The following is a 222,027-nucleotide window of genomic DNA, read 5'->3' on the forward strand; positions in this document are numbered from 1 at the left end:
GGCGGCGCGTTTACCCTCAGCCCGGAACTGTCACCGCAAGCGGTGCGCATCAACATTTCAGCCGCGTTGTCCCGGGAGCAACTGGTCAAGGCCTTGACCGTGATCAGCCAGTTGGCGCGCCAGGGGCACCTTCACATGCACAATCGGATCTGAACCCGATGACACAGCCCGTTCATTGCGAAATCGCCGTTATCGGCGCAGGTGTGGTTGGCGTGGCCACGGCGCGCTGGCTGCGGCGCCAAGGGTATCGGGTCTTGGTGCTCGAGCGCGACGGCATTGCCGCCGGCGCCTCGTATGGCAACGCCGGGACGCTGGCGCCGTACGGGGTGATGCCGATTGCCCAACCCTCGTTGCTGCGGGCCATCCCATCGTTGCTGTTCTCGGCTGACTCGCCGTTCGTGATCAATTGGGCCCGGTTGCCGCGACTGATGCCGTGGCTGCTGCGTTTTCTCAATGAATGCCGGACCTCACGCTGCGCCGCCAATACCCAGGCGCTGGCAACGATCCTGCAACACACCTACAGCGGGTACGAACCGTTACTGGCCGACACGCCCCTGGCCAACCAGCGCTTGCGGCACAACGGTTGCCTGTATGCCTACGGCACCCAGCAAGGCTTCGCCACCGCACAAGCCGCCATCGAATTGCGGCGCTCGCTGGGCATTGCTCAACAAGTCCTGAGCAGCGCCGAAGTCGAACAGCTCGAACCGGCCCTGGCCGGACGTTCCGTGGCTGGCCTTCTGTTCCCCGAGTCATCCCACATGGACGATCCGCGACTATTCATCGAAGCCCTGGCCGCGCCACTGGTGGCCGAAAACCTGGTGCGCAAGGCGACGGTCACCGTGATAAAACGCGCCACCAACGGGCTTCATTTGCACAGTTCCGAGGGTCAGCATTACCAGGCAGATCGGGTGGTATTGTGTGGAGGCGCCTGGTCCGGCGTGCTGGCAGCGCAGATGGGTGACCATGTCCCGCTGGATACCGAACGGGGTTATCACATCGAGTTCGATTTGCAGGACACCCTTCTCAACCGGCCCTGCTGTCCGGTGGAAAGCGCCTTCTACATGACACCCATGGCCGGGCGCCTGAGGGTCGCGGGGACGGTGGAGCTGGGCTCGATCCATGATCCGGCCAACCCACGACGATTCGATTATCTGGAACACCATGTACGCCGCGTGCTGGATCTTAAAGAACCGATCGCCCGTCGCTGGCTGGGATTTCGCCCGTCGCTGCCCGATTCGTTGCCCGTGATCGGCCCGTCACCGAACGAGCCACGCCTGATCTACGCCTTCGGCCATCAGCATCTGGGCCTGACCCTCGCCGGGGCGACCGGGCAACTGGTCGCCGAGTGCATTGCCGGCTCCGCGCCGCAGTGGCTCGAGCAGTTTTCCGTGCGGCGTTTCTGAGGCGCACCCTCGCCACATGCGGGGGTACATTGTCATCGCGGTTTGCGGTTACCCTTGTCTACCCCAAACCTTGCAGGGCTTTGATGACCACGCTCCTCGAACGCCTTCGCCAATGGGCCAGGACCCTGAAACGCCAGACCATGACGCTGTGGTTCTGCTATCGCCATCCGCAGACGCCCTGGCTGCCCAAATGGATCGCCATTATCGTGGTGGCATATGCCCTGAGCCCCATTGACCTGATCCCGGATTTCATCCCGGTATTGGGTTATCTGGATGATGTGATTTTGTTGCCCCTGGGAATTTGGTTGGCACTTGGCCTGATGCCGCTCGCAGTGCTGGCAGAATGTGCAGCCAAGGCCCGGCAATGGCAGGAAAACGACGGCCAGCGCCCGGTGAACAAGCTAGCGGCGGCGTTGATTGTGCTGACCTGGATAGCAGCACTGGCAGGTGCCTGGTTCATGTTTTACGGCGGTCCCGTCAAAACCGGCTGAAAACCACGCTTCCGGTTTCGGGGGCTCAGCCCAGCGCCGTGTCGAGAAACATCATCACCGCAAACCCCATCATCAGCCCCAAGGTGGCCGGTGTTTCATGACCGTTGCGGTGGGTTTCGGGAATCACTTCGTGGGACACCACAAAAATCATCGCCCCCGCCGCCAACCCCAGGCTGATGGGATAGGCGACGGCGACGCCGGAGGACATGCCCAGGCCGATCACCGAACCTAACGGCTCCATCAATCCTGAACCGACCGCGATGAGCGCTGCACGCAAGGTGCTGATGCCGGTGACCCGCAGCGCCATGGCAATGGCCAGGCCCTCGGGAATGTCCTGGATGGCAATGGCGGTGGTCAGGGGCAGGCCGACCTTGAAATCGCCGCCGGCAAAACTGACGCCGATGGCCATGCCCTCCGGCAAGTTGTGCAAGGTGATGGCAAGCACGAAGAGCCAGACGCGATTGATGCGTTCGACCTGGGGCCCTCGCCGGCCGCTGAGTTCGTGCTCGTGCGGCACGAAACGGTCCAGGCCGATCATCAGGGCGACGCCCAAACCCAGGCCCACCACGACGACAAACGCGGCAAGCAACTGATTGCCACAAATGACCTGTGCCGCTTCGATGCCTGGCAGGATCAATGAGAACGAACTGGCGGCGAGCATCATGCCGGCGGCAAAACCCAGCATGATGTCCTGGGTACGCGAGGATATATCCCGCAACACCACCGCCATCACCGCACCCAGGGCCGTGGCGGCAAAACCCGACGTACCGCCCAACACCGCATAACCCAGATTCTGACGGTCGGCGCCGACCAAGGCGTTGTAGCCACTGTAGAGCAACAACGCGGCCACCAACGCCAGCCCGAGCCAGAACGTCACCCCCAGCAACAGGTTGTCTTGCACGGGGTTGAGCCAGGTGCGCCAGGGAGATCGACTCCCGGAGGTGGGCTGGTCCATCGAAGGTCCTTACTGGTGTTGGCCAAAAAACATGGCTGATCGTGCTCCTAACGGCGGCAACGATCAAACGTAATATCCAGGCGTGGAAGCGCTGCCCTCGCCGTTTTTCATAGTCTGTCACGTTGCTTGTACGAACCCAAGGCGGGTCCTGGGGAGGGATTGCACATCGGCCCCGGTTACCTTTTTGGATCAAGGCATACATCAAGAGGGCACCGCCATTGACAGGTCCACAAAGACCGGAGGAGGTAACACGATGATTTATCTTTTATTCAACAAACGGGACGAGCGGTGATTGGCTCAACAATTAACGAGTAAAGCGAAAAACTGTAAAACTTGACTGTATTTTAAACCCGGCAAACTCCGCTATATAAACCAATGGGCCCCATGCCATGGGCACGGGGCTCGCCATGTCACCGGACATTACGAATCACGGCCGTCGCCGCGACTGTTCTCGCCGCCTTTTCTGCCCGCTTCGGCGGCTTTCTCCCGGTCGTTGGCAAAGTTGCCGCCCGAAGCCTGGCCACCTTTACGGCCGGCTTGCGAAGCCCGCTCAGGGTCGTTGGCAAAATTACCGCCCGAGGCTTGCCCGCCTTTGCGGCCGGCTTCTGCGGCACGCCCAGGGTCATTGGCAAAATTACCACCCGAGGCCTGCCCTCCCTTGCGTCCAGCCTCGGATGCACGCTCAGGGTTATTGGCGAAATTGCCACCTGATGCGTGGCCGCCCTTTTTCCCGGCTTCCGATGCCTTCTCACGATCGTTAGCGAAATTGCCAGGATTTTTATTTCCTGTGTTAGCCATTTCATTCACCTCGTTTAGTTAATATCCACGAGCCTTGTTGGCTCGTCTTCTTCGGAAAACATGACGCCGACAAGGTTTTAAGGAAAGCCTGCAAACGGCGACGAATGGTCAATGCTCATTTATATGCCGCCGCCATGATCTTTATTGCATCAGGCTATTAAATAGGCTGGAGACTGAAACTTCATCCCGTGAAAATCCTGTGGGAGCGAGCGTGCTCGCGATGGCGGTGCGTCAGCCAATATCAATACAGGCTGATACGACGCTATCGCGAGCAAGCTCGCTCCCACATGGGCCCCATGGGAAAAACAGTGCGTGTCTTTCCACGCTGTCCGCCAAAGGCCAAGTGCCGCCGGCACCCCATTGCACCGGTCTCGTCACCCTGGCCTCGCGCCGCTCCAGGAAGCCAGAACTCGCGGGCTGCCGGTGTTGTCCTGCACCACCGCAATGACCGGCTTGCGGCGTCCTGATAGCCTGTCGCCGACAGGCCCGGATTCAAACATGCCCAGGGGTGAAATCGGATCGCTCGCACTGGCAATCGGGGCAACCGCACTTGAGTTTGCTCATGCTCTCTGTCCCTAAGTAATAGGTCGAAGGCACCGTCAGGAAGAGCCCACCAGCAACTGGACCTCAAGGTTAGCCGTCGCCACACCGTGGTTTGCCACATACACATCGGCGGTCCAGCCCTTGGTCTGGTTGTGATAGGACTGAGTGCCCAAGGCCGTGCCGCTGTCCCACTTCAGGATGTCGCCGATATCTATGTCATTGGCCGAACGCAGCGCTAGTACGGTATGGCCGTGCTCCTGCTCCACGTACACGCCCACCATTGCACGCTGTCTATTGATGGCCCGTACTTCACCGATGGTCTGCTTCATAAGCCTCCTCTGCGACAAGTTCAGAGCGAGCGAAACAACCCAATTGCTCTTTCGCACATAAGTGTGGAGGCCCCGCTTACAAGGAAAGTTTGCAGAACAGCGCTGCTGAGCGACGAAAGGCGTGACGCAGGCCCAGTGCTCGACAGTGCTACCCTCAACGAATCCAGGCCCACGGAGAACCCCCATGCCGGACGATTTCCATCACGAACCGCTCGATCAGTTGCAGGCGTACATGGCCGGACGCCGCTTCCTGGTGCTCACCGGTGCGGGCATCAGCACCCCTTCGGGCATCCCCGACTACCGCGACAGCGACGGTGTACGCCGGGGTCGACAGCCGATGATGTACCAGGAGTTTCTCGCCCAGGCCGAGGCACGACGACGCTACTGGGCGCGGGCGATGCTGGGCTGGCCCCGCGTGCAGCAGGCCAGGCCGAACGCGGCTCACGAGGCCTTGGCCGAGTTGCAGGCACGGCATCGCATCAGCGGGCTGATTACCCAGAATGTCGACACGCTGCACGACCAGGCCGGCAGCCAGGACGTCATCGAATTGCACGGCAGCCTGCACCGCGTGCTGTGCCTGGATTGCGGCCAGCGCAGCGAGCGACAGCAGATCCAACAGTTGATGGAAACCGAAAACCCTTACCTGGCCGGTGTCGATGCGGTGCAGGCGCCCGATGGCGACACTCTGCTCGATCCGGCGTTCGAGGCGCGCTTCCAGGTGCCGCGCTGCCCTCACTGCGGCGGCGAGCGGCTGAAACCCGACGTGGTGTTTTTCGGCGAGAACGTCGCCACAACCACTGCGGCCCGCGCCCTGCAAGCCGTCGAGCAAGCGGACGGCCTGCTGGTAGTGGGCTCGTCACTGATGGCGTATTCGGCGTTTCGCCTGTGCCGGGCCATCAAGGACCAGGGCAAGCCGCTGCTGGCGATCAACCGGGGCAAGACCCGCGCCGATGAGCTGCTGGACCTCAAGCTTGAAGAGCCGTGTGAACAGTTGTTGCCGTTACTGACACAGCACCCGTTTTAACGAACAACCCAAATCTATTGTGGGAGCGAGCTTGCTCGCGATGGCGGTGTTTCAACTTGCATCTATGTTGGATGTGCCACCGCATCGCGAGCAGGCTCGCTCCCACAGGAATTTGCGGGTTACCGTACGACCAACTGCGCACCAAGATCCTGATCCCTGAGCGTATCGAACAACGCCTGCGCCGCCGCCGACAGTTCATGCCCCGGCTTGGTCAACACCCCGATGGCTCGTTCGATCACCGGATCGCTCAAGGTGATGCAGCGGGCGCCCAGCTCATGCATCTGCCCGACGCACAGCGCCGGCACGGCACTCACCCCCAGCCCGCTGGCGACCATCCGCCCGACGGTCGCCAACTGGTGGCTCTCGAACTCCACAGGCAGTTTCATGCCCCGGACCTGCAGATGCTCTTCCAGCATCACCCGTACCGTGGAGGGCCGTTGCAGCGTGATGAAGGGCTGTTCCAGCAGGGTTTCCCAGTGGATCTCGTCGCGCTGGGCAAGCGGTGAGTCCTGCGGCACCACCGCGACAAAGCGATCGAGATACAAGGGGGTGAACGCCAATGACGAGCCCTGCATCGGCTCGAACGCCACGCCCAATTCGACATGACGATCACGCACCATTTCCAGCACCTGTTCGTTGATCACGTCGTTGACCGTGACGTTGACATTCGGGTAGCGGGCGCGGAAGGTCTTGAGGATCGGCGGCAGCAGGTTGCCGGCAAATGAAGGCATCGCCGCCAACGTCACACGACCACGCTGCAAGGTGAAGCGCTGGCGCATTTCGTCCTCGGCATTGTCCCAGTCGGCAATCAGCCGTCGGGCCAGTGGCAGCAAGGATTCGCCTTCGGGCGTCAGCGCCACGTTACGGGTATTGCGGCTGAACAAGCGCCCGCCGAGGCCTTCTTCCAGGGCCTTGATGGTCAGGCTCAGGGCCGACTGGGACAGGTGCAGTCGCTCGCAGGCCACGGCAAAGCTAAGGCTCTGGGCCACGGCGAGGAAGGCGCGGATTTGCTTGAGGGTCATGGTTGCTAAGCTCCCAGCAGCCAGCGGTTAGCTTCAAGCTGCAAGCGGATGCCAGCCATTATTGAGTTTTATCAATCAATCAAACCTAAAAATCAACTTAACAAATATATGACTTGGCGCAACACTGCATTTCATTGCGACCCCATCAAGAATAAAAGAGGTGTCTATGGCAGGTTTCGACAAACGCGTGAGTTCTTATGAAGAGGCGCTGGAAGGCTTGAAAGACGGCATGACCGTCATCGCCGGCGGCTTTGGCCTGTGCGGTATCCCGGAAAACCTGATCGCCGAGATCAAGCGCAAGGGCATCCGCGACCTCACCGTGGTCTCCAACAACTGCGGCGTCGACGGTTTCGGCCTCGGCGTGCTGCTCGAAGACCGGCAGATCCGCAAGGTGGTCGCCTCCTACGTGGGCGAAAACGCCCTGTTCGAGAAGCAACTGCTCAGTGGCGAAATCGAAGTCGTACTGACCCCCCAAGGCACCCTCGCCGAAAAAATGCGCGCCGGTGGCGCAGGCATCCCGGCGTTCTTCACCGCTACCGGCGTCGGCACCCCGGTGGCCGAAGGCAAGGAAGTGCGTGAATTCCATGGCCGCCAATACCTGATGGAAGAATCCATCACCGGCGACTTCGCCATCGTCAAAGGCTGGAAGGCCGACCATTTCGGCAACGTGGTCTATCGCCACACCGCCCAGAACTTCAATCCGCTGGCCGCCACGGCGGGCAAGATCACTGTGGTGGAAGTCGAAGAAATCGTCGAACCCGGCGAGCTGGACCCGACGCAGATCCACACCCCTGGCATCTACGTCGACCGGGTCATTTGCGGCACGTTCGAAAAACGCATCGAACAGCGCACCGTGCGTAAGTGATCCCCTGCCCCCCGGCCCGAATGAAGGAATAACAACATGGCACTTTCCCGCGAACAAATGGCTCAACGCGTCGCCCGTGAAATGCAGGACGGCTACTACGTGAACCTGGGCATCGGCATTCCGACCCTGGTCGCCAACTACATTCCCGAAGGCATGGAAGTCATGCTGCAATCGGAAAACGGCCTGCTCGGCATGGGCGCGTTTCCCACCGAAGCCGAAGTCGATGCCGACATGATCAACGCCGGCAAGCAGACCGTCACCGCGCGCATCGGCGCGTCGATCTTCTCTTCGGCCGAATCGTTTGCCATGATCCGTGGCGGCCATATCGACCTGACCGTGCTGGGCGCGTTCGAGGTGGATGTCGAAGGCAACATCGCCTCGTGGATGATCCCCGGCAAGCTGGTCAAGGGCATGGGCGGCGCGATGGACCTGGTGGCCGGCGCCGAGAACATCATCGTCACCATGACCCATGCGTCCAAGGACGGCGAATCGAAACTGCTGCCGCGTTGCAGCCTGCCGTTGACCGGCGCCGGTTGCATCAAGCGGGTGCTGACCGACCTGGCCTACCTGGAAATCCAGGACGGCGCCTTCATCCTGAAAGAACGTGCCCCGGGCGTCAGCGTCGAGGAAATCGTCGCCAAGACCGCCGGCAAATTGATCGTGCCGGACCACGTGCCTGAAATGCAGTTCGCTGCCCAGTGAGGAGAGATTCGATGCAAGAAGTCGTGATTGTCGCCGCTACCCGCACCGCCATCGGCAGTTTCCAGGGTTCGCTGGCTTCCATTCCCGCTCCGGAACTCGGTGCCGCGGTGATTCGTCGCCTGCTGGAGCAGACCGGTTTGTCGGGCGAACAGGTCGATGAAGTGATTCTTGGCCAAGTGCTGACCGCAGGATCCGGGCAAAACCCGGCCCGCCAGGCATCGATCCTCGCCGGCCTGCCACATGCGGTGCCGGCGCTGACCCTGAACAAGGTCTGCGGTTCGGGGCTCAAGGCGTTGCACCTGGGCGCCCAGGCGATCCGCTGTGGCGACGCCGACGTCATCATCGCCGGCGGCATGGAGAACATGAGCCTGGCCCCGTACGTGTTGCCGGCCGCCCGCACCGGCCTGCGCATGGGTCACGCGAAGATGATCGACAGCATGATCACCGACGGCCTGTGGGACGCCTTCAACGATTACCACATGGGCATCACCGCCGAGAATCTGGTGGACAAGTACGGCATCAGCCGCGAGGAGCAGGATGCCTTTGCCGCCGCGTCCCAGCAGAAAGCCGTCGCCGCTGTTGAAGGTGGTCGGTTTGCCGATGAGATCACGCCGATCCTGATTCCCCAGCGCAAAGGCGATCCGGTGGCGTTCGCCACCGACGAGCAACCGCGTGCCGGTACGACCGCCGAATCCTTGGGCAAGCTCAAGCCTGCGTTCAAGAAGGACGGCAGCGTCACTGCGGGCAACGCGTCCTCGCTCAACGATGGCGCTGCCGCGGTGATCCTGATGAGCGCGGAAAAAGCCAAGGCCCTGGGCCTGCCCGTGCTGGCGAAAATCAGCGCCTACGCCAATGCCGGCGTCGACCCGGCCATCATGGGCATTGGCCCAGTCTCGGCCACCCGCCGCTGCCTGGACAAGGCCGGCTGGTCGCTGGATCAACTGGACCTGATCGAAGCCAACGAAGCCTTCGCCGCCCAGTCCCTGGCCGTGGCCCGGGAACTGAAATGGGACATGGACAAGGTCAACGTCAACGGCGGCGCCATCGCCCTGGGCCACCCTATCGGCGCATCGGGATGCCGAGTCCTGGTGTCGCTGCTGCATGAAATGATCAAGCGCGACGCCAAGAAAGGCCTCGCGACACTGTGCATCGGCGGCGGCCAAGGCGTGGCCCTGGCGCTGGAACGGGCATAACCGACACAGGTTCAACGGTGGTTGCGCGGACCCACGAATATCCGCGCAACCACTGGCACCACCGCCGGCGCAACCTTGGTTGCGCCGGTTTTTTTTGCCTGCTGGTTTGAGGCATAACCTGCGGCCCCTTCGCGAGCAAGCTCGCTCCCACAGGGGGTCTCCAGTGTTCACTGATCCTGCGCTCACCACAAATCCCTGTGGGAGCTGAGCTTGCTCGCGATAACGGTGGGTCAGCTTGTATGGATGCTGGATGTGCCAATGCCATCGCGGGCAAGCCTTGCTCCCACATGGCTTCTTGGGTATTTGTAAAACCAGCGCTCACCACAACTCCCGGTGGGAACTGAGCTTGCTCGCGATGGCGGTGGGTCAGCTTGTATGGATGCTGGATGTGCCAATGCCATCGCGGGCAAGCCTTGCTCCCACATGGCTTCTTGGGTATTTGTAAAACCAGCGCTCACCACAACTCCCCGTGGGAGCTGAGCTTGCTCGCGATGGCGGTGGGTCAGCTTGTATGGATGCTGGATGTGCCAATGCCATCGCGGGCAAGCCTTGCTCCCACATGGCTTCTTGGGTATTTGTAAAACCAGCGCTCAACACAACTCCCGGTGGGAACTGAGCTTGCTCGCGATAACGGTGGGTCAGCTTGTATGGATGCTGGATGTGCCAATGCCATCGCGGGCAAGCCTTGCTCCCACATGGCTTATTGGGTATTTGTAAAACCAGCGCTCAACACAACTCCCGGTGGGAGCTGAGCTTGCTCGCGATGGCGGTGGGTCAGCTTGTATGGATGCTGGAGGTGCCAATGCCATCGCGGGCAAGCCTTGCTCCCACATGGCTTCTTGGGTATTTGTAAAACCAGCGCTCACCACAACTCCCGGTGGGAACTGAGCTTGCTCGCGATGGCGGTGGGTCAGCTTGTATGGATGCTGGAGGTGCCAATGCCATCGCGGGCAAGCCTTGCTCCCACATGGCTTCTTGGGTATTTGTAACACCAGCGCTCACCACAAATCCCTGTGGGAACTGAGCTTGCTCGCGATGGCGGTGGGTCAGCTTGTATGGATGCTGGATGTGCCAATGCCATCGCGGGCAAGCCTTGCTCCCACATGGCTTCTTGGGTGTTTTTAAAACCAGTGCTCTACACAACTCCCCGTGGGAACTGAGCTTGCTCGCGATGGCGGTGGGTCAGCTTGTATGGATGCTGGATGTGCCAATGCCATCGCGGGCAAGCCTTGCTCCCACATGGCTTCTTGGGTGTTTTTAAAACCAGCGCTCACCACAGATCCCCGTGGGAGCTGAGCTTGCTCGCGATGGCGGTGGGTCAGGAACCTGCGCCAAACCGGTCACGGCTATTGGTCAGGTGCAGCCACATGGCGGCGCGGGCGGCGTCCGGGTCCTGGCGTTTGATGGCGTTGAAGATCGCCTCGTGCTCGAGGTTGGCCAGTTGTGCCAGCTTGCTCAGGTCCGCCTGGCCGCGTTCGGCCACGTTCACTCGGGTCCTGGGGATCATCGCACTGCCCAGGTGCTGCATGATTTCGACAAAACAGGCATTGTCCGTGGCCTCGGCGATGAGCAGATGGAAGCGCCGGTCGGCCTCGACACAGCTGTCGTTGTTGCTGGACAACCGCTGATAGTCATCCAGCGCCTGGCGCATCTGCTGCAACTGGTGTTCGCTGCGACGCTGGGCCGCCAAGGCGACTGCCTGGGTTTCCAGGCCCAGACGCAGCTCCAGGATTGCCCGCACACCCGCCGCAGTGTCGACATTGAGCCGCAACCCCGGCTCGCCGGTTTGCGCCAGCACAAAGGTGCCGATGCCGTGGCGGGTCTCCACCAGCCCCGAAGCCTGCAACTTGGAAAGCGCCTCGCGCACCACCGTCCGGCTGACGCCGTGGGCCCGCACGATGGCGCCTTCGGAGGGCAGCTTCTCCCCCGGTTTCAGTTGCCCCAGCAGAATGCTCTGACTCAACTTCTCCACCAGGTCATAGGCCAGATTCTGGGTGCGCTTGCGGGCAGGCATTTCGGTGTTTGGCTGCATGGTCGCGGATCCTTGAATGGGCAGTCTGAACGGCGGAACAAACCACATCGGCCGACAACTTGTATGACAACCTCAATCATGGCATCCCTTCAGCAGTTCCGCCAGACCGGAGCAGATCGATAAAATTCCTCATACCCAATATAAATATGAACAAAATCAATCAACTAACGAAAAAACAAAGATCCGAGCTCAACCTGAACATCAAAGGACACTTGTAAGATAAAAATTTCAAGTTGTATGATGTCTATCAACGTCATTGCCATACGATGCCCGTATAAAAACAACGAGTGGGACAATTATGCATACCCAAGACACCCGCAAAGCCCCGATCATCACCAGCATGCAAATCGTGCCTGTGGCCGGCCATGACGGCATGCTGCTGAACCTCAGCGGCGCCCATGGCCCGTTCTTCACCCGCAACATCGTCATCCTCAAGGACAACGCCGGCCACACCGGCGTGGGCGAAGTACCCGGCGGCGAGCGCATTCGCCAGACCCTCGAAGACGCCCGCTCACTGGTGGTCGGCAGCCCGATTGGCACGTACCAGAAGATCCTCAACACCGTGCGCCACGCCTTTGCCGACCGCGATGCCGGCGGCCGTGGCTTGCAGACCTTCGACCTGCGCATCACCATCCACGCGGTCACCGGCCTGGAAGCGGCACTGCTAGACCTGCTCGGCCAGCACCTGGACGTACCGGTCGCCGCCCTGCTCGGCGAAGGCCAGCAGCGTGACGAAGTGAAGATGCTCGGCTATCTGTTTTACGTCGGCGATCGCCAGCAGACCGACCTGGCCTATCGCAGCGAACCGGACGCCGACAACGACTGGTTCCGTATACGCCATGAAAAAGCCCTGGACGCCGACGCCGTGGTCCGCCTGGCCGAAGCCGCCCACGCTCGCTATGGCTTCCAGGACTTCAAGCTCAAGGGCGGTGTGCTCAACGGCGACGCGGAAATCGAAGCGGTCACGGCGCTGGCCGAGCGCTTTCCCCAGGCACGCATCACCCTGGATCCGAACGGCGCCTGGTCACTCAAGGAAGCGGTCCGTTTGTGTCGCGACCAGCACAAGGTGCTGGCCTACGCCGAGGACCCTTGCGGTGCCGAGAACGGCTATTCGGGCCGCGAAGTCATGGCCGAGTTCCGCCGGGCCACGGGCCTGAAGACCGCCACCAACATGATCGCCACCGACTGGCGCGAGATGGGCCACGCCATCACCTTGCAGTCCGTGGACATTCCCCTGGCCGATCCGCATTTCTGGACCATGCAAGGTTCCGTGCGCGTGGCGCAGATGTGCAATGAATGGGGCCTGACCTGGGGCTCGCACTCCAACAACCATTTCGACATTTCCTTGGCGATGTTCACCCACGTGGCCGCTGCCGCACCGGGCGACATTACGGCCATCGACACCCATTGGATCTGGCAGGACGGCCAGCGGCTGACCAAGGCACCCTTGCAGATCCAGGGTGGCTGCGTGCAGGTGCCGAAAAAACCGGGGCTGGGGATTGAGCTGGACACCGACCAACTGGCCAAGGCCCATGAGCTGTACAAGGGCATGGGACTTGGCGCGCGGGACGATGCGGTGGCAATGCAGTTCCTGATTCCGGGCTGGACGTTCAACAACAAGCGGCCGTGCCTGGTTCGCTGAAGCGATCACTATCTCTTGTGGGCGCAAGCTTGCTCGCGATTGCGGTGGATCAGTCAACAGTGATATCGACTGGCACCCCGCTATCGCGAGCAAGCTCGCTCCCACAAGGGGGGCTGCGTGATTAGCCCTCTGGCCGCAAGATCAATACCGCCAACGGCGGCAAGTTGAGTTCCAACGACAAGGCCTGGCCATGACTGGGCACTTCTTCGGTGGAGGCACCGCCGCCGTTGCCATAGTTGGACCCGGCGTAGGTGTCGGCATCGCTGTTGAGCAATTCGACCCAGCGTCCGGCGAACGGCACGCCGACCCGGTAGGCCTCGCGCGGCACCGGAGTGAAGTTGGCGACCACCAGCACCGGCCGGCCCTCCTTGCTCCAGCGCAGCCAGGCGTAGACGCTGTTGAGCGCATCGTCACCAATCAACCACTGGAACCCCTGGGGCGCATCATCCTGGTCGTGCAGCGCCGGTTCTTCGCGATACAGACGGTTCAGATCGCTCACCAGTTTCTGCACGCCACGGTGCTCAGGGTATTGCAGCAGGTACCAGTCCAATTGCTGGTCGTGGTTCCACTCGCGCCATTGGCCGAATTCACAGCCCATGAACAACAGCTTCTTGCCGGGATGGCCCCACATGAAGCTGAGGTAGGCCCTCAGGTTAGCGAATTTCTGCCAGCGATCACCGGGCATCTTGTCGATCAGCGAGCGTTTTCCATGGACCACTTCGTCATGGGAAATCGGCAGGACGAAGCGCTCGGACCAGGCATACACCAGGCCGAAGCTCAGTTCGTTATGGTGATGGGCGCGGTACACCGGGTCTTGCTGGATGTAGTGCAGCGAATCGTGCATCCAGCCCATGTTCCACTTGTACGCAAACCCCAAGCCGCCCTGCTGGGTGCTCTGGCTGACGCCTGGCCATGCCGTTGATTCTTCGGCGATGACCAGCGCACCGGGGGTTTCCAACGCCACCACATCATTGAGGTGGCGCAGGAAATCGATGGCTTCAAGGTTTTCCCGACCGCCATGGCGGTTGGGCACCCACTCACCGGCCTTGCGCGAATAGTCGCGGTACAACATCGAGGCCACGGCATCCACCCGCAGGCCATCGATGTGGAAATGCTTGAGCCAGTGCAGCGCCGACGCCAGCATGAAACCGTGGACCTCGGTGCGACCCAGGTTATAGATCAGCGTGTCCCAATCCTGGTGGAAGCCTTCCAGCGGATTGCCGTATTCGTACAGCGCGGTGCCGTCAAACTGGGCCAGGCCATGGGTGTCGGTGGGGAAATGCGCTGGCACCCAGTCGAGGATGACCCCGATATTGGCCTGGTGGCAGGCGTTGACGAACGCGGCGAAATCGTCCGGCGAACCGAAGCGTGCCGTTGGCGCGAATTGCGACAGTGGCTGATAGCCCCAGGAACCGCCGAACGGGTGCTCCATGATCGGCATCAGCTCGATGTGGGTGAAGCCCAGGTCCTTGACATACGGGATCAACCGCTCGGCCATTTCATGCCAGTTGTATTGCCGGGCCACCTCGCCCGCCTCGTCGATTTCGCACTGCCAGGAGCCGGCGTGCAATTCGTAGATCGACAGCGGCGCACCCGGGAGCTGCCGCTCGCGACGGTGCTGCATCCACTCGTCGTCCTGCCACTCGATCTTCAACGGTGACGCAACTTTCGACGCCGTGTCTGGCGGCATCTGCGTGGCCAGGGCCACCGGGTCGGCCTTGAGCGGCAGGATGCCGTGGGCACCGAGGATTTCATATTTGTAGCCTTCACCCGCACCAAGCCGCGGAATGAACAGCTCCCACACGCCAGACGGATAGCGGATGCGCATCGGATGCCGACGCCCGTCCCAGGCGTTGAAATCCCCGACCACCGAAACGCGCCGGGCATTCGGCGCCCAGACCGCGAACCGCACGCCGTCGATGCCATCGACGGTGGTCAGTTGCGCACCGAGGCAGGAACTGAGATCGCGGTGATTGCCCTCGCCAAACAGGTAAAGGTCCATCTCCCCCAGCAACGGACCGAAGCTGTAGGGGTCTTCGGCAACCTGCTCGCCGCCAGCCCAACGGGTGCGCAGCAAGTACGCCTGGGCATGGTCGAAATGGCCGACGAACAGCCCCGGGGTTTCGGTGGATTGCAGCTCCCCCAGCTCTTCGCCGCCATCACGGGCAAGCACCTGCACGCTCAAGGCTCCGGGCAGATACGCACGAATGAATTGGCCGCCAACGTCGTCGCCATGCGGCCCCAGGATGGAAAACGGGTCGTGGTGTTCGGCACGCACCAGCGCGTCGATGTCATGGGGCGCCGGCAGCAAGGACTCCTTGGCCTGCCCCTGTGGTTCTTTGTTCGAAACACTCATGATTCTCTCCACTAAATCGGTCCGGCTACGTCGGAAAAGGGTTGCAGCCCACTCAATAACCCGACCAGACCGTGCAACGGCACGGGCAGCCAGGTGGGGCGATTCTCGGCTTCATAGGCCACTTCATAGGCCGCCTTCTCCAGGCCGAACAACGCCAGCGCGGCGTCTTCGCCTTCAGCATCCTTCCACTCATGGGCAAGACTAGCTGCCGCCAGCCGATATGCCTCGACAAATGCCTGGCGAGCCTCTTTCAAATAACGATCGGCGACCCGTTGCCGCGCCGCATCGGCATCGGCCGTGCTGTCGACGGTGTGCAAGTGAATCGCCATGGCCGCCGCATAATCGAAGGAGCGCAACACGCCACTGACGTCCTTATAAGGGCTGTGCTTGCCCCGTCGCTCATGCAATGGCCGCGCCGGCTCACCTTCGAAGTCGATCAGGTAGGCGTCGCCCTTGATCACCAGCACCTGACCCAGGTGCAGGTCGCCATGGACGCGGATGCGCAAGCCTCCCTCAGCCTTGCCGGCCAGTACCTGGACATGGGCCAGGACGGTTTTCTTGTGCTCCAGCAAACGTGCGACCATGGCCTGGTCCGCGGGGTTCAATTGGCCCTGGTTCTGCTTGAGCAGGCGCAAGGCGTTTTCGACTTGGGCGACCACGTCCTTGCCGATGGCCTGGGCTTGCTTGGCGTTGGTGGCCTGCGGCGCGAAATCCGGGTCGTCGGTGGCCTGGGCCAATACCTGGTGCATTTCCCCCAGGCGCTGGCCGAGCATGCCGGCGAAATCCTTGAGTTCGCCCAGGGCGTTGTAATGCTGCTCCTGTTCGGACACCGCGTCCGCCAGCTCATCGCGCAGGGCGCGCTCCAGGTTGTTCTGGGTCCATTCCCAGGCGTCGCCCTGATTGCTCAAGTAGCCCTGGGCGATCATTAGCAGCGCATCTTCACCCTGGGCGTCGCGGCGAACCACCGAACCCAGCAACGGTGAAATGTTGCTGAAACCGGCAGCGGTCAGGTAGGCGCTCATTTCCAGTTCCGGGTGCACACCCGAGGCGACCTTGCGAATCAGCTTGAGCACCAGGCTGCTCCCTACCACCACCGAACTGTTGGACTGTTCGGCGGACAGGTAACGCACCTCTGGTTCGTCTCCCAGGTTCAGCGCAGCCAGGCCTTCGGTGGGTTCGAAGCGCAACTCACCTTCGGCAAACGGCAGCACCGTGGCGGCCTGCATGCTTTGCAATACGGCCCGCACGAAGCTTTCCAGGCTGAATGCATCGGTGATCAAGCCCACCTGACGCACCCGACGTACCCGCGACAACGCCAATTGCTGCGGCAACGCCGCACCGACCTGGTCTTCGGCGAGCAGGCCGAACGGCAGCTGATAACGCAGGGTCTGACCGCCACTGGTGACATCGATTTCGCTGAGCAACACGGGGTGCTGTGGATCACCGAAGCGCACGCCATAAACAATGTCGACCTTCTCGATCGCACTGTCCTTGCCGGCGAACCAGCGCCGGTTCTGCAGCCAGCTCGGCAGGATGGTTTGCTCCAACGTGGTGCGCGATGGCGCTTCGAGCAATTCTTCCAAGCGTTTTTTCAGCACCAGGGTGGTGAAGTCCGGCAAGCTCTGGGCCGGTTCCACGTGCCAACTCGGCATCTGGTTCTCGGCTGCCAAAGCGAACCAATAGAAACCGTACGGCGCCAGGGTCAGCAGGAAGTTCAACTGGCCGATGGGTGGGAAAGCGTTGCCGCCGAGCATCTCCACCGGGACCATGCCGGCGTAGGTCGACAGATCCAGCTCGGCAGCCTGGGCGCTGCGGGACACGTTGGCCACGCAGAGGATAATTTCGTGCTTGCCTTCCGGGCTGGTGTATTCCCGGGTGTAGGCCAGGATCCGACGGTTGCTCGGCGACAGCATTTTCAGCGTGCCTCGGCCGAAGGCTTGTGACTGCTTGCGCACCGCCAGCATCCGACGAGTCCAGTTAAGCAGCGAATGCGGATCGCCGGCCTGGGTCTCGACGTTGACCGACTGGTAGCCGTATTGCGGGTCCATGATCGGCGGCAGCACCAGGCTGGCCGGGTCGGCCCGCGAGAAGCCGCCGTTGCGGTCGATGGACCACTGCATTGGCGTACGCACGCCATCGCGGTCGCCCAGATAGATGTTGTCGCCCATGCCGATTTCATCGCCGTAGTACAGCGTCGGCGTGCCAGGCATCGACAACAGCAGGCTGTTGAGCAACTCGACGCGCCGACGGTCGCGCTCCACCAACGGCGCCAGGCGCCGACGAATGCCCAGGTTGATACGCGCTCGGCGGTCGGCGGCGTAATAATTCCACAGGTAATCGCGCTCCTTGTCAGTGACCATCTCCAGGGTCAGTTCATCGTGGTTGCGCAGGAAAATCGCCCACTGGCAATTGGCCGGGATCTCCGGGGTCTGGCGCAGGATGTCGGTAATAGGGAAGCGATCTTCCTGGGCCAACGCCATGTACATGCGCGGCATCAGCGGAAAATGGAAGGCCATGTGGCATTCGTCACCGTTCATCCCTTGGGCGTCGACATCGCCGAAGTACAACTGGGTGTCTTCCGGCCACTGGTTGGCTTCGGCCAGCAACATGCGGTCGGGGTAGTTGGCATCGATCTCGGCACGAATCTGCTTGAGGACGTCGTGGGTCTCGGGCAGGTTTTCGTTGTTGGTGCCGTCGCGCTCGATCAGGTACGGGATGGCGTCCAGGCGCAAGCCGTCGATGCCCATGTCCAGCCAGTAGCGCATCACCGACAGCACGGCCTTGATGACCTGTGGGTTATCAAAGTTGAGGTCGGGCTGGTGGGAGTAGAAGCGGTGCCAGAAGTACTGGCCCGCCACGGGGTCCCAGGTCCAGTTGGACTTCTCGGTGTCGAGGAAAATGATTCGCGTGCCATCGTATTTGTGGTCATCGTCGGACCAGACGTAGAAGTCCCGCGCCGCCGAACCCGGCTTGGCCTTGCGCGCGCGCTGAAACCACGGATGCTGGTCCGAGGTGTGGTTGATGACCAGTTCGGTGATGACCCGCAGGTTGCGTTTGTGGGCTTCAGCGATGAAGCGCCGCGCATCGGCCATGGTGCCGTAGTCGGCGCTGACGCCACGGTATTCGGCAATGTCATAACCGTCGTCGCGCCTGGGCGAAGGATAGAACGGCAGCAGCCAGATGGTGTTGACGCCCAGGTCGGCGATGTAGTCGAGCTTTTCGATCAGGCCGGGAAAGTCACCGATACCGTCGTTATTGGAGTCGAAATAGGATTTTACGTGGACCTGGTAAATCACCGCGTCCTTGTACCAGAGCGGATCTTTGATGAAGGTGGCAGACCGGGGTTTCTTCGCCATTTGCAACTCCTGATGAATTCAATAAAGCCGCGGAAGGCTTGTGAGGTCTTTTTGTGGCGAGGGGATAAATCCCCTCGCCACAAAAGCTCTCCTCAACATTGCACTGCGTTACGCCACGCTGATCCGCCAGATCCCGAACGGCTGGTAGGCAGGGTCGATCCGCATGAACTGGTACTTGCCGTGCCAGCTCCAACGATGTCCGTTCATCAGATCCTCGCCCTGGGTCTGGGCGTCGTCGGGCAGGCCCATCTCCCACAGCGGCAACTCAAAACTGGCTTCCTGCGGGTTGTGCGGATCGAGGCTCACCGCCACCAGGATGAAATTGCTGCCATCGGCGGTGCGTTTGCCGAAATAGAGAATGTTGTCGTTCCAGGCGTTGTAGATTTTCAGGCCCAGGTGGCTATGCAGTGCTGGGTTCTGACGACGGATGCGGTTGAGTTGGGCGATCTCGGCGACGATGTTGCCCGGCGCGGTGAAGTCCCGGGGACGGATCTCGTATTTCTCCGAATCGAGGTATTCCTCCTTGCCCGGCACTGGTGCCGACTCACACAGCTCGAAGCCCGAATACATGCCCCACAGGCCCGAGCCCATGGTTGCCAGGGCCGCGCGGATCAAGAAGCCCGCGCGCCCCGACTCATGGAGAAAGGCCGGATTGATGTCTGGCGTGTTGACGAAAAAGTTCGGCCGGTAGCATTCACGCCACGGCGATTCATTGAGTTCGCTGAAGTAGGTCGCCAGTTCAGCCTTGGTGTTGCGCCAGGTGAAATAGGTGTAGCTCTGGGAGTAACCGACCTTGCCCAACCGCGCCATCATGGCCGGCGTGGTGAACGCTTCAGCCAGGAAGATCACTTCAGGGTATTGGGCCCGTACATCGGCGATCAGCCATTGCCAGAACGGCAGTGGCTTGGTGTGAGGGTTGTCGACGCGGAATATCTTGACGCCTTCCTCGACCCAGCCCACCACGATGTCCCGCAGCTCCGTCCACAGACTGGGAATCGCATCGGCCGCGTAGAAATCGACGTTGACGATGTCCTGGTATTTCTTCGGTGGGTTTTCCGCATATTTGATCGTGCCGTCCGGCCGCCAGCTGAACCAGCCCGGGTGCTGCTTGAGCCAAGGGTGGTCTTGGGAACATTGGATCGCGAAGTCCAGGGCGATCTCCAGGCCGTGGTCAGCGGCCGCCGCCACCAGGCGTCGGAAGTCCTCGCGGCTACCCAATTGCGGGTGAATGGCCTCGTGACCGCCCTCCTCGCTGCCAATGGCATACGGGCTACCCGGGTCGTCGGGACCGGCAGTGAGGGAGTTATTCGGGCCTTTGCGGAAGCTGCGACCGATGGGGTGGATCGGCGGGAAGTACAGCACGTCGAAGCCCATGTCCTGGATCACCGCCAGGCGCGAATGCACGTCGTTGAAAGTGCCGTGGCGCTGGGGATCGTCGGTGATCGAGCGGGGAAACAGCTCATACCAGCTGGCAAACTCGGACAGCTTGCGCTCCACATCCAGCGGATATTCGGGGCTGATGCTCAAGTACGGGCGATGATCGGCCCGGGACATCAAATCGGCACTGCGCGGTGCCAGGAACAGCGCCACCTGCTCGGTCGGCAACAGGCCGGAGAGCTCATGGTGCAAGGCCGCCAGTTGCTCGCTCAGTTCACCCGTGCTGCGCTCGACGGCCATTTGCACCTGGTTGCGCCCTTCTTGCAACTCCAGGCTGATCGGCACCCCTGCACCGAATTTCTTTTCCAGCTCGTAGCGAAAACTGGCGAACTGATCGATCCAGGCCTCGATACAAAACACATAGCGGCCTTGTTCCGGCACGTTGAACAGGCCCTGCCAGCCGTTGTTGCCCAGGTCATCCATGACCTCGCTGTTCCACACTTCGTCCTGCAGCGCACGCCAGCGAATGCGTACGGCCAGCTTGTCATGACCATCGGCGAAGACTTTGCTGGTCACTGTCACGTCCTGCCCAGCCACGGCCTTGGCGGCGAATTGTCCACCGTCGATCACCGGCATGGTGTTTTCAATAGCAATACGCGGCAACAGCAAGGCTTGGGACAGCGGCAAATGCGGGTTGTAGGCCAGTTCAGTCGGGTGTTCGGCAGTCATCGAGCATCACTCCTTTTACGCCCCATGGACGCGCTTGTGGCGGTAAAGGCCCAACGGGTCCCTGAAAAAACTCACTTAAACTCCGAACCGAATCAGCGGCTAAAAGTTCAGAGGGATTTGCCCCGGTGCATCCCGGGGATCAAAGCCGGTGCGAGGTGGTCAACAACAATAAGCACGACTCAAGCCATGTGCGTCACGGAGACCCGTCCCGATGAATATTCCCATCCCGGCCGAAACACCCGATCCGAACATCGACGATCCCACCTTGCCTCCGCCCGGCCCTGATCCGGAACCGATTCCAGAGAAAGACCCGCCGCTGGACCCACAACCGCCGCTGGGCGACCCGCCGAGCGAGGCGCCGCCGGAGCGGGTTTGATTCAAGCGTAGTAATAAAGCAACTGGATGACGAAAAACCTGTGGGAATGAGCTTGCTCGCCAAAGCGGGGTGCCAGTCTGTATAGACGTTGGCTGGCAGGACGCCCTCGCGAGCAAGCTCGCTCCCACAAGTCTTATGCTCAGGCTATGGCTTGTCGCCCTTATCTAGCGCCCGAACGATCACTGGCATCACACTGAAGATCGCCAGCGCCAGTATCGTACTGAGCACCGCCGTCGCCTCTCGCCCCAACCCGGCGGCGACGCCAATGGCAGCGGTCATCCACAGGCCCGCGGCGGTGGTCAGGCCTTTGACATGGCCTGCATCGCCGTCGGTGTTTTTCAGGATGGTGCCGGCACCGAGAAAACCGATGCCGGCGACCACCCCCTGTATCACCCGACTCATCGCGTCGGCCTGGGACCCGGACATCTGTGGCACCAATACGAACAGCGCCGCCCCCAAGGCCACGAGCATGTGGGTTCGTACGCCGGCAGCCTTGCCCTTGTGTTCGCGCTCGAAACCCAGGACGCCGCCCAACACCGCGGCTATGAGCAGGCGCACCGTGACCCGGGTCATCTGCTGGGCATCGGTGATGTCGGCGAACTCCGCCTGCAGGGTTACCCAGACTTCATGCCACCACTCGTCCATGGACCGTCCTCTTTTTCATTCAATAAACGATGGACCGCAGGCGGCGCCAGAGGTGCGTCTGACCGCTGATCAGCCGCAACGAACCCTGGCTTGGCCGCGAGACCTAACGTTCATGACACCAGAAGGAGTTACACCATGACTGTCCGTATCGATGACAACCAGACCTGCCATTTCGAAACGCCCAACGGCACCGAACAGCGCCCCGCCAGCGAGCTGACCATCATCACCGACCCGGACAAGGCCATGTCCGTGGTGGAGCTCAATGGCGACCGGGTCTACATCACCGAGGCCGAGGCCGATGCGCTGACCGTGGCCGGCGCAGTCGACGGACGCAAGCACCTGAAGGCCAGCGACAGCGGTTCGGCGATCTGAGCCCCCTTGAAGCCTCTGCGAGGTGTTCAATCTGTGGGAGCAAAGCTTGCTCGCGATGAAAACAACACGATACCTCTTGAACCGAGGTGCCTGTATCGCGAGCAAGCATTGCTGCCACTGCCCCCTGGCCTCAACGGTATGTTCGCTCCTCCCTGGGTGCATCAAAGTGTCGCAGCGCCTGGGCTTCGCGGCATCTGATCCGGTTTTTATCGAAATACCTGAGTCTGTTATGCAAACAGTTCCATGGTCATAGTGCGCCGGCCAGATAGAGGCTGATGAGCGACCGACCATGAGCGATAGAATCCCCGTCCAGTTGATACAGACGTTCGAACCTGCGCCAGCGAAGATAAAGGCCAGGAGCACCGACAACCTGATCCACACCCGCAGTTTCACCGGTTTGTTTCGTACCCTGCGCATCAGCGGTGCGGGGGTTCTGTTCCTGCTGTTCTTCGGCACGGTGTGGTTGAACTGGGGCGGCCGTCAGGCCGTGCTCTGGGACCTTTCCGAAAGCAAATTCCACATCTTTGGCGCGACCTTCTGGCCCCAGGACTTCATCCTGCTGTCGGCCTTGCTGATCATTGCCGCCTTCGGCCTGTTTGCGATCACCGTGTTTGCCGGTCGCGTGTGGTGCGGCTACACCTGCCCGCAGAGTTCCTGGACCTGGATCTTCATGTGGTGCGAGAAAATCACCGAAGGCGAACGCAACCAGCGGATCAAGCTGCAGGCCGCGCCCTGGGGCCTGAACAAACTCTTGCGCCGCAGCGCCAAGCACACGTTGTGGCTGGCCATCAGCCTACTCACCGGCCTGACGTTCGTGGGGTACTTCACGCCGATCCGCCCCTTGGCCGAAGAACTGCTGACCCTGCAAATGGCCGGCGTGAGCTTGTTCTGGGTACTCTTCTTTACCGCAGCCACCTACCTCAACGCCGGCTGGCTGCGTGAAGCGGTGTGCATGCATATGTGCCCCTATGCACGCTTTCAGAGCGTGATGTTCGACAAGGACACACTGACCATTTCCTACGATACGGCCCGTGGTGAAATCCGCGGCCCACGCAAACGCGAGGCAAACCCGGCCAATATTGGCCTGGGCGACTGCATCGACTGCCAGATGTGCGTGCAGGTCTGCCCCACCGGCATCGACATCCGCGACGGCCTGCAGATGGAGTGCATCGGCTGCGCGGCCTGCATCGATGCCTGCGATTCGATCATGGACAAGATGGGCTACGCCCGCGGCCTGATCAAATACACCTCCGAACATCAGTTGCAGGGCGGCAAGACTCACCTGCTCAGGCCTCGGCTGATCGGCTATACCGCCGTGCTGCTGGTGATGATCGGCGCGCTGATCGTGGCGCTGATGCAACGGCCCATGGTGTCGCTGGATGTCAGCAAGGACCGTGGCCTGTTCCGCGAAAACAGCGCAGGCCAGATCGAGAATATCTACAGCCTGAAAATCATCAACAAGACCCAACAGCGCCAGGATTATCACCTGTCCCTGGTGGACGGCGACGGCTTCATCCTGCAAGGCAAGACCCAACTGAGCCTGGCACCGGGGGAAATCGTCGATGTGCCGGTGTCGGTGGCGATGCTCAGCGAACGGCCCGGTAAAGGCTCCCAGGAAATGACGTTCAAGGTCGCCGACAGTGACGAGCCAGGAAGCTACAGCATCGCCAAGAGCCGTTTTGTCGCACCGATGAATCGGTGAAGCTTTAAGATGCCGGGCACCTTGTGGGAGCGAGCCTGTGGGAGCAAAGCTTGCTCGCGAAAAACGATGACGCGACCTTACTGTTGATCCATGTCGGCTGCGTCGCGAGCAAGCTTTGCTCCCACAGGCTCTCCCACCGTTTAAAAAGCGCAAACCATGTGTCACTCAAGACTGGGCCCACCATGAAACGCTACGAGAAATTTGCCGACGACATCGCTGAACTGATCCGCTCGGGCATGCTGGGGCCAGGTCAGCGCGTGCCGTCTGTACGCTACGCCAGCCAGACCTACGGTGTCAGCCCGTCCACCGTGTTCCAGGCCTATTACCTGCTGGAGCGACGCGGCATGATCCGGGCCCGGCCGCGCTCCGGCTACTTCGTCAACACCCATGCGCCAAGCCCGTTTTCGGAGCCGGCGATCAGCCCCCAAGTGCACGAGTCCACCGAAGTCGACGTCAGTGAGCTGGTTTTTTCAGTACTGGAATCGATCAAGGATCCGACCACCGTACCGTTTGGCTCGGCATTCCCCAGCCCGCTGCTGTTTCCGCTGCAGCGGCTGTCCCGCTCGCTGTCCAGCGCCACACGGGACATGGACCCGCGCGTGGTGGTCACGGACATGTCGCCGGGCAACCCGCAATTACGCCGGCAGATCGCCCTGCGCTACATGGTCGGCGGGTTGATGCTGCCCATGGAAGAGCTGCTGGTCACCAACGGTGCCCTGGAAGCCTTGAACCTGTGCCTGCAAGCCGTGACCGAACCTGGCGACCTGGTGGCAATCGAAGCCCCGGCGTTCTACGCCAGCCTGCAGGTACTGGAGCGCCTGAAACTCAAGGCCGTGGAGATCCCTGTCCATCCGCGCGACGGCATCGACCTGGACGTCTTGGCGCAAACACTGGAACGCCATCCGATCAAGGCCTGCTGGTGCATGACCAGTTTCCAGAACCCCATGGGCGCGACCATGCCCGAGGCAAGGAAACAGGCATTGGTGGAGCTGCTACGCCGCCATCAGGTGCCACTGATCGAAGACGACGTCTACGCCGAACTCTATTACGGCCAACAGGCCCCCAAGCCGGCCAAGGCGTTCGACACCGAAGGGCTGGTGATGCATTGCGGTTCGTTCGCCAAGAGCCTCGCGCCGGGTTATCGCATCGGCTGGGTTGCCGCCGGGCGCTACGCGCAGAAGATCGAACGGCTCAAGCTCATGACTTCGTTGTGCGCCTCGATGCCGGCCCAGGCCGCTATCGCCGACTACCTGCAACACGGCGGCTACGACCGTCACTTGCGCAAACTGCGCTATGCCCTGGAAGAACAGCAAAACGCGATGCTCGCCGCCATTGCCCGCTATTTCCCGGCCCAGACCCGGGTCAGCCAGCCAGCGGGGGGCTACTTCCTGTGGCTGGAGCTGCCGGAGCAGATGGATTCACTGAAACTGTTCCAGATGGCCCTGGCCCAAGGCATCAGCATCGCGCCGGGGCCGATCTTCTCAGCGACCCGACGTTTCAGGAATTGCATCCGTTTGAACTATGGCAGCCCGTGGACCGAAGTCTCGGAAAAGGCCATGGAGACGTTGGGGCGGATTATTCGATCGTTTTGATAGGGGGTTGTCTATCCGGCCGCCATCGCGAGCAAGCTCGCTCCCACACTGGATCTCACCGCCGATCAACCTGTGGGAGCGAGCTTGCTTGCGATGAGGCCGGCACGAACAAGCCGGACCTCAGCGTCCCCCACCCAGATCCACAAACGTCCCGGTCGCATACGAAGCCTTGTCCGACAGCAGCCAGACAATCGCTTCGGCCACCTCATCCGGACGCCCGCCCCGGGCCATGGGGATGGCTGATTCCAGCTTGCTGACCCGATCCGGGTCGCCGCTCAGGGCATGGAAATCGGTGTAGATGTAGCCGGGGCGAACCGCATTGACACGAATGCCTTCGCCGGCCACTTCCTTGGACAAACCAATGGTGAAGGTGTCCAGCGCGCCCTTGGAGGCCGCGTAATCGACGTACTCCCCCGGTGCGCCCAAGCGGGCGGCCACCGACGAGACGTTGACGATGCTGCCACCCTGCCCGCCGTGCCTGGGCGACATGCGCAACACCGCGTGCTTGGCACACAGGATCGGCCCCAGCACGTTGGTCTTCAAGATCTTGAGGATGCGGAATTCGGACATTTCATCGAGCCGGGACTTGTGGGCCACCGTGCCGGCGTTGTTCACCAGGGCAGTGACACGGCCCAGCTCGGCGTCAACCCGGTCGAACAGGCCGATCACTTCGTCTTCGATGCTCACGTCCGCGCGCACGGCAATCGCCTGCGCGCCCTTGGCCCGGACCTGTTCGAGCACCTCTTGCGCGGCGCTTTCATCGGACTGGTAGTTGATGCAAATCCGATAGCCCAACTCGGCAGCCAACAGCGCCGTGGCCGCCCCGATTCCGCGGCTGCCACCGGTGATGACGATGACTTTATCCACGCTTGCTTCTCCCATTCCACGGATAGACGTCCGGCCCAAGAATAGCGTTCACGTCACGCTTTGCACAAACCGCTGCGCTTACCGGGCCAGGGCGCGCAGATCCAGGCGTCCGTCCAACAGCGGCGGGCACCAGTAATAGCCGCCGGTGATCGGTCGGCTCATGCGATACAGGCCATCGGTGATGCCGTCTTCCAGGCCACTCATGCGGCGCAGTTGTGCCTCGAAGGCATCGAGGGAGAAACCGAACGCCAGGAACATCAGCCCTGCACGGTCGCCTTCGATCCACGGCATGGAGCGACGGAGCACGAACGCCTCCGGGGCGAAGCTTTCCTGGGCGGTACGCTTGACGTGGGCCGACTCCGGCGCATCGTCGATTTCTTCGTTGTCGCTCAGGCGACGGCCCATGATGTTGTCGCGCTCATGGGGCTGCATCGCCGCAAAGCCATCCAGATCGTGCTGCCATTGCTGGATCGCGGCGAAACTGCCACCGCGCACTCCATCGGCGCCCTGGGCCAGGGCGGCGGCGATGGCCGCTTCGTCATGAGGGTTTTCGGTGCCGTCTTCGTAGCCGGTCAGGTCATGGCCGGTCATATGGCGGAAGGTTTCGTTCATCTGCACCAGGCGCAGCGCCGGGGCCAACGCCGCTTCGATGGCGCGACTGCGGTGCATCAGCTCGCCGCGGTCTTCGCCGTGCAGCCAGCACCACAGCGCGTGCTGGGTCGAAGGGTTGTCCACACCCACGCCGGCCAACGCCGCAAAGGCCCGCAGGCCTTCGACCTGGGCGCCCAGCGCCTGGACCAGTGATTCACCAAAACCGACCACGGCCCGCCCATCGAGCAGCAACAGGAGTTTGTCTATCGCAGCCGGCAGTGCCTCGACCGATTCCAGGGCAAAAAACAAATGACGGGCCTGAGGCGGAACAGGGGTGGCGAGAATGCCGGGCTGGTAGTAACTCATGTGAACTCCTTTAGAAATAGCCAAGTTTACCCGGCAGCCGTGGGAGTTTGCCATGCGACACCGAAGCCGACCGCCAAAAGATTTTCGTAGGAAGGCTCCCGCGTTCCAGTCAGACGACTCGGAATCTGGCTTGAGTCTGATGGCAGCCAATTGCCGGGCAACCGAAAACCTCCTAGATTGACCGCCCAAAGATGCACTCAGGCATCGCAAGCTGCCGGATGCAGGGCGGCTTGAACCACCGCCATCCAAGGAGACGGTCCGACATGCACATGGCTAAATCGATACTCGCAGGCACTTTTTTCCTGGTCTGCGGAACGGCTCCGGGCTTTGCCCAGGATCGCATTGAAGAAGCTGTCAATGCCACGATCCAGCCCTTGATGAAACAACAGGACATCGCCGGCATGGCCGTGGCGATCACCTACAACGGTCAACGCCATTATTTCAACTACGGCGTGGCCTCCAAGGACACGAAAAAGCCGGTCACCGACCAGACCCTCTTCGAAATCGGCTCGGTCAGCAAGACCTTCACCGCCACCCTCGGCGCCTATGCCCTGGCCCAGGGCAAGCTGTCCCTGGCGGACCCGGCCAGTCGCTTCGCCCCCGAGCTGCGCGGCAGCGCCTTCGACGGCTTCAGCCTGCTCAACCTCGCCACCTATACCGCCGGTGGCCTGCCGTTGCAGTTCCCCGCCGAGGCGGACCATCCGGACCGGATGTTCAGTTATTACACGACCTGGAAGCCGCTCTACCCGGCCGGCACCCAGCGGCTCTATTCAAACCCGAGCATCGGCCTGTTCGGCTATCTGGCAGCCCGCAGCATGGGACGGCCGTTTGACGAGGTGATGGAGCGTACGCTGATGCCAGGGTTGGGCCTGCAGCACAGCTATGTGCGGGTGCCCCAGGATCAGTTGGGCCGATACGCCCAAGGCTATGCAAAAGACGGCAAGCCCGTCCGGGTCGGGCCGGGTGCCCTGGATTCCGAGGCTTACGGAGTGAAAACCAGCTCATCGGACCTGATGCGCTTCGTCGAGGCCAACCTGCGACCTGAAAAACTGGACGCGGATCTGAAGCAAGCGATTGCCACGACGCATACAGGTTTCTACAGGGTTGGCAGGATGAATCAGGGGCTGGGCTGGGAGTTCTACCCCGCTCCGTTCACCTTGGATGACCTGCTCGCTGGCAACACACCGCAAATGGCCCTGACCCCACAAAAAGTCGAACCGCTCAACACGCCCCGCCCAGCACCAGACGGCGCCTGGGTCAACAAGACAGGATCTACCAACGGTTTCGGCGCATACGCGGCGTTCGTACCCGGAAAGGACATGGGGATCGTCATGCTGGCGAACAGAAACTACCCGATCGAAGAACGGGTGAAAGCAGCGCACCGGATCCTGATGGCGTTGGACGGTCAACAAGGCAACTGAGGAAATACAACTGGGGCTGCAGAAGCCTTGTCGTTACTGGAAATCAATCATCCAGCGGCTTCGGCGGCCCCGCCGGCTTGGCTGCCTTGCCAGGCTTGGTACCTTTCGCATCCTTGGCCGGTGCGGGCTCCGGCGCAGGAGGAGGCGTCGGGGCTGCCGCCTCTTTTTCTGCCGCAGGCAGTTTATCGACGGTGTCGAAGAGGTCTTTCAATTCGATCGCACCGGAATGCTCAAGCTTCTTTTCCCCATCCTTGCCCACCAGGATGATCTTGGTCTGCGCACCGGCTCCCAGCTTGAGCGAGCGAATCAACGCCATGGTGCTTTGCGGATCCAGATCCTTGCCATCGCGCTGCCCAATGGTATTGAGCACGGTATAGAGCACCATGTTGCGCTCGGAGAAGCCCTGCTTGCCTGCCGGCTCATCCAAGGCCTTTTTCAGGCTCACCCAGGCAGGGTCGACCGTGCTGGGCGCGATGACGACAAGGGGACGTGACTTGCCTGCGTCCGCCAACAGAGGCGAGTCGCCATCGGCAGCGAACAGGGGGCCGGCGATGGCCAGCAAGGTAGCGAAGGTCAACGACCGAATGAGCATGCGCCTCTCCTTTTGATATTTACGCTGTACTGATTGCACAGGGCCGCGATTGTTCCGCGAGAGTCGCTCGATACTGCGCCTGCCTGACTGAAGCTTAGGCCAGGGGGGTCATTGCGCAACCGCAAGGAGAGCGCTGGAGTCGGGAGAAACTATTGTGGGAGCGAGCTTGCTCGCGATAGCGTCATGACGGCCAACATCGAAGTCGACTGACACACCGCTATCGCGAGCAAGCTCGCTCCCACATTGGACTTGAGGTGATCGGACTAGAACGCCAGCTTGAACCCGATCATCGCCAGCATCACCGCCAGGCATGGGCGCAGCAGTTCGTCAGAGATGCGTCCCGACAAGTGACTGCCCAGGTAGATCCCCGGCAACGAACCGATCAACAGGAAACCCAGGATGTGCCAGTCCATGTTGCCCATGCTTGCATGGCCCAGGCCAGCCACCAGGGTCAGCGGCACGGCGTGAGCGATCTCGGTGCCCACCAGGCGCTTGGTGACCAGGAACGGGTAAAGGATGAACAACGCGACAGTACCCAGGGCGCCAGCGCCGATAGAGGTCAACGCGACCATCGTACCCAGCACCAGGCCAGTGATGACCGTCAACACATTGAGGCGCGAACCGGAGGGGCTGTAGTGGCCGCCAGCGCGGTCGTGGGCAAATTGCAGCAGGCGCTTCTTGAACAGGATCGCCAGGGCGGTGGCGAACAACACGAAGCCCAAGGCTTGCTTGATCACCGCGTTCATGGCATCGGGGGAGCTGTGCAGGCTGCTGATGAACCACAGCGTCAAACCAACCGCCGGCACGCTGCCCAACGTCAGCCAGCCGGTGATCGCCCAATCGATGTTGCGATTTTTTGCATGAACCAGGACACCACCCGACTTGGTAATGGCTGCGTACAACAGGTCCGTACCTACCGCCGTCGCTGGGTTGATACCAAACCACAACAGGATCGGGGTCATCAGCGAGCCACCACCGACGCCGGTCATCCCAACGATGAAGCCGACCACCAGGCCTGCAACGACTAAACCGACATTACCGAAATCCATTAAACCCGTCTCAGCACGACCGCGTGAAAAATCTGGCCGCGAGCATAGCGATTTTTCTTATAACCCCCTATATCGATGTGATCTATCTTTATTCCTTTTCCATCACTTCACTGAACCGGCAAGAAGTTGAGGAACAGCAAGCTCTGGGCGTAATTCAAGCCGATCCGCCGGTAGCGCTCATCGAGCATCTGGGTCAGCAGGTCCAATCGGGCGACGATTTTTCCGAACTCCACAGCAAAACTAAGGTTGCTGCCCTCCTCCGAAATCTCATTGGAAAACAGCAACAGCTTGCCCTCCTTGTTCTGCCGCTGGCTCAGCAACCAGGTGGCTTTTTCGATATTGCGCGCCGCGTTGCTGACGAAACGTGGGTCGATGGTGTCGGTCATGTAGAACTCGAGACGATTGCCGTGTGCGGTGACCAGCATGCTGCCGATGGCATAGATGAACGCCCCCACCCGGTCGCCGAGAAACTCCGGGCTCATGGCATAGCTCAGGGCCGCCAGGTCCTTCTTGCCCCCCAGGGTCGGCAAGGGCTGCTGCTGCTCGATGGCCATGCGCACCTGTTTTTCCGCGGTGCGGGCGTCGAGAAAGCCGGACTTGCGCAGTTCCTCGGGGTTGCGCAGGTACAGCTTGTTCATCAGCAGATAGAGGCTTTGCAGGTTGTCGTGCATCGACAACGTGGCCATGCGGTCGACGCTGGTCTGCAAGAACTCCTGGGGCCTGGCGTTGCTGAACTGCGTGACCATGTCCTGCCCCTGCTGATGGCTGCAGCCGCCGCTGAACAGCATCGACACCCCCACCAACAATGCCAGGCAGCAGCGGCGCAATCTCGTCACAGAATAAAAAACACCGGCCATCGAGTCTCGGTCTGGGCATGGGGAAGCGATAGGGGTTGTCGCTTCCAGGCCATGGATAGAGCGGCAAAAATCGCAAAAGTGCAGTGCCCGGAGAAAACCCTCAACCTTGCACAACACCTCCACAACCTAATTAGTCTTACTTTTTAATTGATAAATCTCTATTTATGGCTATAAATCCTTTCTCACCCATCAAATAGAAAGACTACTAAACAGAAAAACCTTCAGCGCTGTCCGACCAGTAACGGACTCGCCCCGCGTTCAAAACAACAACAAAACAACAGGAAGGAAGGTCATACCATGCTTGAATCCAGACAACTGCTCACGGCCCTCGGAGTGTCTCTGATGATCGCCACCTCGGCTTCCCAGGCTGCCGGCCTGACCAACGAACGCGGCGCGTTCGGCAAGACCGACGACGGCACGGCGGTGGAAAAATTCGTGCTGCGCAACAGTCACGGCATGGAGGCCACGGTCATCACCTACGGCGGCATCCTCCAGTCATTGAGCGTACCGGACAAAAACGGCAAGGCCGCCGACATCGTGCTCGGCTTCGACGACGTGCAGGGTTACCAGAAGAACGGCAGCGTGTATTTCGGCGCGACCATCGGCCGCTTTGGCAATCGCCTGGCCGACGGCGCCTTCGAGCTGGACGGCAAACGTTACCAAGTGCCGCAGAACGACCATGGCAACTCCCTGCACGGCGGGCCGCAAGGGTTCGACAAGCGCGTCTGGAAAGCTCAGCCCCATAATGCCAAGGACTCGGTGGGCGTCACCCTGACCTACCTGTCACCCGATGGCGAGATGGGCTTTCCCGGGGCACTGAAGACCGACGTCACCTACAGCCTCACCGAACAGAACGAGTTGCGTATCGAGTACAAAGCCACCACCGACAAGCCCACAGTGCTGAACCTGACCAACCACAGCTATTTCAACCTGGCCGGCGCGGGCAATGGCGACATACTCAAGCAGGTCGCGACCCTGCACGCGGCCCACTACACGCCGGTCACCGGCAAACTCATCCCCACCGGCGAACTGGCCCCCGTGGCCGGTACGCCGATGGACTTCACCCAACCCACCGCCATCGGCACCCACATCAAGGCCGATCACCCACAACTCAAATTCGCCGAACCGAAACAAGGCGGCTTCGATTTCAACTGGGCGCTGGACGCCAAGGGCGACGTGAACAAACTGGCCGCCGAGGTGTATGACACGCAATCGGGACGACGCCTGCAGCTCTATACCACCGAACCCGGCGTGCAGTTCTATACCAGCAACTTCCTTGACGGCACCGTCAAGGGCAAGCAAGGCAAGGTCTATCCACATTGGGGCGCGTTCACCCTGGAAACCCAGCACTACCCCGACTCGCCCAACCAGCCGAACTTCCCCTCGACGCGGCTTGATCCGGGCCAGACCTATACCCAGACCATGGTGTTGAAGTTTTCCGCGAAGTAGAAAAACGGTGCAACACCTGTAGGAGCTGTCGAGCGAAGCGAGGCTGCGATCTGTGCCCAGACAATTGAGTCTGAGCAAAAGATCAAAAGATCGCAGGCTTCGCCAGCTCCTACGACTATCCTGCTGTCCATTGGATTATCGATCAGCACAACAGGAGAAAGGCATGAGGACGCTGGAATTGGCGGGTGTGTCCGTACCGGTCATTGGCCAGGGCACCTGGCGCATGGGTGAGGAACCGTCTGATCACAAGAAAGAAGTGGCCGCCCTGCGGTTGGGCATCGAATTGGGCATGACCCTGATCGACACGGCGGAGATGTATGCCGAAGGCGGTGCCGAAACCGTCGTTGGCGAAGCGATCACCGGCCTGCGCGACCAGGTTTTCCTGGTGAGCAAGGTCTATCCCCACAACGCCAGTCGCAAAGGCATCCCCCTGGCCTGCGAACGCAGTTTGCGGCGGCTCGACACCGATTACATCGACCTTTATCTACTGCACTGGCGTGGGCAGTACCCGCTGGACGAAACCGTCGAAGCCTTCGAGCGTCTACGCGAAGAAGGCAAGATCGGCCGTTGGGGCGTGTCGAACTTCGATGTGGCGGACCTTGAGGAACTGGCCTCGCCAGACTGCGCCACCAATCAGGTGCTGTACAACCTGCAGGAACGCGGCATCGAATTCGACCTGCTGCCTTGGTGCCAGCATCACTCCATGCCCGTCATGGCTTACTGCCCGGTCGGTCAGGGCGGGCACCTGCTCAAGGATCACACCCTGGGACAAATCGCCGAACGCCATCGCGCGACGCCAGCGCAGATCGCCCTGGCCTGGCTGTTGCGCCAAGACAATGTGATTGCGATTCCCAAAGCCGTGAAGCCTGAACATGTACGCTTGAATGCCGAAGCAGCCAAGCTCAAGCTTGAACCACAAGACCTGGCCGCGCTGGACCTGATCTTTCCGCAACCCCAAGGCAAGCAGCGCCTGGCGATGGTCTGACATCCAATCCTGGAATTCACACCGTCCCTGTGGCGATGGAGTTTTTCCGTGGGAGCAAGGCTTGCCCGCGATGCGGACGCCTCGTTTTGCCAAGGACACCGCATCGTCTTCATCGCGGGCAAGCCTTGCTCCCACAGCGGATAAACCTAGACCACGGCTCGGCCTGAACCTGGGAATTTCAGAACAACCCCATCTGCCCGCCCACCAACGTCGAGAAATCATCGTCCACAAACGGCAGGATCGCATCCGCGACCGGCTGCAGTTGTTTGGTCACGTAGTGGTCGTAATCGATTGACGCGCAGCGAATTTCCAGCGGCTCTGGGCCGGCAACGGTGATGACGTAGCTGATCCAGCCACCATTCTGGTATTGCCGCGCACGCCCCTGGCGCTGATTGAATTCATCGGCCAGCCGCGCGGCTCGCACGTGAGGTGGAACGTTGCGTTCGTAGTCTTCCAGCGGCCGACGCAGGCGCTTGCGGTAGACCAGCCGATCATCGAACGCACCGGCCAGGGTCTGCTGCACATAATCGCGCACATAATCCTGATAGGGCTGGCGATGGAAGATTCGCCCGTACAGCTCCTGCTGGAACTGCCGGGCCAGCGGCGACCAGTCGGTGCGCACGGTCTCCAGGCCCTTGTAAACGATTTCGTCGCTGCCGTCGGCGCGGGTCACCAGCCCGGCGTAGCGTTTCTTGCTGCCCTCCTCGGCGCCACGGATAGTCGGCATCAGAAAGCGCTTGAAATGCGTTTCGAACTGCAGCTCCAGCGCACTCTCCAGCCCGAACTCATCGCGCACCTGCTCACGCCACCATTGGTTGACGTGCGCCACCAACGCGCGACCGATCTTGGCCGCTTCCTCCTGGCCATGGGCACGGCGCAACCAGACGAACGTGGAGTCGGTGTCGCCATAGATCACCACATGCCCTTGGGCTTCGATCAACTGGCGGGTGCGCTGCATGATCTGGTGGCCGCGCAGGGTGATGGACGAAGCCAGGCGCGGATCGAAAAAGCGACAGCCGCTGGAACCGAGCACGCCATAAAAGGCGTTCATGATGATTTTCAACGCTTGGGACAGCGGCGCATTGTGCTCGCGCTTGGCGGTTTCCCGGCCCTCGGAGACCCGCGCCACGATGGCCGGCAGGCAATGGCGGGTACGGGAGAAACGCGCCCCGCGAAAGCCTGCCACCGACGCCTGGTCATCCGGATGGCGCAGCCCTTCGATCAAGCCCACCGGGTCAATCAGGAAGGTGCGGATGATCGATGGATACAGGCTCTTGTAGTCCAGCACCAGCACCGACTCGTAGAGCCCCGGCTGGGAGTCCATGACAAACCCACCTGGGCTGGCCTCGGGCGGGCGCTGGCCCAGGTTGGGTGCAACAAATCCTTGGCGATGCATCAGCGGCATGTACAGGTGCGTGAAGGCCGCCACCGAGCCACCGCTGCGGTCAGCCGGCAGGCCGGTGACGCTGGCCCGTTCCAAGAGGAACTTGAGCAGTTCGGTCTTGGCGAAGATCCGCGTCACCAGTTCACAGTCCTTGAGGTTGTATCGGGCCAGGGCCGGCTTGTCCTCGGCGAACATGCGATTGATCTCGTCCATGCGCTGGTACGGGTTATCGATGGACTTGCCCTCCCCCAGGAGCGTCTGGGCAACGTTTTCCAGGCTGAACGACGGGAAACTCCAGGTCGCCGAACGCAGGGACTCGATACCGTCGATGATCAACCGGCCAGCGGCCGAGGCGAAGAAGTGATTGTTGCGCGCGCCGTGCTCGCGCCATTGCATCTCTTCGCCACCACGCCCCAGGCGCAACGGCACGGCCAGGCGCCGGGCGTGTTCATGCAGCACCCGCAGGTCGAACTGCACCAGGTTCCAGCCAATGATCGCGTCCGGGTCGAAACGGGCGAACCACGCGTTGAGCCTCTTCAGCAAAACCGTGCGCGATTCGCAGTATTCCAGCTGGAAATCCACGCCGGTATCGTCGCCATTGGCTGGCCCGAGCATGTAGACCTGGCGCTCGCCGCAGCCTTCCAGGGCAATGGAGTACAAGTCGCCCTGGGCGGTGGTCTCGATGTCCAGGGACACCAGGCGCAACGGTGGTCGGTAGTCGGGCGCCGGTTTCATCTGGACGTCGACCAGCAGGCCATCGGCGGCCGGCGTACCGCCAAACCAGACCGGGGCGGTGATGAAGCGCTCCATCAGGTAGCGCTCCGGCGGCCGGATGTCCCCTTCGAACACCTCCACACCGGCGCGGCGCAAGGTCGTGTCCAGGCGCATCAATTGAGCATGTTGCTGGCAATACAGGCCCAGCACCGGGCGATGCTCGAAATCCAGCAGGTCCAGGGGACGTAGTTCTACCTCCTTCTCCCCTTGCAGCAGGGCTTCGAGCTGGCCGCGCTGGATCTGCGGCACAAAGGCCACCGACGTTTGCACGGGCAGGCGCACGCGCCGGGGACCGGCGTCGGTCGCCAGCCAGAACTCGACTTCGGTACCGACCGGGGTGTCGCGCCAATGCCGGGTCAGGACGAAGCCCTGCTGTAAATCCACCGCTGCAACCTCGAATTTTGCGTAAGCGACGATTCTACCCGTGGTGAGGGAACTTCACCTGCCCAACTGACCATAGCCAATCTCCCGTGACGAGGGATTTATCCCCTTGTGGGAGCAAGGCTTGCCCGCGATGCAGGCGCCCCGTTACCTCTGGGAGAACGCATCGTCTTCATCGCGGGCAAGCCTTGCGCCCACAGAGGGACTCCACTGGCCACATACTGGATGACATCACATCGGCGGGAAATTCACCGGCAATGACGCTTTTGGACGACTGGCCGCCGCTTTACCGCTTGCCCTGCGCCTTTGGGTCTACGATTCTTTAATCACCCGTAAAAACAACACCTGAGGCTCCCCCATGAAAACCGTCGCGCAGTTGCTCCGGATAAAAGATGAGAAGAACCAGCAAGTGCACACCATCTCACCGGACGACATGGTATTGCAGGCCCTGATGCGCATGGCCGAGAAGAACGTCGGTGCCTTGCTGGTGGTGAAGAACGATGAAGTGCTGGGGATCATCAGCGAGCGCGACTATGCCCGCAAAATGGTCTTGCACGGTCGCTCATCGGTGGGCACGAAGGTCAGTGACATCATGGTATCCCCCGTGATCACCATCGACCCGCACCAGAACGTCGAGACCTGCCTGAGCATCATGACCGAAAAACATCTGCGGCATTTGCCAGTGGTAGAGGACGGCAAACTGGTCGGCCTGCTGTCCATCGGCGACCTGGTCAAGGAAGCCATCGCCGAACAGGCTGATCTGATCAAACAACTGGAGCAATACATTCGCGGAGAATGATCCATTCGGTCGGGTTGCTCATTCCCAAGGCACTTCTATATTGAAGGGGTTGTCCCTGCGAGCATCCCGATGGCCGCCTCCGACCGACTGATCATCTGTGAACATTGCGATGCGGTGTACGAGCCGGTGGTGCTCCTCGCGCATCAGAAATCTTCGTGCGTGCGCTGCCATGCGGTGATCCAGCGCTACAACGGCCTGACCATCGAACAGCGCCTGGCCTTGAGCGTCACGGCGGCGGTGCTGTGGGCCTTCGCCAACATCTACCCGATCATGAGCATCCGCCTCCAGGGCCTGAGCAACAGCGCGACGTTATGGGATTCCATCGTGGCGCTGAGCCAGGGACCGATCGCCTTCATCGCCCTGGTGACAGCGGTGGCGATCATCATTGCACCGGCCTTTCAATTGGCGCTGCTGCTCTGGGTGCTGGGCCATGCTTACCTCCAGCGTCGGGCGCCGGGGTTCAACCTGTGCATGCGCAGCCTGGAAGCCCTGCGGCCCTGGAGCATGCTGGAAGTGTGCCTGCTGGGCGCGCTGGTGGCGGTGATCAAGCTCGCCGGCCTGCTGGACGTGCTCCCGGGCATCGGCCTGTTCGCCCTGGCGGCCTTGAGCCTGCTGATGATCCGCATTGCCGGGCGCGATGTCCGCGACCTGTGGGACAGCCTGTGAACGGCCCGCCGCTGGACACTCCGCCAGAAGCCCGCGACCTGGACCTGTGCCTGTGCCACGGCTGCGGCCTGGCCTGCGACATGACCGACGAGCCCCAGACCTGCCCCCGCTGCGACGCCGCCCTGCATCGACGCAAACCCGACGCCATCACCCGCACCTGGGCCTACATGCTGGCCGCGCTGGTGTGTTACATCCCGGCCAACCTGCTGCCGGTCATGAATACCCAGATGCTCGGCGAAGGCGCCGACAGCACCATCATCAGCGGCGTCATCGAGTTCTGGCAAAGCGGCGCCTGGGACATCGCCCTGATTATCTTCATCGCCAGCATCGCCGTACCGGGCATCAAGTTCGTGGTGCTGACCCTGCTGCTGGTGACCGCACAGCGGCGCAGCACCTGGGCCCAGGTCCAGCGGGCGAAGCTGTACCGGCTGGTGGAAGTCATCGGCTACTGGTCGATGCTCGATGTGCTGGTGGTGGCCCTGGTGGCGGCACTGGTCAAGTTCCAGGCATTGAGCGACATCGAACCACGGCCGGGCATCCTGTTCTTCGGCCTCGTGGTGCTGTTCACCATGCTGTCGGCCATGAGTTTCGACCCCCGGCTGATCTGGGACACTCAACCATCCGAGGAGGTCATGGATGAAGTCGCAAGCCACTGACGGGCAGCCACCCGCCCCCGGCCGCGCCCACGTCACCACCCGCCGCTGGACCGTATCGCTGGTGTGGATCGTGCCGATCATCGCGGTGCTGGTGGGCATTTCCCTGGTGGTCCACAACTGGCTGCAGGAAGGCCCGACCATCACCATCACCTTCAAGACCGGCCAAGGCCTGACCGCCAACAAGACCCAGGTGAAATATCGCAACGTGGTCATCGGCCAGGTCACCGACGTGCAACTGAGCGACGATCAGAAAAACGTCACCGCCACGGTCAAGCTCGCCAAGACCGCCGACACGTTCACCCATGAGGACTCGGTATTCTGGGTGGTGCGGCCAAGGATCGGAGCCGGCGGAATCTCAGGAATCGACACTCTGCTGTCAGGAGACTTCATCGGGGCCGACGCGGGTCAATCGAAAGTGCGTGCCAAGTCCTTCACCGGCTTGGAGAACCCGCCCCCCATCACTTACGGCGAACCGGGCAAGCGCTTCACCCTGCACTCCCAGGACCTCGGCTCGCTGGACATCGGCTCGCCGGTGTACCTGCGCAAGATTCCGGTGGGCCAAGTGGTGTCCTATGCCCTGGACGCCGATGGCAAGGGCGTCAACATCGACGTATTCGTCAACGCGCCCAACGATGTCTATGTCACCGAAAACACCCGGTTCTGGAACGTCAGCGGCGTGGACGTGAACGTCGGCGCCAATGGTTTCGCGGTCAAGACCGAATCGCTCTCGGCCCTGCTGCTGGGCGGCATCGCGTTCCGGGCGCCCGAGTACAGCCCCGACGACGTCCCCGCCAGCGAGGACAAGACCTACGAGCTGTTCGCCGACCAGCAGAGCGCCCTCGCCCCGCCCGATGGCAAGGCGCAATACCTGGCCCTGCGGTTCGATCAGGCGCTGCGCGGCTTGCGCGTCGGGGCGCCGGTGGAGTTCCTGGGCGTGGAGGTCGGCAGGGTGGTCGCCATCAACCTGGATTTCGATGAGAAACAGCGCAGCTTTCCGGTCAACGTCGGCGTGGTGTTCTACCCCCAGCGCCTGGGCAAGGCCCACGAAAAACTGCTCAAGACACTCAACCACGACCCAGAGGACGAAGCCGCTTCCGCCCGGTTGATCGGCAGTTTCGTCGAGCGCGGCCTGCGCGCCCAGGCCCGTAGCGGCAACCTGTTGACCGGGCAGCTGTACATTTCTCTGGATTTCTACCCCAAGGCGGAAAAAGTCGCCTTCGACGCCAACGCCCGCCCCGTCCGAATCCCCACCATCCCGGGCAGTCTCCAGCAGTTGCAGGAGCAGCTCCAATCGATGGTGGAGCGGATCAACAAGCTGCCGCTGGAGAGCATCGCCGGCAACCTGGATGGCAACCTGGTAGAGCTGCGCAAAGGCCTGACCCAATTCAACAGCAAGACCTTGCCGAGCGTACAAAACACCTTGCAGGACGTGAGCAAGACCCTGAAATCGGCCAACTCGACCCTGGCCGAAGACTCGCCCCAGCGCGAACAGCTGACCCAGACCCTGGACGACCTGGGCCGCATGTCGCGCTCGCTGCGCGAACTGTCGGATTACCTGAGCCGCCATCCTGAATCGCTGCTTCGCGGCCGTCCCAAGGACGCACCGGCGCAGAACCTCACATTGCCGGTGAAAGAATGATCACAGGAGCGCGCCCCATGTCACTGACGCTGAAACTCACCCTGGCTGCCGTGGCATTGCTGCTCGGCGCCTGCCGCAGCGATCCGATCCACTATCACACCCTGAGCCCGGCCCAACCGGCAGGCCAATCGCGCTCCAGCGTGGACATCCAGATTGAACAGGTGAGCGTTCCACCCCAGGTGGATCGCACCCAGATGGTCATTCGCCAAGGCAACAGCGGGTTGGCGATCCTGGAAACCGAATGGTGGGGCGCCAGCCTGGCCGATGAACTGCACAGCAGCCTGGACGAACAACTGAGCAACCCTGGCGCACACAAATCATTGCTGCGGGTAGATGTGCAACGCTTTGACTCGATCCCTGGCCGCCATGCCCGCATGGATGTGCAATGGCGACTGCGCAACCTGGGCAACGACGCCCGCCCTCTCACGTGCCGCAGCAGCCTGCAAACCCCGGCGGGCGCCAGTATCGACGAGCTGGTAATGGCACACCAGGAGAATGTCCGGCAGTTTGTCGACCTCGTTGAGCAGGCGGCTGCACGCAAAGCCTGTCCTTGACCTGTAGGAGCAGCCGAAGGCTCGGGCCGCGTTCGGACGATCTTTTGATCTTTTGATCTTTCGCTTGAGACTCAAGCGTCGGCGCAAAGATCGCAGCCTCGCTTCGCTCGGCAGCGCCTACAAAGGCCAATGCAGCGACAACACCGGCGCAACGCGGGGATGGTGGTCGATGCGCGCCAACAACTCATGGAACGCTGGACGGGTGCTCAGCATCGCCTCCCGCGTATTTCTCCACTTCGTGATCACGGCCGCCAGGATATCCAACGCCCCCGGTTCATCACCGCCTAGAAAAGGTCGGGCCGCGAATTGGTCGGCAAACAGCGCCCAATTGCGATACAGCCGTTGCTGCGTGCCAGAGATCAATCGCTGCCGAGTCGCTTCGTCCGCCTCGTCCAACCAACGCTCCGGAAAATCGATAATGCCGATGGGCGTGTAGCAGTTGGCCGCGATGTAGACCAGGCCCCGTATGGCCTGTGCACACTGGACCGGGTCTTGCGGGAGCAGCTTGGATGCAGGGAAGGTCAACCCGAGGTGAATCAGAATCGCCGCCGTTTCGGTCAGCACCGAACCGTCCGGCAACTGCAGGGTCGGCACCTGCTTCAAAGGATTGAGTGCCTCGAGCTCTTTCGTCGCATCGTTGTCTTGCGTCGAATAGGCATCGACCCGCCGATAAGCCACCTCACAGAGACACAGGGCAACCTCCACTGCCGAAGAGCCGGATTGCCTGCAACCGAATAACTGATACATGAACGTACCTCCTGCATAAGCGTTAGCCGGTAGAGCCCGCGAGCCCATCCGTGTTCCATCAAGCTGACCGGCAGCGGGCCAACGAGCTATCACTGCCGTCGATGTTCACCATCATGCCAATGAAGTTCTCTTGATGATCGCCCGGGACAACAATGGCCCCACACAAACCACTGCACCCCCGGAGCACACCATCATGAAACGCCAAGTCATCCTCAGCCTCGCTTTCTCTGTACTGGCCGCCAACGTATTTGCCGCCTCGTCCCAACCCGTCGTCGCCGAAGGCGGTTCTGATCGCCTGATCGAAAACCGCGTCGCTGAAGGCGGTGCCGATCGCTTGCTGGAACGTCGCGTCGCTGAAGGTGGCTCCGATCGCCTGATCGAAAACCGCGTCGCTGAAGGCGGTGCCGATCGCTTGCTGGAACGTCGCGTCGCTGAAGGTGGCTCTGATCGCCTGATCGAAAACCGCGTCGCTGAAGGCGGTGCCGATCGCTTGCTGGAACGTCGCGTTGCCGAGGGTGGCTCCGATCGCCTGATCGAAAACCGCGTCGCTGAAGGCGGTGCCGATCGCTTGCTGGAACGTCGCGTTGCCGAGGGTGGCTCCGATCGCCTGATCGAAAACCGCGTCGCTGAAGGCGGTGCTGATCGCTTGCTGGAACGTCGCGTTGCCGAGGGTGGCTCCGATCGTCTGATCGAAAACCACGCATGAGTTGCCTGGCAGCCTACCCGATACACCGCTTAAGACGGCTCCCGCACCAAACCCATCCCCCTAAAAGCCCGGCCTCATCCACCGGGCTTTTTCATGCCCCAAAGCCTGGCTAACGCCCCGACGCCCGCGCCATGCATCGCTGATAACGCTCATCCACCCGTTTGGCGAACCACGCCGTGGTCAGCTTGCGCGTGATCTTCGGGCTCTTGAGCACGATCCCCGGCAATACCGCTCGTGGCAACGCCTTGCCCTCGGCCTTGTCAGCCAGTTCGAACACACGCTTGTAGAGTTTGCTGTCCTCGAACGCCAGGCTGTCACCCTGCTCCAATTGATCGCGAATGGTCGGGTTGCGCATCCCTAGCGACTTGCCCAGCGTGCGCACCGCCAGTTCCGTGCTGCCTGGCATGATGGAATCATGCGCAATCAGATCGCCGTCCAGCGCCAGGGAAATGCCCGACGCCACACTCACCGCATGCTGGAAAGCCGCGTTGCGGCTGGCATACCACCCGGCATTGAAATCGGCAAACCGATACAACGGCTCGGTGTAGCTCACCGGATAGCCCAGTAAATGCGCGATACCGAAATACATCCCGCCACGACGGCTGAACACTTCGCGACGAATCGAGCCCTCTACCGTATAGGGATAATTGCGCGCATTGTCCTGGGCGAACGCGATGCTGACCTGCATTGGCCCACCGGTGTGCACCGGATTGAAACCGGCAAACAGGGTCTTGCCCAGCGGCACCATGCCGATGAAATCATCGAAAATCCCGCTCAGCTCTTTCTCGCTACGCGCCGCGTCGAGCCGATCGCTGTAGCTTTTTCCGTTGGGCGAACGCACCTGGAGTGCACCGCTGACCAACAGTTGCGGAATGTGCACCTTCGCCGCACGGCGGTCGATCTCCTGACGCGCGATCTTGCCCAGCCCCGGCACTGGCGGATCAGATTGGAACGTCGACTCCTGTTCGGTCACCGCCAGGACAGCACAGATGTTCCGCGTCGTGGTCGGGATCTGTTGGGCCGCAAAGGCCACGTAGATGTCCGTGGCCCAGCCTTCGCGGTCGACAGCCTTGGCCGGCAACAACTGCACGATCTGCTTCTTGACCTCGGAGGGCTGACGCTCAGGCTCCTGTGCCTGGCGGCTGCTGCAACCGGCAAGGGCCAGCAGCGTGGCAAGGGTGATCATCAATCGGTTGAATTGCATGGTGCTCCGTCGGATTCGTTCTTCCGGAGCAACCATACGATCAAAAGCGGGTACGGGCTATGCCCAATGTGGGAGCGAGCCTGCTCGCGATAGCATCAGCCCAGTCAACCCCGCTGCAACTGACCCACCGCTATCGCGAGCAAGCTCAGCTCCCACAGAGGATCTTGTGGCGTATTCGAGGTTTGTGAACGACCCAAAAAAACTGTGGGAGCGAGCCTGCTCGCGATAGCGTCAGCCCAGTCAACTCGATGCAAACTGACCCACCGCGATCGCGAGCAAGCTCAGCTCCCACAGAAGATCTTGTGGCGTATTCGAGGTTTGTGAACGACCCAAAAAAACTGTGGGAGCGAGCTTGCTCGCGATAGCGGCGGCACATTCGACATCACCGGAACTGACCCACCGCGATCGCGAGCAAGCTCAGCTCCCACAGAGGATCTTGTGGCGTATTCGAGGTCCGTGAACGACCCAAAAAAAACTGTGGGAGCGAGCTTGCTCGCGATAACGGCGGCACATTCGACATCACCGGAACTGACCCACCGCGATCGCGAGCAAGCTCAGCTCCCACAGAGGATCTTGTGGCGTATTCGAGGTCCGTGAACGACCCAAAAAAAACTGTGGGAGCGAGCTTGCTCGCGATAACGGCGGCACATTCGACATCACCGGAACTGACCCACCGCGATCGCGAGCAAGCTCAGCTCCCACAGAGGATCTTGTGGCGTATTCGAGGTTTGTGAACGACCCAAAAAAACTGTGGGAGCGAGCCTGCTCGCGATAACGGCGTCACATTCGACATCACCGGAACTGACCCACCGCGATCGCGAGCAAGCTCAGCTCCCACAGAGGATCTTGTGGCGTATTCGAGGTTTGTGAACGCCCCAAAAAACTGTGGGAGCGAGCTTGCTCGCGATAACGGCGGCACATTCGACATCACCGGAACTGACCCACCGCGATCGCGAGCAAGCTCAGCTCCCACAGAGGATCTTGTGGCGTATGCGAGGTCCGTGAACGACCCAAAAAAAACTGTGGGAGCGAGCTTGCTCGCGATAACGGCGTCACATTCGACATCACCGGAACTGACCCACCGCGATCGCGAGCAAGCTCAGCTCCCACAGAGGATCTTGTGGCGTATTCGAGGTCCGTGAACGACCCAAAAAAAACTGTGGGAGCGAGCTTGCTCGCGATAACGGCGGCACATTCGACATCACCGGAACTGACCCACCGCGATCGCGAGCAAGCTCAGCTCCCACAGAGGATCTTGTGGCGTATTCGAGGTCCGTGAACGACCCAAAAAAAACTGTGGGAGCGAGCTTGCTCGCGATAACGGCGGCACATTCGACATCACCGGAACTGACCCACCGCGATCGCGAGCAAGCTCAGCTCCCACAGAGGATCTTGTGGCGTATTCGAGGTTTGTGAACGACCCAAAAAAACTGTGGGAGCAAGCTTGCTCGCGATAACGGCGTCACATTCGACATCACCGGAACTGACCCACCGCGATCGCGAGCAAGCTCAGCTCCCACAGAGGATCTTGTGGCGTATTCGAGGTTTGTGAACGCCCCAAAAAACTGTGGGAGCGAGCTTGCTCGCGATAGCGGCGGCACATTCGACATCACCGGAACTGACCCACCGCGATCGCGAGCAAGCTCAGCTCCCACAGAAGATCTTGTGGCGTATTCGAGGTTTGTGAACGACCCAAAAAAACTGTGGGAGCGAGCCTGCTCGCGATAGCGTCAGCCCAGTCAACTCGATGCAAACTGATCCACCGCTATCGCGAGCAAGCTCAGCTCCCACAGGGATTGGGGTGAACACCGGATGTGTGGACACCCGCTCCCACAGGATCCAGCGCTGATCAGATCCCGCTCAGCGCCAGGTCCATGGCAAAGTAGGTGAAGATCAGGTCTGCCCCCGCCCGCTTGATTGCGCCAAGGCTCTCGCGCACCACGCGGGCTTCATCGATGGCGCCGGCCTGGGCGGCGAACTTGATCATCGCGTATTCGCCACTGACCTGATAAGCCGAGAGCGGCAGGTTCGAAGCCTGGCGAATATCGCGGATGATATCGAGGTAGGCACCGGCCGGCTTGACCATCAGCGCATCGGCACCTTCCTGCTCATCGAGCAAGGACTCGCGCAATGCTTCGCGGCGATTCATCGGGTTCATCTGGTAGCTCTTGCGGTCGCCTTTCAACGCGCTGCCGCCAGCCTCGCGGAACGGGCCATAGAGTGCCGAGGCGAACTTGGTGGAATAGGCCATGATTGCCGTCTGGCTAAAACCGGCTTCATCCAGGGCCCGACGAATCGCCTGGACCTGCCCGTCCATGGCCGCCGATGGCGCGATCACATCGGCACCGGCGCGGGCCGCCGCCACGGCTTGCTTGCCCAGGTTGACCAGGGTCCGGTCGTTGTCCACTTCATCGCCGTGCAGCACACCGCAATGACCATGCTCGGTGTATTCACAGAAGCAGGTGTCGGACATCACGATCATCTCCGGCACCGCGTCCTTGCAGATCCCGGCCATGCGCGACACCAGGCCGCGCTCGCTCCAGGTGTCGCTGCCGTCATTATCCAGGTGGTGGGACACACCAAAGGTCATCACCGACTTGATGCCGGCACGGGCATAACGCTCGATCTCGCCGGCCAGCTTCGATTCAGGAATGCGTACCACGCCGGGCATGCTCTTGATCGGCACAAAATCATCGATTTCTTCTTCGACGAAAATCGGCAGCACCAAGTCGTTCAACGTGAACTCGGTTTCCTGGAACAGGCTGCGCAGGCTTGCATTGCGACGCAGACGGCGTGGACGTGCTTCGGGGAACTGGCTGGACATGGGACTCCTGGGCAGAAATGGGTGCTCGATCACAAGGCGCAAAGCTTATGCCCTGGCCGACCAGGGCACAAACGTCGGCTGGAAAACAGAGTGTTACCGGCCAGGCAATAATCTACTCACAAGGTCAGCGAGCCATTGATGCACGTCACCTCCAGTTGCTTGTAATCGAATCGGCGGGCCGTGGGGTGACTCATTCCGGAATCTTCAACCCGCGCGCCACAGCCGGTCGGGCCAGGAAACGCTCCAGTACCCGCGTCACATTGGGGAAGTTCTGGATTCCGACCAAATCACCGGCCTCGTAAAAGCCGATCAAGTTGCGCACCCAGGGGAACGTGGCGATATCGGCGATGGTGTAGCGCTCGCCCATGATCCAATCCCGTCCTTGCAGACGGCCATCGAGCACCTTGAGCAGGCGCTTGCTTTCCTCGACGTAGCGATCGCGCGGCCGCTTGTCCTCGTAGTCCTTGCCGGCGAACTTGTTGAAGAACCCCAACTGCCCGAACATCGGCCCGATCCCGCCCATCTGGAACATCAGCCACTGGATCGTCTCGTAGCGCGCCGCCGACTCCTGGGCCAGCAACTGCCCGCTCTTGTCCGCCAGATAAATCAGGATCGCCCCCGACTCGAACAACGCCAACGGCTGGTCGCCCGGTCCATGGGGATCGAGAATCGCCGGGATCTTGTTGTTGGGGTTCAGGGAAAGGAACTCGGGCGACAGTTGATCGTTGCTGGCGAAGTCCACTTTGTGGGGCTCGTACGGCAGGCCGGTCTCTTCCAGCATGATCGAAACCTTCACGCCGTTGGGGGTGGGCAGGGAGTAGAGCTGGATCCACTCCGGGTATTGGGCGGGCCATTTTTCGGTGATGGGGAATGGGGTCAAGTCGGGCATGGGGTCGGCTCGGAAATGAAGGAAAGCCCGAGGATAATCCAAGATGTACGGGAGGGCATCACTGCCCGTCACGGAATTCACGTCGTCCCTTCTTAATTTCGCAACATCCTGTCGTTAACGTTCGTCCCATCTCCTGACGGAGATCGCTACAGTGCACCGGGACCCGCCAGGATCGAACCAAAGGGCTTGAAGAGACTCTGAGCAATGCCCCGGGGATTCGACGCGGCGTAATGACAGGGAAAACACCCGAGGCCACCCGCTTCGCGGTGCCAGGGTTTGTCAGCCTGACTCAAGAGTGCTGAAGAATAACTATCCCATGATGAACCCACTGAATTTCGCCAGACGCTTCAAACACCGTTCGTGGCTGATGCTGCCGACGCTGCTTGTGGTCTGTGGCCTGGTGCTGGCGCTGGAATCCAGCGTCAGCCGCGCCCAGCCGGCCGACGGAGTGCAGACGTTGGTGTTCCTGCGCCACGCCGAGAAACCCGCCGGTGGCCTGGGCCAGCTCAACTGCCAGGGTCTCAACCGCGCCATCGACCTGGCCACCCTGCTGCCGGAAAAATTCGGCAAGGCCGACTACGTGTTCGCAGCCAACCCGACCCGCAATGTCGAAGAGGGTGAGCTGGACAATTCCTATAGCTATATTCGCCCGCTGATGACCATCAGCCCCAGCGCCATCAAGCTCGGGTTGCCGGTGAACATCAATTATTCGGCCAACGACACCAGCGACCTGGCTGATGAACTGCTACACGACAAGTACCACAACGCCACCATCTATACCGCCTGGTCCCACGGCTACCTGCCAGAACTGATCAACAAGGTCGCCGAGGAGGCCGTGGGCAAGAAGCAGACCATTACCGATGACTGGGCGTCAGGCGATTTCGATTCGCTGTACGTGCTGACCCTGACCTGGCACAACGGCAAGGCCAGCCTCACCAGCCATAGCTACAAGCAAGGCTTGGACAACGGCCAGGAAACCTGCCCGACCTGATCAGTCGCCACTTCCCTTTGTGGGCGCGAGCTTGCTCGCGATGGCGATAACCCAGGCGACATCGATGTCGACTGCTGCACCGCTATCGCGAGCAAGCTCGCTCCCACAGGGGGTAGCCGTTCAACGCTGGGCCTGATTGCGAGCTCACCCTCCCCGGGCCGCCCGCTCGCGCAAGTACTCCAGCACCGCCGCCTGGTCTCCCGAGAACTCGATCCGCAGCCCCTTCTTTTCCCGCTGGAACACGTACATCGGGTCGTAATACTCGCGCAGCAAGCCTTCTATCCACCCGCGATGCAAGTCGACGGCGCCGCTGCTGGCCTGCTCGGCCAGGGCGGTTTCCAGGATGTTCATCAAGCGCCGGTGACGGTCACCGCCCAGGCGCTTGTGGATGTTGTCCAGGCTTGCCAGCAACCGCTCGCAAAACAGTGAGAAACCTTCGTCGCCATGTACGGCGACAAATTCCGCACACAGGTCGATGACGTAATCCTGCAGGATCCGCTCGACCCGATGCTCCAGGCTGTCTTCGAGCCAGACCATCGGAACCTGCTGCATGCGCTGGTACAAAGGCAGCGGCAAGGCACAGCTGCCCACCGCACGGCTCTCATCTTCAAGCACAAACTGTTCGATGCCGGCGGCGCGCTTTTTCAGCACATCCACGGCCAGGCGGTTTTCAAAATCGATGTTGGAAGGCTGGCCGGTGGCGCGTTTGCCGAAGCTGGAACCGCGATGGTTGGCATAACCTTCCAGATCCAGGCTGTTGCTCAGTTGGCCCAGCGCTTGGGTCTTGCCGGTCCCGGTCATGCCGCCGAGCAGCACCAGGTCGCACTGGGCGACCGCCTGCTCGACCGTGTCCAGCAAGAAGGTGCGCATGGCCTTGTAGCCACCGCCGACCCTGGGGTAATCAATGCCCGCTTCGTCCTTGAGCCACTGCTGGACAATTTGCGAACGCAAACCGCCGCGAAAGCAATACAGCACACCGTCTGGATGGGCCTTGGCGAACTCGGCCCAAGCCTGGATGCGCTGGGCCTTGGTTTCACCGGACACCAGTTGATGCCCCAGGACAATGGCGGCCTGCTGCCCCTGCTGTTTGTAGCAGGTACCGACGCGTTGCCGTTCGCTGTCGGTCATCAGCGGCAAATTGACCACGCCGGGGAAGGCCCCCTTGATGAATTCGACCGGGGCGCGGGTGTCCATCATCGGCCGGTCATTGAGGAAGATGTCGCGGTAATCGGTGATGTCATGGCTCATCAAGACACCTCGACCGCGTAAACCTGTCGCTCGACCAGTTCGCCGATAGGTTCCAGCGCCAGCCCGAGTTCAGCGGCCACCCGCAGGAACTCGCCCTCGCCTTCAGGGGTGACGGCAACCAGCAGGCCGCCGCTGGTCTGCGGGTCGCACAGCACGCGCTTGTGCAGTTCCTGGACCCGGCCGACCTTGCTGGCATAGCTGTCGTAGTTGCGCAGCGTACCGCCCGGCACACACCCCAGGTCGAGGTAGTACTCGACGCCCGGTAGACGCGGCACTGCGTCATAGCGGATGCGCGCGGTCAGTTGGCTGCCGTCGGCCATTTCCACCAGGTGCCCAAGCAGGCCGAAGCCGGTGACGTCGGTCATCGCCGTCACCCCGTCGAGCTTGCCGAAGCGGCTGCCCGGTTTGTTGAGGGTGCACATCCAGTCACGGGCCAGGCCCACATCGGTGGCGCGCAGCTTGCCCTTCTTTTCCGCCGTGGTGAGGATGCCGATGCCCAGGGGCTTGGTCAGGTACAGGCGGCAACCGGCGGTGGCCGTGTCGTTGCGTTTCATATGGCGCTTTTGCACCAAGCCTGTGACCGCCAGGCCAAAAATCGGCTCAGGCGCGTCGATCGAATGCCCGCCGGCCAGGGGAATACCGGCCTCGTCGCACACCGAACGACCGCCGCGGATCACTTCCCGGGCAATTTCCGGGGCCAATACATTGACTGGCCAACCGAGAATCGCAATGGCCATCAGCGGGTCACCGCCCATGGCGTAGATATCGCTGATGGCATTGGTGGCGGCGATGCGACCGAAATCGAAGGGATCGTCGACAATCGGCATGAAAAAATCGGTGGTCGAGACCACCCCGCGCTCCTCGTCGATGGCGTACACCGCCGCATCGTCCCGGGAAGCATTGCCGACCCACAGCTTGGGATCCAGGTTCTGCGCACCGCTGCCGGCCAGGATCACTTCCAGCACCTGGGGCGAAATCTTGCAGCCGCAACCGGCGCCGTGGCTGTACTGGGTCAGGCGAATCGGCTCGCTCATGGGGACACCTCCGGTCAGTCAAGAGGCTCGATTCTATCAGCAACGTCACCGACTCAGTGCCGCGTCGAGCACATGCTCCTGCAACACGTTGGTGCCGCTTCACACGACGACCCCGAATTCGGTGCACCGAGCCTGACCAAAAGGACAGGAAAAAAATCTGAACCCCATGCATTTCAAGCCACTGCGGAAATTTGGTACGAGATGTGCAAACGTTTGCGCAATCGATCATACCCTGCGGATCGACTGTTTTTTTCAACCACGGAACACGGGCCTCGGCCCGCACGAACAAGGACTTTCCATGCACTTCACTTCCCGGTGTCTCGCCACATCCGGCGCATTGGCAACCGCCCTGCTACTGACCGCCGTTACCGGACTACTCAGCACCACAGCCCAAGCCCAAACCACCGAGACGTCCGCCCAGGGCGAAGCCCTCAGCCCGGAGGCTACCCCTTCGAAAAAGGGTGCCTACCTGTCGGACTGGTACAACCAGGACCTGACGATCATTGGCAGCAAGGACATCAGCTTCGGCCCGCAACCGGTCGACGATGTCTATCTGGAATATGAGTATTTCGGACGCAAAGGGCCCTTCGAGCTCTATGGCTACGTCGACATTCCAAAGATCTTCGACATTGGCAACAGTCACGACAAAGGTGTGTGGGACCACGGCTCCCCCGTGTTCATGGAGCACGAACCGCGTATTTCCATCGACTACCTGGCCGGCCGCAGCCTGGCCATCGGACCGTTCAAGGAATGGTATGTGGCGTTCGACTGGATCTACGATCACGGCAGCAACAGCGCCAATCGCGCGAACACCTTGTACAGCGGCCTGGGCACCGACATCGACACTCACTCGAGGGTCAACCTGTCAGCCAACTTCTATGGCCGTTATCAGTGGGAAAACTATGGCGCCAGCAATGAATATTCCTGGGACGGCTACCGCGCCCAACTCAAGTACATCGTTCCGATCAGCCAGTTCGGCAATGGCGCCTCGCTGACCTACATTGGCTTCACCAACTTCGATTTCGGTTCGGACCTGCACAAGGACAACCCCGCCCGAACGGCCAATGCCTCAGTCGCCACCAACGTCTTGCTGTATTCGTTCACGCACCTGCGCTTTACGCTGGTGGGCCGTTACTTCCACAACGGCGGCAACTGGCAGGACGGCAGTGAGCTTAACTTTGGCGATGGCAACTTCCGCGCCCGCTCCGACGGCTGGGGATACTACGCCGGGGTTGGCTATCAATTCTGAGCAAACCGTAGCAGCACACTTCGAATCCATGGAGGTCACGAATACATGATCAATCGCCTGTCTACTTCAATCGGCCTGGCCTGCACGGCTCTATTCTGCTCGACCGCCGGAGCCGCGCCGCCGCTTCAACCCAAAGTGATGCTGATCACGATGTTCGCCCCCGAGGCGCAGAACTGGATTGATCGCCTGCAGCTCAAGGAGCAAATCCGCGTACCGGGGCTGTCCGCCGAATACCCGACGATCCGTTGCAATGCCGAGCGGGTCTGCCTGCTGATCACCGGCATGGGCCAGACCAACGCCGCAGCTTCGACCCTCGCCCTGGCGCTCTCCCCCACCGTCGACCTGCGCAAAAGCTATTTCCTGGTGGCCGGGATCGCCGGCATCAACCCGCACCACGGCACGCTTGGCACAACCGCCTGGGCCCATTACCTGGTGGAGTTCGGTACCCAATGGGAGCTGGATTCGCGGGATGTGCCCAAGGACTGGCCCACCGGCTACCTGGGCATCAACACCAAGGGGCCGAACGAAAAGCCGCCGCTGGACTACAAGACGGAAGTCTTCGAACTCAACCCGGCCCTGCAGGCCAAGGCCTTTGCCCTCAGCCAGAAGGTGACCTTGGCGGAAAGCAAGGAGTCAGCCGCCTGGCGTTTGAAATATCCGTATGCACCGGCCAACCAGCCGCCGGTGGTGACCCGCTGCGACACCCTGGCCGGCAACACCTGGTTCTCCGGTACGCGCCTGAGCGAGCGCGCCGAAGTCTGGACGCGCCTGCTCACCGATAACAAAGGCGTCTACTGCACCACCCAACAGGAAGACAACTCAACCTACGAGGCCTTGCTACGGGCCAGTCGCGAAGGTCGGGTGGACATCAACCGGCTGGCAGTGCTGCGGGCCGGGTCCGACTTCGACCGCCCCGAGCCCGGCGGCAACGAAGTGGACAACCTGCTCAAATACGCCGACCAGGGCGCGTTTGTCCCTGCGTTGGAAAACCTCTTCCGCACCGGCAACCCGGTGGTGCAGGACATTGTGAAGAACTGGTCGGTGTGGAAAAGCGGGGTGCCTGACCTGTGATCTGTCCAAGCCCATGCCACAGGAAGTCTTCAGCAGTGACTGAGCTAATCTCTATGGCTCACTCGATGGAATTTTCCATTCCTGGCAGGATCACTTGAACATCCACCGAGCGCCCCAGGAGACCGCCGATGCCCCTCACCCCTGCTGCCGACAGCACTCATTTCTATTACGGCCTGGACACGCTGTTTGGGCACCAGACCAAAAATGTCGCTTGCCTGTTCGACGTCAAACGCTTGGACGACGATGAACCGCCATGGTTTGTGCTGCACGCACACCCACCGCTGCCCGACGACCTGGCTAAAGCCCAGATCGTAGTGTTCAGCGCCGAAGGCCGGCAAATCAGTGGCATCGTCCGCAGCACCGAGCGCCTGGACGATGGCAGCCTGCGGCTGAACGTCGAACCCGACTGAGACCTTCAGGCCTGTCGTGCATTGCTGCGATACATGAACACCAGCGCCAAGGCCAGGCAGGCCATGGCCAGGATCCGGCTACCGGACAACTCGATGGCCGGGTTGTCCAGCCAGCCGAAGTTGTCGATCAGCATGCCCATGCCCAATTGCCCGACGATCACCGCCACCGTCGCCACGCCAGTCCCCACCCTCGGCACCGCACCTACCATCACCATCATGTAGACGACGCCGAACAACGCACCGCTGAGCTGCCATTTCGGCACATCCAACAAGGTGACCGCGTGAGCCGGTTCGAAAAATACGATCAACAACCCGGTGGTCACCGTGCCCACCGTAAACGTCAGCAGACTGCTGCGCAGCACACCGACCGTCTGGCCCAGGCGGCCGTTGATAGCGGCCTGCACACTCAGCACTGCACCCGCAGCGACGACCACCAGCAATAAAATAAACAGACTCATAGTCAACCTCGGGCAATCAGGACAAGGGCCACGACTATCAGCGCCAACGCCAGCCAACGTTCGCCATTGACCCGCTTGCGGCTCGCACCGAACCAGCCGAAATGGTCGATCAGGACACTTTTGCCCACCTGACCGGAAAGGATCGCGACCATGGTCATGGCGATACCGATGTGGGGCGTGGCGAGCGTCAGCACCATCACGTAGACGGGACCCAGAAAACCGCCGATCAGCTGCCAGCGCGGCAGTTCATTCAGGGCCGGGCCTTGTTGCCGACCGCTGAGCAGTAACAGCAGGAAGAGAATCGCCGAGCCGACGCCAAAGATGCTCAGGGTGGCCCACAAATGCCCGACCTGGACACCAAGCGGCCCCAGCAGGCCGGCCTCTACCGACAAGCCCATGCCGGCCAGGATCACCAGGGGTAGCAATAGCCAGCGCAAGAACGACCGCGGTTGGGTAGCCGTCACCGGACTGGCCGCGTTCAATGAGGAAACCTGCATGGTCAGAACCTGTTTGGAAAAGGAAGGCCGGCATTATCGGCTGGTGCCTCTGTGCGATAAATGGGAATATCCAGACAACACTTTTGCGCAATACGCACAGGACAGTCGCCCATGCACGGCCTCAATGAACTCGGCTTCAAGGCGCTTCGCTTGTTTGTCGCGGTACTCGATCACGGCAGTTTTTCGGAGGTGGCCCGGCGCGAAGGTCTCGCCCCGTCATCGATTTCCCGACAGATCCAACTGATGGAGCAGGCCCTGAACCAGCAATTGCTTTATAGGCACACCCGCGCCGTGTCCCCCACCGAAGCCGGCCGCCTGCTGGGGCATCATGCGCGGCTGCTACTGGTGCAATTGGAGGAGGCCGAACAAGCCTTGCAGGAACAGCACAGCGAGCCCTCCGGGCTGGTACGGATCAACGCCCCAGTGGTCTTCGGCCAGCGCCACCTGACGCCGTGGCTGGGCCAGTTGTGCGAACGCTACCCAAAGCTGCAATTGGAGATCCAGCAGACTGACAGTTACGTCGACCCTCTGCAGGAAGGCGCCGACCTGCTGTTTCGTATCGGCCCGTTGCATGACTCAGGCATGCAGGCGCGGGTCCTCGCCCCCCATCGTTTCCAGATCGCAGCCAGCCCCGCTTATCTGGCTCGCCACGGCGCGCCGCTCAAACCCCAGGACCTGGCAGCCCATCAATGCCTGGCCTACAAAGGCGTGACCGGTCAGCAGCGCTGGTTCTTCCGCCGCCCAGGCCAGGCCTGGACGCCCTACAGCGTCAAGGGCCCGATCACCGGCAACCACGCCGACACCTTGACCCAGGCCGCCGAACAAGGCCTGGGGTTGGTGATGTTTCCGTCCTGGCTGATCGGCGAAGCACTGCGCAATGGCACGCTGGTCCCGGTACTGCAGGATTACCAGGCCTCCAACAGCCTCGAACCCCAACAGATCGCCATTCTCTGGCCGGGCAGCCGACGCCTGTCGGTGAAGGTCCGCACGGTCATCGATTTCTTCCTGGAGTGTTTTGGCGAGGTGCCCTACTGGGATCGCTGACCGCGGCGTGTCACCGGTCAGAAACAGCAACGCTTGCCATCTTCGAACGCAAGGGTCTGGCCGGGCGTTTCTGCGCGCTGGAATCAAGTGCAGCGCCCATGGGATGATCAGCCCCCGAGCACGACTCTCCGTGGAGCGTTTCAATGTCATTGCTGAGTAAACACGCCACCGCCCTGTTGCTGGCGGCCATCGCCAGCCTGGTCGTGGTACCTGCCCCTGCGGCCCCGGCCAAAACCGCTGGCGATGCGCCGGCACAGAAGATTTCGATGCTGGGTGGCAAGCTCACCTTCACCCTGCCCAAGGGTTTCACGGCGACGCCGCTGCCCGCCGGTGAACAGACCCAGGGCACGGCCGGGGCAACGGGCACGATGTACAGCAATGCCACCCGTAAAACCGTGGTGATCACGGCTGAGAACACCATCGTCAACGGCGTGAATGTGAAGGACAACGACAATGCCTTTCTCGATACGACCTTCGCCGACTTCGCCGTTCAGAAAACCAAGACCCTGCCGGACGCCAAGATCCTCGGCGAAAAAAGCCTGACCCAGAAAGGCACCGGCCTGGGACTGCGCCAGCTCGACACCAGCGCCACCCAGGGCGGCGGGCCAACCCTGGACACCACGTTGATAGGTGCCTCCGGCACGCGAATGGCCGTGGTGCAGATCATCTCCCGGGCCAGTGACAAAACCGGTCATGAAACATTGGTGAAACAGATCGCCAGCGGTCAGTAATAAGCACCCTGTGGGAGCCGAGCTGCTCGCGATGGCGTCGGCACACCCAACCTTGATGCAAGCTGACCCACCGCAATCGCGAGCAAGCTCAGCTCCCACAGGGTCTACAAATGCCGGTCAAATGTGGGAGCCTAGCTTGCTCGCGATGGCGTCGGCACATCCTGGCATTGATGCAAACTGACCCACCGCAATCGCGAGCAAGCTCAGCTCCCACAGGGTCCACAAACGCCGGTCAAATGTGGGAGCCTAGCTTGCTCGCGATGGCGTCGGCACATCCTGGCATTGATGCAAACTGACCCACCGCAATCGCGAGCAAGCTCAGCTCCCACAGGGTCACAAACGCCGGTCAAATGTGGGAGCCTAGCTTGCTCGCGATGGCGTCGGCACATCCTGGCATTGATGCAAACTGACCCACCGCAATCGCGAGCAAGCTCAGCTCCCACAGGGTCTACAAACGCTGGTCAAATGTGGGAGCCTAGCTCAGCTCCCGCAGGGACTTACGGTGATCAGGGATTGAGCCGTTCCAGCCAGGCGCGCAGGTCCTGCACTTCCAGGGCGCTGATGCTGTGGCCGACGCCCGGGTAGGCATGAAATTCCGGTTCCAGTGCCAGGGTCTTCAGGAAGGTGTTGGCTTCGGTGCCGTCGTGGTAGGGAATGATCGGGTCTGCCGTGCCATGGCCGATGAACACCGCCAGTGTCCGTCGCGACTCGTCGGGGGTCAGTTCCGCCCGCAGTATCGACAGGACCCGCCCTCCCATCGCGGCAATACCGCCGACGGCTTCAGGGTGTCGCAAGGCCACTTCGTAGCTCATCATCGCCCCTTGGCTGAAACCCACCAGGTAGACATTACTCGCGTCGGTCGGGTACTTGGCCCGGGCTTTCTCGATGAAGTCCAGCAGCACCTGGCCGCTGGCTTTCAGGTCTGAGATGTCACCGTCATAAGCACCCTCGCCCTTTTTGGCGAACCACTGGTAACGGTCCTGCTCCATGCTCTTGGGCGCCCGTACCGAGAGGTAGTTGTAATGCCGGGGCAGCGCGTCCTTGAGTTCGAACAAGTCCTGCTCGTTACTGCCGGAACCGTGCAGGAAGATCACCAGCGGCCGGTTCCGGGCCTGCTCATCGGCCTGGGCCAGGTAGTTGAGCGGCAAGTCCGTGTGCAGCGAGGGTTGGGCCTGCAACCCGGACGAGACCAGTAACAGAAACAGGGCGAGCGCTTTAAACATCAATCTTCCTCCATCGTTCGATAGCCACACGGCAAGAAGCGTGCGGTGAGGTAGACAGCACTTATCAGTCGTTGATCAATTTCCCCATGCGAATCGGCTCACGCCCGGCGACTTTCGCCTGCCAGATCCCCGGCTGGGTGTAGCGCCCGCGGTCCAGGGCAAACAGCACGCCGCAGGTGCCAGCCCGCACGGTAGTGACCCGATCACTCAATGGATCGACCACTTCGAACAGCGGATCGCCGCGCTCCACCCATTCGCCAGCCTCACGCAGAAAGCTCACCACGCCATGGTGCGGCGCAAACAGGTACTCCGTGCCTTCGAACGGAAAGCCTTCACAGCACTGCGCCGGCGTGGGCGGCCAATCCCCGCCAATGAAACCTTGCTCGGCGAGGAACCCGAGGATGGCTTCGCAATTGGCCTGGGCCTGTTCCACCCGGGTGTCGCCCATGCTGCCCAGTTCCAGCGTCGTCGCCAGGTTGGCCGGTGGGATCGCCGCAGTGGGAAAGGCCTTAGCCAGGCGTAGCCAAGGCGTGGAGCAGGACTCGTCGAACGAACTGCCGCCCGAATCCTCGCACAGCAACGCCACACCGGCCTTCAAGCGTGCGGCCAGGGAACGCCATTGCGGCCACTGTTGCGGCAAGGCATACAAATGGATCGCGGCCTCGAAATCGCAATGCAGGTCCAGGGTGATATCGGCGTCGCAGGCATGGCGCAGCAGCAGGCGATGCAGCGCTTCAAGTTGCGAAGGCGGCGCCGGCAGGTCGTCGAGAACCTGGGCCATGGTCTGGCGGATCAAGGTGATATTGGCGGCCGGGTCATCACCCAGGCGATCACCGATGCGTTGCGCCACCGGTGCACTGAGTTCCACGAAAGAGCGGTTGAAATTCTTGCCGCTGCCCAGTTCGAAACGCCCCATGTGGGCGCTTTGCAGGTGTTGATCCAGGCCGATGGGATTGGCCACCGGCACCAGCTCGATCACCCCTTTGAGCAGGCCTTGCGCCTCGAGGTCGTTGAGCCGCTGCTTCAGCTCCCAGGCGGTACGCATGCCCGGCAGTTCGTCGGCGTGCAGGCTGGCCTGGATGTACGCCTTGCGCGGGCCATGGCCGTAACGAAACACACTGAGCCGGCGCTCGGTGCCCAGGTGGCTCCACGGCAGGGTATGGTCGATGCGTTGCATGAAACCTCCGAATGACTAGGCGTAGGAGCTGTCGAGCGAAGCGAGGCTGCGATGTTTTGATCTTTCGCCCTGGACGCAACTGGCGGTGGAAAGATCGCAGCCTCGCTTCGCTCGACAGCTCCTACAGCAGCTCCTACCGATTAATGCCCGTAGACATCAAAGGCGAAGTATTTGTCCTGCACCTTCTTGTACGTGCCATTGGCGCGGATTTCGGTGATGGCCGCGTTGAACTGATCGGCCAGGACCTTATCGCCCTTGCGCACCGCGATGCCGGCACCGCCGCCGAAGTATTTGGCGTCTTCGTAAGTCGGGCCTACGAAGACGAAGCCTTTGCCGGCGTCGGTTTTCAGGAAACCTTCGTCGAGGTTGACCGAGTCGGCCAGCATGGCGTCGAGGCGACCGGCAACCATGTCCAGGTTGGCTTCCTGCTGGGAGCCGTAGCGCACCAGGTTGATACCGGCGGGCACCAGCACTTCAGTGGCGAAACGGTCATGGGTACTGGCACGCAGCACGCCGACTTTCTTGCCCTTGAGCTCGGTCAGCGGGTCCTTGACCTCGGCGCCTTCCTTCATCACGAAACGCGCTGGGGTGTGGTAGTACTTGATGGTGAAATCGACGTTTTTCTTGCGATCGTCGGTGATGGTCATGGACGACAGGATCGCATCGATTTTCTTCACTTTCAGTGCCGGAATCAGGCCGTCGAATTCCTGCTCGACCCAGGTGCACTTGACCTTCATCTGCTCACAGAGCGCATCACCGATATCGACATCGAAGCCGGTCAGCTTGCCGTCGGGTGTTTTCATCGAAAAAGGCGGGTAACCGGCTTCGATCCCGAGGCGGATCGGCTTGGCGTCTTCGGCCATGGCCGACAGGGACAGTACGGACAGTGCCAGGGCACCGAACATGGCTAGCTTCTTCATTTTCGCTCCTGAGTGTGCAGGGTATTTTATTGATCGTTATGGGCAGATTCGTAGGCAGCGTTCGGTCAGCAAAAACCGAAGTGGCCGGGAGTCTAGAGGGGCACTCAGGAGGGGAATTATGTTGAGGCGACAAATAGTTATGAAAACAGCCAGGTGCGTCCGGTGGTCACGGGATTTGCGAAAAACCTGACAGGCAAACACCCCTGTTGCAAAAGAGGCTGCGATCTTTCCCCAGACACTTGAGTCCCAAGCGCAAGATCAAAAAATCGCAGGCTCCTACAGAGCCCAGCCAGAGCAATCTCTGACCACAAAAGCCTGGTTGCAGGAGAGCATCAGCAGTCGCAGCTGATCGCCTCATCCGCCATGCGTTCCACTGTGCCGCTCAGGCGAAAGCCTTCATCGAGCCAGCCCATGACGCCGCCGATCATTTCCTTGACCGGGTATCCCAACGTTGCCAGACGCACTGCCGCCTTGTTCGCGCCATTGCAATGCGGGCCGGCGCAATACACCACGAACAGGGTGGTCTTGGCATAGGCGGCCAGTGCCTGGGCGGTAAGCGTACGAGTTGGCAGGTTGATCGCCCCGGGTACGTGGCCACGTTCGTAGGCCAGGGGTCCGCGTACATCCACCAGCACAAAATCGATGTTGCCGACCTGTTGGCTGGCATGAACGTCGGAACAATCGGTTTCGAATGTCAGGCGACGGCTGAAATGCTGCAGGGCGATATCGGAGGGGGCAGCAGGCACTTCGCGAACCAGGCTGGTCATGGGCGTGTACTCCAAGATAGATAAGGCGTGAAGAGACTTTATCCCCTCGGGGCTTACCGCTACAGTGGCGCACAAGACACTCTGTGGGAATTTTCCGCCAAATGCAGTTTACCCCTGGTCTGGTCGCGATCCTCGCCTACGACGGCCTGTGCACTTTCGAATTCGGTGTCGCCGTCGAGATCTTCGGATTGGAGCGACCGGAATTCGATTTTCCCTGGTACGCGCATCGGATCGTCGCCGTCGATGACGGCCCGATGCGCGCCATGGGCGGCTTCCAGGTATTGGCCGATGGCGGCATGGAACTGCTCGAAACCGCCCGGACCATTGTCGTGCCAGGCTGGCGCAACCGCAGCGAGCCACCGTCCCAGGCGTTGCTCGAGGCACTGCGCAGGGCCCATGCCCGGGGTGCGCGCCTGCTGTCGATCTGCTCCGGTGCCTTCGTACTCGCCGCCGCCGGGCTGCTCGATGGCCTGGGCGCCACGACTCATTGGCGCTACACCGACGAACTGGCCGCAAGCTTTCCCGCCGTGCGGGTGGACCCGGATGTGCTGTACGTGGATTCAGGACAGGTCATCACCTCGGCGGGCAGCGCCGCCGGTATCGATGCCTGCCTGCACCTGGTGGCACGGGACTATGGCGTCCAGGTCGCCAACTCCGTGGCACGCCGGCTAGTGATGTCGCCGCAACGTACGGGCGGCCAGGCGCAGTTCATTCCCTCACCGGTCAGCCGCACGCCACGCAGCGACCTGTCGAGTGTCATGCAATGGGCTCGCGAACGCCTGCACGAACCCCTCGGCGTGCGCGAACTGGCCAGCCAGGCGGCCATGAGCGAACGCACTTTCCTGCGCCATTTCACCCAGGCCTGCGGTGTGTCGCCCAAGGCCTGGCTGCAACATGAACGCCTGGCCCGGGCCCGCGAGTTGCTGGAAAGCACCGGGGACAACACCGACAACATCGCGCAACTGTGTGGCTACCGCTCGGTGGAAAGCTTTCGCGTGGCGTTTCGCAGCGTCGTGGGGTTGGCGCCGTCGGTGTATCGAGAGCGGTTTGGGCGCGGGTAAGTAGCCCATTGGTGATGGACTGTCGAACGCTGCTGTGGCGAGGGGATGTGGGAGCAAAGCTTGCTCGCGAAACGGGCGCCTGGATTTCTGGAAGACCGCATTGCCTGAATCGCGGGCAAGCCTTGCTCCCACATTCCTTGAAGCCACAGGGTTAACCATGTCCCCGGACCAAACAGTTGATGTGCAAGCATCATTGAGGCTTACGCAACAAATACGTATCCATGATCCAGCCATTGGCCTTTCGCGCGGCCTTGCGGGTGCGCTCGATGTCATCGGCCACGTCCCCCAGGCGGCCGGCGATAAGGATTTCATCCGGCGTCCCCACATAGGCTCCCCAGTAGATGTGCGTATCGGGATCGCTCACCTGGCGATAGGCGTCCTCGGCATCGAGCATTACCACCACACTCGTCGCGTCGCCCACCTGCCCCGCCGCCAACCGGCGTCCGGTGGTGATTTCCAGCGAACCGCCAATGCTGTTCAACGGCACTTTATGCCGGGCGGCCAGGGCCTGGACGCTGGTGATGCCGGGGATCACCTCAAACTCGAAGGCGCAGCGGCCCGCGTCGAGGATCGACTGCAGGATGCGCACGGTACTGTCGTACAACGCCGGATCGCCCCACACCAGAAAACCACCCCGTTGACCGTCGGACAGCTCTTCATTGATCAAGCGTTCGAAGGTGGCCTGTTTAGCCCGGTTCAACGCTTCGACGCTGTCCTGGTAGTCCAGGCCGCCGCGTTGGCGCTCCGGGCTGTAGGATTCGACGAAACGGTAGGTGCGATCAACGATGTAGCGCCGACAGACTTCGCGCCGCAGGTCCAACAGTTTGTCCTTGGCCGGCCCCTTGTCCATGAGGAAGACCACGTCCAAGCGGTTCAAGGCTTTCACTGCCTGCATCGTCAGTTGGTCCGGATCGCCGGCCCCAATGCCAATGACTGACAACGTCTTCATCGCGGCGACTCCTGGCCAGGCCCTTGGGTGCGCAATCGCCATACGCCGTTGAAACGCAATTCGAGAGTGGACAACGGTTCAATGTCGATCCGGTTGAATGTAGCGGCCGGGCAACCCAAGACATTCACCAGGGCTGCGCGGATCACGAAGGGGTGGGTGACGGCCAGCAGATGTCCTGGCCGGGTTTCCAGACTGGCCAGCCAATCCCCGACACGGCGACACAACTGAGCGACAGATTCACCACCATGGGGGGCCGCCTCGACATCATCGAGCCAACTCTGCAGGGCTTGCGGTTCAGCCTGGAGCAACTCATCGATGGACAACCCGCGCCAACGTCCCAGATCGCAATCGGCCAGGGCCTGGTCCTGCTCGGGCTCGTCGCCGAACAGGGCGGCGGTCTGGCGCGTGCGCAGTTCCGGCCCGCACAGCAATTGCCGGACATTTCGGTAGCGGCGGTCGACCTGCGCGCGGTGTGCCAGCCAGTCGGCGTCCAGCGGTTCGTCCAGGCCAAAACGCGCCTGCTTCTGGGCGGCGGTGCGGGCGTGGCAGATCAGGGTCAGACGAGTGGCTTGCACACTGGACTCTCAGGCAATCGAAAGGGGCGCATGGGTGGGATATTCATGCTTTTAGTTGTACAGCACCTTATACGAAATCAAATAAGTGAGACAAAAAGGCGTTATGTCCGACATCGTCAGAAGCATCGACTGACATACTTGGTCTACCCGGCCGGAACCAACTCCTACAAGGGTTTCGCACAATATTGGAGCATTTTAAACGGAACGTAAAAACCACTGGACATGTAGCACCAGCTACATAAATACTGTTTTCAGGAGTTATGAAAGAAATTCAACACCCATCTGGCAAGGAGCACGGATGCCACCCCTCAGAGACCTGATCACCGATCCTGGCTTGGTTTTGACGCCATCGGAACGCAAGGTCGTCCGTGCCCTGCTCGATCACTACCCACGCAACGGCCTCGGTCCGATGTCGCGCCTGGCAGACCATGCCGGCGTCAGCGACCCGACCATCGTTCGGCTAGTGAAAAAACTCGGGTTTGGCGGTTATGCCGAATTCCAGGATGCCCTGCTCAGTGACATGGACCATCGCCTGCGCTCCCCCCGCACCCTGTTGAAACCGCGGGCCAAATTGCAGCAAGGCGATACCTGGAGCCAATACCTGGCCTCCAGTCAGCGCCACCTCATCGACACCCAGGCCCTGACCCAACCCGAAGACGTGCGCATTCTCGTGCAATGGCTGCTCGACAGCCGCCACCAGGTGCATTGCTTCGGTGGGCGTTTCAGCAGCTTCCTGGCCCACTACCTGCTCAACCATTTGCGGCTGTTGCGCGCGGGCTGTTTCGCCCTGGACGACAACGCCCAACTGCCTGACCGGCTATTCGACGTGCAACGCCAGGATGTGGTGCTGATCTTCGATTACCGTCGCTACCAGGCCCAGGCCCTGCGCGTGGCCAGCGCGGCCAAGGAGCGCCACGCCCGGGTCGTGCTGTTCAGCGACGTCTACGCGTCGCCATTGCGCGAACTGGCCGACCTGATCATCAGCGCCCCGGTGGAATCGATCTCGGCCTTCGACAGCCTGGTGCCGGCGCTGGCCCAGGTCGAGGCGCTGATTGCCTGCCTGACCCTGCAATGCCCCGAGCTGGCCGAACGCCTGGAAGGCATCGATGCCTTGCGCACGGAATTCAACACGCACCTGTTGGAGGAAAAATAAGGATGTTCTCGCTCCCTCACCGCTCGCCCCGGGATTTGCCGTTCACCTGCCAGCACACGGCCTTGCTGCTGGTAGACATGCAACGCGCCTGGCTGGAACCGCAATTCGATGCCCACCTGCACACCCGCGAGGCCGAGTATTTCATCCAGCGGGCCCGCCAGCAGGTCATCCCCAACCAGCAGCGTTTGCTCAACGCGATGCGCGAAGGGCAGCACAACGTGTTGCACACCCACATCGAAAGCCTCACCGCCGATGGCCGCGACCGATCCCTGGATCACAAGCTGTCGGACATGCACCTGCCCAAGGGCAGCCCCGAGGCGCAAATCATTGCCGAACTGGCGCCGCTGGAAAACGAGGTTGTGCTGCCCAAGACCTCCTCCGGGGTTTTCAATTCCACCAACATCGACTACGTGCTGCGCAACCTGCAGACCCGCCACTTGATCGTTGCCGGCATCGTCACCGACCAGTGCGTCGACATGGCCGTGCGCGACGCCGCCGATCGCGGCTACCTGGTCACGCTGGTGGAAGATGCCTGTGCCACCTACACCGAACAACGACACCTGGCGTGCCTGAACGCGATCAAGGGCTACTGCTGGATCACCGATACCAACACCGTGCTCGCGCGCTTGCAGGAGATGCAGCCATGAGCCGCCTCGATCCCGCCGCCGTCCTCGCCCCGCTGCCCGTCACGACCCTGGTGACCACCGACCTGATCGGCGTGACCCGTGGGCGCTCGTTTCCCAGTGATGAATTGCCCCACTACGTCACCGCCGGTTGTGGCTGGGTGCCGGCCAACAGCGCGCTGACGCCCCAGGACATCATCGCTTCGGCCAACCCCTGGGGTGCTTATGGCGACCTGCGGCTGGTGCCTGACTTGTCCAGCCGGGTGACCGTCAACAACGGCCCCGACGCCCGGGCGCCCGTCCTCGACTTCATCCATTGCGACGTACGCGAGACCGATGGCCGGCCCTGGAGCGCCTGCCCGCGCACGCTGTTGCAGGACGAAGTGGAGCGTTATCGCACCGAACTGGGCTTGCAGGTTTTCGCTGCGTTCGAGCATGAATTCAACCTGGTTGCCACACCTGCGCAGCCTGATCGCCTGGCCTTCAGCCTTCAGGCCCAGCGCCAGCAGGCCGAATTCGCCGGGTGGTTGCTCAGTGCCCTGCGGGCTGGCGGTGTCGAGCCGGAAATGTTCCTGCCGGAATATGGCCAGCATCAATACGAAATAACCTGCCGCCCGACTTTAGGCGTAGCCGCCGCCGACCGGGCCGTGAACGTACGGGAAATCACCCGCGAGATCGGCCGGCAAATGGGCCTGGACGTGAGCTTCGCGCCCAAGACCGCGGAACACGCCGTGTGCAACGGTGTGCATTTGCACCTGAGCCTGCAAGACCTGAGCGCCGACCCGGTGCTGCATGACGCCGCCAGCAGCAACGGCTTGTCCAGCCTCGGCCAGCATTGGGCCGCGGGTGTGCTGCATTATCTGCCTGCACTGTGTGCGCTGACTGCGCCGACGCCGGTGTCCTACGAGCGCCTGCAACCGCATCACTGGAGCGCATCCTATGCGTGCCTGGGACAGCGCAACCGCGAAGCGGCGCTGCGCATCTGCCCGACCGTGAGCCTGAGCGGCAAACCGCTGGCGAACCAGTACAACCTGGAGTTCCGCGCCATGGACGCCACCGCCTCGCCGCACCTGGCGATGGCGGCGCTATTGATTGCCGGTCGACTGGGCATCCAGCAACAACTGGCATTGAACGCTGTCACTGATGAAGTACCCGATGAGCTGGATGAAGCACAACGTCGTGCCCGTGGCATTATCGCCCTGCCGACGACCCTGGCCCAGGCACTGGACTGCCTGCGCCACAGCGGGGCGCTGCTCGAGACCCTGCCCGGCCCGCTGGTCGAAACCTACTTCGCCTTGAAGGCCCAGGAGCTGGCCTTGACCCAGGCGCTGTCACCTGCCGAGCGTTGTGAGCACTATGCGCGAATCTATTGAGTGTGCTGAATCGGGCCTCTACACCAGGCCACCCTACCGACTGGTTCGGGAGGACTCCGAACACCCGGTGCTGCTGGTGTGCGAACACGCCAGTCGCTACATTCCCGATGCGCTGAACGACCTGGGGCTGGATGAAACCGCGTCTCAGGAGCACATAGCCTGGGACATCGGTGCCCTGGCCTTGGCTGAACGCCTGTCCGAAACCCTCGGCGCAACGTTGCTGTCGGCCAATTACTCACGGCTGTTGATCGACCTCAACCGCCCGCTGCATGTGCCCGACAGCATTCCGGCCCAGAGCGAGATCTACCAGGTTCCGGGTAACCATGCCCTGGACGAAACCACTCGCGAATATCGCCAGCAGCGCCTGTTCCATCCCTTCCATGATCGGTTGCAGGCGTTGATCGACCAGCGCCTGGCCGCCAACCGACCGGTGCGCGTGGTGGGCATCCACAGTTTCACCCCGGTGTTCTATGGCCAGCCGCGGGCCCTGGAAGCGGGCGTGCTGTTCGGCGAAGCCAAGGAGTACGCCCAGCGCATCGTCGACGGGCTGGGCCGGCATTCACTGCGAGCGGCGGGCAACCAGCCCTACAAGATCAACCCCTTGACCGACATGACGGTGCCGGTGCACGGCGATGGCCGCGGCCTGGATTCGGTGTTGATCGAAGTACGCAACGACCAACTGCGCAGCCCCGAGGCGGTGCGGACCTGGAGCGCCTACCTGGCGCCCCTGCTGTAGCGCGGCAGCGGCAAGTTTCCAGCAACAGACAGCAAGCAAAAGCAACCCACACAGCTGAAAAGGAAAACGGCTCATGAGCATTGAGGCATTTGGCTACAAACAGGAATTGAAACGCGGTCTGTCGCTGACAGACCTGGTGGTCTACGGGATGATTTTCATGATCCCCATCGCCCCGTTCGGCGTGTATGGCTACGTCAACGCCGAGGCGCCGGGGATGGTACCGCTGGCGTACATCATCGGCATGGTGGCGATGCTGTTTACTGCCTTGAGCTACGGCAGCATGGCCCGGGCCTTTCCGGTGGCAGGTTCGGTCTATTCCTACGCGCAACGAGGCCTCAACCCACACGTTGGCTTCATTGCCGGCTGGCTGATGCTGCTGGACTACCTGCTGATTCCGCCGCTGCTCTATGTCTACGCCGCCATGGCGCTGAACCATTTGTACCCGGACATCCCCAAGGTCGGTTTCATCCTGGCCTTCCTGGTGAGCGCGACCTTCGTCAACCTGCGGGGCATTACCTTCACCGCGCGGATGAACATCATTTTCCTGCTGGCGCAGCTGGTGGTGCTGGGGATTTTCCTGTTCTACGCCTGGAACGCCCTGCACGGCGGGGCCGGTAACGGCCAACTGACCCTGGCGCCGCTGTACAGCCCGGAACACTTCAACTTCGCCCTGCTGATGCAAGCCGTGTCCATCGCGGTATTGTCGTTCCTGGGCTTCGACGCCATTTCCACCCTCGCTGAAGAGATCAAGGGCGACCCGGGCCGCAGCATAGGCAAGGCAGCCCTGGTGACCTTGCTGGTGATGGGGGCGATCTTCGTGGTGCAGACCTGGATCGCCACGGACCTGGCCGCCGGCATGGGTTTCAAGTCCGCCGACACCGCATTCTATGAAATCGCCGAATTGGCAGCCGGCAGTTGGCTGGCTACCTTGACCGCGGTTGCCACGGCCCTGGCCTGGGGCGTGGCCGTGGCGATCACTTCGCAGGCGGCGGTATCGCGCCTGTTGTTCGGCATGGCCCGGGACGGCCAGTTGCCCAAGGTGCTGGCCAAGGTCCACCCGCAACACAACACCCCGTACTTGAGCATCTACCTGGTGGCAGTGCTGTCGCTGTTGATCTGCTACCTGTTCATCGACGCCGTGGACACCCTCACCTCCCTGGTCAATTTCGGCGCCCTGAGCGGCTTCATGTTGCTGCACATCACCGTCATCAACCATTACTGGCGCCGCCAGCAGTCCGGCCAACTGATTCGCCACTTGATTTGCCCATTGATCGGCTTCGTGATCGTCGCGGCCATCATGTACAACATGGGCGTCGCGGCGCAGAAGCTCGGCCTGATCTGGATCGCCGCAGGCGTGATCTATCTGTGTGCGCTCAACAAATTCGGCAACCCTACCGGCGTGCCCGATCCGGCCGGTCAGTGAGGACCGGCGGCCGATGGATTCGGCCAACCGTGGTTACAACGCGTGGACATCGACAGTGATCGTCAAGCCCGGTGCCTGTCACCGGGCTCTCTGGAACAGGAGTGCAATCCATGCTGGCCTTACGTCCAGTTCAATTAACCGATCTGCCGCAACTGCAACAATTGGCCCGTGACAGCCTGGTGGGTGTCACGTCACTGCCGGACGATACCGCGCGCCTGGAGGAAAAAATCCTCGACTCGTGCGCCTCGTTCGAGGCCGATGTGCAGGGCCCTGGCGCGCAGAATTATTTTTTTGTCCTGGAGGACCTGGAGTCCGGGCACTTGGTCGGTTGTTCGGAAGTCCTCTCCAGCACCGGTTGCAACGAACCGTTCTACAGCCTGCGCAACCGGCCGTTTTCCAGTGAGTCCCGGGAACTGAACATCCAGCATGGCGTGCCCGCGCTGTCGCTGTGCCAGGACCTCAACGGACAGACGCTACTGCGTGGCTTCCACATCGACGCCGAGCGGGTGCGCACGCCGGAATCGGAGCTGCTGTCCCGGGCCCGACTGATGTTCATCGCCGCCCACCCCCAGCGCTTTGCCGAATCAGTCATCACCGAGATCGTCGGGTTCAGCAGCGAGGACGGCCAGTCGCCCTTCTGGGACGCCATCGGCCAGCACTTCTTCGACCTGCCCTACGTCGAAGCCGAACGGTTGTGTGGCTTGCAGAGCCGGACCTTTCTTGCCGAGCTGATGCCGCAATACCCGATCTACGTACCCATGCTGCCGCCAGCGGCCCAGGCCTGCATCGGCCGGGTGCATCCCGACGGCCAGGAAGCCTTCGACATCCTGGCGCGCGAGGGTTTCGAGACCAACAATTATGTCGACATCTTCGACGGTGGGCCGACCTTGCATGCTCGTATCGCCAACATCCGCTCCATCACGCAGAGCCGAATCGCCACGGCCCGGCAAAGCCGGCAGATCGATGCGAGAGGCCGTTACCTGGTGAGTAACGACCGTCTTGGAAACTACCGGGCCATCGTCGCCGAACTGGACGTCAACGCCGAGGGCCCCGTGGCGCTGTCGCCCGACATGCAAGCCGCCCTGGGCGTCATGGATGGCGAACGCATCCGGGTGGTTGCCCTATGAACCTCACTCGATCCCGTGGCACGCATCAGCGCTTGGACCGACACGATGAAGGAGCTGCATCATGATTGTCCGTCCGGTCGCCATTACCGATCTGCCCGCATTGCTGGACCTGGCCCGTTGCGCAGGCCCCGGCTTCACCAGCCTGCCGGCCAACGAAGAGCGCCTGGCCCATCGTATTCGCTGGGCCCAACGGACCTTTGCCGGACAAGTCGAACGTGCTGACGCCGATTACCTGTTCGTGCTCGAAGACGATGATCGGCAGGTGGTGGGCATCAGCGCCCTGACCGGCGCGGTCGGGCTGCGCGAGCCCTGGTACAACTATCGGGTCGGGCTGACCGTCAGTTCGGCGCCGGAGCTGGGGATCCAGCGGCAGATCCCGACCCTGTTCCTCAATAACGAGATGTCCGGGCAATCGGAAATCTGCTCGCTGTTCCTGCACCCCGAGCAACGCCATGGCCACAATGGACGCCTGCTGTCCCTGGCGCGCCTGCTGTTCGTGGCCGAGTTCTCCCAGCTGTTCGGCGAAAAACTGATCGCCGAACTGCGAGGCCATGCCGACGAACAAGGTCGTTCGCCGTTCTGGGACAGCTTGGGACGGCATTTTTTCAAGAAGGATTTCAGCCACGCCGATCAGTTGTCCGGTATGGGCAACAAGTCGTTCATCGCCGAACTGATGCCACGCCAGCCGCTCTATACTTGCCTGCTCACCGAACAGGCCCAGGCGGTGATCGGCCAGGCTCACCCGAACACCGAGCCGGCCATGAAAATCCTCAGTGCCGAAGGTTTCAGCCACAAGGGCTACATCGACATCTTTGACGGCGGCCCCGTGATCGAGGCGCCAGTGTCGAACATCCGTACCGTGCGCGACAGCCAGGCGCTGACCCTGGTCATTGGCACCCCGGACGAACAGGCACCGGTCTGGCTGATTCACAATCGGCGCCTGGAAAACTGCCGCGTCACCAGCGCTCGCGCGCACCAGCATGGCCACAAGCTGCTCGTCGATCGCCTCACCGCCAAACGCCTGCAAGTTCAACCGGGTGATACGGTACGGGCCGTGGCATTGCCCAAGCTGGGGCAACAGGCGAAGGCGGCATAGCCTGTCGTATCCGACTGACCCACAGAGCGCCGGGTGCCAACTTTGCGGGTCCCTGGTTCGTTTGATGCCATAACGGCATCACCTATACACATTCGTCATCATCTTTGCGCTTGCCACGTGATAGCCTTTGGATATTTCGGCGTTGACACTTTTGCTCAAGCCTTTCCATTCCATTGGTGGAACTCATATGTCCAGGCTCTCCCATCAAGATTTGCGTCGTAACTTTCGCCAATTGCTGGCTTGCGACACCTGTTACCACACCGCCTCGGTGTTCGATCCGATGTCGGCACGCATCGCCGCGGACCTGGGTTTTGAAGTAGGTATCCTGGGAGGCTCGGTGGCGTCGTTGCAAGTATTGGGCGCGCCGGACTTCGCCCTGATCACCCTCAGCGAATTCGCCGAACAGGCCACCCGCATCGGCCGCGTGGCCCAACTGCCGGTCATTGCCGATGCCGACCATGGCTACGGCAATGCCCTGAACGTGATGCGCACCATCGTCGAACTGGAACGGGCCGGCATTGCGGCGCTGACCATCGAGGACACTTTGCTGCCGGCCCAGTTCGGGCGTAAATCCACCGACCTGATCGGCGTAGCCGAAGGCGTCGGCAAGATTCGGGCGGCGCTGGAGGCGCGAGTCGATTCGGAAATGGCGATCATCGCCCGGACCAACGCCGGGATTCTACCGGTGCAGGAAATCATCAGCCGGACCCAGCAATATGAGCGTGCCGGGGCGGACGGAATTTGCATGGTGGGCGTGCAAGACTTCGATCACTTGGAGAAGATCAGCGAAAACCTGACGGTGCCGCTGATGCTTGTCACTTATGGCAACCCACTGCTGCGCGATGACAAGCGCCTGGCCGAGTTGGGCGTGCGCGTGACCATCGACGGCCACGGCGCCTATTTCGCCGCGATCAAGGCGACCTACGACAGCCTCCGCGAACAACGGCAGATCTTCACCCAGGCTTCGGACCTGAGCGCCACCGAACTGACCCACACCTACACCCAGCCCGAGGAGTACATCCGCTGGGCCGAGGAGTACATGAGCGTCAAGGAGTAAGCACACTCCCACGGGGCTCTACAGTGGACACACCTGTGGGAGCGAGCTTGCTCGCGATGGCGGCAACACATTCACCACCTCCGCAAGCTGAACCACCGCCATCGCGAGCAAGCTCGCTCCCACCGGGAATTAGCGCAGGACACTGATCCTGCAAACACCCGAAAACCCATGTGGGAGCGAGCTTGCTCGCGATGGCGGCAGCACATTCAACACCTCTGCAAGCTGAACCACCGCAATCGCGAGCAAGCTCGCTCCCACAGGGTTCTACAGCCCTGCGGAGGCCAGACCCGTCTTCAGCGCCCGCTGCGCAGCATTTCCCTAGGCACGTACTTGCCGATCTCGAACTTGCCGATGGCCGCGCGGTGGACTTCATCCGGGCCGTCGGCCAGGCGCAGGGTGCGTTGCATGGCGTACATGTAGGCCAGCGGGAAATCGTTGGAGACCCCGGCGCCACCGTGGATCTGGATCGCCCGGTCAATGACCTTCAAGGCCACGTTCGGCGCGACGACCTTGATCTGGGCGATTTCGCTCTTCGCCACTTTATTGCCGACCGTATCCATCATGTACGCCGCCTTCAACGTCAGCAGGCGCGCCATGTCGATTTCCATCCGCGAATCGGCAATCTTGTCGATGTTACCGCCCAGGCGTGCCAACGGCTGGCCGAAGGCCGTACGGCTGACGGCACGCTTGCACATCAATTCCAATGCGCGCTCGGCCATCCCGATGGAACGCATGCAGTGATGAATCCGGCCCGGGCCGAGGCGACCCTGGGCAATTTCAAAGCCGCGTCCTTCACCCAACAGGACGTTTTCGTACGGCACCCGCACGTTCTCGAACAGCACTTCGGCATGCCCGTGAGGCGCATCGTCGTAGCCGAACACCGGCAGCGGCCGGACGATCTTGACCCCGGGAGTGTCCACCGGCACCAGGATCATCGAGTGCTGGGCATGGCGTGGCGCATCAGGGTTGCTCAGGCCCATGAAGATCAGGATCTTGCAGCGCGGATCGCACGCCCCTGAGGTCCACCATTTCTTGCCGTTGATCACCCACTCATCGCCGTCGCGCTCGGCACGGGCGGCCATGTTGGTAGCGTCCGAGGAGGCAACGTCCGGCTCGGTCATGGCAAAGGCCGAGCGGATCTCGCCGCGCAGCAGTGGCTCGAGCCAGCGTCGCTTTTGTTCTTCATTGGCGTAGCGCACCAGCACTTCCATGTTGCCGGTGTCCGGTGCCGAGCAATTGAACGGCTCCGGCCCCAGCAACGAGCGGCCCATGATCTCTGCCAGCGGCGCGTATTCCAGGTTGGTCAGGCCGGCACCCAGTTCGGATTCAGGCAGAAACAGGTTCCACAGGCCTTCTGCCTTGGCCTTGACCTTGAGCTCTTCCATGATGGCCGTGGGTTGCCAGCGGTCGCCTTCGGCCACTTGCCGTTCGAACACCGCTTCGGCCGGGTAGACGTAGGCATCCATGAACGCCGTGACGCGTTCACGCAGTTCCTGAACCTTGGGGGAATACGCAAAATCCATGAGCAGCACCTTCTTGGCAGAGGTTGTTTTAGGTCATGAAATCGATGCTAGTTCAGCTACGAAAATTTACCTAACCTATTCTCGGCGTGTATTAACATTCATCACCGATATATGTTTCACTGATTCTCCTCGCCACCCGGCACCTCACAACAAGCCCAAGAACAAGAGTGCAGCGCCATGAATCTGAGCAAGGTCGACCTCAACCTTTTCATTGTCTTCGATGCGATCTACACCGAAGCCAACCTGACCCGCGCCGGGCAGATCGTCGGCATCACTCAGCCGGCCGTGTCCAATGCCCTGGCGCGTCTGCGGGAGACCTTCAACGACCCGCTCTTCGTGCGTACGGCCCAAGGGATGGTGCCGACCCCCATGGCCCAGAACATCATCGGTCCGGTGCGCACCGCCTTGTCGCTGCTGCGGGTGTCGGTGCAGGAAAGCCGGATATTCAATCCGTTGCAGGCCGTCAAGACCTACCGCATCAGCATGACCGACCTCACCGAAGGCGTGATCCTGCCGCTGCTGTTCCAGCGCCTGCGTCGCCTGGCGCCGACCGTGGCGATCGAAAGCTTCCTCTCCAAGCGCCGTGAAACCACGAAGGAGCTGGCCGCCGGCCGCCTCGACTTCGCCGTGGACGCACCGCTCAACACCGATCCGCAGGTACGACACGTCAAGTTGATGGAAGATCGCTACGTGTGCGCCATGCGCAAGGGCCATCCGTTGGCGAGCAAGGAAAAAATCAGCCTCGATGATTACCTGGCCCAGACCCACGTGCATATCTCCAGCCGCCGCAACGGGCTGGGTTATGTCGACCTGGCCCTCGGCAAGATGGGTATCCAGCGCAAGATCGCCCTGCGCTCCCAGCATTACCTGATGGCCTCCCAGGTCCTGCAACAAACGGACATGGTCATGACCGTCCCCGAGCGCTTTGCCCGTCGTCACGATCTGCACGCCTTCCTGTTACCCGTCAACGATGTGCCGCCGGTGGAAACCCACCTCTACTGGCACGAAAGCACCGACCAGGACCCGGCCAACCGCTGGATGCGCGAGCAGATGATCGAGCTGTGCCAGCAGGTGACGGCCCATGAGAAGAAGCTCGACAAGGTTTAGCCGATCAACATTGTGGGAGCGAGCTTGCTCGCGATAGCGGTGGATCAGCTTGCATTGATGTTGAACATGCCGCCGTCATCGCGCGCAAGCTCGCTCCCACAGGTTTTGTGTGCAGAAACCTCATTGCTTGACGCGAACGTCAACCTGCCTTTAGCTTAGCGCCAGCCCCTTTCGTTTCGAGCGCTTCCATGAGTAGCCAGACCTACAGCATCTCCGACCTCGCCCGCGAGCTGGATATCACCACCCGGGCCATCCGCTTCTATGAAGAACAAGGCCTGTTGAGCCCGGAGCGACGGGGCCAGGAGCGCATTTATTCGCCGCGGGACAAGGTCAGCCTGAAGCTGATCCTGCGTGGCAAGCGCATTGGTTTTTCCCTGGCCGAGTGCCGCGAGCTGATCGAACTCTATGACCCCTCCAGCGGCAATCAGAAACAGCTGCACAGCATGCTGGCGAAAATCACCGAACGCCGGGAACAGCTCGAACAGCAATTGCTGGACATCGAACAGATGAAACTGGAACTCGACACCGCCGAAGAACGCTGCATCCAGGCGCTGGAGCAGACGATCAAAGGCCAGGAAATCGTCCAGTAACACTTTCTGCAAGATGAAGAAAAAACTGTGGGAGCGAGCTTGCTCGCGATAGCGCTATAACCGGCACCCTCAATGTTGACTGACATACCGCCATCGCGAGCAAGCTCGCTCCCACAATAGGCTGATCGTCGCTCTCGACATATTGGCAACCCTCACCACAGGTCAATCCCATGTCCCTTCCCTCCTTTGTACGCCTGATCGAAGTCGGCCCCCGTGACGGGCTGCAGAATGAAGCACAGCCCATCAGCGTCGCCGACAAGGTGCGCCTGGTAGATGCCTTGGGCGCCGCCGGCCTGGGCTACATCGAAGTCGGCAGTTTCGTCTCGCCCAAATGGGTGCCGCAAATGGCCGGTTCCGCCGAGGTGTTCGCGCAGATCCAGCGCAAGCCCGGTGTGACCTATGGCGCCCTGGCGCCGAATCTGCGGGGTTTTGAAGATGCGCTAGCGGCAGGTGTGAAAGAGGTGGCGGTGTTCGCCGCCGCGTCCGAAGCGTTCTCCCAGCGCAATATCAACTGCTCCATCAAGGAGAGTCTGGAGCGCTTCGCGCCGATCATGGAAGCCGCAAAACAACACGGCGTCAGTGTGCGCGGTTACGTGTCCTGCGTGCTGGGCTGCCCCTATGAAGGTGCGGTCAAGCCTGAACAGGTGGCTTGGGTCGCTCGGGAGCTGTATGCCATGGGCTGCTACGAAGTCTCCCTGGGCGACACCATCGGCACGGGCACCGCCGGTGCCACCCGCAGGATGTTCGAGGTGGTGGGCGCCGAGGTACCTCGGGACAAGCTCGCCGGACACTTCCACGATACCTACGGCCAAGCCATGGCCAACGTATACGCCAGCTTGCTGGAAGGCATTGCGGTGTTCGACAGCTCCATTGCCGGCCTGGGCGGCTGCCCTTATGCCAAGGGCGCCAGCGGTAACGTCGCCACCGAAGACGTGCTGTACCTGCTCAACGGCTTGGGTATCGAAACCGGTGTCGACCTGGACGCCCTGATCGCCGCGGGTCGGCAGATCTGTGACGTACTCGGTCGTCCTAGCGGTTCGCGTGTCGCCAAGGCCCGTAGCGCACAGTGAGGTGTTACCGCTGGCTTTGTAACAGCGGCGAAACGAGTAACACGGAAACAATTTGTCTGGTCTGGTGTGCCAGCTTTTTCGACGAAAAAACACAACATGTTGATTTATATAGAGATTTAAAAGTTGGCACGCCACCTGCTATATCTCTTGCATAACAAGAATAAAAAAACGCAGCAAACCCAATAAAAACAAGACGAAACGACTCTGACATAACAAAAACAACACGGCAGAGACGCAGCTAACAGATTTTTTTGGAGAAGATGTGCTTTTCAGGGTGCTTCCAGAAGCAACCCGCAACCGGGCAGAGAACAATAAAACTACCTTCAGGTAGCTCCCGAATCGGTTGGATCGCAAGGCGAAAAAGCAGGTCAGCGCTCAAAAAAATACGTTTGCTCTTGATCCCGGATGGGGATCGCCAAAAACAGCGGTAAAGGGCAACGGCTGCCAAAAACAACAACAGGCCGCCCCTCAATAATAAAAAAAGAGCACGCGACGACAAAATTAAAGGGGAGCTTCGGCTCCCCTTTGTGCTGCCTGGGGTTTGGGTTTTTCGGTTGTTTTGTGAAGGCAGTGTGTCAGCCGCCGCGCTTTGACCGACACACCGCATCGCGAGCAAGCTCGCTCCCACAGTTTTTGGCTAGTCTTCTTTTTTGCGCAGTTCTTCGATGCTGATTTCGCGCATGCGGAATTTCTGGATCTTACCGGTGACCGTCATGGGAAATTCTTCGACGAATTTGAAATGACGCGGCGTCTTGAAGTGGGCGATGCGCTCCTTGCACCAGGCTTGCAGTTCTTGCTCGCAAGCACTGTGGCCGGGATGGAACTTGATCCAGGCAACGATTTCCTCGCCATAGCGCGAACACGGGATGCCGATCACTTGCACGTCCGCCACCGCCGGGTGAGTGAAGAAAAACTCCTCAAGCTCACGCGGGTAAATATTTTCTCCGCCACGAATGATCATGTCCTTGTTGCGCCCGACGATGCGCACGTAGCCCTGCTCGTCCATGGTCGCCAGGTCGCCTGTGTGCATCCAGCCATCCGGAGCGATGGCATCGGTGGTGCCCTTGGGGTTGTTCCAGTACCCGAGCATTACGCTGTAGCCGCGGGAACACAACTCGCCGACAACGCCACGCGGGACGATATTGCCGGCCTCATCGATAATTTTGCTTTCCAGTTGCGGCTGGGTGCGCCCGACAGTAGTGACGCGCAGTTCCAGCTCGTCTGAAGGACCGGTCTGCAATGACACCGGGCTGGTTTCCGTCATGCCGTAGGCAATCTGCACTTCGGCCATGTGCATTTCATTGATGACCCGCCGCATCACTTCGATGGGGCATGTGGCCCCGGCCATGATGCCAGTGCGCAGGCTGGACACGTCGAAGTCGCCCCGCTGCGGCTGGTCCAGCAGGGCGATGAACATCGTGGGCACGCCATACAGCGCCGTGGCTTTTTCCTCGGCCACGGCCTTTAGTGTCAGCAACGGGTCGAAGGCATCGTTGGGATAGATCATGGTGCTACCATGGGTCATGCAGCCCAGGTTACCCATGACCATGCCGAAGCAATGGTAGAGCGGCACCGGGATCACCAGCCGGTCGCCAGCCGTCAGGCCCAGGCTTTCGCCGACCATGTAACCGTTATTGAGAATGTTGTGGTGGCTGAGGGTGGCACCCTTTGGGAAGCCGGTGGTGCCGGAGGTGTACTGGATATTCACCGGTTGATCGGACTGCAGGCAGGATTGGCGCTCGGCCAGTTGCGCAGGCGTCACCGCCGCACCCAGGGCGGTCAGTTGCGACCAAGGCAGAAAACCTGCCGGCGGCTGTGAATCGAGGCTGATCACACCGCGCAAATCCGGCAAGCGCTCGCTCTGCAATTGGCCGATCGATTGCTCCGCCAGCTCTGGTGCCAGTGCTTGCAACATGGCGTGATAATCCGAGGTCTTGAACGCCCCGGCACAGACCAGCCATTGGCATCCGGATTGTTTAAGCACGTATTCGAGCTCAGAGACGCGATAGGCCGGATTGATGTTGACTAGAATGACGCCGATCTTCGCACTGGCGAACTGGCTGATGCACCACTGAGCGCAATTGGGCGCCCACACGCCAAGGCGATCACCGGTTTTCAAGCCTAGCGCCAACAAGGCTCGGGCGTGCAGATCAACGGCCTCGGCCAGTTGTTGCCAGGTATAACGCAGCGATTGATGGCGAACCACCAACGCCTCGCCCTCCGGATAACGGGCCACCGTCTGGTCGAAAACCTCGCCGATGGTTTGGGCCAGCAGAGCCTTGGCCTGGGAGCCACGGGTGTAGCTGAGCTGCGAATGCGAACCGGGTTGATCCATGACGCCCCCTCTTGTCTTTATTAGTGGGTGTAGCGGTGAACCTCATGCACAAAGCGCACTTACTCTCGCTCAAGTTGACGTTAACGTAAAGGGCGATTGACAGTCATTCGTCACAGGCTTACGTTAACGTAAAGGTGAGAGCAGTCCCCGCTCTCCGCACCCGATAAAAAAGCCAAAGGTGTCCCATGAGCTACCCATCCCTGAACTTTGCCCTCGGTGAAACCATCGACATGTTGCGCGACCAGGTGCAGGCCTTCGTCAAGGCCGAACTGGCACCGCGAGCAGCGCAGATCGATATCGACAATCTGTTTCCCGCCGACATGTGGCGCAAGTTCGGCGACATGGGCCTGCTGGGTATCACCGTCCCGGAGGAATACGGCGGCGCTGGCCTGGGCTACCTGGCCCACGTGGTGGCGATGGAAGAAATCAGCCGCGGTTCGGCCTCGGTCGCCCTCTCCTACGGTGCCCACTCCAACCTCTGCGTGAACCAGATCAACCGCAACGGCAACCACGAACAGAAAACCAAATACCTGCCCAAGCTGATCAGCGGCGAACACATCGGCGCCCTGGCAATGAGCGAGCCAAACGCCGGTTCCGACGTGGTCTCGATGAAGCTGCGGGCCGACAAGCGCGGCGACCGTTACGTGCTCAACGGCAGCAAGACCTGGATCACCAACGGCCCCGATGCCAACACCTATGTGATCTACGCCAAGACTGACCTGGACAAGGGCCCCCACGGCATCAGCGCGTTCATCGTCGAGCGCGACTGGAAGGGCTTCAGCCGCAGCACCAAATTCGACAAGCTCGGCATGCGCGGCTCCAACACCTGCGAGCTGTTTTTCGATGACGTCGAAGTGCCGGAAGAAAACATCCTCGGCGCGCTCAACGGTGGCGTGAAAGTGCTGATGAGCGGTCTCGACTACGAGCGCGTCGTGCTCTCTGGCGGCCCAACCGGGATCATGCAGGCCTGCATGGACCTGATCGTGCCCTACATCCACGACCGCAAGCAGTTCGGCCAGAGCATTGGCGAATTCCAGCTGATCCAGGGCAAGGTCGCCGACATGTACACCCAGCTCAACGCCAGCCGCGCCTACCTGTATGCCGTGGCCCAGGCCTGCGAGCGCGGCGAAACCACCCGCAAGGACGCCGCCGGGGTGATCCTCTACAGCGCCGAACGCGCCACGCAAATGGCCCTCGACGCGATCCAGATACTGGGGGGCAATGGCTACATCAATGAATTCCCGGCCGGTCGCCTGCTGCGTGACGCCAAGTTGTACGAAATCGGTGCGGGCACCAGTGAGATTCGCCGGATGTTGATCGGCCGCGAACTGTTCAACGAAACCCGCTAACGGAGCTGACCATGGCCACGCTGCACACTCAGCTCAACCCGCGCTCGCCGGAGTTCATCACAAACCGCGATGCAATGCTCGGACACGTCGAGGCCTTGCGCACCCTGCTCGCGCTAGTTCGCCAAGGCGGCGGTCCCAAGGCCCAGGAACGGCACACCTCGCGGGGCAAGTTGCTGCCCCGTGAACGCATCAACCGACTGCTGGACCCGGGCTCGCCGTTTTTGGAAATCAGCCCATTGGCAGCCCACGAAGTCTATGGCGAAGACGTGCCGGCGGCCGGCGTGATTGCCGGCATCGGCCGCGTGGAAGGCGTCGAATGCATGATTGTCGCCAACGACGCGACGGTCAAAGGAGGCTCCTACTACCCGCTGACGGTGAAAAAACACCTGCGGGCCCAGACCATCGCCCAGCAGAATCGCCTGCCCTGCATTTACCTGGTGGACTCCGGCGGCGCCAACCTGCCGCGCCAGGACGAGGTATTCCCGGACCGCGAACACTTTGGGCGGATCTTCTTCAACCAGGCCAACATGAGTGCCCAAGGCATCCCGCAGATCGCCGTGGTCATGGGTTCCTGCACCGCCGGTGGCGCCTATGTGCCGGCCATGGCGGACGAGGCGATCATGGTCCGTCAACAGGCGACGATTTTCCTCGCCGGCCCGCCGTTGGTGAAAGCCGCCACTGGCGAGGTGGTCAGTGCCGAAGACCTGGGCGGTGCCGACGTGCACTGCAAAATCTCCGGCGTAGCCGACCATTACGCCGACAGCGACGAACATGCCCTGGCCCTGGCACGCCGTAGCATCGCCAACCTCAATTGGCGCAAACAGGGCGAGTTACAGCATCGTCTGCCGATTGCCCCGCTTTACTCGGGCGACGAGTTGTACGGTGTGGTTTCGGCCGACGCCAAGCAACCGTTCGATGTCCGGGAAGTGATCGCGCGCCTGGTGGACGGGTCGGTGTTCGACGAATTCAAGGCGCTGTTCGGAACGACGCTGGTGTGCGGCTTCGCCCACTTGCACGGCTACCCGATCGCGATCCTGGCCAACAATGGCATTCTCTTCGCCGAAGCCGCGCAGAAAGGCGCGCACTTCATCGAATTGGCGTGTCAGCGCGGGATCCCGCTGCTGTTCCTGCAGAACATCACCGGTTTCATGGTCGGGCAAAAGTACGAAGCCGGCGGCATCGCCAAGCACGGGGCCAAACTGGTGACAGCCGTGGCCTGTGCCAACGTGCCGAAATTCACCGTGATCATTGGCGGCAGTTTCGGCGCGGGTAACTATGGTATGTGCGGTCGCGCCTACGACCCGCGGTTCCTGTGGATGTGGCCGAATGCACGGATTGGCGTGATGGGCGCCGAACAGGCGGCCGGCGTGCTGGTGCAGGTCAAGCGCGAGCAGGCCGAACGCAGCGGCCACCCCTTCAGCGCCGAGCAGGAGGCCCAGATCAAGCAACCGATCCTCGATCAATACGAAGAACAGGGCCACCCCTATTATTCCAGCGCCAGGCTGTGGGACGACGGCGTCATCGACCCGGCCCAGACCCGCGATGTACTGGGCCTGGCCTTGTCCGCGTCACTGAACGCGCCTATCGAACCGAGCCGCTTCGGCGTGTTCCGGATGTAAACGGGGAATGCCCATGGATAACTTCAACACCCTCGAACTGCACACCGACCCACGGGGCGTTGCCACCTTATGGCTCAGCCGCGAGTCGAAAAACAACGCGTTCAACGCCGAAATGATCCGCGAACTGATCCTGGCCCTGGACCACGTCAGCAGTGATCCAAGCCTGCGCTTCCTGCTGATCCGCGGTCGCGGCAAGCATTTCAGCGCTGGTGCCGACCTGGCCTGGATGCAGCAATCGGCCGAGCTCGACTACCACACCAACCTCGATGACGCCCGGGAACTGGCGGAGCTGATGTACAACCTCGCCAAGCTGAAAATTCCTACGCTGGCCGTCGTCCAGGGCGCCGCGTTCGGTGGCGCACTGGGGCTTATCAGCGCTTGTGACATGGCCATTGGCGCCGATCAAGCACAGTTCTGCCTGTCGGAAGTGCGCATTGGCCTGGCGCCAGCGGTAATCAGCCCGTTCGTGGTGCAAGCCATCGGCGAGCGGGCGGCACGTCGTTATGCCCTGACGGCTGAGCGCTTCGACGGGCAACGTGCGAAAGAAATCGGTTTGCTGTCGGAAAGTTACCCGGCCGAAGCCCTGGACCAGCAGGTCGAACAGTGGATCGACAACCTGTTGCTCAACAGCCCGGCGGCCATGCGCGCCAGCAAGGAACTGTTGCGTGAAGTCGGCAACGGCGCCCTGACCCCGGCGCTACGGCGCTACACCGAAAACGCCATCGCCCGCATCCGCGTCAGCCCGGAGGGCCAGGAAGGCCTGCGGGCTTTCCTGCAAAAGCGCGCGCCGAACTGGCAAGCCGAATCGAATAACAAGGAGCCGCGTCGATGAGCGCCCCTGCCCTCACCACGTTACTGGTGGCCAACCGTGGCGAAATCGCCTGCCGCGTAATGCGCACCGCCAAGGCCATGGGCCTGACCACCGTTGCCGTCCACAGCGCCACCGACCGCGATGCCCGCCACAGCCGTGAAGCCGACATCCGCATCGACCTGGGCGGCAGCAAGGCCGCCGACAGCTACCTGCAAATCGACAAACTGATCGCCGCCGCGAAAGCCAGCGGCGCCCAGGCCATCCACCCCGGCTATGGTTTTCTGTCCGAAAACGCCGGGTTCGCCCGGGCGATTGAAAACGCCGGGCTGATCTTCCTCGGCCCACCGGCCTCGGCCATCGATGCCATGGGCAGTAAATCGGCGGCCAAGACCTTGATGCAAACTGCCGGGGTGCCCCTGGTGCCGGGTTATCACGGCGAAGCCCAGGACCTGGAGACCTTTCGCGAAGCCGCCGAGCGCATCGGCTATCCAGTCTTGCTCAAGGCCACCGCTGGCGGCGGCGGCAAGGGCATGAAAGTCGTCGAGGACGTCAGCCAACTGGCCGAAGCCCTGGCCTCGGCCCAGCGTGAAGCACAGTCCTCGTTCGGCGACGCGCGGATGCTGGTGGAAAAATACCTGCTCAAACCGCGCCATGTGGAAATCCAGGTATTTGCCGACCAACATGGCAACTGCCTGTACCTCAACGAACGCGATTGCTCGATCCAGCGCCGCCACCAGAAAGTGGTGGAAGAAGCCCCCGCCCCCGGCCTGACCCCGCAATTGCGCCGCGCCATGGGTGAAGCCGCCGTGCGCGCAGCCCAAGCGATTGGTTACGTCGGGGCGGGCACGGTGGAGTTCCTGCTGGATGCGCGGGGCGAGTTTTTCTTCATGGAAATGAACACTCGCTTGCAGGTGGAGCATCCGGTCACCGAAGCGATCACCGGACTGGACCTGGTGGCCTGGCAGATCCGCGTCGCCCAAGGCGAGCCACTGCCGATCACGCAAGCGCAAGTGCCGCTGCTCGGTCACGCCATCGAAGTGCGGCTATATGCCGAAGACCCGGTCAACGATTTCCTGCCAGCCACCGGGCGCCTGGCGTTGTATCGCGAATCGACCGAGGGCCCGGGCCGGCGGGTCGACAGCGGGGTTGAAGAAGGCGATGAAATCTCGCCGTTCTACGACCCGATGCTCGGCAAGCTGATTGCCTGGGGTGAAGACCGTGAACAGGCGCGCTTGCGGCTGTTGAGCATGCTCGACGAATTTGCCATTGGCGGGCTGAAAACCAATATCGGTTTCCTGCGCCGCATCGTGGCCCACCCCGCCTTCGCGGCGGCAGAACTGGACACCGGATTTATCCCACGTTACCAAACGCAATTGCTGCCAGAGCCGGGCGAATTGGATGACGCATTCTGGTTAGCAGCCGCCCAGGGCTTCGCCTTGAGCCTGACACCACGCGTGCGCCGCGATGATGCTGACTCGCCCTGGGCCAGCACCACCGGGCTGCGTCTGGGGCTGCCAAGGGAGACCACCTTGCACCTGAGCTGCGAAGGCCAGGATCGCGCGCTGACGCTGGACGTTACCGCCCATTGTGCGGAACTCGAGGGCGAGCACCTGGTGATCGAGCACCACGGCCTGCGCCGCAGTCATCGGGCCATTCGCCAGGGCGACAGCCTGTACCTGCAATGGGCGGGTGACCTGCACCGGATCGACCTGTATGACCCGTTGGCCGCCGCAGAGGCCAGCCACAGCCATCAAGGCGGCCTGGCCGCGCCCATGAACGGCAGTATCGTCCGGGTATTGGTCAGTGTCGGCCAGCCGGTGGAGGCAGGGGCTCAACTGGTGGTCCTGGAGGCCATGAAAATGGAGCACAGCATTCGTGCGCCCAAGGCCGGGGTGATCAAGGCGCTGTATTGCCAGGAAGGCGAAATGGTCAGCGAAGGCAGCGCCCTGGTAGCGTTCGAAGAATAGGGATCGGCCCGCTCCCAGGGCCGATCCAGTCAGAACCTGATGGTGGCCTGCACCACCACACCGATGAGGCGACATTGCTCGGTGTACAGGTTTTTCGGGTAAGTCGGATTGAGCGGAACCAGGTAACGCTGCCCGCTCTCTTCGATCAATTTGCGAAAGGTCGCGTCACTGCTGCCGGGCAAGCAGGCGACCACCAGTTTGCCAGGCACCGCCTCGATGGCCGGATCCACCAGGATCGACATGCCCTCGGGAATGCTCAAGCCGCTGGGCGCGGTCATCGCGTCGCCCACCACCACCAGCCAGAACGCGGCCCCCTGGGCGTGGTAGTCCGTCAGCTCGTAGCGCGCCTGGCTGTAGGCGCCAGGATCGCCTTCGCGGACCTCGCCAACCTCGTGCCATTCACTGACCGGGTAGCGGAAGTACGGGTTGTACTTCTGCGCCAGGGCCATGCCTTCGTCCGTGGAGGTGTCCGGCTCGCGAATCACCATCGCCACTTCCAGAAACTCCAGCCCCAGCTCCCGCAGGACCCGGTTCATGTCTTCGACACTGGGTTGCCGGCGCTTGGTCAGCCAATGGCCGACGCCGCCCTGGGACATTCCCAACCGTTCTGCGAGCACCACTTGCGTGATGCGCAGCTCCTTCATCTTGGCCTTGACCAACTCTATCCATTTATCCATGTGCCGCACGATACGTGGAGGACTCCGGCCATTCAAAACACAAATTGTAGTATTTAAATTATCGTCACAATTACGATAAGTACTATTCTGGATTCAGGAGTTCAGCCCCACACACGGAGATTTTCATCACCATGGATACACCCAACAAAGACCAACCCGGCAGCCCTTTCGACAGCACGTTCCCTCCCTTGCAGGATTGCCCGGCGGCCAAACGCGCCCTCGATTACTACTTGAAACCAAGTGTTTCGCAGGCACAGGCAGGACATCGTTTCTTCGACGTCAACCACAGCGTCAGCGCAGAAGAAGCCCTTGTTCACGCATGCGACTTGCTGCGCTGTGCAGCGGCGACCGCCCACGAGTCCGCCAACCAGTTGAATGGTTCGAACCGTGACCTGGCATTTTCGGTGGTGCACATGATTGATCTGGTCAAGGTGATGCTTGACCGATCCCTGGATGGCTACCCGACTCGCTAGGGGTAACACTCGGGAACGTCGTCGCGAACGCGGACGACGAGAAAAAAATTTCCAATCGATGCGATAAAACCATTTGACTTGCAAATGATAATGATTATTATTGCATCAGCTGGTCGCGAGATCAGTTGATAGGCCAGAAGACCTTAGGTCGGACTTCTGGAATATCTCCTCATCAGGCTAATCACGGTTTTTGACCCGGCTTTTTGCCGGGTCTTTTTTTGCCGATTTTTCGGCTTATGGCTTCAGGCTAATGAAGTCTTTTTGGGTGCTGCCAATTCGATGGCGGCGATGATAGCAAATGACTATCCGTTTGCAAGAGCAGCCCCGCCACGCAGGCACAAACTATCGACAACCAGCACTTGAGAATCGATTGCAGACTCTCTAAGCTGGCTCGGCGTCCAGGGAGGACGCCCCCTCATTTACGTGACGTAAATCGTCTCGGTCCCCCTTCTTGCGTGTACAGTAATGGCCATGAAAATCCTCTCCAGGAATCGTGACCGTGGCTAAATCTTCCTTTGATATCAGTGCCAATTTCGACAGCGGCAACATCGAGGTCGTCGACATCAGCAACCCGTTGCAGTCGTTGCTCAAGATCAGGCCCGACACCCGCAGCGCCCATTTCCAGTGGTTCCACTTCAAGGCCAGCGGCCTGCACGTCGGCCAGGAATATTCCTTTCGGCTGCTCAATGCCAGTCAATCGTCTTACAACAAGGCCTGGACGGGCTACCAGGCCGTTGCCTCCTACGATCACGTCAACTGGTTCCGCGTTCCGACCCAATTTGAGGGCGACGCCCTGCGCTTTTATCTGGAGACCGAACAGACCAACGCCTGGTTCGCCTACTTCGAACCCTACAGTCGCGGCCGGCATGATTGGCTTATCGAGCAAGCGCAACACAAGGCCGGCACCGAACTATTGGCCGTCGGTAAAAGCGTGGAAGGCCGTGACATTCAGCTGCTGCGCAAAGGCAGCGGTGCCGAAGGCCGACGCAAAGTCTGGATCATCGCCCAGCAGCATCCCGGTGAGCACATGGCCGAGTGGTTCATGGAAGGCGTGATCGAACGCCTCCAGCAGCATGACGATGCGCAACTGAACCAATTGCTCGCCAAGGCCGATCTGTACCTGGTGCCGAACATGAACCCGGACGGCGCATTCCACGGGCATCTGCGGACCAACGCCATGGGCCAGGACCTCAACCGTGCCTGGCAGAACGCCAGTCCGGAAATCAGCCCCGAGGTCTTTTTCGTACAGCAGCAAATGGAAAAGTACGGGGTCGATCTGTTCCTCGATGCTCACGGCGATGAGGAAATCCCCCACGTTTTCACCGCCGGTTGCGAAGGCAACCCGGGCTACACGCCACGCATTGCCGAACTTGAAGAGCGCTTTCGCAGCCATCTCAAGCATCAGACCAAAGACTTCCAGACCACTCACGGCTACACCCGCGACGAACCGGGCCAGGCCAACATGACCCTGGCCTGTAACGCGGTCGGCCAGAAATATGACTGCCTGTCCCTGACCCTGGAAATGCCGTTCAAGGACCACAACGATCACCCTGACCCGATCACCGGCTGGTCGGGCAAGCGCTCGATGCAACTGGGCAAGGATGTGTTGAGCACCATCGAGACCCTGGTCGACGAATTGCGCTGAACCCATGACCTGACCACGCCCCCTGGCATGATAGACATCCTGTGGCGAGGGGATTGATCCCCTCGCCACAGGTTACTCCTTGCCTCTCAGAGAGCAGCGACCTCAGCCCTTGCCGCGCAACATACTGTCCAACACCTCATCCCGGCGCACCCAAGCGTGAAACAACGCCGCCGCCAGATGCACCAGCACCGTCAAGAACAACAGGTAAGCCAAGTACCCATGGGCCTTGCGCAGCAGTGCGAACGTCTGGGCATGCGCTGGCAGAATCGAAGGCAGTTGCAACGAGTCGCCGAGCATCACCGGGTCCCCCGCCGCCGAAATCATGCCCCAGCCCAACAGCGGCAGGACCAGCATCAGGGCGTACAACAGCACATGCGAGGCATTTGCCGCCAGCACTTGCCAGGCCGGTAGATCGGCCGGTAGCGGCGGTTGGCGGGTAGTAAAACGCACCACCAGGCGCACGATCACCAAAAGCAAAATCGCGATACCCAATGGTTTGTGCAACTGCAGCAGCCATTCATGGCGTTCGGACACCGAGGCAACCATGCCCGCGCCGATGAACAGCATGGCGATGATCATCAGCGCCATCAGCCAGTGCAGCAGCCGGGCCAGCGGAGCAAAGTGACGAGGGGCGCTCATGGGCGGGACTCCTGTTTGACGGGCAATTGGCTCACTTCGCTGGTACGTCGCAGGTAGGAACTGGCGTAGGCGGCGGAGCGCGCGACCAATAGCGGGTCTTCGGAACCTTCGATCCCTTGGGGCAGGATCAGCGGGTCATAGTTGATGTCGCGGCATTCGCCGTTGTCCTGCGCCTGGGTGCTTTCCAGCACCAGCGTGCCGGCATTGATCACCTTGCGGTCAGCGGGCCAGGCCTTGCTGGCGTCGTTCACCGGGTCACCCGGGTTGGCCAAGGTGATGTTCAGTTGCCAGCGCAACGGCCCGGCGGCGAGACGCTTCGCCAAGTCTTGCTCAAGGAAGTCGGCCCCCTGGGGTGGCGTCGCATCCGCAGCATCCTGGCTCATCGGCACCACGCCCCAGCGCACCGCCTGGCGCTGCCCGGCGAGGTTGACCAGATAGAACGCGTTGATGCCGTTGTAGGTTTCAGTGGCATAGCTGGCTGACGGCTTGGCGGTCTTGATCCATTGCAGGAACGGCATCGCTTCGGGGTGCGCGGCAAAGAAAGCCGGTACGGCCGCAGGGTTCGGTTTCCCTGTGGCAGGGTCCGGCGACTGGGCTTGCTGGAGTTGGTAGAAGGCTTCGGGCGTGCCCACCGGAAACACCGGCATGCTGTTCAGGCCGGTACGCCATTGCTGGCCGTTGGCCTGGGTAAAGCGCAGTGCAAGGCTGCGAATCGGCACACTGCCGTCCGGCGCATAGGGGTTGCCACTGGGCAAGGCGAAACGCCCAACCACTGGCGTTTGCGGCTGCGAGAATACTTGGGCGCTGGAATAGGCACTGGCCTCGCCCGTGCTTTGGAAATAGCCCGCGACGCAGACACCTTTTGAGTGGTTGCGTCGGAAGCCCGGATGAACGCCGTTGTTTTTTTCCAGTACATTGACCAACGCCTGCGGTGTCAGGCGCAGTGGGTCGAGGCTGCCATTGACGTAGGCAAACGCCCCGGCCAGCGCGGCAACAATCACGGCAATGCCGCTCAGGCGCAATGTCAGGCCGGCGGCACTCAAGGGTGGCCGGCTCGACGAGGGTGAAGGATCAACCATGAGAAAGCTCCAGGGCTCGGGGCCATTTGTTGGAAAGGACCCGTCAGACGAAGGCGTGACAGGTTTATTCCCACGCCTCGTATTTATTTTTCCTGCACTGGAATAATCTCGTTCGCGGGTCGTCTTTCCAGTCCCGGCGCAGTGACTGCCCACAGAAGCCCCCTATGAACGCAATCGACGAACAGTTGCGCGAGCTCATCCCCAGGCTACGGCGTTTTGCCGTGTCGCTGACGCGCAACCCGAGCAACGCCGACGACCTGGTGCAGATGTGCCTGGAACGGGCGTTGTCCAAATGGAGCGACAAGCGCCCGGACGGCGATCTGCGGGCCTGGTTGTTTTCGATTCTGTACCGACAGTTTCTCGACGGTCATCGTCGCTCCCGTCGCTATGCGCGCATGCTGGAGTTTTTCACCGGTCGCGACGACGCCCACCCTTCGGCCGAGCGCAGCGTGATCGCGCAATCGTCCCTGCAGGCCTTCGACCAACTCGCGACGGAACAACGCGCGCTGTTGTTGTGGGTGTCGGTGGAAGGTTTGAGTTACCAGCAAGTCGCCGACATCCTCGGCGTGCCGACGGGCACGGTAATGTCCCGCCTGTCCCGCGCTCGCCAGGCCCTGCGCCAACTCAGCGACGGCGAAATCACCCGCCCTACCCTGCGGATACTCAAATGATCAGCATGCCCCCCAGCGAAAGCGACCTGCACGCCTACGTCGATCGCCAACTGAGCGAGGCCGACCAGCGCCTGGTGCAGGCCTATTTGGCCAACCAGCCGGAAGTCGCCGCCCGGGTCCGGGCCTGGCAACAGGACGCACAGCACCTGCGCACGGCCCTGAGCGGCGCCTTGCAACAAACGCCCAATCCGGATCTCGACCCGGCCATGATTCGCCAGCACCTGAAACATCGCTCCCGCCGTCACCTGGCCAGCGCCGCGGTGTTGCTGCTGGCCGTCAGCATGGGTGGCTTGGGTGGCTGGCAGGCGCGGCAAATGACCCTGCTCAGCGCGGCAGCCCCCATGGCCGATGCCTTGCAGGCATACCGCTTGATTGCCCAGCAGGGCATCCTTCCGGCTGATTACCAGAGCGGCGACGAGCAGAGCATGCAAGGCTGGCTCGACCGCTACTTCACCCAGGCCGACCGGCTGCCAGACCTGTCGGGCGCCGGTTTCAGGCCGGTCAGCGGACGCTTGCTCAGCACCGAACAAGGCGCGGCGGCGATGGTGCTCTATCAGGACCCGAGCGGTCAGAAAATCAGCTTCTACGTGCGCCCACCCGGCCCGAAAAACTTCCTCCTGCCGCGGGGCAGTCGCCGCGAGGGCGAGTTGCAAGCCGAGTACTGGTCCGGGCCGGGCTACAACTATGCGATGGTCATCCCCAGTGATACGCCGACGGTGCAGCGGCTCAAGCAGACCCTGAACTTCTGAGCCCCCTACCCTGTGGGAGTCTCTGTGGGGGTACAGATAGCTCTTGAAAGTGTGTTCACCCCTGCCCAAACACCTGCGAAGGCCTGCGCAGCAATGGGTCGAACGGGTTGATCCGCGGTCCGATCAGGGCTGCCTCGCGCTTGAGCATGTCCACCACCGTCGGCAGGCGATCGGGCCCCAGGCGGTCACTCACCGTTGCCACGCTCAAGGCGGCCACGGCGCGGCCGTCACGGTCCAGGATCGGCACGGCCACCCCGGCCATGCCTTGCAATACGCCAGTATTGCGCCCGGCGTAGCCCAGTGTACGGACGTTCTCCACTTCCGAACGCAGGAAGACTTCGTCGTACAAATGGAAATCCTTGAGCCGCGGCAGGTTGTATTGAATCACCGTGTCACGCTCTTCCTCCGGCAGAAACGCCAGGATCGCCAGACTGCCCTGCCCCACGCCCAACGCCACGCGCCCGCCAATGTCGCCGGTGAACGTGCGGATCGGAAACGGCCCTTCGCTGCGGTCCAGGCAGACCGCATCGAAACCACTGCGGGCGAGCAAAAATAACGAGTCCCCCAGGGAGGCCGACAACCGCAGCATCGCCGGGCGCACCAGTTCGCGCAGATTGCCGGTGTTACCGGCGCGGGCGGCCAGGGCGAAGAACTCCAGGCTCAGGCGGTAGCGTTTGCTGCGCGCGTCCTGCTCGACCATGCCTTCGTCCATCAGGCTGCGCAACAAGCGATGCGTGGTGGGTTGGGACAGGCCGATGCGCTGGGCCAATTGTGTCACCCGCTCGCCGCCTTCGACGGTGTCACCCAGGCTGCGCAACACGGCAAACAGGCGGGAGACCGCGCCGACGCCCACCTCGCCTTTCTCATTATTCCGATCAGTGGAATTAGGCATGTAATTTCTCATTATTAAATTTACTCACTGAATGAAATTGAAAATAGTCTTCGCTTCAGTGAAATAGTCCATTGAGCCCATCCTATTCTTCGTCCTACTCTTCGTCCAGACAGGGGCGATTCGAACAACAGCGGCAGCCGACTCAAGGTCGAGCGCCAACGCACCCCAGCAACTCCCTTTCGTATCTGCCCATACAAAAAAGCGCGCCTGGCGGCGACGCATAACAATCTCAGGTGGAGCGCAGCGATGGCTTTTGTGCAACTTGAAGGACTTGGCAAACGTTACGGCGATATCGACGCCGTGGTCGCCACCCATCTGTCGGTGGAAAAAGGTGAGTTCGTCTCGCTACTGGGACCTTCCGGCTGCGGCAAAACCACCACCTTGCAGATGATCGCCGGCTTCGTCGAAGTCAGCAGCGGGCGCATCCTGCTGGACGGTCGCGACATTACCCACGCCAAGCCCGCCAGCCGTGGCCTCGGTGTGGTGTTCCAGAGCTATGCGCTATTTCCCCACATGACCGTCAAGGACAACGTCGCCTTCGGCCTGCGCATGCGCAAAGTGGCCAATGCCGAGTTGCAACGACGGGTGGACCGGGTGTTGAAACTGGTACGCCTGGACCGCCATGCCGACCGCTACCCGCGAGAACTCTCGGGCGGCCAGCGCCAACGCGTGGCACTGGCCCGGGCGCTGGTGATCGAGCCACCAGTGCTGTTGCTCGACGAGCCACTGTCCAACCTCGACGCCAATTTGCGCGAAGAGATGCAATACGAGATCCGTCGTATCCAGCGCGAAGTCGGGATCACCACACTGATGGTCACCCACGACCAGTCCGAAGCCCTGTCGATCAGTGACCGGGTCGTGGTGATGCAGGCCGGGCGCATCACCCAGATCGACGCGCCGTATACCCTTTACGAGCACCCGCGCACCGAGTTCATTTCCGGCTTCGTCGGCAAAGCCAACCTGCTGTCCGGCATGCGGGACAGCACGGGCGTCGTTCAAGCCTGCAGCCAGGGCAATGGTGAGCTGACGCTAAGCCTGCGCCCGGAAAAAATCGACTTGTGCGAGGTCGGTTCAGGGCGACTGCAAGGCACCCTCGTCAGCCGCTTCTTCCTTGGCAGCCAATGGCTGTACGGTGTCTCGACCAGCCTGGGTGAACTCTGCGTGGTGCGCCGCAACGACGGCTCCGCGCCCTTGGTCGAAGGTACGGCGGTGGGCCTGGATTGGGACCCGGCGCTGCTGCGGGTACTGAGCGCGGACGAGGTGTCGGCATGAAGCTGATCGATGCGATGCGCCGCGGTCGGCAAGGCTACCTGATGTCCGCGCCAGCCCTGGCCTTGTACCTGGGCCTGCTGGTCATTCCCTTGGGCTTGACCTTGGTCCTGTCGTTCAACGTCTTCGACTACAGCTCGGGCATCAACGGCGACGCCTATACCTTCGAGCACTACACCAGCCTGCTGGGCGATCCATACTTCTACGAGATATTTTTGCGCACGTTCTGGATCAGCGCCCTGACCACCCTCCTGTGCGTGCTGATCGGCGTGCCCGAGGCGTACATCCTCAGCCGCATGGGCGCACCGTGGCGCTCGATTTTCCTGATCCTGATTCTCACGCCGCTGCTGATTTCGGTGGTGGTGCGGGCTTTCGGCTGGAGCCTGCTGCTCGGCGCCGACGGCTTGGTCAACCAGGCCCTGCAAGCCCTCGGCGGTTCGCCGATGAAGCTGCTCTACACGCCATTCGCCGTGGTCATCGCCCTGGTCCACGTGATGTTGCCGTTCATGATCATTCCGGTCTGGACCTCGCTGCAGAAACTCGACCCGGCCGCCGAACAGGCCGCGCTGTCCCTGGGGGCCAGCCAATTCACGGTGATCCGCAAAGTGGTGTTGCCGCAGATCATGCCCGGCGTGCTGTCCGGCACGCTGATTGTGTTCGGCCTCGCCGCCAGTTCCTTCGCGATTCCCGGCCTGCTCGGCGGACGTCGTTTGAAGATGGTCGCCACGTTGATCTACGACCAGTACCTGTCGGAGTTGAACTGGCCGATGGGCGCGGCCATTGCCGTCGCGCTGCTGCTGCTCAACCTGCTGATCATGCTGTCGTGGAACCGGATGATCGAAGGCCGCTACAAGAAGTCATTGGGATAATTCGCCATGTCCAGAAACGGTCCTTTCGCCCTGCTGTTCCACGCGCTGGTGGTGGTGTTCATGCTCGCGCCGCTGGCGGTGGTCTGCCTCGTCGCCTTCACCCCGGAAAACACCTTGAGCCTGCCGACCACGACATTTTCCCTGCGCTGGTTTCGCGCCGTGTTCGAACGCGCGGACTTTGTCGATGCGTTCTACAACAGTCTGGTCCTGGCGTTCAGCGCGGCGTCGCTGGCGACGTTGATCGCGGTGCCGGCGGCCCTGGCGATCACCCGGCTCGAGTTCCCCGGACGGGACTTCTTCAACGGCCTGTTCCTGTCGCCGATCATCATTCCGCACCTGGTGCTGGGGGTCGCATTGCTGCGCCTGTTTGCGCTGATGGGCGTGAACGGCAGCTTTGCCTGGCTGATCTTCGCCCACGTGCTGGTGATCACGCCCTATGTGTTGCGCCTGGTGCTGGCCTCGGCCATCGGCCTGGACCGCAGCGCCGAACAGGCCGCGCAATCGTTGGGGGCGGGGCGCTTCACGCTGTTCCGGCAAATCACCTTGCCGATGATCCTGCCGGGGGTGGCCGGGGGCTGGCTGCTGGCGTTCATCAACAGTTTCGATGAAGTCACGCTGTCGATCTTCGTCACCTCGCCGGCCACGCAAACCTTGCCGGTGCGCATGTACGTGTACGCCACTGAATCCATCGACCCGATGATGGCGGCGGTGTCGGCACTGGTCATCGCGCTGACCGCGCTGACCATGATTCTGCTCGACCGGGTCTATGGCCTGGATCGGGTCCTGGTAGGCAAACAATGAGGGTGTCATGGCACTGCTGAAACGACTGGCCGAAGGCGACCGCCCGGCCCTGGACTTTACCCTCGACGGCCAGCCCGCCACGGGCCTTTTGGGGGACACCCTGCTGACCGCCGTGCTGACCTGCAGCGAACACCTGCGCGGCAGTGACTTCAGCGCCGAACCCCGTGCCGGTTTCTGTCTGATGGGTGCTTGCCAGGACTGCTGGGTGCGCCTGGGTGATGGCCGCCGCGTACGCGCCTGCTCGACCCTGCTCGAAGCCGGCCAACACATCAACCGCGAGCCGGGGCGCCAGGTATGAACACGGTCGACTGGGATGGCCTCATCGCGAGCAAGCTCGCTCCCACAGGGTTGCTTCGGCACACACAAAATCCACATTCACCACACCCCCAATGTGGGAGCGAGCTTGCTCGCGATGACGGCTTCGACAACACCACAAATCCTCCGGCCCAGCCAATGAGGTGGCGATGAAACCGATAGCCATCATCGGCGCCGGCCCCGCCGGTATCCGTGCCGCGCAGACATTGGTCGCCCACGGTCTGTACCCGGTCCTGCTGGACGAAGCCGCCAACGGTGGCGGGCAGATCTATCGGCGCCAACCGGCCCATTTCAAGCGCTCGCCAGGCAAGCTCTATGGCTTCGAAGCGCACAAGGCCAACGCCATCCACCAGACGCTCGACACGTTGCGCGGACAGCTCGACTACCGTCCCGACACGCTGGTGTGGAACGCCGAGGCCGGCCTGCTCGATACCCTGCATGAAGGCCGCGCCGACCGCCTCGAGTACGCCAGCGTGATCGTCGCAACCGGCGCCACCGACCGGGTCCTGCCCGTGCCGGGGTGGACCCTGCCCGGGGTATACAGCCTGGGCGCGGCGCAGATCGCCCTGAAATTCCAGGGTTGCTCCATTGGTGAACGGGTGGTGTTCGCCGGCAGCGGTCCCTTGTTGTATCTGGTGGCTTATCAATACGCCCGGGCCGGCGCCAACGTGGTCGCGGTGCTCGACAGCTCGCCCTTTGGCGCCCAGGTCCGCGCCCTGCCCGGCCTGCTGGCACAACCGGTCACCCTCGCCAAGGGCCTCTATTATCGGGCCTGGCTGACCGCCCACGGCATCGTCGTGCATCAAGGCGCGAGCCTGTCGGGTCTCGACGGCGAACGCCGGGTGCAGTCGTTGAAATGGCGCAACGCCAACGGCGAACACACCCTCGACTGCGACGCGGTGGCCTTCGCCCACGGCTTGCGCAGTGAAACCCAATTGGCCGACTTGCTGGGCTGCGAGTTTGCCTGGAACACCCTCAACCGCGCCTGGCTGCCACGACGCGACCACGCCGGTCGCAGCAGCGTGCCAGGGATTTACCTGGCCGGTGACGGCGCCGGCATCATGGGCGCCGACGCGGCTGAAATGGCTGGTGAACGGGCGGCCCTGGCCTTGCTCGAAGACCGCGGTTACTCCACCGACCCGCAACGTTGCACGCAACTGGAACAAGCCCTTGAACGCATCGGCCAGTTCCGACAGGGCCTGGAACGTGCGTTTGCCTTTCCTGAAGAGTGGGCCGCCGACGCCGCCGATGACCTGATGATTTGCCGCTGCGAAGAAGTCAGCGCGGGTGACATCCGCCAGGTGGTTGGCGAAGGCCATTGGGAGATCAATCGGGTCAAGGCGCATTGCCGGGTCGGCATGGGCCGTTGCCAGGGCCGGATGTGCGGTGCCGCTGCGGCGGAAATCATTGCCCGCGAAAGTGGCCGCGCCGTTTCCAGCATCGGCCGCTTGCGGGCCCAGGCGCCGATCAAGCCCGTACCCTTCGGCCTGGAGGTCGAGCCATGATCGAAGTGGATGCAGTGATCATTGGCGGCGGCATCGTCGGCGCCTCGGCCGCGTTGTTCCTCAGCCAGGCCGGACGCCGGGTGGCGTTGCTGGAGCGCGACTTCTGCGGTTCGCACGCCAGCGGCGTGAACTACGGTGGTGTGCGCCGCCAGGGCCGGCCGCTGTCGCAATTGCCCTTGTCGCAACGGGCCCATGAGATCTGGAGCCAGTTGCCACAATTGATCGGCATCGATGGTGAATACCAGCGCAGCGGTCATCTGAAGCTGGCCCGCAGCGCTGAAGATCTGCAAGCGCTGCACGACTACGCCGCCGCCAGCCAGGGCTTTGGCCTGGATCTGCAACTGCTTGATCGCAAGGCGCTGCGCGAGCGTTTTCCGTGGGTCGGCACCGTAGCGGTCGGGGCGTCGCTGTGCCCGGACGACGGTCATGCCAATCCGCGCCTGGTATCGCCAGCCTTTGCCCAGGCCGCCCGCCGGCATGGCGCGCAAGTCCACGAACAATGCGCCGTCAGCAACGTTGTGCATGACGGCCAACGCTTTGCCGTACACACCACAACAGGCCTGACGTTTCACGCGCCCTGGCTGCTGAACTGCGCCGGTGCCTGGGCGAGCCAGTTCGCCGCGCAGTTCGGCGAAGCGGTACCGATGCACGCCGGGCACCCAGCGATGCTGGTTACCGAACCCTTGCCCTTGGTCATGGACGCCAGCACCGGCGTCGAGGGCGGCGGTATCTATGCCCGCCAGGTCTCGCGCGGCAATTGCGTGCTGGGCGGCGGCCAAGGTTTTGCGTTGGACGCGGCACGCGCCCGACCCGGCCAGAGCGCCGTGCTGGAAATCCTGCGCCAGGCCGTCGAGCTCTACCCATTCCTGGAAGGCGCCCAGGCGATTCGTACCTGGAGCGGCACCGAAGGCTACCTGCCCGATCGCCAGCCGGTGATCGGCCACAGCAGCACCCAGGCTGGTCTGTTGCACGCATTCGGCTTTGCCGGCGCGGGCTTCCAGATCGGCCCGGCGGTGGGCCAGGCGCTCACCGAGATCATCTGCAGCGGGGCTTCGACCACGCCGCTGGATGCGTTTTCCATCACCCGGTTTCACTCCATCTCCGTTGCTTGATAGAGGAAGGTCGCGCCAATGAATAACGTCAAACGCAGTGCACTGTTCGGTTTCTGCTCGCTGGGTTCCGCTTGCCTGGGCGCCCTGCTCCCGGTCACCCAGGCGTTGGCCGAGCCGACGCTTTACCTGGGCATGAACGGCGGCACCATGGAGCGCCTCTACGCCGACAAGGTCTTGCCGGCTTTCGAAAAAGCCAACAACGTCAAAGTGGTCATCGTGCCCGGCACCTCCGCCGACATCCTGGCCAAAGTCCAGGCCAGCAAAGGCAACCCGCAGATGCACGTGATGTTCCTCGATGACGGCATCATGTACCGCGCCATCGCCATGGGCTTGTGCGACAAGCTCGAAGACAGCCCGCCCCTGGCGCAGATCCCGGCCAAGGGGCGCATCAAGGATCAGGCCGTGGCTGTCAGCCTCGGGGTGACAGGCTTGGCCTACAACACCCGGCTGTTCAAGGAAAAGGGCTGGAATACACCCACCTCATGGATGGACCTGGCCGATCCACGCTTCAAGGACAAAGTAGTGTTCCAGTCGATGGCCTCGTCCACGTTCGGCCTGCACGGCTTTTTGATGTTCAACCGGATCCAGGGCGGCAGCGAAACCGACGTCGAACCGGGCTTCAAGGCCTGGCCAAACACGGTGGGGCGCAACGTGCTGGAGTACATTCCAAGCTCGGCGAAGATATCCGAAATGCTGCAGACCGACGAAGCTGCGCTGTTCCCGCTGACGCCGACCCAGGTGACCGCGTTGAAACTCAAGGGCATGCCGGTCGAATATGCCCAGCCGAAGGAAGGCGCCGTGGTCCTCAACGTCGCCGAATGCGCCATCGCCCAGAATACCCAACCGGAACTGGCGCAAAAGCTCGCGGCTTTCCTGCTGACCCCGCAAGCCCAGGCCATCGCCCTGGAAGAAGGCGACCAGATCCCGTCCAACCCCAACACCCCGACCACCGACAAGACCCGCGGCCAGGTGGAGGCGATGAAGCAATACCTGGAAACGGCGATTGCCGTGGATTGGGACCAGGTCAACGAACAACGCCCGGCCTGGAACGCCCGTTGGAACCGCAGCATCGAGCGCTAGCGCGCTCGACTGTGGCGAGGGGAGCAACACTTTGTATGGGAAAAACTGCTGTGAGAGCAAGGCTTGCCCGCGATGAAGACGACGCGGTCTCCTAGAAAACGAGGCGCCTGCATCGCGGGCAAGCCTTGCTCCCACAGATAAATCCCCTCGCCACAGGGTGTTGTACTGAGCTGATAATTGGTTAACTGTCTGGCTACGGGCGCCAGACCCTCCCTTTGATCAACAGCGAACCCTCCCATGCACACCCTCGCCCAACTACGCGCAGGCCAGCTCTCGGGCATTACCCGGTTGGACCTGGCCTGCGGCTTGACGCAGTTCCCCCGGGAAATCTTCGAGCTGGCCGATTCCCTCGAGATTATCAACCTCAGCGGCAATCAGTTGGACACCCTGCCCGACGACCTGCATCGACTGACCCGCCTGCGCGTACTGTTCTGTTCGGACAACCGCTTCACCGAACTGCCCGAATGCCTGGGCCGTTGCAGCGCGTTGACCATGGTCGGTTTCAAGGCCAACCGCATCACCCGCGTCACGGGCGCCGCACTGCCACCTCTGCTGCGCTGGCTGATCCTGACCGACAACTGCGTCAGCCAATTGCCGGACGAACTGGGCCAACGCCCGCACCTGCAAAAACTGATGCTGGCCGGCAATCGTTTGCAGCAGTTGCCGGTGAGCCTGGGTCAGTGTCATCGCCTCGAACTGCTGCGCATCGCCGCCAACCAACTGACCGAGCTGCCGCAATGGCTGTTGGAACTGCCGAGCCTCAGTTGGCTGGCCTACGCCGGCAACCCCTTGGAAACCCAGGCCGATGCCGCGGCCTTGAACACCACGACGCCCCTCGACTGGTCCCAACTGACGCTGCAACATCAGCTGGGCGAAGGCGCATCCGGAGTGATTCACCAGGCGCTCTGGCAGGCGCCCGGCCAAGTGCCACGAAAGGTCGCAGTGAAGCTGTACAAAGGCCAGATGACCAGCGACGGCTCGCCCCTGCATGAAATGCATGCCTGCATCACGGCCGGTCGACACCCGAACCTGATCGATGTGTTGGGCCAGGTCAGCGGGCACCCCGCGCAACAGGCCGGGCTGGTGATGGCGCTGATCGAGCCCAGCTACCGTAACCTCGCCGGGCTACCGAGCCTGGCATCATGCACCCGCGACGTGTATGCCGATGAACTGCGCCTGAGCGCCCCGGCAGCCTTGCGCATCGCCCACGGCATCGCTTCGGTGGCGGCGCACCTGCACCGCCAAGGCATCACCCATGGGGATCTGTACGGGCATAACATCCTGTGCGATGACCAGGGTGATTGCCTGCTGGGGGACTTTGGCGCGGCGTCGTTCCACGCCACCACGGACAACCTGCAAACCCGTGCACTGCAACGGATCGAGGTGCGGGCATTCGGGATTTTGCTGGGGGAATTGTTGACGCGTATCGAACCGGCGCTCAGCGACGGGGAACTGGCAACGTTGCAGGATCTGCAGGTACGTTGCTGTCAGCCGGATGTGCTGGCGCGACCGGGCTTTGATGAGATTGAAAGGTTGCTGAGCAAATTCAAACACACCGACTAAACCAGCACCCCAAACTGACAATCACACCACTTATTGTGGCGAGGGGATTTATTTGTGGGAGCAAGGCTTGCTCGCGATGCGGACACCTCGTTTTCCCAGAGGCCGCGTCGTCTTCATCGCGGACAAGCCTTGCTCCCACAGAGTGAACCGCACCCAGGGATTAATCCCCTCGCCACAGGGGGTACCGCTTAGCCGGCCAACCCGACAAACATGTCCTGCACGTCATCATGGTTATCGAGGCCTTCGAGAAAGGCTTCGACTTCAGCCATCTGCTCGTCGGTCAACCCGCTGACCGGATTTTTCGGCTGGTAGCCCAACTTGGCCGACAACACGGTGAAACCCTGCTCCGGCAAGGCCTTCTGGACGGCATCGAGGTCGGCAGGATCGGTGAGGAACAACGTCGCGCCTTCTTCGCCCGCCTCGAAATCCTGGGCGCCGGCCTCGATGGCGGCCATTTCCGGATCGGCGTCCGGGCCGTCCGGCGCGGCTTCGATCATGCCGACATGGTTGAAGTCCCACGCCACCGAACCCGAGGCGCCGAGTTGGCCCTTGCGGAACGCGACGCGAATTTCGGCAACGGTGCGGTTGATGTTATCGGTCACGCATTCGACGATCAGCGGCACCTGGTGCGGCGCGAACCCTTCGTAGGTGACGCGGTGGTATTGCACGGTTTCACCGAGCTGGCCAGAACCTTTCTTGATCGCGCGTTCCAGGGTCTCGCGGGGCATCGAGGCCTTCTTCGCCTGTTCGACCACCAGTCGCAAGTGCGCGTTGGTAGCGGTATCCGCGCCGTTGCGCGCGGCAATGGTGATTTCCTTCACCAGTTTGCCGAAGATCTTGCCCTTGGCGTTGGCAGCCGCTTCTTTGTGTTTAACCTTCCACTGTGCGCCCATTACTCACTCTCTTGTCTGACGCGCCGAGACATCTGCCGGCCGGCGCTGTGGCGCAAGTTTATACGGCCTAAACCGGCTGATCGACCAAAAAATTCACCCTGCCGGATCGACATTTTCACAGCATGTTGTAGGGCGTTTCTGAAATGGCGACTCACAAGCACCGTTTTCCCCCGCAGTTTCGTACCCTCTGCGCCTCTCTCCCCGCCAGTAGGAGCTGCGATGCGCAACGACACGGAAAGTCCCTTCAGCCTGACGCTCACGCAAAGCGACTTGCAACTGCAAGTCTTGCGCTTCAACGGCCGCGAAGCCCTCAACCAGCCATACCGCTTTGACCTCGAACTGATCGGCCTGGCACCGCCGATAGATCCCGACCTGCTCTTGGGGCATCCGGCCTTCCTGCGCCTGGACGGTGAATCAGGCGTCCATGGGATTGTCCACAGCGTTAGCCTGAGTGCCCTGGCGCCGCGGCGCATCGGCTATCGCTTGACGTTGGTCCCCTACCTCCAGCAACTGGAGCAAGGCCCGCAGCGCCGGGTTTTCCATCGGCTCAGCGTGGTGCAGCTGCTGCAACGCCTCTTGGAAGAACACGCGCTACCCGTAGACAGTTACCGTTTCGAACTGCCTCATGGGCAGTATCCGTGTCGCCCGTTTTGCATCCAGTACGACGAAAGCGACCTGACCCTCCTGCAACGCCTGTGCGAGGAAGACGGCATTCATTACCACTTCGAACACGCTCCCCAGGGCCATGTCCTGGTGTTTGCCGAAGACCCGAAGAGCTTTCCCGCGCGCCCCGTCGAGCTGACCCTGCGCCCGAACGACAGCCTGCTGCCGGCCATCAAGCGCTTGTATTTGCGTCACCATCCGATGATGCCTGGCCTGCCCGTCGGATTCAGCGACCGGGCCCCGCCCGAAGCCGAGGCCACGGCGGCGAATCAACCCTTTGAACAAATCGATCACGAGGCCATGCATGGCAACCCGGCTTTGGCTCACCGTTACCAGGCCGGTCGCCGCCACCTTGAACGGCTGCGCTGCCGGCAACGGGAGATCCATGGCCACAGTACCCAACCAACCCTGCACGGCGGCGACATCGTGCAGATCTGCGAACACCCGGTTTCCACCTTCAACGATCAATGGTTGATCACCGAGGTCCAGCATCGAGGGCGGCAGTTTTCGATCCTTGAACCGGACCTGCCCGCCGCACCGTCGGCCCGTGACTATCGCAACCGGTTCACCGCCATTCCTTGGTCCACCGTGTTCAGGCCGGCCCTCAAGCATCCCAAGCCCTGCATCCCCGGCTACCACCTGGGCCATGTACTCGGCCGTGCCGGCCAGCCGGCCAGCGCCGATGAACGTGGCCAGGTGAGTGTCAGCCTATGGGCACCGGACCAGGACGGCATCACACTGCCCGTGTCGCGGCTGACGCTCGATGGCCGCCCCAGCCTGATGGCCGGCAGCGAAGTGCTGGTGAGTTTTCTCGATGGTGACCCCGACCGCCCGGTGCTGTGCCCAGGGGCTGTCGATACCGCCACCACGCCCCCTAAACCGCCCCGTGGCAATCATGATGCGGGGCTGCTATTGGACTGGCTGTTGAATCCGCCGGACTGCACGCCCTGACTCAATCCTGTGACTTCATGCCGGCAAAACTGATCTGACTCATGCAAACCCGGCGAAACGGGCTTACAGTAACGAATAACGCCGCTCTAGACGGCGCTTTACCCTGATTGTTGGAGAGACCTGCAATGCCCTGGAAAAACTCAGAAAGCCGCTACAGTACCGTCACGGTAACCTTGCATTGGCTGATGCTGGTTCTGCTGGCCGTGGTTTATGCCTGCATCGAGTTCCGAGGGATTTTCCCCAAGGGCAGTGGCGGCCGGACCCTGATCAAGGAAGCGCACTTCATGCTCGGCCTGACGGTGTTCCTGCTGGTCTGGCTACGCCTGTTCGCCCGCAGCATGGGTAAGGCACCGGCGATTTTCCCGGCCTCGCCTGCGTGGCAAACCCTCCTGGCTCGCCTGATGCACTGGGCGCTGTACCTGTTCATGATCGCCATGCCGCTGCTGGGCTGGCTGATTACCAGCGCCGAAGGGCATCAGGTGATGTTCTACGGCTTCGATCTGCCCTTGCTCATCGGTCAGGACAAGGAGTTCGCCAAGCAACTGGAAGGCTGGCATGTGCTGGGCGGCACCATCGGCTATTGGTTGATTGGTTTGCATGCCTTGGCGGGGCTGTACCACCACTATGTGGTAAGGGACAACACGCTGCTGCGGATGATGCCCAAACGCGGCTGATCGTCGTTACTCGAACCCTCGGCGGCCTTGCAAACCGCCGGTGTGGACGAAAATCAAACGGGTGCCGGGGGCAAACCCTCCGGCCTCGACCCGCGCTTTAAGCAACATCAAGGCTTTGCCGGTGTACAACGGTTCCAGTTCGATGGCCGCCGTGGTTTTGATGAACTCGGTGAGTTCGGTATCGACCCGGGCGAAACCGCCACGGCTGCCGTCGAACAACTCATAAAGCGCACTGCAAAGGCCCGCCTCCCCCACGATGCTTTCGACTAGCGGCGCCACGCCATGGTCCTGGGGCACCGCCAGCACGCCATAGACCGGGCGCTCGCCCGCTTCGGCCAGCACCAGCCCGGCCAGTGACGTGCCGGTGCCACAGGCCAGCCACCAGCCGTGATAATCCGCCCATCCCAACGTTGCCAGCTGTTCACGGACACTCGTCGCCCACACCTGGCAGCCTTGTGCGCCGGGTAATCCTGAACCGCCCTCGGGCACTGGATGCAAATGTGGATAGCGGTTCTGCCACGGCGCCCAGAAACCCGGCGCGTGCCGCTCTCGGTATCCGCCATAACCCAACCAGTGCAGGTCCATGCCAAACGCTTTCAGGTCGCGCACCGTCGGCGTGTCCTGGGGATGACCACGCAACAGCCCCGCCGTCGGAAACCCGAAGCGCTTGCCCGCCGCGGCCAACGCATGCAAATGATTGGAATAGGCCCCGCCCAGGCTCATGACCCCCTCGGCACCGGCCTCATGGGCAGCGCGCAAATGATGGACCAGCTTGAACCACTTGTTGCCGCTGATCAGCGGATCGATCCGGTCCAGGCGCAACACCGCTACTTCAACACCGGCACGGGCGAGCCAGTCCAGGTGAAGGGGTTCGAGTCGGGGTTGGGGATGCCAGTCGAGGGCGCAAAGCAGCATGGCGGCAGGCCAGGGGGAAATAGGCCGGCATCTTAACAGCTTGGCAGCGGGTAACTTCAGGCTCACCACATTCCCCTGTGGGAGCGAGCTTGCTCGCGATAGCGGTTAGTCAGCAGCATGAATGTTGACTGACCTGCCGCTATCGCGAGCAAGCTCGCTCCCACAAGGGGTTTGCTGGGGCGTGCCTTACAACTGCGCCGCCAACCGCGAACCCTGGTTGATCGCCCGCTTGGCATCCAATTCCGCCGCCACGTCGGCACCGCCGATAAGATGAACCTTCTGCCCCGCCGCCTCCAGGCCTGCCTGCAACTCACGCAACGGATCCTGGCCGGCGCAGATCACGATGTTGTCCACGGCCAGCACCTGTGGTTCGCCCGCTTCGCCGATGCGAATGTGCAGGCCATCGTCGTCGATCTTCAGGTACTCGACGCTGTTGAGCATCTGCACCTGCTTGTTCTTCAGGCCTGTGCGGTGAATCCAACCGGTGGTCTTGCCCAGGCCGTCACCGACCTTGGAGGTCTTGCGTTGCAGCAGGAACACCTGGCGCGCCGGTGCGTGAGGTTCGGCCTTGATCCCGGCCACGCCGCCGCGAGCCTCGAGGTGGGTGTCGATCCCCCACTCCTTCCAGAACGCCTCGCGGTCCTGGCTGGTGGCGACGCCTTGATGAACCAGGAACTCCGATACGTCGAAGCCGATACCGCCGGCGCCAATCACCGCGACACTGCGGCCCACTGGCTTGCGCTCGAGAATCACATCCAGGTAGCTCAAGACCTTGGCATGCTCTACCCCGGGAATCGCCGGCACGCGCGGGGCGATGCCGGTGGCGAGAATGATCTCGTCGTAACCGCCAGCCACCAATTGCGCCACATCCACCCGGGTGTCGAGGCACAGCTCGACATGACTGGTCTGCAGTTTGCGCTTGAAGTAACGCAGGGTTTCGAAGAACTCCTCCTTGCCTGGCACGCGCTTGGCGACGTTGAACTGGCCACCGATTTCGCTGGCCGAATCGAACAGCGTCACCTGATGCCCACGCTCGGCCGCCACCGTGGCAGCGGACAGGCCGGCCGGGCCGGCACCGACCACGGCGATTTTCTTCACCTGGGTCACCGGCAGGTAGTTCAGCTCGGTTTCATGGCAAGCCCTTGGGTTGACCAGGCAACTGGTGAGCTTGCCGCCAAAGGTGTGGTCCAGGCACGCCTGGTTGCAGCCGATGCAGGTGTTGATTTCATCACCGCGACCGGCAGCGGCCTTGTTGACGAACTCCGGATCGGCCAGGAACGGCCGGGCCATTGAGACCATGTCGGCATCGCCTTCAGCGAGGATCTGCTCGGCCACTTCCGGGGTGTTGATGCGGTTGGTGGTGATCAGCGGGATGTTCACCGAACCGCGCAGCTTGGCCGTGACCTTGCTGAACGCCGCCCGCGGAACCTTGGTGGCGATGGTGGGAATTCGCGCTTCGTGCCAACCGATACCGGTGTTGATAATCGTCGCACCGGCCTGCTCGATGGCCTTGGCCAACTGGACGATTTCCTCCCAGGTGCTGCCGCCTTCCACCAGATCGAGCATCGACAGGCGAAAGATGATAATGAAATTCGGGCCTACCGCCTCGCGCACCCGACGCACGATTTCCACCGGCAGGCGCATGCGGTTTTCATAGCTACCGCCCCAACGGTCGGTACGGTGGTTGGTGTGGGCCGCCAGGAACTGGTTAATGAAATAACCTTCCGAGCCCATGATCTCGACGCCGTCGTATTCGGCCTTCTGGGCCAGTACCGAGCAGGTGACGAAATCGCTGATCTGTTTCTCGATACCCTCCTCGTCCAGCTCCTTGGGCTTGAACGGATTGATCGGCGCCTGGATCGCGCTCGGTGCCACCAGCTTGGGGCTGTAGGCGTAGCGCCCGGCATGGAGAATCTGCATGCAGATCTTGCCACCGGCCTCGTGTACGGCGCGGGTAACGATCTGGTGCTTGAGCGCTTCTTCTTCAGTGGTCAGCTTGGCCGCGCCGGAGTAGACGCCGCCCTCGTCGTTCGGCCCGATCCCACCGGTGACCATCAGGCCCACGCCCCCCCTGGCGCGCTCGGCAAAATACGCCGCCATGCGCTCGAAGCCGCCGGGTTTCTCTTCCAGGCCGGTATGCATCGAGCCCATCAGGGTACGGTTGCGCAAGGTGGTGAAACCCAGGTCCAGCGGGGCCAGCAGGTGCGGGTAATGAGAGGCGGTCATTGGTAACTCCACAACGGGCGATCACGGGGAAAGCGCAAGCTCTGCGGCTTGCGTCTGTCATGACCCACAGCGTAAGAGCCGGGATGCGGGCGCTCAATGACCGTAACTGACAACTTAATGATCCAAATGTGCATGGCGCCGATCAGCCGTGCGTGACTCTGGACGGGATGAGCCAGTCCTATGAACGCTGGCTCAGGTGCTCAACCCTAAATATCGCTCATCACACGGTTGTCACGGTGTCCTGTTTCGCAAATACGTTCCTTTCTTGACGAGTGGCTGTTGTCGTCAGGCAAGGCGCCGCGACGAGTCATAGCCCGCTATGGCGAGGAGCGGCAACGCAGCATGACGACAACAGACGCCGTCAAAAAGGAACAGTATTTGTGATACAGGACACTGGCATGCATCCCCAACGAAAAATGCTGCACAACGAGCTGCACGCTCGCCCGTCGCTGTATTTCGACGAGCCGGCCCACGTCTTCCACCTGGCGTTTCTGGGCGACAATGCCCAATGCAACGCGCTGCTCGAACGACTGTGCCCCGGAACCCACGCAGCAGAGGCCGCACAAGGCATCACCCGCCTTGAAGGACACCCGCTCAAGTGGGAGCGCCATGCCGAGTTCTTCACCCTGACCCTGGTCGTTCCCGCCAGCACCCATGAACTGCACTGGACAACGCTGCCCGAATGCCTTGCCCAGGGGATCGAGGGTAACTCCCAGCACCTCATCAATGCCGTTCAGGTGGTGGTGCGCGCAGAAGCCGGCCTTGATCTGCCCAGCTACGGCTTCAAGGACCCTTGCGGCTCATGCGTGGGCGGTGGCGATGCGGTGGTCTGGAGCGATTTTCGCCTGACCGAGGACGGCACCAATCGCCTGCTGTTCATCAACCGACGGCTCAACGCTTATCGCCAGGGACGCATGATCCGGCGCCTGCTGGAAATCGAGACCTATCGCATGATGGCGTCCTTGTCGCTCAGTACCGCCAAGGCACTGGACCCGCAACTGAACGAATTCGATCGCACCCTGGTGAGCCTGTCCGGCCGCAACGCCAACGCCAGCGGCGTACATGCCAAGGCCCTGCTGGAAGACATCGCCCTGCTGTCTCGCCAGGTTGTCAGCAGCACGGTCAGGAATCGCCACCGTTTCAGCGCCACCCGCGCCTACGCCCAACTGGTGTTCGAGCGCCTGGGAGAGTTGCGCGAAAGTCACCTGGGGGATTGCCAGCGGCTGGGCGTGTTCATCGAACGGCGTTTCAAACCCACGGTGCGTTATTGCGCGGCCACCGAACAGCGCCTCGAGCAACTGGCCATGAGCGTCGCCAACCTGGGTGACTTGCTGCAAGCACGCGTACAGGTCGAAATGGAGGACCAGAATGCCGAGATCCTGCGTAGCCTCAATGCACGCGCCGATGCACAGATAAAGATCCAGCGCGCGGTGGAAGGCCTGTCGATCATTGCCATCACCTACTACCTGATCAATCTGTTCAAACTGGTCTATAGCGGGCTGCACACCTTGGGCGCAAACCTCTCGGCCCGCGAGGCACTGCTGGGCATGACACCACCGGTGCTGTTGATCATGCTGCTGATTCTGATCCGGATCAGGAAGGCCAAAAGTCACTAGTGCGCCTTGCCCGCGCAGAGGGCGTCCAAGGGTTCCATGGACGCCCTCTGCGCAGGCCTGCCGCGAGTACAAATCAGCGCCCCGCCCTTCGCTAATCCCTTGTTTTACCGTACCCTGCCCCGTAGCTCTTGATGAAAAAATCATGAACCTGCACACGGCCGCTGACTGTTCTCCCATGCGCAAATTTCTGTACCTGCTGTTTTCCTTGGCCTTGATTGCCGCCCTGATCACCTACGCACTGTGGACGACGGATCGTCCGGCGGGCCATTACCTGTCGGACCTGCGCATCAGCCTGGCGGTCGACCAGGGCACGCCGGCCGACCGCGGCAACCTGCTGGGCATCCAACCCGAACTGTTCCCCACCGACTACCAGAGCCCCGAGCGCCTGCATCGCAAACTGGCAGCCTATCTGCAGACCGCTCGTGACCAGGGCTTTCTCAATGCCAAGACCGTGGTGGTCCTGCCCGAGCACATCGGCACCTGGTTGATGGTCGGCGGCGAAAAAGACGAGTTGTACCAGGCCACCACCCTGAAGGAAGCCATGAACTGGCTGGCGGTCAGTAATCCGCTGGCGTTTATCCAGGCATTGGTCAGCGCTCAAGGCGATAGCCGACTGAACGATGCCTACCTGCGCATGAAAGCCGAGCGCATGGCCCATGATTATCAAGCGCTGTTCGGTGGGCTGGCCAAGGAGTTCGGTATCACCCTGGTGGCCGGCTCCATCGTGCTTCCCGAGCCCAGTGTCAGCGACGGTGAACTGAAGATCGGTCGCGGCGCTCTGTACAACAGCAGCCTGGTGTTCGGCAACGATGGCCGGCCGATCGGCCAGCCACAACGCCAACGACATCCAGTGTTTGAACAGCACGATGTGCTTGGGGCCGACCGCCCGACGACCGCTTTCCAAGTCATAGACACCCCCGCCGGGCGCCTGGGCGTGCTGATCGGCAGCGACAGCTGGTACCCACTGCACTACCGGCAACTCGACGAGCAGGGCGCGCAACTGATTGCGGTGCCCGCCTTCATCCTCGGTCGCGATACGTGGGACAAACCCTGGAGCGGTTATAAAGGCCTGTCCACGCCGAGCGAGGTGAGCCTCAAACCGGGTGAAGTGAACGAAGGCCAAGCCTGGCATCGCCTGACACTGACCGGCCAGTTGCCCATCAGCCAGGCTCGGGGCGGCGTCAGCGTGTTCCTGCGGGGCCAGTTCTGGGACAGCGGCAGCGCCGGCCAGAGTTTCATCAGCCACAACGGCCAACACTTCGCCGATGGCAACGCCCCTGGCGCCCGCCTGCTGAACCTGTGGTTGTGAACATGAAACCGCAGCCAATGCGCCTGGGCGACCTGTCAGTGGGCTTCGTCCATAGCCTGGCTGACGCGGTCGCCAGCCATGGGCAAAACCCGCAACCCTTGCTTGAACAGTACGGTCTCGATGCCACACGCCTGGCCGAGCCCGGGGCACGATTGTCGATCCCACGCTACATGCGCCTGGGCCACGCCGCGATTCAACAGACCCAGGACCCGGCCTTGGGCCTGCGCATGGGCCAACTCGGCCGCTTGAGCCAGGCCGGGCTGGCGGGCGTTACCGCGGCCCAGGCGCCAACGGTGCGCGAGGCCGCCCGTTGCCTGATCCGCTTCGAGCCGCTGTATGGCTCCAACTATCGCGGCCAATCGAGTTTCCATGAAGATGTCAGAGGCGCTTGGCTACGGTTCTACTCCATCAGTCCGTATAACGCCTACAACCGCTTCGTCGTGGACTCGATCATTGCCGGCTGGCTGGCACAACTGTCCAGCGTCAGCGGCATCGTGCTGAGGCCCGAACGCATCGAAATCGAATTCGAGGAACCGGCATACCTGCAGGCCTACCGAACGCTCGGTGACTGCCCGATCCAATTTGGCGCCGAACAGAATCAACTGCGCCTTGGCCTGGACAGCCTCGCCCAGCGCAACCCACAGCATTGCCCCAGCACCTGGCAGCATCTGCTTCAGTTGTGTGAACGGGAACTGGAACAACTGACCCGCACCCGTAGCCTGCGCGAGCGCATCATCCAACTGCTGGGACCGTTGCTCAACGGCGGCCGGGAACCCGACCTGGAAGAAGTGGCGGCTCGCCTGAAGCTGCCGACCTGGACCCTGCGTCGCAAGCTGGCCGAGGAAGGCACGCAGTTTCGCGCCATCCTCAACGACACCCGCCGCGACCTGGCCATGACCTACATACGCGATACCGAACTGGCGTTCGGCGAAATCGCTTATCTATTGGGATTCGCCTCAGCCGAGGCCTTCCAACGAGCCTTCAAGCGCTGGAACAACCAGACGCCCGGAGAGTTTCGTCGTAGTCACCGAGGAGTTTGAGCTTCAAGCTACTGCAACCGAGCTAGCCGCTTACAACATGCAGCTCAGTTACCTATAGCTCCGTTGCATCCTCGGCAGGTTCCAGCGGGTCCAGTTCATACGCCTGGTATTCCAGCAGCTCTTCCTGATAATCATCCATTACGTGTCCTTCCCTTTTCGTTGAAACCGATGCCTGATGGCCTTGGTGTCAGAGTAAAGCTGCTTTATGAATAAAACATGAAGCAAAGGCTTCATGTTTAAAACGTAGCACAGCCCCGGGAAATTAGCGCAAGGCGGTGTGACAGCATGTGTCTGACCGCCCACCGCACAGCGACATCAAGGAATCGGCTGGATCGGCTCGCTCGGAGGCGGCAAGTTGCTGGCCGGTGGCGGCGTGACGACTTCCATCGTCGATTCCGGCGCCATTGGCGGCGCATATTCGGCGGGGGCAATCGGCGCCGGTTCGCTCGGCGGCGCCAACGGCTCGGACGCAGCCGGGGCGGCTTCCACAGGCGCGGCCGTGTCGGTCGGCGTGGCCGGTGCTGGCGCCGGTTGCGGCTCGGCGGCAGGTGCGGGTGCCAGCGCAGCCGGTTCAGTCTTGGGTTCCGGCATCCCCAGCTCGGCTTTCGGCTTGTCGGCATTCTCGACGTTCTTCTTCGCCTCTGGCGGCAGGAACACCTCCACCAAGGCAAAGAACCGCTCGTAGAACTTGGCCGCCGACACGGTTTCGCTGGCAACCTTGACCATCGCGTCATCGGACGAACCGATCGGCATCGACACCGAACCCAACACGCCGACACCCAGGCTCGCCGAGTTGTTGGTCTTCTTCAGGGCATAGCGGTCCTGCAAGGCGTTGGCGAACATGGTCGCCCGGTGCCCGGCGCCGCCATCCTCGGCGCAGACCAGGTTGAAGCTGATCTCCAGGTGGGTTTCACCGGTCTGCTGGAAGCTCTTGTGGCCACTGACCAGCTTCGGATCGCTGCTGGTGATGATGTAGCCCTGGCTGAGCAACGCCCGACGCCCGGCCTCGCAGGTCGCCGCGTCGCTCACGGGATAGGTGCGCGAGAACGTGCCGGAATCATCGAAGCTCTCGTGCTCGTAGATGGCGGTTTTCTTGGACGAGCAACCGGCTGCGGCGACCAGCGCCAGTGCAAGCCCGAGTGTGCGCAGAGGAAATGATGTGAACATTGAACATCCTGAGGAAAACGATCCGGGGCGTATTGTGCAACAGAACGCGACCTGGCAGCGTGAGTAATCTTGTTTCAAAGGGGTTACAAGTCTACTGGGGGTTGTTTGCAGGAAAAAGACGTCAATCCATTGGATCGACGAATACCCCGCAAAGGCAACAGACAGATACAAAAAGACCCCGGCATTTCGGCCGGGGTCCTTGGGTTGGCAACCGTCAGGGCATCAGAAACGCTTGATATCCGCCTGGCTCTCCAACTGCTTGCGATACGCCGCAAAGTCCTGCTGCCCCACACGGGACGCGAGGTAGCGGCGATACTCCGCCTTCTCTTCGTCAGTCGGTGCCGCCGCTTCGTTCACGCCATTCAGACGCACGACCATCAGGCTGCCATCAGGCAAGGTTACGCTGGTGAACGTCGGCTTGTCCTTGGACTCAGGCTTAGGCATGCGGAACAGTGCTTGCAGCACCGCCGGGTCGATGCCTTCCTGGTTGCGGGTTGCCGCCTGGGTGGCTTTCCAGCCTTGGCCGTCAACCGGCTTGTCCAGTGCAGCCTTACCATCGCGCAGGCTGGCGATCAGCTCGTCGGCCCGAGTCTTGGCTGCAGCGCTTGCGTGTTCCGTGGTCAACTGAGCACGAATCGGCCCTGCCACGCTTTCCAGTGGCAGTTGCTCAGGCTTGCGGTGCTCCTTGGCACGCAGCACCACGACGGTTTCCGGGTCCAGCTCAATAGCGGTGCTGTTGGCACCCTCATCCAGCACTTCCGGACTGAACGCAGCAGTCACTACGGCACGATTGGCCGCAATCCCTTCGCCGCCTTCACGACCGAACGGGGCCGACGTGTGAACGGTCAGCTTCAGGTCCTGGGCGGGTTGCGCCAGGTCGGACGCTTCGAACGAGGCATCTTCCAGTTGCTTGGTCGCCTCCACGAAACGCTGCTCCACCTGCTGGGTCTTCAGCTCGCGGGTCAGTTTGTCCTTGAGGCTGGCAAACGTAGGCACCTCAGGCGCTTCGACACCCAGCAGCTTGATCAGGTGCAGACCGAAATCGGTGCGTACCGGTGCCGAGACCTGGTCTTTGTTCAAGGCGTACAAGGCCTTTTCGAATTCCGGATCGTAGACGCCAGGACCGGCGTAGCCCAGATCGCCGCCGTTGTTAGCCGAACCCGGGTCCTGGGAAAACTCCTTCGCCAATGCTTCAAACGCCTCGCCTTTGGCCAGGCGAGCCTGGATCTCTTCGATCTTCGCCTTGGCCTGGGCTTCGGTCACCTTGTCGTTCACTTCAATCAGGATGTGCGCAGCCCGACGCTGTTCGGACAGGTTGGCGATTTCCTTCTGATAGGCCGCTTGCAGGTCTTCGTCCTTGACGCTGACCTGGTCGAAGAAAGAGGCTTTCTTCAGCTCAAGGTAATCGATGACCACCTGGTCAGGCGTCATGAATTCCTTGGCATGTTGGTCGTAGTAAGCCTTGACCTCATCATCGGTCAGCTTGACGGAGGCTGGGTTGGCCTTGATGTTCAAGGTGGCGAAATCACGCGTCTGTTTTTCGAGGCGTGCAAATGCCAGTACCTGGGCATCAGTGACGAAACCACTGCCTGCCAGGCCGGCGCGCAGCTGACCGATCAGCATTTCCTGAGCCAGCATCTGGCGGAACTGCATACGGCTGTAACCCAACTGGCGGATCACCTGATCGAAACGCTCGGGGCTGAACTTGCCATCAACCTGAAACTCAGGCGTTTGCAGGATTACCTGATCAAGCGCAGCTTCGGAAAAAGCGAATTTCGCATCGTGTGCGCCTTGCAGCAACAACTTGCGGTCGATCAGGCCCTTGAGCGCCGAATCACGCAGCATTTTTTCGTCCAGCAGGGAGGCGTCGAAATCCTTGCCCAGCTGTTGCATGAGCTGACGGCGTTGCATGTCGACCGCCTGGCTCAGCTCGTTCTGGCTGATGTTTTCGCCGTTGACCTTGGCCGCTTCGTTGCTGTTGGTAGTGGCTTTGAAAATGGCATCGAAACCGGTCAACGCCATCAATGCGACGATGACCCCGATGATGGTCTTGGCAATCCAGCCTTGTGAATTGTCCCTGATATTCTGCAGCATGCGTCCCCAGAAACGGTTGAACTTCAAATTTAGGCAACCGTGGAGCGTGGGTAGAATCCGGATAGAAGAAAGGCGCATCCGAGGATGCGCCTTCTCGTAACTGGCGGAGCGGACCGGGCTCTAACCTGCAAGCCCTGGTGTGCCAGACCGGTTGCAACCGGCCGTATTACCGCTCCGCTGCCAAGCCAGGCATGACCCCGACCCGGATAAACTCAACGAAACCTTAGTTAACGGCTTCTTTCAGTGCTTTACCAGCTTTGAAGCCTGGCTTTTTGGCAGCAGCGATTTCCAGCGTCTTACCGGTCTGCGGGTTGCGACCGATACGAGCAGGACGATCGGTCACGGAGAAGGTGCCGAAACCAACCAGAACAACGGAGTCGCCAGCCTTCAGAGCGCCAGTGACGGATTCGATTACAGCGTCCAGCGCACGGCCAGCAGCAGCTTTCGGGATATCAGCGGATGCAGCGATAGCATCAATCAGTTCCGACTTGTTCACTCTAAGTCCCCTTATATCTATTTGAGATGATTCTAAGTTTTTTTGGTGAAAGCAAAAACGAGTGCTGAATGGCCTGCAGACACTTAAGAGCCGCTTTATAACAAGGGCTCTAAAAAACTGTCAAGAAAGCCCCCCAGGCAAATGCGTATTAATGCGTGCTAATTCTTTCCTTAGAGTCAGACTCTCGCTTTTCTTCCTTCGCGACAATCTCCGGAGCCACATCCGGCAAGGGCTCCGGCGCGTATTGCAGCGCAATTTGCAGGACCTCGTCAATCCATTTAACGGGTTTGATCTGAAGATCTTGCTTGATGTTGTCAGGAATTTCCTTCAGATCGCGGACATTCTCTTCGGGAATGATCACGATCTTGATCCCGCCACGGTGTGCCGCCAGCAGTTTTTCCTTCAGGCCGCCAATCGCCAGGACCTGGCCACGCAGTGTGATTTCACCCGTCATGGCGACGTCGGCGCGCACCGGAATACCGGTCAATGCCGAAACCAGGGCCGTGCACATGCCTACACCAGCGCTTGGGCCGTCCTTGGGCGTAGCCCCTTCAGGCATGTGGATATGCGTGTCGCGCTTCTCATGGAAGTCCAGGGGAATGCCCAGGCTCCGGGCGCGACTGCGAACCACTGTCAGCGCAGCGGTGATCGATTCGACCATCACGTCGCCCAGGGAACCGGTCTTGATCAGTTGCCCCTTGCCCGGCACCACGGCCGCTTCGATGGTCAGCAACTCACCGCCAACCTGGGTCCAGGCCAGGCCAGTCACCTGGCCGATCTGGTCCTGTTGCTCGGCGAGCCCGTAGCGGAACTTGCGCACGCCCAGGAAGTGCTCCAGCAGGTCCGCCGTGACCTTGACCGCGAAGCGTTTTTCCAGCGCATGCTCCTTGACCGCCTTGCGGCAGACCTTGGCAATCTGCCGTTCCAGGCCCCGTACACCGGCTTCGCGGGTGTAGTAGCGGATGATGTCGCGAATCGCTTCCTCGTCGAATTCCAGCTCGCCTTTTTTCAGGCCGTTGGCCTGGATCTGCTTGGGCGAAAGGTATTTCACGGCGATGTTGATCTTCTCGTCCTCGGTGTAGCCCGGCAGACGAATCACCTCCATCCGGTCCAGCAACGCTGGCGGAATATTCATGGAGTTGGAGGTGCAGAGGAACATCACATCCGACAAGTCGTAATCGACCTCCAGGTAGTGATCGTTGAAGTTGTGGTTCTGCTCAGGATCGAGGACTTCGAGCAACGCAGAGGCGGGATCGCCGCGCATGTCGCTACCCATCTTGTCGATTTCGTCCAAAAGGAACAGCGGATTGCGCACGCCGACCTTTGTCATCTTTTGAATCAATCTTCCCGGCATCGAACCGATGTAGGTACGGCGATGGCCCCGAATTTCCGCCTCATCGCGCACGCCGCCAAGGGCCATGCGTACGAATTTGCGGTTGGTGGCGTGGGCAATCGACTCCGCAAGGGAGGTTTTACCGACCCCAGGAGGACCGACCAGGCACAGGACCGGGCCACGAATCTTTTTCACGCGCTTCTGCACGGCGAGGTATTCAAGGATGCGCTCCTTGACCTCTTCCAGGCCGTAATGGTCGGCGTCGAGGATGTCTTCGGCACGTGCCAGGTCCAGACGCACCTTGCTCTGGGCTTTCCAAGGCACCTGGACCAACCAGTCGATGTAGGAGCGCACCACGGTGGCCTCGGCAGACATCGGCGACATTTGCTTGAGCTTGTTCAGCTCGCCCTGTGCCTTGGCCAGTGCATCCTTGGGCAAGCCGGCGGCATCGATGCGCTTTTTCAGCTCTTCGATCTCGTTGTGGCCTTCGTCGCCATCGCCCAGCTCTTTCTGAATGGCCTTCATCTGCTCATTCAGGTAGTACTCGCGCTGGCTGCGCTCCATCTGCTTCTTGACGCGACCGCGAATGCGCTTCTCGACCTGCAACAGATCGATTTCGCCGTCGAGCAGTGCCAGCACGTGTTCGACACGGGCCGACAGATCAACGATTTCAAGAATTTCCTGCTTCTGCTCGATTTTGAGGGCCATGTGGGCCGCCATCGTATCGACCAACCGCCCAGGCTCATCGATGCTGTTAAGCGACGACAGGACCTCTGCAGGCACCTTCTTGCCCAGTTGCACGTATTGTTCGAACTGCGACAGCAGGCTGCGGACAAACACCTCTGACTCACGCTCGGGCGCATCGACCTCTTCGATCAGCGACACCTCGGCCCGGCAATGGCCGTCCACTTCGCTGAAACGCTCGACAGTGCCGCGCTGCTCGCCTTCTACCAGGACCTTGACGGTACCGTCGGGCAGCTTGAGCAATTGCAGAACCGTTGCAATCGTACCTACGCGATACAGTGCGTCTTCGCCGGGATCATCGTCGGCTGGATTTCTCTGAGCCAGCAGAAGAATCTGCTTGTCACCCGTCATCGCAGCCTCAAGGGCTTCGATGGACTTCTCGCGCCCCACGAACAGCGGGATAACCATGTGCGGATACACCACGACATCGCGCAATGGCAGGAGAGGCAATTCGATGGTTGTCTTCATGATTTCGCCTCTACGGCGGCCCTAGGGCCGGAAACAGATGGAAGTAAGCTTGAAACCAAGATGGGGGCAGCCTTGAAAAAAAACAAGCGCTAAGACACGTCTAAAACGCGCTAAAAGCAAAGGGGCCCGAAGGCCCCTTCTTTGTTCCGGCAGCGGGACGCTTTAAGCGTCCGGTGCGGCCTTGGCAGCCGGCTCACTGTTTTCATAGATATACAGTGGCTTGGACTTGCCTTCTATAACGCTTTCATCGATCACGACTTTACTCACCTCGGACTGCGAGGGGATTTCATACATCGTGTCGAGCAATACGCCTTCGAGAATCGAGCGCAATCCACGGGCACCGGTCTTACGCTCCAGGGCACGTTTAGCGACCGATTTCAGCGCGTCGGAACGGAATTCCAGGTCTACACCTTCCATTTCGAACAGCTTGGCATACTGCTTGGTCAGGGCATTTTTCGGCTCGGTCAGGATCTGCATCAACGCCGCCTCATCCAACTCGTCCAGCGTCGCCAGGACCGGCAGACGACCGACGAATTCCGGGATCAGACCGAACTTGACCAAATCGTCAGGCTCGACTTCACGCAGGGACTCACCGACTTTCTTGCCTTCTTCCTTGCTGCGCACTTCGGCGTTGAAACCAATGCCGCCACGGGTGGAACGGTTCTGAATAACCTTTTCCAGGCCGGAGAACGCACCACCGCAGATGAACAGGATGTTACGGGTGTCGACTTGCAGGAATTCCTGCTGCGGATGCTTGCGACCACCTTGGGGTGGAACGGAAGCGACCGTACCTTCGATCAACTTGAGCAAGGCCTGCTGCACGCCCTCACCGGAAACATCCCGGGTGATGGACGGGTTGTCGGACTTGCGGGAAATCTTGTCGATTTCGTCGATATAGACAATGCCCATCTGGGCCTTTTCCACATCGTAGTCGCACTTCTGCAACAACTTCTGAATGATGTTCTCGACGTCTTCACCTACATAACCAGCCTCGGTGAGGGTGGTTGCGTCGGCGATGGTGAACGGAACGTTCAGCAAGCGGGCCAGGGTTTCGGCAAGCAAGGTCTTACCCGAGCCTGTCGGGCCGATCAGCAGGATGTTGCTCTTGCCGAGTTCGACCTCGTCATTCTTCTTGTCACGCTGGTTCAGGCGCTTGTAGTGGTTGTACACCGCTACGGCCAGTACCTTTTTCGCACGCTCCTGACCAATCACATACTGATCAAGGATGCCGCTGATTTCTTTAGGCGAAGGCAATTTATGCGCGCTGCTCTCGGCCTGGGCTTCCTGCACCTCCTCGCGGATGATGTCATTGCACAGGTCGACGCACTCGTCGCAAATGAAGACCGAGGGGCCGGCAATCAATTTGCGCACTTCATGCTGGCTTTTGCCACAGAAGGAGCAATAAAGCAGTTTGCCGTTGTCCTCGCCGTTGCGGGTGTCAGTCATTCGATCGATCCAAATCCGATAGGCTTGCAACACAAGATGAAGGCAATTGCGGGCTTTTTCAAGCCCGCAGGCGGCCGGTCATCCCAACCACCTGCATATTGAGCGGCTTAGGCAGGCATTTGACGCTTGTTGATCACGGAGTCGATCAGGCCATATTCGGCCGCACGCTCGGCGCTCATGAAGTTGTCACGCTCGGTGTCACGCTCAATGGTTTCGAGGCTTTGGCCGGTATGATGGGCCAGCAACGAGTTCAGGCGCGAACGAATGTGGAGGATTTCCTTGGCATGGATGTCGATATCCGACGCTTGGCCTTGGAAGCCGCCCAATGGCTGGTGAATCATCATCCGCGAGTTAGGCAGGCAGTGACGCTTGCCCGCTGCGCCGCCAGCGAGCAGGAAAGCGCCCATGCTGCAGGCCTGGCCGATGCAGATGGTGGAAACGTCAGGCTTGATGAACTGCATGGTGTCGTAGATCGACATGCCCGCAGTCACCGAACCACCAGGTGAGTTGATGTACAGATGGATATCCTTGTCCGGGTTTTCCGCTTCAAGGAACAGCAATTGCGCCGCGACCAGGTTGGCCATGTAGTCTTCAACGGGGCCGATCAGGAAGATGACGCGTTCCTTGAGCAGACGCGAGTAGATGTCATAGGCACGTTCGCCACGGGCGGACTGCTCGATAACCATCGGGACCAGGCCGCCTGCGGCTTGGATGTCAGAGCTCTGCTGATAAAAAGAATTGCGGGACATGTCTCGCAGTCACTCCCAAATAGTTATGTCTTGAATACGCATAAGCCAGCGCGAAGGCTGGCTTATGGGTGTTTATTTCTTACCGCAGAACCATCAATCGGCTTGTGGAGCTTCCACCGGCTTGACCGCTTCTTCGTAAGAGACCGCTTTATCGGTCACGCTAGCTTTCTGCAGAACAGTATCCACAACTTGCTCTTCCAGCACAACCGAACGAACTTCGTTCAGTTGCTGGTCGTTCTTGTAGTACCAGGACACAACCTGCTCAGGCTCTTGGTAGGCCGAAGCCATTTCCTGGATCAGCTCGCGAACGCGGGCTTCGTCAGGCTTGAGCTCGAACTGCTTGACCACTTCGGCGACGATCAGACCCAGCACGACGCGGCGCTTGGCTTGCTCTTCGAACAGCTCGGCAGGCAGTTGATCCGGCTTGATGTTGCCGCCGAACTGCTGAACAGCCTGCACGCGCAGACGGTTCACTTCGTTGTCCAGCAGGGCCTTTGGCACTTCGATCGGGTTGGAAGCCAGCAGACCGTCCATGACCTGGTTCTTGACCTTGGACTTGATGGCCTGGCGCAGCTCACGCTCCATGTTCTTGCGAACTTCGGTGCGGAAACCTTCCAGACCGGTTTCCTTGATGCCGAACTGGGCGAAGAACTCTTCGTTCAGCTCAGGCAGTTTCGGCTCGGAAACAGTGTTGACGGTCACGGTGAACTCGGCGGCTTTGCCAGCCAGGTCCAGGTTCTGGTAGTCCTCAGGGAAGGTCACGTTCAGCACGCGCTCTTCACCGGCCTTGGCGCCAACCAGGCCGTCTTCGAAGCCAGGAATCATGCGACCGGAACCCAGTACCAGCTGGGTAGCCTTGGCGGAACCGCCCGCGAACACTTCACCGTCGACCTTGCCGACGAAATCGATGTTCAGTTGGTCTTCGTTCTGGGCAGCGCGCTCAGTCACTTCGAAACGGGTGTTCTGCTTGCGCAGGATGTCCAGCATCTTGTCCAGGTCGGCATCCGACACGTCAGCGCTCAGGCGCTCGACAGCGATGGATTCGAAACCGGCAACCGTGAACTCAGGGAACACTTCGAACGTGGCGACGAACTCCAGGTCCTTGCCTTTTTCCAGCACTTTAGGCTCGACGGACGGAGCACCGGCCGGGTTCAGCTTCTGCTCGACGACCGCTTCGTAGAACGAAGACTGGATCACATCGCCCACGGCTTCCTGACGCGCATCAGCTTCGTAACGCTGACGGATCACGCTCATTGGCACTTTGCCTGGGCGGAAACCTGGGATTTTGGCCTTTTGGGCAGTCTGCTGCAGACGCTTGTTGACCTGAGTCTCGATGCGCTCAGCCGGCACGGTGATGCTCATGCGGCGCTCAAGAGCAGAAGTATTTTCAACAGAAACTTGCATGGATATTCCTCGTTGCACAGACGTTGGCCGGGCGTTTCCGACCCCAGAATCAAGGGCATGCATTCTAGTAGGTCAAACTCAAGAAGTCACCCTACTGAAAACGCGCTGGAAACAGGCGCCGGATTTAGGACGGGGCAAACGATCATGCCCCACCCGGATTGCAAATACAGTCGATCCAGCCCAGGGCTCTGCGCCAACGCTTCTATATATAGAAGCGGCTTGCCCGGTCATGCAGCTCACAGCCCCACAAGGAGACCGACGGACATACCGCGCATCATCACGAAACACATTCGCGACGAGCCGACCGCTGCGCGCAGCTCCAAAAAACCGTACCGACGCCAAACACGGAACCACTGAAAACAAAAACGGCGCAGCCCTTTTCAGGTACTGCGCCGTTTTCTGCTATTTAAATAGCAACTTGTATGGTGCGGACGGAGAGACTCGAACTCTCACACCTTGCGGCGCTGGAACCTAAATCATGCGCCTTTAGGTAAAGACAAGCAATATCAATAGGTTACGACGCCCGCAATCGTCACAACCGTTCAGTATTTGCGCTTCGTGTCACACTGTACCACGACGTGCGACACATTTCTTTCACAGCCCTCCTCCGGCGTTCTGCCGACCGATCACTCCCAAAATTCCTACAGCTCGTCGCCTCATCATCGTCCGAACCATACCGCCTCGATTACTGTATATCCAAACAGTATAAACAAGGCGCGGTCATGGACCCCTCAGAAATCGAAGACACCAACGACTGGCTGGGTTGCCCCACACCATTGGAGATGTACAGGCATTCCTGTCACGTGCTTGAGAATGAAGTGCAGGAACTCACCACCCAGCTACGCAAGGCGCGCAGGGACATTTTTGGATTGGTGGAAATGCATGCGGCCGAGGCCAAGGAGTGCGCCAGGCTTCGGGCGGAGCTGGAAAAGGCGAGATGGGCGTGGAATTCCGAGCACCTTCGATATGTCGAACTGAAGAACGCGTCGAGTGGTGAGCGTGTGGCGCATACCACGCTTATCGCCGAGCTGCACCGCCGGCTCAAGGTTTATGAAGGGGATAGACTTCCCGATGACATAATCCCGAGCCCGCAGCCAAGGTGACTACAGGAACAGGCGTCATGTGTGGACGACTCTCGCAATACACAGGCATCCACGACTTTGTGGCAGTACTGAGCATGCCCAATGCGATGGTCAATTCTGCCGGCGACCTGCCGCTGGAGCGTTACAACGCCGCGCCGTCGCAACAGCTCGCCCTGCTCTATCAGGAAAACGATACGCTCCACGCCGATCTGGTGCGCTGGGGCTGGCGACCGCATTGGGCCAAAGACCGGGCGCCGCCGATCAACGCCAGGGTTGAAAAGGTTGCCCACGGCCCCTTCTACCGACCGATCTGGCCGCACCGCGCTATCACGCCGATCAACAACTGGTTCGAGTGGGTCGATGAGGGTGGGCCGAAGAAACAGCCCTACCTGATCCGTCGGCGGGACCTGGCGCCGATCTTCTGCGCCGCCATCGGCCAATTCCCCACGGCAGGCCGGGAGCCGGGCGAGCACGACGGCTTCGTCATCATCACCGCCGACAGCCAAGGCGGCATGATCGATATCCACGACCGGCGGCCCGTGGTGCTGAACCCGGAACTGGCCCGGGAATGGCTCGACCCGGCCACACCACCGGAGCGAGCCGAACAGATGGTCCTTCACCAAGGAGAGCCGGCCGAGGCCTTCGAGTGGTACAAAGTCGACCGGGCCGTCGGCAACGTGCGTAACCAAGGGCCCGAGCTGATCAGGCCTATCACTGATCCAATGCCCTGATGTACGCCTGGCACGCCTTCAATGCGATCAGCCCCCGGTCGCCGTCGTCGGTGATGCTGATAATTCGTTGAGCATGCGCTGGGTCAAGTTGGGCTCGACGGGCTCCATGAACCACGCCGCCGGCGCCGGAGGCGGCAGGCACTGGGCTGCAACTGGCTGGATCCTCGAGGAGGACTGACAACCGCAAATCAGAAGTGGCAAGGCGATCGCGCAGGCGAGCCTGATTGGTTTGAGCATCGGTCAGTTCCTTGTGGTGGGTTTGGTCGCTGGTCGCGAGCTGCTGTTCCAGGGCAAGCCGCTTGTCCTGGGCTGCGCGGGCCTGGGTGGCGGCCGCGTTACTGATCTCGGCCAGGTCGTCCTGGTGAAGACCGGCCTGCTCCGCCAGCCTCATGCCGTACCGCCAGTCCTGGACCTTCCAGACGCTGACGACGGTGATCAGCATTAGGAGCGCAGTACCAATGACTCGCCAAGAAATCGCGATTGGCATCACTCATCCTCCCAAGCTGGAACATCAACGGTTTGACCAGCAAGTGAGTGCGTGCAGTCGCCCAGAAACTGTATCCGCCCATCATTGACGAATGAGTGGCAGATACGCTCTCCATCGGACCAGTTGTAACGCACGAGTACGGAAGGAGTGAACGTTGGCTTATCCACGTCGCCGTTCCAGCCCCATCGCGGGCCGTCGCCAGCACCGTGCATGATGCGATGCACCATGTCGCAGCCTGGGCACTCGAACCAAAGGCTGCCCTCTTCCGTGGTAGCTAGCACCCTGGAAACCTTACGGAAGGCTGTCATGGCACGTCCTTGAAGAAAACGTGATTCCCCAGACGCAGCGTCTGCGTGGCCTTGGCCGCCCAGGCCGGCGGCTTCGGCATCGTGGTTGCGTAATAGTGGGACGCACCCCGGGTCATGTCAGGCTCGGTACCGGAGATCACCAGGTCGGCCGCGCGCTGGGCCTGGGCGAACTGCTTCGGCGGGATCGGCTTGGCGCCGCTCAGGAATGGATAGTTGGGGTCGTTCTTGTTCCAGCAACTGAACTGATACGGCGCCAGGCACACGCCGGCATAGCCCTCGCCCCACCATGACTTGGCCCGGCCGTCCTCGACGCGGTTGCGGATCGTCCAGGCCACGGCAATCTGGCCGGCCAGGCCTTCGCCGCGGGCTTCACCCCAAAGCGTGCGGGCCAGGATGTCGCGGTCCTTCTCGGAAACGGTCATAACTTTTCTCCAGGCAAAAAAAATCCCGCTCGATGGCGGGCTGTCGTCAGTTAGTTGCAGCTATGCGGCTTCAGGGCTTGTGACAGAAACGGACAAGTCAATTCCGGTCGTTGGTTGCGTCGGCCATTCAACCTCGGGAGGCCATCCAGATTGCCCGGTGACACGACCAAGAAGAACGGCATACGTTTTCCATCGCTTTAACTGGTCGGTACGGACTGGAAGCTCTTCCAACTCCTCTGGCGTTGCCATTTCCAAATCAATAGCATCGTTGAGCGTGCTGATTCGGTTTGTAAGAGCCAACTTTTGCTCAGCAGCAAGCTGGACAAAACCCCGAAGTTTGGTCGACTGATCAGCCAGTACGTCTCGGGGTGGATTTAGATGTGCCTCAACTTCTGATTCTGTCATGGGAACGAGGTTCGTCAGGATCCACTCGTCTTGAGAACCATCAGCCTCGTAAGCATAGACTTCACCGTCCGGGCTCTTGAAATATTTCATCATCTTAGTTCTCTCCAATTAACCAAAACAGCAGTGCCGTTAGCCGCCGCTACACTATATGTCGACCGGGGGGAATGATGACCATAGGGAACGCCAAATAATTACCGGCGACCCCAGAGTAGTTGCCGTACACCGCCATAGAGCCAACTGTCACGATAATGGTAGTAGCCGCCCCCGAAGCAGGACCAGCCACGCCCGCAAGTTGGATAGGACGCCCGGTTGTGTTGGTGTAAGTTGTTCCGATCGCACGACTGGAAGTAAGATCGGTCCACGACTGCCCCACGCCTACGCTGCTTCTATCCACGAAGGAAACAGTCTGCGACTCGCGAGTATACATAGTGCCAGTTGTCACGTTTATTGCGATTTGTCCCGCGAGAGTTGAGCTATTAAACCGGTTAACCCAAAGATTATAGGTGCCATATGGCAGCCCTCTTGTGCCTCCCGTAGCGGTAACTACACTGTACATACCGGTTAAAAGTGTAGGCGAATCAAGATCAGAAATAGAGATCGGCACAGATGTGGCCTGGCCTAGGCCGTAAGCGTTGATGCTACCGGTCCCACCCTGAGCGATGCTCAGCGGAGTTGTAAGCCCGGTCAAAGAAGTGATGTCGGGGTTAGCACCAGACTTTGCCGCGCCCAACGTGGCCCGGCCAGCCGCTGCATCTTGGTCGTTAAGCATCCCCTGCATAAAGGCCGACAAATCCGTGATGCCGGTGCCGCCTTTGTTCACCGGCAACAAGTCGTAGTTCCCAGTGGTCTTCAGGGCAGCGAGCTGAGCGCCGTAGGTGTTGACGATCGCACGCAAGGCATCGGCCGAATCCTTGACGTAGCCTTGCATGGGGGCCAGCGCGTAACTACCGCCAGATGCCGTTGCACCCATGTACGGCGGATCGATGGAGATAGCTGTGTTACTCGCAACGTTTGTCACTTCGTACCAGCGACCGTCTGGGCCGCGAAAGGCATCGCCGACCCGGCAGTTCACGATAAACGCAGTTCCCGTGCCGGTGACGGCATTGGAATTCAGGGTGACGGAGACCGTCCCAGTTTTATACCAGGGCATGAGCTATTGTCCTTTACTAATTGACGAAGCGTTTGGCAAATAACGCGGGCAGATGAAAATCGAACGGGTTACCAAATGCTCCAGTTACCGCCCAAAGCCTGTTAGCCGGCCAATCCCACCAGCTACCTATGGTTCGACCAACGTTGTCGGCGGAAATTAGTTTCATGCCGAACTGATTGATCATCTGGAACTCGGTATTATCGAATGCAAAATCAATCGTGTAATAGTTGAAGTAGTAGGTCGTTTCACTTTGAACACTTTTTGCATAAGTCCAATTCTGAGCTGATCTAGTAAATCTCGCAGCAGGGGTGCCGGAATCGAACAGGACATTCCCAGTCCCGTCCCATAGACGCATGCCAAATTGGGCTACTTGCTGGCCTCCGAACTGACAGGCGAACCAATCGCCAGGTGCAAACTGCTGTATTCCAACGTAGCCTGGCGCGACCACAAAGCCGGTCCAATTTCCTGGAGATCCAATTGGGGCGAATCCTCCAATTCGCCCTACCAGACCGTTTCCTGGGTTATTAAGCCTGACGAATATTAGTGGAGGCTCCTGCGTTGTTACCGCTATTGGGAAGTAGTTTTCTGATTGGACGTTTGCCGCAAGCGGACCGCTCGCAATAACGCACATTCTCGCCAATTCAGAATCCAGCACTACAGTTCCGCTTGTATTGGTGAACTGAAGTCCATAGCTCATTTGAACCTCACGACAATCAATCGCATTGTTCCTGACGATACGTTCATTACTGCTGAGTTTCCCGTCATATAGTTGTAAACAATGACAGTTCCATTGTCCTGCATGGCCGCTTCGTGCTGCCTTGCGTTGTCGCTGTAGGCGCCAATAGGAACGAGAATTGCCACAGAGTTGGTGGTATTACATCCCGGAGCAGAAAACGTCTGGCTTTGCTTGGCACTACCTGCGAACGTCACCAGGTAAGTAGCTGCAGCTCTCATCGTGAATGAGTTCTCATCCAGCTGAAGCGCCCCATCGGCGCCCCATATCCGCATTCCATAAGCCATGTCTTACCCCAAATAACCCAGACGAACACGCAAGACGTTGTTGCCGTCGTACACAGAAACGCTTTGTGAGTTGATTACCAGCCGCCCCTGGCCAGGCACGACGCCATTGATTTCAAGGGTCCCATCCTTGTTCAAGATCCACCCAGACTGGCCCGCGACATAGTTCGTCGAGCTGATGTAGCTGCCGATCTTGGCGTTGGTGATGGTGCCGTCCTGGATGAAAGTCGGGCCCAGGAAAACCTGCCCACCCTGAACCGCAAACGGCACCGAGATGGCGCCGCCCGCAATGGTGTTGACGATGGCGAACCGATCAGCACTGACAAGGAACTGGCTTTGCAGGCCTGCCGGACCGTTTTCAATGCCCAGGCCCACCCCGGCGACGATGTATTGCCCGGTACCGGAGTTGTACTGCATCTTCACGGACCAGTTCGCCGTCACCTTGCCGTTCACGTCGTTGATGATTGACGTGTTCTGCTGGATGGCGGTTTGCTGATCGCCCACGGTGGTGCTGAGCTGGGACAGCTGCTGTGCTGTGGCCTGCTGATTGGTGACCACTACTTCTTCAAGTAGGGTGACATTCGCCGCGTTGTCGGCCACCTGTGCATCCAAGGTGGTCAGGCGCCGGGCCGAGGCTTCATTTTCAGAGGCTCGAACGCTGCTCTCCGATGCGATAGCCGCCGTGCTGGTCCATCCCTTGATGGCATCGACCAGATCGCCCTCCCCATTGTCGTCGCGATAGGACGCCCGCAACGCCTCGAAGGCCGTGGCCTGGGCGGTGACCACGCCGTCGATCTCCGCGATATCAGTGGTATTGGTCGCCACCTGCTGCGCCAGGCCGTTGGCCGTCGACACCGATTGACCGACGTCTATCCAGTAAGTCGCATTGGGCGGTGGCGTATTGGTCGGCACCTGGATCTTCGCTTGATAGATCCTGCCGTCCTCCACAACCATCTGACCAATCTCATAGACCTCACCCGGCTTGTAGTCCGACAGCCCGTCGAGCGCGTCGATCTGGTCCTGGAGGCCGGGAATCAGGTTGATCTTGTCGATGATGTCCTGGCCGAGCTCCGTTTCGCCAATCTGCCCTTCGATCAAGTCCAGGATCGGCCCCGCGTCTGAACTGGCCAGGCCAAGCACTCCATTGACGACTGGGTAGAACGGCCCGATGTTGCCGGTCCGGTCCACCAGGCGAGCCCAGAAGAAGAACGAGGTGCCCGCCAGCAGGCTTTGCAGGTTGTAGTCACCCTGGGGGTAGGCCAGGTCGGCCAGCTTCGTGGCTGCCGCCAGGTCGTTCGCTGGGCCGTACCAGATCTCCGTCCTCTGCGTGTCTTCGGCACCAGCAGGGAAACCCCACTTGAGGCCGATGCCGAACAGCAACGACGTGGCGGTCAGGAACGACACCGCCGGCGGCAGGCCCTCCTTACCCTTCAGGTCTGTGAGCACAGAGTTGCGCCAGATCGACGAGATATCGAAGGCGCTCACCGCCCGCACGCGAGCCACGTAGGCGCCGGCATAGATCCCGACGACGTCCACACTGGTCGAGCCGGTGCGGGCGACCTTGACCCAGTTGCCGCTGTCCTTGCGCCACTCCACGTCATAGGCCACGGCCCCGGACACAGCAGGCCAGGCGATAGTCATCGTGGCAACGGCGATGCCCTGGGAGACCGCCGAGGCCGCCGTCAGGGTGACGCTCGCAGGCGCCGGAACCACCGTGATCGGAATCGCGCTGATTGGTCGGTCTTCCAGTCGGGCACCGGTATCGATGTACCCGAATTTGCTTGGCTCGTACTGAAGAGCACTGATTTCAAAGTCGCCCTCTGTCGTGCGCTTGGTCCTGAGCACGCGGTAGAGCGGGATCGCCAAGTCATCGGCATCCAGCGCCCATTGCAGTTGGGCCCGGGGCGCCTCGCTATAGGCGACGGTCACGGTCACTGCACGGCCAGCGACACTTTCCACGGTGCGCCCTTCTGCGCGCCCGCCTGGCAGGTTGATGATCAGTCGGTCCCCGGCCTTCGCCTGGGTGTCACGGTCCAAAGTCACGACGCGGCCAGCAACCGCCGCGATACGCCCGCCGATCTCCCGGCCGGCCAGCAACGAGTCGGCCACCGGGATGATGTGCCCGGGCAGAGGAATCACGCCCTCCATGCCGGTCTTGAACGTGACAGTGCGGTCCAGGTTGTTGCTCAGGATCGCCCACTTGCCCCGGCGCTGCGCCTCGGACGCACGGGTGCAGCCGATGGCGCTCAGCTCGGTTGGCCGGTCCCCGTAACGGCGCTGAAGGCTCAGGTCAGAAAACGGAATGACGTCGGTGTCATAGTTGTTCGCCGGGTTGTCGTAGCTCACCAGCGCCCGGGTGTACCGAGTCTTCGCCGACGCGCTGCCATACGAGAATTTCCCTTCGATGACGTTCGCCCGGGTGAAGACGTAGTCGAAGTCCTGCGCCCGCGGCATATCGGCCTGCATGATCAACTGGCCTTGGGCCCAGTAGGTCATGCCGCGATAGATAGCGGAGATATCCCGCAACAACGTCCAGGCATCGGCCTTGCCCTGCAGGTTCATATCGCATAGGAACCGTGGCTCTGTCCCGCCCAGGCCATCCGGAACCAGCTGATCGCAGTACTGCGCGATCCGGTACAGCTCCCACTTGTCCACCATAAACGGCTTGATTCGCTTGCCCAGCCCGAAACGTTCCTCGGTGCAGATGCCATAGGTGATCCAGGCCGGATTATTGGTCCAGGCCTGCTTCATGGTGCCGTCCCATGTGCCGGTGTAGGTCCGGGCAATTGGGTCGTAGTTGCTGGGGACTTGCCATTTCCGACCCTTGCACTTCACGGTGACAGACGGAATGTTGGTGAACTGCTCGGCGTCGAACTCGATGTAGAGCAGCGCGGTGTTGGGGTAGCGCAGCTTGACGTCGATGACCTCGGTAAAGCCCGCGATCAGCATCGTGTCCGCGATGCGGTTGCTGTTCTGGTTTGGCGTGATGCGGCGCACGCGGATCTGCCAGCCGGTGATTGCCTCGGGCAGGTCTACACGCCTGGAGCGCTCGTAGCGGGTGGTTGTCTTGCCGTCCACGGCTTCACTCAGCACCTGCTGATAAGCACCACCGTCGGTAGCCACGTCGATGGCGTACTCGATGCGGTAGCCGCCGACGTTCCCTTCGGTGTCCTGCTGCTGGAGCGCGGTCCAGGCGAAGCGCACGCGCACGGCGGACAGCTGGGTATTAGTGACAGACCGGACCCATGCCGCATCGCTGCGCAGCTCGATATTCAGGGAGGTCTCATTCTCGACCGACGGAATCCCAGGGATATAGGTCTGATCGACCGAGCCCGAGCGCCACTCCCACTTCACGTTCGGGAAGTTGACGTTGCCACTGGCGTCGTTGATCGGCGTATTGTCCAAGAAGATGTCCGCCGCTGTAGGCGTACCTTCGAATTCACCCTCGCCTACAGCTATCAGGATCTTCGCCAGGTTCGTCGAGCGCAGGTTGTCACTGGCTTCCCTCGGCGACTTGGGCTTGCTGCTGCCGCCTTTCTCGCCGTGGATCTCGATCTTCTGTGCTGCGCCCATGCTTTCCTCCAGGCGAAAAAAAACCGCCTCATGGGCGGCCTGCTTGATGCGGTCGGGTTACGTTTTGTCTTCGGCGTAGATCGAGGCGGATGCAATAATTCCGCCCCACCGACGATCGCCGATAGGAATGGCTACGGGGTACCCGCTGGCCGTGGTGTTCTTGGCGGCGCCGAAGGCGTAGGACGGTGCGTTTTCCGGTCCGGAGCTTTGCTTGAGGCCTGAGGCCTGGGGGCTGAGCATTTGGATGACGCCGCCGGCGACGAGGGCGATCCCTACCGGCGCCAGGGCCTGGAATCCCGGGATGAAGGAAGCTGCGATCAGGACGGCGCCGATGATTGTCTGGAGAAGTCCGGCCCGCTTGCTGCCGGAAATTACCGGAACAATTCGGATTTCCTCGGCGCCGCCCAGGGCGAACTCCTTTTCCGCCACGTTCTTCCGGTTGCGGAAAATCGCAAACCGCATTCCTCGCCGCTCCAGATTTTTGATTGCCAAATCGAAACCATCGAGGGTGCATTTCAGCGCCTTGAATGCCTCCGCCACCGACTTGCTGCCCAGCTCGCGCTGATGCACCCGGCCGAACATTTTGATGAGCGGACCCGAAAGCAGAATGGTGGTCATGACGGGGCGGCTGTTGGTAATCGCTGACACGGCTTTTCTCCAGGCATAAAAAAACCGCCCGGAGGCGGTTTGCTTGATGTGTTTGGTGATTTACAAGCAGCTTCTGACCGCTTGCTCCATATCGCTTCGGCCATATCCTGGGGCCCAGGCCATGCGCTGGAACAGCTTTACAGAGCTGCCCTTGGAAGTCTTGCGGATACTCAGCAGCTCGTCGGTCATGTTGTTTGTCGCAGCGATCAGCCGGTACCCATGCTCCGTTTCGGACATTGTCACGTCACTGCGTGCATTCTGCCATTTCGGAAGGACGCAGATCGCGTACCGCTTCGGGTCCTTCGTTGTGCTCGCCGAGATACTGGGGTCCTTTGACTCCAGATCACCGGGCGAAACACACCCCGCCAGCAAAGCAACAGCTACCGCGCCTACGAAAAATCTCATGGGGTCACTCCTGTGGAAGATGGCCCACGATATCACCGGTTGGCCGCTGTACGAATCCCCAGTAACGCCCCGCCTCGCTCCGATAGTAGCCTCATGCCTCCATGCAAGGATTACCCCAGTCCTTCGCCTGCAAGCCCAAGGACTGGGATTGCGCCAATATCGGCGCGTTTATGACCTGGAGGTCAATGTGAGCGAAAATTTCGATGTAGGTACAGTTGAAGCTGTTTATCAATTGACCAATGCGGTTCTGGCCCTAGCCAACGTGTTGGCCCAAACAGAACCTGAGCTGACGAAAGGCTATCTTGCTATCGCGATTGAAGGATCACGCATGGGCGGTCACGGAGATGCTCTAGTCACAGAGATATTCCAGAAGGCATTCCCCGGCCAGCCAATTCCGCAGGCTCGCCCTCTCTCGGAGTTCGCACCCAAAAGGTAACTCAATACTTCTGAAAGATTTTTGCTGACTGGATGGTTGCGTCTTTTACTGCCTGCTCGGAGATGAAGATGCTTCCATCCTTAGTCAATACCCACGCAGGCTTTCCATCTTTGGTTTGTCTTGCGCAAATAACGCCACCATTCTTGGATAGATCAATTTCCTGCTTCATAGCCCTTCTCCCGCGGCTCGGCCGCATCATATTGGTGATTTCGCGTCTCTGTGCCTGAGGATCAGGCGAATTCGGTCCAGCCACGGGCCACCGAAGACAATGATTTCGCTCGGGCGGCCGTACAGGTGGTGCAGAAGGAACGGCCCGGGGCCGAACGTCTCGGCATCTTCACCGGGCAGCGCCGGGTCAATGCCGAGGAATATCCCGGCGTGGTTCGGGTGAGCCGTCCGCCCTACTTCCATCACGACCATGTCGCCACGCTGCGGCTGATCGACCCGGTAGAAGCCGGCCGCCTCGTAGTTCGCTTCGTACAGGCTGGCGTTGTCCCTGCTCTCCCACCAGCCGTCGGCACGCTTGAAAGCCTCGAACTCCAGCCCCCACTCGCGCTTGTACCAGTCGGCGCAGACCTGCCAGCAGTCCCAGGCGCCGTGGACGAATGGCCGCTTGAGCAAAGGCGTTTCGCCAGTGGGCACCACTGTCCGGAGGTCGCCCTCGGGCCAGCTCAGGATGTGCCAGGGCAGCTCCGTGGACTCACACATCGCCAGGTCGCGCGGCGACGGCCGGCTGGTAGCGTCCGGGTGGGAATGAACGATGCCGATCACCTCGCCCAGGTCTTCGGCCGCGGCGTATTCCTCGGGATCGATGCGGAACTCTTCGTTCGGCTCGGTCGCAGTGTTCCTGCAGGGGAAGTACTGCTGCTTGCGCCCGACGGCCAGCAGAAGTCCGCAGCACTCTTTCGGGTACTCGGCCGCCGCATGCGCCTGGATCGCGCTCAGGATGTGCTTGTGCATGGTCAGCTCCGGGCAATGAGGGAAACAGCAGGGAAACCACCGAATGGCAGCGGGTTACCCTCGCCGAAACGGGGGATGCAACCGCGGCCAAGGGTCGCGTCACATTCATCCAGTTCCGGGTTATCGGTGACGACACCGTCCTTCGTGACGTATGGACCGGTGTAGCCACAATTGGGACCGCGGTAACCGCCGGTGAGGCACCAGTGGCACAGCGTCGTAGCCTGGCGTCCGATAGACTCGCCGCCGACGTCGCCCGGGCTGGCAAGCTCCCAAGCCACAATCGTCCCGTCCTCGTCCACCTTCTGGTCTATGTACCAGACCTCGATCGTTTCTTGGGCTGGATCCGCTTGCGGATTTCCGCCGGGGAAGTTCTCGGCGTCCAGATAAGTACCAAGCGTGTGCCGCATCGTAACCTTGAAATCCACCAAGTCTTCGAAAGCCAGGCACAAGGCTGTTATTCGGCCGTTGACATTGCCCACCGACAGCGTGGGCCGGACGGCCGTGCCGTCGCCGTTGGCCTCGAGCCCGTCAACCTGTGTCGGCCAGGCGCTGTACTCGTTGCCTTGCCACCAGATCGGCTTCGCTGGAAGCTCATCGGCAGCGGCGCCGGCGGCAATCAACTCCGCCGCCGTGTGCGGGATGGCGTGCCCATGGAAGCGCAGCACATCGGCGCCAAAGTCCGAACCGTCCAGCTCAAGGAGCACTACTTCGCTGCCAGGTTCTAGAGCCTGGATGTCACTGATCAGCGGCATGATTGCCCCTTATGGTTGGAATGCCCGCTCGAAAGTGGCGGTGAGTTTGAAGACACCGCCACCCATTGGTGTGGGAGCGGGATTTTTGCAGGTGAACAGCCCGAGTTCTCCGAGCGGTGTTGTCCATAGAAACGCCTTTGCCCCGGCGTGACGGTCGAGGAACGCCATGATCTGCTGCACCTCGACCTTCTGGCCGACACAGGTAACCGGGTAGGAGTCCTCTTTGTTGTTCGGGCCGTCGCCGACGTTCTGCGCGTAGCCGTTGCCAAACTTCGAGGTTCGCACCCGATAAGTGATATCGGGTGTTTCCCCGCGCTCGGTTGGCCAGGTGAATGTCTCGATAGCCATCAGCCCCTCCCATTGATAACGCGCCAGATTGCGCCGCCAGGCTGCAAACCTCTGGAAATAGCGGTTTCGGCTTCGGTTTTGGCTGCTTGCTGGATGCCCTTGCCCAATTGCGTTCTGTCTTCCGTGGTCGTCGTGCCGCCATCACCAGTGGTCTGGACGGAAACGGCGACAGGGAAGTTGTAAACGTTCCCGCCGCCACTGCCGCCACCACTGATAGCTCGGACACCCAGTTGGCCGCCGGCGGTCCGGGTCAGCGGCATGATCGCCTCCTCCCCCGCCTCGCCCATGACTCCAATCCCGCCGCCAGCCATACCGAAAGCTGTTGGCTTGCTGACAATGGAGTTGGTGAAGGCCGCGCCGTTGGCGAACATCTGCACGCCGCCAGACCAGGCGCCGCCCTTGGCCTGGATACTGCCCGGGGTGAAGCCTGACAAGTCAGTCCCGGTGTAGCCGGCCTGGGTTGAGCCGGCGGATGATGCACCACCGCCGAAATACGAGCCGGCGGCAGATGCAGCAAGACCGAACAACGCTTCCATGGCCGAAGAGGCTGCCGCCCGAGTCGCGATGCGCGCCATGTCTGCCAGGATCGACTTCGCAAAGTCCGAGAACGACAGCTTTCCGGTCATAGCGAAATTGACGATCGCGTCTTCCATAGAGCTGAACGCGTTGGTGAACAGGCTCCGTGTCTGCCCGGCAACGTCCCGCGCCGACTCCAGGTAGTTGCTGAACGCCGAAGTAGCGCCTTTGCGCCAGTCGCCCTGGGCCTCTGACATCTGCTCGTAGTTGCTGAGCACTGTCTGACTCAGGTCCTTTTCGCTTTTGTTGATGGCTTTCAGCTTGGACTGGTACTCCTCGGCGCTCATGTTGCGCGATGCGTCGGCTTTGTCCCGGGCCAGGTCCAGACGTTGCTGGTTAGCACGGTCGGATATACCGTTCAGCTCGCCGTTGATGGCGTTCTCGCGGTCACCCCGGCCAACGCCATCCGCAGCACGGGCTCCAGCGCGCCGCAGGGCGACGTTCTGCTGGTCCAAGGCGTCGGTGTAGGTTTTGATGGCCTGAGCTTGCTTGGCGAGTCTTCCCTGCTCGTTGGTGGCAATGACTTCGAGTTCGCTATCCGCCTCCTTTTGCGCCTTGACCATGTTGGCACGGGCGTCGGCGATCTTCTGGTCCAACTGGATGCGTTGTGCAGCCGAAGTACTGGCCTTGCCTTTCGACGCCTCCAGCGCATCAATCTCAGCCTGGTAAGCAGCCGTGACCTCGTCCCGCTCATTGCCAATAAGGGCCTGGCGCTTGAGCAGGTAGTCTTCCTGAGTTACCAGGCCAGCCTTTTGAGCGGCCTCCAGTTCCTTCTGCGCGTTTTTGTACTCGCCCAGGATCGCGGACAGTTGGTTTTTCGAGTCGTTGAACCCGGTCAGGTTGACGGCAGATGTCGTCGCCTTGGGGTCTTTGTTCTTTTCGCGGATGTTCTGGATCGTCTTCTCGACGACGTCAGGCTGCACCAGCGGATCATTTGCGTTAGCCTTGCGAAGCGCCTCGACGTCCCGCTTGTACTCCTTGATCAGCTTGTTGCGCTTTTCCTCGTTGGTGAGGTTGGAATCGCTGATAGCCTTTAGGCGGGTGCTCGCGTCGATACCTTCCCGCTGGATCTGGGCGTTCAGGCCCTGGGCCTTGGCGATGGCGTCCTGCGTGTTCTTCTGCTGGACCAGGAATTCGAGTTCCAGCTTCGAGTTTTTCAGGGCCTCCTGTGCATCGGTGTCGCTCGGGTCGCCGATGACCATGCTTTGGGCGGCCGCCATGCGCTGCTGCGCATCGGTGATGCGACTCGCCAGCGCCTGCTCGCGTCCGATGTCCTTCACTGCATCAGCGGTAGCCGATATCTCGCCCTTCAGGCTTTTCCAGCCGCGCTCCCAGATGGAGAGGTTTTCCGTCACTTCGCTGCTGCGATTCTTGATCGTGTCGACATAGGTGTCGGTGAGCAGCTTTGCAGCGCCAATGGTGTCGCCCTGGGCCTTCAGCGCGACTATTTGCGAGTAGGTGCTAGCCGTAAGGAAGTTGTACTGGTCGTTCAGCTCCTTCGCGGCCGCGACCGGGTCCTTGCCGATCTTCACGAACTCAGCGATCGTTTCCTCGACTGCTCGCCCAGTGGCCTTTTCCCACTCCAGCGCGGCGACCGTAATGCCTTCAAAGCTGCCACTGACGATCTTCCCTGTTCCCGCCAGCTTCGTCAGGACCTCTGCGGCAGCACCAGTGGTGCCAACGGTTGCGCTGACTTGGCGCGCCATTTGAGTTAAAGCGTCCGCCGACGTACCGGCAGCATTTCCGGTCTTTATCAGTTCTTCCCGGTATCCAACAGCCTCCTCACTGCCGGAATAGTAGGCATACGTCAACCCGGCGATGGCGGCCGCTGCCACGGTGAACGGGTTAACCAAGCCCAGCACATAACCGCCCAGGGCTTTGGCAGCCGGGCCAACGCCACCAAACATATCTTTCAGCTGGCCGCCCTGCTGGAGGAAGACGCTCAAAGGCGCCTGGCCGCCCTGCAGTGAGGTCACAATATCGGTGAACTGGGCTGGAACACCACGAAGGGCAGCCTGCATAGCCTTCGCTGACATCTCCGTTTGTCCGGCAGTCCTGCTGAAGGTGCCTAGGCTTGAGACGGCCTCATCGCTCTGCTTGGCGAGCTGACCAAATACTGGGCTGCCAGAGCCAGACCAAGCGCCTAGCCCCTTCATCCCGCTGGAGAGGAAGGTCAGCTTTTGGCCGGACTCGAGGAACGCATTGCCAGCCGTCTTCGTGGATGCAGACAGCGAGTCAAGCCACTTACGCGCCTCCTGCGTGGAAGACAGAGAATCGACAAAGCTGCCGTTCTTAATGGCATTTCCAAGCGAGAACATGCCAGCCTCAAGAGCTGACGTACCGCCATGCAGCTTGCGGAATGCTGCGGTCGAATCCTCAGCATCCTTGGCCTGCTCGCGGAGCTGATCAGAAGCCTTCTTCGACGATGCGCCAAGTTTTTCAGCAGATTCAGCAACCGATTTCACCGACTTCTCGGCCCGGCCGCCTGCTGCCGTCAGCTTGTCGAGGTCGGAGCTCGCCTGCGCAGCATCGGTCGAATCGACCTTGATGCCGAGTTCAGCAATAGAAGTCATGCGGGCTCCGTTATTTCGATTCGCTCATCACGAGCATGGCTTCTGCTTCCATGACGCGGACGTCGTGAAAGGCTTTTGAGAGTTCGCGCCGCTTCATGCCCAGCATGCTGGCGACCGATGGCAGAGCGTTGTAATCCAGGCCAGAGGCCCCGCCCATACCGGTGCGCCACTGCGTCGACATCGCCTCGAAGAGCAGGAACGCAGACCAGTTGTCCGGCCAGACGTCGTACTCCACGGGCGGGATGTCGGCCAGGGTCATGCCGAAGGCGGCGAGGTCCGCTTCAGACGGCCCCGGCTCATACAGGACGCGGGCGGCGCCGGTCAGTTTCCCAGGCGGGCCGGCTGATAGGCGGACTGGTAGGCCTCCAGCACGGCCTGGGGCGCACCGACGCAGGTCTTTACCAGGTCAGTCAGCGATTCATCCGACAGTTTTTCGTCAAACGTCCAGGCGGCGACAATATCCTTGAGCTGGCCGGCCTGAATCGCAACCTCGGCGGCCGTGGCTTCCTGCCAGGACAGGCCATCCTCCTGCACGCGCTTCTGGTGCTCTTCGCGCGCGGCATTCCACTTGTCGAAGTGAGCGGCCAGGGCCAGGCGGTCCAGGTACTTGAATTCGAACTCCACTTCCTCGGGCTTGCCGCCCACGCGAGGGATAGCAACCTTCGACTTGAAGGTCGGGTTCTGGGAAATCTTGATCTTCGCCATGGGTTACACCACTGCCGAGTAACGGGTTGGGCGGCCGGCCAGGGACAGCGTAATGACTCGGGTCATCAGGTTGTTTCGGCCCAGTGCCGGAGTGGCGGTGATGGTGACGTAGCCGTTGTAAATGATGCTGCTGCCACCAGGCAGGTTCAGACGGAGGACGCGAATCGCCTTATCCTCATCAGCGGCCTCTACCACGGCCACGTACGGCAAATCGGGATCATCAGCCACGGTGAACGTCATGCTGATTGGGTTCTTGGTGGTTGGGATCTGGCGATCATCGTCGTCGGCAAGGAAGCCGAAGGTGAGGAATTGCTGGTCACCGCCAGAGGGGTTGACGTCTGTGATTTGGGGGATCTCCACGAACCCCGTCACCTCGCGCACCGAGCCTACACCGGAGCCGGCCGGATAAGGTTGTACGTTGGTGGTGTTGATGTTTTCGAGCGCGAAGGTGCCGGTATCGCTATCGGATACGCGAGCAGCCCGGTTATTTAGGCGAGTCCAGCCGGAGGTCACAGCGATGATGTCACCATCGGTCAGGCCGTGTGCCGCGGCGGTCGCTACGGCCGGGTTCGCGTTGCTCAGCGCCGTCACCGGGATGGCGGTGCCGTAGGTGGTGGCGATTTCAAGGGTGGCGCCGTTGGGGAGTCGAAAGCCCATGTGTTTTTCCTCTGTGCAGAAATGACAAAACCCGCTCAATGGCGGGTTCTGGGGTTGCCCAACGGGCGAATTAGTTTGTGTCGGCTCGGTACTGGAACGAGGCCGCGACTGTGAATGTGCTTCCGTCCGGGATACCCGGGCCAGGTGCAACCGGCGTCATCACCAGCGCGACCAGGCCGCCACGCGGAATGCGCAGATTCAGCGGGAACAGTACGGCCAGTTCGTCGACGATGCTGCTCGCCTCGGTCCGGTACTTCCCGGACGGGGCCACGATATTGACCTGGAACACGCCCGTGTACAGCCGGTGGTCGCCGCCAAGCGTATTGCTGGCGGTATCGCCTGGAAGCGTGAAGGCCCGTAGGTAGGTTTCGCCGCTGGCAGGGGTGTAGGTCTCGTTCTCGACCACCACCTTCAGCGGCTTCGTTCGGGCCTTGGCCCAGGCCAGCAGGCGCGACTCGAAAGCCGCGGCGATGATGTTGTGGCTCATACCTGGTTGTTCCTGATGGCTTCGAGGACGATCTGCTGGAAGCGGGCAAGTGTGATTTGCACCATGCCCGCCGGCGCCTGCGCGGAATGCCCGTACTCCAACGGAATGCCATAGACCAAGTTGTTGACGATATAGGCCACCTGCCCGGCTTCCAGCTGATTCGCTTGGGAGACGAGCTCCGCGATTGTTTCGTGGCCTGCCTTGTCGAAGGAATCGAGGCTATGGGTCGCCGGCGCGCCGATAGTGAGCTGCCAATTGCCTTTGAATCTGCCCGTATCCACAGGCGACAGCCTGATCACCGAGCTGCCGATCTCGATCACCACCTCACGGAAAACGTCGTCAATGGCTCCCCTGGCCTGCTCCACGAATGCCGCCAGGCTCTCGGCAAAGCTGCCCTGCTGGCCGCCGTAGCGGCTGGTCATGTGGTTTCCCATTATTTGCGCACCTGCAGTTCGAACCCGACCGACAGGCCGGCATAGTTCCAAGGCGAGGCCGCGATCACGGTGTAGACCGTACCGTCGAACGTGATCTTGTCGTCGTTCTGGGGTGTAGGCATGTCCTCACCGCTCAGTTGAACTGGCGAGACCAGCAACTTCACATCACCGCGGATGATCAGCGTGCCATCGATGTACTTGCTGTCGTATTCCTCACGGAGCCCCGAGCCGTTCACGACCAGCTCACTGGGGGCGGTCGGCGCATCCGGGTCGTACTCGCCCTGGGTTTCGCGGCGCAGCACCAGCTCAAGGCCTTTTCCGCCCTTGCTGCGAGGGGCAAGCATGCGGGTGGCCGTAGCCTTGGCCCGGTCATAGATGTCTGGCATCACTTCCGCCTTATTTTGTAAATGGCCGAGCATCGGCAGTTGGCGCGCTCACTCCAGCCGGCGCCCAGGCTTGAATCGCCCGGGTACCTCAATAGCGCACCGTTCGGGCTCTGGAATGGCTGATCCTTCTGCACTTCCTGGCCGCCCATCACCGAATGGGTGTGGCGGACCTTCTTGTCGCCGCGGTCGCGCCAGGTCTTGGTGACCCAGTCACGGTTCAGGCCTTGATTGATCAACTGCTCGTAAACCTGGTCACGGCCGGCACCGAACGATTCCAGGGTCTCGGCTTTCGAAAGCATTTCGGCATAGGTCTTCATCAGGCGCTCTGCATACCGGCCGGCGATCTTGTCGACGTCGGCCCGGGAGACTGGCTTGCCGGCAGCGATGGCCCGGTTCACGATGCCATCGAATCGGCGGTCCCGGCGGATGCGCTGGAGATACTTGCGCATCTCGTCAGGGTTTCCGCCCAGCAGCTGCTCGCGAGCGTTGATGACGAATTGGGCGTAGTTACCAGGAAGCCCGACAACGCCACCAGATCGTGCGCCGGTTTGGGCGCTGACCCGGCCCACCAGATCCAAGGCAGCCTGTCGCGGGCTTCTGGTGAGCGGCGTTGCCCCGATCTCCACCTGCAGTTCCGGCTGTACCGTCGGAGGGATGACAACTCGCCGACGCGATCCCATGACAGCGCGGATAGCCTCTCGGACATTCACGTCAGCCTCTCGGCGAATTTCCTCCGCCTTGGCTGCCAGCCATTGCTCTGGCTCTGGCTTGCGGGCGTCAAACTCGAACCGCCCCAGGTCCTTCGGTATGGCTATAGCCTTGATCTCGAGCTTTGCGCCGGCCAGGTATGCGTTCCGGACGAGTTCGAGAAACGCTGCCATAGCTCCCATGCTGAGCAGGGCAGCCAAGCCGTTTTCGTCTTCCTCGTTGATAAGGCGCTCAACATCCGCAACTGTTGCCGCACCGACCACCAGCTTGATCTGTGCCAAATAGGCCTGCTGCATCGCAGGCTCCATTCCTTCGATGGCCTGGATGATCTGCGCCGGGGTCATACCGTAAACACCGCAGGCAGCGTGTAGCGAGCCACAAGCACAGGGGCAATCATCTCGTCGATGATGCTGATCACCGGGCGAACCGACCCGGCGGCGTCTGCCCCCACAGAAACGGCGTACTCCGTCTCCAGCGGGCCGACCTTCTCGCGCTTGACCATCGAGGCGGACACGAAGTCAGGGCTGAGGCTGCCCGGCTCCACGATCTCGCGCAGCGCGGCTTCGTACGTGGCCTGCTCAACCTCGACGGGCACCTGGTCGGCTGGAATTGGGTTGCCCTCATAGTCATAGGCGCCTGTGCGCGGCCATTCCCTGGCTTGCCCTCTGCCCTCGGTCTTCACGCCGGGGAACAATGACTGCCACACCCCAGAAGCAAGCAGCTTCCGGTAGCGGCCGTCGATGTAGACCGATGCCCGGATCAGCGCGGCCTGCTTCCCCACCTCATCGCCGGCCCACGCGGCATTCGCGCGCGCAGCGTGATAAGCGTCGGCTTCTGCGACGGTTCCGTAAAAGTCTGGCATCGGGGTATCTCGAATAGGTGGAGCGTCATGCGCTCCGGTTTTTGCGGGGTGTTACGCCTTGGCAGCGGCCAGGGCGGCCTTCAAGGCTTCCAGGTTCGCTTCCTTGTCGAATGCGACATTCAGCGCGGTCAGCTCGTCCATGACCTTCTGTTTTTCGGCGGCTGCCTCGGCCTCGTCCAGCTTCTTCTGGAGGGTTTCGGTTTTGCTGTTGCCGGCGGCATCGATGCCCAGCGCTTTCAGCTTGGCGAAGAGCTCGGCGCGCTCGTCGCCATCACCCGCAGGCACCTTGCCTTCTACGCTCAGAAAGGAAAGGCGCGAGGCCCCTTTGTGTCCTTCCGGAGTAAGATCGACATCCTTGGTCTCGCCGGGCTGGATGAAAACGACGCCCAGGGCGGTGTGAACCCCCTGCAGCGCCTTCGAGTTATTGGTCACTTTCATGGCGACCTCCTATCAGGCTGCTGGTGGGGTGATTTCGTCCAGATACGCCACGGCGCCCGGCAGACGAATTTCGGTACCGCCGGTACGAGCGATGATCCCGGTCTCGAAGCCCATGATGGACTTCTGGCGCGGGGCAAGGACGCGACGCGGCATTGGCAGGTGGAAGCGAACAACTTCCGGGTCCTTGCGGTAGGCAACCAGGCGACCACCGCCGTCCTGGGAAGCGTTGCGGGCCTCGCGCAGCGGAGCGATATCCAGCGGCAGGCCGGTCTCAGCGGTGTAGATGTTGTTCTTGCGAACGTACTCCAGCACCGTGATCGTGCCGTCGCCGACGCCCAGGCGCGCCGTGGCGATGTAGCGGAAGGCATCGGGCGGCAGGCGGAGAGTGTCAGCCCATTCGACCTCACCGGTGTTGGTGCGTATGGAGCCCAGGACGCCGTTGATGTCGGCCATGATCTGATCAACGGTCTTGGCGGACCAGAAGGTCGAGCTACCAGTGCCGGTAGATGCCGCATCGACGCGGGACACGTTGCTGTCGTTCAGCAGGCCGGTCCAGCGCTTCTCGGTGCTGCCAACGAAAGCGATGCTGTTCAGCAGGCGCTCGACCTTGTCGGCAGCGGAATCCGCCTTGGTGCCGCTCAGGTTGATGCCGTACAGCTGAGCCTGGTTCACTTCTTCCAGGTTCCACTCCCAACCGGAGCCGATCATGGCGAAGTCGTGCGAGGCCTGGTCATGGGTGACCGAGTTGAACGGCATGTCGGTGCCGGAACCCGACAAGAACTTCGCTTCGCCGGCGGTATCGACGGTGAAGAAGGTGGTGCCGATGGCCCACGGTGCACCCTCGGTCACAACCGGGATGCTTGCCGCGTAGTTGAACGCCGGGTAGCGGCGCGTGTAGATGCGGGTCTCGATGTTCCGGCCCTGGGCCAGAACGAACGGGAACGCCGACTGCGCGTCTTCGAAAACTTGAGGCATGTTAAGCGCTCCGATGTTTGAGGGAGATTTCGACGATGTCGCCGTTCGCACCGGTGGTGTCGAAGAAGGCGCCAGGGATCAGCACGGCTCCAGCGGCAGCAGTCGTCACGTAACGGTTGGTGGCGGCGACGTAGTACACGTCGTCACCTGGCACTACCGCAGCGCCGGCAGTGACGTACATCTGGCCGTCGGTCATGAACGCGCCGGTGAAGTCCTGCGGGTAGCCGTCGATCAGCGTGGAGCCGGTCGCTACCGGTGGTACCGCAGCGCTCAGCACGGCCAGGCCGAGGAACAAGGTGCCGGTGGCGGCGATCTTGTGATCGTTGCCAGCGCCAGCTACGCGAAACCCGGGGGCGCCGAAGACAATGCCCTCAGCGTTCGAGACGGTGCGACTGATCTTGTTGCACTTCTCTTCGTTGGCGACCAGGCCTGGCACGCCTTTGGCCGGAGCGTTGGTGTGGGTGGTTTGGTAAGTAGCCATGTCGTGCTCCTTATGCCTTCGGTAGGTGGGCGGTTTGCATGTCGGCGATCATCTGCAGGCGTGCTTTTTCCGATTCGTCGCCGACGGTCTTGCCGTCCTGCTGAATCATGTGCTTGCGGAACGGGTCGCTGGCCGGGTCTTTCGCGGCGTCTTCCACCAGGATCTCGAAGCGCGCGTCGATGTAGGCGTCAGCCTTACCGGCCACGGCCGCATCACCCAGCCTGGCGATCACGACAGCCTTGCGGATATCGGCATCGGTCTTGCCGGTGTAATCGGCGTCCGCGATCGACTTCGCTTTGCTGATCAGGTCAGCGCGGGCGGTGACGCGCTTGTCGATATCGGCGTCGCTCAACTGCTTGGCCTTGAGGGCGTCGATCTCGGCATCTTTCTTCGCCAGCTCGCCATCCTTCAGCGCCAGCGCGGCGGTGTGCGCGTCGGTCAGGGATTTGATGTTTACCCCGGCATCGGCCAGCTGCTTGGTCAGCTTGTCGATCGCCTGGGCGCCTTGGTCGGTCGTCTGGACGGACAGGCCATCAACGATGACCGTACGCAGTGAATCAGCCATGTCATGGCCTCCTTTGGGGGTGTTTGGTTCGTTGTCACCGATGCGAAGGTGTTCGCCACCCCGAGCGCGATACTCAAGGGCGAGGTGATTCATTTTCATGGTGCCGAGGTAGCAGTCGTACGGCTCGCCATCGGGAGAAACGCCATCCTGAAACACCACTTCGGCGCCGTAGCCCATGGACAGCTCACGCTTGCCAGCCTCGTAGTCCTCGATTGCCTTGGCGTCCATCAGCACCAGTGGCACCTTGACGAACTGCCCGTCGCGCACGACCTCTCCACCGGTCTGGCCGATGGCAACGTCCTTCCAGTTCTTGGAATTGACGCCCTTACCGCCTGGGTGGCTGTTGGTCATTGGCCGATATGCATAGGAGTGCATGGCGTCAGCGTGGAAGACCGCGCTTTCAGGCCGGTACACACGCACGATTGGCTTGTCCCTCAGGCCGTGCTCGTTGTCCGGGTCGATCTCGGTGCCCAGGTAATCCTGGATACCGGTGCGCGCCACCCGAGCCTCAGCCACCAGGTAGCCGTCCTCGGTGCGGCGGACGCCCGTGACTGGCACGGAATCGGTGAAGATCATGGTTCGATTTCCTCGAGGTCTGGTTTTGCGTCAGTCGGCGTGGACGGGAGATCATCAGCGCTCTCGTCGTCAGGCAGCTCTGCGCCAAACTTGTCGATAGCGGCCTCAAGCCCGGGCATAACGCTCAGCTCGACCAGCAGGTTCACCGAAGCCGCCGAAAGCGCTTCCTCGGGAAACAGACCTGAGTCCTTCAGCGCCTTGATGGTGTCCGCCGTTGTCTTGCCGATTTCTGCCCGCTCCTTGGCCGTGGCCTGCCACAGCGGCGCCCAGACGTAATGGATTTCCTTCGGGCGGCTGCCCAGGGCGGACCGGATCAGGCACTCGTCCAGCACGCTCATGGCCGGCTTGATGTCCAGCTTCTGGCGCGAGGCGACGTTGTCGTAGTAATTGCGGGTGTTCTCTTCGCCGTTTGCGCCCAGGCCTGTGGATGACTGGCCGAACATGCGGGTGCCCGGGATATCGAACGCGCCGGATACACCCTGCTCTGTCTTGGCGATCACCTCAGGCAGCGTGCCGAAGCTTGCCGATTTGGAGCTGTGTGTCTCCAGGCCGTCGAGGATCAGTGTGCCGTTGATGCCCTTCGCGGTCGCTGCCAGGCGCAGGCGCTCCAGCAACTGCCGCTCATAGTTCTTGTCCTGCATGCTGGACATGAGGTTCGGGATGTTGATGACGTCGATCTTGGCCTCGTAGACCAGGCTCACCACGTTGGCGACCGTCTCGTCGTAGTGACGGACGGCCGGCATGGCGGACAGCAGTACCGAATCACCCCAGCCGAAGCCGGTGCCGACGGCCAGTTCAGGGTCTGGGTGCGGCGTCCCGATGAAGATCACCAGGCGCGACGGGTGGATCTCGACCACGCTGCCCGGCAACCGGTAAGCCTTAGGCTTGCCGAAGCGGGGGCTCTGCGGGTCCTGCTCGATCTCGGTGGCGCTGAGTTGCCGCCGGGTCATGACGGTCAGGTACTTGATGCCGCCCTTCCCAATCCGGTCGGGGTTGAGCTCGGACGCTGTATCGCGCTCACCGGTCCCGAGGAATACAGCAGCACCACCGAACAGGCGGGCCTTCAACAGGGCCTCAAGGGTCTTGCCCTTGACGTTCAGGCGCTCTTCCTCGGCCTCGATCAGCTCAATCTGATCCTTTTCAGCCTGCCAGTTGCGCCAGTTTCGGCACGCGTCCACCGCCGGGATGGTGACTCCCTTCTGCGCCGTCCACGATCCACGGAAGGCGTTCAGCAGTTGCTGGTCGTCCATCTCGGGAATCGCATAGTAGGAGTGCGATGCCTTGTCCCGCGCAGTGCCCAGTCCCGCGACCAGGTTCTGCAGGCTGTCCTTGATGAAGGTGTATGCGCTCATTGGTTGCTCACGTTCGCGAGGGTGTAGCTGCCCGCAATCGGGAAGCGCTGGACAATGAAGTAACCGAGTGCGTCGACCGGGTCTTCAGTGCCGTCCTTGTTGGGTTCGCCTTTTTCGTCGTAGGCCTGCTGCTCAAGCACCTGGGTACTCACCGGGCAGTTGTCGGTGTTCACCAGGTAGCGGCGGCTCTGGTCGATGTTCAGGAACATGGCGTTGACTGCGAGCACCCTGTCGCGAACGGCAGGGTTCGATGGGTTCACCATGACCATGAACCCGGCGGCGCGGAGCAGGCTGTGGTCCGACTCGCTGCCGCTCACGCTCTTGCGGTTCTTGCCGCTGGCATCCGGGTAAACCGTGATGCTGTGGCCTGGGTACCGCCGCTTGAGCTCCACGATCATGGCCGGCGTGTCGAAAAGGTGCGTGGCCTCTTCCAGCAGCAGCGGCAGGCCGTCACGGATGACATGCACCGTCGCGGCCATCCGGTTGATGTTGAAGTCCATGCCGATGTGCAGCTGCTCGCCTGGTCGTATCGTTGCGTTGGTATGGTTCTTCTGGCGGCAGAAATTCGGGTACACGCTGCCCGACGTCAGGTTGACGAACAGGCCATCGATGTACGCATCCACCAGGTTGGCCGGGTAGGACTTCCGCAGGGACGGGATGTAGTCCTTCGGAAGGTTCTTCGCATTCTGCCGCGTGGAAGCGTGCACGATGCCGTAGAACTGTCGCTGCGATGGGTCGGCCGCCAGTTCCTTGACGAACTTGCGATAGACCCAGTTGAAGCCCTCAGGTGTCGTGGTGACATCAATGGTGTTTTGATCGCGGCCAAGCCAGACCGTCGACATCCGCGCAATGATCTTCTTCCAGGCGCTGTCGGCCTTCTTGATCGGCATGCAGTCGATCTCGTCGACCAAGGCATGGGCGATGTTGAATCCGACGATTCGGTGCGGGTGCTCCATGCTCTTGCAGATGATCGTGGAAAGGCATCGGCCTTTCTTGTCACGCAGATACACGCGCTTGTTGCTGGCAACGATGTCGGCGAATAGCCCGAACGCTTCTGCAACCCCTGGCAAGGTGTCGTAGAAAATGTCGGTGATCTGCGGATAGGTGGGGGCAAAGTAGCCCTGAGGAATCCCAGGAAACTCCAGCGCGTTGATACACATCCGCACGCAGCCAACGAAGGTCTTACCGCTGCGGTAGCCTCCCACGAAGGCCATGAACTTGTTGTGGCTGTTGATGAACTCAAATTGAGGCTTGTTCAGCATCAGGATCGCTTGCATCTTCAACCCCGATGATTACTTGCTTAGGCTCGGGCAGGCCCTTATCCGGGTCCTCCAGTTCGCGCTGTAGCTTCTGAATGCTCAACCGCTTGATCTCGTCGTCGAGTGACTTGTCTGGTTCCACGCGACGATTGACGAAGGCGTCACCCATCTCCTTCGCGGCCTGCTCCAGGATCTGCATAGCCAGGCCGATATTCTTCATCGTCTCGGCCTTCTCCACGAAACGATTCATGGCGCGTAGCCGATAAGCGCGGTTGGCTATGGGTATCTCTGCGGTTTGCTCGCGGAAGCGCTTCCGGGTGTCGTGGAATAGGGTTTGCCACTTGAGCGCCAGATGGGAGCCGGCACGCTTTGTGGGGTCATGCTGCTCGACCTGCTGACGGGTCACGTCCACGTCAAATTCTTGCTTCACCGCCTGTGAGACCTGGCTCGGGGTGTCGAAACACGCCAAGGCCTGAACGATGAAGCTCTTCACCTCATTTTTCAGGGCTGCCATAAGTTAGATTCCGTCTCACGCCTGTCTTACATCAGGCCAACTTGAGCAGACAGGTTCCGCAGGCCCTCGATATGTTCAATTTCCCCACCTCAGCAGGATTTTTTGCAGCCTCCACCAACGCTTGAACGTCAGGGCTTGCACCATACCGACGCACCACGCCGACGAACTCCTCTACGTCGTGCCCGCGCATCTCAAGCTTGGGCAGACCGTCCTGGGTGAACTTGGGGGTGCCGTACTGATCCTTGGCCTGGGCGATGTGGTACAGCTCATGCTCAACCAGCGCGCAGAAGTCGGTGTCACTGCACTGGGCGCAGTAGTCGGCAGCCAGGGTGATGATGTAGGCCGGCACATCGCCGAACCAATCACGCATCTGCTGCACCATCCTGGCCTTCTGCCAACCACCCGCACGAAATGCAACCTGCTCGGCCTGGCCCAGGACTGTGCGGCCCTGCTTGTTGAAGCTCGACGATGCCCACATGACGCAGATGTCTGCGTCCAGTAGGTGAGCGTGGTCTGGGTTGTGGATGCTGCCGGTTTCGGCAAGGATCTCGGCCTGTAGCCATTCCCATACTTCGGGGGCTGGGGTCAGACGGATACCGAAGTCGGACAACTCGGAAAGCTCAACCAGTGAAGGTGGAGGGTATGGCCTATCCATGACTCCCTCCAATGTACGCGCCACAACTTGGCGCATTCGAAAACGTGGCGCGGATTACTGCTTGCGGCGCTCGATGCCTTCAGGCGCCTTCGGGCACCCCATGCAGTGTTCACAGTTGAGCGCCCGGCAGAGCCAAGCCTTGACCCGCTGCCAGTACGTGACCATGAACAGATGGCGGACGCCGGCCAGGGCCAGGGAAATGTGCAGGGTCAGCCCCGCAGTGGTCGGGCCGAACAGAAAGCTGTTGTGCCCAGTGGTGACCACATAGGCGCTGATGGCAATCGTCGAGTAGATCAGCTTCCCGAGGATGCCGTCCCTTACCTTCCCGCTTACCACGCACCAGAACGCCCACAACGCAATGAAGGCGCAGGCGACAGAGTTGATCAGTTCAAGATTCATGGTGGGTTGCCTCCCCCGAACCGCTGGCGGATGAACGCCCAGAGGTCAGCGGCTTTGATGGCCCGGGTGATTGCAGCAATGAGCGATCCGCCGAAGGTCCCCAGGAGGAAACCCACACCAGCCACACTGCGCGGCTCGACCACTCCGAAATAGGAACTGATCAGGCCCGTCAGGTAATGGGCGCAGACAGCACCCGAGAAAATGAAGATGGCCCAGGCCTTTCGGTCTACCAGGTCGTCCCGGTGCCAGAAGCTGGCAGCGATCGCACCTAGCAATCCGGCGAATGCCCAGTCGAGCTTATCGAACAGGCGCTGTAGAAACTCCATGCGCTCGACTCCGTGGGCATGACTAAAAGTATCTCTAGGCGCATAAACACATTTGCTATCTTATGCGCCTAGAGGTATAATTTCCCCATCAACTAAACAAGGAGATGGAGGTGCAAAGCAGGCAGTTGATAAAGGAGCTTGAAGCCGCTGGATGGGTTCTAGATCGAGTAACCGGAAGCCACCACATGTTCAAGCATCCAAACAGACCCCAAACAGTTCCCGTGCCACACCCCAAGAAAGACCTACCAATCGGAACTGTAAGGGCCATCAAGAAACTAGCCGGGTTGATATAGCCCGGCTTCACCCTTCGCACCTCCTGAGGAGATACATATGCAATACCCAATCTGCATCGAATGGGGCGACGAAAACACCGCCACCGGCATTCAGATTCCTGACATCCCCGGTGCAATTACAGCCGGCGACACATTCGAGGAGGCGTACAGCGCTGCCGTCGAGATCGCCAACATCATGCTTGAGGAGATCGCATCAAGCGGCGCACCTATTCCAATGCCATCTCCAACCGCCAAACACCGGAGCAATCCAGAGTTTTCCGATATGGGCTGGGGCATGCTGGAGGTGGACATCACGCCATACCTGGGGAAAACCGAAAAGGTTAACGTGACACTGCCTGGCTTTGTTGTGCAGCAGATCGACCGCTTCGTCCGCGACCACAACATCAAAAGTCGCTCATCTTTCCTGGCCGATGCAGCCATGGAAAAGCTGGGACGGTAACAACCTCAGTGAATGCTGAGGCCCTGAATAGGTGCGCGGTCTTTCCCACCGTCCGCCAAAGGCCTTCCCAGCGTCGACGCCCTACTGCATCGATCTCGCTGATCCAGTCTCGCGCCGCTCTGCAGCAAATTGGTGTGGACAGAGCGCGCGGGCTGCCGGTGTTCTTTCGTGACGCGTGACTTCCGGCAATACCGCGTCCAGGTTGCCCGAAGGCTGCCCTGGCTACAGGTGAATTTCAGGCAATAAAAAGCCCGACACAATGGCCGGGCTGATTACCCAATCCTCGAAACACGCAGGAATGACAGGATGGGCTAATAATGGCTCATTGGCTCAACTGGAGTCAAGCGGCTTTTGCGTCGATCAACCCCTCTGCATCCAGGAGGATTTGCGCGGAGACCAAAGCCTCGTCCACCTCCCGCTCCAGAGCCTTGCGAATGTCGCGCCTCCAGCGCTCTTGGGTCTTGATCGGGTGTGGCTCGTTCGACCAGTTGTCCATTTCGTACCACCCAGCTGGCAGGACGTTGGTCGACCGCTTTCCGTCCACCCCTGGCAGTTTCGGCAACGCCCAGGTCACGATGGCGCAGTGAAGGAAACGCTCCGGCGCCGGCGAGCGCGTTGCCTTCGTCAACTCGGTGATGGCGGCATGCTTACGCTCGGTGTGGGTCGAGTACTTCGCTACCAGCGCCCGCCAGTGCGGCGGCGACAGCGTCTTGTGCAGCCGGCTGAACACCCAGCAGTCCTGAAGGAATGCAGCCTCCTTGCCGACGATTTCCCCCTTCTGCTTGGCGCACTGAACCTTCGGCTCGAAATCACACCCGCCGGCGGAGTTGATGGTCTCGGCGGCCAGGGCCCGGACTACTGCGGAAATCACGTTGCGATAGGTCATGCTGCAGCCCTCTTGAGTTCGCGGGTCTTGGCCCGGTATTCGGCGGTGATTGCCTTGAGTTCTTCGACGGTGTATTTGCGTGGCTCATGATCGGCTTCAAGGGCCTCAACCGCCTCCAGGCCGATCCGGGCGATAAGGCCGGTGCGGAATCCCTGGGAAACGGTGTAGCCCTTGCGAGCGTGCATGTAGGAGCCCGAGTTACAGGCTTTGCACTGAAGCCAGATATTGGTCGGCTCCAGGCGAAGCTCTGGTCGGGCACCTTTGCCCATGAAGTGGCCGGCATCGAACGCACCGCCGACCTTCCAACCCTGCGCCGCCAGAATCGATTCCTGCGACTCGCCGCAACTGATGCATCCACTGCCTATGCTCAGCTCGTAGGTGCGTCGGTAGTCGCGCACGGCCTTCTCTGCATCCTTGAGGTGGTCACCGCGACTCTTCAAAGCCTCCTTCCGGACCTTGATCTCCCGGCGCTCGACCTGAGCCAGGGCCTTGCGCTTCTTCTCCTGCTTGGCCCGGGCAATGGCGACGCCACAGTCAGGTGAGCACCAGGTTTGAAAACTTGCTCGAGGGACAAATGAGGCCCTGCACGTTTGAACAGCGCATTTTTTTGGGCGTGGTTGCTTGGCTGTGAGACTGTTGGCTGTACGGCTCATGCCGCCTCCCCGAACATATCCAGTTGACCGCGCGGCACGTCGAGATACGTCTGCGCCCGGCGATGCGTCATGTTCTTGCGGAATGCTGCGCGCTCAAGGCGGCGATCAGCAGGGCCAGCGCCGTTGTATCGGCAGAACGCCAAGCTTGAACGAGCCCGGTCCGACCAGAACTGGCGATTTGCTTTAGGGCATTGGCTGATTTCTTCGAGAGTTGTCATGCTGCCGCCTCCCATTGCTCTGGCATCTGCCCTTTCGGCTCGCTCCAGGTGACACCCTTCTCGGCGCCGAAGACGTACATGCACTCGATCACGTCGCCCAGCTCAGCCACGGTCATGCGCCTAGTGCTCTCCCCCAGCATCACCACGCCGCCGTTGATGCCCTGAGCCATTCGGATCTCCTGGCGAGCTGCGGCGGTCATGAGGGCCTTCCAGTCCTCGCTGTCGAGCTTCTGCATGACGCCGTTAACCGGCCAACCGACCTGGCGGGAGATATCGCCCAGCATTGCCCACAGCTTGGCGTTCTGCTCCAGGGTGCGGCGGGACTTCACCGGGCGAACGATGATCTCAACGGCGCCGGCGGTGGCCAGCTCAGTGGCGAACAGGTAGGCCAGGCGGAACACTTCGCGGATGCGGCTTTGACCGGATGACCAGAAGTGGCGGGGCTTGTGGATTACGTTGGTCATGGCTTTTTCCTCCATGGCAAGAAGGCCGCCCGGGCGAGCATGCTCATCTCGGCGAAGTCGCTACGGTTCTGCCAGAGGATTGCAGCGGCAAAAATGAATGGTGCAACCGGGAGCATCGCCAAGCAGAAGGCGCGGGCCGCAAGCGGATACTTGGTCATCCAAGGGCGGATACCTCTTGGGTTGAAGGTCGGGATTCTCATGACTGCTCTCCCTGGCCCATGGCGGCGAGTAGGTCGTCGCACTTCTTCACAACTGAGTCCAAGTTGGCCTGGCGCAGCGGGCGGTAGGTCGCCATACACTGGCGATGCTCGTCCGCTTCTGTATTGGCCGAGTCGCGTAGGGTTTCGAACAGTTCCATATCGCAGAGGACTTTGCCCTCGCGTCCACGGCGCAGCGCCTCGCACTCAGCCTTCAGCTCAGCATTCACCCGCTCGTAGGCTTCGTAGCCGGTCTTGAGGCCGGCGATCTCTGCGCGGAGTTCGTTCTGACGCTCGATCACAGCCTTGTAAGCGATCAGATCGTTCTTTGCTTCGCGCTCAAACCGCTCGTTCTCGGCCAGTACCTCAAGCGCCACTTCCTCGAGCGTCTGCTTGCCCAGGAAATCCTCCAGCGCTTGAGAATTGTCCAGCCAGTCAGGTGACGATGCGCTCCAAGCGGCGACCTCGGCCCACAGCAGCTTGTGGAGTTTTTGCTTGTCGATGGTCATGTCCGCTGCTCCCTGATTTTCTTGCCAAACTTCGCCATCAACTGAGCCCGGGCAGCCGCCCCGCTGCATGGGATGGCTTGGACTTCCAACAGCCTGGCCTGGCGGTGGCGGGCGTACTCCTCGGCGCGCTCAACCTCGGTCTTCTGGCTGTCGTGGCCGATGCCGGGGGCGATGTCTTCCAGCGGCTTGCCCTGCATCAGCATGCGAATGGTGATGTCGTAGGCCCTTTCGAATACCTTGCTGGCCTTCTCTGGGATCAGGTCGCCCAAGTTGTGCATCTCGCACTGCAGTGCTGCGTGGCGGACGGCTGGGTGGGACCAGGTGCGATTACCGAACCGACTCGGGTGGGCGTTCACCAGTGCCTCGAGAAACGCCTTGTCGTGCGCGGGGATGCCCAGCATGTCCGGCGTTGGCTGGCAGAGCTTGATGAACTTGCCAACGCTCGGCGCAAAGTCCGTGCCCAGCGAGCGGCAGCGCTCAATGCCGAAGCGGATCTGCTCCAGGGTATTGATCTCGGCCACGATGAACGCTTTGATCCAGCTGCGCTTGGCGGTGCTCAGGGCGGCATCGGTCGGCCAGGCCTGCTTCCACGCCGGGAAGATGGCTTGCAGCTCCTTGAAGAGCGCGTTGACGACGTCGACGGTGCCCGGCGGCAGTGTCTTTGGCATAACCGGCATCGCCGGCGGCTTGTAGCCAGCCATTGCGCTGGGGAGGTCATCGGTAGCGCCTGCCGCCTTCATGAGCTGCGTTGCGCTTCTCGGGGGCTTTGGCTTATTGCTCATAGCGCGTCCTCGAGATTGTCAGCCCAGGTCTGATCGTCGAAGTCAGGACCATTGACCTGCCGTCGCCCGGGGAACGGGTGAACGTTGTTGGCTGTGGCCTTGTCGCGCTTCACCCACTTCACCAGCAGGCTCACCCAGGACGCTTGCGTCTCGATGCGGCCGGATGCCGAGTAGTGGCAGACGAACGCCGCGGTCGCTTCATCGGTGAAAGCGTCAACAGGGATCGCCATGCGTAGCGCATAGTTCTTCAGCAGATTCTGTTCAGGCACCCAGTGCAGGGTCATTTCGGTTGGGGCTTTTGGGTCGGCGGAATTTTCCTGCCCCTCGCGTAGAGGGTTGTGTTGATCTTCTCCTATTCCCTTCCCTTCCCTTCCGGGGTCGAATGGTTGGCGACCGGTCGACGACTCCTCGGCGAATTGTCGACGACCGCTCTCCGACTGGTCGTCGAATTCAGACGCCGGCGCGGGATATTTGAAGTTCTTTTTCTCGATCTTCTGGTGCTTCCAGCCACGAACATGAAGGTAGTTTTTGCCATCTACCCAATAGCTCAACGTCAGGTTGGCGCGCTCCAATTCACCGAGCAGGCCACTGACCTCCTCGACGGTGATGTCGTCTCCAGGGAACACCAGGGCCTTAATGGTGCGGGGCGACAGCGGGTGATTACCGCCGTCATCACAGAAGTTCCAGATGCCGATGAACAGCAGCCGAGCCAGTGGGCGGCAGGACATGACCTGCTCGCTCGACCAGAACTCGGGCTTGACGGTGCGTATGCGAGCCATCATGGACGTCCTTTGCCGACCAGGCCGGCGAGTTCGAGAAAGCGATCCACATACCAATGAGGCTGTGTCTCGCGTGGGCATTGAGGGCTGGTGAGGTTCTTGCCGTACTGGAGGCCCTTTTCAGTCACGGACCAGAAGTCGACCATTTCGCCCTTGGAGTTTTTGCGCTGGAGCTGCTTGAGGAGCCCACGGCTCGCCAGGGCGCGATTGAAGGCGGCGGGCGAGTAGCGGATGCCGTTGTCCTTCAGCAGAGCCGTGGCGGACTTGGTGGGCATCGATGAGCCACCGACGGCATCGGGCGCGGCGTCGATGGCGTAGCCCGGGAGGAATTTGGCGTCCAGCCCGTTGTTGGTGGCGATCTGGGCGAGCATCATCATCTTGCTCGACGGCGCCGGCTTGAGCAGGCGGTCGAAGCATTCCAGGATGGCGAGCTCACCGACGATCTTGGAATTGTTCGTTGGTTGGACCGAATAGGCACCGGTCTTGCGAATGGTCGGAAGGACCTGCCCAACTACCCACTCTTCGAACTGCTCGGCAGCCGGTAGCTTCGACTTCATGACCAGCCGGTACATGTCGCGCTCAGGGATTATCTGCACCGCACGGACCTGACCTCCCATTTCGGTATGGCAGGTATTGACGGCTTTGCAGTGGGCATTGATCGCCTTGGAGGTATTGGCGTAACCGAGAGCTTCAGCGATATCCTTGGCGATGAACCAGGGTTCGCCGCGCCCGTCGTCAATCACCCGGACCGGGAAGCCGTGAAAGTCGAATGGAGTTACTGGAGAAATGCGCGACACGTTTTCAGAATTCGAAAAACGTGGCGCGGGATTGTTCAGGGCCTGTACATCGGTATTAGAGGTATGCATAATCGGCCTCACAGATAGTTTTGCTGTATGCAGTTGAAGAAGCCGGGATTGCGCCCCGGCTTTTTTGTGCCTGCGATTTGGGGTTATTCACTATTCAGGCCCTCATCAGGCTTGGGTCTTGCCGGGTTGTATGGCCTTCGAAAGGACTGAACAGTCCCTGTCATCGTCTTCGGCCTTGTCCGGTCGGTGATGTGTTTTTCAATCGTTTCCTTCGTCAGTTGCTCAATCGGGATTCCAAGCTGAGCGGCAGCCTCACTTAGGAACTGGATGTCTTCCTCATCCGCGATTTGCCGCAACAGCAATTCGCAATTTCTTTCAGGCATAAAGCCTCCATTGAGGGCCTTCAGGCCATGTCTTGAGTACGGGTAAGCTCATCCCTCATCTGCTGGATCGCAGCCTTGAGAATTTCACGGGCGATGACGGCCTTCTGGGTGCCGTGGATCTTTGCCAGTGATCTCAGGTACTCGTCGTACTCATCGTTCAACCGAACCTTTGTTTCGTTGTGGTTCAAGTGTTTGCGGATCTCGTACATGTGTTGCTCCTTGCGGCTGATGAAATGGTTTAAGCGGCGGATTTTTGGGATGGGAACGGACGCTGCTCTTGTGCCGACAAGCTGCCGTCATCCTCGAGGGTCACGAACACATCACGGCCGACACGGATCGCTTTACTCAGGGCGCCCTGCGTGCAGCCAAGCATCTGGGCGGCCTTGGTATGGCCGTGTTCTTTGGCAAATTCGGTGAGTGGGATTCGGCGCATTGCGGCGTCCTCTGCGTAGATTTCGCCACAAGTATGACCGCCGGTATTGTTCATAGTCAATACCGGCGATATTGGTTAAGTAAATACCGTGGGTAATACCATCAGCAGATGAAAAAAGACTCCCGACGGCTTCCGTTATCCGAATGGCAGCTGCAAGACAGCGCCCGGTTGAAATCCCTGTTCCAAGCCAAGCGCGGGGAGCTGAAGCTCACGCAAGAAAAACTTGCCGCAGAGCTGGGTGATGGCGTTACCCAGGGCGCGGTCAGCCACTTCATGAACGGCCGCACTGCGCTGAGCGTGAATGCGGCAGTCGTCTTTGCGCGAGCTCTTGGCGTGCCGGTCTCAGAGATAAGCCCTACTCTGGCGGCTCAGATCGAAATAATGTCTCAGGCGCTCCCTGGGAAAGGTGCACAGCAGCCCACTGATGGGCGCACTCCCCCGCGTAGCTTCGACTTGAATGATGAGCCTGGATACACCGGCGTCATGCAGTTGACCGCGCGCGGCTCGGCTGGATCTGGGGACGACAACCCTCACGTAGAGATTCGTGGCGTCATGGCGTTTAAATCGTCCTGGCTGCGGGCGAACAATCTCAACCAGCGCCACCTGGACGTCATCTATGCGAGCGGCCACAGCATGGAGCCAACAATCAATGACGGCGACGTGTTGCTGGTGGATGAGTCCAAAATCGAGCCGAAGGACGGGCAAGTCTTTGCCATGCAGAGCGCCACCAAAGGCACGATCGTGAAGCGCCTGGTTAAGTCCGACATCGAAGGCTGGATCATCCGCAGCGACAACCCGGATAAGGCGCGTTACGGCGACGAGATCCTGCGCGACGGGGAGATAAACGAGGTTCGCATCATCGGGCGCGTGGTTTGGCGCGGCGGGATGCTGTAGGGGCCGAGGCCTCCGCTTTGAAGCATCCATACGTCTAAAAAACAACAATTAGCCTTCTAACGGAGTAGCATGGCCAGTCCAGACATTGAACCACCAGCTTCCTGGGCTGATGGCGTAGCTTCGATAATCGATGCTGTTACAAATCTCTATACCACTGTTGCTGATAAATCACCGTTTGTAGCCGATACTGTGGTGATATTGACGTTTCTGCTGCCGTTTTTTTGGCTGATTTGCAGATATCTGGGAATCAGTATGAGGGAGAAACAGGAAACTTTGCGTGTCAAAGATGCCAGGAAGGCCGCAAAGAAAGGCGCGAAGAAAATCGCAGGAGGACCTAAAACATGATCCACACCCTAATAGCGCTCGCTTCGGCGCTTCTCATAGTGGCGTATTGGATTGTTTGCCGACGCCGCTCACTTGTCCACAGGGAAAAGGCGGCGGATTTGCTGGTCGAGTACTTCAGCAGAAAAGGGGTTAGCGAAGAGGACAAAGACGCGGCAGAGTTTTTTTACCTGTTTGCCACTCGCTGGTTTTTTATGCCGCTCTTGACCGTAATGGCAATCCCAGTGATCTTGGGTAAAACTCTTTCTAAGCGCTCTACCATTGCAGAAGGCGGAAAGGACAAGGATCTCATCATTGATGAGATGCTTAAGATGTACATGTTCCGTAACCCTATCACTGGGGCGGTATGCTTCTTGGCTTTTTTTGTCATCGTTTCAGCTGCGATGTTGCTGGGCCTGTTTGCCAACAGGATGAGGGCTATCCCCACTCCATCAGCGGTTTACATGACCACCGCTTCTAAGGTTTACCACCATCCCCCGCGCAGACACGCGCACTGATCAACAGCCCGGCCCAGCGCCGGGCTTCTTGTATCTATCCTCTCCTCCCCACAGATGGTGGCTGTAAGCCACGAATGATAAAGTTCGGACTCAAAACGGGAGGGATCCAATGAAATCAAAAATAGCAATTCTTGTTCTGGGTGTTTGCCTGACTGGAACCGCGCTCGCAGCCAAGAAAGCCACCGAGCCAGCACCGTGGACCCGAGAGCCTGACAGCTTCATGGGCGTTAGCTTTAACAAGAAACTCGAATACTCCCTCCCGGCTTGCCCGAAGGTTTATGAGGCTCGCGGCGAAATGTGCAGAGAGGCGCCTTATCAAACCTATTACCGGATCCAGCATGGCCCAGAGATAGGCATCGGGTATCAGCTGGGAATCATGGCCTCCAACAGCGCTGTAGATTCTTTCTATCTGACTACCCACCCCGACCGCTTCGAAGACCTGGTAGCGATATTCGTCGAGAAGTACGGAAAGCCTTCCGAGCGCATTCCGCAGACGGTGAAGACGAAGGGCGGGGCCGAGTTCAAAGATGAATTGCTTGTGTGGAAGGGCAAGGCCGTAACGATCGTTATCAAGAAATACGACGGCGATATCAACACTACGTCGGCTTCCCTACAAAGCAACGCATCCGTTGAGCGCAACGCCAAGGAGAAAGATTCTGGCGTGACAAGCAGCGCCCGCAAGCTTTAACGAACGCCAAACACAACCGAGCCCGCCACTGAGCGGGCTTTTTTGTGCCTTTTGAAAAATACATGACCGGCGGTATTGACCTCATAGAATACCGGCGGTATTGTTCACTCCATCGAGACGCCACAGCGCCTCGCCAGGGCCTCAACAGACCCGCCGCTCTTTAACAGCTCAGGATCCTCGCCATCGACTACACCGGGTTTCAGCCGGTAAGTGCGAGCAACAAATAGTCGATGCCATGCCAGCTCTGGAACTGGCCGTGCTCACCAGATGTGAGTACGCGAAACCACGCAAGCCGATCTGCGAAGAACACCGGGTACGAAATGTGTGACGCAGGTTAGAGATATGAATCGGGCGATGCGCGTGGTGGAGATGAAACACCCACAGATTTACTGATGCCGCTTCGATGAGGCGGCATTGGAAATCAACGGAGGCAAGACGATGAGCAATTCAGTGTTTGAAGCGAGCGATGAGGTGGTTAACGAAGCTGCAGCAGCTTGCGCCCGGCGGCTCGCAAAGTGGTTCGGTGGCATCGAAGAGGCGATTGCAGCGCTTGAGGCCGATCCGATTGACCTGGCCGACCTCGCGCTTCGCGATCACGTCAAAGAGCGCCGGCAGATGACGATCAAGGCGCACATGAACATTCAGGTCTTCAGCCGGGATGTTCTCGAACAGGTTGCATGACGGTCTTTTCACTGATGCACCTGGTGACGGGTGCAGCGGGAAAACAACCGAGGGTCGAACATGAAAATCTTAGTAGGCGTGACAGTAGCAGTTTGGTTTCTGATGGCGTGGTTCACGCACCTGTTCGTGTGCTTCAAGGCTGCGAGCTGGGGCTTCCTGATTGCCGGGGCGATCTTCTTCCCGGTAGCGGTTGTGCATGGCACGGGCGCCTGGTTCGGAGCCTGGTAAAGATCAACCAGCGCCAACGACAGCCTGTCGCTGAAAGAATCCTGAGCGGGGATTAAGCCGCCTCCGCCACGGCCGTCGGACAACACGGTCTTTGTGGGCACTCCAAAGCAGTGTTCGTTTCGCTCCGTATGAGCGAAGGCTTAGCCAATGAACCAAATCAAGAACGCTGACAGTCGGAAGAGTACGACGGACAGCCGGGAGAGACTGGCCCGATCACCTCGAAAGAGGCCGCATCGGAGGTGACCTTCAGTCCCGAAAGGGTCTAAGTGCGCATTCCACGCCATCCGGCCACCCAGCCCACCAACATCCGGCCACCTATTCCACGCTCATCCGGCCGGGCAGTCGGAGCGCAGCGACGCAGGTTTGCATTGTTAGTCTGAAGTCTCTGTCGCCGTCAATTTCGTTGCGCGCCTGCGCATCGATTCGCCCTTCAGTTCGATCCGATAAGCGTTATGTACCAGCCGGTCGAGGATCGCATCGCCCAAGGTCGGATCGCCGATCAGTGCGTGCCATTTGTCCACCGGCATCTGGCTAGTCACCAGCGTCGAGCGGTTGCCGTAGCGGTCGTCCAGCAGTTCAAGCATGTCGCGCCGCTGAGCAGCGGTAAACGGCGCCAAGCCCCAGTCATCCAGGATCAGCAGGTCGGTCTTGGCGTAGCCGGCCATTAGCTTGGCGAAGCGGCCGTCGCCGTGTGCCAGGCCCAGTTCTTCCATCAAGCGCGGCAGGCGCAGATAGCGCACGCTGTAACCGTCGCGGCAAGCTTTATGAGCCAGCGCGCAGGCGAGCCAGGTTTTGCCTACGCCCGTCGGCCCGCCGATGATCAGGTTCAGGCCATCGCGCAGCCACTGACCGCTACCCAGTTGCAGGATCAGCGCCTTGTCCAGGCCACGAGGGCTGCGGTAATCGATGTCTTCCAGGCAGGCGTTATGGCGCAGTCGTGCGGCTTTGAGGCGAGTCGTCAGGCGGGCGTCTTCGCGCTCGGTCAGCTCGCGGTCGACCATCAGGCCGAGGCGTTCGTCGAAGCTGAGATCGTTGATGTCGGGCGTTGCGTGTTGTTCGCCAAGCGCCTTGATCATGCCGTGCAGGCGTAGGATTTGCAGCTTGTCGAGGGTCGGGTTAGGCAGCATGTTCGTGCTCCTTTTTCAGTCAGTGGTAGTAGCCAGGGCCGCGCAGATTGATATGTTCATCGGGCAGTAACGGCAGGTTTTGCTGGGCAAGAGGTAGCCGTTCCAGGCCTTGGCGCAGGATCGATTCGAGGCTCTTGTAACTGCATGCGCCTAGGGCCAGCGCACGTTGGCAAGCGGCTTCCAGCCGCTCTTCGCCGTGCTGTTTGCTCAAGCGCAGGATGCCCAGGCAGGCGCGGAAGCCATGCTGCGGATGGATTCGGCGTTCGAGGATGTAGGCGATGACACCGGCCGTATTCGGGCCCGTCTGCTCAGCCCAGCGGATCAGCCGCTGGGGCGTCCACTCGGCGTGTTCGCGGTGACTTTTGGGCATGTGCTCGGTGTGGGTAGTGTGGCGGCCTTTGTGCGGCGAGCGCAGATGGCTGGCCACGCGCTGGTTGGCGTGGAAGCACTCGACGGTCTGCGCGGTCAGGCGTACTTCGAGTTGGTGTTTCACCAGTTGGTACGGCACGGAGTAAAAATGGCCGTCGACTTCGACGTGGTAGTCGATGTGGACTCGCACCTTTTTCCATTCGGCGTAGACATATGGATGTTCTGGTAGCGGTTGCAGCGCGGGTTGGTCGATGGTCTCGAAGGCCGAGCGGCGTGAGCCGGGCAGTTTCTTGAAGGGCTTCTGATTGAGGCGATCCAGCAGCAACGCGATGGCTGTGTTGAGTTCGCCCAAGGAGAAGAACTGGCGGTTGCGCAGCACCGCCAGTATCCACCGCTCGACGACCTGTACGCCGACTTCAACCTTGGCTTTGTCCCTGGGTTTACGCGAGCGCGCGGGCAGCACGGCTACGCCGTAATGCTCGGCGAGATCGCGGTAACTGGGGTTGATATCCGGCTCGTAGCGATGCGCCTTGGTCACGCCACTGCGCAGATTGTCGGGCACCAGGATCTGTGCGGTGCCGCCGAAAAAAGCAAAACAGCGGGCGTGCGAGCCCAGCCAGTCGGGCAGTTTCTGCGACCAGGTCGCCTCGGCGAAGGTGTAGCTGGAGGCGCCGAGGACGGCGACGAATATCTGGGCCTGGCGGATCTCTCCGGTTCGCCGGTCGATGATCGGCACGGTCTGACCCGCGTAATCGACGAACAGCTTTTCGCCGGCGCGATGTTCCTGGCGCATGACCACGTCGACCTTGGCGGCCCAGAGCCGGTAGTGCTCGCAGAACCAGCTGTACTGGAAGCCTTGCGGGTGCGCCAGTCGATATTCTTGCCAAAGCAGGGCCAGGGTTACGCCGGGGCGGCGCAACTCTGCGTGGACATGAGTCCAGTCCGGCATCGGACGTTGATCGCTGGGGACGTCGGGTGGTGGCGGAAAAAGACGCTGCTGCAACTGCGCCTCGCTCGCCGCACACGGCCAAGTCAGCCCGCTGGCAGCAAAGCGATTGAGGTACTCACCGATAGTTGCGCGACCCACCTGCAAGCTGACAGCGATCTGGCGAGCAGATAGGCCGACCTCAAACTTGAGACGTAGCACTTCCTTAATTTTACGCATGGATAACCGCTCCACGACGACCTCTCTGCTTCGATAAAAGAGGTCGATGGTAGTGAATTAATCCTGCGTTGCTGCCTGCCTTGTGGGTGGCCGGATGGCCGTGGAATGGGTGGCCGGATCATCGTGGAATCAGTGGCCGGATGTTCATGGAATGGGTGGCCGGATGCCCGTGGAATCCGCAGTCTAAGGGCGTCGAGCTGTAAGGTAATGCCTCGCGGGCCGAAAGGCCGACATATGCGGCGAGGCGCGTAATCGAACTGTATGAACCCAGTTCGGGCGCAAGGCGGACCTGGCCACAGCACTGAAGATCACCTCCGATGCGGATGCACGCCCAGGCTGATGGGCAGGTTTGAAAACTAACAGTTCCGAGAGTGAGCGCTGACCGGCTAAGTACTATTTTATGCCCGCGCGGTACCGGCTCGTAATAACTGGCATTGCGGTAGCCGAAAGGCGTTGACCGCGGCATGACTCTCAACCCGGAGATCAGCACCGGGCATCTGCATCAACCAACCCAAACGGAGATCACCATGCTCCTACTGTTCCTGATCGGCGCAGCGCTCAGCCATGCGCGGCCAGAACCGCCACCTGATGACGGCCTGCCAGCCGGTCCACTGCGCTTCCATCGTGAGCGCTGGCGATGTACCGAGGGTCAGCGTTCGTTCTGGCGCGCGCTGCCCCGAACCAAATACTCGACCTGAAGCTGCATCTGATCGAAAAGGCCCTCCCGTCCAGTTGGGCCTTTTCACTTCTCGCTCCCACAGACCAACCGCTCTATTCCGGGCGCTGGCGACACGAAACCACCTACTTCGCTCCCGCAGCCGACACCACCCGAATGCACTCTCCTCCGCGCCCAACGGCAACCAGCGGAGCGGATGAGTGCATCCGAGTTTTGTTGGATCAACCACATGGAGCAAATCATGGCCGAGCAACGAGCGCCGTATCCACGGTCGGCGGACAACGATGATCAGATGAACCTGCCCGAGGGAAAGACCTGCGGCGACTGCGTGCACTGCCGCCGTTGCACGCTGATGTTCGGTCATATCCCGGCTGACGAGTCGTGCGACTGGAGCCCTTCGCGCTTTCGTGAAGCCATCCCCGCCACCGCCTAACCCCAAACACTGGAGGTCGCCATGAGCGACAAGAAATGCGAAGCCGATCATAGCTGGCGTCGTGTAAGCCAATGGCGCAGCGATCCGGGCGCCGTCAGTGGAACAGTTCACTACAGCTACCTGGAATGTCGGGTGTGTGGCGAAGAAGACCATAGCCATCCGAATCCAGAATCCTACGAATGTGCACCTAAAGACTAAAACCCGCCACCCTGGAGGCGACCATGAACCCAGCACTGAAAATCTGTCAGGAGCGTTTCGACGCTCAATTGCCGCCTCCAGTAATCGAGAGCCCTCGGGAAGAGGCTCGGGCGGAATGGATCTACAACGCGGTCGAGCAGCTTGTCCGGTTCGGCAGTGATGTTTCGTTCCAGCGCCGGATGCGCAAGCCGCAGGGCGTGACAGTGGCGCAACTGGCCCTGGCCGTGGATGAGCATGTGAACGGCCGCCTTGCGGACTGCGAGGTTCGCTCCCCCGCCCTGGGCAATCTGCTCATGTCCCTGGCAGGCCGACCCGATCAAAACGCCGTGGCCGAGCTACTGGGCCCCAGCGATCACCCCTTCGGCAAGATCGGCGAGATCGCCCAGGCCCTGCTTGAGCCGTTGGCCGATGACGCCCTGATCGCCAAGGCCGAGGACAACGAACTGTGAGCCCACACATCCTGATCGACGAAGCGCTGGAAAGCCTGGAGCACCCAGACAGCCCAGAAGGTGCTTCGAAGGTGGTCCTGCACATGATCACAAAAATGATGGAAGGCGAAGTCATCACAGTTGAAGAGTTCAACCACTACTGCAAGCGCCTCCTGAAGATCACCAGGCAGCGCAAGGAGGCTTCATGAGCACTGCACCGGTTAAATCCCTGATCGACGAGCAGATGGACGACATCGAGCGCCGCATCGCCATCCTCGGCTTCGGCCTGCCGTTCAACGAAGTGATTGGCCGCAAGCGTGAGGACCTGGTGAAGGATCTTCCACAGCGCCTTGCGGTGACCATGAAGGGCGGCCGCATTGCCGCGAGGGTTCGACCATGATCATTGATTGGAGCAAGGCCCCTGAATGGGCGACGGAGCTAGCAGTAAACCCTTACAACGAGAAAGCATGGCTCGCCGAGGAAGGCTACAGCTATCTGATCGGAAATGGTGGTGTCGTGCCGTGGTCGTACGAAACAGCCTTTGCTCGCACAGCCTTTAAGAGTATCGAGGTTCGGCCTGCGCCCTGGACCGGCGAAGGCCTGCCGCCTGTTGGCCTGGAGGTCGAGTGTACATTCGATTACTGGGGGTACTGGCTGAAAGGCAAAGTGCTCTACTACGGAAAGAAGATGATCTTCATGGAGCAAGAGAGCCCGAAAGGCAGCTTCGAAGGATCGATGATGCCCGATGGAATAAAGTTCCGCCCCATCCGCACGCCCGAGCAGATCGCCGAAGAGACGCGTATTGCTGAGCTCAATCTGATGATTGGCGCCATCAAGGATTACCCTGGCGGCAGGCATGGTGTTGATCACCTGACCCAACTCAAGATTCATGAAGAAGTCTGCATCAATCTGTACGACGCGGGCTGGCGCAAGCAGGTGACGCCATGAAAACCATCACCTGGATCCTCACCGCCGCCCTGCTCGTGACCATGCTGGCCTACACCGTCGTGAAGGAACGCCGGGGTTCCTGCGAGGTGCAGCAACTGTCGCAGGTGCTGAAATGAGCACGCAACGTCAGCGCCTTCGCCGCCTGTACACCTGGCGCGGCTCAGCCATCGTCCTTCTCTTGTGTACCGCCTGGATGTTCGCCAGCGCCTACGCCGGTCACATCACCCAATAACCCAGCTCTTCAAACGCTGCGCACGTCGCGGCCAAGGAATCCCCGTGTCTGCACAAAAACATACGCCCGCCCCGTGGACCGTTCGCGAGGTATCGCATTCCAACGTACCTGGGCAGCGCGCGTTCGCTATCGACTTCAACAAAGACCAGGAACAGGTAGTTGATTGGGTCTACGAAGAGGCTGACGCCAAACTGATCGCGGCATCGCCTTGCCTCCTGGCCGACCTGGTCATCGCTGCCGAAACTCTTCGGCGTTACGAAGCTCTGCACCGCGCCAAGGACACCGCCGAAAGCATGGCGAAGGCCGAGGTTAATGCGGGGCTTGCCTCCCGCTTCGAGCAGACCATCGCCAAAGCCACCCAATAACCCCCTTCACAGCGCCCCTCTCCGGTGGCGCGGAGAACAGTCATGTCCAACACACGGATTTGGGATCAGGTCGACGTAACTGATCCAAGCGCAACCAAGAATTTCACCGGAATGGGGGGCTTTAAAGGGACAGCAATCAAGCCGACCTACCTGATGCATAAGGCTACCGAGGTGTTCGGTCCTTGCGGCGAAGGCTGGGGCTGGACTGTGCTTGAGGAGCGTTTCGACGAGGGCGGTCCGCTCCAGGCCCCCACCAAAGAATGGCCTGATGCGCCGCGCATCAACGCCAAGCTCCATACCCTGAAGCTTGAGCTCTGGTATCTGGGGAAAGACGGCCAGAAATGTACCGTCCAGCACTACGGTCACACCCCATTCGTCCATTTGCAGCAAGGCAAGATCGTCACAGACTGGGAGGCTGCCAAGAAGTCGCTCACCGACGCCATGGGCAAGTGTCTACAGCCTCTCGGGTTCTCGGCAGACATTCACATGGGGTTATTCGATGACGCAGCCTACGTTGAGACGGTGCGCGATGAAGTGGCTATTTCCAAGGCTGAGGACAGGGTTGCCGAAGAGGAGCGGCAGAAACAGGAGCGCCTGGACTATATCAAGTCGGTCGTCGACACCATGCGCAGCGCCAAGTCAGCACATGAGGTCAAGAAGATCCATGACCATGCCGTCCGCATCCTGGCAGCCCGCAAGGATACCGGCGCGGTCCAGCGCATCAATAAAGAGCTGCACGACCTCTCTCCTAAATTCGATCAGGAGTCAGCAGCATGACCACCCTCTACACGATCACCGAGCAATTCAAAGAGCTGGCAGCACTGGCCGAGACCGCCGACGAAGACCTGGCTGTCGCCCTGCGCGACACTATGGAGGGGATTGAGGGTGAGTTCCAGGAGAAGGGCAAAGCGATCGCCATGGTCACGCTGAACATCGATGGCGATCTTGAGGCTATCCAGACTCAAATTGATCGGCTCGAAGAGCGCAAGCGGATCATCAATAACCGCAAGGAAAGCCTCAAGGATTACTTGCGCACGAACATGGAAGCGGCGGGCATAACCAAGATCACCCACCCACTCTTCACCATCACCTGTGGTAAGGGCCGCTCTGTTGTGGTGATCGACGATGAAAAGGCGTTGCCTGACGAATTCGTCAACGTGAAGGTAACCAGCGCGCCGGATAAGGCGATGATCGCCAAGGCCATCAAGGATGGTCAGCAAGTTCCAGGCGCCCATACCGAGATCGGCAAAAGCTCGATCACTATCAAGTGAGGCCCCGATGATCAGCAACCACCTCAGCCTGGTCGAGCATCATCGGCCACAAGCGGATCGCATTTCCGAGAAGATCGCCCAGTTCTTGGCGGCCGGCGGCCAGATTGACGAACTGCCCAGCCCGCCGCGCAATCCCATCCCGCCGGCCCGCTCAACCCGGATAGACCCTGAAACGGTCCTCAAGCGCAAACCGCGCAAGCTGACCCTGGCCGAGCGCCGGGCGCTGCGCAAGATGGCGGACTCGCTATGAAGTCGAAACGCAAACCTAACAACGGTTTCGCCCGAGCTGAACGCAGTTGCCGGGCGTTGCTGCGCACCAACCACGTCGCGGTCGTGAACATCGATCCAAGCGGCATCCAGATCATGGCGAACTGGAAAAGCTGCCGACAGATCCGCAGCCTGGCAATCGCCAACGCCCTGTTCGACTTCGCGTACCGCTGGACGATCTACCTCAGCGCCATGTGTCGGGACGAACGCGGCGTTGAGTACGTCAAGTCGGTGGAGATCTCGCCGGAAGGCATCTACAAGGTGGAGCGCCTGACGGATGCCATCGAGCATTACTACCTGGTTCTGCGCAACAGCGCGAACCCGAACCATCTGGTTGCCTCGGGGTGGATTGCCGTTCCTGCTGAGGTCGTGCTCGAAGAGGCCCAAGCCGCGAAGCTGTTCTACGCCGCAGGCGCCTGGCACCAGGTGAAGGTAGCAGCGTGAGACGTTTCCGCGCCCAACAACGCAAACGACAGACCTGGCTGGACTTGCCGGCCAGTGGAATTGAAGAGGTAGGCCATGGCCAAGACAGTGCAGGAACGATCGGCCAAGGCTGCGCAGAAGCGCCTGGCGGTCGCCGAGAAGGAGTTGCGACACAAGGTCAGGCCAGGTATCGAACAGGCCATGGAGCGCATACGGCTTCGAGGCCAGGTGCCGATCATCAGCGAGGTCTTGCAGATCGCCATCATGAAGATGGACCTGATGGGCGACGACGAGTTGATCGAGTTCTTGAGGTATCCGCGCCACGAAATCGTTATTAGCGAAAACGTTGCGCGAGAGTTTTACAATCAAAGCTTGGCCGAACTGAAGCGGGATCCAGGCGATGAGCAAGAAGCTCCCTCAAACCTCTGCGAAAATCAATGAGCCACTGGCTAAGCAATAAAGAGGACTTGGGCCGCCTCCCGCTCTTTCGTTGAAGTTGTTTATGCATTTCTTGACGTCTTCAAGAGCTTTGCTCGCGAGCTCGACGTTAACAAAGCCCTCCCATTCAACCGAACCATAGGCATCTGAGGTGCGAGGTTCGGCGGTAGTGACCTCCTCAAACTCAATCGAAGCGGTGCGCCCATGGGCCATCAAGTTCCGAAACCGGAGCGCCCTTGCCGCCCATGGAAGATCGTTTTCGATGCCAGCTCCAGGTATCCCGAGGGTTTTACGAATGTGTTTGTATTTTGCCCAGATTGAATCCTTTCCCTTTGGGAGAAGCTCAATATCGAGCTCGTCCCCCTCAAGCAAATGATTGCAATAGGCTTCAAGGGTGAATGCTGCAAGAACGAGGGCGTTAATGATTTCGTAGTACGAGCCTTCCTCATCGCGCTTTGCCCGATCAAGGCTTCTGCTAGCGCCAGCATACAAAAAGGCAAATGTGTATACGGTACGTTTCCCACTTGCTCGGCCAACCATATGCACCTCGAATCTTAGTAAACAACAATCAAACATCAACCCAAACCAAATTGCCACCACCGGTCACGGAGGGGCTTTACTCGACTTTGATCTTCATGTTTGGCTCAGATTCCATCGTCGGGCGGCGCAGCTCTGGATCGTTTGCATCAAGGCAGCGGAATTGCACTTCGGCGTTGGCGTATCGGCCATAACCCGAATCGCGAGACGCCTCTTTCACTGGCATCAGCTGCTTTCCTTTGCTCTCGCAGAAAGCATTCGCCTCTTGGTACAGCTCAGCTTTCACAGCCGCGCCGCCGAAGGTGGTGAAGCTGCCGTCCTTCGCGACCATGTAAGTATCGCGCCCCATCGGCACAACGCCAGGGCCTGAACAGCCAGCAACAAGCAGAGCAATCGTTGGAACCAGTAAATGCCGCATCGGCAACGCTCCATGCGTGATGGTGAGAAATAGGGCCATCACTCTGCCACACACCCAAAAACTCAGCCACCCACCGGTCACGGAAGGCGGCGCCTGCATTGGAGAACACCATGAGCCACAACTGCGCATACGTTCGGCAGCACTATCAGGTGCCCGCCGAAGTAGGCCGCCGCGTCATCGCCTACGGCAAGCCCGGCGTCATCTTGGCGGATCGCGGGCACTACATAGGCGTGGTGCTGGACGAAGACCCAAAGAAGCGGATCAGCAACTACCACCCAACCCATGAAATGCAGTACGGCGATATGGCCCAGACGCTTCCACTGAAGAAGTGGGTGGTGCTCCCCTTCAATTTTGACTGGGACGAACTGAGCTGGAATCGCGATGCGCAGGGCTACCTGACAGAGGTATGGGCAGCCACTCGTAGCCAGGCGAAATACCTGGCGTACCGAGAGCTTGAAGATTTCTGCGACGGGGCCAAAGCTATGTGCTTCTTCAAGGTTCGCCGCGCCTGAACCGCCCTCACCTATTGCGACGAGCTTTTTACTATCTCGTTAATCAGATCCCAGGCATGCGTACGTGCGGCCTGGCGCGCCTTATCGATTGACTCAAACAACTCTTCGCTTGAAGCGACCTTCGGAGCGGCGCCATCTTTACCATGAATTTTCAGTTCATATGTGAACCCGTTCTGATGCTCCTGTAAAAAAATGACGAATTCATGGTCCTGACTTTCATCGACAAACGTTTTGGCCTCAAGCATCAAACTTTCCTCTCTCCGGCCCCATGCCGGGCCATCAACCAATAGCCCACAAACCCACATCACGCCACCCTGGCGAGGATCAACTATGTCCGCACAGCATGTCGACGAGAAGAAACTCGAGCGAGCGATCCGCAAGATCAAGCACTGCCTGGCACTGGCCCAGAGCGCCAACGAGAACGAAGCCGCCACGGCGCTACGGCAAGCACAGGCATTGATGCGCGAGTACCGACTGACCGAAATGGATGTGAAGTTGAGCGACGTCGGTGAAGTAGAGTCATCCCTCTTCCGTGCCAAGCGTCGTCCGGCATGGGATCAGCAGCTGAGCATCGCCGTGGCGCAAGCATTCAGCTGCACGACGCTGCGGCGAAGGAAGTGGAGTAGCGCGAAAGGCCAGGTCGTTGAGTGCGCGCTATTCGTCGGCGTGTCTCCCGCTCAGAACATCGCCCTTTACGCATATGAAACGCTGCACACTAAGCTCACCCATGCGCGCAAGGAGTACTGCTCAGCAGTCAGGTCTGGCGTTCATCGCAGTCGGTACTCGCCCGAAACTGCTGGCGATCACTTCGCACTGGCCTGGGTCTGGGAGGTTCAATCGAAGCTGAAAACTCTTGTGCCTCAAGATGACGATGATCCGCTTGGAAATCCTGCCAGCGGCAAAGGTCTGGTCGCGATCCAGGCGCAGGACAAGGCGTTGATCTGTGAGTACCTCGCCACCCAAGACATCAAAGAATCGCGGAAAAGCAAGGGTGTCGAACTGGACATGAACGCCCAAATTGCCGGCATGCTTGCCGGTAGCAAGGTCGAACTCCACGCCGGCATTGCGCGCGGCGGCGATGACACTCTCGCCCTATCCGCAACCGCCTGACTACAGCCCGCGACTGGCAATCGCTGAAGGATCCCGCATGCACACAGCAATCGATTTGTTCGCCGGCCTCGGCGGATGGACCACCGGTGGCCGCGCCGCCGGCCTTGACGTCCTATGGGCGGCCAACCACTGGCCTGCCGCGGTTGAATGGCACACCGAAAATCACCCCGATACCCAGCATGTTTGCCAGGATCTTCACCAAGCTGACTGGTCGCAGGTGCCGAAGCATGACTTGATGCTGGCCTCCCCTTGCTGCCAGGGCCACACAAAGGCCCGGGGGCGGGATAACGGAAATCCAAAGCACGACAATTCACGATCGACGGCTTGGGCGCCGGTATCGAACGCTGAAGTTAACCGGCCGGACTTCGCCATCATCGAGAACGTTCCGGAGTTCATGGATTGGATTTTGTATCCGGCCTGGGCGGACGCGATGCAGCGCCTTGGCTATGCCCTGGCACCTCACATCGTTGACTGCGCAGACCTTGGTGTTCCCCAGCACCGCGTGCGCCTGTTCATGGTCTGCTCTCGCAGCAAGGCGCCATTGCACTTGCAGTTGCCTCAGTACCAGCACGTGCCCGCCCGCGACATCCTCGACTTCGATGCAGGCAAATGGAGCAAGATCGAAAAGCCCGGACGCGCCGAGTCGACACTGCTTCGGGTGAAGAATGGGCGGGAGCGTTTCGGCGATCGCTTCATCATGCCGTATTACGGCTCCGGCTCCGGCCTGACCGGTCGCAGCCTGGACAGGCCGATCGGCACCATCACCACGTTGGACCGTTGGGCCCTGGTGCGTGGCGATGAGATGCGCATGCTTTCGGCGGATGAAGCCCTGGCAGCCCAATCCTTCGGGCCAGATACGAAGCGACCAGACAACCACCGGCTGACTATGCACATGACCGGCAACGCGGTCCCGCCGCTTGCTGGCCAACGAGTCATCGAAGCGCTGGAAGCCGCCGCTTAACCCCCCACTCCACCGCCCGGGCATGCCCCGGATAGGACTCCCCATGCCTACAGAAAACGAACCGGCCGAGCCGCTGCCGACATTGGCGAACGGCGCCGCACTTGAAGCTTCGACCTGGATCGACTTCGTCGAACGCCTCCGTTATCACTGCAACGGCGCCGGAGTTAAATGGCACCACACCGCGGCCGCCATTTTTACCGTGCAGACCAAGCGGATCGATTACGGCTACGAGATCGACTACGCGGAAGGTCGAGTTGTCTGCCTGGAGGATCGGTCGTGGTTCAGCCCAAAAGAATACTGGGACGACCTCGACGACGAGGAGCGCGCAGAAATCGACCAGGCTCTGATAGCTGATCGGGAATGCGGCTTTATGGATATGGACGAGGACGACCAGTGGGAATATCTCGGCGAGTGCGATGACCACACCGTAACCGGCTGGAATAAGCGCTGGGAAATCGTGAACAGCCACTTCACCCGAGAGGCCGCTGAGGCGTTTATCCGACGCAAGCAGCACGACTACGGCGAAATGCGCGTCTACGTCGAATCTCAGTACTACGCCTGGGAGTTCGAAGCCATCAAGGAAGCGATCCTTGACGGCACGCTGACTTACACGCCGAAGACGGTTGCGAATGCTCATGATCTGGTAACGATGGAGATTGTATGAGCCAAGTAGATCGATTCACACGGCAGGGTGTTGGAGCGTCTGACCGGGCTGGCTTTTGGGTTCACGCCGGCGACTTCAACCAAAAGATGGCCCAGGCGCAGGAACGAGAGTCGTACCTGAACGGCCAGATCGAGAAGTGGACGGCACTGAATGGGGACAACTTCAAGCGCGCTGAGATCCTGAAAATGGATCGCGACGCCTTGCAGCAGTGCCTGAACGCAGCGGATCAGCGGATTGAGGAGCTTGTGGCAGAGCTCGCAAAAGTTCGCCATGGCCCGTGCAAGTTGATCGTCGGGGACGAACTGCCATGACCCACAAAAGCTACCGGCTCGACCCGAACGTGAGAACCATCACTGACATGGTGACCGATGAGCAGGTGCAGAGCTCATTCCAGCGCACCAACTTCGGCCACGACGACTTTCGCGGGTTACTGGCCCAAGGTTGCATCAAGGCGCTAGCTGGTTGGCATCAGGGCCACACGCTGACGACAATCCTTGAGGAGCTGCGGCTGATCAGTTGGAACCGTCAGGTCGGAAAAATCAAGGTCACCGCCAAGGGTCGTCACTACATCTGGCTCGCCTTCAAAGGCCGCCCAGGCGTCTAATTCCGCAAAGAGTACATCTGTACTCTACCCACAAATCTACTCCCTCCCCCTTCAAAGTCAGCCGCTATAGCGGCAAGGACGAAGTCATGCCTGAAGAAATAAAATTGATCCAGCCAGCCCCGGTAGTGCGCGATGAATACGGCATGTTCGCTCACCCCGACATGCCCGACTTCGACGAGGGCGACGGCGACAAGTCCAAAGCCTGGATCGCTGAACAGCGCTTACAGGTGAGGATGGTTGAGCTCGAATACCACAGCGACGAAGCGGTCTCGGAGCGTTACTTCGAAGCAGGCGACCCGGATTGCAGCTACTGGGAGCCTGATCGCCCCGAAGGCGAAGGCTGGTTCTGCCTGGCCATTCACGACACTGACGACGGCCCGGTTTGCTGGTGGGCACGCCGCGAGGTTACGCCATGATCGCAATCAAAGAACGCCCCATCCTGTTCTCGGCGCCGATGGTGCGCGCCATCCTGGAAGGCCGGAAGACGGTCACGCGGCGAGCTGTGAAAGGCGTGGGGCTGAAATGGCTCGAAGAATTCACGCCCGGCTACGTCGCAGATCCGGCGAACAGCCTCTGCCCTTACGGACTGCCAGGCGATCGGCTGTGGGTGCGCGAGACCTGGGTAGCTGACGCCCAGCTTGATGCCGTCGCACCGCGTGAACTGAGCCAAGGCGAGCCGATCTTGTACCCGGCAGACGGGGCGGTCCGGCAGAGCGGATGCTCAATGATCAGCCCAGGTAAGGGGCGCCCTTCGATTCACATGCCCCGCTGGGTAAGCCGCATCCTCCTGGATATCACCGAAGTCCGCGTCGAGCGGTTGCAGGAAATCAGCGAAGAGCAGGCCAAGGCCGAGGGTGTCCGTCTGATGCGGGACGGCAGTGGCACGTGGGTAAGTCGAGAGGGGCCAGGACGGCTCGTCACGCCATGGACTACAGCCAAAGAAGCATTCGGCGACCTGTGGAACTCTATCAACGGCACCGACGCGTGGGACGCCAACCCCTGGGTCTGGGTCGTCGAATTCAAGCGGGCGACCCCATGATCGCCCTCGCCTGGTTCGCCTACGTGTACTGCTACAAGGGGCCGAAGTGATGAATCCATACCTGATCACCGGCCCGGCTCAGATCGGCATCAGCGGTGGTCGCACTAGCGGGCACATGGTCTACAAGATCCTTGAGGCCCATGGCGGGACATTGCCGCCAGATGTGCACCTGTTCTTTCAGAACACCGGCAAAGAACGCGAAGAGACACTGGTCTTCATTGATCAGATCGCCAAGCGCTGGGACGTGAATATCGTTTGGATGGAGTGGTGCCGCGAATACGGCCAGCCGGCCGACGCTCCCTGGTACAGGTTGGTGGACTTCAAAACCGCCAGTCGCAACGGCGAACCATTCACCATGATGCTCGAGTATTACGCCGCATACCGGAGGGCGGAAAAGAACATGCCGCCGGTACTGCCGAATTTCTCGAACAACATGTGCACCGCCTACTTGAAGATCAAGATCGGCGAGAAGCACATGCGAGCGCTTGGCTACGACGAGTGGGATTGCGTGATCGGCATCCGCAAAGACGAAGCCGGGCGCTACCACCGCATGATGGCCGCCAACGCAAAGGGCGGAACCCGCTGGGACAACGTCTGCCCCTCCTATACCGCAGGCGTCACGAAAGAGCATGTCGCCGAGTTCTGGGCGGCACAGCCCTTTGACCTTGGCATGGATTCAGACCTTGGCAACTGCGACCTGTGCTGGAAAAAGGGAGAAGACAAGCTGTTCAAGGCGATCCAAGCCGAACCGGATCGGGTGATTTTCTGGTCCGGCGCCGAGGAACGATTCAATCAAGTGTTCCGAATGGATCGTCCGAAGTACTCACACTTGGCCTGGTATGCCGAGAACTACAAAGGCCAGATGGATGCGTTTGGCTATTCGGAAGACATCGACTGCTTCTGCGGAGACTGATCCCTCCCCCTAACCCCTACCCCACACATGAGCCTGCCGGTGTACGGCGGGCGAGGATATCGCGTGTCCCAATCATTCCCTTTCTACGCCTGGGTGCTGCGTAGCAGCTACGAGATCAGCAAAGTGCAGATCATCCAGGGAGGCCCCGACTTCTATACAGACGACGCAGGGAGGCTCTACCCGTCACCAAGCCTGTTCTCGAGCAAAAAAGCAGCGCTGAAAGCTGGATGGGCTCGCATCGCACGCCAAGAGCAAATGCTGGAAGAAAGCGCCGAGCGTACCGCTAAGCGCAAGCAAGCCCTGGCCGAGTACTCCGTCGACTTTTAACCACCTTCTGCCGCCACGCGCGGCATGGAGCAAGCCATGACCATCACCAAGATCATCAAAGGCCCACACCGCTTTGGCGGATTTTGGTGGGTCATCGCCGATTGCAACGGAAAGGTTCAGCACATCTGCCGTCGCACCGAACAACAGGCTCGCCAGATCGCCGTGGGGCAGGACAGCGTGACCATTCATTAAACACGTCTGCCGCCGAGTGCGGCGCGGAGCATCAATGCGCCTGATATCAATCAGCCAGGCGGCCGAAATGTTGAGCATCGGCCGCACAACGGCTTACGCCCTGGCGAAGGCCGGGAAGATTCCCTGCGTGCGTGGTTTTGGCCCGCTGCGCGTTCACTACGAAAAGCTCGTCCAGATGATCGAGGCCGGTATCCCTGATACCCTCCCGGTCGCGGGCGGCGTACCCGAGGAGAAGGTATGCCCTATAAAAGAGGTAAAACTTGGTGGATCAGTTTCACCGCAGCAGATGGCACGTACATTAGACGCTCTGCTGGCACCGAGGACTATGCAGCAGCCAAGGCATTAGAACAGGAGCATCGCGGCGCGGCTTGGCGCCAAAAGGAGTTGGGCGTGGATCCGCCCAGGACATTCGAGGAAGTCATGATCGAGTACCTGGGCAATGCCGCGTCATCGCAGAAAAGCTTTGCGACCACCCAGTACCGGGTCAAGTCGCTGCAGCGTCACTTCGCCGGGATGATGATGAACGAGCTTTCCGGCAAAGATGTTCGAGAGTACTCGGCGGCCAGGACCAAGGCCGGTAAGTCGTCGGCCACCATCAACCGGGAGCTGGCCGCGCTGTCAGCGGCCATCAACTGGTGCGTCACGGAGTTGGAATGGAAGCTGCCGAATCCGGTGAAGGGTCGAAAACTGAAGGAACCAGAGGGCCGGGTCCGCTGGATCACCCGGGCAGAGGTCGATGGCCTGTGTCGGATTGTGAGAAAGCAGCGCTTTGGTGACATGCTCGAGGACTTTATTCGGCTGGCCGTGAACACCGGTTGCCGGAAAGAGGAAATGCTTGGGCTTGAATGGCGCCGGGTCGATTTTGCCAACCGGCTGATATATCTGGATGGGGAGCACACCAAAGCCGCCAAGCGGAGAAGTATCCCGCTCAATGAAGGGGCTTTGGCTGCACTTAAAGGAAGGATGGCTGTTCGGGCTGAATATTGCCCAACAACACCATGGGTATTTACGAGAAAAAACGGGGCAAGAGTTGCCGACCCTTCAACGGGTTTCGATAACGCTTGTGTAAAGGCAGGAATAACAGATTTCACGATTCATGACTTGCGTCATACGTGTGCAGCGTGGCTGGTGTCCGCCGGCGTGCCGCTCATTGAGATTCGTGATTTGCTGGGCCATTCGACAATCCAGATGACCGAGAAGTATGCGCATCTTGCACCGGCCAGGGTACGAAATGCCGTCAGCGTTCTCGATATGGGCTTGTCACAATCTCGCTACAGCGAGAATCCAGCGGTGCTACAGGAGGGGTATCTAAGGCTGGTAAAGCCTTGATTTATAAGGTGGTGCGGACGGAGAGACTCGAACTCTCACACCTTGCGGCGCTGGAACCTAAATCCAGTGTGTCTACCAATTCCACCACATCCGCGTATCAAGCTTTTAAAGCAAAGGCGCCAGATTTTTAAATCTGGCGCCTTTCTAGAATATGGGGTGGACGATGGGGATCGAACCCACGACAACGGGAGTCACAATCCCGTGCTCTACCAACTGAGCTACGCCCACCATATTGCCTTGTTGCCTTACTTGTGCCAAAGCTGCCTAATTGGCGCACCCGGCAGGACTCGAACCTGCGACCATCCGCTTAGAAGGCGGATGCTCTATCCAGCTGAGCTACGGGCGCCTTTTTAATCTGTATTCTTGGACGATTACAAACTAAGTGCTTTCAGCTTTACCGAGTTGAAACAACCAACTCTGCTCCACCTTCTTAACCAGTGCTAGGCTGTGCCCGACAAGTGCGACGAATGTTATAGACGGCCCGATAGGTCGTCAACTCTTTTTTAAAAAAAATTCATTTAATTAAAGGGGTTAGGGGAATTTGCAGACCAAGCGCCTTTGCCCTCACGCCCCGGCATGCGAGAATGCGTTCTCTTTTTTTCCCCTCTCGATGGTTAACCACGCGCAATGACTGCACAACTTATCGACGGCAAATCGATCGCCGCCAGCCTGCGCCAGCAGATCGCCCAACGAGTCACCGAGCGCCGCCAGCAAGGCCTGCGCACGCCCGGCCTTGCGGTGATCCTGGTCGGCAGCGATCCTGCCTCTCAGGTTTATGTCTCGCACAAGCGTAAAGACTGTGAAGAGGTCGGCTTCCTTTCCCAGGCCTACGACCTGCCTTCCGAAACCACCCAGCAAGCGTTGGCCGATCTGATCGATCGCCTGAACGATGACCCGAACATCGACGGCGTTCTGCTCCAGCTGCCTCTGCCTGAGCACCTCGACGCCTCCAAGCTGTTGGAGCGCATCCGTCCGGACAAAGACGTCGATGGTTTCCATCCTTATAACGTCGGCCGCCTGGCCCAGCGCATCCCACTGCTTCGTCCTTGCACCCCTAAAGGCATCATGACATTGCTGGAAAGCACTGGCGTGGACCTGTATGGCCTCGACGCCGTAGTGGTGGGTGCATCCAACATCGTTGGCCGTCCGATGGCCATGGAGTTGCTGCTGGCCGGCTGCACCGTGACCGTGACCCACCGTTTCACCAAGGACCTGGCCGGCCATGTCGGCCGCGCCGACCTGGTGGTGGTGGCCGCCGGCAAACCCGGCCTGGTACGGGGTGAGTGGATCAAGGAAGGCGCCATCGTCATCGACGTGGGCATCAATCGCCAGGAAGATGGCAAGCTGGTGGGCGACGTGGTCTACGAGACAGCCCTGCCCCGTGCCGGCTGGATCACGCCGGTACCTGGCGGCGTGGGCCCGATGACCCGCGCCTGCTTGCTGGAAAACACGCTGTACGCGGCTGAAACGCTGCACAGCTGATACGCGTCAACAAAAAACCTGTGGGAGCGAGCTTGCTCGCGAAGCGATGGACCGGCCAACATCCCGTTGACTGACACATCGCTTCGCGAGCGAGCTCGCTCCCACAGGTGTTTCTGGCGACCGGACTTTAGCCGCCAAACTACAAATTTTTCAGATTCGTTTCGCCAGAATCCCCCTCATGAAACTTTATTTATTCACAAGCCCTGGCGATACAGGCATATAGCGCTGCTGTCGCCCATACTCCTAAAATGCGACGTTTTTTTTTAAAAGTCGTTGCTCAACGGCACCTTCAACTCTATCGAGCCTACTCGCGTGAAAATCCGTCTTTCGATCATCAGCCTGTTCATCGCTTTCACAGGCAGCTTTATCACGCAAAATGTCGTTGCACAGGAAACCATCGCGGCCCCACGGGATACGGCCAAGCTGAAAGTTGCCTCGGGCAGCGCGATGTTGCTGGACCTGCAGACGGATAAAGTCGTCTATTCGAGCAATCCGGACGTGGTGGTACCCATCGCTTCGGTGACCAAGTTGATGACCGGCCTGATCGTGCTGGATGCCAAACAGAACCTGGATGAGTACATCTCCATCACCAACACCCCAGAGATGAAGGGCGTGTTTTCCCGGGTCAAGCTCAACAGCGAACTGTCGCGCCGGGACGTGCTGCTGATCGCCCTGATGTCTTCGGAAAACCGCGCCGCCGCCAGCCTTGCCCACCACTATCCAGGTGGTTATGCGGCGTTCATTGCCGCCATGAACGCCAAGGCGAAGGCGCTGGGCATGACCAGCACCCATTACGTCGAACCGACGGGCCTGTCGATCCACAACGTCTCGACCGCCAGGGACCTGACCAAGCTGCTGATCGCCGCTCGCAAGTACCCACTGCTGAGTGAACTGAGCACCACCAAGGAAAAGACCGTTACCTTCCGCAAGCCGGTGTATAGCCTGGGCTTTCGCAACACCGATCACTTGATCCACAAGGCCAACTGGGATATCCAGCTGACCAAGACCGGTTTCACCAACGAGGCCGGCCATTGCCTGGTGCTGGTGACGAAGATGAGTAATCGTCCGATGGCCCTGGTGATCCTCGATGCGTTCGGCAAGTACACGCACTTCGCCGATGCCAGCCGGATACGTAGCTGGGTCGAGACCGGAAAAAGCGCCGACGTGCCGGCGGTGGCCCTGCAATACAAGGCGGCCAAGAATCTCAAGAGCCGCCAGAGTGGCGTGGTGGAAGCCTCCAAGTAATCCGCGAAACAAGAAAGCCCCGACTCGTCGGGGCTTTCTTGTTTATGGCTTCAGGTCACCCAGCGGATCATAGGGCTTGGGCTTGCGCTCATCCTTTTTATCCAGAGGTGCCTTGGCCGGCCCTATCGGATCGACTTGAGGATCATCAAGATCCGGCGAGTCCGGATCGAAACCCAAGTCGTCACCGCTGGAATGCTCTGACGAATGTGGCCCCGTAGGTGTTTTCGACTGTGCCATGCATGCCCTCCTCCAATCATGGTCGGAAAAATGCCCAACCCTGAAGATGAGAGCCTCAGGCCTGCCGGGTTGTGCCCGGCAAGTGACGAACGGGGTGAACCATCAATGTGCCGCACCCAGGGTCTTGGTGGCTCGTGCCGCGGCTTGCTCTTGCCCTGCCCCAGCCAACTCATCCGCCGCTTTCAGCCAACGCTGTGAATCGACATTGGCCGGAAGCTGCGTGGGCCGCTGGACCAGCACCGCCCAACCGCCTGCACCCGTGAAAGCCGATTCGAAGGCACTGAAGCTCATCAACTGCCGTCGGTTCATGCCTGAACGCAGCAATACCGTCTGCTTCTGACGGTTGTAGCCGGCGAGGATCCCATACCTAGGCTCGGCCCAAAACGCCGAACCGTCGACATAGCGCACCAGCACTGGATAGCCTGCCGCAACCTGTTCCAACAACGCGGGCAGCGTGGCGTCGAGGGGATACACCAACAAGCCGTATTCGCGCACCAAGGTTTGCATATTCTGCTGCAAACCGGCTTCGCCACCCGGCAGGTGCAACGGTTTCTCCAGCAGCCCCGGCGTGATCACCGTGCCTTGCAACGTCAGCAAAGCAGCCAGGGACTGCGGGGCGCCCTGGTACATTTCGCCGCGAAAGAACGGCACGCTGTTGAGCTCCACCCGTTCGGGCAGGCGCTGGATCTGTGGCGAAACACTGCCCGCACACCCCACCAGGGCAACGAGGCAGGACACCGTCAGGACCAGTGATCGAAAAAATGAAATGACCGGCGACATGTTGACTCTCTTGTTCAGGCACCCGGCATCCGGGCCAGGCTTGGGTCGACGATCATAAGGTGCGCACAGCCCTGGGTATAGCCATAACGGCAGTTTTACGAGCGCGATAGAACGAACCGATCCGTGGCCAACCGCCACGGATCGATTACCTGCAACACTTGAGCGACTAGACTGTCCATGTATTAGGTGCGTTATCCCGGACCTGGGATAAAAGGAGGCACAGATGAGCCTGATCACGACAATTCTGATGCTGATATTCGGCTGGCTGAGCGTAGCCACGGCCATGCTGTGGGGCGTGCTCAGGATCACCCGGCGCCATCATCACGCGCCACCTGCGCAATCGGAAAAAACCACAAAACCCGCGCCACGCCACGCCACCGCACACTGAGCATTCGCTTTTCAAACCCTCAAAAAAAAGCCACCCGGGCCTGGACCCGGGTGGCTGCTGTCTGCCTGGAATCAGGCGTTGTCGGCCAACGCCCTTTCCTTGGCCCGTCGGGACAACATGTTCAACACCTCGATCGCCGCCGAGAACGCCATGGCTGCATAGATGTAGCCCTTAGGCACATGGGCACCGAAGCCTTCGGCGATCAGCGTCATGCCGATCATGATCAGGAAGCCCAGGGCCAACATCACCACTGTCGGATTGTCATTGATGAACTTGGCGAGCGGCTCAGCCGCCAACAGCATCACCAGCACCGACACAACGACCGCGATGATCATGATCGGCAAATGCTCGGTCATGCCCACGGCCGTAATGATGCTGTCGATGGAGAACACCAGGTCCAACATCAGGATCTGACCGATTGCCGCGGCAAAGCCCAGGGTCACGCCGGACGTGGCCGTCTTGGGGTCATTCGGTGCGGGGTCCATGCTGTGGTGGATTTCCGTGGTCGCTTTCCACAACAGGAACAGGCCACCGGCAATCAGGATCATGTCTTTCCAGGAGAACGCCTGCCCCAGGATTTCGATGACCGGTTCGGTCAACTGCACAATGAAGGCAATGGTGCTCAACAAGCCCAGGCGCAGGATCAGCGCCATGCCGATACCGATCCGCCGCGCCTTGGCACGGTGCTGGGCGGGCAGTTTGTTGGTCAGAATCGAAATGAAGATCAGGTTATCGATGCCAAGCACGATTTCCATGACCACCAGAGTTGCCAGGGCGATCCACGCGGTGGGGCTGGCGGCGAGCTGTAAAAGATAATCCATGGGTCAGTCCTGACTGATGTGACGGGTTAGATGGTTTTGGTAGAGGGTTCTGATTCTTCGGCATCTTCATCCGGCTGTTTCTTGGGGCTGATCAGCCCGCCGGTGGCTTCGCTGATGGCCTGTTCGGCGGCCTTGTGGGTATCGTCGATGGCCTGCTTGGCGGTTTGCGCGGCTTGCCCCATCAGCTGCTGGGCACTTTTTTCAGCCTGTTCACAGCCCGCCAGTGTCATTGCGGACATCATCAATAAGGCTGCCAGCCCCAGGGATTTGTATGTCATGAAATGAATGCCTCTTGAGAGAATTAAAGGAGCACGAAAGTGGCTCACCGATGGCCAGGCATTCTAGAGAGGTGGATACTTCAGGAAAATTCGTATTTTCAGCGGCTATACTTCGTTTTTTACGAACTCACGTGAACCCATGCTCAATTACCGACAATTGCATTACTTCTGGGTGGTGGCGAAAACCGGCAGCATCGTGCGAGCGTGCGAGCAGTTGAACCTGACCCCACAAACCATTAGCGGGCAGATTTCCCTGTTCGAGCAGACCTACAACATCAAGCTGTTTCGTCGGGTCGGGCGGCAGTTGGAACTGACCGAGGCCGGCCGCCAGACCTTGCCCTACGCCGAACACATGTTCCAGTTGGGAGGTGAGCTGGAGCTGATGCTGCGGGCCCAGCCCAACGAACAGCAAACCCTGTTTCGGGTCGGGGTGGCGGATGTGGTGCCCAAATCCATCGTCTACCGGCTGCTGGCGCCGACCATGGCGTTGAGTGAACCGCTGCGCATCACCTGTCGCGAGGACAAGCTCGAACGGCTGCTGGCGGACCTGGCGATCCAGCGACTGGACCTGGTGATTTCCGACAGCCCGATGCCGACTCACCTGGACATCAAGGGCTACAGCCAGAAGCTGGGGGAATGCGGGATCAGTTTTTTCGCCACCGCCGCGCTGGCCGAACGCTATGGGGCGGACTTCCCCCATGGCCTGCATGACGCTCCGCTGCTGATTCCCGGGCCGGAAACCGTGGTGCGCAGCCGCTTGCAACGCTGGTTCGCCGAGCAACAGATCCAGCCACGTATCGTCGGCGAGTTCGACGACAGCGCATTGATGCAAGCTTTCGGTCAATCAGGCAGCGGGATTTTCATCGGCCCGAGCGTGATCGCCGAAGAGGTGAAGCGCCAGTACGGCGTAGAAGTGATCGGCCAGACCGATGCGGTGAGCGAATCCTTCTATGCCATCTCCGTGGAGCGCAAGGTCAGCCACCCGGGCATTGTCGCGATTGCCGAAGGCGCCCGACGCGAGTTGTTCAGTGCCTAGCAGGCAACCCGGGGTTTGAAGGTCATCAGGAGCAACGCCAGCAGGATCGATACGAAGATGAACCCGGCCGCCGCAAACCCGACACTGCCCAGGCCCAGGGTATCGATGACCCGGCCACCGACCATCGCCCCCAGGCCAATCCCCAGGTTGGCCCCGGCAATGTTCAACGAGGCGGCAAACGCCGGGGCCTGTGGGGCCGCCTTCATCAGCCGCACATGGCTGACCAGGAACAAAGCCGCCTGGGTCACGCCCCAGATACCCATTGCCGCCGCCAGCGCGAGGGGCGAATGAATGCTTGGTACCAACGCCACCATGCCGCCGATCAGGAACAGGCAGAAGACCATCGAAGCGATCAACGGGTGCCGGTCCACCGCACGACCGCCCAGGGAATTGCCCAGCAGCCCGACGGCACCGAAGCCCATCAGGCACCAGCCCACCAAAGTGCCATCGAACCCAGCGAGGCGCTCGAGGATATCCGCCAGATAGGTATAGGCGGTGAACATGCCGCTGAACACCAGGATCGACAGCAGCACATGCCCTTGCATCAAGGGGTTGCGCAGGATCTTGAATTGCGAACGGAAACTCACCTGATGTTGGTGCAGGTTGGTTTTCGGCAAGTAGAGAAACAGCAGCAATGCCTTGGCGAAAGCAATGACTGCCAGGATCGCGAAAGCGCTGCGCCAACCAAATGCATCGGAAATCAACGTGCCCACGGGAATGCCGAACACCGTGGCACAAACGATGCCAAAGCCGATCCGGGCGATGGCCCGCCCAGCCAACTGTGGCCCGACAATGTCCACCGCCGTTTCACTGGCCAGCGCCCAGAACACCGGCAGGCCCAGGGCCGGAATCAACCGGGCAACGGCCATCACCCAGATATTGGGGGCGACCGTGGCGAGCATGTTGGCCAGGCCAAACATCACCAGCACGCTGATAAACAACTTGCGCCGTTCGAAGCGGGCGAACCAAGCCGTGAGGAATGGCCCGAACGCCGCCACCGTAAACGCGAACAACGTCACCAGCAGCCCGGCCTGGGGGATGCTGACGTGCAGGTCGCGGGCGATGGAGGGCAACAGGCCAACGATGACGAATTCCGTGGTCAGCACGGTAAACCCTGCGGCCGACAACAGGAAAATGGGTAACAGCATGTAGAACTCCAGCAAAACGACGACACCAGCGTTAGCCCAAGGGCTCGCTGGCGGATATAGAAAGGTGATGACGGCAAAGCCTAACAGAATGCGTCCACCAGACAAAACGCGCTTGAACACCCAGGTGACGGATCGTCACAGGTCCGTCAGATTTTTCATCGGGCTGTGATAAAGTCCGCGGCCTGCAAACGCCATACATTCTCTCGGTCCGCTCATGTGGCCTGCCCGCTTGTTGCCCTGACTCGTCGACCGTCGCACACAATAAAATCAGAGATGCCGCTATGACAGCTTCGTCCGTTACCCCAATGCAACGCCTCAAACGCACCAGCCTGGTGACGCAAATCATCATCGGCCTGATCGCCGGTATCGTCCTGGCATGGCTGGCGCCCGAGCTGGCGAAATCCACCGCTTTCATTGGCAAGGTCTTCGTGTCCGCGCTCAAGGCCGTGGCACCGATCCTGGTGTTCGTGCTGGTCATGGCGTCGATCGCCAACCACAAGCACGGCCAGGAAACCCATATCCGGCCGATCCTGTTCCTCTACCTGCTGGGCACTTTCGCGGCAGCGGTGGTCGCGGTGGTTGCCAGTACACTGTTTCCGTCCAGCCTGGTGCTGTCGACCCAAGACGTTGCGATCACAGCGCCAGGAGGCATCAGCGAGGTGCTGCAAAGCCTGTTGCTGAGTGTGGTGGACAACCCGGTCCGAGCCCTGCTCAACGGCAATTTCATCGGCATTTTGGCCTGGGCCATCGGCATGGGCGTCGCCATTCGGCATGCTGGCCAGACCACGCGCACCGTGCTCGAAGACCTGTCCAACGGCGTGACCGTCATCGTGCGCCTGGTGATCCGCTTCGCCCCGCTGGGCATTTTCGGCCTGGTGGCCTCGACCCTGGCCACGTCCGGCTTCAGCGCCCTGCTTGGTTACCTGCACCTGCTGACCGTACTGATCGGCTGCATGCTGTTCGTGGCGTTGGTGGTCAACCCGCTCATCGTGTTCTGGAAACTGCGTCGCAACCCCTACCCGCTGGTCTTCACCTGCCTGCGCGAGAGTGGTATCACAGCGTTTTTCACCCGCAGCTCGGCGGCGAATATTCCGGTGAACCTGGAACTGAGCAAACGCCTGGGCTTGCACGAAGACACCTATTCGGTGTCGATCCCTCTGGGCGCGACCATCAACATGGCGGGCGCCGCCATTACCATCACGGTACTGACACTGGCGGCCGTGCATACCCTGGGTATCGCCGTGGACATGCCAACGGCCGTGCTGCTGAGTGTTGTCGCGGCCATTTGCGCGTGCGGTGCCTCCGGGGTGGCCGGCGGTTCGCTGTTGCTGATTCCCCTGGCATGCAGCCTGTTCGGCATTCCCAGCGAAATCGCCATGCAAGTGGTCGCGGTGGGTTTCATCATCGGTGTCCTGCAGGACTCGGCGGAGACGGCGTTGAACTCGTCCACGGATGTGCTGTTCACAGCGGCGGCGTGCCTGGGTGAGGAAGAGAAGCTCGCGCGTACGGCGTAACCACTGCGGCGGCTGTTCGGTCGTCATCGCGAGCAAGCTTGCTCCCACAGGGGTTATGCGGCGTTCATGCTACAAATTCCCTGTGGGAGCGAGGTTGCTCGCGATGGCGGCGGTACATCCCCCAAGATGCGACAGCCAGCCATAAAAAAGCCCGGGAACGGCCAAAACCGTCCCGGGCTTTTTCATGCCAGCGGGGTTAGAAAGCGCCCATGTAGTCGCGCTTGCCCACTTCCACGCCATTGTGGCGCAGCAAGGCGTAGGTGGTGGTGACGTGGAAGAAGAACTGCGGCAGGCCGTAGGTCAGCAGGTAGTTCTGGCCGCTGAAGCGCTTCTCCTTCGGCGTACCCGGACGGGTAACGATCTCGATGCCTTCCTTGCCATCGATCTGCGCAGGGCTGATGCCGTCGATGAAGGCCAAGACCTTGGCGATCAGGGCTTGCAGCTCGGCGAAAGTGGTCTCGCTGTCTTCATACTTCGGCACTTCGATCTCAGCCAGGCGTGCAGACACACCTTTGGCGAAGTCCACAGCGATCTGCACCTGGCGCACCAGCGGGAACATGTCCGGGTACAGGCGGGCTTGCAGGAAGGCGTTCGGGTCGATGTTCTTCGCGGTGGCGTGGGCTTCGGCCTTGTTCAGAACGTCGCTCAACGCGTTGAGCATCTGCTTGAAAACCGGGACGGAAGCGGCGTACAGGGAAATAGTCATGGCGATCTCATGCAGGTGGCAGGAAAGAATCAATCAAACGGCTGCGATTATAGCCACGGCTTGTCTTTTATTGCGCAAGGATTAGGCTAGGCGGCTTCCACAGCATAGGGAACGCGCGATGAGCATCGAAGAACAACGCCAGGCTGAAGAACCACGGCTCAATAGCACGGAAATCCGCATCCTCGGCGCGCTGGTCGAGAAGCAGGCCACCAACCCCGAGACCTACCCGCTGACCCTCAACGCCCTGGTACTGGCCTGCAACCAGAAAACCAGCCGCGAACCGGTGATGAACCTCAACCCGGGCCAGGTCGGCCAGAGCCTGCGGGCGCTGGAAGGTCGCGGCTTTACCAAACTGGTGATGGGCAGCCGCGCCGACCGTTGGGAACATCGGGTCGACAAAGCCCTGGAGCTGGTACCAGCCCAGGTGATTCTGATGGGTTTGCTGTTCCTGCGTGGCCCGCAAACGGTCAATGAGCTATTGACCCGCAGCGGGCGGATGCACGACTTCGAAGACGCCGAACAAGTCGTGCACCAGCTTGAACGCCTGATCGCCCGTGGGCTGGCGCTGCTGGTGCCACGCCAGGCCGGCCAGCGCGAAGACCGCTATGTGCACGCCATGGGGGACCCGGCGGACATCGAGGCCATTCTCGCCGCCCGCCAGCACCCGGTGGAGCGCGGCGCCGGCGGCGCTGTCTCGCTGGAGCGCATCGAAGAACTCGAAGCCCGGATCGCGGCCCTGGAAGAACGCCTGGCTCGGCTGGAATAGCAGCGCCTACGCCGACCGGGCGAAGGCCACGGCTTTTTCAAATTGCTCCCGGTTGGGCCGCACGCCGGTGTACAGCACAAACTGCTCCAGGGCCTGGATCGCAATGACTTCCAGCCCGGTGATGACCCGCTTGCCTTCGGCCCCGGCACGCACGATCAGTGGCGTTTGCGACGGGATCGCCACGACATCGAACACGGTCTCGGCCGCGGCGATGGTCTCGGGCTCAAACGCCAACCGGTCGGCTTCCGGGCCGCCGGTCATGCCGATCGGCGTGACGTTGATCAGCATCTGCGGCCGTCGGCTACCCAGTTCGGCTTGCCACTCATAACCCAGGGAATCGGCCAGGGCTCGCCCAGCGGCTTCATTGCGGGCAACGATCAGCCCGTTCTTGTACCCCCCATCGCGCAAGGCACTGGCCACAGCCTTGGCCATGCCGCCGCTGCCGCGCAGGGCAAACGTCGAGTCCTTGGGCACGGCGTGGCTTTGCAGCAGTTGGGCGATGGCGATGTAATCCGTGTTGTAGGCCTTCAGGTGGCCGTTGGTGTTAACGATGGTGTTGATGGACTGGATCGCCGCGGCGGAAGGATCCAACTCGTCCACCAGGGCTATGCAGGCCTCCTTGAACGGCATCGACACGCCGCAACCACGAATGCCCAAGGCGCGGATACCACCCACCGCCCCGGGCAGATCCTGGCTGCTGAACGCCTTGTAATAGAAATTCAGGCCCAATTGTTCATACAGGTGATTATGAAAGCGCAGGCCGAAGTTTCCGGGACGCCCCGATAGCGACATACACAGTTGGGTGTCTTTGTTGGGATTGATCTGCATGCGTGTCTCCTTGCAATTCACTTTCGGACAAACGGAATCACCGCCCGAAAGGTTTTATTCGATGATACCGCCAGCTCCAGCCCGGTCTCAGGCCCCTGGATGACGCGGCGCGGTAAAGAAAAGCGCTACGGACCTTACACAATATTTACCCAACGGCGTCGCAAATCCTGAGAAAATCGTTGTCAGAGCAAGTATCCCCGCGACCCTCATCGGGTCTGTTGCAGACCACAGGCGTCGGGGCCGAAACGAGGAACAGCCATGAATCGTAAACTTCCCATCATCGCCCTGCTCATGGGCGCACTCGCGGTCACCGGCCAGGCATCCGCCCACGGTCGTGGTGGTTGGGAGGGGCCCGCAGTGTTTGGCGCCATCGTCGGTTCGGCCATCGTTGGCTCGGCCATCATCAACCGTGATCGGCCGGTGTATGTGCAGCAACCGGTCTATGTCCAGCCGCAGCCGGTCTATGTCCAGCAACCACCGCCGGTCTACTACCAGCCACAGCCGGTGTATGTAGAGCAACCGATCTACTATCGCCCAGCGCCGGTGTATTACGGGCCACCACGTGGCTATTACTACGGCCCTCCCCGTGGTCATTACGGCCGCTGGTAACCCATAGCAGTGACACAAAAAACCAGCCTGTGATCGAGCGTCACAGGCTGGTTTTTCAATTAAGGGTCGAAGAAAAGCTTGAAGTGGGAATGAGCCTGCTCGCGACGAGGCTATGACAGTCGACATTGATGTTGTCTGACCCACCGCCATCGCGAGCAAGCTCGCTCCCACATTGGTTCCGGGGCAGTCCGGGGATTGGTGCACGCCGCAAATCCCCTGTGGGAGCGAGCTTGCTCGCGATGGCGGTGGGTCAGCCAGCTTGATGCCGACTGACATGCCCCCTTCGCGAACAGGCTCGTTCCCATCGTTCAGTACCGCTTGGCGTCAAACGTGTTCGCTGCTTTTCAGCCGCACCGGGGGGTGTTCGATTGATGAGTGAGAGGGCTCGGCCACCACGGGAATCTCGTTGCCATCGCAGTCGTGCAGCTTGCCATCGCTGAAGTAATCACCTTCACGTAGCGCCGCCAGATCCTGATAGCGCAACACTCGCTCGGTGCCGGCGGCGAAAACCGACTGCTGGTCGGAATTACCGGCGGTGAAGTGGTTGAATGCCAGGTTCAGCACAATCGCCATGATTGCCGAAGAACTGATGCCCGAATGAAAGATGGTCGCGAACCAGCTCGGGAAATGGTCATAGAAATTCGGTGCAGCGATGGGAATCATGCCAAAACCAATGGAGGTGGCGACGATGATCAGGTTGACGTTGTTGCGGTAATCGACTTTGGACAGCGTGCGGATGCCACTGGCAGCCACGGTGCCGAACAGCACGATACCGGCACCGCCCAGTACCGAGGTCGGCACCGCCGCGATCACCCGCCCCATGAACGGCAGCAGGCCGAGCACCACCAGGAAGACCCCACCGGTCGCCACCACGAAACGGCTCTTGATCCCGGTCACCGCCACCAGCCCGACGTTCTGGGCAAAGGCACTCTGGGTGAAGGAACCAAAAATCGGCGCGATCATGCTCGACAGCATGTCAGCCCGCAAGCCGTTGCCCAGGCGCCTGGAGTCGACTTTGGTGTCGATGATCTCACCCACCGCCAGGATGTCGGCGGAGGTTTCCACCAGGGTCACCATGATCACGATGCACATCGACAGGATCGCGGCGATGTGGAAAGTCGGCATGCCGAAATGGAACGGTGTCGGGAAGCCGAACATCGGGCCTTGGCTGACCGATGAAAAGTCCGCCATGCCGAGGAACACGGCGATGACGGTACCAATGACCATCGCCAACAGAATCGACAACCGCGAGATGGTTGCGCTGCCCATTTTACTTAGCAACAGCACCAGCACCAGGGTCACCGCAGCCAGGCCGATGTTGGCCATGCTGCCAAAATCAGCGGCGTGGCTGTTGCCCCCCATGGCCCAGCGCGCCGCCACCGGCATCAGGGTCAGGCCGATGGTGGTGATCACGATGCCGGTGACCAGTGGCGGAAAGAACCGGGTGATGCGCGAAAACACCGGGGTGATCAGCAAACCAATCAGGGATGCGGCGATCACCGCGCCAAGGATGGCTTGAAAGCCGCCTTCCCCACCGCTGCCGACAATCGCCACCATGGTCGCCACGCCCGAGAACGATACGCCCTGCACCAAGGGCAGTTGGCAGCCGAAAAACGGCAGGCCGAGGGTTTGCAATAACGTTGCCAAGCCCCCCGCGAACAATGACGCGGCAATCAACAGACCGATGTCCGCGGGCGAGAGCCCGGCCGCCTGGCCGATGATCAACGGCACGGCGACGATGCCACCGTACATGGTCAACACATGTTGCAGGCCGTAAGCCATATTCGCGCCGACGCCAAGGTTTTCGTCCTCGGGCCGTGGGAGTGAAACATGGGGCGTTTTCATGGTTCGGGGATTCCCTGTTTTTTGTTATGGGCACACTGTATTCAAAACTCAGGACAAATGTCCATAGAGTTGTATACAACTTGTTGCCACACACTGGAACAGGCTCCTTCGACCAACAGCCCTTTTATGGTTGGAGCAACCCCGCGATCGCCGGCCGTAACAGCTCGCGCGGCGGTACGCGCAGGCCGAACTCTTGTTCCAGCAAATCGATCAACTCATCGGCATCGGCGATCAACCGGCGTTCGCTCTCCTGCCCGATCCGGTGCACGGCATAGCTGTTGCCATTCAGGGTCTTGCGCAACCCGTCACCAGTGCGTGCAACCATCAACCGGCCCATGAACGGGGATTGCGGGTGGCTGCTGACATACCAATTACCGAGGGTGTAATCGATGTCTTCCTGGCGTTGCAGATCGAACAGGTACATCGGCCGCCATTCGTCGGCGACGTTGGCGCGCAGCAGGTAACCGTCCGCAAGGGTATCAATGCGATACGGCTCATGGGGGGTGATTTGTGCTTCACGGCTGTCCAGCAGCAACGGCGCAGTGGGCACCATGCCACCAAAGCCGACGTCGGTGATGTAGCGCACGCCGTCGAACGTCACCAGGCTCAGCCGATGGGTCCGGGCAGCCCAGGTGCCTTCAGGCGCATTCATCACCACGCGCCCGGTGATGCCGCGGGCGTCGAAACCCAGTTCCTGCAACAACGCCAGGAACAGTTGGTTGAGTTCATAGCAATAGCCGCCGCGCCCTTGTTCAAAAACCTTGCGCTCGACCGATTCAAGGTCGATAGGCACGGGTTGGCGCAGCAACGTCGACAGGGTTTCAAAGGGGAATTCGGCAGTATGGCGCTGCTGCAGTTGGCGCAACGTGTCGAGGGTCGGCGCTGGAGGGGCGTCGAAACCCAGGCGCCGCAGATAGCGGGCCGTGTCGCTCAGTTGGGGGTAACTCATGAGGGGTGTCCTTTTCCAGGGTCGGCGCTGCGCTCACGAAAAGCGCACGGCCATTGGGCGCCAGGTATAAGGCATTCCCCTCACAGAGACAACAATCGACCGGGATGCCTCGCCTGTCAGCGCCGCTTGCGTGACGCCAGCCGGATCCAGGTGGGCGCATGGTCGCTGGGGTGGGGTTGGTTCCGGACCCAGGCGTCCACGCCGGCCTCGCTCAGGTAGGCGCTGGCCGCCGGGTTGAGCAGCAGGTGATCGATGCGCAATCCGGAGTTTTTCTGCCAGTGCTGGCGAAAATAATCCCAGAAAGTGTAGATCCGCTCCTGCGGATACAGGTGGCGCAACGAATCGGTCCAGCCCTGGTCCAGCAGCCGCTGGTAGCACGCGCGGCTTTCTGGCTGCAACAGCGCGTCCTTGAGCCAGGAGCGTGGGTTGTAGATGTCCATGTCGGTGGGCACCACATTGTAGTCACCGGCCAGCACCACTGGATGATCACTGGCCTGCAACCCTTGGGCGTATTCGATGAGCCGTTCGAACCACGCCAGCTTGTAGTCGAACTTGGGACCCGGTTGCGGATTGCCGTTGGGCAGGTACAGGCAGCCCACCAATACGCCATGCACCGCCGCTTCCAAATAGCGACTGTGACTGTCGTCCTCCCCGCCGGGCAGGCCTCGGCGACTCTCCAGCGGCTGGGCGTCACGAGCCAGGATCGCGACACCGTTCCAGGACGCCTGCCCATGCCAGATCGCCCCGTACCCCACCGACTCCAGCTCCGCCGCCGGAAAGTCCTTGTCCACAGCCTTGAGCTCCTGCAAACAGGCAACGTCGGGTTGTTCCCGCTCCAGCCATTCCAGCAGGTTGGGCAGCCGGGCCCGGATGCCATTGATGTTGAAGGTCGCGATCCGAAGGTTTTTCATAGCGCCAGAACTCGAAATGCCAAGTCACAGTTGTGACCGACGACCGGGCCAGGTGGTTGCAACAGGTTTTTCAGGAACCCGTTTTCGGCAAGGGCAGGCGACTCTCCAATAAGTGTGCAAAGGCTTGCTTGTCGATCGGCCGGCTGAGGAAATAACCCTGCACCTCGTGGCACTGGTCCGAGCCCAGTGAGCCGAGCTGGGCCAGGGTTTCCACGCCCTCGGCAGTCACGGTCAGCCCCATCGCCTTGCCCAGGTTGATGATCGCCTGCACCACGGCGCGGTCATTGCTGCTGTTGCTCATCGAAGCAATGAAGCGCTTGTCGATCTTGATGCCATCGAATGGATAAGTGCGCAGATAACCGAGGGACGAATAGCCAGTACCAAAATCGTCCATGTTCAAGCGCACGCCCAGTTCCTTCAGGGCATTCATGACCTGCAGAGCGCCATCAACGTCATTGAGCATCACGTTTTCAGTGATCTCCAGTTCCAGGCGACTCGCCGGGAAACGGGTTTCGATCAACACCTGTCGCACATCCTCCACCACATCGCTGCGCTCGAACTGCGCAGGTGACAGGTTGACCGAGACCATCAACTCTCCCGGCCAGGTCAGTGCGGTTTCACAGGCCTCGCGCAACACCCAACGTGAAAGCGGGACAATCAGGTCGGTTTGTTCGGCCAACGGGATAAAGGTATCGGGGCCCAACAAGCCTTGGGTCGGATGCTGCCAGCGAACCAACGCCTCGACCGCCACGATCTCCCGACCATCGACGGTGTAGCGCGGTTGGAAATGCAGGACGAATTCGTTTTCCTTCACCGCCTGGCGCAGGTCGCTTTCCAGTTGGCGACGATGCTGGATCTGATCGTTCATCTGCGAGGCGAAATAGCACCAGGTTTTCTTGCCCTCGGACTTGGCCTGGTACAAGGCAATGTCAGCGCAGCGGATCAGTTCTCCAGGGACATAACCCTGGCGGCGGCTGACAGCGATGCCAATGCTCGCGCCGATGTGCAACGAATGGGTTTCGTAGAGGATCGGCTGCTGCAGGCTGTCGATCAGTCGCTCACAGAATCGGTCGATCTCAGTGGTGTGCTCCATCCCGTTGAGCACCACCACGAACTCGTCGCCCCCCAGACGCGCCACCAGGTCTTGCTCGCGGGTGCAGTCGCGCAGTCGCTGGGCCACTTCCAGCAACACCGCGTCGCCAGCCGGGTGGCCGAGGGAGTCGTTGATCGGCTTGAAGTTGTCCAGGTCGACCATCAGCAAGGTCAGCGGCGCGGAATGCTCCTTGGCCACCAACGCATCATCCAGGTGTCGCGCCAGCTTGTTACGGTTCGGCAGGCCGGTCAGCGCATCGTGCATCGACAGATGCTGGACCTGGGCATGGGCCGCCACTTCATCGGTGATGTCGCTGGCGGTGCCGCGATAGCCCACCACCTCAGCCTTGTTGTAGATCGGGCGTGCCGATACACGGCAGAAACGCAATTGCCCGGAATAATCGCGGTAGGAACAGCGCAAGTTGCTGGCGTTCTGTTCTTCCGTCAACTTGCCCAGCCAGAGGGCAATCGGCGTGGTGTCGCAATACAGCAGTTGCTCGATGTCCTGCCCCAGCCATTGCTGGTCGGAAAACCCGGTGACCGTATTGAAACGGCCCGACAGATAAGTGATGCGTTGCTGCCCGTCGATTTCCCAAATCCAGTCGGAAGCCGCCTCGGCCACGGCACGAAAGCGCTCTTCGCTGGCCTCAAGGGCATGCGCCGACTGTTCCAGGCTGTCGTAACTGGCGTCCACATGCCGTGCCGTGCGCAACGCATAGCGAGAAAAATAGGCAGTCAGCAGTGCCAGAATCAGCAATGCGCCACCCAGCGGCGGCACCAGGGACCAGAGCAATTGCTGGCCTGGCCGCTCCAGGCGAGACACCAGGCTGAAGCCGGTACTGTCCAGCGGCACGGCCGGCTGGCCGGGTTCAAGAGCGGTGTCTTTCATGAGATTCAAGTCGGTGAGGCCATAACTCTTGCCCAACTTGCGCAGCTTGACGGGCGTCAGTTGGTCGACGAACAGCAAGACCGAGGTACCTTTGGACTCGACCTGGGGCCGTTCGTCATTGGGCAGAATCACCGAAGCCGTGACGATGGCCGGCCAGCCCTCGAACAACGTGTAACGGATCGTGGACATCGTCAGGTCAGGTTGCGCCTGGAGCTGGTCCACCAGTTCCGTCAGCGCCGCGTTCATGTAAACCGCAGCATCACCTTGGACATTGCGCCCACGCACCACGGCATATTTGGTGCGTTGCCGATCGATGACAAACACACCCTCATATTCATCATTGGTGAACAGGGTCTTGCCCATGTTCTGTTCGGCGTAGGCCCATTGCACGTCGACTTCGCCGTTAAGGCGCTCGTAGGCCGTGGTCCAGTAGGCGTAACTGGCAATGTAGTTTTTCGCGGCGGTGGTGCGATTCTCGAGGGCACGCTCGATATAGAAATGCGTCTTGCGCACATCCTCCGCGTCCAGCTTTTGCGCAATATTGAACAGCGCGGCAACCGCCACCAGGATGCCCAGGACAAATAGTGCCCCGACCGCCACGACCAGGCGACGGGTAATCGGTGTGTGACGCGAAGTGTTTGAAGGGGTATCGGCAGCGGAATCCATTGATCTGCTCCTGTCCTGTCAACGCTGGCTTGGGACGAGAACGGTGAGGATCCGCGGCCAGTCATGCTCCCAACCTTAGCACCCGCTGCCTGATCACTTGGCGAGCCCACGGTTTTTTGCGAAAGAACCTACACACCTCGCCTATGGCACCCGCGCAGTGTCTGAACAATGGACCGTGGCACGTTGCCGATGATTCCAACCGATCTCAACGATCCGAGCGCGCCAGCGTATCGAGCCCACCTTCCGTCGATAACACCGCCACACGGTTGCGGCCGCTGTGCTTGGCCTGGTAAAGCGCCGCATCGGCCCGCTGGATCAAGACTTCGATGCTGTCCAGGCTGCTTGGCACAAAGGCATAGCAGCCCAGGCTCACGGTGAGGGAGCCGGTCGGGGAGCCGGAATGGGTGATGTGCTTGTCGATGACGCTGCGACGAATTTGTTCGGCCAACGCCATGGCCCCCGAAAGATTGGTGTCGGGCAACAAAACCGCAAACTCTTCGCCACCATAACGTACCGCCAGATCGGCCTTGCGATGGCAACAGCCCTTGAGCACCTTGGCCACTTCCGCCAGGCAATGATCCCCGGCCACGTGCCCATAGGCGTCGTTGTAGCGCTTGAAGAAATCGATATCGAGCATGATCAGGCTCAAGGGGCTGCGCTGACGGGCGCCCCGGCCAAACTCGATGTCCAGGGCCCGCTCGAACAGGCGCCGGTTCGCCAGCCCAGTGAGGCTGTCATGAGTGGCAATCAGCTCCAACGCTTCCTGGGCCTTGCGCAAGTCCGCCTCGATCCGTTCGCTGTTACGTACCTGGCGCACGAATACCCAGCCGAACAAGCAAATGCCCAGCACCACCAGGCCGACAATCAGGCTGGATTGGAACGCCCTGTCATGCCAGCCCGTCAGGATCGCTTCTTCGGACATCGCCGCACTGACCACCAGCGGATAAGCCTGCAAATGTTGATGCCCATACAGCCTGACGACGCCATCGACGGTCGAACGGATGAGTGCATCGCCAGCCATCCCGCTGGCCAGGGAATGATTGTAGATATGCTCCTCGGACAGTGGCTGACCGATCCGACCCTCAGCGAAGGGGCGACGGGCCAAGAGTGTCCCGTCGGACAAAGCCAGGGCCATCTCGCCTTGATCATCCAGGCTGAAGCTTTTGAAGAACCGATCGAAGTACGACATTTTGACGCCGGCCATCAACACGCCTTGGAAGTTACCCTCCTGATCATTCAAGCGCCGGGAAACAGGAATGATCCAGTCACCGTTTTGCCGACTGCGGATTGCCGGACCGATATGGGCGATCAGGGAGGCGTTCTGTTGGTGGAAAACAAAGTACTCCCGATCCGCCACTCCTTCGCCCCTGTGCAGGTTGTCAAAAGAGGTCACCACCCAGTGACCGTGCTTATCGAACAGGAACAGGCCATGCAATTGCTCAAGCGACTGCACGCGTCGGGCAAAGGTTTGCTGCAAGCGTGGCTGTACCGCGGGGCCGAAACCATCGACCTGGATCCAATCTATCAGGCTAGCCAACACCAGATCAGCCTGGAGAAAGGTGTCCTGGGCCTGCTGGGCCATGGCCCGGGTAAGGGTGGCCGAGGCGATGCGGGCCGACTCCAGGTCTTGCCTGCGGGACTGCTCCAGTTGCAGGTAAAGCAAACCGCACAGACACAGGCACACCGCCGCGATAAACGTAACCGCTGCCTTGAGCAACGGCAGGCGCTTCAAGGCACCGCCAGGGGCATGGAAAGGATCGAAAATAGGGATAGGCAAGCGAATTCCTGAAGAGGGCAAAGCATGAGCGAATTCGCTCAAAGCCCCCAATATCCGTGAGCTTAGCCTACCGCTTGTGAGGCGGCAATTTGCCTGTGAAACAGAGCCGATGGGTGGCTTAATGGATCCAAAAACCAGCCCGTCAGTCGAGAAAAAGGCCCTCACCAGGACGAAGATTTCCCCTCACCACAGGTTATGGGTTGCGGGCTCTCACCGTACCGGCGGCACCCGGATCTCCCCGGCCCGGCATTGTGTCCTGACGCCCCTGCCACACGCGGCGAACACCAGGTCCTTGTCCATGCACACCCGCACTTCTGACAACTGCGGCCCGCTGCAAATCAGCGCAATGCCGTCAGGTGCGATGCCTGGATTGCTTTGGCGGAACAGCCGGACGATTTCATCAGCCTCGAAATAATACGAGGAATTGAACGGTTGCAGTTGCGGTGGGATTTTCACCGCGCCCAAGGCTTTGTCGGCAACCTCCAGGTAGCCCATGGCACCCAGGCCACTGCAAGTGCCGTGCTTGGACCACTCATGCGCCATCAACTTGCGGGAGGGAAACAAGCTCAGGCCCTTCTTCTGCTCCGCCGCCGTCAACGGCACCTGGGGCGCACAGGATTGCGGCCAACCGCCCCGGGAGTATTGCGGCCAGAGGCCATGGAACACAAAGCCGTAGCCTTTACCGGAACACTGCGCGTCATTCTGGTGAGTCAGGCAGAACGTCGGTGACCAGGACAGCGCCAGCAAGTAGTAATCGAATACCCCGGCCACAGATTGAGGCCGGGCATTGCCGGATTCGCGGGCATTGGCCACCCCCATGCAGCCCAGTGTCACTACGATCAGAAGGACAATGGCAAGACGTTGTTTCATAGACCCACTCCTTGGGGTGATTGTGCGAAAGCGGGATGATCGGGCAATGATTGTTTCAACCTTGTGTGTCAAATCACCGAAGTTTTTTTTTACAAGCAAACCTTGCCGCAAGGCTATCTAAATTGCGTAACGCCCCATAACGTAGAGCGCCTTTGACTTTTACGTGCTCCATCGCCCATGAACAAACCAACTCGAACCGATGACGAACAGCCCCTGAGCAGACCCGACGCCGTCAGCCTGCGCGTGGCCTTCTGGTTCTGGCTCAAACTGGGCTTCATCAGCTTCGGCGGCCCCGCGGGGCAGATCTCGATCATGCACCAGGAGTTGGTGGAGCGCCGACGCTGGATTTGCGAACGACGATTCCTGCATGCCCTTAATTACTGCATGTTGCTGCCGGGGCCAGAGGCCCAGCAACTGGCCACGTACCTGGGCTGGCTGATGCACCGAAGCTGGGGCGGGGTAATCGCCGGGGCGCTGTTCGTGCTGCCCTCGCTGTTCATCCTTATCGCGTTGTCCTGGCTGTACGTCGCCTTTGGCGAAGTGCCGATAGTGGCGGGCATTTTCTATGGCATCAAGCCGGCCGTGACAGCCATCGTGGTGCATGCCGCCCACCGGATTGGCTCCCGCGCGCTGAAGAACGGTTGGCTGTGGGCAATCGCCGCAGCGTCGTTCACCGCGATATTTGCTTTTGATCTCCCCTTCCCTCTGATCGTGCTGGGTGCGGCTGTCATCGGTTATTTCGGTGGCCGCTGGGCACCGGGAAAGTTCAGCCTGGGCGGTCACGATACCCGGCACAAATCCTTTGGCCCGGCCCTGATCGACGACGACACCCCAACCCCGGAACACGCCCGCTTCAGCGTTTTCAGGCTCGCTCGGCTGGCGGTCATCGGCGCGTTGCTCTGGACCTTGCCGATGGGCCTGCTCACCGCTGTGTTCGGCTGGGAAGGCACGCTGACGCAAATGGCCTGGTTCTTCACCAAGGCTGCATTGCTGACGTTCGGCGGCGCCTATGCGGTTTTGCCCTACGTGTACCAGGGGGCCGTCGGACACTTCGGCTGGCTGACGCCGACACAAATGATCGATGGCCTGGCCCTGGGCGAAACCACGCCCGGGCCGTTGATCATGGTCGTGGCCTTCGTCGGTTTCGTCGGAGGCTATGTGATGCAGGTATTCGGTCCCGAACAGGCGTTTCTCGCCGGGGCCGTCGCGGCCACGCTGGTGACCTGGTTCACGTTCCTGCCTTCGTTCCTGTTTATCCTGGCCGGCGGCCCGCTGGTGGAATCGACGCACAACGCGCTGAAATTTACCGCGCCGCTGACCGCGATTACCGCAGCGGTGGTCGGGGTGATCCTCAACCTGGCGTGCTTCTTCGGTTACCACGTGCTCTGGCCCAACGGTTTTGCAGGTGCCCTGGACTGGCCGTCGGCAATCATTGCCCTCCTGGCGGCCGTTGCGCTGTTTCGCTACAAGCGCGGGGTGATCCAGGTGTTGCTGGCATGTGGGCTGGCTGGGCTGACGGTGCATTTGCTGCGCTAGACCAGGCGTTTGCTCAGGTACGTGGCCGAAGCCGGGCATAAGGTCTTGAATTGAGCCGTCGCGCTGATCGGAGCGGGCGCTTGCGAGCGACCCTGCACCTGATAGCCCTGGCCGGTAAAAAACGCGGCGGCGCTGTCGGTCAACAGGTGCAGCCGCTCTGCCCCCTCACGTTTCGCAAACGCTTCAATAGCGGCCAGCGCCGCCGCGCCAGTGCCCATCCCCCGTTGCCCCTCAAGGACAACCAGCGAACGCAGCAACCGGTCGCCACCCTCCCCTTCGATGCCACCAAACGCCACGTCAACGCCTTGGTGGCTGAAGCTGAAAAATTGTCGACCGGGAAACGTCAGGTCGTCCACGGGTAGACCGGCCAGGGTGAGCGCATCGCGCAATGGTCCCAGGTCGCTATTGCTCAGAGCCGTCATTCGCATGGTTGGTGCTCGCTCCAGTGTCCCGTCCTGATCATTGGGCGCTCCCGAATTTGGTTACAACTCATAAGATGAATCGGGAGGTGAAGTTCAATAGGACTGCTAGAAAGTAAGCCATTGGCGTACATTAGCGATGAGTTTTATTGAAACTCCAATTTTTACCCGTCGGGTCAAAGAGCTGATGGATGACGATGACTTCGCTGTCCTGCAGAAAATACTGGTCTGCAATCCTTGCGCTGGTGATGTGATGGAAGCCACCGGGGGGATCCGAAAGATTCGTGTCGCAGCCAAAGGCCATGGCAAACGGGGTGGGGCCAGGGTGATCTACTACCACTTCGTCCATGCTTCGCGGATCGCGTTATTGATGATATATCCGAAAAATGAACAGCAAGACTTGACTGTCGATCAACGCAAAGTATTGAAAATGATTGTCGAGCAATGGAGATAACCATGAGCAAATTTTTCGATGAGCTGATGGAAAGAGTACAACAGATGGATGAAATCGTCCGAGGCAAACGCCAGCCCTCACGGGAGTTCATCGTCGATGCGTTGCAAGTGAAAGAAATACGCAAGGCTACCGGCCTGACCCAGGCCAAATTCGCAGCACTGATCGACGTCCAATTGGGCACGCTTCGCAATTGGGAGCAAGGACGACGCGAGCCAACCGGCCCCGCTAAAGCGTTGCTGCGAGCGATTCATAATGATCCCGAACACGTGATCAGCGCCCTGGCAGTTTAAGTCTTGTCGAAATGACCAGGACCTTTCAGGCATGACTTCCACGTGGCGAAGGCGCTTGCTCCCAACACCAAGCCATGACCCAGCGCAAATGAACACCCCAATCCATCCGCTAAGCTCAACCTATCATCACGACAGGGAATCGACATGAGCAAGGCAGACGAGCTAGCAGCCAAACTGCGGAAAACCCAGCAAACCCGCGCGGATACCGATAACTGCGCCGACCTGGCAATCGAGCACTGGCCCGCCCAGGTCTACGAACTGTATCGCCAGATCGAAATCTGGCTGGCGCCCGTGTGCGAGGCAGGCCTGGACATTCGGCGTAACCCTACCCATGTATTTGAAAGTCATTCCAGCGGTTCGACATACAGCTACGCCATCGATCAACTGGTGATCGAAGGCAATCATCACCGCATTTCATTCGACCCGATTGCGCGTTTCTCGTCCAAGGGAGAGGGATGCATTGAAGTCCATATGAAGGGGCAGGAACACTGCATCGTGCGCACCCTCGGCGGGCATGGTGAATCGCTTTGGCACATCCAGGCCCTGAAACCGACCGGGCAACCGCGTCCTGAACCCACCCTGCTGGACGAGGACATCTTGCTCACGCTAGTAGAAGAAGGCCTTGGCCTTTAACGCAAATGGGCGACCCGAGGTCGCCCATTTTCATTGGAAAACACGCTAGATCTGCGGCGCCGATTCCAGTGTTGGATCGGTTCCGGGCACCGGTAGCGTCAGTGCTTGCGCTGATCGTCCCAACAGTTTGTTCAAGGCATTGTCGATTTCGTCGGCCGCGCCTTGCGCGTATCGGGCATCCGCCCAGCTCCAGTATGGATTGGACATCAGACCGCCAACGGCGTGAGCACACAACTCATCGCTGCTGATGCCCATCTTTCCGGTCGCGGCGATCACGGCCATGAGGGCTTGCTCTAACTGGGAAATTCGCTCGGTAGTCACAATCAACCAACATGATGGATAACAAACCCAGAGCATAACAAGCCATCAATGTGCCACCAACCCAAAGCGCTCAACGGTCGCCCGCTCCTGCTTAAATGACGCGTCTCAACCTGCCGTGCCATAGGACGCCGTATCTGAAGTCGATGAAGACTCCCGAACCGCTGACCGAGCAGCCAACACCGCAAGAACAGCGGCAACGCCCAACACCGCCGCACTGGTTTCAAAGGTCGCGCGATAGCCACTCAGGTCAAACAGGAGGCCGCCCACTGTCGCGCCCGCGGCGATGGCGAGCTGGACGATCGCCACCATCAGACCGCCGCCGGCTTCGGCATCTTCAGGCAGCGTTCGCGAAAGCCAGGTCCACCAACCTACGGGCGCCGCCGTGGCCACCAAGCCCCAAAGACCGAGCAGAAAGGTCGTGATCGTGACCGACCCGCCGAACCCCACCAGGGCAATAGCCATTGCAGCCATCAACAGAGGGATGACAATGAGCGTCCGATAGAGGTTGTTTTTCAAGCAGGCCCCAATCAGGAAGGTGCCCAAAAGCCCCGCCACGCCGATCACCAGCAACATGAAGGACAGCATGGAAACGCTCACCTGCGTCACCGCTTCAAGGAACGGTCGCAGGTAGGTGAACAACATGAACTGGCCCATGAAAAATGTGCTGACCGCCAGCATGCCCAGCGCGACCGGCGCCCGGGTCATCAACTTGAAGACATTGGTGCTGCCCTGCTTCGCCTGCGAAGGCATGGAGGGCAGGCGTAACAGCAGCCAGACCAGGGCGATGGCGGCGACGGGCACGATGCAGAAAAACGCGCCACGCCAACCGATGATTGCCCCCAGGAAACTGCCCAGCGGCGCAGCGACTACCGTCGCCAAGGCATTGCCGCCATTGACGATAGCCAGTGCCTGCGGAACCTGATCGTCTGGCACAAGCCGCATGGCGGTGGCCGCCGACAACGACCAGAAGCCGCCAATCGCCACGCCGATCAACGCGCGACCGAGCATGAATACCAGGTAATTCGGCGCGAACGCCACCACAGTGCCTGACACGATCATCAACAATGTCAGCCCCAGCAGGAGCCATTTGCGGTCGACCCGGGCGGCGATCGATGCGATGAACAGGCTGGTGACCAGGGCAAAGGCGCCAGAGACGGCAATGCCTTGGCCGGCCTGCCCTTCGCTGACGTGAAGATCGGCCGCTACCGGCGTCAGCAGGCTGACGGGCATGAACTCCGAGGCAACGAGCACGAACGCGGCAAGGGCCATGGCAAGTACCGCGCCCCAGGCGGGCGGGTCTTGTGGCAATGATTTATCGGTCATTGAATGACTATCCTGTATTGCTTGATGGAGCTGTGGGAGCGAGCTTGCTCGCGATTGAGGTGGCGTATCCAACATCACCGCGTCAGGCAGACCGCTATCGCGAGCACGTTCGCTCCCACGATTTGAATAGAGGGCGCTCACGCATCTTGTGCGCGCACAGTTCGATTAAATGAGGTTGTATCTTCAGGGCTCAGTCGGCCCGGCAGGTAGTGCATTACACTGAGATGCTTGCCTGATCCTATGAGTGTTTCTATCGCGTATAGGCAGCGCTTCGCTTGGCGAGTTAATGTTCTGCCTATAGCGCTTGAGCCCAGATGACACCCGGAGCCGACATGGCCATCCAACACAGATCCGTACAAGAGACTCTGGCCGCCATCATCGGTGCCCGGACCTCACACCCTGGCGACTTTGAAACGCCCATCGCCGGCCTCGTGTTTTTTCGGCGTGACGCCCCGGCGCCGCCGGTGATTTGCATGATCGAACCGAGCATCGTGCTGGTGGCTCAAGGCGAGAAGCAGGTCTGGATCGGTGGCGAGGCCTATGGCTACGACAGCGGGCGGTTCCTCATGACCTCCCTGGACATTCCGGCCAATTCCGAGGTGATGCAGGCCAGCCCGGAACAGCCATGCCTGGGCCTGGTCCTGCGGCTCGACTTGCGCATGGTGGCCGATCTGATCGCCCAAGGCAGCCAGTCGCCGCCGCGTGATCGAGCCGTCGGGATCGGCGCGGGAGTCGGCACCGCGACACCCGACCTGCTGGCGCCGTTCGCACGCCTGCTGGGGTTGCTGGATGAACCCGAAGCCATCCCCATACTGGCGCCGTTGATCCAGCGCGAGATTCACTACCGGCTGCTGCTCAGCGACCAGGCCGTCCGACTGCGGCAGATCGTTTCGGTCGATAGCCAGGGCTACCGGATCGCCAAGGCCATCGACTGGTTGAAATTGAACTACACCGAACCCGTGCGCGTAGACGACCTCGCGGCGCGGGTGCAAATGAGTGCGCCGACGTTTCACCACCACTTCCGTCAGCTCACGGCGATGAGCCCGCTGCAATACCAGAAGTGGCTGCGGTTGAACGAAGCAAAACGCTTGATGCTCAACGAGCATGTGGACGTGGCGAGCGCGGCTTTCAAGGTGGGTTATGAAAGCCCTTCCCAGTTCAGCCGCGAATACGCCCGTTTGTTTGGCGTGCCACCCAAGCGGGACATCGCGGCGTTGCGCGGGCCAGCCAAGGCTGTTTGATTCATCGTCACGCATGGATTAATTGTGGGAGCACAGCTTGCTCGCGACGCAGGCACCTTGGCCTTCGGGAGACCGCGCCAGGATCATCGCCGGGTCAACAAGCGATGGATATCGAACGCCTCGCAAGCGCCAGCACCAGCGGCAACTCCGTGCCCCCAGGATCAACACCCCCGCCCCAGCTCGCACAAATGCTCGGCCGCCAGCAACAGTCCCTTGGAGGGTGCTTCCTTGCATCGGCCGGGGCCAGAAGGTGCGAACTGATCCTGGAAGGCTATGCGTACAAACCGACCCAGCCATGGATACCCACATAGAGGCCGACACCGATGATCAATACGCTGGAAAAGTAAGGTGCCCGGCGCGCAACAGTGCCCAACCAAGGCCAGCGATTGGAAGCCTGCCTCGCACCAATGGCCGCCGCAGCCCCCACAGTCACCAGGGTAATCGCCAGGCCGATGCTGAAACACAGGACAAGCAGGCCGCCCAGCGCGACCTCTTTGACCTGCAGGCACAACAGCAGGACGGTAATGGCCGCGGGACAAGGAATCAGCCCGCCCGTCAGGCCAAACAGGATGATCTGGCCAGTGGAGACCTCCCGATTGGTGAAGCGCTTACGGATGTCGTCGGCATGTGCCTGCTCGTGGGCGTCCTGATAACCCTCCAGCGACAGCGCCAGGCCTTTGGGTTCGGGGTGCCCGTGGTCATGTTCGTGATGATGGTGATCATGATCATGATCATGGTGGTGGTGCTCATGTCCCTGTTCGAGCTTGAACATCCGCTCACCACGCCAGGTACGCCACAGCATCCACAGCGCGATGACAATGATCAGCGCAGCAGACGCCAACTGGAAATAAGGCTCGGTGGTTTCGGCGTCCAGCCCCTGGCCCAAATACATGCCGCCGATGGCGACCAACCACACCACGGCAGTGTGGGACAGCGTCGCCGCCAACCCCAGCAACACCGCCTGCTTGACCGACCCCCGAATCGCCACGATAAACGCGGCCATCATGGTTTTGGAATGACCAGGCTCCAGGCCATGCAAGGCGCCCAGCAAGATAGCGCTGGGGAAATACAGCCAGGCGTGAGCACCACCCTGTTGCAGCAGTTCAGCAAAATTGGGCATGTCGGACCTAGAGGTACTTGGTGATTTGTTTGAAGGCTTCCAGCGGAGCGCGCTCGCCTTTATTCAACGACGAAACGGTGTCCTCCAGGCAGTGATCGATGTGATCCTGGATCAACGTCCGCTTGGCCTGGCACACCGCTTTCTCGACCGCATGCAACTGCTGGGCGATATCCACGCACTCACGCCCCTCTTCGATCATCGTGATAATGCTGCGCAAATGACCGTCCGCGCGCTTGAGGCGCTTGATGATCGCCCCATGGCTTTGGTGAGGATGTTCATGGTCGTGCTCAGTCATGGTTTGAGCCTTGGGTTCAATGAATCTGCGCCGCCATGCTATCCCCCCAGGGGGGATATAAGCAAACCCATCAAAACGCCGACTAACCTGTGGGAGCGAGCCTGCTCGCGATGACGGCATTACATCCAACATCTCCATCAACTGATTCACCACTATCGCGAGCAAGCTTGCTCCCACAGGTTTTTTTGTGGCCCGCAATTCCGCGGCCACCACCGCAGATCCCATTGTGGGAGCGAGCTTGCTCGCGATGGCGGCATTACATCCAACATCTCCATCAACTGCCCCACCGCTATCGCGAGCAAGCTCGCTCCCACAAGATTGCAGACTGCACCGGGTGATGAGCAGACAGTGCAGGCGACCCCGTGAGGTCGCCACGTTCCTTACGAGGCCAAGACCTGCGCCTGCAATCGCCGCCCAATCACATCCAGCAAATCACACCCATCGCGCAGGGGGATCGCTAGCACTTGGGCGAAATCATGGAGTACCACGGCGTCCGTACTGATGTCAGAACGCATGGCGAGGTTCTCCAGCAACTGGGTAACAGCGGCGATGCGGTAAGCGGCGGTGTCGTGCAGCACGTCCAGCGGCGCTTCTGTGTCGATCAGGAGCGCGTGGAAATTGTTTTCGATACCGGTGATGGGCATGTAGCGGGACATGAGGGGTTACTCCTGCGGGGATGGGAGGTCAGTGCCGGGTTGAAGATAGGGATGCCACTGATGAAGGACCGAATCCGGGGTCGGAATTCGTACGTTGAGCAGGAGGTGGTAATTGATGTAATGGTGGACAGATTGGATGAGGTTGAAATGATGCGTGCCTTGCGGACACAGTTTTAAAGCAATAGCTGTACCTTTTTTCATTGGGCGATCTCAGGATTAATTGAAAAAATCCCAGGCATTAGGGCTTCCACACCCTGCCGCTGAATTTGCAGCGACGGAGAAAACTTAGCGCACGAGGTGATTGGGTGGATAGTCAGCGGTGAGCGACACAGCTTGAGGGAAATTTCCGATAGGGGTGTCCGGCGACGGATTGGGCAGCGCAGCTATAAGCACAAGGACAAATCTCGAAACGAATGAGCGCTCAACGCTTTGGCATGGTCGAAGATTCCATCGTATGGTGAGGCGCAGCCATCAGTGTACCAATAGCGTCGAAAATGAACTGCGCAGCATCTGGGAATTGACCGATGAAAGAAGAGTACGATTTCAGCAAGGCCAAGCGCGGCCCCACTACTAGCAGTAAAGGAAAAACGCGCATCACCATCATGCTTGATGATGAAGTAATCAAAGCCGCTCGCGAGCGCGCCGAAAATGTCGGCACTGGGTATCAAACCGTCATCAATCAGCTATTGCACCAAGCTTTGATCTCCTCAGACGGCCAAGGCTTCTGAATAAACTGAGAAGCTCAGCTTGCCTAGGGGTAAGGCACTGCCTAGTAGGCGAACGCCTCACGCTGACAACCGAAACGCGTTTAACTAATCCTCAACAACAGCACCAACAACGATCCGCTTACCCATTTGCGTTCCCACCTCCAACGCCTGTCCATCCCGCTGCTTCCCCCGCCGCGCCAACCCCACCAGTCGAGGAATCAACTCTCCCTCCGGCAAGTGCTGCCAGAATCGTCCCGGCATGTGCTGACGCAACGCCTGGGGATTGAGCCGCGCCGGGTTGAAGATGTGCCTGTAATAGGTCCGCCAAAGCTCAGCGCCGGGATCGTCGGCGTGACGCGCCCAATGCTGCCATTGCTCAGGACAACGTCGCTGGTAATCCAATGACCGTCCATCGAAACGTATGCCGTCGTGCGGCGTTGCGATCAGCCAGCGTTGTTGTCCCAGCCGCTCGGCAAAATGGCCGCTGGCACTTTCGAGGATGTCATGGGCCGGCTGGTGAAAGGCGACCAGGTCCAATTGCAGTTGCTCGGCCAATGGCTGCGGCAGGGGGATAAAGCGCACGAAGGCATGCAGGTGATGAGCCTCGCGCTGGACCTGCTTGATCCGCCGCTGCAGTTCACTGCCCAGGCGATCACCGGCGAGCATGGCCGTGCGGTCACCGTGGGCTACGCGCCAAAGCACTTCGTACAGCAGGTTCCAGCGTTGTTCGCCCTGGTAGCGGCCAGCCTGTTCAAGCTGAGTTAGCAAGTCCGCGGGGACCCGCGTACGGAACGGGCCCGGCCCTTGAGGCAACGGTGTCGGCATGGCCAAAAGATCGGCCATCGGACCTTGGGCCCACGTGACATCGCTCGGGTCGATACCGTGGCCGAGCAACGTTCGAGCCTGATCGCGCCACATGGAGAAATTATCATCACAATCCAGGGCAATCATCACCAAAGCCCCATCTGTACCGGACGTTGGGGGTCGCGCAACCGCGCCCGCAGGAGGCCGCTGCGCACCTGATCGTCGGCAGGCCGGTAATCGCTGGTGACAATGAACGGTCGTGCCTTCTCCAGCACGCACCGCAACTGCACCAGGTCGTCATAACGCACCCGTCGCTCCCGGCGCAGCGCAACCAAACGCTGCACGCTACGCAGGCCAATCCCCGGGATACGCGCCAGCAATGCGGGTTCGGCGCGGTTGACATCCAGCGGGAACACCTCTCGATTGGCCAGCGCCCACGCCAGTTTGGGGTCGATGTCCAAATCCAGGTTGTGGGTTTCACTCAACAGCTCGCCCGCCTTGTAGCCGTAGCCACGCATGAGGAAGTCGGCCTGATAGAGCCGGTGCTCGCGCAACAACGGCGGTGCCGCCAAGGGCACGCTGGCCGGGCTGTCGGGAATCGGGCTGAACGCTGAATAGTAAACCCGGCGCAAACCGTACCCTTGGTAGAGCGACTCGGCGTTGCTCAGGATGGCGTGATCATCAGTGGCATCAGCCCCCACAATCACCTGGGTGCTCTGCCCGGCCGGGGCGAAACGGGGCGCCCGCGGCTCGCCGGCCACCGCCTGTTGCCCTTGGTGGATGGTGCCCATGGCCTGGCGGATGGTGGTCAATTGTTTTTCCGGTGCCAGGCGCTTGAGGCTGATATCGGAGGACAACTCGATGTTCACGCTCAAGCGATCAGCCAACCGCCCCGCTTCCTCGATCAACAGCGGATCGGCATCGGGAATGGTCTTGAGGTGGATATAGCCACGAAACTGGTGCTCCTCGCGCAGCAACCGCGCCACTCGTATCAACTGCTCCATGGTGTAATCGGCCGAGCGAATGATGCCGGAACTCAAAAACAGCCCACTGATGCAGTTGCGGCGATAAAAATCCAAGGTCAGCCGCACCACCTCCTCCGGCGTAAAGCGCGCCCTCGGCACGTTGCTGGAACGACGGTTGACGCAATACTGGCAGTCGTACAGGCAAAAATTGGTCAGCAACACCTTCAGCAACGAGACGCAGCGCCCATCCGGCGTATAGCTATGGCAAATGCCCATGCCATCGGTGGCGCCCAGCCCTTCACGGCCCCGGGAGCTACGCTTGGGGGCACCGCTGCTGGCGCAGGAGGCGTCGTACTTGGCTGCGTCGGCGAGAATGCCGAGCTTGGCGATGAGCTGCATGGAGTGCTCTCTTATACTGGATATAAATACAGTATTTGGAGAAGCGCAGCATTGCAAGGGCCATCGATCGATTCAATGCGCCCAGAAAGACCCATAGAGACCACGACATAGGCCTGGCCCCAGGAGATGGGCTATAATCGCCTCACCTTCGCCAATGAGATCAAGCGACATGGGCACCGTCAGCCTTGAAGCGAAAAAAGCCTACGCGGCCAGGACTCGTCGTTCCAACTATGCAGCCAGCTTGCGCCTGGAAGGCTTCAAAGTGAGCTTTTCCGAAGACGAACGCAAATTGCCAACGCGTGAAGAGGTCTTGAAGGCCTTCACCCAGACCAGAACCTGATGCCGGACAAATATGGTGTCGGCGAAGACGCCTATTGCTATCCCGGCTCCACCGTCCTGCGCAATAAACTCGACATCCGCGACGAACCCACTTTGAGCGAAGCCGAACAACAACTCTCGGCCATCGCGGCAGATAACGTCGAATTCAGCCCTCCTCCTTACGGCCTGGTCTATCTTCAAGGCATTCATCAGGTGCTCTTTTGCGACTTGTATGAATGGGCCGGACAATTGCGAACCGTTGGAATGGCCAAGCAGGACACGCGTTTCTGCCAGCCGCAATTCATGGAAGCGCAAGCCGGGAAGATCTTCAAAGGCATGGCGGCGCAAAACTGGTTCGAGGGCCTGCGCCGCACTGACTTGATCAGTGCCGTTGCTGAAACTTATTCAGATATCAACGTGGTCCATCCCTTTCGCGAAGGAAATGGCAGGGCCCAACGGATTCTCTTCGAGCATCTCATCATGAATGCCGGTTTTGAGATCAGTTGGTGGGGTATTGAGAAGCAAGAGTGGATCGACGCCAACATCGCGGCCTACCACTGCACCCTTGGCCCCATGCAGCAGGTGTTTGAAAAATGTATTGGCAACCCGCTTCGTCCGTAAGATAGCGGCAACTGATACGAGCCATCCGTGTCTTCACCACTTTCGATCCCCAGAACACTTGCATGAATACGCTAAACACATTCCCCTCCAACCCAGAAGGCCGCGACTTTGTCGTGGGTGACATTCATGGCCATTTCAAACTTCTAAGCGCACTTTTACAGCGTTTGAAGTTCGATGGTGAACGGGATCGCCTTTTCTCCGTCGGCGACCTGATTGACCGCGGCCCTGACTCCGTGGAAGTGCTCGATTGGCTCTCGCAACCCTGGTTTCATGCCGTGCGAGGCAATCACGAACAGATGCTCATCGATGGCGTCTCCGGGAACGGCGACATACCCCGGCACATCCGAAACGGCGGGGCCTGGCTCTATGAACTGGCACCACAACTGCAAAAAGAACTCGCCAAGGCCCTCCAGACGCTGCCGTGGATCATTGAAGTCGACTTACCAGACGGCCAAACCATCGGCATCGTGCACGCCGAAGCCCCACTGACCCAAAAAGGTGACGACTGGCAGCAAGCCAAACAAGCCTTGTCAGGGCAACTGGGAGAAATTTGCCGCCTGCGGGCGTTGAGCATGACGCTGTATGCCAGGGGAAAAATCGAGGAGCAAAACCACGATTCAATCAAGGGCATCCACCGGCTCTACGTCGGTCATTCGACGGTGCCGAACGTCACGCGCCTGGGTAACGTTGTCTATATCGACACCGGCTGTTCCTTTGGGGATGGCGCCTTGAGCCTGGTCGAGCTCAATAGCGAAACCGTCACCTACATGACCATGAGCCAATGACACCAGGCCCAACCAGTCAAGTCGATGGACTCCGCCCTCTCCTACCTTGAAATCGCACCCACCATGTATTGGTTCAGATCGCGCAGATCCTGAACCTTCCAGGCAAACGGTGGCAGCTTCACCCCGTTCTCTCTTAACGTTCTTGGAATCAAGTCGCCATTGGGGCGAAGAATGATCGACGAGACGATAACGCCCGGATAATCCTTCAGTCTTTTCTGAAAAGAAGACGTAGTCAGGTCAGGCGTGGGCGGATTGCTTTTCCTGGCCAAGGGACCTGTGCCCTTGAGATCCGCTCCGTGGCACATGGCACATCGTTGTGAATAGAGATTCCTCCCGTTGGCCGTGTCCGCGGAGGAAAGTAATGGGTGAATGAGCGATAAAATCCCCAGGGAAGCGATGAAGCCTACTTTCATTTTCAACTGTCCTTGTCTTTTCAATCAGAACTGAATCAAGCGTCAATGCCCAGGAACGCAGCGCGAACATTGCGATGTGGCTATATTCCACGTCGTGAATTGGAGAAAGCCATGCACGAGCAACCTGAAACCCAACGACGTCTTCACGAACTGCTGGCGCTCATCGACCAACGTGTAGCGCCGGAAGTGGCCGCAACACTTCGACCACCCGCCGCCAGCGCGGATATTACGCGGATCGAACAGACCCTGGGTGCTCCCCTGCCGCCGAGCCTTTCCCAACTGCTGCTTTGGCATGACGGCCAGGCGTGGAACGCCCCCTTGCGGGAAAGTGACAACCGCCGCCTCCTTGCTACAAGTGAAATTGTTGAAGTGCTTGAGTTTTTTCTCGATCCAGAGGAAGAGTTTCTGGAACCCTGGGGGCGTTATTGGGTGCCGTTCCTGACCAATGATTCTGGCGATTATGTCGTCGTCGATGCCTCGCCAACAGGCAACGGGGAACTCATCGAGTATTGGCACGACTGGGAAAACCGGGATGTGTTGCATCACTCGCTGCTTGAATGGATGGTTGGGTTTGTTGAGGAGTTGGGTTGAAACGACCTGCCGACTCAAGTGAGGGGGCAGCGGTGTAAGATGCCCCAATAGACGTCCATCATCGAGGTTGCCATGTCCGGCATATCCCTGAATCTGCCCGAAGAGCTATCGAACTCTCTCGCCGATCTGGCCAAGAATAACGGCCAAAGTGCGAGCTACTTGGCGATGGATGTTCTTCGCGACTACATCAAGCATGAAAAGGCTCTGACCACTCAAATCGAACTTGCCGTAAAGGAAGCCGATCAAGGCAAATTCGCTACCGATGATCAAGTTGCAGCCATGCGTGCTCGACGCTGGAATCAGAATGCAGGTTGAGTGGCTGGAAAAAGCACTCAAAAACCTGGAGGACGAAGCCAACTATATTGCACTTGAAAACCCCAAGGCTGCTGACGACTTCTGCGAAGCGATCTTCGCCAGCGTAGACAAATTGGCTCAGTTTCCCGAGATGGGCCGAGAAGGACGGGGCAAACTGACGCGGGAATAGGCAGTCCCAAACTGGTCTTATCTGATTCCATATCGCATACACGGTAATCGCCTTCAAATCCTCGGTGTATTTCACACTCGACAGCGTCCCCGCACCCACTGGTGAAATCGGCGCAATATTGCTCTCCCAACACGTCCTGCCCTTCCCTGATAAACTGTGCCATCCGCCTCGCTGATTCAGACTCCCAATGCCCTTACAAACTGTCCCACTGTCCCGTCGCTTCTCCGTGGCCCCGATGATGGATTGGACCGACGCCCACTGTCGCTACTTCCTACGCATCCTCTCCAAACACGCCCTGCTCTACACCGAAATGGTCACCACCGGCGCCTTGCTCAACGGTGACCACGAACGCTTCCTGCGCCACCACTCATCCGAACACCCCCTGGCCCTGCAACTAGGCGGCAGCGTCCCGGCCGACCTGGCTGCCTGCGCCCGTATGGCCCAGGAGCACGGCTACGACGAGGTCAACCTCAACGTCGGCTGCCCCAGCGATCGGGTGCAGAACAATATGATCGGCGCCTGCCTGATGGGGCATCCGGCGTTGGTGGCTGATTGTGTGAAGGCAATGCGCGATGCGGTGTCGATTCCGGTGACGGTCAAGCATCGCATCGGGATCAATGGGCGCGACAGCTACGAGCAGTTGTGTGAGTTCGTCGGGACGGTGCGTGAGGCTGGGTGTACGAGTTTTACCGTGCATGCGCGGATTGCGATTCTGGAGGGGTTGTCGCCCAAGGAGAATCGCGACATCCCGCCGCTGCGTTATGACGTGGCCGCGCGGTTGAAGGCGGATTTTCCAGAGTTGGAGATTGTGCTCAACGGCGGGATCAAGACGCTGGAGGCGTGCCACGAGCATTTGCAGACTTTCGACGGCGTGATGCTGGGGCGCGAGGCCTATCACAACCCGTATCTGCTGGCCGAAGTGGATCAGCAGCTGTTCGGCAGCACCGCGCCGATCATCAGCCGGGCCGAGGCGCTGGCGCAGTTGCGGCCGTATATCGCCGATCACCTGGCCGCTGGCGGGGCGATGCATCACATCACCCGTCACGTGTTGGGGCTGGGCACCGGGTTCCCGGGGGCGCGGCGGTTTCGGCAGTTGTTGTCGGTGGATATTCACAAAACCAAGGATCCGTTGGCGCTGCTGGATCAGGCGGGGCAACTGCTGGAAGGGCGTTAACCGTCACTTGCTTTGAACCTGCGCGCTGTTTTGGCATCGTATCTACCGATACCGCCCCGGCCTTTCAAACAGCCGTTTTCAGGTTGTTGCCGCTGGGGCCCGTCGATACCCCTTCACGCCCTTGAGTGGCTGCCGGCCCTCGGGTAATGTCAACGGACCCATAGGACAGAGCACGCTCATGACTTCCAAGCTGGAACAACTCAAACAATTCACTACCGTCGTGGCCGATACCGGCGACTTCGAAGCCATTGCCCGCGTTAAACCCGTGGATGCCACCACCAACCCTTCCCTGCTGCTCAAGGCTTCGGCCATCCAGGGCTACGCCGAGCTGCTGAACGCCTGTGTCGCGGACTGCAAGGGCGACGTAGGCCTGGCCAGCGACCGTTTTGGCGTGGCGGTTGGGCAAGAGATCCTGAAGGTGATTCCGGGGCGTATTTCCACTGAGGTGGATGCGCGCCTGTCGTTCGACACCGAGGCCATGTTGAAGCGTGCGCATCGCCTGATCGATCTGTATGAAAAAGCCGGTGTTGGCCGGGATCGCGTGCTGATCAAGATCGCCTCCACCTGGGAAGGCATTCGTGCCGCCGAGCAACTGGAGCGCGAAGGCATCCAGTGCAACCTGACCCTGCTGTTCTCCTTCGCCCAGGCCGCGGCCTGCGCCGATGCCGGGGTGTTCCTGATTTCACCGTTCGTGGGCCGTATCTACGACTGGTACAAGAAAGCCAACGGCAACGACTACACCGGCGCCGATGATCCGGGCGTGCAGTCGGTGACGCGCATCTACAACTACTACAAGGCCAATGACTACAAGACCGTGGTCATGGGCGCGAGCTTCCGCAACCTCAACCAGATCGAGCAACTGGCCGGCTGCGACCGTTTGACCATCAGCCCGGAGCTGCTGGAGAAACTCGCCGCCGACGAAGGCAAGCTGGAGCGCAAGCTGGCGCCAGGGCAAGCCGGGGAAGCGCGCTTGAACCTCAATGAAGCGCAGTTCCGCTGGTTGTCCAACGAGGACGCCATGGCGACCGAGAAGCTGGCGGAAGGTATTCGTCAGTTTGCCCGGGACCAGGAGAAGCTGGAAGCGTTGCTGCAAGCCAAGCTTTGAGCTGATTCAGGGATGTAAAAAGGGCGAACCTTGGTGGGTTCGCCCTTTTTTATGTGGCTTGGCCTGAGGGATGTGGCGGATCGATAGACTATCGCGAGCAAGCTCGCTCCCACAGGTGAATGCATTCCAATGTGGGGCGAGCTTGCTCCGGCCGGCGTTCCGACGATGAGGCCGGTCAGCCTAAGCAAAATCCAGGGATCAAGGCCCTTCCAGCGCATTCACCAAGTCATGGAACGCTTCACGATTGGAGTCGTTGAGGCCCATCAGGATCTTGTGGGCTTCGAGCACCTTGATCCGCACTTCTTCCTCGGACTGGTCCTGGTCAGGTAGATCGTCCAGGCATTCCGGACACGGCACAGGGTCGCCCACGATGTTGAACACCTGGTCGAAGCCCATCGATTGCAGCAGACGGGTGATGTCGTTGTGGGTGGTGACGACAGTCGGCAGCAGGCCGACCTTCTGCCGCGACAAGATCGACAGTTTGGCCAGCAGGCCCAATGTGGTGCTGTCGATGCTGCGGGTTTCGGTCAGGTCGATCACGATGGCGTTGAAATTCAACGAGGTGAAGATCCGCTCAATAGTCGCATCCAGCGCCGAACACAGGGTCAGGCGCACTTCACCGACAAACTTCAGGACAAAGGTGCCGTCCTGCTCGGCGAACTGGATTCTACCGGTACTCATCAAAGGTTCCTGCTCAACACTAACAGGGCGATATCATCCGGCATCTCCCCGAGCGTGGCTAATCCAAACACTTGACGCAAGCCTTCCAGGCTGCCGCCCGCTGCACTCACCCGTTCAGGCAAGGCCGCTTCTTTCTCTTTGAGTGTAGGTTCTGTCAAAAGGTCCAAAATGCCATCAGACATCAGCGTCAGACTGAATGTCGGCGGCAATTCCAGTACGTGGTCTTCGTAGGTGGCCTCGTTGAACAAGCCCACCGGCAAACCACGCCCTTCCAGGTAACGCACACTGTCTGGCGTATACAACACAGGCAAAGGCAGGTGACCGCCGATGCTATAGGTCAACAAACCAGTCTCCTCGTCGATGACTCCACCGACCATTGTGACGTGTTTGCCCAGCTTACAACTGATCAGGCCTCGGTTGATATGCCCAAGGACTTCAGAAGGCTTGAACTCTGGCAGAGTGCCATTGCGCTTGGACTCGAACAACAACCGCGTGGTCATGAACTTCAACAGCACCGTGACGAATGCCGAAGAAGCACCATGGCCGGAAACGTCCGCCAGGTAGAACGCCACTCGCCGCTCGTCGACCCGGAAATAATCCACGAAATCGCCCGACAGGTACAACGACGGGATGATCTGGTGGGCAAAACGGAAATCGTCGACGGTCCAGGGGCTGACCGGCAGCATGTTCATCTGCACCTGACGCCCGGCGTTCTGGTCTTCCTGCAACAGGTTCAGGCTGGCTTCCAGCTCGCGGTTGGCGGTTTCCAGCTTCTCGCGGTACCGCTGGTTTTCCACCAACAGCCGCGAACGGTCCAAGGCCCGACGCACCGAGTGCTCGAGTACCGCAAGGTCTTCAAGGGGCTTGATCAGGTAATCCGCCGCGCCCAGGCGCAACGCCTCGACCGCGTCGTTCATCACGCCCGCGCCCGAAACCACGATCACCGGGGTCTGCGAGGAAATCTCGGTGACCTGGCGAATGAGTTCGAGTCCGCCCATCTGCGGCATGCGCAGGTCGCAGATGACCAGGTCGGGCTTGTCTTGCTCGAATACCTGAAGACCCTGTTGGCCATTGCTGGCCTGCAGGACGCTGAAACCACTGTCTTCCAAGTAGGCTGCGAGACTGGCTCGCACCACTTCGTCATCATCGATTATCAGCAGCGTGGCACTGGTTTTTGGCATGTGGGCAAACGGCGCCAGAATTAGGTTGGCGTAGCGGGCTGGGCCGTCTGGCCTTGCACGCACTACTGGATTCGCTTTCTAGCCTCTCTGTCGCACCGGTTTCAGGCCTTTGCCCTACACGCCGTTACATCAGAGGTGCCCTTCTAAGGCGCAGACGGTACTCCCATCCGCGGGGCGTTTCAAGCTCAGGCAGATAGCCGCTTGCCGTCTTCATTTGTCAAAGCACAGAGAGTTATAAGAACCGAGCGAAGCGTAACTCAATGGAAGGATCAAACCTGCTCAAACACGACGCCAACGCACAGAAGGCGGCCTTTTGGGCCGCCTTCGTGGTTCTACAGGTCGAAATTAAAAATCATCTTCGACCTGGCCATCCTTGACCTTGAATTCGCGGTTCTGCAGGTAGGCATTGCGGATGAAGACATACTTGTCGCCGCTCACCATCTTCTCGGCCGACAACAGGCTGGCGCGGGTGTCGACGACGTTCAGGCCTCGAATAGAGTTACGCACCGAGACGTTATCAATATAACGATACGGGGCCGTGTAGTCGTCGACCAGCTTGGCCGGCGCGTCACGCAGGGTGCTTGGCCCCAGCAGCGGCAGCATGACATACGGCCCACTGCCCAGTCCCCAGTAGCCCAGGGTCTGGCCAAAATCTTCATCGCTGCGCTGCAGGCCCATCTGGGTACCCACATCGAAGAAGCCCAGCAGGCCGAAGGTGGTGTTGAAGATCAACCGGGCGGTGTCGACCCCGGCAGCGGCCGGCTTGGCCTGCAGCACGTTGTTGGCCAGGTTGCCCACGTCGCCGATGTTGCGAAACATGTTGTGGACGCCGTCTTCGAGAAATTGCGGCGTCACATATTGATAACCCTGGGCCAGTGGCTTGAGCGCATAGGTATCAAGGGTGTCGTTGAAGGTAAAGATCGGACGGTTGATGCTTTCCCAAGGATCTTCTTCCGTCGCGGCCTGGGTGGCGAACGGAACCAGCAGGACGCTGGCAGACAAACACAGCTGAGCGAGACGATGGCTCCAGCGCATAGGGGAAAACTCCTTGGATTGTTCAAGCAAGGGCGCCGAGCCCAGGCGGTAAGGTGGCTAGTATAAGACGGAACGCGTGGATAGGCAGCACCGAAAAAACAAGTGGGTCGTAGGACGTTTCCATGACAGACACCCTTCACGTCACTGTCACCGGACTGTCATCGAGGCTCTTTAGGCTGCTGGCTATTTCAAGGACGTTCCCATGCCTCGCGCCGAAGCCCTGCCCCTCCCCGCCGCCAGCCTGACCGCCGTACTGTTTGGCCTGAGTGGATGCCTGGTGGATTTCGGCGCGCGCATCCGTCAGCCAGGGGCTGCACCGGTCGAGCATGCGCAGCCAACACCGGACGCCCTTGAGAGCCTGCACCACTTGCAGCGCCAGGAAATCCCCTGCGCCTGGCTCGACGAATTGCCACCTGCCGTCAGCCATGCCTTGGCGGCCTCATTGCCGACGTGGATCAAACCGCCGCAACTTCCAGCAACAAATAATCCTTGGCCGGCGCCACATGCCTGCTGGCAGGCCCTGATGGCGCTGAACGTCCAGCAACTGGACGGTTGCGTGTTGGTCAGTGGCGAACCCCGGTTGCTGCAGTCAGGGCTCAACGCCGGTTTATGGACCATCGGCCTGGCGTCCTGCGGCTCGCTGTGTGGCCTGGCGCCTGACGAATGGCAGGCGCTGAGCCAACAGGAACGGGAAACCAAGCGCGCCAAGGCCACCGTGCAATTGTTTGGCCTGGGGGTGCATTCGGTGATCGATCATTTGGGCGAACTCGACACTTGCCTGGCGGACATCAGCCTGCGCCGACTCAAAGGCGAGAAGCCATGACCGGGATCATGCAGGGAGCGCGAGGGTAGATTACTCTTAAGACAAGCCACGGACTTTTGACGCACTGTCGCGGTCCATGGCTGTGCCTATCAATAAAGGGAGTACGCCAATGCCTGCCCGCGAATTGCAAGAACAGCTCAACAAACTGCGCGAGCAATTGGACCAGAATCCGCCGCTGTCCGAGCCAGAGCGCGAGAATCTGCATCAACTGATGGCTCAGATCGAGGCTGAGATCCAACTGGAAAATCAGCTTCAGGACAGCAACCTGGTGGACGGCGTGAACCTTGCTGTGGAACGTTTTGAGGTTGAACACCCGGGTATTGCGAGCACATTGCGCAATATCATGTTGACCTTGGGCAACATGGGAATCTGAATACCGGATGCAAAAAAGCCCTGCTATCACGAGCGGGGCTTTTTAGTTTCAACCTGAATGCAATCCCTGTGGGAGCGAGCTTGCTCGCGATAGCGGTGTGTCAGCCAACCTGGATGTTGGATGTGCCGCCCTCATCGCGAGCAAGCTCGCTCCCACAAGAGCCCTCCCACAGTTAGGATTTATTGACGGACCAGGCGATGGTTCGGCAACTGGACGTCTTCGGTACTGCGATACGGATTGATATCCAACCCGCCACGACGCACATACCGCGCGTACACCGTCAACTTCTCGGGCTTGAGCAAGCGCTGCAGGTCGAGAAAGATCCGCTCCACGCACTGCTCGTGGAAATCCGAATGCTGGCGGAAGCTGACGATGTAGGCCAGCAGGCTGGCGGGGTCCAGGGCCGCGCCGCGATACTCCACCGCCACGCTGCCCCAGTCTGGCTGGCTGGTCACCGGACAGTTGGACTTGAGCAGATGGCTGTGCAGGCTTTGCTCGACGATGCGCGATTCATCGCAACGCAGCAACTCCGGGCGCGGGTGCGCGTAGGAGTCGACGCTGATGTCCAAATCGTCGATGCACGTACCGGGCAACGCCACGATGCCCTCGCTTTCCACATCCTTGAGATTGCGGATCCGCACACCCACCGCTTTGCCGGCAGCCGCCGACAGGTCCTGGCGCAGGGTCGCTTCCAGGCTCGCGGTATCGGCGAACGGCGTCTGGTTCAAGGAGTTGAGGTACAGCTTGAAGGATTTGGACTCGATGATATTCGGCGAGTCCGCCGGGATCGCGAATTCACCGATGGCCACCACCGGCTTACCGGACGGCAGCAGCCACGACAGCTCGAAGCAGTTCCAGAAATCCACGCCTTTATACGGCAGGGTCTCGGCCGTCAGGCCCAGTTCCGCCCATTTCGCGGTGCGCGGGATCGGGAACAGCAGTGACGGCGTGTACGTGGCGATGTATTCGCTGGATTTGCCCAGCGGCGAATGTTCGGCTGCGGGATGCATGACGGAAACCTGACTGAAGAATCAGCCGATTCTATCAGCCTTTGCCGCAGCCTTTGAGTGCTTACTGACTGACTGTCAGGTCGCCCTTCATTCCAGCCTGGTAATGGCCGGGAATATTGCAGGCAAACTCCAGGCGCGTGGCCTTGCTGAAGGTCCAGGTCAGCTCGGCGGTTTTGCCCGGCTCCACCAACACGCTGTTGGGATCATCGTGGCGCATGCTCGCCTGGTCGTGACCCATGGCGCCATGATCCATCCCCGGCTTCATCGCGGTCGGCATCAACTGGCCGCTCTGCTGCATCTTGAGCATTTCCTGTTGGTGGTCGGCGTGCATGGCAGCGTTGCCCAGGTTGAATTCGTGGAGCAACTGTCCTTTATTGATCAGCACGAACCGAACCGTCTCACCGGCCTTGATATCAAGGGCACCGGGATCGAACGTCATGTCGCCCATCACCACCTCGATGTTGCGACTGGCCTTGGCTGCCGGTGCAGCCTGGCCAAAATCGAAATGCCCCGGCGATGCCCACGAAGGCGCACTGAGGGCCAGTACGCAAGCGGCCAGGATCAAGCGGTTTCCCATCAACATGTCCATACTCCAATCAGTTTCAGCTTGTGGGAAACTCTATCGTTACAGGCCTGCCAGTCGGCTGACAGTTCGATTACAACTTTGTCAGGTTGCGCCACGAGCCCGCCTGCCACGGTATAACGCCCTCGAACCCTGCATTGAGCCGCCCATGAAACTGCTGATCGTCGAAGACCAAACCAAAACCGGCCAATACCTGCGCCAAGGCCTGGGTGAAGCCGGGTTCAACGCCGACCTGGTAGCCGACGGAATCACCGGCCAGCAACTGGCCTTGAGCGGTGAATACGCCTTGCTGATCCTCGACGTGATGTTACCCGGCCGCGATGGTTGGCAGATCCTGCAAGCCGTCCGCGGAGCCGGGCTGGATACACCAGTGCTGTTCCTCACCGCGCGGGATGCGGTACAGGATCGGGTGCACGGCCTGGAACTGGGCGCCGATGATTACCTGGTCAAGCCCTTTGCCTTTTCCGAGTTGCTGGCGCGGGTACGCAGCCTGTTGCGGCGAGGCAGTTCGACGCAACAGGACACCAGCCTGCAGCTGGCCGACTTGCGTCTGGACCTGATCCGCCGCCGCGTCGAACGCAGCGGTCGGCGCATCGACCTCACCGCCAAGGAATTCGCCTTGCTGGAAATGCTTCTGCGCCGCCAGGGCGAAGTGCTGCCCAAATCGCTGATCGCGTCCCAGGTCTGGGACATGAATTTCGACAGTGACACCAACGTCATCGAAGTCGCGATACGGCGCCTGCGACTCAAGATCGACGATGAATTCCCCAGCAAGCTCATCCACACCGTGCGTGGCATGGGTTATGTGCTCGAAGAGCGCAGCCTGTGAGGGGCCAATTGTCGCTGAGTAGCCGCCTGGCACTGCTGTTCGCCGCCTGCACCGCCGTGGTGTCATTGTTCGCCGGGGTCTTGTTCAGCCGTGGCAGCGAGGCGCACTTCATCGAACTGGACCAGCAACTGCTCGAAGGCAAGCTGATCGGCCTGCGCCGGGCCCTGCAAGACCTCGACGCTGAGCAGACCCAGGCGCGCCTGGAAGATGAACTGAGCCGCCAGGCCGACCTGGCACTGCGCATCAAGGGCAGCGATGGGGTTCGCTGGTACGACAGCTCGATCCGGATTCCGGCTCAATTGCCAGAGCGGCCCGGCCTGTCGACCCTCAGCGATGGCGACAACGATTATCGGGTGTTGAACGCCCCGCTGCGTCCCGACCAAGCCAATTCACCGCAATTGACCCTGTTGCTGGACATCACCCACCACCAGCATTTCCTGCAACGCATGCAGCGCCTGATCTGGCTGACCGTCGGTCTCTCGGCCCTGGCCACCGCCCTGCTCGGTGCCTGGGCCGCCCGGCGGGCCTTGCGCCCCTTGCGACGCATGGGCGCCATCGCTGGCAGTGTCTCGGCCCGCTCTCTCAACGCCCGACTTCCCGAAGAGCAAATGCCCGCCGAATTGGCGGAACTGGCCCACAGCATCAACGCCATGCTCGGACGCCTCGACGATGCGTTTCAGCGGCTCTCGGCGTTCTCTGCCGACATCGCCCATGAATTGCGCACGCCGCTGTCGAACCTGCTGACCCACACCCAGGTCACCCTCACCCGCGAACGCCCACTGGAGGATTACCGCGAGGCGTTGCACAGCAATCTCGAAGAGCTGCAATGGATGGCGCAACTGGTCAACGACATGCTGTACCTGGCCAAGGCCGACCACGGCCTGCTGGCGCTCAACCGAGAACCGCTGCAATTGGCCGAAGAGGTGGACGTGCTGCTGGACTTCTTCGCGCCCCTGGCCGAAGACGCCAACGTGCGCCTGAGCCGCGAGGGCAAGAGCCGCATCGAGGGTGACCGCAACATGTTGCGCCGGGCGCTCTCCAACCTGCTGGACAATGCGCTGCGCTTCACCCCCATTGACGGCGAAGTGCGGGTGCGGATTGTCGATGAGGCTCAAGGGGTGAACATCAGCGTGGAAAACAGCGGCGAAGGGATTGCCGCGGACTTGCTGCCGCGCCTGTTCGACCGCTTTTATCGCGCCGACCCGGCTCGCCAGGAGGGCAGCAGCGAACACGCCGGGTTGGGGCTGGCCATTACTCGCTCTATCATCCGCGCCCATGGCGGGCAGATCCGCTGCGAATCGGCCGATGGCTGGACGCGGTTTGTGATTGAGTTGCCGAAAGGTGATTGAGCCCGCCCCCCTGTGGCGAAGGACTTATCTGTGGGAGCAAGGCTTGCCCGCGATGCAGACGGCGCGGTCTGCGGGGGAAACAAGGCGCCTGCATCGCGGGCAAGCCTTGCTCCCACAGACACTTCGCTAAATCCCCTCGCCGCAAGAGTCTTCAGCAAGCCCTTCTGCCACAGAGGTCTGTGTCGTATCAGGAATACCGCAACGCCTGCGCCGGTTCGATCTTCGCCGCACGCCACGCCGGGTACACGGTGGCGAGGAAGCTCAGGATGAACCCGGCCGAGCAGATCAGCACCACGTCCCCACGTTGCAGCTCCGACGGCAGGTTGCTGACGAAGTACACGTCGGAACTGAAGATGTGCTGGCCACTGACCCGTTCCAGCCAGCCCACCAGCGCACTGACGTTCAGCGCCGCGATCACCCCCAGCACGCCGCCAATCAGCGTGCCGACGACGCCAATCACCGTGCCCTGGACCATGAAGATCGCCATGATCTGCCGCGGCGTGGCGCCGATGGTGCGCAGGATCGCGATGTCCGCGCCTTTGTCGTTCACCACCATGATCAAGGTGGCGATGATGTTGAACGCCGCCACCGCGACGATCATCAGCAACAGCAAGCCGATCATGGTTTTTTCCATTTTCATGGCACTGAACAGGCTGCCCTGGGTGTGGGTCCAGTCGTCGGCCTTGTAGGCCGCGCCAAGGCTGGTGGCGATGTCCCCGGAGACCTTCGGTGCCGCGTACAAATCCTTCATCGCCAGGCGCACGCTTTGTACCTGGTTCGGCTGCCAATGCTGCATTTGTGCGGCATCGGCCAAGTGGATCAGTGCCATGGAGCCATCCAGCTCGGCGCCCACCTTGAACACACCCACCACATTCAGCCGCTGCATCCGTGGGGTGATGCCGCCGGGGGCAGTGCTGACTTCCGGTACGATCAGGGTGATTTTGTCGCCGACGTTCAGGCGAAAACGCCGGGCGGTGATTTCGCCGATCACCACGCCAAACTCGCCCGGCTTCAAGGCATCCAAACGCCCCTGGACGATATGCTGGGCAACGATGGACACCTTGCCTTCCTGGGCCGGATCGACGCCGCTGATCTGGATCGGCTGCATCGAACCTTTATAGCTCAGCATCCCTTCCATTTCGGTAAACGGCACGGCAGCGATGACTTCAGGATTTTTCAACGCCGCGGCGGCCACCGGCTGCCAATCGTCGATCGGATTGACGCCAACGAGGGTGGCGTGGGGCACCATGCCGAGGATGCGCGAGCTCATTTCGCGCTGGAAGCCGTTCATCACCGACAACACCACGATCATCGCCAGGACACCCAGGGCGAGGCCGATCATCGAGGTCATGGAGATGAACGAAACAAAGCGATTGCGGCGCTTGGCGCGGGTATAGCGCGTGCCGATAAAGATCGATAACGGTCTGAACATTCGCGGGGCACCGTATAAAAATAAAAGACCCGGCGTGTGTAGCAAACGCCGGGTTTCGGTCGGTCAGATGGGCGTCAGGCAGCCTTCCTGCAAGTGCAGGACGCGGTCCATCTGCCGGGCCAGGTTCATGTCGTGAGTCACCACCAGGAACGCGGTGCGCATCGACGTGCTGAGCTCCAGCATCAAATCCTGGATGCCTTGGGCGGTGTGGGAGTCGAGGTTGCCGGTCGGCTCGTCGAGCATCACCAGGCCAGGCTTGTTGACCAAGGCCCGGGCAATCGCCACGCGCTGGCGTTCACCACCGGACAATTCGGCCGGCTTGTGCTCCAGGCGATGCCCCAGCCCTACCCGCTCCAGCAACGCCGTGGCGCGCTGACGGGCCTCAGGAATCGCCGTGCGACCGATCAACAGCGGCATGCAGACGTTTTCCAGCGCGGTGAACTCGGGCAGCAAATGGTGGAACTGGTAGACGAAGCCCAGGGAACGGTTGCGCAGCAGGCCACGGGCCTTCTCGTTCAGGGCCGAAAGTTCTTCGCCTGCCAGCCAGACACTGCCGGCGGTCGGCGTATCCAGGCCGCCCAGCAGGTTGAGCAAGGTACTTTTGCCCGACCCGGAGGTGCCGACAATCGCCACGCGCTCGCCAGGGTGCAACTCCAGCTGCAAGCCCGACAACACCACCACCGACTCTGGACCTTCCTCGTAGGACTTGCCCAGGTTGCGGCAGCTCAAGATTGCTTTTTCACTCATGCCCAACTCACTCATAACGTAACGCCTCCGCAGGCTGGGTGCGCGCGGCACGCCAGGCAGGATACAGGGTGGCGAGGAAACTCAGGACCAACGCGGCGCCGCAGACCATCAACACGTCATCGGCCTGCAATTGCGATGGCAGGTAGTCGATGAAGTACACGTCGGCGTTGAGAAACTTGTGCCCGATCAAGCCTTCGAGGGCGGCAATCGCGGCACTGACATTCAGCGCGGCGAACATCCCGACCAGGGCGCCGACAACCGTACCGATCACGCCGATGACCGTGCCCTGGACCATGAATATCCGCATGATCTGCCCCGGCGTGGCGCCGAGAGTACGCAGGATCGCGATGTCGCCCTTCTTGTCGTTCACCACCATCACCAGCGTGGAGATGATGTTGAACGCCGCCACGGCAACGATCAGCAACAGCAGCAGGCCGATCATGGCTTTTTCCATGCGGATCGCCTGGTACAGGTTGCCGTGGGTGCGGGTCCAGTCCCGGGCGTAGTAACGGTCTTCGCCGAGCTGCTGGGCGATGGTCCATGCCTGGCGCGGGGCCTGGAACAGGTCGTCGAACTTCAGCCGCAGGCCCTGGACCTGATCCGGCTTCCAGCGATGCAGGCGCGCCAGGTCCTGGAGGTTGGTCACGCCCAGGTAACCGTCCAGCTCGCCGGCGCCGACATGGAAAATGCCAACCACGGTAAAGCGTTTCATGCGCGGGAACATGCCGCCCGGGGTCACGGTGACTTCCGGGGCGACGAAGGTCAGCTTGTCGCCGATGGCAACGCCGAGCTTGGCCGCGGCCTTGTCGCCGATGACGATGCCGAAACTGCCGGGCGCCAGGTCGTCGAGTTTGCCCTGCTGCATGAAGTTATCGATGATCGATACCTGCCGCTCGAGCCCCGGGTCGATGCCGTTGAGCAATACCTT

The 222,027-nt window shown here is 60.5% G+C and carries 245 protein-coding genes, 3 tRNA genes and 2 pseudogenes (2 of these 250 only partly in view); 122 read left to right on the plus strand and 128 right to left on the minus strand.

What is annotated here, in order from left to right:
- The 3 genes from KI237_RS19145 to KI237_RS19155 all read left to right on the plus strand — a co-directional run.
- Positions 1–153: the 3' end of an aminotransferase-like domain-containing protein gene (locus tag KI237_RS19145; protein WP_212796576.1), read on the plus strand. The gene continues 1,266 nt to the left of window position 1, outside the view; only the last 153 of its 1,419 coding nucleotides appear in the window; the start codon falls outside the window, past its left edge; the stop codon is at positions 151–153.
- A gap of 5 nt (positions 154–158) precedes the next feature.
- A complete protein-coding gene (locus KI237_RS19150; RefSeq protein WP_212796577.1) occupies positions 159–1,403 on the plus strand; it encodes an NAD(P)/FAD-dependent oxidoreductase in 1,245 nt (414 codons plus the stop codon).
- Positions 1,404–1,486: 83 nt separating this feature from the next.
- Positions 1,487–1,894, plus strand: coding sequence for a YkvA family protein (locus KI237_RS19155; protein WP_212796578.1), 408 nt, complete (start codon positions 1,487–1,489; stop codon positions 1,892–1,894).
- Positions 1,895–1,919: 25 nt separating this feature from the next.
- On the opposite strand, the gene KI237_RS19160 is transcribed toward KI237_RS19155, so the two are convergent.
- The 3 genes from KI237_RS19160 to KI237_RS19170 all read right to left on the minus strand — a co-directional run bounded on the left by KI237_RS19160 (position 1,920) and on the right by KI237_RS19170 (position 4,519).
- Positions 1,920–2,849 (minus strand): ZIP family metal transporter, encoded by a 930-nt coding sequence (locus KI237_RS19160; RefSeq protein ID WP_212796579.1) that lies wholly within the window; start codon positions 2,847–2,849, stop codon positions 1,920–1,922.
- A 420-nt stretch (positions 2,850–3,269) separates the two neighbouring features.
- Positions 3,270–3,647 carry a con-10 family general stress protein gene (locus tag KI237_RS19165; protein ID WP_212796580.1) on the minus strand — a complete coding sequence of 126 codons (378 nt, stop codon included), beginning with the start codon at positions 3,645–3,647 and terminating at the stop codon, positions 3,270–3,272.
- A 599-nt stretch (positions 3,648–4,246) separates the two neighbouring features.
- Positions 4,247–4,519, minus strand: a complete 273-nt coding sequence (locus tag KI237_RS19170; RefSeq protein ID WP_212796581.1) for a hypothetical protein — start codon at positions 4,517–4,519, stop codon at positions 4,247–4,249.
- Between the two features lie 184 nt (positions 4,520–4,703).
- Between KI237_RS19170 and KI237_RS19175 the strand changes: the two genes are divergently transcribed.
- Entirely contained in the window at positions 4,704–5,543 is an 840-nt protein-coding gene (locus KI237_RS19175; protein ID WP_212796582.1) for an NAD-dependent protein deacetylase, read from the plus strand.
- 119 nt (positions 5,544–5,662) lie between these two features.
- On the opposite strand, the gene KI237_RS19180 is transcribed toward KI237_RS19175, so the two are convergent.
- Positions 5,663–6,565 (minus strand): LysR family transcriptional regulator, encoded by a 903-nt coding sequence (locus tag KI237_RS19180; protein WP_212796583.1) that lies wholly within the window; start codon positions 6,563–6,565, stop codon positions 5,663–5,665.
- Between the two features lie 166 nt (positions 6,566–6,731).
- On the opposite strand from KI237_RS19180, the gene KI237_RS19185 reads away from it, so the two are divergent.
- The 3 genes from KI237_RS19185 to KI237_RS19195 are packed head-to-tail and all read left to right on the plus strand — an operon-like array spanning position 6,732 to position 9,325.
- Complete coding sequence (locus tag KI237_RS19185) at positions 6,732–7,430, plus strand: CoA transferase subunit A (protein WP_003180356.1); 699 nt, start codon at positions 6,732–6,734, stop codon at positions 7,428–7,430.
- A gap of 36 nt (positions 7,431–7,466) precedes the next feature.
- Complete coding sequence (locus KI237_RS19190) at positions 7,467–8,132, plus strand: CoA transferase subunit B (RefSeq protein ID WP_003180355.1); 666 nt, start codon at positions 7,467–7,469, stop codon at positions 8,130–8,132.
- An 11-nt stretch (positions 8,133–8,143) separates the two neighbouring features.
- Positions 8,144–9,325 carry an acetyl-CoA C-acetyltransferase gene (locus KI237_RS19195; RefSeq protein WP_212796584.1) on the plus strand — a complete coding sequence of 394 codons (1,182 nt, stop codon included), beginning with the start codon at positions 8,144–8,146 and terminating at the stop codon, positions 9,323–9,325.
- 1,318 nt (positions 9,326–10,643) lie between these two features.
- Here the strand turns inward: KI237_RS19195 and KI237_RS19200 are convergent.
- Positions 10,644–11,357 carry a FadR/GntR family transcriptional regulator gene (locus KI237_RS19200; RefSeq protein WP_212796585.1) on the minus strand — a complete coding sequence of 238 codons (714 nt, stop codon included), beginning with the start codon at positions 11,355–11,357 and terminating at the stop codon, positions 10,644–10,646.
- A 298-nt stretch (positions 11,358–11,655) separates the two neighbouring features.
- On the opposite strand from KI237_RS19200, the gene gudD reads away from it, so the two are divergent.
- The gene (gene gudD / locus KI237_RS19205; protein WP_212796586.1) at positions 11,656–12,999 is read left to right on the plus strand and encodes a glucarate dehydratase; all 1,344 of its coding nucleotides are present in this window, start codon (positions 11,656–11,658) and stop codon (positions 12,997–12,999) included.
- Positions 13,000–13,120: 121 nt separating this feature from the next.
- On the opposite strand, the gene glgB is transcribed toward gudD, so the two are convergent.
- From glgB to KI237_RS19220, 3 genes are all read right to left on the minus strand, one after another.
- Positions 13,121–15,355, minus strand: coding sequence for a 1,4-alpha-glucan branching protein GlgB (glgB, locus tag KI237_RS19210; protein ID WP_212796587.1), 2,235 nt, complete (start codon positions 15,353–15,355; stop codon positions 13,121–13,123).
- Between the two features lie 11 nt (positions 15,356–15,366).
- On the minus strand, positions 15,367–18,711 hold the full coding sequence (treS, locus tag KI237_RS19215) for a maltose alpha-D-glucosyltransferase (protein ID WP_212796588.1): 3,345 nt from the start codon (positions 18,709–18,711) through the stop codon (positions 15,367–15,369).
- A 108-nt stretch (positions 18,712–18,819) separates the two neighbouring features.
- Positions 18,820–20,817 (minus strand): alpha-1,4-glucan--maltose-1-phosphate maltosyltransferase, encoded by a 1,998-nt coding sequence (locus KI237_RS19220; RefSeq protein ID WP_212796589.1) that lies wholly within the window; start codon positions 20,815–20,817, stop codon positions 18,820–18,822.
- Positions 20,818–21,028: 211 nt separating this feature from the next.
- Here KI237_RS19220 and KI237_RS19225 point away from each other — a divergent pair, with 211 nt between their 5' ends.
- Entirely contained in the window at positions 21,029–21,193 is a 165-nt protein-coding gene (locus tag KI237_RS19225) for a hypothetical protein (RefSeq protein ID WP_013692690.1), read from the plus strand.
- 144 nt (positions 21,194–21,337) lie between these two features.
- Here KI237_RS19225 and KI237_RS19230 read toward each other — a convergent pair whose 3' ends face one another.
- Positions 21,338–21,838, minus strand: coding sequence for an MgtC/SapB family protein (locus KI237_RS19230; RefSeq protein WP_212796590.1), 501 nt, complete (start codon positions 21,836–21,838; stop codon positions 21,338–21,340).
- A 135-nt stretch (positions 21,839–21,973) separates the two neighbouring features.
- On the opposite strand from KI237_RS19230, the gene KI237_RS19235 reads away from it, so the two are divergent.
- The 3 genes from KI237_RS19235 to mapR all read left to right on the plus strand — a co-directional run bounded on the left by KI237_RS19235 (position 21,974) and on the right by mapR (position 25,504).
- A complete protein-coding gene (locus KI237_RS19235) occupies positions 21,974–22,210 on the plus strand; it encodes a DUF3203 family protein (RefSeq protein ID WP_003200097.1) in 237 nt (78 codons plus the stop codon).
- A gap of 289 nt (positions 22,211–22,499) precedes the next feature.
- Positions 22,500–23,912, plus strand: a complete 1,413-nt coding sequence (ccoG, locus tag KI237_RS19240) for a cytochrome c oxidase accessory protein CcoG (RefSeq protein ID WP_212796591.1) — start codon at positions 22,500–22,502, stop codon at positions 23,910–23,912.
- Between the two features lie 182 nt (positions 23,913–24,094).
- Positions 24,095–25,504 (plus strand): GntR family transcriptional regulator MpaR, encoded by a 1,410-nt coding sequence (gene mapR / locus KI237_RS19245; RefSeq protein ID WP_212796592.1) that lies wholly within the window; start codon positions 24,095–24,097, stop codon positions 25,502–25,504.
- A 120-nt stretch (positions 25,505–25,624) separates the two neighbouring features.
- On the opposite strand, the gene KI237_RS19250 is transcribed toward mapR, so the two are convergent.
- Positions 25,625–26,371, minus strand: coding sequence for an SDR family oxidoreductase (locus KI237_RS19250; protein ID WP_212796593.1), 747 nt, complete (start codon positions 26,369–26,371; stop codon positions 25,625–25,627).
- Positions 26,372–26,449: 78 nt separating this feature from the next.
- Positions 26,450–27,328, minus strand: coding sequence for a Dyp-type peroxidase (locus KI237_RS19255; protein ID WP_212796594.1), 879 nt, complete (start codon positions 27,326–27,328; stop codon positions 26,450–26,452).
- A gap of 263 nt (positions 27,329–27,591) precedes the next feature.
- Between KI237_RS19255 and ampC the strand changes: the two genes are divergently transcribed.
- Positions 27,592–28,749: a class C beta-lactamase gene (gene ampC / locus KI237_RS19260; RefSeq protein ID WP_212796595.1), complete on the plus strand. Its 1,158-nt coding sequence runs from the start codon at positions 27,592–27,594 to the stop codon at positions 28,747–28,749.
- 43 nt (positions 28,750–28,792) lie between these two features.
- Here the strand turns inward: ampC and KI237_RS19265 are convergent, their stop codons facing one another.
- From KI237_RS19265 to KI237_RS19275, 3 genes are all read right to left on the minus strand, one after another.
- Positions 28,793–29,341, minus strand: a complete 549-nt coding sequence (locus KI237_RS19265; protein ID WP_212796596.1) for a DUF4174 domain-containing protein — start codon at positions 29,339–29,341, stop codon at positions 28,793–28,795.
- 263 nt (positions 29,342–29,604) lie between these two features.
- Entirely contained in the window at positions 29,605–30,390 is a 786-nt protein-coding gene (locus tag KI237_RS19270; RefSeq protein WP_212796597.1) for a sulfite exporter TauE/SafE family protein, read from the minus strand.
- A gap of 107 nt (positions 30,391–30,497) precedes the next feature.
- Positions 30,498–31,247, minus strand: coding sequence for a hypothetical protein (locus KI237_RS19275; protein WP_212796598.1), 750 nt, complete (start codon positions 31,245–31,247; stop codon positions 30,498–30,500).
- Positions 31,248–31,544: 297 nt separating this feature from the next.
- Here KI237_RS19275 and KI237_RS19280 point away from each other — a divergent pair, with 297 nt between their 5' ends.
- Positions 31,545–32,696: an aldose epimerase family protein gene (locus KI237_RS19280; RefSeq protein ID WP_212796599.1), complete on the plus strand. Its 1,152-nt coding sequence runs from the start codon at positions 31,545–31,547 to the stop codon at positions 32,694–32,696.
- A 163-nt stretch (positions 32,697–32,859) separates the two neighbouring features.
- Entirely contained in the window at positions 32,860–33,681 is an 822-nt protein-coding gene (locus tag KI237_RS19285; RefSeq protein ID WP_212796600.1) for an aldo/keto reductase, read from the plus strand.
- A 178-nt stretch (positions 33,682–33,859) separates the two neighbouring features.
- On the opposite strand, the gene KI237_RS19290 is transcribed toward KI237_RS19285, so the two are convergent.
- Positions 33,860–36,223: a DNA polymerase II gene (locus KI237_RS19290; RefSeq protein WP_212796601.1), complete on the minus strand. Its 2,364-nt coding sequence runs from the start codon at positions 36,221–36,223 to the stop codon at positions 33,860–33,862.
- 355 nt (positions 36,224–36,578) lie between these two features.
- Between KI237_RS19290 and KI237_RS19295 the strand changes: the two genes are divergently transcribed.
- From KI237_RS19295 to KI237_RS19315, 5 genes are all read left to right on the plus strand, one after another.
- Positions 36,579–37,019 (plus strand): CBS domain-containing protein, encoded by a 441-nt coding sequence (locus tag KI237_RS19295; protein WP_212796602.1) that lies wholly within the window; start codon positions 36,579–36,581, stop codon positions 37,017–37,019.
- 69 nt (positions 37,020–37,088) lie between these two features.
- Complete coding sequence (locus KI237_RS19300; RefSeq protein WP_212796603.1) at positions 37,089–37,685, plus strand: paraquat-inducible protein A; 597 nt, start codon at positions 37,089–37,091, stop codon at positions 37,683–37,685.
- A gap of 11 nt (positions 37,686–37,696) precedes the next feature.
- Positions 37,697–38,341, plus strand: a complete 645-nt coding sequence (locus tag KI237_RS19305; RefSeq protein WP_212800661.1) for a paraquat-inducible protein A — start codon at positions 37,697–37,699, stop codon at positions 38,339–38,341.
- The gene (locus tag KI237_RS19310) at positions 38,322–39,980 is read left to right on the plus strand and encodes a PqiB family protein (protein ID WP_212796604.1); all 1,659 of its coding nucleotides are present in this window, start codon (positions 38,322–38,324) and stop codon (positions 39,978–39,980) included. Before KI237_RS19305 ends, KI237_RS19310 begins: the two co-directional genes overlap by 20 nt.
- Positions 39,981–39,997: 17 nt before the next feature.
- Positions 39,998–40,534, plus strand: coding sequence for a PqiC family protein (locus KI237_RS19315; RefSeq protein WP_212796605.1), 537 nt, complete (start codon positions 39,998–40,000; stop codon positions 40,532–40,534).
- A 117-nt stretch (positions 40,535–40,651) separates the two neighbouring features.
- On the opposite strand, the gene KI237_RS19320 is transcribed toward KI237_RS19315, so the two are convergent.
- Positions 40,652–41,281 (minus strand): glutathione S-transferase family protein, encoded by a 630-nt coding sequence (locus KI237_RS19320; protein ID WP_212796606.1) that lies wholly within the window; start codon positions 41,279–41,281, stop codon positions 40,652–40,654.
- Positions 41,282–41,474: 193 nt separating this feature from the next.
- Between KI237_RS19320 and KI237_RS30590 the strand changes: the two genes are divergently transcribed.
- Entirely contained in the window at positions 41,475–41,987 is a 513-nt protein-coding gene (locus KI237_RS30590) for a phage infection protein (RefSeq protein ID WP_249410643.1), read from the plus strand.
- 109 nt (positions 41,988–42,096) lie between these two features.
- Here the strand turns inward: KI237_RS30590 and KI237_RS19330 are convergent, their stop codons facing one another.
- The 3 genes from KI237_RS19330 to KI237_RS19340 form a co-directional block, all read right to left on the minus strand.
- Positions 42,097–43,191, minus strand: coding sequence for a DUF1615 domain-containing protein (locus tag KI237_RS19330; protein WP_212796608.1), 1,095 nt, complete (start codon positions 43,189–43,191; stop codon positions 42,097–42,099).
- 1,849 nt (positions 43,192–45,040) lie between these two features.
- Positions 45,041–46,015 carry a porphobilinogen synthase gene (gene hemB, locus KI237_RS19335; protein ID WP_212796609.1) on the minus strand — a complete coding sequence of 325 codons (975 nt, stop codon included), beginning with the start codon at positions 46,013–46,015 and terminating at the stop codon, positions 45,041–45,043.
- Positions 46,016–46,205: 190 nt separating this feature from the next.
- On the minus strand, positions 46,206–46,904 hold the full coding sequence (locus tag KI237_RS19340; RefSeq protein WP_212796610.1) for a glutathione binding-like protein: 699 nt from the start codon (positions 46,902–46,904) through the stop codon (positions 46,206–46,208).
- A gap of 316 nt (positions 46,905–47,220) precedes the next feature.
- Between KI237_RS19340 and KI237_RS19345 the strand changes: the two genes are divergently transcribed.
- Complete coding sequence (locus KI237_RS19345; protein WP_212796611.1) at positions 47,221–47,895, plus strand: histidine phosphatase family protein; 675 nt, start codon at positions 47,221–47,223, stop codon at positions 47,893–47,895.
- Between the two features lie 144 nt (positions 47,896–48,039).
- Here KI237_RS19345 and mnmH read toward each other — a convergent pair whose 3' ends face one another.
- Together mnmH and selD are read right to left on the minus strand one after the other, a co-directional pair.
- Positions 48,040–49,143, minus strand: coding sequence for a tRNA 2-selenouridine(34) synthase MnmH (mnmH, locus tag KI237_RS19350; protein ID WP_212796612.1), 1,104 nt, complete (start codon positions 49,141–49,143; stop codon positions 48,040–48,042).
- A complete protein-coding gene (gene selD, locus KI237_RS19355) occupies positions 49,143–50,177 on the minus strand; it encodes a selenide, water dikinase SelD (RefSeq protein ID WP_212796613.1) in 1,035 nt (344 codons plus the stop codon). Before selD ends, mnmH begins: the two co-directional genes overlap by 1 nt.
- A 298-nt stretch (positions 50,178–50,475) precedes the next feature.
- Between selD and KI237_RS19360 the strand changes: the two genes are divergently transcribed.
- The 3 genes from KI237_RS19360 to KI237_RS19370 all read left to right on the plus strand — a co-directional run bounded on the left by KI237_RS19360 (position 50,476) and on the right by KI237_RS19370 (position 52,907).
- Positions 50,476–51,426 (plus strand): nucleoside-specific channel-forming protein Tsx, encoded by a 951-nt coding sequence (locus KI237_RS19360; protein ID WP_212796614.1) that lies wholly within the window; start codon positions 50,476–50,478, stop codon positions 51,424–51,426.
- A gap of 45 nt (positions 51,427–51,471) precedes the next feature.
- Positions 51,472–52,497 carry a purine-nucleoside phosphorylase gene (locus KI237_RS19365; protein WP_212796615.1) on the plus strand — a complete coding sequence of 342 codons (1,026 nt, stop codon included), beginning with the start codon at positions 51,472–51,474 and terminating at the stop codon, positions 52,495–52,497.
- A 128-nt stretch (positions 52,498–52,625) separates the two neighbouring features.
- Positions 52,626–52,907, plus strand: a complete 282-nt coding sequence (locus tag KI237_RS19370; RefSeq protein WP_212796616.1) for a hypothetical protein — start codon at positions 52,626–52,628, stop codon at positions 52,905–52,907.
- Between the two features lie 5 nt (positions 52,908–52,912).
- Here KI237_RS19370 and KI237_RS19375 read toward each other — a convergent pair whose 3' ends face one another.
- Together KI237_RS19375 and KI237_RS19380 are read right to left on the minus strand one after the other, a co-directional pair.
- Positions 52,913–53,365 (minus strand): DMT family transporter, encoded by a 453-nt coding sequence (locus tag KI237_RS19375; RefSeq protein WP_212796617.1) that lies wholly within the window; start codon positions 53,363–53,365, stop codon positions 52,913–52,915.
- 2 nt (positions 53,366–53,367) lie between these two features.
- The gene (locus KI237_RS19380) at positions 53,368–53,862 is read right to left on the minus strand and encodes a DMT family transporter (RefSeq protein ID WP_212796618.1); all 495 of its coding nucleotides are present in this window, start codon (positions 53,860–53,862) and stop codon (positions 53,368–53,370) included.
- A 111-nt stretch (positions 53,863–53,973) separates the two neighbouring features.
- Between KI237_RS19380 and KI237_RS19385 the strand changes: the two genes are divergently transcribed.
- Together KI237_RS19385 and KI237_RS19390 are read left to right on the plus strand one after the other, a co-directional pair.
- Positions 53,974–54,906 carry a LysR family transcriptional regulator gene (locus tag KI237_RS19385; protein WP_135844635.1) on the plus strand — a complete coding sequence of 311 codons (933 nt, stop codon included), beginning with the start codon at positions 53,974–53,976 and terminating at the stop codon, positions 54,904–54,906.
- Between the two features lie 143 nt (positions 54,907–55,049).
- Positions 55,050–55,637, plus strand: a complete 588-nt coding sequence (locus tag KI237_RS19390; protein ID WP_212796619.1) for a DcrB/PsbP domain-containing protein — start codon at positions 55,050–55,052, stop codon at positions 55,635–55,637.
- 506 nt (positions 55,638–56,143) lie between these two features.
- On the opposite strand, the gene KI237_RS19395 is transcribed toward KI237_RS19390, so the two are convergent.
- From KI237_RS19395 to KI237_RS19410, 4 genes are all read right to left on the minus strand, one after another.
- Positions 56,144–56,860: an alpha/beta hydrolase gene (locus KI237_RS19395; protein ID WP_212796620.1), complete on the minus strand. Its 717-nt coding sequence runs from the start codon at positions 56,858–56,860 to the stop codon at positions 56,144–56,146.
- A gap of 64 nt (positions 56,861–56,924) precedes the next feature.
- Positions 56,925–58,037 (minus strand): succinylglutamate desuccinylase/aspartoacylase family protein, encoded by a 1,113-nt coding sequence (locus KI237_RS19400; RefSeq protein WP_212796621.1) that lies wholly within the window; start codon positions 58,035–58,037, stop codon positions 56,925–56,927.
- A gap of 140 nt (positions 58,038–58,177) precedes the next feature.
- The gene (gene aotJ, locus KI237_RS19405; protein WP_212796622.1) at positions 58,178–58,957 is read right to left on the minus strand and encodes an L-arginine-binding protein AotJ; all 780 of its coding nucleotides are present in this window, start codon (positions 58,955–58,957) and stop codon (positions 58,178–58,180) included.
- A gap of 332 nt (positions 58,958–59,289) precedes the next feature.
- Positions 59,290–59,724: a rhodanese-like domain-containing protein gene (locus KI237_RS19410; protein ID WP_212796623.1), complete on the minus strand. Its 435-nt coding sequence runs from the start codon at positions 59,722–59,724 to the stop codon at positions 59,290–59,292.
- Between the two features lie 101 nt (positions 59,725–59,825).
- Between KI237_RS19410 and ftrA the strand changes: the two genes are divergently transcribed.
- Entirely contained in the window at positions 59,826–60,785 is a 960-nt protein-coding gene (gene ftrA / locus KI237_RS19415) for a transcriptional regulator FtrA (protein WP_212796624.1), read from the plus strand.
- A 190-nt stretch (positions 60,786–60,975) separates the two neighbouring features.
- Here the strand turns inward: ftrA and cobF are convergent, their stop codons facing one another.
- Positions 60,976–61,734 carry a precorrin-6A synthase (deacetylating) gene (gene cobF, locus KI237_RS19420; protein ID WP_212796625.1) on the minus strand — a complete coding sequence of 253 codons (759 nt, stop codon included), beginning with the start codon at positions 61,732–61,734 and terminating at the stop codon, positions 60,976–60,978.
- Positions 61,731–62,309 (minus strand): histidine phosphatase family protein, encoded by a 579-nt coding sequence (locus tag KI237_RS19425; RefSeq protein ID WP_212796626.1) that lies wholly within the window; start codon positions 62,307–62,309, stop codon positions 61,731–61,733. Before KI237_RS19425 ends, cobF begins: the two co-directional genes overlap by 4 nt.
- Before the next feature lie 298 nt (positions 62,310–62,607).
- Between KI237_RS19425 and KI237_RS19430 the strand changes: the two genes are divergently transcribed.
- The 8 genes from KI237_RS19430 (at position 62,608) to KI237_RS19465 (ending at position 70,897) form a co-directional block, all read left to right on the plus strand.
- Entirely contained in the window at positions 62,608–63,462 is an 855-nt protein-coding gene (locus tag KI237_RS19430; RefSeq protein WP_212796627.1) for a MurR/RpiR family transcriptional regulator, read from the plus strand.
- A 2-nt stretch (positions 63,463–63,464) separates the two neighbouring features.
- On the plus strand, positions 63,465–64,109 hold the full coding sequence (locus KI237_RS19435; RefSeq protein ID WP_212796628.1) for a cysteine hydrolase family protein: 645 nt from the start codon (positions 63,465–63,467) through the stop codon (positions 64,107–64,109).
- On the plus strand, positions 64,106–65,458 hold the full coding sequence (locus KI237_RS19440; protein WP_212796629.1) for a type I glutamate--ammonia ligase: 1,353 nt from the start codon (positions 64,106–64,108) through the stop codon (positions 65,456–65,458). Before KI237_RS19435 ends, KI237_RS19440 begins: the two co-directional genes overlap by 4 nt.
- Positions 65,442–66,194 (plus strand): N-formylglutamate amidohydrolase, encoded by a 753-nt coding sequence (locus KI237_RS19445; RefSeq protein WP_212796630.1) that lies wholly within the window; start codon positions 65,442–65,444, stop codon positions 66,192–66,194. Before KI237_RS19440 ends, KI237_RS19445 begins: the two co-directional genes overlap by 17 nt.
- A 73-nt stretch (positions 66,195–66,267) precedes the next feature.
- Positions 66,268–67,617, plus strand: a complete 1,350-nt coding sequence (locus KI237_RS19450; RefSeq protein ID WP_212796631.1) for an APC family permease — start codon at positions 66,268–66,270, stop codon at positions 67,615–67,617.
- A 110-nt stretch (positions 67,618–67,727) separates the two neighbouring features.
- Positions 67,728–68,744 (plus strand): arginine N-succinyltransferase, encoded by a 1,017-nt coding sequence (locus tag KI237_RS19455; RefSeq protein ID WP_212796632.1) that lies wholly within the window; start codon positions 67,728–67,730, stop codon positions 68,742–68,744.
- 61 nt (positions 68,745–68,805) lie between these two features.
- The gene (gene astA / locus KI237_RS19460) at positions 68,806–69,840 is read left to right on the plus strand and encodes an arginine N-succinyltransferase (RefSeq protein WP_212796633.1); all 1,035 of its coding nucleotides are present in this window, start codon (positions 68,806–68,808) and stop codon (positions 69,838–69,840) included.
- Between the two features lie 187 nt (positions 69,841–70,027).
- Entirely contained in the window at positions 70,028–70,897 is an 870-nt protein-coding gene (locus KI237_RS19465) for an oxaloacetate decarboxylase (protein ID WP_212796634.1), read from the plus strand.
- A 293-nt stretch (positions 70,898–71,190) separates the two neighbouring features.
- Here KI237_RS19465 and KI237_RS19470 read toward each other — a convergent pair whose 3' ends face one another.
- On the minus strand, positions 71,191–72,420 hold the full coding sequence (locus tag KI237_RS19470; protein WP_212796635.1) for an acyl-CoA dehydrogenase: 1,230 nt from the start codon (positions 72,418–72,420) through the stop codon (positions 71,191–71,193).
- Between the two features lie 177 nt (positions 72,421–72,597).
- Here KI237_RS19470 and KI237_RS19475 point away from each other — a divergent pair, with 177 nt between their 5' ends.
- The 3 genes from KI237_RS19475 to KI237_RS19485 all read left to right on the plus strand — a co-directional run bounded on the left by KI237_RS19475 (position 72,598) and on the right by KI237_RS19485 (position 75,187).
- On the plus strand, positions 72,598–73,527 hold the full coding sequence (locus KI237_RS19475) for a LysR family transcriptional regulator (protein WP_212796636.1): 930 nt from the start codon (positions 72,598–72,600) through the stop codon (positions 73,525–73,527).
- Positions 73,528–73,715: 188 nt separating this feature from the next.
- Positions 73,716–74,117, plus strand: coding sequence for a MerR family transcriptional regulator (locus KI237_RS19480; RefSeq protein WP_212796637.1), 402 nt, complete (start codon positions 73,716–73,718; stop codon positions 74,115–74,117).
- 170 nt (positions 74,118–74,287) lie between these two features.
- On the plus strand, positions 74,288–75,187 hold the full coding sequence (locus KI237_RS19485; RefSeq protein ID WP_212796638.1) for a hydroxymethylglutaryl-CoA lyase: 900 nt from the start codon (positions 74,288–74,290) through the stop codon (positions 75,185–75,187).
- A gap of 637 nt (positions 75,188–75,824) precedes the next feature.
- On the opposite strand, the gene KI237_RS19490 is transcribed toward KI237_RS19485, so the two are convergent.
- Positions 75,825–77,522, minus strand: a complete 1,698-nt coding sequence (locus KI237_RS19490) for an AMP-binding protein (RefSeq protein ID WP_212796639.1) — start codon at positions 77,520–77,522, stop codon at positions 75,825–75,827.
- A 185-nt stretch (positions 77,523–77,707) separates the two neighbouring features.
- Here KI237_RS19490 and KI237_RS19495 point away from each other — a divergent pair, with 185 nt between their 5' ends.
- Genes KI237_RS19495 through KI237_RS19510 form a run of 4 tightly spaced genes read left to right on the plus strand, consistent with a single transcriptional unit; the run spans position 77,708 to position 83,268 of the window.
- The gene (locus tag KI237_RS19495; RefSeq protein WP_212796640.1) at positions 77,708–78,871 is read left to right on the plus strand and encodes an isovaleryl-CoA dehydrogenase; all 1,164 of its coding nucleotides are present in this window, start codon (positions 77,708–77,710) and stop codon (positions 78,869–78,871) included.
- Positions 78,872–78,882: 11 nt separating this feature from the next.
- Positions 78,883–80,490: a carboxyl transferase domain-containing protein gene (locus tag KI237_RS19500; protein WP_212796641.1), complete on the plus strand. Its 1,608-nt coding sequence runs from the start codon at positions 78,883–78,885 to the stop codon at positions 80,488–80,490.
- A 13-nt stretch (positions 80,491–80,503) separates the two neighbouring features.
- Positions 80,504–81,322, plus strand: coding sequence for a gamma-carboxygeranoyl-CoA hydratase (locus KI237_RS19505; RefSeq protein WP_212796642.1), 819 nt, complete (start codon positions 80,504–80,506; stop codon positions 81,320–81,322).
- A complete protein-coding gene (locus KI237_RS19510; protein WP_212796643.1) occupies positions 81,319–83,268 on the plus strand; it encodes an acetyl/propionyl/methylcrotonyl-CoA carboxylase subunit alpha in 1,950 nt (649 codons plus the stop codon). Before KI237_RS19505 ends, KI237_RS19510 begins: the two co-directional genes overlap by 4 nt.
- A gap of 29 nt (positions 83,269–83,297) precedes the next feature.
- Here the strand turns inward: KI237_RS19510 and KI237_RS19515 are convergent, their stop codons facing one another.
- On the minus strand, positions 83,298–83,945 hold the full coding sequence (locus KI237_RS19515) for a LexA family protein (RefSeq protein ID WP_212796644.1): 648 nt from the start codon (positions 83,943–83,945) through the stop codon (positions 83,298–83,300).
- A 131-nt stretch (positions 83,946–84,076) separates the two neighbouring features.
- On the opposite strand from KI237_RS19515, the gene KI237_RS19520 reads away from it, so the two are divergent.
- Complete coding sequence (locus KI237_RS19520) at positions 84,077–84,418, plus strand: DUF6124 family protein (RefSeq protein WP_212796645.1); 342 nt, start codon at positions 84,077–84,079, stop codon at positions 84,416–84,418.
- A gap of 493 nt (positions 84,419–84,911) precedes the next feature.
- On the plus strand, positions 84,912–86,063 hold the full coding sequence (locus KI237_RS19525) for a M14 family metallopeptidase (protein WP_212796646.1): 1,152 nt from the start codon (positions 84,912–84,914) through the stop codon (positions 86,061–86,063).
- 102 nt (positions 86,064–86,165) lie between these two features.
- Here the strand turns inward: KI237_RS19525 and KI237_RS19530 are convergent, their stop codons facing one another.
- Together KI237_RS19530 and KI237_RS19535 are read right to left on the minus strand one after the other, a co-directional pair.
- Positions 86,166–86,702: a cytochrome b gene (locus tag KI237_RS19530; RefSeq protein ID WP_212796647.1), complete on the minus strand. Its 537-nt coding sequence runs from the start codon at positions 86,700–86,702 to the stop codon at positions 86,166–86,168.
- Positions 86,699–87,781, minus strand: a complete 1,083-nt coding sequence (locus KI237_RS19535; RefSeq protein ID WP_212796648.1) for a catalase family peroxidase — start codon at positions 87,779–87,781, stop codon at positions 86,699–86,701. The genes KI237_RS19530 and KI237_RS19535 overlap by 4 nt, the downstream gene beginning before the upstream one ends.
- A gap of 164 nt (positions 87,782–87,945) precedes the next feature.
- Here KI237_RS19535 and KI237_RS19540 point away from each other — a divergent pair, with 164 nt between their 5' ends.
- Positions 87,946–88,452, plus strand: a complete 507-nt coding sequence (locus KI237_RS19540; RefSeq protein ID WP_212796649.1) for a sigma-70 family RNA polymerase sigma factor — start codon at positions 87,946–87,948, stop codon at positions 88,450–88,452.
- Complete coding sequence (locus KI237_RS19545; RefSeq protein ID WP_212796650.1) at positions 88,449–89,201, plus strand: anti-sigma factor family protein; 753 nt, start codon at positions 88,449–88,451, stop codon at positions 89,199–89,201. The genes KI237_RS19540 and KI237_RS19545 overlap by 4 nt, the downstream gene beginning before the upstream one ends.
- 55 nt (positions 89,202–89,256) lie before the next feature.
- Here the strand turns inward: KI237_RS19545 and KI237_RS19550 are convergent, their stop codons facing one another.
- Positions 89,257–90,093: an IclR family transcriptional regulator gene (locus tag KI237_RS19550; RefSeq protein WP_212796651.1), complete on the minus strand. Its 837-nt coding sequence runs from the start codon at positions 90,091–90,093 to the stop codon at positions 89,257–89,259.
- Between the two features lie 246 nt (positions 90,094–90,339).
- Here KI237_RS19550 and KI237_RS19555 point away from each other — a divergent pair, with 246 nt between their 5' ends.
- The 8 genes from KI237_RS19555 (at position 90,340) to KI237_RS19590 (ending at position 98,607) form a co-directional block, all read left to right on the plus strand.
- Positions 90,340–91,365, plus strand: coding sequence for an ABC transporter ATP-binding protein (locus KI237_RS19555; protein WP_212796652.1), 1,026 nt, complete (start codon positions 90,340–90,342; stop codon positions 91,363–91,365).
- The gene (locus KI237_RS19560; RefSeq protein WP_212796653.1) at positions 91,362–92,231 is read left to right on the plus strand and encodes an ABC transporter permease; all 870 of its coding nucleotides are present in this window, start codon (positions 91,362–91,364) and stop codon (positions 92,229–92,231) included. Before KI237_RS19555 ends, KI237_RS19560 begins: the two co-directional genes overlap by 4 nt.
- Positions 92,232–92,237: 6 nt before the next feature.
- Positions 92,238–93,032: an ABC transporter permease gene (locus KI237_RS19565; protein WP_212796654.1), complete on the plus strand. Its 795-nt coding sequence runs from the start codon at positions 92,238–92,240 to the stop codon at positions 93,030–93,032.
- 7 nt (positions 93,033–93,039) lie between these two features.
- Positions 93,040–93,330 carry a (2Fe-2S)-binding protein gene (locus KI237_RS19570; protein ID WP_122568049.1) on the plus strand — a complete coding sequence of 97 codons (291 nt, stop codon included), beginning with the start codon at positions 93,040–93,042 and terminating at the stop codon, positions 93,328–93,330.
- A 166-nt stretch (positions 93,331–93,496) separates the two neighbouring features.
- On the plus strand, positions 93,497–94,852 hold the full coding sequence (locus KI237_RS19575) for an FAD/NAD(P)-dependent oxidoreductase (protein ID WP_212796655.1): 1,356 nt from the start codon (positions 93,497–93,499) through the stop codon (positions 94,850–94,852).
- A complete protein-coding gene (locus KI237_RS19580; protein ID WP_212796656.1) occupies positions 94,849–95,964 on the plus strand; it encodes an NAD(P)/FAD-dependent oxidoreductase in 1,116 nt (371 codons plus the stop codon). The genes KI237_RS19575 and KI237_RS19580 overlap by 4 nt, the downstream gene beginning before the upstream one ends.
- A gap of 18 nt (positions 95,965–95,982) precedes the next feature.
- Positions 95,983–97,044 (plus strand): ABC transporter substrate-binding protein, encoded by a 1,062-nt coding sequence (locus KI237_RS19585; RefSeq protein ID WP_057447748.1) that lies wholly within the window; start codon positions 95,983–95,985, stop codon positions 97,042–97,044.
- A 237-nt stretch (positions 97,045–97,281) separates the two neighbouring features.
- The gene (locus KI237_RS19590) at positions 97,282–98,607 is read left to right on the plus strand and encodes a leucine-rich repeat-containing protein kinase family protein (RefSeq protein WP_212796657.1); all 1,326 of its coding nucleotides are present in this window, start codon (positions 97,282–97,284) and stop codon (positions 98,605–98,607) included.
- A 188-nt stretch (positions 98,608–98,795) separates the two neighbouring features.
- Here the strand turns inward: KI237_RS19590 and KI237_RS19595 are convergent, their stop codons facing one another.
- A complete protein-coding gene (locus KI237_RS19595) occupies positions 98,796–99,500 on the minus strand; it encodes a YebC/PmpR family DNA-binding transcriptional regulator (protein ID WP_212796658.1) in 705 nt (234 codons plus the stop codon).
- Positions 99,501–99,719: 219 nt separating this feature from the next.
- Here KI237_RS19595 and KI237_RS19600 point away from each other — a divergent pair, with 219 nt between their 5' ends.
- Both KI237_RS19600 and KI237_RS19605 read left to right on the plus strand, forming a co-directional pair.
- A complete protein-coding gene (locus KI237_RS19600) occupies positions 99,720–101,114 on the plus strand; it encodes a type VI secretion system Vgr family protein (RefSeq protein WP_212796659.1) in 1,395 nt (464 codons plus the stop codon).
- A 125-nt stretch (positions 101,115–101,239) separates the two neighbouring features.
- Positions 101,240–101,788: a cytochrome b gene (locus tag KI237_RS19605; protein ID WP_212796660.1), complete on the plus strand. Its 549-nt coding sequence runs from the start codon at positions 101,240–101,242 to the stop codon at positions 101,786–101,788.
- Between the two features lie 6 nt (positions 101,789–101,794).
- Here KI237_RS19605 and KI237_RS19610 read toward each other — a convergent pair whose 3' ends face one another.
- Together KI237_RS19610 and KI237_RS19615 are read right to left on the minus strand one after the other, a co-directional pair.
- Positions 101,795–102,703, minus strand: a complete 909-nt coding sequence (locus KI237_RS19610; protein WP_212796661.1) for a 1-aminocyclopropane-1-carboxylate deaminase/D-cysteine desulfhydrase — start codon at positions 102,701–102,703, stop codon at positions 101,795–101,797.
- Between the two features lie 186 nt (positions 102,704–102,889).
- A complete protein-coding gene (locus KI237_RS19615; protein WP_212796662.1) occupies positions 102,890–104,929 on the minus strand; it encodes an oxidoreductase in 2,040 nt (679 codons plus the stop codon).
- A 398-nt stretch (positions 104,930–105,327) separates the two neighbouring features.
- Between KI237_RS19615 and KI237_RS19620 the strand changes: the two genes are divergently transcribed.
- The 3 genes from KI237_RS19620 (at position 105,328) to KI237_RS19630 (ending at position 108,894) form a co-directional block, all read left to right on the plus strand.
- Positions 105,328–106,545, plus strand: a complete 1,218-nt coding sequence (locus tag KI237_RS19620; protein WP_212796663.1) for a DUF3422 domain-containing protein — start codon at positions 105,328–105,330, stop codon at positions 106,543–106,545.
- A gap of 175 nt (positions 106,546–106,720) precedes the next feature.
- A complete protein-coding gene (locus KI237_RS19625; RefSeq protein WP_212800662.1) occupies positions 106,721–107,854 on the plus strand; it encodes a carbon-nitrogen hydrolase family protein in 1,134 nt (377 codons plus the stop codon).
- A 2-nt stretch (positions 107,855–107,856) separates the two neighbouring features.
- Positions 107,857–108,894 carry an AraC family transcriptional regulator gene (locus tag KI237_RS19630; protein ID WP_212796664.1) on the plus strand — a complete coding sequence of 346 codons (1,038 nt, stop codon included), beginning with the start codon at positions 107,857–107,859 and terminating at the stop codon, positions 108,892–108,894.
- A gap of 315 nt (positions 108,895–109,209) precedes the next feature.
- Here the strand turns inward: KI237_RS19630 and KI237_RS19635 are convergent, their stop codons facing one another.
- The 7 genes from KI237_RS19635 to tig form a co-directional block, all read right to left on the minus strand.
- Positions 109,210–110,061, minus strand: coding sequence for a DUF2242 domain-containing protein (locus tag KI237_RS19635; RefSeq protein ID WP_212796665.1), 852 nt, complete (start codon positions 110,059–110,061; stop codon positions 109,210–109,212).
- 222 nt (positions 110,062–110,283) lie between these two features.
- Positions 110,284–112,155, minus strand: coding sequence for a SurA N-terminal domain-containing protein (locus KI237_RS19640; RefSeq protein WP_212800663.1), 1,872 nt, complete (start codon positions 112,153–112,155; stop codon positions 110,284–110,286).
- A gap of 223 nt (positions 112,156–112,378) precedes the next feature.
- The gene (locus tag KI237_RS19645) at positions 112,379–112,651 is read right to left on the minus strand and encodes an HU family DNA-binding protein (RefSeq protein ID WP_002552737.1); all 273 of its coding nucleotides are present in this window, start codon (positions 112,649–112,651) and stop codon (positions 112,379–112,381) included.
- A gap of 148 nt (positions 112,652–112,799) precedes the next feature.
- Positions 112,800–115,196: an endopeptidase La gene (lon, locus tag KI237_RS19650; protein ID WP_212796666.1), complete on the minus strand. Its 2,397-nt coding sequence runs from the start codon at positions 115,194–115,196 to the stop codon at positions 112,800–112,802.
- 162 nt (positions 115,197–115,358) lie between these two features.
- Entirely contained in the window at positions 115,359–116,642 is a 1,284-nt protein-coding gene (gene clpX, locus KI237_RS19655) for an ATP-dependent Clp protease ATP-binding subunit ClpX (protein WP_024778305.1), read from the minus strand.
- A gap of 107 nt (positions 116,643–116,749) precedes the next feature.
- On the minus strand, positions 116,750–117,391 hold the full coding sequence (clpP, locus tag KI237_RS19660) for an ATP-dependent Clp endopeptidase proteolytic subunit ClpP (RefSeq protein ID WP_003183177.1): 642 nt from the start codon (positions 117,389–117,391) through the stop codon (positions 116,750–116,752).
- A 93-nt stretch (positions 117,392–117,484) separates the two neighbouring features.
- A complete protein-coding gene (tig, locus tag KI237_RS19665) occupies positions 117,485–118,795 on the minus strand; it encodes a trigger factor (protein ID WP_003199860.1) in 1,311 nt (436 codons plus the stop codon).
- Between the two features lie 722 nt (positions 118,796–119,517).
- On the opposite strand from tig, the gene KI237_RS19670 reads away from it, so the two are divergent.
- Together KI237_RS19670 and KI237_RS19675 are read left to right on the plus strand one after the other, a co-directional pair.
- The gene (locus tag KI237_RS19670) at positions 119,518–119,898 is read left to right on the plus strand and encodes a hypothetical protein (protein ID WP_212796667.1); all 381 of its coding nucleotides are present in this window, start codon (positions 119,518–119,520) and stop codon (positions 119,896–119,898) included.
- 17 nt (positions 119,899–119,915) lie between these two features.
- Positions 119,916–120,608, plus strand: coding sequence for an SOS response-associated peptidase family protein (locus KI237_RS19675; RefSeq protein WP_212796668.1), 693 nt, complete (start codon positions 119,916–119,918; stop codon positions 120,606–120,608).
- Here KI237_RS19675 and KI237_RS19680 read toward each other — a convergent pair.
- From KI237_RS19680 to KI237_RS19725, 10 genes are all read right to left on the minus strand, one after another.
- Complete coding sequence (locus tag KI237_RS19680; RefSeq protein WP_249410644.1) at positions 120,589–121,050, minus strand: lysis system i-spanin subunit Rz; 462 nt, start codon at positions 121,048–121,050, stop codon at positions 120,589–120,591. The two genes, KI237_RS19675 and KI237_RS19680, sit on opposite strands and share 20 nt — an antisense overlap.
- Before the next feature lie 44 nt (positions 121,051–121,094).
- Positions 121,095–121,403: a ubiquitination-like system serine protease family protein gene (locus tag KI237_RS19685; protein WP_212796670.1), complete on the minus strand. Its 309-nt coding sequence runs from the start codon at positions 121,401–121,403 to the stop codon at positions 121,095–121,097.
- Positions 121,400–121,825 (minus strand): cell wall hydrolase, encoded by a 426-nt coding sequence (locus KI237_RS19690; RefSeq protein WP_212796671.1) that lies wholly within the window; start codon positions 121,823–121,825, stop codon positions 121,400–121,402. Before KI237_RS19690 ends, KI237_RS19685 begins: the two co-directional genes overlap by 4 nt.
- A gap of 60 nt (positions 121,826–121,885) precedes the next feature.
- Positions 121,886–122,323 carry a tail fiber assembly protein gene (locus KI237_RS19695; RefSeq protein WP_212796672.1) on the minus strand — a complete coding sequence of 146 codons (438 nt, stop codon included), beginning with the start codon at positions 122,321–122,323 and terminating at the stop codon, positions 121,886–121,888.
- Between the two features lie 46 nt (positions 122,324–122,369).
- The gene (locus tag KI237_RS30595; RefSeq protein ID WP_249410645.1) at positions 122,370–123,380 is read right to left on the minus strand and encodes a hypothetical protein; all 1,011 of its coding nucleotides are present in this window, start codon (positions 123,378–123,380) and stop codon (positions 122,370–122,372) included.
- 16 nt (positions 123,381–123,396) lie between these two features.
- Complete coding sequence (locus KI237_RS19705; RefSeq protein ID WP_212796673.1) at positions 123,397–124,077, minus strand: hypothetical protein; 681 nt, start codon at positions 124,075–124,077, stop codon at positions 123,397–123,399.
- Positions 124,074–124,388 (minus strand): hypothetical protein, encoded by a 315-nt coding sequence (locus KI237_RS19710; protein ID WP_212800664.1) that lies wholly within the window; start codon positions 124,386–124,388, stop codon positions 124,074–124,076. Before KI237_RS19710 ends, KI237_RS19705 begins: the two co-directional genes overlap by 4 nt.
- A gap of 15 nt (positions 124,389–124,403) precedes the next feature.
- Positions 124,404–127,970, minus strand: a complete 3,567-nt coding sequence (locus KI237_RS19715; RefSeq protein ID WP_212796674.1) for a TipJ family phage tail tip protein — start codon at positions 127,968–127,970, stop codon at positions 124,404–124,406.
- A gap of 57 nt (positions 127,971–128,027) precedes the next feature.
- The gene (locus KI237_RS19720; protein WP_502937133.1) at positions 128,028–128,588 is read right to left on the minus strand and encodes a tail assembly protein; all 561 of its coding nucleotides are present in this window, start codon (positions 128,586–128,588) and stop codon (positions 128,028–128,030) included.
- A gap of 90 nt (positions 128,589–128,678) precedes the next feature.
- Entirely contained in the window at positions 128,679–129,023 is a 345-nt protein-coding gene (locus KI237_RS19725; protein ID WP_212796676.1) for a hypothetical protein, read from the minus strand.
- Between the two features lie 187 nt (positions 129,024–129,210).
- Between KI237_RS19725 and KI237_RS19730 the strand changes: the two genes are divergently transcribed.
- Positions 129,211–129,459, plus strand: coding sequence for a hypothetical protein (locus KI237_RS19730; protein ID WP_212796677.1), 249 nt, complete (start codon positions 129,211–129,213; stop codon positions 129,457–129,459).
- 1 nt (position 129,460) lies between these two features.
- On the opposite strand, the gene KI237_RS19735 is transcribed toward KI237_RS19730, so the two are convergent.
- The 23 genes from KI237_RS19735 to KI237_RS19845 form a co-directional block, all read right to left on the minus strand.
- Entirely contained in the window at positions 129,461–129,628 is a 168-nt protein-coding gene (locus KI237_RS19735) for a hypothetical protein (protein WP_212796678.1), read from the minus strand.
- 26 nt (positions 129,629–129,654) lie between these two features.
- On the minus strand, positions 129,655–130,419 hold the full coding sequence (locus KI237_RS19740) for a C40 family peptidase (protein ID WP_212796679.1): 765 nt from the start codon (positions 130,417–130,419) through the stop codon (positions 129,655–129,657).
- Between the two features lie 2 nt (positions 130,420–130,421).
- Complete coding sequence (locus tag KI237_RS19745) at positions 130,422–131,171, minus strand: phage minor tail protein L (protein ID WP_212796680.1); 750 nt, start codon at positions 131,169–131,171, stop codon at positions 130,422–130,424.
- A 9-nt stretch (positions 131,172–131,180) separates the two neighbouring features.
- Positions 131,181–131,519, minus strand: coding sequence for a phage tail protein (locus tag KI237_RS19750; protein ID WP_212796681.1), 339 nt, complete (start codon positions 131,517–131,519; stop codon positions 131,181–131,183).
- Positions 131,519–134,668 (minus strand): phage tail tape measure protein, encoded by a 3,150-nt coding sequence (locus KI237_RS19755; protein WP_212796682.1) that lies wholly within the window; start codon positions 134,666–134,668, stop codon positions 131,519–131,521. Before KI237_RS19755 ends, KI237_RS19750 begins: the two co-directional genes overlap by 1 nt.
- 10 nt (positions 134,669–134,678) lie before the next feature.
- Positions 134,679–134,927, minus strand: a complete 249-nt coding sequence (locus KI237_RS19760) for a DUF1799 domain-containing protein (protein WP_212796683.1) — start codon at positions 134,925–134,927, stop codon at positions 134,679–134,681.
- A 62-nt stretch (positions 134,928–134,989) separates the two neighbouring features.
- A complete protein-coding gene (locus KI237_RS19765) occupies positions 134,990–135,373 on the minus strand; it encodes a phage tail assembly chaperone (protein ID WP_212796684.1) in 384 nt (127 codons plus the stop codon).
- Between the two features lie 3 nt (positions 135,374–135,376).
- Positions 135,377–136,030: a phage tail protein gene (locus KI237_RS19770; RefSeq protein ID WP_212796685.1), complete on the minus strand. Its 654-nt coding sequence runs from the start codon at positions 136,028–136,030 to the stop codon at positions 135,377–135,379.
- A 70-nt stretch (positions 136,031–136,100) separates the two neighbouring features.
- The gene (locus tag KI237_RS19775) at positions 136,101–136,517 is read right to left on the minus strand and encodes a phage tail terminator-like protein (protein ID WP_212796686.1); all 417 of its coding nucleotides are present in this window, start codon (positions 136,515–136,517) and stop codon (positions 136,101–136,103) included.
- On the minus strand, positions 136,514–136,939 hold the full coding sequence (locus KI237_RS19780) for an HK97 gp10 family phage protein (protein ID WP_212796687.1): 426 nt from the start codon (positions 136,937–136,939) through the stop codon (positions 136,514–136,516). Before KI237_RS19780 ends, KI237_RS19775 begins: the two co-directional genes overlap by 4 nt.
- Positions 136,940–136,950: 11 nt before the next feature.
- Positions 136,951–137,337, minus strand: a complete 387-nt coding sequence (locus KI237_RS19785; protein WP_212796688.1) for a hypothetical protein — start codon at positions 137,335–137,337, stop codon at positions 136,951–136,953.
- Positions 137,337–138,389 (minus strand): structural protein, encoded by a 1,053-nt coding sequence (locus KI237_RS19790; protein WP_212796689.1) that lies wholly within the window; start codon positions 138,387–138,389, stop codon positions 137,337–137,339. The genes KI237_RS19785 and KI237_RS19790 overlap by 1 nt, the downstream gene beginning before the upstream one ends.
- The gene (locus tag KI237_RS19795; RefSeq protein ID WP_212796690.1) at positions 138,386–138,907 is read right to left on the minus strand and encodes a DnaT-like ssDNA-binding protein; all 522 of its coding nucleotides are present in this window, start codon (positions 138,905–138,907) and stop codon (positions 138,386–138,388) included. Before KI237_RS19795 ends, KI237_RS19790 begins: the two co-directional genes overlap by 4 nt.
- Before the next feature lie 51 nt (positions 138,908–138,958).
- On the minus strand, positions 138,959–139,345 hold the full coding sequence (locus KI237_RS19800) for a hypothetical protein (protein WP_212796691.1): 387 nt from the start codon (positions 139,343–139,345) through the stop codon (positions 138,959–138,961).
- A 12-nt stretch (positions 139,346–139,357) separates the two neighbouring features.
- Positions 139,358–140,320, minus strand: coding sequence for a DUF2184 domain-containing protein (locus KI237_RS19805; RefSeq protein WP_212796692.1), 963 nt, complete (start codon positions 140,318–140,320; stop codon positions 139,358–139,360).
- Between the two features lies 1 nt (position 140,321).
- Positions 140,322–140,801, minus strand: a complete 480-nt coding sequence (locus KI237_RS19810; RefSeq protein WP_212796693.1) for a structural cement protein Gp24 — start codon at positions 140,799–140,801, stop codon at positions 140,322–140,324.
- A 10-nt stretch (positions 140,802–140,811) separates the two neighbouring features.
- On the minus strand, positions 140,812–141,942 hold the full coding sequence (locus KI237_RS19815; protein WP_212796694.1) for a DUF2213 domain-containing protein: 1,131 nt from the start codon (positions 141,940–141,942) through the stop codon (positions 140,812–140,814).
- Complete coding sequence (locus tag KI237_RS19820) at positions 141,939–143,294, minus strand: DUF1073 domain-containing protein (protein WP_212796695.1); 1,356 nt, start codon at positions 143,292–143,294, stop codon at positions 141,939–141,941. The genes KI237_RS19815 and KI237_RS19820 overlap by 4 nt, the downstream gene beginning before the upstream one ends.
- Complete coding sequence (locus tag KI237_RS19825; protein WP_249410646.1) at positions 143,291–144,556, minus strand: terminase large subunit domain-containing protein; 1,266 nt, start codon at positions 144,554–144,556, stop codon at positions 143,291–143,293. The genes KI237_RS19820 and KI237_RS19825 overlap by 4 nt, the downstream gene beginning before the upstream one ends.
- Positions 144,534–145,067 (minus strand): DUF2280 domain-containing protein, encoded by a 534-nt coding sequence (locus KI237_RS19830; RefSeq protein ID WP_212796697.1) that lies wholly within the window; start codon positions 145,065–145,067, stop codon positions 144,534–144,536. Before KI237_RS19830 ends, KI237_RS19825 begins: the two co-directional genes overlap by 23 nt.
- Before the next feature lie 31 nt (positions 145,068–145,098).
- Complete coding sequence (locus KI237_RS19835) at positions 145,099–145,722, minus strand: putative metallopeptidase (RefSeq protein ID WP_212796698.1); 624 nt, start codon at positions 145,720–145,722, stop codon at positions 145,099–145,101.
- A gap of 54 nt (positions 145,723–145,776) precedes the next feature.
- Positions 145,777–146,121, minus strand: a complete 345-nt coding sequence (locus KI237_RS19840; protein WP_212796699.1) for a hypothetical protein — start codon at positions 146,119–146,121, stop codon at positions 145,777–145,779.
- Positions 146,118–146,447, minus strand: coding sequence for a hypothetical protein (locus KI237_RS19845; RefSeq protein WP_028236772.1), 330 nt, complete (start codon positions 146,445–146,447; stop codon positions 146,118–146,120). The genes KI237_RS19840 and KI237_RS19845 overlap by 4 nt, the downstream gene beginning before the upstream one ends.
- Before the next feature lie 110 nt (positions 146,448–146,557).
- Here KI237_RS19845 and KI237_RS19850 point away from each other — a divergent pair, with 110 nt between their 5' ends.
- Positions 146,558–146,740 carry a type II toxin-antitoxin system HicA family toxin gene (locus tag KI237_RS19850; protein WP_212796700.1) on the plus strand — a complete coding sequence of 61 codons (183 nt, stop codon included), beginning with the start codon at positions 146,558–146,560 and terminating at the stop codon, positions 146,738–146,740.
- Between the two features lie 37 nt (positions 146,741–146,777).
- Positions 146,778–147,179, plus strand: a complete 402-nt coding sequence (locus KI237_RS19855; protein ID WP_212796701.1) for a type II toxin-antitoxin system HicB family antitoxin — start codon at positions 146,778–146,780, stop codon at positions 147,177–147,179.
- Between the two features lie 340 nt (positions 147,180–147,519).
- On the opposite strand, the gene KI237_RS19860 is transcribed toward KI237_RS19855, so the two are convergent.
- The 12 genes from KI237_RS19860 to KI237_RS19915 all read right to left on the minus strand — a co-directional run bounded on the left by KI237_RS19860 (position 147,520) and on the right by KI237_RS19915 (position 153,343).
- Positions 147,520–148,065, minus strand: a complete 546-nt coding sequence (locus KI237_RS19860) for a hypothetical protein (RefSeq protein ID WP_212796702.1) — start codon at positions 148,063–148,065, stop codon at positions 147,520–147,522.
- Positions 148,062–148,718: a recombination protein NinG gene (locus KI237_RS19865; protein WP_212796703.1), complete on the minus strand. Its 657-nt coding sequence runs from the start codon at positions 148,716–148,718 to the stop codon at positions 148,062–148,064. The genes KI237_RS19860 and KI237_RS19865 overlap by 4 nt, the downstream gene beginning before the upstream one ends.
- The gene (locus KI237_RS19870; protein ID WP_212796704.1) at positions 148,715–148,936 is read right to left on the minus strand and encodes a hypothetical protein; all 222 of its coding nucleotides are present in this window, start codon (positions 148,934–148,936) and stop codon (positions 148,715–148,717) included. The genes KI237_RS19865 and KI237_RS19870 overlap by 4 nt, the downstream gene beginning before the upstream one ends.
- On the minus strand, positions 148,933–149,400 hold the full coding sequence (locus KI237_RS19875; RefSeq protein ID WP_212796705.1) for a recombination protein NinB: 468 nt from the start codon (positions 149,398–149,400) through the stop codon (positions 148,933–148,935). Before KI237_RS19875 ends, KI237_RS19870 begins: the two co-directional genes overlap by 4 nt.
- Complete coding sequence (locus tag KI237_RS19880) at positions 149,397–149,600, minus strand: hypothetical protein (RefSeq protein WP_212796706.1); 204 nt, start codon at positions 149,598–149,600, stop codon at positions 149,397–149,399. Before KI237_RS19880 ends, KI237_RS19875 begins: the two co-directional genes overlap by 4 nt.
- Positions 149,597–150,106 (minus strand): hypothetical protein, encoded by a 510-nt coding sequence (locus tag KI237_RS19885; protein WP_212796707.1) that lies wholly within the window; start codon positions 150,104–150,106, stop codon positions 149,597–149,599. Before KI237_RS19885 ends, KI237_RS19880 begins: the two co-directional genes overlap by 4 nt.
- Entirely contained in the window at positions 150,103–150,888 is a 786-nt protein-coding gene (locus tag KI237_RS19890) for a replication protein P (RefSeq protein WP_212796708.1), read from the minus strand. The genes KI237_RS19885 and KI237_RS19890 overlap by 4 nt, the downstream gene beginning before the upstream one ends.
- Entirely contained in the window at positions 150,885–151,670 is a 786-nt protein-coding gene (locus KI237_RS19895) for a DnaT-like ssDNA-binding domain-containing protein (RefSeq protein ID WP_212796709.1), read from the minus strand. The genes KI237_RS19890 and KI237_RS19895 overlap by 4 nt, the downstream gene beginning before the upstream one ends.
- Entirely contained in the window at positions 151,667–152,533 is an 867-nt protein-coding gene (locus tag KI237_RS19900; protein WP_212796710.1) for a BRO-N domain-containing protein, read from the minus strand. Before KI237_RS19900 ends, KI237_RS19895 begins: the two co-directional genes overlap by 4 nt.
- 83 nt (positions 152,534–152,616) lie before the next feature.
- On the minus strand, positions 152,617–152,856 hold the full coding sequence (locus tag KI237_RS19905) for a hypothetical protein (RefSeq protein ID WP_212796711.1): 240 nt from the start codon (positions 152,854–152,856) through the stop codon (positions 152,617–152,619).
- Between the two features lie 20 nt (positions 152,857–152,876).
- Complete coding sequence (locus tag KI237_RS19910) at positions 152,877–153,065, minus strand: hypothetical protein (RefSeq protein WP_212796712.1); 189 nt, start codon at positions 153,063–153,065, stop codon at positions 152,877–152,879.
- A 29-nt stretch (positions 153,066–153,094) separates the two neighbouring features.
- Positions 153,095–153,343 carry a Cro/CI family transcriptional regulator gene (locus KI237_RS19915; protein ID WP_502937056.1) on the minus strand — a complete coding sequence of 83 codons (249 nt, stop codon included), beginning with the start codon at positions 153,341–153,343 and terminating at the stop codon, positions 153,095–153,097.
- 54 nt (positions 153,344–153,397) lie between these two features.
- Here KI237_RS19915 and KI237_RS19920 point away from each other — a divergent pair, with 54 nt between their 5' ends.
- The 6 genes from KI237_RS19920 to KI237_RS19945 all read left to right on the plus strand — a co-directional run bounded on the left by KI237_RS19920 (position 153,398) and on the right by KI237_RS19945 (position 156,619).
- On the plus strand, positions 153,398–154,183 hold the full coding sequence (locus tag KI237_RS19920; protein WP_212796713.1) for a LexA family transcriptional regulator: 786 nt from the start codon (positions 153,398–153,400) through the stop codon (positions 154,181–154,183).
- A 69-nt stretch (positions 154,184–154,252) separates the two neighbouring features.
- Positions 154,253–154,528 carry a hypothetical protein gene (locus KI237_RS19925; RefSeq protein ID WP_212796714.1) on the plus strand — a complete coding sequence of 92 codons (276 nt, stop codon included), beginning with the start codon at positions 154,253–154,255 and terminating at the stop codon, positions 154,526–154,528.
- Entirely contained in the window at positions 154,525–155,022 is a 498-nt protein-coding gene (locus KI237_RS19930; RefSeq protein ID WP_212796715.1) for a hypothetical protein, read from the plus strand. Before KI237_RS19925 ends, KI237_RS19930 begins: the two co-directional genes overlap by 4 nt.
- A gap of 109 nt (positions 155,023–155,131) precedes the next feature.
- A complete protein-coding gene (locus KI237_RS19935; RefSeq protein WP_212796716.1) occupies positions 155,132–155,710 on the plus strand; it encodes a hypothetical protein in 579 nt (192 codons plus the stop codon).
- A 438-nt stretch (positions 155,711–156,148) separates the two neighbouring features.
- A complete protein-coding gene (locus KI237_RS19940; protein WP_212796717.1) occupies positions 156,149–156,391 on the plus strand; it encodes a hypothetical protein in 243 nt (80 codons plus the stop codon).
- A gap of 60 nt (positions 156,392–156,451) precedes the next feature.
- Entirely contained in the window at positions 156,452–156,619 is a 168-nt protein-coding gene (locus tag KI237_RS19945; protein ID WP_212796718.1) for a hypothetical protein, read from the plus strand.
- A gap of 371 nt (positions 156,620–156,990) precedes the next feature.
- Here KI237_RS19945 and istB read toward each other — a convergent pair whose 3' ends face one another.
- Together istB and istA are read right to left on the minus strand one after the other, a co-directional pair.
- Entirely contained in the window at positions 156,991–157,746 is a 756-nt protein-coding gene (gene istB / locus KI237_RS19950; RefSeq protein WP_057711072.1) for an IS21-like element ISPsy14 family helper ATPase IstB, read from the minus strand.
- 19 nt (positions 157,747–157,765) lie between these two features.
- Positions 157,766–159,280: an IS21 family transposase gene (gene istA, locus KI237_RS19955; RefSeq protein WP_102617438.1), complete on the minus strand. Its 1,515-nt coding sequence runs from the start codon at positions 159,278–159,280 to the stop codon at positions 157,766–157,768.
- A gap of 464 nt (positions 159,281–159,744) precedes the next feature.
- On the opposite strand from istA, the gene KI237_RS19960 reads away from it, so the two are divergent.
- From KI237_RS19960 to KI237_RS20020, 13 genes are all read left to right on the plus strand, one after another.
- On the plus strand, positions 159,745–159,978 hold the full coding sequence (locus KI237_RS19960) for a hypothetical protein (RefSeq protein WP_212796719.1): 234 nt from the start codon (positions 159,745–159,747) through the stop codon (positions 159,976–159,978).
- Between the two features lie 219 nt (positions 159,979–160,197).
- Entirely contained in the window at positions 160,198–160,389 is a 192-nt protein-coding gene (locus KI237_RS19965; RefSeq protein WP_249410647.1) for a hypothetical protein, read from the plus strand.
- A 21-nt stretch (positions 160,390–160,410) separates the two neighbouring features.
- A complete protein-coding gene (locus tag KI237_RS19970; RefSeq protein WP_212796720.1) occupies positions 160,411–160,587 on the plus strand; it encodes a hypothetical protein in 177 nt (58 codons plus the stop codon).
- A 23-nt stretch (positions 160,588–160,610) separates the two neighbouring features.
- On the plus strand, positions 160,611–161,036 hold the full coding sequence (locus KI237_RS19975) for a hypothetical protein (RefSeq protein ID WP_212796721.1): 426 nt from the start codon (positions 160,611–160,613) through the stop codon (positions 161,034–161,036).
- On the plus strand, positions 161,033–161,224 hold the full coding sequence (locus tag KI237_RS19980; RefSeq protein ID WP_212796722.1) for a hypothetical protein: 192 nt from the start codon (positions 161,033–161,035) through the stop codon (positions 161,222–161,224). The genes KI237_RS19975 and KI237_RS19980 overlap by 4 nt, the downstream gene beginning before the upstream one ends.
- Complete coding sequence (locus KI237_RS19985; protein ID WP_212796723.1) at positions 161,221–161,415, plus strand: hypothetical protein; 195 nt, start codon at positions 161,221–161,223, stop codon at positions 161,413–161,415. Before KI237_RS19980 ends, KI237_RS19985 begins: the two co-directional genes overlap by 4 nt.
- Positions 161,412–161,963 carry a hypothetical protein gene (locus KI237_RS19990; RefSeq protein ID WP_212796724.1) on the plus strand — a complete coding sequence of 184 codons (552 nt, stop codon included), beginning with the start codon at positions 161,412–161,414 and terminating at the stop codon, positions 161,961–161,963. Before KI237_RS19985 ends, KI237_RS19990 begins: the two co-directional genes overlap by 4 nt.
- A gap of 276 nt (positions 161,964–162,239) precedes the next feature.
- On the plus strand, positions 162,240–162,560 hold the full coding sequence (locus KI237_RS19995; protein ID WP_212796725.1) for an XkdD/Y8K6 family phage-associated protein: 321 nt from the start codon (positions 162,240–162,242) through the stop codon (positions 162,558–162,560).
- 42 nt (positions 162,561–162,602) lie between these two features.
- On the plus strand, positions 162,603–163,337 hold the full coding sequence (locus KI237_RS20000) for a hypothetical protein (protein WP_212796726.1): 735 nt from the start codon (positions 162,603–162,605) through the stop codon (positions 163,335–163,337).
- Positions 163,334–163,831, plus strand: a complete 498-nt coding sequence (locus tag KI237_RS20005) for a siphovirus Gp157 family protein (RefSeq protein WP_212796727.1) — start codon at positions 163,334–163,336, stop codon at positions 163,829–163,831. The genes KI237_RS20000 and KI237_RS20005 overlap by 4 nt, the downstream gene beginning before the upstream one ends.
- Positions 163,832–163,838: 7 nt before the next feature.
- Complete coding sequence (locus KI237_RS20010; protein ID WP_212796728.1) at positions 163,839–164,081, plus strand: hypothetical protein; 243 nt, start codon at positions 163,839–163,841, stop codon at positions 164,079–164,081.
- On the plus strand, positions 164,078–164,542 hold the full coding sequence (locus KI237_RS20015; RefSeq protein WP_212796729.1) for a hypothetical protein: 465 nt from the start codon (positions 164,078–164,080) through the stop codon (positions 164,540–164,542). The genes KI237_RS20010 and KI237_RS20015 overlap by 4 nt, the downstream gene beginning before the upstream one ends.
- Before the next feature lie 75 nt (positions 164,543–164,617).
- Entirely contained in the window at positions 164,618–164,962 is a 345-nt protein-coding gene (locus KI237_RS20020) for a hypothetical protein (RefSeq protein ID WP_212796730.1), read from the plus strand.
- Here KI237_RS20020 and KI237_RS20025 read toward each other — a convergent pair.
- Positions 164,939–165,499, minus strand: a complete 561-nt coding sequence (locus KI237_RS20025) for a hypothetical protein (protein ID WP_212796731.1) — start codon at positions 165,497–165,499, stop codon at positions 164,939–164,941. The genes KI237_RS20020 and KI237_RS20025 overlap by 24 nt on opposite strands.
- A gap of 76 nt (positions 165,500–165,575) precedes the next feature.
- Positions 165,576–165,914, minus strand: a complete 339-nt coding sequence (locus KI237_RS20030) for a hypothetical protein (RefSeq protein ID WP_212796732.1) — start codon at positions 165,912–165,914, stop codon at positions 165,576–165,578.
- 110 nt (positions 165,915–166,024) lie between these two features.
- Between KI237_RS20030 and KI237_RS20035 the strand changes: the two genes are divergently transcribed.
- Entirely contained in the window at positions 166,025–166,426 is a 402-nt protein-coding gene (locus KI237_RS20035) for a hypothetical protein (protein WP_212796733.1), read from the plus strand.
- An 11-nt stretch (positions 166,427–166,437) separates the two neighbouring features.
- On the opposite strand, the gene KI237_RS20040 is transcribed toward KI237_RS20035, so the two are convergent.
- A complete protein-coding gene (locus tag KI237_RS20040) occupies positions 166,438–166,671 on the minus strand; it encodes a hypothetical protein (RefSeq protein WP_212796734.1) in 234 nt (77 codons plus the stop codon).
- An 85-nt stretch (positions 166,672–166,756) separates the two neighbouring features.
- Between KI237_RS20040 and KI237_RS20045 the strand changes: the two genes are divergently transcribed.
- The 12 genes from KI237_RS20045 to KI237_RS20100 all read left to right on the plus strand — a co-directional run bounded on the left by KI237_RS20045 (position 166,757) and on the right by KI237_RS20100 (position 173,565).
- Positions 166,757–167,536, plus strand: a complete 780-nt coding sequence (locus KI237_RS20045) for a DUF2786 domain-containing protein (RefSeq protein WP_212796735.1) — start codon at positions 166,757–166,759, stop codon at positions 167,534–167,536.
- 37 nt (positions 167,537–167,573) lie between these two features.
- Positions 167,574–168,497, plus strand: coding sequence for a DNA cytosine methyltransferase (locus KI237_RS20050; RefSeq protein WP_212796736.1), 924 nt, complete (start codon positions 167,574–167,576; stop codon positions 168,495–168,497).
- 43 nt (positions 168,498–168,540) lie between these two features.
- The gene (locus tag KI237_RS20055) at positions 168,541–169,161 is read left to right on the plus strand and encodes a hypothetical protein (RefSeq protein WP_212796737.1); all 621 of its coding nucleotides are present in this window, start codon (positions 168,541–168,543) and stop codon (positions 169,159–169,161) included.
- Positions 169,158–169,472, plus strand: a complete 315-nt coding sequence (locus KI237_RS20060) for a hypothetical protein (protein WP_212796738.1) — start codon at positions 169,158–169,160, stop codon at positions 169,470–169,472. The genes KI237_RS20055 and KI237_RS20060 overlap by 4 nt, the downstream gene beginning before the upstream one ends.
- Positions 169,469–169,765 (plus strand): hypothetical protein, encoded by a 297-nt coding sequence (locus KI237_RS20065; RefSeq protein ID WP_212796739.1) that lies wholly within the window; start codon positions 169,469–169,471, stop codon positions 169,763–169,765. The genes KI237_RS20060 and KI237_RS20065 overlap by 4 nt, the downstream gene beginning before the upstream one ends.
- A gap of 86 nt (positions 169,766–169,851) precedes the next feature.
- Complete coding sequence (locus KI237_RS20070; RefSeq protein WP_212796740.1) at positions 169,852–170,181, plus strand: hypothetical protein; 330 nt, start codon at positions 169,852–169,854, stop codon at positions 170,179–170,181.
- A complete protein-coding gene (locus KI237_RS20075) occupies positions 170,178–170,804 on the plus strand; it encodes a hypothetical protein (RefSeq protein WP_212796741.1) in 627 nt (208 codons plus the stop codon). Before KI237_RS20070 ends, KI237_RS20075 begins: the two co-directional genes overlap by 4 nt.
- A gap of 49 nt (positions 170,805–170,853) precedes the next feature.
- Positions 170,854–171,717 carry an adenine nucleotide alpha hydrolase family protein gene (locus KI237_RS20080; RefSeq protein ID WP_212796742.1) on the plus strand — a complete coding sequence of 288 codons (864 nt, stop codon included), beginning with the start codon at positions 170,854–170,856 and terminating at the stop codon, positions 171,715–171,717.
- A gap of 63 nt (positions 171,718–171,780) precedes the next feature.
- Positions 171,781–172,044, plus strand: coding sequence for a hypothetical protein (locus KI237_RS20085; RefSeq protein WP_212796743.1), 264 nt, complete (start codon positions 171,781–171,783; stop codon positions 172,042–172,044).
- 36 nt (positions 172,045–172,080) lie between these two features.
- Positions 172,081–172,236, plus strand: coding sequence for a hypothetical protein (locus KI237_RS20090; RefSeq protein ID WP_212796744.1), 156 nt, complete (start codon positions 172,081–172,083; stop codon positions 172,234–172,236).
- Positions 172,237–172,270: 34 nt separating this feature from the next.
- On the plus strand, positions 172,271–172,582 hold the full coding sequence (locus KI237_RS31115; RefSeq protein ID WP_212796745.1) for a helix-turn-helix domain-containing protein: 312 nt from the start codon (positions 172,271–172,273) through the stop codon (positions 172,580–172,582).
- Positions 172,474–173,565, plus strand: coding sequence for a tyrosine-type recombinase/integrase (locus KI237_RS20100; RefSeq protein WP_212796746.1), 1,092 nt, complete (start codon positions 172,474–172,476; stop codon positions 173,563–173,565). Before KI237_RS31115 ends, KI237_RS20100 begins: the two co-directional genes overlap by 109 nt.
- Before the next feature lie 9 nt (positions 173,566–173,574).
- Here the strand turns inward: KI237_RS20100 and KI237_RS20105 are convergent.
- The 3 genes from KI237_RS20105 to KI237_RS20115 form a co-directional block, all read right to left on the minus strand.
- Positions 173,575–173,659, minus strand: a tRNA-Leu gene (locus tag KI237_RS20105).
- 58 nt (positions 173,660–173,717) lie between these two features.
- Positions 173,718–173,793: transfer RNA gene (locus KI237_RS20110), tRNA-His, on the minus strand.
- A gap of 41 nt (positions 173,794–173,834) precedes the next feature.
- Positions 173,835–173,911: transfer RNA gene (locus tag KI237_RS20115), tRNA-Arg, on the minus strand.
- Positions 173,912–174,192: 281 nt separating this feature from the next.
- Between KI237_RS20115 and folD the strand changes: the two genes are divergently transcribed.
- Complete coding sequence (gene folD, locus KI237_RS20120; RefSeq protein WP_092326854.1) at positions 174,193–175,047, plus strand: bifunctional methylenetetrahydrofolate dehydrogenase/methenyltetrahydrofolate cyclohydrolase FolD; 855 nt, start codon at positions 174,193–174,195, stop codon at positions 175,045–175,047.
- 312 nt (positions 175,048–175,359) lie between these two features.
- On the plus strand, positions 175,360–176,292 hold the full coding sequence (gene pbpG / locus KI237_RS20125) for a D-alanyl-D-alanine endopeptidase (RefSeq protein WP_212796747.1): 933 nt from the start codon (positions 175,360–175,362) through the stop codon (positions 176,290–176,292).
- Between the two features lie 42 nt (positions 176,293–176,334).
- Here the strand turns inward: pbpG and KI237_RS20130 are convergent, their stop codons facing one another.
- Entirely contained in the window at positions 176,335–176,529 is a 195-nt protein-coding gene (locus KI237_RS20130) for a DUF6021 family protein (protein ID WP_109751635.1), read from the minus strand.
- Positions 176,530–176,631: 102 nt separating this feature from the next.
- Positions 176,632–177,309, minus strand: coding sequence for a peptidase C39 family protein (locus KI237_RS20135; protein WP_212796748.1), 678 nt, complete (start codon positions 177,307–177,309; stop codon positions 176,632–176,634).
- Positions 177,310–177,532: 223 nt separating this feature from the next.
- Between KI237_RS20135 and KI237_RS20140 the strand changes: the two genes are divergently transcribed.
- Positions 177,533–177,697 (plus strand): hypothetical protein, encoded by a 165-nt coding sequence (locus KI237_RS20140; protein WP_212796749.1) that lies wholly within the window; start codon positions 177,533–177,535, stop codon positions 177,695–177,697.
- Positions 177,698–177,768: 71 nt separating this feature from the next.
- Here the strand turns inward: KI237_RS20140 and KI237_RS20145 are convergent, their stop codons facing one another.
- Together KI237_RS20145 and KI237_RS20150 are read right to left on the minus strand one after the other, a co-directional pair.
- Positions 177,769–178,518: a TerC family protein gene (locus KI237_RS20145; protein ID WP_212796750.1), complete on the minus strand. Its 750-nt coding sequence runs from the start codon at positions 178,516–178,518 to the stop codon at positions 177,769–177,771.
- Positions 178,519–178,544: 26 nt separating this feature from the next.
- On the minus strand, positions 178,545–178,796 hold the full coding sequence (locus KI237_RS20150; protein WP_212796751.1) for a hypothetical protein: 252 nt from the start codon (positions 178,794–178,796) through the stop codon (positions 178,545–178,547).
- A 139-nt stretch (positions 178,797–178,935) separates the two neighbouring features.
- On the opposite strand from KI237_RS20150, the gene nhaR reads away from it, so the two are divergent.
- The gene (gene nhaR, locus KI237_RS20155) at positions 178,936–179,832 is read left to right on the plus strand and encodes a transcriptional activator NhaR (protein WP_212796752.1); all 897 of its coding nucleotides are present in this window, start codon (positions 178,936–178,938) and stop codon (positions 179,830–179,832) included.
- On the opposite strand, the gene KI237_RS20160 is transcribed toward nhaR, so the two are convergent.
- Positions 179,829–180,980: an MFS transporter gene (locus KI237_RS20160; protein WP_212796753.1), complete on the minus strand. Its 1,152-nt coding sequence runs from the start codon at positions 180,978–180,980 to the stop codon at positions 179,829–179,831. The genes nhaR and KI237_RS20160 overlap by 4 nt on opposite strands.
- A gap of 281 nt (positions 180,981–181,261) precedes the next feature.
- Here KI237_RS20160 and sstT point away from each other — a divergent pair, with 281 nt between their 5' ends.
- Positions 181,262–182,494 carry a serine/threonine transporter SstT gene (gene sstT / locus KI237_RS20165; RefSeq protein WP_212796754.1) on the plus strand — a complete coding sequence of 411 codons (1,233 nt, stop codon included), beginning with the start codon at positions 181,262–181,264 and terminating at the stop codon, positions 182,492–182,494.
- A gap of 196 nt (positions 182,495–182,690) precedes the next feature.
- Here the strand turns inward: sstT and KI237_RS20170 are convergent, their stop codons facing one another.
- Entirely contained in the window at positions 182,691–183,200 is a 510-nt protein-coding gene (locus KI237_RS20170) for a DUF1993 domain-containing protein (protein WP_212796755.1), read from the minus strand.
- Between the two features lie 118 nt (positions 183,201–183,318).
- Here KI237_RS20170 and KI237_RS20175 point away from each other — a divergent pair, with 118 nt between their 5' ends.
- Positions 183,319–183,966, plus strand: a complete 648-nt coding sequence (locus KI237_RS20175; protein ID WP_079304393.1) for a YceH family protein — start codon at positions 183,319–183,321, stop codon at positions 183,964–183,966.
- Positions 183,967–183,972: 6 nt separating this feature from the next.
- Here the strand turns inward: KI237_RS20175 and KI237_RS20180 are convergent, their stop codons facing one another.
- Positions 183,973–184,794 (minus strand): shikimate 5-dehydrogenase, encoded by an 822-nt coding sequence (locus tag KI237_RS20180; protein ID WP_212796756.1) that lies wholly within the window; start codon positions 184,792–184,794, stop codon positions 183,973–183,975.
- A 258-nt stretch (positions 184,795–185,052) separates the two neighbouring features.
- Between KI237_RS20180 and KI237_RS20185 the strand changes: the two genes are divergently transcribed.
- A complete protein-coding gene (locus KI237_RS20185; RefSeq protein WP_212796757.1) occupies positions 185,053–185,403 on the plus strand; it encodes a hypothetical protein in 351 nt (116 codons plus the stop codon).
- Positions 185,404–185,727: 324 nt separating this feature from the next.
- Here the strand turns inward: KI237_RS20185 and KI237_RS20190 are convergent, their stop codons facing one another.
- The 6 genes from KI237_RS20190 to KI237_RS20215 all read right to left on the minus strand — a co-directional run bounded on the left by KI237_RS20190 (position 185,728) and on the right by KI237_RS20215 (position 194,402).
- Positions 185,728–187,248, minus strand: coding sequence for a nucleobase:cation symporter-2 family protein (locus KI237_RS20190; protein WP_212796758.1), 1,521 nt, complete (start codon positions 187,246–187,248; stop codon positions 185,728–185,730).
- A gap of 124 nt (positions 187,249–187,372) precedes the next feature.
- Positions 187,373–188,197, minus strand: coding sequence for an arylamine N-acetyltransferase family protein (locus tag KI237_RS20195; RefSeq protein ID WP_212796759.1), 825 nt, complete (start codon positions 188,195–188,197; stop codon positions 187,373–187,375).
- 116 nt (positions 188,198–188,313) lie between these two features.
- Positions 188,314–189,108, minus strand: coding sequence for an exodeoxyribonuclease III (gene xth / locus KI237_RS20200; protein ID WP_212796760.1), 795 nt, complete (start codon positions 189,106–189,108; stop codon positions 188,314–188,316).
- Between the two features lie 70 nt (positions 189,109–189,178).
- The gene (locus tag KI237_RS20205; RefSeq protein WP_212796761.1) at positions 189,179–191,755 is read right to left on the minus strand and encodes a bifunctional diguanylate cyclase/phosphodiesterase; all 2,577 of its coding nucleotides are present in this window, start codon (positions 191,753–191,755) and stop codon (positions 189,179–189,181) included.
- A gap of 205 nt (positions 191,756–191,960) precedes the next feature.
- Entirely contained in the window at positions 191,961–193,532 is a 1,572-nt protein-coding gene (locus KI237_RS20210) for a sensor domain-containing diguanylate cyclase (protein ID WP_212796762.1), read from the minus strand.
- A gap of 210 nt (positions 193,533–193,742) precedes the next feature.
- Positions 193,743–194,402 (minus strand): ribonuclease T2 family protein, encoded by a 660-nt coding sequence (locus tag KI237_RS20215; protein ID WP_212796763.1) that lies wholly within the window; start codon positions 194,400–194,402, stop codon positions 193,743–193,745.
- Positions 194,403–194,579: 177 nt separating this feature from the next.
- Between KI237_RS20215 and chrA the strand changes: the two genes are divergently transcribed.
- Complete coding sequence (chrA, locus tag KI237_RS20220; protein WP_212796764.1) at positions 194,580–195,938, plus strand: chromate efflux transporter; 1,359 nt, start codon at positions 194,580–194,582, stop codon at positions 195,936–195,938.
- On the opposite strand, the gene arsN2 is transcribed toward chrA, so the two are convergent.
- Positions 195,935–196,366 carry an arsenic resistance N-acetyltransferase ArsN2 gene (gene arsN2 / locus KI237_RS20225; RefSeq protein ID WP_212796765.1) on the minus strand — a complete coding sequence of 144 codons (432 nt, stop codon included), beginning with the start codon at positions 196,364–196,366 and terminating at the stop codon, positions 195,935–195,937. The two genes, chrA and arsN2, sit on opposite strands and share 4 nt — an antisense overlap.
- A 130-nt stretch (positions 196,367–196,496) precedes the next feature.
- Here arsN2 and KI237_RS20230 point away from each other — a divergent pair, with 130 nt between their 5' ends.
- The 3 genes from KI237_RS20230 to KI237_RS20240 all read left to right on the plus strand — a co-directional run bounded on the left by KI237_RS20230 (position 196,497) and on the right by KI237_RS20240 (position 197,734).
- Positions 196,497–196,811 carry a type II toxin-antitoxin system RelE/ParE family toxin gene (locus KI237_RS20230; protein ID WP_212796766.1) on the plus strand — a complete coding sequence of 105 codons (315 nt, stop codon included), beginning with the start codon at positions 196,497–196,499 and terminating at the stop codon, positions 196,809–196,811.
- Positions 196,812–196,813: 2 nt separating this feature from the next.
- Complete coding sequence (locus KI237_RS20235) at positions 196,814–197,101, plus strand: helix-turn-helix domain-containing protein (protein ID WP_212796767.1); 288 nt, start codon at positions 196,814–196,816, stop codon at positions 197,099–197,101.
- A gap of 144 nt (positions 197,102–197,245) precedes the next feature.
- Positions 197,246–197,734 (plus strand): hypothetical protein, encoded by a 489-nt coding sequence (locus KI237_RS20240; RefSeq protein WP_212796768.1) that lies wholly within the window; start codon positions 197,246–197,248, stop codon positions 197,732–197,734.
- A gap of 45 nt (positions 197,735–197,779) precedes the next feature.
- Here the strand turns inward: KI237_RS20240 and KI237_RS20245 are convergent, their stop codons facing one another.
- The gene (locus KI237_RS20245; protein WP_212796769.1) at positions 197,780–198,016 is read right to left on the minus strand and encodes a hypothetical protein; all 237 of its coding nucleotides are present in this window, start codon (positions 198,014–198,016) and stop codon (positions 197,780–197,782) included.
- 144 nt (positions 198,017–198,160) lie between these two features.
- Complete coding sequence (locus KI237_RS20250) at positions 198,161–199,378, minus strand: MFS transporter (RefSeq protein ID WP_212796770.1); 1,218 nt, start codon at positions 199,376–199,378, stop codon at positions 198,161–198,163.
- 332 nt (positions 199,379–199,710) lie between these two features.
- Here KI237_RS20250 and KI237_RS20255 point away from each other — a divergent pair, with 332 nt between their 5' ends.
- Positions 199,711–200,619: an AraC family transcriptional regulator gene (locus tag KI237_RS20255; protein ID WP_212796771.1), complete on the plus strand. Its 909-nt coding sequence runs from the start codon at positions 199,711–199,713 to the stop codon at positions 200,617–200,619.
- Between the two features lie 271 nt (positions 200,620–200,890).
- Here the strand turns inward: KI237_RS20255 and KI237_RS20260 are convergent, their stop codons facing one another.
- The 3 genes from KI237_RS20260 to KI237_RS20270 form a co-directional block, all read right to left on the minus strand.
- Positions 200,891–201,739, minus strand: coding sequence for a nickel/cobalt efflux protein RcnA (locus tag KI237_RS20260; RefSeq protein WP_212796772.1), 849 nt, complete (start codon positions 201,737–201,739; stop codon positions 200,891–200,893).
- A 7-nt stretch (positions 201,740–201,746) separates the two neighbouring features.
- Entirely contained in the window at positions 201,747–202,034 is a 288-nt protein-coding gene (locus tag KI237_RS20265) for a metal-sensing transcriptional repressor (RefSeq protein WP_212796773.1), read from the minus strand.
- 380 nt (positions 202,035–202,414) lie between these two features.
- Positions 202,415–202,690: a hypothetical protein gene (locus tag KI237_RS20270; RefSeq protein ID WP_025212783.1), complete on the minus strand. Its 276-nt coding sequence runs from the start codon at positions 202,688–202,690 to the stop codon at positions 202,415–202,417.
- 524 nt (positions 202,691–203,214) lie between these two features.
- Between KI237_RS20270 and KI237_RS20275 the strand changes: the two are divergent.
- Positions 203,215–203,409 (plus strand): annotated as a pseudogene (locus KI237_RS20275) (BrnA antitoxin family protein); the annotation flags it as partial.
- 93 nt (positions 203,410–203,502) lie between these two features.
- Here the strand turns inward: KI237_RS20275 and KI237_RS20280 are convergent.
- Positions 203,503–204,348, minus strand: a complete 846-nt coding sequence (locus KI237_RS20280; RefSeq protein ID WP_212796775.1) for a TIGR03915 family putative DNA repair protein — start codon at positions 204,346–204,348, stop codon at positions 203,503–203,505.
- Positions 204,348–205,565: a putative DNA modification/repair radical SAM protein gene (locus KI237_RS20285; protein ID WP_212796776.1), complete on the minus strand. Its 1,218-nt coding sequence runs from the start codon at positions 205,563–205,565 to the stop codon at positions 204,348–204,350. Before KI237_RS20285 ends, KI237_RS20280 begins: the two co-directional genes overlap by 1 nt.
- 169 nt (positions 205,566–205,734) lie before the next feature.
- Here KI237_RS20285 and KI237_RS20290 point away from each other — a divergent pair, with 169 nt between their 5' ends.
- The 3 genes from KI237_RS20290 to KI237_RS20300 all read left to right on the plus strand — a co-directional run bounded on the left by KI237_RS20290 (position 205,735) and on the right by KI237_RS20300 (position 207,289).
- On the plus strand, positions 205,735–205,905 hold the full coding sequence (locus KI237_RS20290; protein WP_212796777.1) for a YhfG family protein: 171 nt from the start codon (positions 205,735–205,737) through the stop codon (positions 205,903–205,905).
- On the plus strand, positions 205,905–206,504 hold the full coding sequence (locus KI237_RS20295) for a putative adenosine monophosphate-protein transferase Fic (RefSeq protein ID WP_212796778.1): 600 nt from the start codon (positions 205,905–205,907) through the stop codon (positions 206,502–206,504). Before KI237_RS20290 ends, KI237_RS20295 begins: the two co-directional genes overlap by 1 nt.
- Before the next feature lie 62 nt (positions 206,505–206,566).
- Entirely contained in the window at positions 206,567–207,289 is a 723-nt protein-coding gene (locus KI237_RS20300) for a metallophosphoesterase (protein ID WP_212796779.1), read from the plus strand.
- Between the two features lie 41 nt (positions 207,290–207,330).
- Here KI237_RS20300 and KI237_RS20305 read toward each other — a convergent pair whose 3' ends face one another.
- Positions 207,331–207,702, minus strand: coding sequence for a c-type cytochrome (locus tag KI237_RS20305; protein ID WP_212796780.1), 372 nt, complete (start codon positions 207,700–207,702; stop codon positions 207,331–207,333).
- Between the two features lie 111 nt (positions 207,703–207,813).
- Between KI237_RS20305 and KI237_RS20310 the strand changes: the two genes are divergently transcribed.
- The 5 genes and pseudogenes from KI237_RS20310 (at position 207,814) to tal (ending at position 211,056) form a co-directional block, all read left to right on the plus strand.
- Entirely contained in the window at positions 207,814–208,293 is a 480-nt protein-coding gene (locus KI237_RS20310) for an SMI1/KNR4 family protein (protein ID WP_212796781.1), read from the plus strand.
- Between the two features lie 72 nt (positions 208,294–208,365).
- Entirely contained in the window at positions 208,366–208,608 is a 243-nt protein-coding gene (locus KI237_RS20315) for a CopG family ribbon-helix-helix protein (protein WP_212796782.1), read from the plus strand.
- Positions 208,598–208,882: pseudogene (locus tag KI237_RS20320) on the plus strand (type II toxin-antitoxin system RelE/ParE family toxin). The gene KI237_RS20315 and the pseudogene KI237_RS20320 overlap by 11 nt, the downstream one beginning before the upstream one ends.
- A gap of 82 nt (positions 208,883–208,964) precedes the next feature.
- On the plus strand, positions 208,965–209,951 hold the full coding sequence (dusA, locus tag KI237_RS20325) for a tRNA dihydrouridine(20/20a) synthase DusA (protein ID WP_212796783.1): 987 nt from the start codon (positions 208,965–208,967) through the stop codon (positions 209,949–209,951).
- Positions 209,952–210,129: 178 nt separating this feature from the next.
- Complete coding sequence (gene tal / locus KI237_RS20330; RefSeq protein WP_212796784.1) at positions 210,130–211,056, plus strand: transaldolase; 927 nt, start codon at positions 210,130–210,132, stop codon at positions 211,054–211,056.
- Between the two features lie 198 nt (positions 211,057–211,254).
- Here the strand turns inward: tal and rssC are convergent, their stop codons facing one another.
- The 3 genes from rssC to KI237_RS20345 form a co-directional block, all read right to left on the minus strand.
- The gene (rssC, locus tag KI237_RS20335; protein ID WP_028237685.1) at positions 211,255–211,737 is read right to left on the minus strand and encodes an anti-sigma factor antagonist RssC; all 483 of its coding nucleotides are present in this window, start codon (positions 211,735–211,737) and stop codon (positions 211,255–211,257) included.
- Positions 211,737–212,918 carry a two-component system response regulator RssB gene (gene rssB / locus KI237_RS20340; RefSeq protein ID WP_053120765.1) on the minus strand — a complete coding sequence of 394 codons (1,182 nt, stop codon included), beginning with the start codon at positions 212,916–212,918 and terminating at the stop codon, positions 211,737–211,739. The genes rssC and rssB overlap by 1 nt, the downstream gene beginning before the upstream one ends.
- A 345-nt stretch (positions 212,919–213,263) precedes the next feature.
- On the minus strand, positions 213,264–213,953 hold the full coding sequence (locus KI237_RS20345; RefSeq protein WP_212796785.1) for an MlaA family lipoprotein: 690 nt from the start codon (positions 213,951–213,953) through the stop codon (positions 213,264–213,266).
- Positions 213,954–214,155: 202 nt separating this feature from the next.
- Here KI237_RS20345 and pcrP point away from each other — a divergent pair, with 202 nt between their 5' ends.
- The gene (gene pcrP / locus KI237_RS20350; RefSeq protein ID WP_212796786.1) at positions 214,156–214,776 is read left to right on the plus strand and encodes an HAD superfamily inactivated hydrolase PcrP; all 621 of its coding nucleotides are present in this window, start codon (positions 214,156–214,158) and stop codon (positions 214,774–214,776) included.
- A 109-nt stretch (positions 214,777–214,885) separates the two neighbouring features.
- Positions 214,886–215,149, plus strand: coding sequence for a DUF4404 family protein (locus KI237_RS20355; protein ID WP_212796787.1), 264 nt, complete (start codon positions 214,886–214,888; stop codon positions 215,147–215,149).
- A gap of 179 nt (positions 215,150–215,328) precedes the next feature.
- On the opposite strand, the gene queF is transcribed toward KI237_RS20355, so the two are convergent.
- Together queF and copI are read right to left on the minus strand one after the other, a co-directional pair.
- Positions 215,329–216,159, minus strand: a complete 831-nt coding sequence (gene queF, locus KI237_RS20360; RefSeq protein WP_212796788.1) for an NADPH-dependent 7-cyano-7-deazaguanine reductase QueF — start codon at positions 216,157–216,159, stop codon at positions 215,329–215,331.
- A 61-nt stretch (positions 216,160–216,220) separates the two neighbouring features.
- Positions 216,221–216,742 (minus strand): copper-resistant cuproprotein CopI, encoded by a 522-nt coding sequence (copI, locus tag KI237_RS20365; RefSeq protein WP_212796789.1) that lies wholly within the window; start codon positions 216,740–216,742, stop codon positions 216,221–216,223.
- Positions 216,743–216,890: 148 nt separating this feature from the next.
- Between copI and KI237_RS20370 the strand changes: the two genes are divergently transcribed.
- Together KI237_RS20370 and KI237_RS20375 are read left to right on the plus strand one after the other, a co-directional pair.
- On the plus strand, positions 216,891–217,571 hold the full coding sequence (locus KI237_RS20370) for a heavy metal response regulator transcription factor (RefSeq protein WP_212796790.1): 681 nt from the start codon (positions 216,891–216,893) through the stop codon (positions 217,569–217,571).
- Positions 217,568–218,920: a heavy metal sensor histidine kinase gene (locus KI237_RS20375; RefSeq protein WP_212796791.1), complete on the plus strand. Its 1,353-nt coding sequence runs from the start codon at positions 217,568–217,570 to the stop codon at positions 218,918–218,920. The genes KI237_RS20370 and KI237_RS20375 overlap by 4 nt, the downstream gene beginning before the upstream one ends.
- A 187-nt stretch (positions 218,921–219,107) precedes the next feature.
- Here the strand turns inward: KI237_RS20375 and KI237_RS20380 are convergent, their stop codons facing one another.
- The 3 genes from KI237_RS20380 to KI237_RS20390 all read right to left on the minus strand — a co-directional run.
- The gene (locus KI237_RS20380) at positions 219,108–220,352 is read right to left on the minus strand and encodes a lipoprotein-releasing ABC transporter permease subunit (RefSeq protein WP_212796792.1); all 1,245 of its coding nucleotides are present in this window, start codon (positions 220,350–220,352) and stop codon (positions 219,108–219,110) included.
- Between the two features lie 63 nt (positions 220,353–220,415).
- Complete coding sequence (gene lolD / locus KI237_RS20385) at positions 220,416–221,099, minus strand: lipoprotein-releasing ABC transporter ATP-binding protein LolD (protein ID WP_162843734.1); 684 nt, start codon at positions 221,097–221,099, stop codon at positions 220,416–220,418.
- Between the two features lie 7 nt (positions 221,100–221,106).
- Positions 221,107–222,027, minus strand: the 3' portion of a protein-coding gene (locus tag KI237_RS20390) for a lipoprotein-releasing ABC transporter permease subunit (RefSeq protein ID WP_212796793.1). Its footprint extends 330 nt past the window's final position; only the last 921 of its 1,251 coding nucleotides appear in the window; its start codon lies beyond the right edge, outside the window; it ends in the stop codon at positions 221,107–221,109.

Origin of the sequence: Pseudomonas sp. St316 (assembly GCF_018325905.1) — a bacterium.
Classification (GTDB): domain Bacteria; phylum Pseudomonadota; class Gammaproteobacteria; order Pseudomonadales; family Pseudomonadaceae; genus Aquipseudomonas.

Coding starts and splice junctions, on each gene's coding strand:
- KI237_RS19150 (WP_212796577.1), top strand. CDS start 159: ATGACACAGCCCGTTCATTGCGAAATCGCCGTTATCGGCGCAGGTGTG.
- KI237_RS19155 (WP_212796578.1), top strand. CDS start 1,487: ATGACCACGCTCCTCGAACGCCTTCGCCAATGGGCCAGGACCCTGAAA.
- KI237_RS19160 (WP_212796579.1), bottom strand. CDS start 2,849: ATGGACCAGCCCACCTCCGGGAGTCGATCTCCCTGGCGCACCTGGCTC.
- KI237_RS19165 (WP_212796580.1), bottom strand. CDS start 3,647: ATGGCTAACACAGGAAATAAAAATCCTGGCAATTTCGCTAACGATCGT.
- KI237_RS19170 (WP_212796581.1), bottom strand. CDS start 4,519: ATGAAGCAGACCATCGGTGAAGTACGGGCCATCAATAGACAGCGTGCA.
- KI237_RS19175 (WP_212796582.1), top strand. CDS start 4,704: ATGCCGGACGATTTCCATCACGAACCGCTCGATCAGTTGCAGGCGTAC.
- KI237_RS19180 (WP_212796583.1), bottom strand. CDS start 6,565: ATGACCCTCAAGCAAATCCGCGCCTTCCTCGCCGTGGCCCAGAGCCTT.
- KI237_RS19185 (WP_003180356.1), top strand. CDS start 6,732: ATGGCAGGTTTCGACAAACGCGTGAGTTCTTATGAAGAGGCGCTGGAA.
- KI237_RS19190 (WP_003180355.1), top strand. CDS start 7,467: ATGGCACTTTCCCGCGAACAAATGGCTCAACGCGTCGCCCGTGAAATG.
- KI237_RS19195 (WP_212796584.1), top strand. CDS start 8,144: ATGCAAGAAGTCGTGATTGTCGCCGCTACCCGCACCGCCATCGGCAGT.
- KI237_RS19200 (WP_212796585.1), bottom strand. CDS start 11,357: ATGCAGCCAAACACCGAAATGCCTGCCCGCAAGCGCACCCAGAATCTG.
- gudD (WP_212796586.1), top strand. CDS start 11,656: ATGCATACCCAAGACACCCGCAAAGCCCCGATCATCACCAGCATGCAA.
- glgB (WP_212796587.1), bottom strand. CDS start 15,355: ATGAGTGTTTCGAACAAAGAACCACAGGGGCAGGCCAAGGAGTCCTTG.
- treS (WP_212796588.1), bottom strand. CDS start 18,711: ATGGCGAAGAAACCCCGGTCTGCCACCTTCATCAAAGATCCGCTCTGG.
- KI237_RS19220 (WP_212796589.1), bottom strand. CDS start 20,817: ATGACTGCCGAACACCCGACTGAACTGGCCTACAACCCGCATTTGCCG.
- KI237_RS19225 (WP_013692690.1), top strand. CDS start 21,029: ATGAATATTCCCATCCCGGCCGAAACACCCGATCCGAACATCGACGAT.
- KI237_RS19230 (WP_212796590.1), bottom strand. CDS start 21,838: ATGGACGAGTGGTGGCATGAAGTCTGGGTAACCCTGCAGGCGGAGTTC.
- KI237_RS19235 (WP_003200097.1), top strand. CDS start 21,974: ATGACTGTCCGTATCGATGACAACCAGACCTGCCATTTCGAAACGCCC.
- ccoG (WP_212796591.1), top strand. CDS start 22,500: ATGAGCGATAGAATCCCCGTCCAGTTGATACAGACGTTCGAACCTGCG.
- mapR (WP_212796592.1), top strand. CDS start 24,095: ATGAAACGCTACGAGAAATTTGCCGACGACATCGCTGAACTGATCCGC.
- KI237_RS19255 (WP_212796594.1), bottom strand. CDS start 27,328: ATGAGTTACTACCAGCCCGGCATTCTCGCCACCCCTGTTCCGCCTCAG.
- ampC (WP_212796595.1), top strand. CDS start 27,592: ATGCACATGGCTAAATCGATACTCGCAGGCACTTTTTTCCTGGTCTGC.
- KI237_RS19265 (WP_212796596.1), bottom strand. CDS start 29,341: ATGCTCATTCGGTCGTTGACCTTCGCTACCTTGCTGGCCATCGCCGGC.
- KI237_RS19270 (WP_212796597.1), bottom strand. CDS start 30,390: ATGGATTTCGGTAATGTCGGTTTAGTCGTTGCAGGCCTGGTGGTCGGC.
- KI237_RS19275 (WP_212796598.1), bottom strand. CDS start 31,247: ATGGCCGGTGTTTTTTATTCTGTGACGAGATTGCGCCGCTGCTGCCTG.
- KI237_RS19280 (WP_212796599.1), top strand. CDS start 31,545: ATGCTTGAATCCAGACAACTGCTCACGGCCCTCGGAGTGTCTCTGATG.
- KI237_RS19285 (WP_212796600.1), top strand. CDS start 32,860: ATGAGGACGCTGGAATTGGCGGGTGTGTCCGTACCGGTCATTGGCCAG.
- KI237_RS19295 (WP_212796602.1), top strand. CDS start 36,579: ATGAAAACCGTCGCGCAGTTGCTCCGGATAAAAGATGAGAAGAACCAG.
- KI237_RS19300 (WP_212796603.1), top strand. CDS start 37,089: ATGGCCGCCTCCGACCGACTGATCATCTGTGAACATTGCGATGCGGTG.
- KI237_RS19310 (WP_212796604.1), top strand. CDS start 38,322: ATGAAGTCGCAAGCCACTGACGGGCAGCCACCCGCCCCCGGCCGCGCC.
- KI237_RS19315 (WP_212796605.1), top strand. CDS start 39,998: ATGTCACTGACGCTGAAACTCACCCTGGCTGCCGTGGCATTGCTGCTC.
- KI237_RS19320 (WP_212796606.1), bottom strand. CDS start 41,281: ATGTATCAGTTATTCGGTTGCAGGCAATCCGGCTCTTCGGCAGTGGAG.
- KI237_RS30590 (WP_249410643.1), top strand. CDS start 41,475: ATGAAACGCCAAGTCATCCTCAGCCTCGCTTTCTCTGTACTGGCCGCC.
- KI237_RS19330 (WP_212796608.1), bottom strand. CDS start 43,191: ATGCAATTCAACCGATTGATGATCACCCTTGCCACGCTGCTGGCCCTT.
- hemB (WP_212796609.1), bottom strand. CDS start 46,015: ATGTCCAGCCAGTTCCCCGAAGCACGTCCACGCCGTCTGCGTCGCAAT.
- KI237_RS19340 (WP_212796610.1), bottom strand. CDS start 46,904: ATGCCCGACTTGACCCCATTCCCCATCACCGAAAAATGGCCCGCCCAA.
- KI237_RS19345 (WP_212796611.1), top strand. CDS start 47,221: ATGATGAACCCACTGAATTTCGCCAGACGCTTCAAACACCGTTCGTGG.
- mnmH (WP_212796612.1), bottom strand. CDS start 49,143: ATGAGCCATGACATCACCGATTACCGCGACATCTTCCTCAATGACCGG.
- selD (WP_212796613.1), bottom strand. CDS start 50,177: ATGAGCGAGCCGATTCGCCTGACCCAGTACAGCCACGGCGCCGGTTGC.
- KI237_RS19360 (WP_212796614.1), top strand. CDS start 50,476: ATGCACTTCACTTCCCGGTGTCTCGCCACATCCGGCGCATTGGCAACC.
- KI237_RS19365 (WP_212796615.1), top strand. CDS start 51,472: ATGATCAATCGCCTGTCTACTTCAATCGGCCTGGCCTGCACGGCTCTA.
- KI237_RS19370 (WP_212796616.1), top strand. CDS start 52,626: ATGCCCCTCACCCCTGCTGCCGACAGCACTCATTTCTATTACGGCCTG.
- KI237_RS19375 (WP_212796617.1), bottom strand. CDS start 53,365: ATGAGTCTGTTTATTTTATTGCTGGTGGTCGTCGCTGCGGGTGCAGTG.
- KI237_RS19380 (WP_212796618.1), bottom strand. CDS start 53,862: ATGCAGGTTTCCTCATTGAACGCGGCCAGTCCGGTGACGGCTACCCAA.
- KI237_RS19385 (WP_135844635.1), top strand. CDS start 53,974: ATGCACGGCCTCAATGAACTCGGCTTCAAGGCGCTTCGCTTGTTTGTC.
- KI237_RS19390 (WP_212796619.1), top strand. CDS start 55,050: ATGTCATTGCTGAGTAAACACGCCACCGCCCTGTTGCTGGCGGCCATC.
- KI237_RS19395 (WP_212796620.1), bottom strand. CDS start 56,860: ATGTTTAAAGCGCTCGCCCTGTTTCTGTTACTGGTCTCGTCCGGGTTG.
- KI237_RS19400 (WP_212796621.1), bottom strand. CDS start 58,037: ATGCAACGCATCGACCATACCCTGCCGTGGAGCCACCTGGGCACCGAG.
- aotJ (WP_212796622.1), bottom strand. CDS start 58,957: ATGAAGAAGCTAGCCATGTTCGGTGCCCTGGCACTGTCCGTACTGTCC.
- KI237_RS19410 (WP_212796623.1), bottom strand. CDS start 59,724: ATGACCAGCCTGGTTCGCGAAGTGCCTGCTGCCCCCTCCGATATCGCC.
- ftrA (WP_212796624.1), top strand. CDS start 59,826: ATGCAGTTTACCCCTGGTCTGGTCGCGATCCTCGCCTACGACGGCCTG.
- cobF (WP_212796625.1), bottom strand. CDS start 61,734: ATGAAGACGTTGTCAGTCATTGGCATTGGGGCCGGCGATCCGGACCAA.
- KI237_RS19430 (WP_212796627.1), top strand. CDS start 62,608: ATGCCACCCCTCAGAGACCTGATCACCGATCCTGGCTTGGTTTTGACG.
- KI237_RS19435 (WP_212796628.1), top strand. CDS start 63,465: ATGTTCTCGCTCCCTCACCGCTCGCCCCGGGATTTGCCGTTCACCTGC.
- KI237_RS19440 (WP_212796629.1), top strand. CDS start 64,106: ATGAGCCGCCTCGATCCCGCCGCCGTCCTCGCCCCGCTGCCCGTCACG.
- KI237_RS19445 (WP_212796630.1), top strand. CDS start 65,442: ATGCGCGAATCTATTGAGTGTGCTGAATCGGGCCTCTACACCAGGCCA.
- KI237_RS19450 (WP_212796631.1), top strand. CDS start 66,268: ATGAGCATTGAGGCATTTGGCTACAAACAGGAATTGAAACGCGGTCTG.
- KI237_RS19455 (WP_212796632.1), top strand. CDS start 67,728: ATGCTGGCCTTACGTCCAGTTCAATTAACCGATCTGCCGCAACTGCAA.
- astA (WP_212796633.1), top strand. CDS start 68,806: ATGATTGTCCGTCCGGTCGCCATTACCGATCTGCCCGCATTGCTGGAC.
- KI237_RS19465 (WP_212796634.1), top strand. CDS start 70,028: ATGTCCAGGCTCTCCCATCAAGATTTGCGTCGTAACTTTCGCCAATTG.
- KI237_RS19470 (WP_212796635.1), bottom strand. CDS start 72,420: ATGGATTTTGCGTATTCCCCCAAGGTTCAGGAACTGCGTGAACGCGTC.
- KI237_RS19475 (WP_212796636.1), top strand. CDS start 72,598: ATGAATCTGAGCAAGGTCGACCTCAACCTTTTCATTGTCTTCGATGCG.
- KI237_RS19480 (WP_212796637.1), top strand. CDS start 73,716: ATGAGTAGCCAGACCTACAGCATCTCCGACCTCGCCCGCGAGCTGGAT.
- KI237_RS19485 (WP_212796638.1), top strand. CDS start 74,288: ATGTCCCTTCCCTCCTTTGTACGCCTGATCGAAGTCGGCCCCCGTGAC.
- KI237_RS19490 (WP_212796639.1), bottom strand. CDS start 77,522: ATGGATCAACCCGGTTCGCATTCGCAGCTCAGCTACACCCGTGGCTCC.
- KI237_RS19495 (WP_212796640.1), top strand. CDS start 77,708: ATGAGCTACCCATCCCTGAACTTTGCCCTCGGTGAAACCATCGACATG.
- KI237_RS19500 (WP_212796641.1), top strand. CDS start 78,883: ATGGCCACGCTGCACACTCAGCTCAACCCGCGCTCGCCGGAGTTCATC.
- KI237_RS19505 (WP_212796642.1), top strand. CDS start 80,504: ATGGATAACTTCAACACCCTCGAACTGCACACCGACCCACGGGGCGTT.
- KI237_RS19510 (WP_212796643.1), top strand. CDS start 81,319: ATGAGCGCCCCTGCCCTCACCACGTTACTGGTGGCCAACCGTGGCGAA.
- KI237_RS19515 (WP_212796644.1), bottom strand. CDS start 83,945: ATGGATAAATGGATAGAGTTGGTCAAGGCCAAGATGAAGGAGCTGCGC.
- KI237_RS19520 (WP_212796645.1), top strand. CDS start 84,077: ATGGATACACCCAACAAAGACCAACCCGGCAGCCCTTTCGACAGCACG.
- KI237_RS19530 (WP_212796647.1), bottom strand. CDS start 86,702: ATGAGCGCCCCTCGTCACTTTGCTCCGCTGGCCCGGCTGCTGCACTGG.
- KI237_RS19535 (WP_212796648.1), bottom strand. CDS start 87,781: ATGGTTGATCCTTCACCCTCGTCGAGCCGGCCACCCTTGAGTGCCGCC.
- KI237_RS19540 (WP_212796649.1), top strand. CDS start 87,946: ATGAACGCAATCGACGAACAGTTGCGCGAGCTCATCCCCAGGCTACGG.
- KI237_RS19545 (WP_212796650.1), top strand. CDS start 88,449: ATGATCAGCATGCCCCCCAGCGAAAGCGACCTGCACGCCTACGTCGAT.
- KI237_RS19550 (WP_212796651.1), bottom strand. CDS start 90,093: ATGCCTAATTCCACTGATCGGAATAATGAGAAAGGCGAGGTGGGCGTC.
- KI237_RS19555 (WP_212796652.1), top strand. CDS start 90,340: ATGGCTTTTGTGCAACTTGAAGGACTTGGCAAACGTTACGGCGATATC.
- KI237_RS19560 (WP_212796653.1), top strand. CDS start 91,362: ATGAAGCTGATCGATGCGATGCGCCGCGGTCGGCAAGGCTACCTGATG.
- KI237_RS19565 (WP_212796654.1), top strand. CDS start 92,238: ATGTCCAGAAACGGTCCTTTCGCCCTGCTGTTCCACGCGCTGGTGGTG.
- KI237_RS19570 (WP_122568049.1), top strand. CDS start 93,040: ATGGCACTGCTGAAACGACTGGCCGAAGGCGACCGCCCGGCCCTGGAC.
- KI237_RS19575 (WP_212796655.1), top strand. CDS start 93,497: ATGAAACCGATAGCCATCATCGGCGCCGGCCCCGCCGGTATCCGTGCC.
- KI237_RS19580 (WP_212796656.1), top strand. CDS start 94,849: ATGATCGAAGTGGATGCAGTGATCATTGGCGGCGGCATCGTCGGCGCC.
- KI237_RS19585 (WP_057447748.1), top strand. CDS start 95,983: ATGAATAACGTCAAACGCAGTGCACTGTTCGGTTTCTGCTCGCTGGGT.
- KI237_RS19590 (WP_212796657.1), top strand. CDS start 97,282: ATGCACACCCTCGCCCAACTACGCGCAGGCCAGCTCTCGGGCATTACC.
- KI237_RS19595 (WP_212796658.1), bottom strand. CDS start 99,500: ATGGGCGCACAGTGGAAGGTTAAACACAAAGAAGCGGCTGCCAACGCC.
- KI237_RS19600 (WP_212796659.1), top strand. CDS start 99,720: ATGCGCAACGACACGGAAAGTCCCTTCAGCCTGACGCTCACGCAAAGC.
- KI237_RS19605 (WP_212796660.1), top strand. CDS start 101,240: ATGCCCTGGAAAAACTCAGAAAGCCGCTACAGTACCGTCACGGTAACC.
- KI237_RS19610 (WP_212796661.1), bottom strand. CDS start 102,703: ATGCTGCTTTGCGCCCTCGACTGGCATCCCCAACCCCGACTCGAACCC.
- KI237_RS19615 (WP_212796662.1), bottom strand. CDS start 104,929: ATGACCGCCTCTCATTACCCGCACCTGCTGGCCCCGCTGGACCTGGGT.
- KI237_RS19620 (WP_212796663.1), top strand. CDS start 105,328: ATGCATCCCCAACGAAAAATGCTGCACAACGAGCTGCACGCTCGCCCG.
- KI237_RS19625 (WP_212800662.1), top strand. CDS start 106,721: ATGCGCAAATTTCTGTACCTGCTGTTTTCCTTGGCCTTGATTGCCGCC.
- KI237_RS19630 (WP_212796664.1), top strand. CDS start 107,857: ATGAAACCGCAGCCAATGCGCCTGGGCGACCTGTCAGTGGGCTTCGTC.
- KI237_RS19635 (WP_212796665.1), bottom strand. CDS start 110,061: ATGTTCACATCATTTCCTCTGCGCACACTCGGGCTTGCACTGGCGCTG.
- KI237_RS19640 (WP_212800663.1), bottom strand. CDS start 112,155: ATGCTGCAGAATATCAGGGACAATTCACAAGGCTGGATTGCCAAGACC.
- lon (WP_212796666.1), bottom strand. CDS start 115,196: ATGAAGACAACCATCGAATTGCCTCTCCTGCCATTGCGCGATGTCGTG.
- clpX (WP_024778305.1), bottom strand. CDS start 116,642: ATGACTGACACCCGCAACGGCGAGGACAACGGCAAACTGCTTTATTGC.
- clpP (WP_003183177.1), bottom strand. CDS start 117,391: ATGTCCCGCAATTCTTTTTATCAGCAGAGCTCTGACATCCAAGCCGCA.
- tig (WP_003199860.1), bottom strand. CDS start 118,795: ATGCAAGTTTCTGTTGAAAATACTTCTGCTCTTGAGCGCCGCATGAGC.
- KI237_RS19670 (WP_212796667.1), top strand. CDS start 119,518: ATGGACCCCTCAGAAATCGAAGACACCAACGACTGGCTGGGTTGCCCC.
- KI237_RS19675 (WP_212796668.1), top strand. CDS start 119,916: ATGTGTGGACGACTCTCGCAATACACAGGCATCCACGACTTTGTGGCA.
- KI237_RS19680 (WP_249410644.1), bottom strand. CDS start 121,050: ATGCTGATCACCGTCGTCAGCGTCTGGAAGGTCCAGGACTGGCGGTAC.
- KI237_RS19685 (WP_212796670.1), bottom strand. CDS start 121,403: ATGACAGCCTTCCGTAAGGTTTCCAGGGTGCTAGCTACCACGGAAGAG.
- KI237_RS19690 (WP_212796671.1), bottom strand. CDS start 121,825: ATGACCGTTTCCGAGAAGGACCGCGACATCCTGGCCCGCACGCTTTGG.
- KI237_RS19695 (WP_212796672.1), bottom strand. CDS start 122,323: ATGATGAAATATTTCAAGAGCCCGGACGGTGAAGTCTATGCTTACGAG.
- KI237_RS30595 (WP_249410645.1), bottom strand. CDS start 123,380: ATGCCCTGGTATAAAACTGGGACGGTCTCCGTCACCCTGAATTCCAAT.
- KI237_RS19705 (WP_212796673.1), bottom strand. CDS start 124,077: ATGAGCTATGGACTTCAGTTCACCAATACAAGCGGAACTGTAGTGCTG.
- KI237_RS19710 (WP_212800664.1), bottom strand. CDS start 124,388: ATGCGGATATGGGGCGCCGATGGGGCGCTTCAGCTGGATGAGAACTCA.
- KI237_RS19715 (WP_212796674.1), bottom strand. CDS start 127,970: ATGGGCGCAGCACAGAAGATCGAGATCCACGGCGAGAAAGGCGGCAGC.
- KI237_RS19720 (WP_502937133.1), bottom strand. CDS start 128,588: ATGACCACCATTCTGCTTTCGGGTCCGCTCATCAAAATGTTCGGCCGG.
- KI237_RS19725 (WP_212796676.1), bottom strand. CDS start 129,023: ATGAGATTTTTCGTAGGCGCGGTAGCTGTTGCTTTGCTGGCGGGGTGT.
- KI237_RS19735 (WP_212796678.1), bottom strand. CDS start 129,628: ATGAAGCAGGAAATTGATCTATCCAAGAATGGTGGCGTTATTTGCGCA.
- KI237_RS19740 (WP_212796679.1), bottom strand. CDS start 130,419: ATGCACAAGCACATCCTGAGCGCGATCCAGGCGCATGCGGCGGCCGAG.
- KI237_RS19745 (WP_212796680.1), bottom strand. CDS start 131,171: ATGCCGCTGATCAGTGACATCCAGGCTCTAGAACCTGGCAGCGAAGTA.
- KI237_RS19750 (WP_212796681.1), bottom strand. CDS start 131,519: ATGGCTATCGAGACATTCACCTGGCCAACCGAGCGCGGGGAAACACCC.
- KI237_RS19755 (WP_212796682.1), bottom strand. CDS start 134,668: ATGACTTCTATTGCTGAACTCGGCATCAAGGTCGATTCGACCGATGCT.
- KI237_RS19760 (WP_212796683.1), bottom strand. CDS start 134,927: ATGACCCTGGCCGACATCCCGCCCGTGGAGTACGACGTCTGGCCGGAC.
- KI237_RS19765 (WP_212796684.1), bottom strand. CDS start 135,373: ATGGCGAAGATCAAGATTTCCCAGAACCCGACCTTCAAGTCGAAGGTT.
- KI237_RS19770 (WP_212796685.1), bottom strand. CDS start 136,030: ATGGGCTTTCGACTCCCCAACGGCGCCACCCTTGAAATCGCCACCACC.
- KI237_RS19775 (WP_212796686.1), bottom strand. CDS start 136,517: ATGAGCCACAACATCATCGCCGCGGCTTTCGAGTCGCGCCTGCTGGCC.
- KI237_RS19780 (WP_212796687.1), bottom strand. CDS start 136,939: ATGACCAGCCGCTACGGCGGCCAGCAGGGCAGCTTTGCCGAGAGCCTG.
- KI237_RS19785 (WP_212796688.1), bottom strand. CDS start 137,337: ATGCCAGACATCTATGACCGGGCCAAGGCTACGGCCACCCGCATGCTT.
- KI237_RS19790 (WP_212796689.1), bottom strand. CDS start 138,389: ATGACCCCGGCGCAGATCATCCAGGCCATCGAAGGAATGGAGCCTGCG.
- KI237_RS19795 (WP_212796690.1), bottom strand. CDS start 138,907: ATGCCAGACTTTTACGGAACCGTCGCAGAAGCCGACGCTTATCACGCT.
- KI237_RS19800 (WP_212796691.1), bottom strand. CDS start 139,345: ATGAAAGTGACCAATAACTCGAAGGCGCTGCAGGGGGTTCACACCGCC.
- KI237_RS19805 (WP_212796692.1), bottom strand. CDS start 140,320: ATGCCTCAAGTTTTCGAAGACGCGCAGTCGGCGTTCCCGTTCGTTCTG.
- KI237_RS19810 (WP_212796693.1), bottom strand. CDS start 140,801: ATGGCTACTTACCAAACCACCCACACCAACGCTCCGGCCAAAGGCGTG.
- KI237_RS19815 (WP_212796694.1), bottom strand. CDS start 141,942: ATGATCTTCACCGATTCCGTGCCAGTCACGGGCGTCCGCCGCACCGAG.
- KI237_RS19820 (WP_212796695.1), bottom strand. CDS start 143,294: ATGAGCGCATACACCTTCATCAAGGACAGCCTGCAGAACCTGGTCGCG.
- KI237_RS19825 (WP_249410646.1), bottom strand. CDS start 144,556: ATGCTGAACAAGCCTCAATTTGAGTTCATCAACAGCCACAACAAGTTC.
- KI237_RS19830 (WP_212796697.1), bottom strand. CDS start 145,067: ATGGCAGCCCTGAAAAATGAGGTGAAGAGCTTCATCGTTCAGGCCTTG.
- KI237_RS19835 (WP_212796698.1), bottom strand. CDS start 145,722: ATGGATAGGCCATACCCTCCACCTTCACTGGTTGAGCTTTCCGAGTTG.
- KI237_RS19840 (WP_212796699.1), bottom strand. CDS start 146,121: ATGAATCTTGAACTGATCAACTCTGTCGCCTGCGCCTTCATTGCGTTG.
- KI237_RS19845 (WP_028236772.1), bottom strand. CDS start 146,447: ATGGAGTTTCTACAGCGCCTGTTCGATAAGCTCGACTGGGCATTCGCC.
- KI237_RS19855 (WP_212796701.1), top strand. CDS start 146,778: ATGCAATACCCAATCTGCATCGAATGGGGCGACGAAAACACCGCCACC.
- KI237_RS19860 (WP_212796702.1), bottom strand. CDS start 148,065: ATGACCTATCGCAACGTGATTTCCGCAGTAGTCCGGGCCCTGGCCGCC.
- KI237_RS19865 (WP_212796703.1), bottom strand. CDS start 148,718: ATGAGCCGTACAGCCAACAGTCTCACAGCCAAGCAACCACGCCCAAAA.
- KI237_RS19870 (WP_212796704.1), bottom strand. CDS start 148,936: ATGACAACTCTCGAAGAAATCAGCCAATGCCCTAAAGCAAATCGCCAG.
- KI237_RS19875 (WP_212796705.1), bottom strand. CDS start 149,400: ATGACCAACGTAATCCACAAGCCCCGCCACTTCTGGTCATCCGGTCAA.
- KI237_RS19880 (WP_212796706.1), bottom strand. CDS start 149,600: ATGAGAATCCCGACCTTCAACCCAAGAGGTATCCGCCCTTGGATGACC.
- KI237_RS19885 (WP_212796707.1), bottom strand. CDS start 150,106: ATGACCATCGACAAGCAAAAACTCCACAAGCTGCTGTGGGCCGAGGTC.
- KI237_RS19890 (WP_212796708.1), bottom strand. CDS start 150,888: ATGAGCAATAAGCCAAAGCCCCCGAGAAGCGCAACGCAGCTCATGAAG.
- KI237_RS19895 (WP_212796709.1), bottom strand. CDS start 151,670: ATGATGGCTCGCATACGCACCGTCAAGCCCGAGTTCTGGTCGAGCGAG.
- KI237_RS19900 (WP_212796710.1), bottom strand. CDS start 152,533: ATGCATACCTCTAATACCGATGTACAGGCCCTGAACAATCCCGCGCCA.
- KI237_RS19905 (WP_212796711.1), bottom strand. CDS start 152,856: ATGCCTGAAAGAAATTGCGAATTGCTGTTGCGGCAAATCGCGGATGAG.
- KI237_RS19910 (WP_212796712.1), bottom strand. CDS start 153,065: ATGTACGAGATCCGCAAACACTTGAACCACAACGAAACAAAGGTTCGG.
- KI237_RS19915 (WP_502937056.1), bottom strand. CDS start 153,343: ATGAACAATACCGGCGGTCATACTTGTGGCGAAATCTACGCAGAGGAC.
- KI237_RS19920 (WP_212796713.1), top strand. CDS start 153,398: ATGAAAAAAGACTCCCGACGGCTTCCGTTATCCGAATGGCAGCTGCAA.
- KI237_RS19925 (WP_212796714.1), top strand. CDS start 154,253: ATGGCCAGTCCAGACATTGAACCACCAGCTTCCTGGGCTGATGGCGTA.
- KI237_RS19930 (WP_212796715.1), top strand. CDS start 154,525: ATGATCCACACCCTAATAGCGCTCGCTTCGGCGCTTCTCATAGTGGCG.
- KI237_RS19935 (WP_212796716.1), top strand. CDS start 155,132: ATGAAATCAAAAATAGCAATTCTTGTTCTGGGTGTTTGCCTGACTGGA.
- KI237_RS19940 (WP_212796717.1), top strand. CDS start 156,149: ATGAGCAATTCAGTGTTTGAAGCGAGCGATGAGGTGGTTAACGAAGCT.
- KI237_RS19945 (WP_212796718.1), top strand. CDS start 156,452: ATGAAAATCTTAGTAGGCGTGACAGTAGCAGTTTGGTTTCTGATGGCG.
- istB (WP_057711072.1), bottom strand. CDS start 157,746: ATGCTGCCTAACCCGACCCTCGACAAGCTGCAAATCCTACGCCTGCAC.
- istA (WP_102617438.1), bottom strand. CDS start 159,280: ATGCGTAAAATTAAGGAAGTGCTACGTCTCAAGTTTGAGGTCGGCCTA.
- KI237_RS19960 (WP_212796719.1), top strand. CDS start 159,745: ATGACTCTCAACCCGGAGATCAGCACCGGGCATCTGCATCAACCAACC.
- KI237_RS19965 (WP_249410647.1), top strand. CDS start 160,198: ATGGCCGAGCAACGAGCGCCGTATCCACGGTCGGCGGACAACGATGAT.
- KI237_RS19970 (WP_212796720.1), top strand. CDS start 160,411: ATGAGCGACAAGAAATGCGAAGCCGATCATAGCTGGCGTCGTGTAAGC.
- KI237_RS19975 (WP_212796721.1), top strand. CDS start 160,611: ATGAACCCAGCACTGAAAATCTGTCAGGAGCGTTTCGACGCTCAATTG.
- KI237_RS19985 (WP_212796723.1), top strand. CDS start 161,221: ATGAGCACTGCACCGGTTAAATCCCTGATCGACGAGCAGATGGACGAC.
- KI237_RS19990 (WP_212796724.1), top strand. CDS start 161,412: ATGATCATTGATTGGAGCAAGGCCCCTGAATGGGCGACGGAGCTAGCA.
- KI237_RS20000 (WP_212796726.1), top strand. CDS start 162,603: ATGTCCAACACACGGATTTGGGATCAGGTCGACGTAACTGATCCAAGC.
- KI237_RS20005 (WP_212796727.1), top strand. CDS start 163,334: ATGACCACCCTCTACACGATCACCGAGCAATTCAAAGAGCTGGCAGCA.
- KI237_RS20010 (WP_212796728.1), top strand. CDS start 163,839: ATGATCAGCAACCACCTCAGCCTGGTCGAGCATCATCGGCCACAAGCG.
- KI237_RS20015 (WP_212796729.1), top strand. CDS start 164,078: ATGAAGTCGAAACGCAAACCTAACAACGGTTTCGCCCGAGCTGAACGC.
- KI237_RS20020 (WP_212796730.1), top strand. CDS start 164,618: ATGGCCAAGACAGTGCAGGAACGATCGGCCAAGGCTGCGCAGAAGCGC.
- KI237_RS20025 (WP_212796731.1), bottom strand. CDS start 165,499: ATGGTTGGCCGAGCAAGTGGGAAACGTACCGTATACACATTTGCCTTT.
- KI237_RS20030 (WP_212796732.1), bottom strand. CDS start 165,914: ATGCGGCATTTACTGGTTCCAACGATTGCTCTGCTTGTTGCTGGCTGT.
- KI237_RS20035 (WP_212796733.1), top strand. CDS start 166,025: ATGAGCCACAACTGCGCATACGTTCGGCAGCACTATCAGGTGCCCGCC.
- KI237_RS20040 (WP_212796734.1), bottom strand. CDS start 166,671: ATGCTTGAGGCCAAAACGTTTGTCGATGAAAGTCAGGACCATGAATTC.
- KI237_RS20045 (WP_212796735.1), top strand. CDS start 166,757: ATGTCCGCACAGCATGTCGACGAGAAGAAACTCGAGCGAGCGATCCGC.
- KI237_RS20050 (WP_212796736.1), top strand. CDS start 167,574: ATGCACACAGCAATCGATTTGTTCGCCGGCCTCGGCGGATGGACCACC.
- KI237_RS20055 (WP_212796737.1), top strand. CDS start 168,541: ATGCCTACAGAAAACGAACCGGCCGAGCCGCTGCCGACATTGGCGAAC.
- KI237_RS20060 (WP_212796738.1), top strand. CDS start 169,158: ATGAGCCAAGTAGATCGATTCACACGGCAGGGTGTTGGAGCGTCTGAC.
- KI237_RS20065 (WP_212796739.1), top strand. CDS start 169,469: ATGACCCACAAAAGCTACCGGCTCGACCCGAACGTGAGAACCATCACT.
- KI237_RS20070 (WP_212796740.1), top strand. CDS start 169,852: ATGCCTGAAGAAATAAAATTGATCCAGCCAGCCCCGGTAGTGCGCGAT.
- KI237_RS20075 (WP_212796741.1), top strand. CDS start 170,178: ATGATCGCAATCAAAGAACGCCCCATCCTGTTCTCGGCGCCGATGGTG.
- KI237_RS20080 (WP_212796742.1), top strand. CDS start 170,854: ATGAATCCATACCTGATCACCGGCCCGGCTCAGATCGGCATCAGCGGT.
- KI237_RS20090 (WP_212796744.1), top strand. CDS start 172,081: ATGACCATCACCAAGATCATCAAAGGCCCACACCGCTTTGGCGGATTT.
- KI237_RS31115 (WP_212796745.1), top strand. CDS start 172,271: ATGCGCCTGATATCAATCAGCCAGGCGGCCGAAATGTTGAGCATCGGC.
- KI237_RS20100 (WP_212796746.1), top strand. CDS start 172,474: ATGCCCTATAAAAGAGGTAAAACTTGGTGGATCAGTTTCACCGCAGCA.
- folD (WP_092326854.1), top strand. CDS start 174,193: ATGACTGCACAACTTATCGACGGCAAATCGATCGCCGCCAGCCTGCGC.
- KI237_RS20130 (WP_109751635.1), bottom strand. CDS start 176,529: ATGGCACAGTCGAAAACACCTACGGGGCCACATTCGTCAGAGCATTCC.
- KI237_RS20135 (WP_212796748.1), bottom strand. CDS start 177,309: ATGTCGCCGGTCATTTCATTTTTTCGATCACTGGTCCTGACGGTGTCC.
- KI237_RS20140 (WP_212796749.1), top strand. CDS start 177,533: ATGAGCCTGATCACGACAATTCTGATGCTGATATTCGGCTGGCTGAGC.
- KI237_RS20145 (WP_212796750.1), bottom strand. CDS start 178,518: ATGGATTATCTTTTACAGCTCGCCGCCAGCCCCACCGCGTGGATCGCC.
- KI237_RS20150 (WP_212796751.1), bottom strand. CDS start 178,796: ATGACATACAAATCCCTGGGGCTGGCAGCCTTATTGATGATGTCCGCA.
- nhaR (WP_212796752.1), top strand. CDS start 178,936: ATGCTCAATTACCGACAATTGCATTACTTCTGGGTGGTGGCGAAAACC.
- KI237_RS20160 (WP_212796753.1), bottom strand. CDS start 180,980: ATGCTGTTACCCATTTTCCTGTTGTCGGCCGCAGGGTTTACCGTGCTG.
- sstT (WP_212796754.1), top strand. CDS start 181,262: ATGACAGCTTCGTCCGTTACCCCAATGCAACGCCTCAAACGCACCAGC.
- KI237_RS20170 (WP_212796755.1), bottom strand. CDS start 183,200: ATGACTATTTCCCTGTACGCCGCTTCCGTCCCGGTTTTCAAGCAGATG.
- KI237_RS20175 (WP_079304393.1), top strand. CDS start 183,319: ATGAGCATCGAAGAACAACGCCAGGCTGAAGAACCACGGCTCAATAGC.
- KI237_RS20180 (WP_212796756.1), bottom strand. CDS start 184,794: ATGCAGATCAATCCCAACAAAGACACCCAACTGTGTATGTCGCTATCG.
- KI237_RS20185 (WP_212796757.1), top strand. CDS start 185,053: ATGAATCGTAAACTTCCCATCATCGCCCTGCTCATGGGCGCACTCGCG.
- KI237_RS20190 (WP_212796758.1), bottom strand. CDS start 187,248: ATGAAAACGCCCCATGTTTCACTCCCACGGCCCGAGGACGAAAACCTT.
- KI237_RS20195 (WP_212796759.1), bottom strand. CDS start 188,197: ATGAGTTACCCCCAACTGAGCGACACGGCCCGCTATCTGCGGCGCCTG.
- xth (WP_212796760.1), bottom strand. CDS start 189,108: ATGAAAAACCTTCGGATCGCGACCTTCAACATCAATGGCATCCGGGCC.
- KI237_RS20205 (WP_212796761.1), bottom strand. CDS start 191,755: ATGGATTCCGCTGCCGATACCCCTTCAAACACTTCGCGTCACACACCG.
- KI237_RS20215 (WP_212796763.1), bottom strand. CDS start 194,402: ATGAAACAACGTCTTGCCATTGTCCTTCTGATCGTAGTGACACTGGGC.
- chrA (WP_212796764.1), top strand. CDS start 194,580: ATGAACAAACCAACTCGAACCGATGACGAACAGCCCCTGAGCAGACCC.
- arsN2 (WP_212796765.1), bottom strand. CDS start 196,366: ATGCGAATGACGGCTCTGAGCAATAGCGACCTGGGACCATTGCGCGAT.
- KI237_RS20230 (WP_212796766.1), top strand. CDS start 196,497: ATGAGTTTTATTGAAACTCCAATTTTTACCCGTCGGGTCAAAGAGCTG.
- KI237_RS20235 (WP_212796767.1), top strand. CDS start 196,814: ATGAGCAAATTTTTCGATGAGCTGATGGAAAGAGTACAACAGATGGAT.
- KI237_RS20240 (WP_212796768.1), top strand. CDS start 197,246: ATGAGCAAGGCAGACGAGCTAGCAGCCAAACTGCGGAAAACCCAGCAA.
- KI237_RS20245 (WP_212796769.1), bottom strand. CDS start 198,016: ATGGCCGTGATCGCCGCGACCGGAAAGATGGGCATCAGCAGCGATGAG.
- KI237_RS20250 (WP_212796770.1), bottom strand. CDS start 199,378: ATGACCGATAAATCATTGCCACAAGACCCGCCCGCCTGGGGCGCGGTA.
- KI237_RS20255 (WP_212796771.1), top strand. CDS start 199,711: ATGGCCATCCAACACAGATCCGTACAAGAGACTCTGGCCGCCATCATC.
- KI237_RS20260 (WP_212796772.1), bottom strand. CDS start 201,739: ATGCCCAATTTTGCTGAACTGCTGCAACAGGGTGGTGCTCACGCCTGG.
- KI237_RS20265 (WP_212796773.1), bottom strand. CDS start 202,034: ATGACTGAGCACGACCATGAACATCCTCACCAAAGCCATGGGGCGATC.
- KI237_RS20270 (WP_025212783.1), bottom strand. CDS start 202,690: ATGTCCCGCTACATGCCCATCACCGGTATCGAAAACAATTTCCACGCG.
- KI237_RS20280 (WP_212796775.1), bottom strand. CDS start 204,348: ATGATTGCCCTGGATTGTGATGATAATTTCTCCATGTGGCGCGATCAG.
- KI237_RS20285 (WP_212796776.1), bottom strand. CDS start 205,565: ATGCAGCTCATCGCCAAGCTCGGCATTCTCGCCGACGCAGCCAAGTAC.
- KI237_RS20290 (WP_212796777.1), top strand. CDS start 205,735: ATGGGCACCGTCAGCCTTGAAGCGAAAAAAGCCTACGCGGCCAGGACT.
- KI237_RS20295 (WP_212796778.1), top strand. CDS start 205,905: ATGCCGGACAAATATGGTGTCGGCGAAGACGCCTATTGCTATCCCGGC.
- KI237_RS20300 (WP_212796779.1), top strand. CDS start 206,567: ATGAATACGCTAAACACATTCCCCTCCAACCCAGAAGGCCGCGACTTT.
- KI237_RS20305 (WP_212796780.1), bottom strand. CDS start 207,702: ATGAAAGTAGGCTTCATCGCTTCCCTGGGGATTTTATCGCTCATTCAC.
- KI237_RS20310 (WP_212796781.1), top strand. CDS start 207,814: ATGCACGAGCAACCTGAAACCCAACGACGTCTTCACGAACTGCTGGCG.
- KI237_RS20315 (WP_212796782.1), top strand. CDS start 208,366: ATGTCCGGCATATCCCTGAATCTGCCCGAAGAGCTATCGAACTCTCTC.
- dusA (WP_212796783.1), top strand. CDS start 208,965: ATGCCCTTACAAACTGTCCCACTGTCCCGTCGCTTCTCCGTGGCCCCG.
- tal (WP_212796784.1), top strand. CDS start 210,130: ATGACTTCCAAGCTGGAACAACTCAAACAATTCACTACCGTCGTGGCC.
- rssC (WP_028237685.1), bottom strand. CDS start 211,737: ATGAGTACCGGTAGAATCCAGTTCGCCGAGCAGGACGGCACCTTTGTC.
- rssB (WP_053120765.1), bottom strand. CDS start 212,918: ATGCCAAAAACCAGTGCCACGCTGCTGATAATCGATGATGACGAAGTG.
- KI237_RS20345 (WP_212796785.1), bottom strand. CDS start 213,953: ATGCGCTGGAGCCATCGTCTCGCTCAGCTGTGTTTGTCTGCCAGCGTC.
- pcrP (WP_212796786.1), top strand. CDS start 214,156: ATGCCTCGCGCCGAAGCCCTGCCCCTCCCCGCCGCCAGCCTGACCGCC.
- KI237_RS20355 (WP_212796787.1), top strand. CDS start 214,886: ATGCCTGCCCGCGAATTGCAAGAACAGCTCAACAAACTGCGCGAGCAA.
- queF (WP_212796788.1), bottom strand. CDS start 216,159: ATGCATCCCGCAGCCGAACATTCGCCGCTGGGCAAATCCAGCGAATAC.
- copI (WP_212796789.1), bottom strand. CDS start 216,742: ATGTTGATGGGAAACCGCTTGATCCTGGCCGCTTGCGTACTGGCCCTC.
- KI237_RS20370 (WP_212796790.1), top strand. CDS start 216,891: ATGAAACTGCTGATCGTCGAAGACCAAACCAAAACCGGCCAATACCTG.
- KI237_RS20380 (WP_212796792.1), bottom strand. CDS start 220,352: ATGTTCAGACCGTTATCGATCTTTATCGGCACGCGCTATACCCGCGCC.
- lolD (WP_162843734.1), bottom strand. CDS start 221,099: ATGAGTGAAAAAGCAATCTTGAGCTGCCGCAACCTGGGCAAGTCCTAC.